Here is a 225,577-nt window from a genome sequence, read left to right as displayed (position 1 = left end):
CCGTTGTGGCTGTAGTGGTACCAGTACAGCAGCATGGAGCCGAAGGAGGCCATCAGCTTGTCGGCGATGTCGCGGGCGCCGGGCAGGTTGTGGTCGTCCTTCTCGGGGAGCGAGCAGCCGAGGGCGGAGACGCCGGTGCGCATCACGTCCATCGGATGGGCGTTGGCGGGGAGGGTTTCGAGCGCGTCCATCACGGCGGCGGGCAGGCCGCGGAGCGACTTCAGCTTGGCCTTGTAGCCGCGCAGCTCGGCGGCATTGGGGAGCTTGCCGTGGACGAGCAGATGGGCGATCTCTTCGAACTCGCAGCGTTCGGCGAGCTCGAGGATGTCGTAGCCGCGGTAGTGCAGGTCGTTGCCGGTGCGGCCGACGGTGCACAGGGCGGTGGTGCCGGCGGCGACGCCGGACAGGGCGACGGACTTCTTGGGCTTGAAGGCGGGGGCGGCTGCCGCGTTCGCGGTCGTGGTGTCGCTCATGGGGATGTCTCCTGGAAGTGGAATCTGGGGGAAGCTGGACGGGCAGGCTCAGGCCTGGCCCGATGGGATCGAGGGTAGCGGCTGCCCGGCGGGCGCGGTGCGAGGGGTGATTCGGCAGGGCTTGCCGCCGTCGACGGCGACCATCTCGAAGGTGGCGCGGAGGACGTCGGAAGGGGCCGCATTGTCGATGCGGGCGTGGACCTCGACGGTCATCGACGTGCCGCCGACGCGGGAGACACGGGAGTGGATGTGGAGGACCGAGCCTACCGGGACCGGGGCGAGGAACTGCACGTCCTTGACCGCGACCATGACGATGTCCTGGTGGCAGAAGCGCGCGGCAACCATGTGGGCGTTCTGGCCGAGCCAGGACAAGGCCTCAGGGCCGAACAAGGTTCCGTAGTGGTTCGCGTGACGCGGCAGCACCAGCTCGCTGCGAAGCATCTCCGTCGAAGAAGCGCTCGACAGCGCAGTAGGCCAGTCCATTGCGGGTTGTGAAATGAGGAAGTTCACAATGTTCGCAGCGGATGGCCAGACGGGCAACGATGAAGTTGTGGTGGATTGCGAAGGTGGCAGGCCTGGTTTGCGAAACTTGTGAAGTTCCGGCTCTGCCCGCCAAATTCTAGAAATGTCTACGAGCGCAGACTTTTCGCAGTTTTCGACGCCAAAAAATCAAAAATGTCTACGAGCGTAGGCACAACCTGACCCCAAGCATGGAGCGCACGTCAGTTCACCAGGAGCAGCTTGTAGCCTCATGGACGCGCCTCACACACAGAATTCCTGACACTTCCCAGCATCGACGCGTCCACGCAGTTGGGGGCCAGGCGGTGCGGCGTGGTCCTGGAAGCTCTCTCAGTCCAGCTGCACCCTCAACTTGTCCTTGTAGACGCGCAGGCGTGCTTCCGCTCTGTCGATGAAGTGCTGGTACAGGAGCACCTCGGTGTACAGCTCACCGTAAGACCTGCCTGTCGCAAAATCTCGCAACTGGTCGCTCTTGAAGAATCCGCGACCGTCCGCAAACTGCGTATATCCCGGGTCCATCCGGTTCGGATCAATTGTGCAGCCGATCAAATAACCGTAGAACTTCTTGATCCGCCCGCTGGATTTGGCCGCCAGCAGCCGGGCGTACTGAGCCAGGTCGGGGATATGTTCCTGAAGGCCGACATCTGGGGCTTTGAACTCGATGATGATGGCGGAGCCCTCTTTCGTGAAGAGCGCGATGTCCGGCCGCTTCGCATCATGGTTCTTATTGTTCGAGGTGAATAACTTCTCCAAGCTTTCGTCAATATCCGGCTCAAACATATTCTCTGTGGCCGTCCATTTGATGGCCTTCAGCGGCTTGTCCGAAGCGATGTATTCGAAGTATTGATACTCTTCGTTCAGCAGCCAGATGTCGTGTTCTGCAGTTTCAGTGGAGTCCTTCCCCATGGGAAAGAAGATGTTGTGGATGATTCGCTCGTTTTCATTCCTCTTGCCCGGCTCCTGCGCTTGACAGCTGAGTAGGCCACCCACGGCCATGCCGAGCACCTCAATCATTGCGCTCCGACGGACCACCAGTTGGGACAGATTCGTCATGTCCATCTTCTTGATGGAGCTGGTATATTTCCAGGCGAGCTCTTCCACTTTCACCCTGAAGTCGGTGGAGCGCGGGTCCAATTTCGACAGCTCGTCCTTCATCTTGAAAAGGTTCGAAGTGTCGCCGACGATTTCCTCCTGTAGCTTCTTCAGGACACGGCGCGCAATATTTTCTTCATTGTCGCCGTAGTGAATCTTGATATTTGTAGCCTCCATCATTTGACGGGTGATGCCGAATCGCTGTTCGGTGGAGCGAACCAAAACATCCTTGTCGAAATCTGGCGGCGTGATGATCTGGAAGACATAGTCTTCGAGAGAACTGACGACATCCTCTAAGGAGAACTCCTCCTTCAGCGTGTCGTTCTCGGTGCAGGTGCTCGGGATGTTGAAGCCGTCCCGCTGTTGGTTCACCTTCTCCTCGAGGAGATCGCTCTCCACTAGAAGCAACTCGAAGTGGCCGGCCGTTGGTCGCTTACGGTCAATAGCATTCCGCAGATAGCGCCTGGTAATCTGTTGCACCACCGCAGAATTGGCGCAGAGGGCCACCTCGTGCTGGAAGTTGGGGAAGATATTCTCCGAGAATGAGTAGCGGGTAACCAGCAGCGTGGGCCCCGAACGCGATTCCTTTCCGTGCACGCAGATCAGAGGGAGGCGCTTGACCTCGCCAGCCGGTTCCGGCAAAACCTTGTCGTCAATGAACTCGGTTTCGACAACATCCCCATAACGGGACTCCACTTCGATCTTGAAATCCCCGATAAGCTTCTTCAGGATGATGAGCCGCTGAAGAAACGAGGTGTACAGATGGCCGGCGATCGCTTTAGCCGAGAAAATCTTGGGTACTGAGGGCTCAGTGGCCTTCTGCTCCGACGTGAGGGCACTTTGCCTGCGGCCTTTGAGAGTGAACTCGGTGGCCACCGGGGCGCCGTCTGCTCGCGTTGTGACGAAGGATTGCTCAGAGACTAAGCGAGTCGAGTCGTCGACCTGAAGTTGCCGACGTTCGGTTCTCCCGTCCCGCTCGAAGACGCTGTCGATGGCCATCCGTTCGAAGTGGTGGAAAAACTGGATTCGCCCGGCACCCTTGCACTTGCCAATCCCGGGAATCTGCAGCAAGTCCTTATAGGTGGAATCCTTCGTAACGAAGGCCTTCACCTCATCGTCTCCGAAACCGGCACCGTTATCGGTGCAGGAGAGCTCCACATTGAATCGTGAGTCAAACAAATCAGCATCTGAAATGTCCACGCACACCCTCAATGAGAACGGTGGCGCAGTAGTTAAGCGGCTCCGTCGTATAAGGTATGAGTCGATGGCATTCGAGAGCATTTCCTCAAACACCACGTAGTCGCTGTGATTTACGGCAGTGTTCTTGCGGCCGCCTGGAACGTCGAGTGCCATAGATATTTCTGTTCTATTAAGTGCTGCCCCGTCTCCGCGGAGCCTCCATCCCTTTCGGCAAGATCCCCAGCGACCTGGGTATGTATACCCCGCCACTCGCGATCTGCCGCCTCGATCATCGCTGGTTTTGGGCTCGGCCAACAGCAGCCAGAACGTGGGTGCCGTCATCTGCGTCACTGTGGAGGCGGACCCGCTAGATGTGAAGCGTCGAGACGTTATGCCCTGAAGCATTGAGCCTGGTCATTGGTGCGACGCCACCGATGCCGCTGTGTGGGCGATGCCAGTTGTAGTGGTGCATCCAGCTGGGCAAGGCTGCGGTGCGATGCCTGGAGTTCTGGTATGTCCAGCCATAGGCCCGCTCCCTCAGAGCCGATTGGATGAAGCGCTCAGCCTTGCCGTTGGTCTGCGGTCGATAGGCCCGCGTGAAGCGATGCTGGATGCCCAGGTCCTTGCAGGCAGCTGCGAAGTCGCGCGATCTGAAGGCCGCGCCGTTGTCGGTCAAAGGTCGCTTGAGCCGCACTCCCAACGACGCGTAATGCGCCGCGGCATCGCGCAGGAACTGCACGGCTTGCGGCGTCTTCTCGTCGGGCTGCATCTCCGTGAAGGCGATGCGCGCGTGGTCGTCGACGACGACGAACAGGTTTCCCATCCAGCGCCTTCTACGCGGTCACGGCGGTCGCCGGTGAACGATGCTGGGCCGCACGATTCGCCCGAGCTCCTTGGTGTCGATGTGCAGTAGATCCCCCGGCGCCTCGTGCTCGTAGCGCGGCACAGGCTCGACCGGCTTGAGGTCGCTGAGCTTGGACAAACCCGCACGTGCCAACACACGGCTGACGGTAGATTCAGAGACGCCCACCGAGCGCGCAATGCGCGCTTGCAGCTGGTGCTGACGCCGCAGCTCCACGATCAACAACGCCTTGGCCGGAGAGATCGAACGCGGTGACTTGGCGGGCCTTGAGGACGCATCCTCCAGCGCGGACTCGCCGCCCGCGAGATAGCGGGCCAGCCACTTGCGGGCCGTCGCCGGGGTCACGCCATGCTCGGCGGCGGCATGGGCTAAGGAGAACCCTTCGAAGGTGAGCTGCCGGACCATCTGGAGTCGACGCGCGAAGGTGAGTCGGGCATGCTTGTGGGTGTTCATCCGGCTACTCCCTGAATGACTGGGGGTTTGGCGATTTCCAGTCTCTCAAATTCAGCCCGGCTGAACAGCCGACACAACCTATTGAAGCTTCACATCTAGCTTCCGAAGTTGATTGCTGCTGTCCCGCAGGGAGTCGAATGCGCTACTCCGAAGGTCACTCTTTCCAGATCAGTCGTCCTCGGATCCACTAGCGTCATCATCCGCAATGCGCAACCGGAGCGAGAGTTCGCCAGACTCTAGATCCAGGCTTTCCCGATGATCCTCGCGCCATTTGCGAAGTTTCTCCAGCCGTGCGTCAACGCGGGCGATCTCCACTTCCGCCTCCGTGTAGCCGACTGTTTTACCTCGGGGCCCCCCGACTGGCGTCGAACCAGCCCTCACCATCGCAAGCCTGCTCATGTAGGCCTCGCTCTGCTCAATCTCGGATTGCACCGACTGGAGCATCGTGCTCACAGCGGAAATCTTCGCCGTCTGAGCTGCAAGAAGCACTTGCGTCCGTTGGGCATCCGCCGCTTTCGCCAACTCGTTACGCGTTGCCGCCAACTCTTGTCGCTGCAGTCGAACGGATTCGACGAGCCAACGCAGCGCCAAGAATGCGATGAGTGGATTTGCAAGTCCACCCATGTAGTCCCCAAAGGATCCCCACGCGCCGCGGTCCCCTCCCACCTGCGCGTCTGGAAAGACTACGAATCGCACGACGTAGGCCAGAACGAGTAGAGAAACTGCGGTGATTGCGACCCAGATCGACCAGACCGGGTCTCTCCTCTGCGATTCCTGCATAGCTCCTCCAAGACGCGTTATCTACACTTTTGATAGGACGAATTTTGCAATCGATATCCGACATCGGTTGCGAAAATTTCCATTCAACGATTCCACAGGGAGCTTTTCGAATGTTCCTGGAGGATCGCACTCAGTCTAGGCGGCGTAGGAGTTGTGCAGCCTCATGGACGGCAGCCCAAGCATGCTTTCAGCGACGCTACATCCACAAAGTTGGTGAAGCATCGATTCCGCACACTGCGTATCCTCCTGTATGACTCTCGTCCTGAAAATTGACTTGAGTCGAACTGTTAGTGGGCAAAGGGAGAGACACGCAGTACATCGCACCTGGCCGACTTCTTGGGACCGAAACGTCTGCTGCCTAACTCTGTGCAGCACAGTGCGCAAGGGACCTCCTACCGAATTCGATCACGGGAGCCAGATGACCAATCCCTTTCAAACCCGTCAGCCGTACATTGGCGGAAACCCCCACATTCGCGCCCCTCAGCGCGAGGCCTACGAAGCCTTGCAGAACTACGCAAGTAATCCAGAAGAGAGCGAGCGCGAAGTCGGCATCGTGCTCCCCGTCGGATGCGGCAAGTCCGGCACGATCACCATCACGCCCTTCGCCTTCCGCTCTGCGCGCACGTTGGTTGTCGCGCCGGGCCTTTCTATCGCCGAACAGTTGGCGGCCGACTTCAACCCCAGCAACACAGGGATGTTCTATCAGAAGTGCCAGGTCTTGACGGGCGCGCCCTTTCCAGAGCCTGTGGAGATCCGTGGAACGACAACCAATCGCGCAGACCTAGACGAAGCTCACGTCGTCATCACAAACATTCAGCAGCTGCAGGGCGACAGCAATCGCTGGCTTCAAACGCTGCCCGCTGACTTCTTCGACTTGATCCTATTCGATGAAGGACACCACAGCGTCGCGGAAAGTTGGGCTCTATTGAAGGCTAGATTTCCAAACGCCAAGATCGTCAATTTTAGTGCTACGCCGATGAGAGCCGACGGGCAGATCATGGCAGGGCGAGTTCTGTACTCATACCCGATCTTTCGAGCGATTCAGGCTGGCTATGTCAAGCGCCTCAAGGCAGTTCAATTGAATCCGCGAACGTTGCGCTACGTCCGGCGCGAAAATGGTGATGAGATCGAAGTGAGTCTTGCAGAGGTGCGACGTCTTGGCGAAGAAGATGCGGACTTCCGACGCAGCATCGTGACCTCGGCCGAAACGCTAAACACGATTGTTGACGCTTCCATTCGAGAACTTGAGCGACTGCGAACTGAAACGGGCGACGGCCGCTTGAAGGTCATCGCCTCGGCACTGAACTTTGAACATTGCCGCCAGGTGGTTCAGGCGTATGCCGAACGTGGACGGCGTGCTGGATACGTGCATTCGCGTGAGGACGGGGCGGCCAACCGGCGAGTAATGCAGCAGCTGGAGAACCATCAGCTCGACGTCATAGTGCAGGTTCGAAAACTCGGAGAGGGTTTCGATCATCCCTTCCTTGCGGTCGCGGCGGTTTTCAGCATATTTAGCAACCTGTCGCCCTTCGTTCAGTTCGTCGGTCGCATCATGCGAGTCATCGTCCAGAACGCACCGGAACATGCGCTGAATCAGGGGGTCGTCGTCTTTCATGCTGGAGCGAACATTGCTCGACAGTGGGGTGACTTTCAGCAGTACAGCGAGGCTGACCAGGGCTACTTCGACCAACTGCTGCCGCTTGAGGGTCTCGACCCGAACAATCCTCAGGAGGAACGTGAAGTCACTCCCGCTCCGCGCCCAGCCGACCAGACCGAAGTTCTTGCTCAGACGGAAGTACAGATCGAAGAGCTTCCACTGTTGGAAGAGGATGAGGCGGAGGCAATTCGCCTCTTGCAGGAGCGCGGTTACATAGCTGGCGACTTCGACCCGACGCGCCAGGAACTCCAGCCAGTTGCGGTCACCAAGGTTGCACAGCGGCAGGCCATGCGAAATGGTCTTGACATGCGAATCAGGACTGAAGCGGCACGCATTCTCGATCGTCGCGGCATCAATCCGGCAGGTCAGGAGCTCGACCGCCTTCGTCTGGGCAAGACGAATCTGATCGTGCTGAAGGCCGCAATCGATCGACGTGCCAATGCAGTAGTTGGCGTTACGACTGGGAAACGGCATGAGCTCAATCGTCAACAGCTTGATCTAATTGAGTCAAATTTTTCCCAGATCTCGGCAGATGCAGAAAGAGAGGTTTTCGGTGGCGATTAAGTCTCTGATCTGTCAGGTCGGCATTGACGTCGCCGGAAAGTCACACAACTGCCAAGCCAACAGCCGTCACCGAATAGCAATGGGTGACGTTCGCTTGAAGGTTCGTAATGGACGCAGCTGGGATCACTACTGCACGGACTGCGCTCGAATCATCATTGCTCGCGACATCGCCAAGCTGTCAGAGTTGCAAGAGCTGAAGCCAAACATCGGCGCCGATCAATGATCAGCACCATCAGCAGTGAAATCTAGACAATGCCCAGCGAAGAGGAGTTGATCGCCCATCGGCGCGGCAAATGGTCAATGCCCGGATTACCGCATTCGGGATGGCAATGCGTTGATGTTGAAGATTTGGGCGAACCTCAGGTGCAGTGCGAGATGTGTGAATCGCAGACGATCCGTTACGTCCACCACATGGAGCATCCGTACTATTCAGGCACGATGGCCGTAGGATGTGTGTGCGCCGGCCACATGGAGGGAAGCTTAGCTGCAGCAAGACACCGTGAGGTGTCGATGCGAAGTCGTTCTGGAAAGCGAGCGCGATGGCTTGGTCGAATCTGGAAGACCTCGGCCAAAGGAAATCCGACGATTAAGTCAGATGGTTTTCGTGTCACGATTTATGCGCGCGGTAGCGGATACGGCGCGACGATCGCCGAGGTCGCGGGAATTGGCGTTCAGCACGCGCGAAGGACATTCCCGACAATTGCCCAGGCCAAGCTGGCCGCTTTCGACCACATCACACGCCTACTCGCTCAGGATAGAACGTAGCTCGAAGCCGGACGGCCAGACTCTGCGCGGCCTGTACCAACTCTGTCAGTGGAGCGTCGTTGAGCAGGGCCCTCGATCCGACCAGGGGCGATGCCGCCACCATCGCCCGCGCCCGTTCGCGATTTTCTGAAGGTCGAGTCGCTTCCGACAAAGCCTGAGGCGACTGGGATTTTGGGTGGTCGCTTCATCTACGATTCATTGGTGCGGCGCCACCACCTTCCCCATCACCAAATCCGGCAACCCCGTCGCAATGCTCGGGAAGATGCAGATCAACAGCACCGCCAGCAGCATGAGGACAACGAACGGCAGCACTCCCCAGATGATGTCCCGCAGGTCGATATCCGGCGCAATGTTCTTGATCACGAAGATGTTCAACCCCACCGGCGGGTGAATCAGCCCCGTCTCCATCACGATCGTCATCAGGATCCCGAACCAGATCAGGTCGAACCCCGCCGCCTTCAACGGCGGCAGGATGATGGGCGCGGTCATCAGGATGATGCTGACCGGCGGCAGGAAGAAGCCCAGCAGGATGACCATCAGCAGCACGGCCGCCAGCAGCACCCACTTGGACAGGTGCATGCCGACGATCCACTCCGCCACCGCCTGGCTGATGTGCAGGTAGCTCATCACGTAGGAGAACAGCAGCGACATGCCGATGATGAACATCAGCATCGTCGACTCCTTCAAGGTCGACGTGAGGATGGGCGCCACGTCCCGCGGCCGCCACACACCGTAGATCACCGCGATCAGACCCAGCGCCAGCAGCGCGCCGAGACCCGCCGTCTCCGACGGCGTCGCGAAGCCGCCGTACAGCGCCACCATCACGCCGATCAGCAGCAGCACGAAGGGCACCACTCGCGGCAGCATCTCGAACTTCTGACGCGTGGTGAAGGTCTCCTTCGACAGCAGCGCTGAGGCGGCCCCCGTGCGATTGAATTCGGCCTCGGCCAGCGCGTACTCCTTGCGGTAGCGCAGCGCCGCGTAGGCGGCGAAGAGGACCACCAGCAGCACGCCCGGCGCGATGCCGGCCAGGAACAACCGACCCAGCGACTGCTCCGCCGCCACCGCGTACAGGATCATCGTGATCGACGGCGGCAGCAGGATGCCCAAGGTGCCGCCGGCCGCGATGATGCCGGCCGCGAAACCGGGCGAGTAGCCACGCTTGCGCATCTCCGGAATGCCGGCGCTGCCGATGGCCGAGCAGGTCGCCGGGCTGGAGCCGGCCATGGCCGCGAACAGCGCGCAGGCGAAGACGTTGGCGATGCCCAGCCCGCCGGGGATGCGCCCCATCCAGACGTGCATCGCCGCGTACAGGTCCTGCCCCGCCCGGGACTTGCCGATGGCCGCCCCCTTCAGGATGAAGAGCGGGATGGAGAGCAGCGTGATGCTGGCCATCTCCTCGTAGACGTTCTGCGTGACCGTGTCCAGCGCGGACGCCGGCATGAAGAGGGCCATGAACAGCACCGCCACGCTGCCGAGCGCGAACGCGATCGGCGCGCCCGAGAACATGAACAGCAGCGTGACGATCCCGAACAGCGAGCCGAGGACGAGCATGCTCATGCGCCCACTCCCGAGTTGTTTGCCGAGTTGTTTTTCTTGAAGAGTGCGTTGATGCGGGCGGTCAGTTGAACGAGCAGTTGCAGGCTCAGCAGCGTCATGCCCAGCGCCATCAGGCCGTAGGGGATCCACAGCGGCGGCGCCCATGACGACGAGGTCGTCTGGCCCTCGACCCAGGCCTCGTGGAACAGCGTCCAGGACTTCCACGCGAAGAAGGCGCAGAAGGCCGTGCACATCAGGTCCACCAGCGCCAGGCGCAGGCGGTTGACCGACCGCGGCAGGAGTCCGGCCATCGCCTCGATGCCCACGTGCCCGCGCAAGGACTGGACGAAGGCACCGCAGAGGAAGGTCGCACCGACCAGGCAGAAGACCGCCGCCTCGTCCTGCCAGTCCGTGGACGCCTTCATCACGTAGCGCGAGACGACGCTGTAGGTCAGCACCAGCGAGGCCACCAGCAACGCCAGCATGCCCAGCACGACCACGCCCTGGTTGATGACGTGCAGCAGCCGCGCGAGCGGCAGCAGGACCGCCGGCGTGTCGGGGTCGATGCCGGCGACCGCCGGCTTCAGTTCAAAGCCGTGGCTCATCGCGATCTCACAGCAGCTTCTGGGCGGCCTTGAGGATGCCGGCGCAGGACTCGTTCTTCTCGGCGAAGTCCTTCCACGCGGTGTCGCGCGCAATGGCCTGCCACTTCTTCAGCGTCGCCTCGTCCATGTCGTAGACCTTGGCGCCGGCCTTCGCATAGATCGCGGCTGCGGCCTTGTCATCGGCCTTCGCGGCATCGCGGGCGAAGACTTCCATCTCGGCGCCGACGCCCATGACGATGTCCTGCTGCGCCTTGGGCAGCTTGTTGAAGACCTCCTTGGAGATCATCAGCGGCTCCAGCATGAACCAGTAGGTGCGCTCGCGGCCCGAGGTCAGGTGTTTGGCGATCTCCTCCAGCTTGAAGGAGATGAAGCTGGTGGACGAGGTCATCGCCGCGTCCATCGCGCCGGTCTGCATGGCCGCGTAGATCTCGTTGGACGGCAGCGTGATGACCGACGCGCCGGCCTGCTTCAGCATCATGTCCATCTCGCGGCTGCCGCCGCGCACCTTCAGGCCCTTGGCATCGTCCGGCGTCACCAGCGGCCGCGCGCGGCTGGCCACGCCGCCCGCTTGCCAGACCCAGCTGACGATCATCACGCCCTTGTCGTCCAGCACCTTGGACAGCAGCTTGCCGACCTCCGCCGTCTTCCAGGCCGCGCCCTGCTCATAGCTGGGCACCAACGCCGGCATCAGACCGGCATTGGTCTCGGCCACCTCGCCGCCGGCATAGGACAGCGGCACCAGGCTCATGTCCAGCGCGCCCTTGCGCAGGGCCGAGAACTGGGCGTTGGTCTTCATCAGCGACGAGCCCGGATAGACCGCCGCCTTGAGCGCACCGCCCGAGCGCTTCTCCACCTCGGCGGCGAAACGACGGCACAGCCGGTCGCGGAAATCGCCCTCGGTCAGCGTGCCACTGGGGAACTGGTGGGAGATCTTCAGCGCGCTCGCTTGCGCGTGCGCGGTGGGCAGCCAGACGGCTGCGGCAGTGCCGGCGGCGGCACCCATCAACTGGCGTCGAGTCAGGGTCATGCTTGTCTCCAGGTCCGCCATGGGTGGCGGTATGCGGGCGGAGTGTCAAAGCCGCCCCCGACCCGATCAATCAACCTGGCGTTGCGACCTTTACCTCCGACGGAAGGATCGCGGGCTAACCCTGAGGCCCTGACGGCCCCCCACCCAGAGAGGAAGCTTCACCTGCCAACTGCCGACAAGGTCGAGCGCACGTCTCGCTTGACCTTGCCACAGTGGCAAGGTCCAGCATCCGCGCAAGCTCGTTCGCGGCCATCTCGGTGCCGGCGACGAGCTTCCTGCCCGATGAGAAGGAGAGCCCCCTTTGAAGACATCACCTCTGTTGACGCTGGCCGCGTTGATCGCCGCCACCTCTGTCGCTGTCGCCCACGGCAACGAAGACCACGCCACGCCGCGCAAGTTCGATCCCGCCCAGGTGGAGGTCACCGACTTCGGCCAGGAGGGCAATCCGAAGCGGGTCACGCGCACCATCCAGGTCGACATGGCCGACACCATGCGCTTCACGCCGGCGAGTCTCACCGTCAAGCGCGGCGAGACCGTCCGGTTCGTGGTCCGCAACGGGGGTCAGGTGTTGCACGAGATGGTCCTCGGCACCCGGCAGGCCCTGGCCGAGCACGCTGCGCTGATGCGCAGGTTCCCGGGCATGGAGCACGCCGACGCCAACATGGCTCACGTCAAACCCGGCACGGCCGGCGAGATCGTCTGGCAGTTCACCCAGGCCGGCGAGTTCCAGTTCGCGTGCCTCCTGCCGGGTCACTTCGAAGCGGGCATGGTCGGCCAGTTGGTCGTGAAATGAGCCCACACGGCTCAGCGGACGAGGAACTCCTCGTCCACCCAGCGACGGAGCAGCGTGCCCAGTTCGGCCGCGACGTTCAGTTCAGGTTGGGCCTCGGCCAGGTCCGCACACGTTTCGGCGAAGCTGCGACCCGAGGCCAGCGCATCCAGCGCCTGAGCCTCGAGCGGCCCCAGGCTTCTGAAGTGCGGTGAATGGCCGCGCCGCCAGATCAGCAGGTCCAGCGGCGCGGTCAGCGGCTGCGCGGCCGGCGGCGTCTCGTCGCCGTCGAGCGCCTGCCACAGCGCCAACGTGTTGAAAGACTGCTTCAGGCGCGCGTAGCTGGGCGGCAGCTGGAGTCGCAGGTCGGCCCAGTCCTCGGACGCCAGCGACGCCAGGTCGGCCATCGTGAGCGTCGGCGCATCGGCGGCATCGAAGGCGCTGCGCAGCGACCAGTCCAACGCGGCCAGTTCGGCGATCTCTCCGTCATCCGGCCATCGTTGCCGGAGCCAGTCGGCGAAGTCCGCGCCATACCAGCGCAGACTGAAGTGCTGCGAGCCGTGGACCTCAACGAAGGCCAGCGCCTCGCGCTCGAACCAGTCGTCGCCGAGGTATCGCAGCGTATGCCCGTGGCTGTCCGCCAGCGTCTCGTGCAGCCGCGCGCGATAGGCATGGTGGTAGATGGACAGGCGTCGCTCCGCGGCGATGCCGGGACCCCGACCCAGTTTCGTTTCGATCTGACTGGGTTGCCCGATCAGGTAGGCCTGCAGCGACTGCTGCAGGTCCAGGAGCTGAAGGGGCCGATGGGGGTGAAGGGGCTGCCCGGCGGCGTTCATGCGGCCTTCCTTCCGGCATCGCCGGGCCAGGCGGTCGCAGTGATTACGCGGGCCTGATCGAGTTCCTCCAGCAGCTCCGACAGCGGCGGAATGTGGTCGTCCCGTTCGATCATCGTCGCCACCGGGCCGAATCTTCGGAGCGCCTCGGCGTACAGCTGCCAGACCGGCCCGGCGACCGGCTGGTCATGCGTGTCGATCAGATGATCGCCGTGGTCGCTGTGGCCGGCGACGTGGATCTGCTGCACGCGATCGGCGGGCAACGCATCGAGGTAGGCGAGCGCATCGAATCCGTGGTTCACGGCGCTCACATGGATGTTGTTCACATCGACCAGCAGCAGGCAGTCTGCCCGTCGCGCGACCTCGGCCACGAACTGCGCCTCGCTCAGGCTGGAGTCCGCATAGTCGAGATAGCTGGAGACGTTCTCGACCACCAGTCGGCGGCCCAGCGCGTCCTGCGCCTGACCGATGTTGCGCACCACCACCCGCAGCGCCTCGTCCGTGTAGGGCAAGGGCAGCAGGTCGTGCAGATGGCGACCGTGAACGCCGGTCCAGCACAGGTGATCGGAGACCCACAGCGGCTCGACGCGACGGGCCAGCGACGCCAGCTGCCGCAAGTAGTCCGCATCCAGACCCGCCACGGCGCCCAGGTTCATCGAGACCCCATGCATCACCATCGGAACCTTCGCGCGGATGCCGTCCAGCATGGCCAAGGGCTTGCCGCCGGGCACGAGGTAGTTCTCCGAGATCACCTCCAGCCAGTCGACCGGCTGGGGCCGCTCGAGGAACTCTCGATAGTGCGTGCTGCGCAGCCCCAGGCCGAAGCCCGGGCTCGGCTGCGCGACGCGCGATGCGGGGCCGGGCCTCATGGGCTTACTTCGCGGCCAGATCGCCGATCGTGCCGCCTGCGCTCAGGCACGACGCCGCGCTCATGCCCTTGAAGCTGTGCCCCTTGCAGGCGTTCTGGCCCTTGCAGGCGTTCTCCGTGGTCTTGCAGTCCGCGTTGCCCTTGCACTCGTGCACGCCGTAGCAATGCACCTTGTCGCTGGCGGCCACGGCCAGGCCGCTGCTGCCCTGCGGAGCAGGGGCCGCCTGGACGGACAGCGCGAACAGGGCGGCGGCGGCGGCCAGGGCGGCGGATTGGGTCTTGCTGATCATGGGGTGCACTCCGTAAGAAGGTTCAGGTGGATGAAGCGGAGCGCTCCTGCGCGTTCCGTACCTGTCTATTCGGAGTAGCCGCCGCTGAGGTTACAGCGTCCGGAAAATTTTCTTCGCCGCGCCGTCCCCACGACCGATCGCCGTCGACCGTGGCCGCTGAAGCCGGTCGACATCCAGGCGTCGCAGGCCCAATGACAAAGCCGCCCGAAGGCGGCTTTGCGACAGACCTCTGTCGAAGGGAACGCCTCGGAGAGTTCCGAAGCGCCCCGTTCCAACGTTCACTTCAGCGTATAGCTCTGCTGCGCCGTGTCATACGCGCCGTTGCGCGCCGGGTCCCAGTACGTGAAGTTGAAGCGCACGATGTCGCCCTTCTTCAGACCTGACACCGTGTACGCATTCCCGCTGCCTTCCTTGAGCATGCGCACGTTCAACTGGCCACCGCCGTTGACCGTGTAATGCACGTCGGCCCAGGTGCCCGTCGCCTGCGAGAACTTCACCGTGGTCGCCGTCGGCTGCGTGATGCCGTCGGGCGTGGTGGGCGTGGTCGGCGTCGTCGGGTCTGTCGGCGTCGTCGTTCCCGTATCCCAGTACACATCGTCGATCGCGAACTGGAACGCCTGCGCCGGCAGCTTGGTGTTGTCGCCCGAGAACATGAAGATGTCCGCGATCGACTGCAGCGCGACCTTCGGTCCGATCAGCGTCGAGATCGGCACCGTCGCCGTCGCCCATTCCCCATTGCGCACCAGGCCGAAGGCCGTCGTGTTCGCCGGGAAGTTCACCCAGTTCTGGTTGGTGTAGGTATCGCCGATGCCGATGTTGAACGACACGTTCGCCGGGATCTTGATGCGGAACTTCAGGTTCCCGTTGCGGTAGTTCGTCAGGTCACGCAACTGACGTGCCTGGATGCCGCCGCCGAACCACTGCCCCGGCGTGTTGTAGCTCCACGCGATGACGTTGGTGCCCTCGGCCGGCTGGATGTTGCCCGCGCCGGTCGACGCGCCGTTCCACAGGAAGATGTCGGACGTGCTGCCCGCCTCCAGCTTGTTTGTGATCGTCGTGTTGTCGGTGAACACGCCGAACTTGCCCGCCGCTTCCGGCACGGTCTGGTTGCCCAGCTTCACCTCGCCCTTGCCGTCGAGCTCGTACACGCGGACGTAGTCCACGTACATCGTGCCCGGCAGCGGCGCCGTCACCTGCGAGGGATTCGCCGCGTCGGTGAAGTTGCCGCCCACCGCCAGGTTCAGCAGGAAGTAGTACGGCGCGCGCAAGGCCTCGGTGTTCACCGGCAGCGGCTGGTCGTACATGTCGTGCTCGCCGTCGTTGTCGACGACGGTGAACCGCATCTGGCTTTCCGTCCAATAGAAGCGGTACTTGACGAAGCGGTTCGCGAACGAGACCGTCGGCTTGTACCAGTTCTTGGTCTGCCACGCCGTCGAGGCCGCGCATGATTCATTGCCCGGCACGCAGGCCGCCTGCGCCCAGGTGATCACGTTGGCGCCGACGAAGTAGTCCGGCCCCGGCGCACCCGCGGCGGCCCAGGCCGAGGACTTGTGGCCCAGCTCGGCGATGTCGATCTCGCCCTTGCGCGGCCAGACCTGCGGGCTGGTGCCCAGCAGCCACGCCGCCGGCCACAGACCCGTCTGCAGCTGCGGCGTCGCCATGCGGATCTCGATCATCCCGTACTTGACCTGCACCTTGTTGAAGGAATCGATCTTCCCCGAGGTGAACTCGTTGCTGCCGACGGTCTGCCTCAGCGCCCGGATCGCCAGCGCCCGCGTGCCGGCTTCAAACGGCACGTCGGCGATGGAGAGGTTGTTCGGGCTGTAGTACTCGAGCTCCGCATTGCCGTAGCCGCAGAGATTGATCTGGCAGCCGTTGCCGTCGTACGCCGTCCAGAGCCCGGTGTTCAACGAGGCGCCGTTGAACTCCTCGGACCACAACAGGCGACCGATGGTCGGGTTGGTCACGCTGGCGTCGGCCTGCGCGGCGGCAGTGACCAACAAGCCCAAGGCGGTAGCGCGCAGGATCCCCTGCGCGTCGAAGCGGTTCTGCAATCCCATTCATGTCTCCAAGAGGTGTCGATGGTGTGCGGGAGGGCACCGATCGGCACGGTCCGGCCAGCGCTCTGCGACGCTGGTCCAGGTCCGCGACTTTTCTCCTGCGCCAACCATCCTAGGCAAGAAATGCGGATTCTGAAAGCGCTTTCATAAAATTGGGGTTTTGGATTGCAACGGCTTGAAAGCGAGGGTGGCCGCGAACGCCTCAGTTCAGTCGCCGTCGGCGCCGACTGGAGCAGCACCCCCTTCGGGCCGATGGTGCCCGTACGCGGCCGCCGCTATCGTGCGCCGCTCACTAGGAGAGGAACCCATGGAGCCGAGAAACCAGGCGATCAAGATCTTCGATCGTCTCAAGCCGTTGTGGATCGCGCTGACAGGCGGCGCCTTTGCGAGCTTCGCCGGCGGCGCGCTGACACTGCTGTACTTCTGGCGCATTGGCGGCGTGCCTGTAGGGCAGGCAAGCAATCTTCCCGCGTTGGCGACGATCGTTGTTGCCACCGCACTGGTACTGACCGTCACCCTGCTGGCGCTCTGGACCTTCCCCGCATTGCTATCGCGAGCCTTCCTCGACAAGACGCCGTTTGCCCAACTCATGCATAGGCTCTTCACGCGGCCTTCCAGAAAACCGTCAGACGCCAGCGCCGCAACCGCACCCGGAGCAGTCGCAGTCGCGAGCGATGGAGTCCTACCGTCAACCACGAGATGCACCACTGAGATTGCAGGAAGACGGATCCTGTCCTTCGCGCTCGTAACCGTGGGAAGCGGATGTGTCGGTTTGATCCTGGCCGCGTCGGGACTGCTCGCACAGCCCAGCGGCAAATGGACACCGATGACCTGGATCGGGTGCGTGGGCATCCCCTTCTCCGTCACCGGCCTGGGACTGCTCGGGCTATGGCGCCTGTTCAATCGACGTGCAGATCGAGTCTACGGCGTCGTCATCGAGAACGGTCGGTCATCGAGAGGAGGCTTCGCCCTCGTGAGTTGGATCGTGCTGGGCTATAGCGCGGCGCTGGTCTCGCTCTATCCGGTAGCACTTTTGATGCTGGTGTTCTTGAAGTCCGAGTTCCTGCTCTTGCACGACTCGATGGTGACCTTCCTCCTCGGTGCATTCGCGATCGCCGGGTCGCTTGTGGCGACGTTCAGCTTCAGCTTGTTCGTGCTCGTCGATGTGGAGCGAAAAGGCCGATCGATCGTCAAATGGTCTGTGGTCGTCGGCATGAACGTCCTAATCCTGGGGGCTGTGAGCACCCTGCTGGGTCTCGGCGGTCGGATGCTCGAAGGGGTGATGGTCATGTCGTCATTGAGGGTAGAGCGCGCGGTGATCATGCTCGAACCCGAAGGATGCGAGATCCTGGCGTCGATGCAGGCGATCGGGTGGGGTCGGACGCCGGGCGCCACCGGCAAGACCTGCGTTCTCTATGACGTGACCATCCAATCAAGCCTGGAGCCTGCGATGCAAATCGCGTGCTGGCGTGGTGTCGTCGATCGACGAGAGATTGCTCCGCCGAACGAGCCCGCCGCCTCGGCACCGGCTGCATCGGCTTCGCCAGCATCGGGAGTGGCAAGTGCTGCGTTGCCTTCAGCCGCGAGCAGTTCGGCGTCGGCCGTGAAGCCGACTCTGCACTTCTACGGCGGAACACGCGGCTCGTTCTCGATTCCGGTGAAGTTCATCAGATCAATCCGGAAGACGACAGGGGCTGATGGCATGGTCCATGCCGTTTGTCCGTCGGACTATCCGCTGCAACTGGGCGCACCCATCGACCCCAGCCCCTCCGATGCATTGGCGTCGGAAGCAAAACGCCCCTAGATCCAGTTGCGTAATCGCGCCATCGCGCGTGACGGTCCTCCCAGCAGAGATCTTCACTCGCAGGCGACTATTCGACCAGAAATCCGCGCGTGAAGCTCGGATCCAACTCGTCGGAATCCCATCAACTTCGCCGCAGCACGTACCAGCTCAGCGTCATCGCCCCCCGCGTTGTCCTCCCGCGCAAGTTGCAATGCGGCATCGATCTCCAGGTTGGAAATCAAGCTCGCCTTGAGCGTCGCCCCACTCTCCGCGCTCCGGTCCCGTACAGGGGGTGAGTCGGCCTGAGTAGCGGTGAACCAGAACCCGCTGTCCGTCCGTAGCTGCGTGTCGTGTGTCATTGCACTGATCAACGCCGTATGCGCCACACCAAGAATTCGCGATCCCGCCTTCTCTTTGCCATAACAGGCGGCCAGACGTCGCGCCACTTCCTCGACGTGCAAAGGCCCCTCTGCTTCGACAATGCGGCTTACAAGCGCGGAGAGCGTGGCGATCGCCACCTCGTGGGGTTCTTGATCGCTGCGTGTAGGAAACACCGCCCGTTTGTAAGGCGGCATCAGCCTTTCAACGATTTCAGGAACTTCGATTTGCTTCAGGTCTGGTTCTATGTCAATCGCCGAAACCGGCCGCGCTTGGTTGGCGCCGTTGATCCGGATCCCCGCCTCGGCGACCTCACGCGCGGAGGCGAGCGCCGCGACCAATCGCTCTGTCTCGGTCGCGCGGTTGTAGAACCAGTCCGTGCTCCACACTCGATGAAAGCGCCATCCCAAGTGCTCGAGCACGTCCTGGCGCAGACGGTCTCGCTCGCGCGCCCAAAGCGCACTGTGATAAGTCGCACCATCGCACTCCACTGCCAGCAGGTAGGTTGATGGCCTGTCGGGATGACGGACCCCGATGTCGATGCGGAAGCCCGCCGAGCCGACCTGTGGGTCGGCAAGAAATCCGTGCTGGCGGATGACCTCCGCGACGTCCTCCTCGAACGGAGTATCCGCCTCCAGATCTGTCAGTGAGCTGTTGTCGATTCGCCCATGCTTCGCGAATTCGAGAAATCGCTTCAGGATCCGCGGGCCCACGCGTGATGTGCGGTTTACGTCGATGTCGCCCGGGTCGAACGAGGCGAATACCTCGCAGCGCACGCGTGCACGAGTGAACAGGACGTTGAGGCGCCGCTCGCCACCCTCGCCATTCACCGGGCCGAAGGACATGCTCGAAAGCTTGCCGCCAGGCGTTGTGGGCCCGTAGCCAACGCTCACCAGGATCACGTCTCGTTCGTCCCCCTGGACGTTCTCGATGTTCTTGACGAAGACATCTTCGGCCTGGCCTTCACGAAGGAAGGCATCCAACACGGCGTTGGTGCGCCGAGCTTGCTCCAACAATTCGGTAATCAGGTTGCGTTGCGCGAACGAGAAGGTGACGATGCCGAGAGACATCGTGGGATGGTTTCGGGCGTGCTCCGCCACCCTCGCAACGATTGCCTCGCCTTCCTTGCGGTTGTCGCGTTTGCCGCCCTTGTCGTAAGCGCCGTCCACACGCGTGAAGCACAGGCCATAGGCGTCATCCTGCTGCAGAGGCGAAGGCGGCAGGATGAGCCCGCCATCGTAGAACTCCTGGTTCGACACTGCGATGAGCGACGGGTCGCGCGACCGGTAGTGCCATCTCAACATCCGCGAGCCGAGCCCGCGTGCTTCGCAGAGCGTGAGGATGCTTTCCATGGATCCGAGCTTGGCAGCGCCATCCAAGAGGTCCGGCCCGAGGTCCTCGTCGTCCCCTTCCTGATCGTCCTCCTCGCCCGCGACCACACGATCAAAGAAGGAGGACGGCGGCAGTTGCTTGTTGTCGCCGACCACGACGATCTGATTGGCGCGCGCAATCGCGCCGAGCGCATCCTCGGGCCGCACCTGGGATGCTTCGTCGATGACCAGAAGGTCGAACTCCAGAGCCCCTGGGGGCAGGAACTGCGCAACCGAAATCGGGCTCATGAGCAGCACGGGCTTGATGCGCTGGACAGCAGTACCCGCGCGCTCGAACAGACGCCGAACCGCGAGGTGACCACGCTTCTTCGCCATTTCACCGCGGATGACTTTCATCTCGCCTTGGGCACCCTGCGGCACTTGCGTCAAGTGGCCCGCCAGGATGGTCCTTACGCTCTCCTTGAGCCGCGAGCGTTCCAGGCCCGCGAACCGCTGCACAAGATCATGGCGGTCCAGGGTGGAGAGGCTGCGCAGGACGACGGATTCCTGCAATGCCAACTTCCAGAGGGCTTCGGCCCGGGCGTATTGAAGTTCAATCACCGCCGAGGAACCATCCAGTTCGCCGGACCGCATCCGCGCACCAAGGCTCTCCAGTCCTGCATCGTCGATCACGCGACGCAGGCGAGCGAGTTGCACCCAGGAGTTGTAACGAGTAGGCGCCTCGGCCATCGAGCCGAAGCGGCGCGCGACAGACGCAAGATCAATACGCTCGACGTCGCTGGCGCCGATTGTGGCGAGGTCGAGATCGAGGACTTCGATCATGGAACGGAGGCCTGTTCGTGCAGCTTCCACGACACGCCGCAGCCCCTCGCAGATCCTCGCGACGTCTTGCGATCGCGCCGCCAGCGCTAGCAATCCCTCATGTGTTGCGCCCAGTTTTGATGTGCGAGCCGTCTCGCACCACTCCGACACTGCGAGCAGGCGCGCGAAGTCCGTGCGCTCGCCGCGCCAGGCATCGCCGAGCACCCTCCCGGCATATTCGCGGTCGGACTCCCATGCCGCCTTCGCCGTCGAGATGGCAAGCAACCGATCAACAAGGGCGACACGATCCGCCGCGGCCTTGGGAAGAGCACCACGCAGCAGCCCGGCTAATTCCTTCGAAGCCCCGCGGTAGGCACTGCCCCAACGAGCGAAAAACGACTGAGTGCCGGCGACCAACGGCGCCCGCAAGCCTCCAGCCGAATTCGAAAATGCAGTCTCGATGAACAGCTGTTCAGCCTCGTCCCGCTTGCTTCGCCACGCAACCCCGGCAGACAGGACCTCCCGCAGACGCGCCCCATCCGACAAGGTGAGCAAAGCCCTGGCGTCATCCACTGCATTCGATGGCAAGCCGGAAAGGTGTGTGACCAGATCCTCCGCAGGCGCGGTTGTCGCCAACACTCTCGGCGCCGTCGATCCAACCGCGAGCAGGGCCTCGTTCAAGACCTCCCACAAGTTGTCGGCGGCCCGTCGCACCTCAACCAGACGGGGTGCCAGCCGTTCCAGGTCGACTGGTTGCAACTCCAGGTTCCGGGCTCCTTCGAAGATATGCGGTGCACCCGAATCCTCGGCAGCGATGCGTTCGCCGTAGAGCTGCAGCGTTCGGACCAGCATTGCCTCGCCCTCACGACTCATGGCCGTCAGCGATGTCGTGTCCAGAGTTGGAGGCGCATATCCGGCGCCCATGAACCTCGCCTGCCGTCCGATGACGGCATAGGGCGTCTCGCCCGTCTGGCCGATGGGCATGTGCAACGCTGCTGCAATGTCGTTGAGCTGGTCACGCGAATTTCGCAACGCCACGGGCGCGTCAGGCATCTCAGGGATAGCTGCCGCCTGCGACAGGGTCCTTGCGAGTTCCGCCAGCACCGCCTTCTTGTTTGCATTGCGCGAGTGCAGCTCCAGGCAGATGTCGCGCAGGCCGACTTTCACAAGACGATCATGGACAACGGAAAGCGCCGCCATCTTCTCCGCGAGGAAGAGCACACGTCGACCTTCCTTGGACGCCGCGGCGATGATGTTGGTGATCGTCTGGCTCTTGCCTGTACCCGGCGGCCCCTGCACCACCAGGTTTCGTCCGGCTCTCACCTCCTCGATGACCTGAGCCTGCGACGCGTCGGCATCGACTACGTGGAATTGCCTGTCCGGCGGGAGCGCAAGGTCCAGGGGCTGTTGTCCGTCGAACAGCGGCGACTCCGATGTGAAGCCTTCGTACAGCAGCCCCCGCGTGAGCGCATGATCCGCCAAGGCGCCGTCCGGCCAAGCATCGACCGCCAGATCCTTGAACATCAACAGCTTGTTGAAGCTGAAGAAGCCCAGTTGCACGGCGTCGGCTTCGATCTTCCATCCCTGCCGCTGAGCGATGACTTCAGCAACCTCTTCGAAGTAGTTGTTCGGCGACCATTCATCGCCGACTTCCAGTTCGGGCAGTTGGATCCCGAAGTCATCGAACAGGCGCTGCTGGAGCGGCAGGTTGGCGACGAGGTCTTCCTCCCGCATCCGAAGGTCGTAAGTGGACGTCCTGGCATTGCGCACGAGTTCTACCGGGAGCAGCACCAGAGGAGCTTCGCGGGCGACGACCGACGACTTGTCCTCGAACCAAGTCAGGAAGCCGAGGGCCAAGTACAGGATATTGACGCCCGACTCCTCCTCGGCCGTCTGAGCTTCGCGAGCGATCTTGAGGAGCTTCTTTTGGAGGGCATCCGGTCCCAACCGGGTTTCCAACTGAACGTCCTGGAAACGCCCCTCGTCGAAACCTTCGCCACCCGAATCCGTGAAAGGGACCGAGTCCTTCTCCTCATCCTTGTCGCGACCAAGGGCAAGGAAGCGCATCGCCCTGCCCGCCGAAAGAATGGCATGGACATCGTTCGACCGCTCGTTGACGATGTTCAGGACGTTGCCTCGAGTGTTGGCACGGTTGACGTGCACAAGTCGGTTTCGAGTCCCAGTCTCTACCAGTCTCCGACGCGTGTCGTCGAACAGCTTGGTGATTGCGGATCTCGCGGCCTGATCTTCAGACCCTCTTGTCGATGACGACATGCAACGCTCCCATATCCCCAGCCGTTCGTGGTCGGCTGCTCCCCATGGATAGCCTGCTGGTGGCTGGCCCAGAGGGCCGCGCGCAGGACTGCTGCATCAATTGTAAGCAGGCGAAAACAGATGACCTGCGGCTCCGGTGCCAGCACCGCCACCAACGGCACTGCGTCGCCAGCCCTCGATAGATCGCGGTTCTTCGCGAATCTCATTCGCTTGCTGCCCGATCCGCTTGATCAACAGATCCCGGATCAGGGCGCGTACGCCCGCATGAACACGCTCACGCACGCGCGGCAGTACGTCCGCGTCGCCGCCTTGGCGCGCAGCGGCGGCTACCTCATCAGCAGGCGCATCTGCTCGTTGCCGCGCACCATGCCGAGGAACTGCTCAGCCGCCTGCGGCACGTTCCGGATCGCCAGCGAGCCCGCCTCGCGGCAGGCGAGCAGGAAGCCGGCCAGGTCCTGCATGACGGCCTCCGGTCCGGAGTTGAAGAGGTCGTGTCCCAGCGCCGGCGAGACCGACACGCTCGCATGCAGCAGGCGGATGTGCGCGAGGATCTCCGGCGCGGTGATGAGCGTCACTTGAACGGGAAGTACTTGTAGACCGTGACCTTCGAAACCGCCGCGCCCGCGGCGACGCGGTCCACGCTGCCCTTGTCGAAGCCGAACTCCGCGAAGTGCTCTCGCGCTGCCGTGAGGATGCTCGCCCGCTTGCCAGGGTCGCGCGGGCGCCCTCTTCCACGAGGGGCCGCGCTGCCTTCGCTGTCGCTGTCGCGCTTGCGATCGGCCAGGCCGGCCGCTTCAGCCTTCGACGGATTCCGCATCCAACGATCAGATCTCCTTCAGCAGCGTGTCCGCGATGCGCAGGCTCAAGGCCGCACCGGTCAGCGTCGGGTTCATGCACGAGGCCGACGGCATCACGCCCGTCCCCGCGATGAAGAAGTTGGGATGGTCGTGCGTGCGGCAGTCGCGGTCCACCACCGAATCCTTCGGATCGTCGCCCATCAGCGTCGTGCCCATGATGTGCTGGCGGTCCTGATGCTTGGTGTCCGTCTTCAGGACGTCCGCCTCCATCAGCTTGGCCATCCGCTCCAGGTCCTTGACCGCGAAGTCGCGGCCCGCGTTCCAGTAGTCGTTGACGCTGTAGTAGATCTCCGGCACCGGGATGCCGATGGCATCGGTGTGCGTCTTGCTCGGCACGATGCGGTTCTGCGGCTGCGCCTCGGTCTCGAAGTCCACCGCCACGTTCAGCGAGCGCGCCGAGCGCTTGCGGATCTCCTCGTCCAGCTTGGTGCCCATCACGCCCTTGGCCAGCAGCTCCGACGCGATCTGCTGCGTCGTCACCGTGTTGCGGAACTTGGTCTTGTAGCTGGGGATGTCCTTGCGGAACGGTCCGTCACGGTAGTTCAGATAGACCAGCAACTCCGTCGGGCCCTGCCCCGGCCACACGTCCTCGTTCATCATGATGTTCATGCTGATGCCGGTGTGGCCCATCAGGTTGCGGCCCACCTGGTCGGAGGAATTGGCGATGCCGTTGGGGTACTTCTCCGAGGTCGACATCAGCAGCAGCTTCGGCCCTTCGATCGCGTAGGCGGCCAGCACGAAGTGACGCGCCGTCAGTGCGTGCGAGCTGCCGTCCGGCTTCTTGTAGTGGACGCGCGTGATCTTGCCGTCGGGGCCTGCCTCGATGCGATAGGCCACCGCGTTGTCGAGCAGCTTCGCGCCCGCGCGTTCCGCGACGTCGATGTGCATGGAGCCGTCGTACTTCGCGCCGATCGGGCAGACCGGGTTGCAGTTGTTGTTGCCCGCGCAGACCGGCCGGTTGCCGTAGGGACGCGACGCGCGGCCGTGCGGCTCGATCACCGGGTGGTAGCCGCCGGGCTTGAGCATCTCCGCCACCCGTTTCATGAAGTAGGGCTCGTTGAGCGGCTTCATCGGGAACGGCTGCGAGCGCGGCGGACTGGCCTCGCCGCCGTGGCCGCTCTCGTCCTGGCCGTCGGCGCCGGACACGCCCAGCTCCGCTTCCGCCTGGCAGTAGTAGGGCTCGAGCTCGTCGTAGCCGATGGGCCAGTCGCGGCCGCGACCGTAGAGCGTCTTGAGCTTGAAGTCGTTCGGGATCATCCGCCACAGCGCGGAGCCGAAGTGCCAGGTCGTGCCCCCGACCACGCGCAGGTACTTGGTCGGATAGGAGACCGGCCCGGTCTGGCGCAGGTAGTCGCCATAGGTCGACGGGATGTGCGGCGGATTCGGGAACGGGGACCCCGCGCCCTGCAGCTTCATGTTGGCCAGCGAGAGCTTCACCGGCGAGTTGCGGAAGGTCTCCACGATGTCGGCGCGGCGCACGCGCGGACCGGCTTCGAGAATGATGACGGACTTGCCCGCCTTGGCGACGCGGCTGGCGATCAGCCCGCCCATCACTCCGGACCCGATGACGATCAGGTCGGCGTCGTACTGTGTGCTCATGCGGTCTTGCGTTCGTTGGTGGCGGCCGGGGTCACAGGCGGGGTCACGCCCGGCTTGTCGCCCCAGGAGTCGGGGCCGGCGCCGTAGGTCGGCACCACGAGGACGTCCTGGGTCGGGCGGTACATCAGCGCCTCGGCGTAGCTGATCAGCTCGGCGTCGGCGTCCTGGCCGACGATGCCCAGGTACCAGGCGGAGACGATGCGCGTGGTCAGCGCGCGCAGCGTGTCCTGGAGCTCCGGCGCGTCGAGCAGTTGCTCGACGCTCGCGGCCCGGCTCGTCGACATCACCGCGAGGAGCGCCCGGGCGCTGTCGTCGAACTGCGGATCGCGCCTGGCCAGCGCCGCCTGGTAGCGGCCGGCCAGCGTCGCGTCGAGCGGCTTTCCGCCGGTCAGGAAGACGGAGAGCCGCAGGAAGTCGGGGGCCGGCAGCGCGGCGGGCGCCGCGCCGGCGGCGAGGCCTTCGCGCGCGGCCAGCAGGCCCGCGCCGCCCAGGGCCAGCGCGGTGCCGGCCAGCGAGGCCATTTCCAGCAGGCTGCGCCGCGAGAGTGACCGGTTCAGCGCCTGCGAGGGATCGTGTTCATGGGTCATGGAGGACTCCGTTCAAAAGGCGCCGCGCAGTCGCCGGGCGCGTTGCACACGGCGTCGGCGACGCAGCACGAGGGCGATCAGCACCAGCAGCACCAGCACGCCGCCCGGCACCATGAAGGGCTGCGCCTTCGCGAGGAAAGGCTTGGGGCCACCGGCGCGGGCGACACGGACGTCCTCGACGCCGACCTTCACCGCGGCATTGCCGTAGCGGCTCAGCACGTAGTTGGCGAGGTCGGCGATCTCCTGATCGCCAAGCCGATCGGTGAAGGACGCGGCATCGCCGAAGGCCGGCATGAAATGCGGCTTGCCGGCGACGGTGCGGTCCACGCCGTGCAGGATGGTGGCGATGAGGTTGTCGGCGCGATCGCCGCCCGTGGCGCTGTTGTGGAACAGCGAGGGGTACTCGCCGTTCGAGGTCCCGGTTCCGTTCTCCTGATGACAGTGCGCGCAGCTGGCGCTGAAGACCCGCCAGCCGGGATCGACCTGCTGGAGACCGCGCAGCGCGACTTCATCGCGGGACGCCTCGCCGAACGCGTGGCGCGCCTTGCCGCCCGCCTGCGCGGCGGCGCCGGCCACCGCCGGCGTCTGCTTCAGATAGGCCACGATGGCGCGCAGGTCCGATTCGGGCAGGTGCTGCAGGCTGTGCTCGATCGCCTCGGCCATCGGGCCGGCCGCTTGCGCCTTGCCGTGGACCTGACCGGTCCGCAGGTACTGCACCAGCTCGTCCTCGCTCCATCCGCCGATGCCGTGCACCGGGTCCGAGGTGATGTTCGGCGCGAACCAGGGGCCGACGTTGGCGCCGGACAGGAAGGGCTTGCCCAGTTCCTCGGCCATCAGCGTGTTGCGCGGCGTGTGACAGGTGCTGCAGTGCGCGAGCGCGTTGGCCAGATAGGCGCCGCGATTCACCGGCTCCGACTTCGCGGGGTCAGGTGTGAAGCGCTCGTCCTTCAGGAACAGCGCGTTCCACACCGCCATCGAGGCCCGCACGCTGAACGGGAACGGCAGCTCTGTCTCGGCCACCGGCTGGTCCACCGGCTTCACCTCGTGCATGAAGTACGCGTAGAGCGCGGCGGTGTCGGCATCGGACAGCTGCGTGTACGCGGTGTAGGGCATCGCCGGGTAGAGATGGCCGCCGTCGCGACGCACGCCCTGACGCAGCGCGCGCTGGAACTCGAGCAGCGTGTACCCGCCGATGCCGTGCGTCGTCGACGGCGTGATGTTGGTCGCCACGATGGCGCCCATCGGCGACTCGATCCGATAGCCGCCGGCGAAGGGCGCGCCGCCCTTGGGCGTGGTGTGGCAGGCCGCGCAATCGGCCGCGATGGCCAGCTGCCTGCCGCGCGCAATGAGCGCCGCGTCGACCGCCGGCTGCTCCGCCAGCGCCAGCCCCGGGCAGGCGCACAAGGCCAGCATCGAGAGCGAGAGCGCCGCTGCGCCACGCGGTATCCACCTCGTGAGATTCATCCGTTCGACCCCTGTCCGTTGTTCGTGCGGGGGCGAGCGATGCCTCATCGATGCCCCATGTCTACAGGATTGGTACCGGTACCAATTCAGATCGACGGATTTTGCATACGAATGAGTTCACCAAAGCGAAGAGCACGAGCGGCAGTCGCACCGGCGAGTCGGCACGAGCCTCTGCTCGCACGGATTTTCCATTTCGGGGCGCGTCGTTCCAGGCCCGTGCCAGAACGGTGCCAGGTCGTGCCTCGCGGGAGCATCGTGTCGACGACCACGCCCGCCAGGCTAGGTCAGCCGATCCAGGCGCCACGCCGCCGGTGTCGATCCGGTCACCTTGCGGAACACCCGACCGAAGTGCACGGCATCGGCAAAGCCCGTGGCCTCGGCCACGTGGTCCAGCGACCGGGAGGTGTTCATCAACAGATCCTTCGCCCGCTCGATCCGTGCGCGCAACTGCCATTGGTAGGGGGCCACGCCCGTCGACGCCTTGAAGGCGCGGCTGTAATGCGACTGGGGCAGGTCCGCCAACGCCGACAGGGTCGCCAGATCCACTCGCGCCGGGAGTTGCGAATCCAGGAACATGATCGCGTCCCTCAGCTGCCTCGGAGACAGGCCCGCCGCCGGCTTGTCGGCGGTCTTGGGCGGCTCCAGCAGCCGAGCCGCGATCGCCGCGATCAGCGAGTCCCCGTACAGCTGCGCGCCGGGATCGGGATCCTGCACAGCCTCGGCCAGCAGCTTCGCCAGCGACCACACCCGGTCATCGGTGAAGCGCAGTCTCGGGACGTCGAGCAGACCTGTGCCTGACGGGATCTGCAGACGCTCGCACAAGGTCGGCATGTCGAAGCTGAGGCTGACATCCTTGACGAAACGCGCATCCGCCGTGTACCCCCAGAGCTCGATGTCCGCCGGCGCGAAGTGCATGTGACGCGGCCTGTAGTCGACCGGACACGGGGTGTTCGCGCTCAAGCGAGGCTCGCAACGGCCGCGGCCGACTTCCTCCAGGATCACGCCGAGCCGGGTCTCGGGTCCGTGCCGCATCTGATGCAAGACCCGACCCCCGCAGGTGAACTCCGTCACCTCCACCAGGACCCCGCTCCAGCGGCGGCCTGAGGTCTCCCGTTTCAACAGATTTTCGGGAAGCTCAGGAGGGCTCGTCATGGAAACGATGTTCGCATTCCCCTACGTGGTACGGTAGCCCCGCTGCGCGTGCAGCTGTGTTGCCAGAACAGGAACGCGACGTGGATATCGACGAGCTGAAGACCTTCGTTGAAGTGGCGGACGCGGGAGGCATCTCCCCCGCCGCGCTCCGGCTGGGGGTCGCCAAATCCATCGTGAGCCGGCGTCTCGCGCGGCTGGAAGCCGACCTCGGCGTGCAGCTGCTGGCGCGCACGACGCGCGGCGCGGCGCTCACGGAAGCCGGGATGACCTTCCGGGACTACGCCGCCCGGATCTGCGCGGAGCTCGACATCGCGCGGGAGACGGTCCTGCCGGCCGGCGACCTGCGCGGGCGCCTGCGCGTCGCCGCGCCGCTGTCCTTCGGTCCGACGCACTTCGCCCCCGTGCTGGCGGAGATGGCGCGCCGGCACCCGCAGCTGCACCTCCAGACCTGCTACAGCGACCACTTCGTCGATCTCGTCACGCAAGGTTTCGACTGCGCGATCCGGGTCGGCTACCTGCCCGACTCGAACCTCGTCGCCGCGCGCGTCGGCGAGATCCACGCGAAGCTGGTGGCCAGCCCCGCCTACATCGCGACGCACGGCGCGCCCGAGACCCCCGCGGAGCTCCTGGCGCATGAGGCGCTGATGCAGGGCACCGAGAGCTGGCAGCTGATGGATGGCGACGAGGTCATCACGGTGCGTCCGCAAGGGCGCTTCAAGGCGGACAACGGGTCGGCGCTGGTGGCCGCGGCCGTCGCGGGGTTGGGCATCGGCTATCTGCCCGATGGCCTCACCCACAGCCATCGGGCGTCCGGCGCCCTGGTGCCCGTCATGACCCGCCATCCCGTCCGGACGGCGGGCGCCTATGTCGTGCGTCCACCCGGCCCGCACCCCTCACGGAAGATCCGCGTGCTGATCGAGTTGCTGCGCGAGTACTTCGACCAGACACCGAATCTCGTGGCGGCGTAGAGATCGCCTGCCCGGTGGTCGCCTCTCGCCGCTCGCCTTGCCGCTGAACACCGGGATCGATCCAAGGATGACATGCGCGGGGCCGGTCGTCGGCACGCATCCATTCAAGGCCGCCGAAGCCGATGTGCCCGGTGCCATCCGCCGGATCATCGAAGCGCAGATCGCCGTCCACGATTCATGGGGTTCTCCTCCGAGGCATGACCTGACCCTCAGCCGGCGATCTTGGGGATGTTGGACCCCTTGGTCGCCGACTCCAGCAGCTGGACTTCCCAGGCGTAGGCGATGCCGCTGGCGCCGCCATGGTCGCGGACGACTTCCGTCAGCGCGACGGCAGTCTCCACGCGCGCCCAGTCGCGCTGCCATTCGGAGATCACCGCCATCCAGGTGATGGGCACGGCGCCCGCCTGCACCAGCCGGCGCACGGCCATGTCGTGGGACTCCGCCGACACGCCGCCGGAGGCATCGGTGACGACGAACACGTCGTAGCCTTCGCCCAACGCCTGGATGGCCGGCATCGCCAGGCAGATCTCCGTCCACAGCGCCGCGAGGATCAGCTGCTTGCGGCCGCTCTTCTTCACGATGTCGGTGACCGCCGGATCCTCCCAGGTGTTGATGAAGGTGCGGTTGATCGGCTTCTGGTCGGGGAACACGTCCTGCAATCCCTTGATCAGGTAGCCGCCGCGCTCCTCGATCACCGTGGTCAGGATGGTCGGCACGTCGAAGACCTTCGCGCCTTTCGCGAGCCCGATGACGTTGTTCGTGATCATCGTCGGCTCGTGGCTGTGGAGGTTCGCGAACTGGTAGGGCTGATGGTCGATCAGGACGACGATGCTGTCTTCGGGACGAAGCAATGCGGGAAGACCGGTCTTGGGCATGGGTAGTTCCTTGAATGATCTGGCGCTCACGCGCCGTCGGTGGGATTGAGCAGGCTCCGCCGCGGCGATGCGCGGCGGGGGGTCGCCTGCGGGTGAGAAGGGATGTTGCCGACGCCGCCGCGAGAGGTCACTGTCCGATCTTGCGCACGACAGTCGGAATCGATCGCCGACGAGTACCGCCACTCGTCGATCAGATCGCGGCGCATGGCTTGGATGACGGCCTGCGTCCTGCTGTGCACGTTCAGCTTGTGCAGCACCGTCTTCACATGCGTCTTGATCGTCCCGGGGGCGATGCCCAGCCGCAAGCCGATGGACTTGTTGTCCAGGCCGACGCACAGCATGGTGAGCACGTCGAACTCTCGCGGCGTCAAGGCATCGCCTGGCCAGTCTTCCGCCACCGCGGCCGCCGCGGTGCGGCACAGGTAGCGACGACCGGCGATGACCGCGCTGGCGGCCTGGCGGAGCTCTTCCAGCGTGCACGACGCGTGGACGTAGCCGGTCACGCCAGCGGCCGTGGCCTGACGGATGCCGCCCTGACGGGTTCAGAACCGGTACTGCGCACTGAGGCTGAGGAAGCTCAGCACCTCGCCGGCGCCCGTCTCGCGCAGAAACGCGCCCGGCTGTGCGTAGGCGACGACCACCGTCGTGGACCAGCCCGGCGCCATCGTCCAGGTAGCGCCTACCGACGCGATGGTCGCCACGTAGCGGGCGCGACTGTCACCGGCGGCACGGAACAACAGGCCGTTGGGCGCATACACGCCATCGCGGGTGCTGTGACGCCAGAAGAAGTCGAGGCTGGCATTCAGCTGGACCCGCGGCGCCACCTTGAGGCTCAGGGCCGGGTGGATGTTGAAGAAGTTGCGGGGCCCGAGCGTCGCTTCATCGCCGAAGTAGTTGCCGCGTGGATAGAACGGATTGAGGGTGCCGAGGCGGTCGTCGTGGGGATCCTTGTCGCCGCTGGCGACGGCGAGCAGCAGCGCCACCCTCGGCTGACCATCCACGCCATCGAAGGTGTAGCCGGTGTCCGTCGCGAGCGACCAGGCGCGGATGTCGGCGTCGCCGAAACGCCCGCCTTGCACGGCGAATTCCCAGTTCCAGTCCCAGGCCTGGTGGCCGCCGAACACGCGGGTGCCGAGCGACCAGCGGCGTTCGTGCGCCACCCCTTGGGCGTAGCGTCCCAGTTCGTCTTCGAAGTCCAGCAGGTAGACGTCCCAGGAACTCACGCTGCCGGTGCGGGTCGCGTAGAGGCCTCGCAGCGTCTGCGTTTGCGAGCGGGCGTCATCGAAGCTGCCCAGACGGTTCTGCCGCGGCGCCGCGGCGAAGGCGTCGACACGCCAGGCACCGCTCGTCGCGTAGCCGCGGACGGCGTCGAAGCTGCGCCGCACGTTCGGACCCTCGCGGGCATCGATGGCGCGTCCCGTTCCGAACTGCAGTTCCTGGATGCCGGCGCGCAGGCCGATGCCGCCGTCCTCCACCGCCGATCGCCATTCGACGAACAGGTTGGTGGGATCCAGCCGGTCCTCGTCCACCGGGGACGGACCGCCGGCCCGTCCCCGGGTGATCGAGCTGGCCAGTTGGGCAAAGCCGCGCCAGTGCTCGCCCACGCCGAGGTCGGCGAAGACGGAAGCGCGCTGCATCACCACGCCCCAACGGTCTTGCCGGTCCAGCCCGTAGCGCGGATGGTCGGCGTGCTCATAGCGCCAGCGCAGATCGCCGCCGACGCTCAGGCGCAGGTCGTCCGCGACCTGACGGTCCTTCCAGCAGGCGAGGCCGCCGTCGTCCGCGTTGCAGGACTGGCGCTGGGCGCTGACATCGTCATCGAAACGCACGGGTCGGAACTGCGCCAGCGCGGCGTCGGCCATCAGGAGCAGGGAAGCGGGCAAGAGCAGGCCGAGCCCCGCTGCGCGCGCACTCACCCCGCCTGACCGCCACCACCGCCCCCGCGCATTGACGGGTGCGGTGCCACTCATCGAGCTTGGTAGTAGCCGCCGAAGTACTTGATCGGTGACCAGGCGGGCAAGACCTCGGGCAGCACCGGCGACAGCGATTGGTAGTCCTGCGCGCCGTACACCACCCGGCCATCCATGACGGTCAGGACCGAGCCGACGGACTTGATCTGGGACTCCGCGACGGTGAAGTAGTCCTTGTCCAGCAGCACGAAGTCGGCGAGGTAGCCCGGGGCGATCATGCCCACCTCCGCGTCGGCGTGCATGAACCACGCGGCATTGCGGGTAAACAGCCTCAGCGCTTCGACGCGCGACAGCCGGTTGTCCTTGGCGAGCACCTCGGTGCCGGCGATCGACTTGCCCGACACCATCCAGCTGATGCCGACCCACGGATTGAACGAGGCCGCGCGGAAGGCGTCGGTGGTCATGGCCAGGGGGATGCCGCTGTCGACCAGCTCGCGCAGGCGCGGCGTGAGCAGTGCCTTCTCGCGCCCGTGGGTCTTGATGAAGCCGTCGCCGTGCAGCGCCATCTTGGTGTCAAGTGCGATGCCGCCGCCCAGCGCCTTCACGCGGGCGATGTTGGCGGGACTGATGGTCTCGGCGTGTTCGAGGCTCCACCGCAGGCCGTCGAGCGGCGTCTTCTCATTGAGCTTCTCGAGCGCATCGAGGAAGGGCGTGATGTTCTCGTCGTAGCTGATGTGCTCGCGGAAAGGGATGCGACGCTGGACCAGCTTGGCGATGTCGCGCTCCACCAGTTCGTGCCACTTTTCCGGCGGGATGACGATCGCGGGGCGGTCGAAATTCTCGTGGTCGTGCACCTCCGCCGACAGCAGCTCGCCGGCGCCGCGATAGACGTGACCGTGCGCCAGTTGCGGGTGCAGGTTCTGCCCGGGACTGATGGGCGCGGTCTTCGTGATCGCCGTGATCTGCGCGTCCACCACGTTGCCGTCGAACTGGATGTCCACGAAGGGCATGCGGATGTTGAGGCGGTTGTCGCGGGCGAGGACGTCCACGGTGCGCTGCGCCTTGGGATAGCCGCGGAAGCCCGTGCCCGCGTCGACGATGGACGTGATCCCGACGCGGTTGAGGCTGTGGACCGTCTGGACCAGCGAGCTGACCTCCTCATCGAAGCTCAGCTGGGGGACCATGGTCTCGAGGGCGATGAACATGAAGGTGTTGCCATGGACGACGCCGGTGTACCGGCCCTGCTCATCCTTCTCCAGCACGGTGTCCGGCAGCTGGGGGAACTTGTCGGTGCCCACGCCGAGGGCGTCCATCGCCTGCTGGTTCAGGTAGGCGCGGTTGTAGGCGTACTGCACGATGAGCGGGCGGTTGGGGACGGCCTGCCGGATCTCCTCGATGGTGGGGAAGCGCTTCTCCTCGAACTGGTAGGGAGACCAGCCGCCGATCACCTTCACCCACTGCCCCTCCGGGGTCCGCCTGGCCTGCTCGCTCAACATCGCCAGGGCGCGACGCAGCGTCGGCACGCCGTCCCAACGCAGGGTGAAGTTGTAGCCGCCCTCGTTGAGCACGTGGGTGTGCGCGTCGATGAGGCCCGGGATGAGCCGGCGGCCGCGGGAGTCGATGAGTCGCGTGCCGGCGCTCTTCAAGGCCAGCACCTCGGCTTCGGAGCCGACCGCGTAGATGCGCCCGCTCTTGACGGCCAGGGCGGAGGCCGCGGGTTGCGCGGCATTGCCAGTGAAAATCTTGGCGTTGTGCACGATCAGGTCCGCGCCTGTCGCCTCCTGCTTGACCTGTGCATGGACGTGGGTCAAGCCGATCATCACCAGACCTGCGATCAGTCGCTTCAGCTTCACTGTCATTTCCCTCTCGATGGATATGAAAGAACGCCGCTGTTCCGATCTCGTTCCACGAGCCGGACACCGCATGCGTCGAATGACGGAAATGGTGCCGAGGCGGTACCGCGCCGTCACTGATCGTTCCTGCTGCCGGCAGCACGATCCGCTCATGAGGCGGTGCGGCCTTCAAAGAAGGGACCCGCTGAGCTGGGCTGTTGTTGATGGCAGGAGGAAGTGCAACTCACTGTGATCTGAAACGGCGCGACGCACGTACAGGCGAGGGCCTCCCAATGGCTTCAGCGGCGTGCAACGCCGGCCTCCCCGCACTCCCATCGCATATGTCGTCGTCCCTTCGCCCGACCGCCGGATTTCCCTCGATCGACTCGTGTCGCCGCGTGCGGCAGCTTGCCGCGGACGTGCTGCCCGCATCGATTCACGGGTCGCCGGCCCGGCCGGGATGAGCGCGATGAGGGGTGCCGTGCGTTCCCTCGTCATCGTGCTCGGCGACCAGCTCGATGCGCAGTCCTCCGCGTTCGACGACTTCGACCCGCGCGTCGACAAGGTGTGGATGGCGGAAGTCCGCGAAGAGTCGACGCACGTGTGGTCCAGCCGGATCCGCATTGCGCTGTTTCTCGCGGCCATGCGTCATCACGCCGATGTCCTGCGCCGGCTGGGTCGGGACGTCGACTACGTGAGGCTGGACGACGCCGGAAACACCGGGAGTCTCGGCACCGAGTTGTCGCGCGCGCTGCAGCGCTGGCAGCCGCTTCGCGTGCTGATGACCGCGCCGGGCGACTGGCGTGTGTTGAAGGCGCTCCGTGGCGCTGCCGCGCAGTCGGGTGGGACGATCGAGCTGCGGGACGACCGCCACTTCTTCTGCACCGTGCGGGAGTTCTCGGCCTTCGCCGGCGATCGGCGGAGCCTGCGGATGGAGACCTTCTACCGGCACATGCGGCGCCGGCACGGCGTCCTGATGGTCGGCGACGAACCCGCCGGGGACCGCTGGAACTTCGACGCGGAGAACCAGCAGCCCTTCCCGCGCGGTGGACCGGGCTTCGTGCCGGAGCGGGTGGGCTTCGCGCCCGACGCCGTGACGCGGGAGGTGATCGCGCTTGTGGCGCGGGAGTTCCCCGATCACCCCGGATCGCTGGAAGACTTCGACTGGGCCGTGACGCGGGAGCAGGCGCTGCAGACGCTGGACCGCTTCATCGCGGAGCGTCTGCCGGAGTTCGGCCGTTGGCAGGATGCCCTGTGGCCGGACACGCCCTGGCTGTGGCATGCGCAGCTGTCGGCCGCCATGAACCTGAAACTGATCGGCCCGCGGGAGGTGGTGTCGCGCGTCGAGCAGGCCTGGCGCGCGGGCCAGGTGCCGCTGGCCAGCGCGGAGGGCTTCATCCGACAGGTACTGGGCTGGCGGGAGTACGTGCGTGGTCTGTACTGGACCCGCATGCCGGCGCTGGCGCAGGCCAATGCGCTGGACGCCGACGAGCCGCTGCCGCCCTTCTTCTGGACCGGGGAGACGGACCTGGTCTGCCTGGCGGATGCGCTGCGGCAGACGCTGACGCTGGGCTACGCCCATCACATCCAGCGGCTGATGGTCACCGGGCTGTTCGCACTGCTGCTGGGCGTGCGGCCGGATCGGGTGCACGAGTGGTACCTCGCCGTCTATGTGGATGCGGTGGAGTGGGTCGAGCTGCCCAACACGCTGGGCATGAGCCAGTTCGCCGATGGCGGCTTGATGACCAGCAAGCCCTACATCGCCAGCGGCAAGTACATCGAGCGCATGAGCAGCGGTCAGTATTGCGCGCGCTGCCCCTATCGACCGGAACTCAAGGTCGGTCCTCGGGCCTGCCCGTTCACCACGCTCTACTGGGATTTCATGCGCCAGCACCGGGCGCGATTCGCTCGCCATCCACGACTCGGTGCTCAGATCCGACAGCTCGATCGCCTCTCTGAAGCGGACATGCATGCGATCAGCGCGCAGGCGCGACAGCTGCGCGAGCGCTTCGCCGCTGACATGACCCAGGAAGAAAAATGAATCTTTCCATCCGGCCCGCCTGGAGGCACCTCCTGATCGGCATCGTCCAGTTCTGCCTCTTTCAGGGAGCGTGGTTCGCATGCGTGTACGGCGCGGCGCAGGCGCAGGCTGGGTGGGGCGTCCTGGCCGTGGCCGCCGTGGTGCTCGTCAGCTGGCGCATGAGCGGCCGGCCCGTTGCGGATATCACCCTGACAGCGCAGGCGGTCCTGATGGGCCTGGCCTGGGATACCTGGATGCTCAGAGGCGGTTGGGTGCTGTACGCGTCGCCGGGACCGCTTGAAGGCTGGGCGCCGGTCTGGATCCTCGCGCTGTGGGCGCTGTTCGCGACGCTGCTTCGTGGGCCGCTGTCCTGGCTGCATGGACGGCCGCTCCTTGCCGCCGCCCTGGGCGCCGTGGGCGGCCCGCTGTCCTATCTCGCGGCGGTGCGGCTGGGCGCCGGGAGCTTTCCGGCGCCCGGGCCGGCGCTGGCGGTTCTGGCTGCGGGATGGGGCGTCATGACGCCGGTGCTGACCGAGTCCGCGAGATGGTTCTCCAGGGCGCCCGAGCCATCGCGGGCGCCATCGCCCAGGTAACCACGTCGCGATCGGCGCAAGCTCCGGGGTGACGCCTGTCCGATGGCGCATACTCCTCAAAGATCAGGGCGAAGCGAGTCATTTCCGCCACCACCCGCTGCGACCGGCGCGACGCCGCAGCCCGCCAGGGCCATCGACATGCGTGGTTTCCTCCTGAACAACCGCGACGAGCTCATCCAACGATGCAAGGACAAGGTCGCCCTGCGGCCATCGCGCGGCGCCACGCGCGAGCAACTTGCACATGGCGTGCCGCTCTTCCTCGATCAACTGACGCGCACGCTCGAAGCGGAAGGTGACGGTGACGCCGCGGGCGGGCTGCGGATCTCCGGCCCGCCAGGCGGCGATGCCACCGCGCTGTCCGAGATGGGCGTCTCGGCGACTGTCCACGGCGGCGAGCTGCTCGGACTCGGCTACACGGTCGACCAGGTCGTCCATGACTATGGGGATCTCTGCCAGGCGATCACCGACCTTGCCGTCGAGCGCGACGCCCCGTTTTCCGTCGACGAGTTCCGGACCCTCAACCGCTGCCTGGACAACGCCATCGCCGACGCCGTGACCGAGTTCGCTGCCCAGCGCGAGCTTGAACTGGCCCGGCGGCAGTCCGCGGAAGAGAACGAGCGCCTTGGCTTCCTCGCGCACGAACTGCGGAACCATCTTCACATCGCCAAGCTCGCGTTCGCGGCCTTGGACTCCGGAAGGCTTCCGGTCGGAGGCTCGACCGGCGCGGTGCTCAAACGCAGTCTCGGCTCGCTGGAGAGCTTGATCGACCGCTCACTCGCCACCATCCGCGATGCGGCGGCGGCATCCTCGCAGCCGCGCGTCTTCTCCCTCGCGAAATTCCTGGCCGACGCCGGACGCGTGGCGGAGCTCTACGCGGCAGACACCGGCTGCGCACTCCGGATCGCGGACGTCGACCCGCATCTCGCGATCAGAGGCAATCGCGAACTTCTCTCCGCGGCGCTCGGAAACCTGTTGCAGAACGCCTTCAAGTTCACCCATCCCTGCAGCGAAGTCTCGCTGCAGGTCCGCACCTCCGACACCTGGATCCTGGTTGCCGTCGAGGACCGTTGCGGTGGCCTTCCGGTCGGGGGCGCGGAGACGATGTTCGAGCCGTTCAAGCAGGGCTTCGACGACCAGCGAGGGCTCGGACTGGGGTTGTCGATCGCCAGGCGCAGCGTCGAGGCGGACGGCGGACGATTGACGGTCCAGGACATGCCTGGAAAGGGCTGCGTCTTCACCCTTGCAATCCCGCTGCACCGGCTGGAATAACGCAGCACGGCGCACGGGCCTCACGAAGGTGGAGACGGACGAGACCGCCTTCGGTCGCATGGGGCGTCGCAATGCGCGGGCTCCGCGGGTCTCACTTGCCGGAGCGCGCGAACGCGAAACAAGTCGACGGCGCACGGCATGAACCGCGAGAGAGACAATCGCGCGCCGTCAAGACAAGGCCGGAGCACTGTGATGCCGTTCAGGGAGGTCGTTCAGGAAATCGCGAGCACCGCACAGCGCCGTGCCGCGCTGACGCTTTCCGTGGCGCTTCTGGTGGGCATCGCGTCGGTCCTTCCCTACGCCTCCGAGCCGCTTGTCCCGCTGCCCCACATCAGCGGCATGTATGGCGCGGCGGCGGCGATGATCAACCTGGCCACGTTCTGGCTCCTCATCTCCGCGCCCAGCCAGCCTCGATCGCATTCGGTCATCGCTGCCGCGTACCTCTACGCCGGGCTGATGGCGGTGCTGCATGTACTGACCTTCCCCGGAGCCGTGCTTCCCGACAGGCCCTTGCTCGGTTCACCGCACGCGGTCAGCTGGCTGTTCATCACGTGGCGCGCGGGGTTTGCGTGCTTCGTCATCTGGGCGGCGCTGTCCGCGATGCAACCGAGCAAGGAGCCCCGGACGTTCACCTACTGGCCGCCCTTGGTCGCCACGGCGGCGGCGGTCATGGGCGGCTTTGCCTCCCAATGGACCGATGCCGCGGCCACCCTCGACCAAGGGGGGCGGCAGTTCTTCAGCCTGTTCAGCGTCTACGGCTCCTACAGCGCGGCGGTCCTGGCAGTCCTGGCCATCGTCCTCATCGGACTCCGCGGGCTCCATCGGCGTTCCATCTTCATCTGGCTGGTCGTCGTGCTCACCGCGGAGGCTGGCGGCGTATGGCTGAGCACCCACAGCGGTTCGCGATACACCTTGGCGTGGTACTCGGTCCGCGTCGAAGGCCTGATCGCGAGTTCGATCGTCCTGGTCTTGCTGGCCCATCATTTCCGCCGCGTCCAGCGCGGCCTCGCGGACACGGTGGAGAAACTGCTCCGACGCACGGAGGAACTTCAAGCCGCCGTGCATCAACGCGAGCGCGCGGAGCAGAAGCTCGCCCAGGCCGAGAAGCTGAGGATGGTCGGTCAACTGGGCGCGGGTCTTGCGCACGACCTCAACAACATCCTGCAGGTGGTCACCGGCCGCCTGAGCATCCTGCAACGCCGTGTCGGCGCCGCCGCCGATGCCGATGTGGCGGTGATCAGGCGCAGCGTCACCAAGGCGGAAGCGCTCACGCGCCAGCTCTCCTTGTTGTCGGCCCGTCGGGCGCTGGTGGCTCGCCCTCTGGACACGAAAGTCGAACTCGAGCGCATCGCGGACAACGTTCAGCAACTGCTCGACGCCCGGCACACGGTTGAACTGCGCGCCGCGCCGAATCTCGGGCGGGTCGCCGTGGACGGCCTGGAACTGGAGATCGCGCTGACCAACCTGGTGACCAATGCGAGAGATGCGATGCCCGCGGGCGGCGTGATCCGGATGTCGGCGGAGGCGGGGGAAGACCAGCGGCTCGGCGCTGTCTGCGTCCTACGCGTGGCCGACGACGGCGAGGGCATGACCGCTGAGGTCATCGAAAGAATCTTCGAGCCCTTCTTCACGACGAAACCGCAGGGCAAGGGCAGCGGGCTGGGCATGCCGCAGGTCGCGGCCTTCATCGAAGCCTCGGGCGGCGCGATCCGCGTGGACAGCGTCCCCGGTGAGGGCACCACCATCGCCTTGATGATTCCCTCGCGGCCAGTGGAAGACGCTGCGGAAGCGAATGCACCCGAGGGGGACACGATCGTCACGGCCGGCCGGGTGATCCTGCTGGTCGACGACAACCACGACGTCAGGGAAGCCACACAGCAGCTGCTGGAGTCCAGCGGATTCGTGGTGAAGGCGGTGGACAGCGGGGAGGAGGCTTTGCAGCTGCTCAGCCGCGGATTCGATCCCGACATCCTGGTGAGCGACATCGTGATGCCTCAAGGCATGAACGGGGTCAAGCTGGTCCGCGAGGTGCGTCGCGTGCGCCCCAGGATCAGGCCGGTGCTGGTGACGGGGCACAGCGACGTCGCACAGGTGGCGACGGATGAGGGGTTTCCGGTGATTGCGAAGCCGTATGACTTGCCGACGCTGCTGCAGGCGTTGTGTTGAGCTGAGGCGGTGGGAGCGTTCCGCTGCCTTCGATGACCAAGCATCACCATCTGTTCTAGGGATGGTCTGCAAAACACGATCTGCGATGCATGAAGAGTCGGTTGCCACCTCGTACTCGTCGATCTGCGCTGGGGTCAGGTCTTGAGCACGTTCGGCTGGGCTGCTCAGCCGTATCCGTCCGGCCAACTCACCTTGAATCGCCTGTGACCCGCAGCCAGGATGGTGCCCACCAAACAAGTTGGGTGGACACCATGTCAGACGCCAACAGCAACGCCGGCGCGTGCCCGACGGCTCCGCCACCGCACGGGGCAACGACTACAGTCTCAAACGTTGGGTGGCGCTGACGCGCTACCTCAACTTCCTGCCACCAGTTAACTGTGCATGTTTACCAAGCCTCGATGCCCGGTCTGTCAGTCGTCAATCAGCTTCATCGAGGGGCTGAGGATGTTGAACCCTTGGCGTGTCACATGCCCACATTGCCGCGCAAAGCTGATGATGTCGAGCCTAGCGAAGGTGCTCAGTGCGCTGTGTATACCGCTGGGTGTTGTGTATGGGTCGATACCCATCTATATCGAAGAGACGGGACGCTGGACGACGCATAACAGTCTCGTTTTCTTTGCAATCACTGCGCCTGGCCTTCTGGTGATTGGATATGCGCTTTGGTTTCGGACGCGGCTGCACCTCAGGAACTTGGACGGGCATAGCGCACTGATCGGATTGTTCCGAATCATCAAGGTGAGATAGCCGGACGCATACGCTCAAAACTCAAAATGTCTACGAGCGTAAGCACAAGTTGAGTAGGCAATGAAGCGCTCCATCAGATCCCCGGAAGAACTGGGCTCCGTCATCCGAGCCGTGCGGAAGTACTCGAGGTGCGCCAGGACGACCTTGCCGCGATGGCTAGCGGGAGATGAATGCGACAGGAAGCCCGAAGTGCAGCCGGCCCGTGCAGAGACGGGCCGGCCGAGGGTCAGGTGTTGCCGTTTACGACTTTAGCGATCCAAATCGTTTACGACTTTGATTGATATTCCTGACAATTAAAGTTGGAAACGCCCCCTAGCAGCGACAACGACTTAGCGCTGCTCTGACTCGACCCGCGCGACCACAAAGTCAGAAACGCCTTTTCTCCGTAGGCGTCCGGCAAACCCATCTTGAACGCCGAGGCGGTGGCAGCAGCATTGCACCGATGCCGGCTCGCGCGACGTGCCCTAGTGCCGGACGGCTCGGCCACTGCCAAAGCAATCAACTAGCCAAACCCCCGCCGGGTGATGCCAGCTTCTTCACCCAGATGCTGGTATTTTGTACAGTGGCGCATGGCCAGCTCGCCTCACCCCCTGCGCACCGAACTTCATCCCCCGCTCTTCGCCTGGTCCGGTCCCGACTTGCCGCAGTCACACGCGCGATCCACTGTGGCCATGCCGGCTGCTTTACAAGCTACGAGTCGTAACGAACAATGTGTGCAAACACACCGTGCGGCTCGCTTGCGCAGCTTCCGCACAGGTAGCGATCTGGGAGGACCGCTTGCGCGCAGGGCTGAACCCTTCAGCCGACACAGGTCGGCTTTCGCCCCCACTGCTCGAATCTGGAGTGGTGGCTGCTGGCGTCCCCGCGCAGAGTCGCGTCTAGGCGGCAGCGGCATCGTGTACCAGACCAATTACGGCCCTTTTGACGGCCCAAGCTGGGAACGGCTTTGCCAGCTGATCTTCAAGCGGAAGTTCTCCGCTGACGGCTACCTTCACATCCCCGCGACGCCTGGCGACTACGGCCTGGAAGGCTTCACCAAATCCACGGGTTGTGGGTACCAGTGCTACTGCCCCGACAAGGCTTATCCCGCGAAGGACCTCTACGAGAAGCAGCGGGACAAGGTCACCACTGACCTGAAGAAGCTCAAGGACAACGAAGCGGACCTGAAGAAGGTCCTGGGCACCACGAAGCTGCGTCGCTGGCACTTGGTCACCCCGGTCATCCCCCATCACGACCTCATCAAGCACGCGCAGACGAAGGAGACGGAGGTCCGTGGTTGGAACTTGTCGATCATCGACAACGACTTTCAGGTGCTGGTGCACGACGCCGACCATTACGCTGCCGAAATCCAAGAGATGCAGTTTGCTTTGGGCAAGGCGCTCGACTTCGGTGGAATTCCTGCGGTCCTGCCGGAACTGAACGAGAAGTCGGAAACCTACGAGAAGAACATCTTGCGCAAGACGCGGACGCGCCTTTCGAAGGCTCCTCCCGACAAGTTCGATGGGCGCGTAGCAATCCTGTATCAGAAGACGCTACGCGAGTTCTTCGACCACGGGCCGCACCTCAAGCGCATCAACGACACAGCCCCGACGGTTCATTCCCGGCTGGCGCGACTGATTAACGGGTATGAAGCTGAGGTTGGTGAGCGGTGCTTCACCTGGGAGGGAACGCCGCAGGAGCTGACCGACAGAATTCGCGATGGCCTCACAGAGCGCATCGTCCGGGAGCTTGCGCCATCCATCGGGGAGACCGACGCAGCAGACATCGCCCGCATGATCGTCGCTCGGTGGATCGCGGTGTGTGAGGTCGACTATGACTGAGGCAGTCATCGCCGAGCCTCGTCGCCTGCGCTTTGTCAGGCGTCCTTCTCCAGTCTTGGTCGAACACCGGCCGCTCTACAAGATCACGCAGCTGCTCTTGGTGCTGCACATCTCATCTCGCGGTGGAAAGTCGACTCTGCCGCGGCTCCACCTCTTCAACTGGGCGCTCAAGAGCACGGAGCGCATCCAGAAGCTGGTCGCCGCCGCTGAAGCGAAAGTGCTGCACATCACGGCCTGGGGCTTCGACCCGGCTCTGGCCATTGCCATCCGATTTGCCGTAGCTGAGAACCTGGTGACGCCCACGTCTACCGGCTATCAGCTGTCCGACAAGGGGAAGGCGTTCGTCACCGAAGTCGTGAAGGACGCAGAGGCATTCCCGGCCGAGCGGCAGCTTTTGACACAGATCGGCAAGGACATCACCGAGAACATGGTCGAGAAGGTCGCCAAGGGATGGGAGTCGGCATGAAGATCAGAGCCGTTAAGTTGCGAATCACGACAGCCAACGGTGAGTACGGCTTCAAGTTTGTTTTCAGCCGCGGGTTGACCGTCATCCGCGGGAGCAACTCCAGCGGCAAGAGCACCTTCTACAACACGCTCATCTACGGGATGGGGATGGAAGAGCTCATCGGTGGCAAGGGCGAAAAGGTGCTTCCCTACGCGGTCAAAGAGCACTTCGTGTACGCCGGCAACCGCATCTCCGTTGACAGCTCTGAGGTGCTCGTCGAGCTGGAGAACTCAGAAGGCCGGAGCATCACGCTGCGGCGTGCCATTCGAGATGCCGTCCGTCAGTCCAAGCTCATGGAGGTCTTCGAGGGCGCGCACCTCACCGCTGGCGTCGAGCTTCTGAATCCGCGGCCCACCTATCTCTTCGACTCTGGCAGTGCGCAGAAGCAGGAAGGTTTCTTCCAGTTCCTTGAGAGTTTCATTGGCTACAAGCTGCCACAGGTGCCGGCCACCAACGGCGGAATGGCCAAGCTCTACCTGCAGACTATCTTCGCGGCGCTCGCCGTCGAGCAGAAGCGCGGATGGACTGACTACATCGCCAACATCCCATTCTTCGGCATCCGCGACGCGCGCGTGAGGGTCACCGAATTTCTGCTGGGGTTGGGTGTGTTCGAGCGGCAAGCCAGGCGAGCAGAGCTCGATGCGGCTTCCGTCGCGATTGACTCCGACTGGCGCAAGGCTTATGACACATTGCGCCAAGCCGCCACCGCCAACGGCGTTGTCATCGAGGGGCTCTCTCCAAGCCCGGTTTCGATGTTCGATCCGGCCGGCGTCCTCCTTGTGAAGTCCGACGGCAAGACCAAGACCTCATTGCGGGACCAGGTCAGCGACCTGAGGACCGAGCACACAGCGCTTGGTGAGAAGGCCGAAGCCTATGGGAAGGCCTCGGGCGCAGAGGCGCTGCAGGAACTGGAGGTGGCCTCGAGCGAGCTGCAGCGCCTCAGCGTGCTGCACGAGCGCGCCACAAGCAATCTGACTCTGCAGAAGGCTGCTCTGGACGAACTGCGACTCCTGTTGGCCGAGGCGAGCCAAGACCTCGAGCGCAACAAGATGACTCAGAAACTGAGGACTTTGGGCGCGCAGATGGATGTGGCACTTGCCGAAGACCATTGCCCGACCTGCCACCAGGCGGTCGACGACACGTTGCTCCTCGGACTTGTGACAGGTCCGCAGATGGACCTCGCTACCAACATCGACTATCTGGATAGTCAGAGGAAGATGTTGCAGAACCAGATCAACGGGGCCGTCGAAGAGATTCGGCAGTCCGAGGTCACGGTGGCCGACGTCGCATCTCGCCTGGCCAAGACTCACGACTACCGCAACTCGTTGCGCGGTGACGTCAGCACCGGCGTGGCCGAATCGAGAGCCATCGTGCGGCGGCAGATTCAGATTGAGCTAGAGCTCTCGAACCTCAGGGCTTTCAACGTTCAGGCAGGTGCACTGTTGGTCACGTTCGGTGAAATCGCGGACCGTCTAGCGGCGAACCAAGCTGATCGGCGCGCACTTCCGAAAGAGACCTACAGCAAAGCCGATGTCTCCAGGATCGAGCTCTTCGAGAAGCGTTTCCGCGCCAACGCCAGTTCTTTCGGCTATGAGAGCGCTGAGATTCAGGACATCCGCATCAGCCTAGACACGCTGACACCAGTTCTGGAAGAGCTTGAACTGCGCGAAATTCAGCGTCCCAGGGCACAGACCAGTCTGACGGCGGATTCGAGCGCTAGCGATTTTGTGCGCCTCATCTGGAGCTACCTGCTTGCACTGCACCAGACTTCGGCAACACCTGGCTTTGAGGGCCAGCACCCGGGCATTCTGCTCATGGACGAACCCGGACAGCATTCGATGCGGTCGGCTAGCCAGCGCGCGCTGATCCAACTGTTGATTGCCGAACGCGACCTGCAGGCCATCATCGCAGCGTCGTTCGATGAGAACGAATCAGTCTTCAAGGAAGCGACCGAAGGTCTGAAGTTCGAACTGATCCAGTGGGAGGGCAAAGTCATTCAGCCCTTGCGGGCCTAAGCTCCGTGCGCCTCCCCGGGCAAGGTAAGCGCAGAGCCGTCAGCCTACTGACTGCTTATCAGCCTTCTGACTGCTTCTTCACTGCAACATCGAGTGCTCGTCTTGTGCTGAAGTCAATGCTCGTTCCGTCGGTGCGTACGACGAAGAAGCACGAGGTGTTTCCTGGGTGATCTTGATCCTTACGGCGCTCAAAGTGCGACACGCCTATCCCGGCTTTCGACGGCTCGCCGCCTTCTAGGTCGGAGTCGTAGACCTCCAGCAGAGACAGAAGGTCCTCGTGATCTGCAGCGATGGTGACCCGCGCGTTGTCTTTGTACCTGGCAAGCATCAGTTTGAAATGGTCAACGGCATCGCCCTTCTTGGGCCAGATGCGGCCGTTGGGCAGGCTGACGGGTTTGGCTCTTCCTCCCATGGAATCTCCCGAAGTTGACCTTTCAGTTTCACTCAGCTCACGGCGACTTTTGGGGTATGACTTGCGACGGTAGGCACGGCATCATCAATCTCGAGGATGCGGGAGGTTTTGAAGTGCGCCGACCAGCAAGGTCACCGCGACCGCGGCTTGTACTCACCGGTCACTGCGTCGTAGTCAAAGCACCGCGGCCGCCCAAAGCCCTGGCACAGCGTGTCCAGCAGCGGCCGAACGAACTCATCCGCCGCCGCTGTCTCCAGGTTCTCGATCCACACCTCCGGGGCCACCAGGTGCTCACGATCTGGCGTCGGCGGCCGCCTTGAGCTGAACATCGTGTCGGTGGACAGTTCCGCGTTCGCTACGTTGAGCATCGAGAAGCTCACAACGGCCGGACCGGACATGCCCAGCTCCTTGGCGACAGCCAGGACAGTCTGGCTCCTCTCACGGAACCATTGCGTCATGTCCAGCGAATAAACGACCAACTGCTCCGGCATTTGAGGATGCATCTGGCGAACGCCACCCCCGAGTGCTGCAGCCTCGAAGCTGCCGTTTCGGAAGGCCTGCACGTAGCCGTCAAAACCATCTTCCCCATCGCCGCCCGGGAATGCGACCAACCCATCAAGGTTAAACATCCTGCTGCCGCAGCCCCAGCCGTTCTCATGCAATCGACCGAGCAGCGCGTGATCGTTGTACAGACTGTTCAGGTCTGGCGCCTCCCGACCGGCCAAGCCAACGAGCGGGACGAAGTGCAGCGCGCGGATGGGGCCGTCGATCAGCGGCTTAGCTCCTCTGCCCTTCGTCAGCGCAGCCGTCCTTGTCTTGATGAACGCTCGGGCTTGGTCAGCCAAGGAAGCGGTGCGGTCGAATGCCATACGCAGTTGGTCGAAGGTGAAGTCGGAGGTGGTGGTGCCGTTGCGCATCACGAAGCGTCGGCTTTGGTTCACCTTGATGCTGTGAGGCCCCTGGAAAGATGCCGGCACGCGCAGCACAAGCACGTGGCCGTCGTCTTCCAGGTCAACGCGGTGCCACCTGAGCCCTTGCACGCGCGGCTCCAAGCCAGCATCGAGCACCTGCGCCAAGCGCCGTTCCAGCGCGTCAGCCTGCTCACCTTTGATAGGCGCCAGCGCGTGAGCGACGCCATCCTTCTCCTCCAGGCCGAACACCAAGTCCCCGCCGTCGGAATTGGCCAGCGCCGACACGTCCTTGAGCAGCTCGTGCTTGTCCTTGTCCGCCATGCCGGGCGGCTCGCGCTTGAACTCCAAGGTGCCGGACTCACTCCAGCGTTCAGCACACGCGGAGCGGAGCAGTTCCAAGGTGACCGCGGATAGGTTGGGAGCAAGCATGGCTGCGAGCGTTGCCTAGAATCGCACCAGCTTACCCGAGGCGTGGGACGGGACAACGGCCCGGCCCCTGGTCAGAAGCTAAAGCCCATCCGAGTGGCGATTGCGCTCATCCATCTCGTAACGCCTCAATCAAAGGCTCATACTTGACGGGAAGAAGCGCATAGCTGCCCCACCCTGGCTTCTCAAATGCGAAGCCAACACCGTTCTCGACAACCGTCGCCCACACCAGCAGAACTCGCCCGTTCGAGTTGTCCGTGATCCCCTTCATGGCCTGATTTCGGTCGCTGTCCTTCAGGCACAAGTCAGCTATGGCCGCGTGGTTCTCAAGCCAAGTCATGCGAACGTTCGAGGGGGCCGGTCCCATGTTCTTTGAAGACCGAATCTTGGCGAAGTAGAGCTTTGGAGTGGGGTCCACCGCGGAGATCGTGCGAGCATCCAGGAGAATCTCCTCGAGAGGTCGAGCTACTCGACTGCCCGGAAGAACGTAGTGCCTGGACAAGTTGCGGTCGAAGCGTCTACATAGGTTCACCACCGTCGCGACCTTTGACGGAAGTTGATAGACGCCGCCGGTGTGCCTTGCAAGCGGCAAGTTTGAAAGTGGACCATTCTGATCCTCGATTTGCGCTTGATCGAACTCGCCGTCTTGCCCCGCTGGCAACTGAGGCGGCCCTGCCATAAACGAACTGACGACAACTAGGTCGCCTCGCTCTACAGCCTGCTGCGCCATTTCCTCCGTCAAGAATCGCAAGCCTTCCGGCGTCGGCGTCCGCTTTGTACAGGGGACGTCTGAATAGCGGGGCAGATGCGCGAAGCAAGCCCTGCGGCCATTTCTGAAAAAGAGCTTGTCCTTTGGGGTCCTAGTCAGCGAGGTGAAACAGCTAGGGCAGAACAAATGCCCTTCCATCTCCGAGATGTAGTCGGCGGCTACCACTCGATCTGCATGTTGCTCGATGAACTGCCTGTCGCCACCCACCTCCCAGCCCGGTAGGTGAAGTGCGAACTTGATACGTGCCCCACCTTCAGTAGACATGCTCTACCCCCATTCCTTGCGGCCGCGTAGGGGCGCTGAACTGCCTTGCACCTAGCAGCGCTGCAACGGCCAGTGCCAGCAAGAGGATGGAATTGGGTTCCGCCACTTCGTTCGTCCGAGACAGCGAAAGTACGGGGCCGGGATCGGGGATGCCGCCCCGCGAGTAGGTCAGGAGCCCGATGGCGCTCCCGAAGCTTGGATCGAGCAATCTTGACTGGTTCAATGGGGACGCAAATCCCCTCAGGTCCGCTTCGATGATGAACTCCACGAAGCTGAAGGGAACGCTTCCCATTGGCAGCCATCCCTCCATGTAGAAGCTCGCTCCGCCATCGAAGACACGTGTTTCGACGGACGAAATTGCCTCGACCAAGGCGCCGCTTTCGGTGCGGAACCACGTGCGGGTCGGCAAGACATCCCATCGAGTGAAGGTACCAGCGTAGCTATAGAAGAGCCCGACGTGAAGCGATGAAGAGTCAATCTCAGGCTTGGGCGTGTAGTCGAACTGGAAGCCCGACGGCGCAGACATTGAGAACCGGATCGCGTCGAAGGCGGCTAGGTTGGCAGTCACCGCTGGCACCGGGGAGCTGCCGTAGTAGTCCCCGAGGACGCTCTCGTAGCCCCCTCCCTCCACGGTTCTGAAGGAATGCACTACCGACTGAGCCTCTCCGACGATCAGAAGCGGATCGGCAAGGACCGCAGACGGGGCGAACAGTGCAGCCGCGGCGAGCCCGAGACTCTCAATCCGGTGGTTCTTCTTCATGTGTTCTCTCCAAGTTTCCTAACGGCCTCGCGAGCAATTAATGGACGTCGCCCCCCGCGTTGGGGCCATGAGTTGCCCAACATTTCGGCCTCGGCCCTGCGGCGAAGCGTCGTTCTTGGGCTCCACGCCTTGCATGCGCCCGTGGCTTCGCGCAGTAGCTCACCGGACGAGTGTCTGGCAGATCGGCGACGCAACGAAGCCCGACTCGGACGAAGCCGGACGGACGCCGGCAAACTGCCGCGCGGGAAGGTGGCGCTATCAAGCCAGGGCTGTCGAGACGAGACGCCCCACGTCTGGCGCGTGCTTCACAGCTGCTTCAACCAATAGCGTGGTGGCCTTCTTCAGCCCTTCTTCGCCTGCCTTCTGCAGCAGCTCTTTGAGCCGTGACTTCTCTTCGGATGGTAGGGCGCTCGCTTCAACCTTCTGGGTCAGCAAAGCCTTGAGCGTGTCGCCATCGAAGCGTACCGTCACCACGTTCAGCACGGCATTCAACCCTCCGTCGTCTGACAAGAAGTCGATGCCCTGCGCCGTAATTTTGGAAAGAAAGATGCAGGGCGGTCCATCAAGCGCAACATGGCCGCGATTCTCGACAAGCCCGTGCTCCTCAAGGTAAGCGACGTTCTGCACCCATTCAGGGTCAGCCTGATCGAACCCTATGTCGTCAGGTTCGACGAAGTCAGGATAGCCATCAGCGATCTGCTCCAGTAGCCTTCGCTGCAGCGCTCGACTTAGCTTGGAAGCCATTCCACCCTCCCTGCGTGATTCTTTCTTGACTCGAATCTTGAAGAGTAGCGGAGCTAGCAACATCTGGCACCACGCGCCTGAGGGACGTTGCACCTCCAAACTCGCTGCCGATCCTCGGCCTCAAGTCCGGCCCTTTGGCAATGGGCTAAGGCTTCACAGCACAACAGACTGCCAAGCACTCCATTCGGCTCAGATGCCACCATGGGATGCCAAAAGGCCCCGCAAGGCCACGAAGCTGAGGTATGGAATCAAGCGCCGCAGGGGGCCGAAGTTCTGCGCAGGCGGAAGAGCTAGACATTGGAGGGAGTTAGAGTCCTAGCCAACAAGGCGGGGATGATGATGAAGAAGCAACCGCAGATTGCTTGGCGAAGAAGATCGAACTCGGGAGTGCAGGTCAACAAGGAGCAGCGCCCGCAGAGTCGCATGAGCGAGGGCGTGATGCTGGCGCTTGTCCCGTTCTTGGGTTCGACGCTTGCGTTCCTGTACGAAGCGGGCTTCCTTTGGTTCTACTCCATTCCCCGAAGCTTCATCAGAGTGGACCCGCCATTCATCATCCAGGCCTCGATGAGGGTGCTGTTGGCGGGCACGCTTTTCATCACCATCCTTCAGATGCGCTCGCGAGCAAGCCGCTCGGCATCCCCATGAACACCTTCCGTGCGCTCGACGAAGGCGTCGAGCCGGCTGGGAAAGTCGTGCTGACTACCAGAGCGGCGGTGCCCGAACAGAGCCTGCGTCGTAGCCGCGCTTGTGGGGAACCCGCTGAACCGGTGGTGCCGGCTGCAAAGGCTATAGAACGTCTCGCCCGGCAGCCACGGCAGTAACGGGACGCGAACCTCTAAAGCCAGGCTACGGTTGCTCATCGTGGCAGCACCGTAGCGGGAGATGAACGCGATAGGAAGCCCGAAGTGCAGCCGGCCCGTGCAGAGACGGGCCGGCCGAGGGTCAGGTGTTGCCGTTTACGACTTTGATTGAGTGTTTACGACTTGAATTGCGCGGAACACCGTCGCCCCTCACTCCACCGTCACGCTCTTCGCCAGATTCCGCGGCTTGTCGACGTCCGTGCCGCGCGCGCAGGCCGTGTGATACGCCAGCAGCTGCAGCGGCACCGTGTGCAGGATCGGGCTGAGCGCACCGTAGTGCTCCGGCATGCGGATGACGTGGAGCCCCGGCTCGCTGTCGATCTTCGTATCGCCGTCGGCGAACACGAACAACTCTCCGCCACGCGCCCGCACTTCCTGCATGTTGCTCTTGAGCTTTTCCAGCAGCGTGTCGTTCGGCGCCACGGTCACGACGGGCATCTGCGCCGTCACCAGCGCCAGCGGGCCGTGCTTCAGCTCACCCGCCGGATAGGCCTCGGCGTGGATGTAGCTGATCTCCTTCAGCTTCAACGCGCCTTCGAGGGCGATCGGATAGTGCAGCCCGCGGCCGAGGAACAGTGCGTTCTCCTTGCGCGCGAACTCCTCGCTCCATGCGATGACCTGCGGCTCCAGCGCGAGCACCGCCTGCACCGCCACCGGCAGGTGGCGCAGCGCCTTCAGGTGCTCCTGTTCCTGCTCTTCCGTCAGGTGCCCGCGCGTCTGCGCCAGCGCCAGCGTCAGCAGGAACAAGCCCACCAGCTGCGTCGTGAACGCCTTCGTCGACGCCACGCCGATCTCCGCGCCCGCGCGCGTGATGTAGGCCAGCGAGCATTCCCGCACCATCGCGCTCGTCGACACGTTGCACACCGTCAGCGTGTGCACCATCCCCAGCGAGCGCGCATGCTTCAGCGCCGCCAGCGTGTCCGCCGTCTCGCCGCTCTGGCTGATCGTCACCACCAGGGTCCGCGGGTTCGGCACGCTGTCGCGATACCGGTACTCGCTCGCGATCTCCACGCTGGTCGGGATCTTCGCGATGCTCTCCAGCCAGTACTTCGCCGTCGAGCCCGCGTAGTAGCTGGTCCCGCACGCCAGGATCAGCACCGAGTCGATCTCCTTGAACACCCGGAACGCACCGTCGCCGAACAGCTCCGGGCTGATGCCCGTCACCGCGTCCAGCGTGTTGGCGATCGCCACCGGCTGCTCGAAGATCTCCTTCTGCATGTAGTGCCGGTACGGGCCCAGCTCCGCCGCGCCGCTGTGCGCCTGCACGGTCTTCACCTCGCGCTCGACGTTGACGAAGCGCCCCGTCGTCGCGTCCTTGTTGCTGACCCAGTAGCGGCCCAGCTGCAGGTCGACCACGTCGCCCTCTTCCAGGTAGACGATCTGGTCCGTCACGCCCGCCAGCGCCATCGCGTCCGAGGCCAGGAAGTTGGCCCCCGCGTATTCGTCCTTGCCCACGCCCAGCACCAGCGGCGAGCCCTCGCGCGCACCGATCACGCGGTGCGGCTCGTCCTTGTGGAACACCGCGATCGCGAACGCGCCTCGCAGCTGCGCCACCGCCGTCTGCACCGCTTCCAGCAGGTCGCCGTGGTAATGGAAATCGACCAGGTGCGCGATGACCTCGGTGTCGGTCTGGCTGTGGAAGACGTAGCCGCGCGACTTCAGCTCCGCGCGCAGTTCATCGTGGTTCTCGATGATGCCGTTGTGCACCAGCGCCACGCGGCCCGGCTGCAGGTGCGCCTCGGCGCCCGGACCGTGCGAGAAGTGCGGATGCGCGTTGTGCATCGCCGGCGCGCCGTGCGTCGCCCAGCGCGTGTGCGCAATGCCGGTGCCGGCCGCGACGCCGTCGTGCGCCGCCACCTCCTGCAGCTCCGCCACCCGCGACGTGCTGCGCGCCCGGCGCAGTTGACCGTCCTGGTGGACCGCCACCCCGCACGAGTCGTACCCGCGGTACTCGAGCCGCTTCAGGCCCTCGATCAGGATGGGAACGATGTCCTTCTGGCTAACCGCGCCGACGATGCCGCACATGATGTGTCTCCCCGGATGTCCGGATGAATTTGCGAATGGCGGAATGCTAGGCATCACGGCGAGGTGGATGCTTTCAACATTCAACGATTGATGAAAGAATCCATCGCCTCGCCCCCTGTTTGGCGAATTATTTCATTCGCAAACCAATGATGGAATCTTCTCTCACACTCGACGCCATCGACTTGCGGGTGCTGGACCTGCTCCAGCAGGACGCCTCGCTGTCCAACCAGGCGTTGGCCGAGCGCGCCCATGTGTCGCCCGCGACCTGCCTGCGCCGCGTGAGGCGACTGATCGAGTCCGGCGTCATCGAGAAGCAGGTGGCCATCCTGTCGCCGGACAAGCTCGGCGCGGGCCTGTCGGCGCTGGTCGAGATCACGCTCGACCGGCAGGGCGCCGAGCACCTCGACGCCTTCGAGGCCATCGCCGTCGCGGCGCCCGAGGTCCAGCAATGTTGGCGCGTGGCGCCGGGGCCGGACTTCGTGCTGGTGCTGCAGGTGCCGGACATGCCGGCGTATCACGCGCTGGTGCAACGGCTGTTCACGCAGCAGGCCAACGTCCGCAACGTGAAGGCCTTCTTCAGCGTCAAGCGCGCGAAGTTCGAGCCGCGCCTGGCCCTCCCGGCGGCGCGGCCCTGATCAGCGCTTGAGGATCAGCAGGCCCTTGAGGTATTCGCCTTCGGGGAAGTAGATCGTCTGCGGATGGTCCGGCGTCGCGCCGACGCGATCGAGGATCAGGCCGTCCGCGCCCGCATCGATGCCGGCGCCGGCGACGATCTTGTGGAACAGCTCCGGCCCCACGCCGCCCGAGCATGAGAACGTGAACAGCAGGCCGCCCGGCTTCAGCAGCATCAGGCCGAGGCGGTTGATGTCCTTGTACGCCCGCGCGGCGCGCTCCGCATGCGCGGCGGTCGGCGCGAACTTCGGCGGATCGAGCACGATCGCGTCGAAGCTGCGACCCTGCTTGAGCATGTCGCGCAGCGTGTGGTTGACGTCGGCGTCCAGCGCCGTGTGATGCGCCGGGTCGAAGCCGTTGAGCGCGACGTGCGCCGTGGCGCGCGCCAGCGCCGGGCCGGACGAGTCGACGCTGATGACGTCCGTCGCGCCGCCTGCAAGCGCGGCGACCGAGAAGCCGCCGGTGTAGCTGAAGCAGTTCAGCACCGACCGGCAGCCGTAGTGCTTCACGGCCTCGCCGAACTTCCGGCGGTTGTCGCGCTGGTCGAGGTAGTAGCCGGTCTTGTGGCCCTCGGCCACGTCGAGGCTCAGCTTCCAGCGGTTCTCCGAGATGACGAGCTCGGTCGCGCCCTCGCCGCGCAGCCAGCCGGTGACGGGCTCCATGCCTTCGAGCGTGCGCACGTTCGCGTCGGAGCGTTCGTACAGGCGCGTGAGGCCCGTCTGCGCGAGCAGCAGGTCGGCGATCGTCTGCTTCCAGCGCTCCGTGCCGGCGGAGAGGAACTGCGCGCTGAGCGTGTCGCCGTAGCGGTCGACGATCAGGCCGGGCAGGCCGTCGGCCTCGCCATGGATGAGGCGCACCGCATCCGAGTCGATCGGCATGCGCGCCCGCAGCGCGAGCGCCGCGGCGATCCGCCGCTCGAAGAAGGCCGCGTCGATGCGCTCCTTCTCGTCGAAGCTCCAGACGCGCACGCGGATCAGCGACTCCGGGCTGAACGAGGCCCAGCAGAGGAAGCTGCCGTCGGCGGCTTCCACGCGCACGGTCTCGCCGGCGTCGGCCTTGCCCCTCGCGATCGAGCCCTCGAAGACCCAGGGATGGCGGCGAAGGAGCGAGCGGTCCTTGCCCTCGCGGAGACGGATGGATTTCATGAGACGACTCTCTTCGATCGCGTACAGCCCCGATGAACACGGGGCAAACCCCGTTTTATCGGGTCTTTATCGCGAAGGCGATAATTTATCGGTCTGGCCGATAAAACTTGATAATTCGATTGCGCCCGACAACGATCAGCGCTGTGCCGCCGGCCCCAGCGTCCCGAACGCCCAGCCGACATTCAGGCTGACCATCGGGGTGCTCTGCTTCTCGCCGCCGAGCGCCTTCCACTGGCCCACGCCGACCTTCACGCGCAGGCGGTCGCGCCCGGTGCCTTCCCACTGCGCCCACATCTCGCCTTGCGACACCGCGCCGCCGCCGACCGCCACGCCGCCGCCGCCGGCCGCGCCGACCAGCGCCTCCGCGCCGACGCGCACGCCGTTCCACTTCGGCGACTGCGCGCCCAGACCGAACATGCCGTACGAGAACGCGCCCGCCTTGCCCAGCGCCGCGCTGCCCGCGTGCGCCACGCCGTACCACGGTCCGCCGAAGTCGCGTGTCATGCCGATGCCCAGGCCGGTCACGTTGTCCTTCGAGCCGTCCTTGAACTTGAACTCCTTGAAGTACGGCATGCTCAGGTACAGCGCCTGCGCGCGCACCGTGCCCGACTCCAGCGGCGGCGAGTTCAGGATGCGCGAGACCTTCTCCAGCGGCAGCGCCAGCGAACCGCGCACCTGGAGGGACTCATAGTTCCCCCACGGCGCCTTCATGTAGCCCGCATCGAGCCGCAGCGTCGGACCCCACGGCGTGATCCAGCGCAGCGTCGGACCGACGCGCACCAGCCAGCCGTTGCCCGTGTCCATATCGCCGCCGCCGCCCAGGCCGAACGAGAACTGGCCGCCGATGCGCAGCCGCTCGCTGCCGATGCCCCAGTCCTGGCCGGCGTTCGCGAGGATCTCCATGTAGCCGTCGTGTCCGCCGGACGCGGCGCCCGACGCTTCCAGGCCCCACCACGACGAGCCGTCGCCGAAGTACTGCCGCAGGTCGCCGCCGGCCTTGCCCTTGCGGCCCGTCAGCGGCACGCCGCCGCGCGTGCGGCTGCCGGTGCGCGGCTTCTCGACGCCGGCGCTCAGCGCGATCTCGTCGAAGCCCATGCCCGTGCGATCGCCCGCGCGTCCCGGCGATCCAGAATCGCTCGGATTGAAGCTCAGGAACCGATCCATCCGCCCGATGGTGAACGCGACGCCGGTGTCCTTGATGTTGCCGTTGCCGTTCGGGAAAGTGATGTGCGACACGCCCACGCCGGCATACCAGTTGCCGAACTCGCCGCGCAGCGACAACTCCGGCCGCAGCATCAGCCCGCCGCCGGCACGCACCTTGTCCGAGCTCACGCCGCCGCCCGCGCCCGCGTACAGGCTCGCCGCGAGGTGCACCTCCGGCGTGATGCGGAAGCGCCGCTGCACGTTGAAGCCGACCGTGAACAGGCCGCCGAATTCGCCCTTCGCCGCACCGTACGCGGCCGGGCCGAGGCCCCAGTCCTCGTTGACCGCCACCATGTAATGCGCGCCCAGGAAGGCCGTCTTCTGCCCCGTGGGCATCTTGACCGGCGACCAGTTCAGCTCGAAGGCGGCGGGTCGGCTGTCGGTGGCCGTGATGACCGGCGATGGCGCCGGACCCTGTGCCTGTGCTTGTGCCTGCGCTTGCGCCTGGGCCTGCACATGGGCCGCGAGCAGTGCCGAGCACAGCAGCAGCGGACGGGACGGGAACGGGGCGTTCGAAGCGTTCAGGACGGAGCGGAGCATCGTTGTCGATCGGTTATTTCTTGCGGGCGCGCGGGTGCGCCGCGTCGTAGACCTTGGCCAGGTGCTGGAAGTCCAGCCGGGTGTAGATCTGCGTGGTGCTGATGTTGGCGTGGCCCAGCAGTTCCTGGACCGCGCGCAGGTCGCCGCTGCTCTGCAGCAGGTGCGACGCGAACGAGTGGCGCAGCATGTGCGGATGGACGTGCGTGGGCATGCCCGCCGCCAGCGCGCGCTGCTTGAGACGCTTGCGGATCTGGTCGGCGCTGAGCCGGCCGCCGCGCGGACCGACCAGCAGCGCCGGCTCGTCCGCCGCGGCCCAGTGGCCGCGCAGCGCGATCCAGGCCTTCAGCGCCGTCACCGACGGACCGCCCAGCGGCACGGCGCGGCGCTTCGAGCCCTTGCCGAGCACCTGCGCCTCGGCATCTTCGAGCACGATCCAGCCGGCCGACGACGCCTGGTGGCGCAGGTCCAGGCCTACCAGTTCGGACACGCGCAGACCGCTGCCGTAGAGCAGCTCGACAAGGCAGCGTTCCAGCGCCTCGGCGACCGGATCGGCCGCGTCCCGATGGTGTTCCGAGAGCCGCACCGCGTCGTCGACGCCGAGCGCCTTCGGCAGCGGCCGGCCCTGCTTGGGCGCGTGCAGGTCGGCGATGGGGTTCGCGTCGACCAGACCGTTCTGACCCAGCCAGCGGTACCAGCCGCGCCACGCGGACAGGATCAGCGCCAGCGTGCGCGGCTTGAGCTTCTGCGTGTGCAGCTTGGCGAGGAAACGCCGCGCCTGATGCGCGGACAGGCGCAGCAGGTCCAGGTCCTCGACCGAGGCGAGCCCGGTCAGCCGCTGCAACGCGTCCGTGTAGAGCGTCAGCGTGCGCTCCGCCAGGCGGCGCTGCACGCGCAGGTGTTCCAGGTAGCGCCGTTGCTCGTCAGTCAGGCTGAGCGGTGACATGAGGAGCCACAGGGGAAGCGACGTGCGGGTCGGCGTCCAGCAGGCGCGAGAGCGCGGCGCTCGCGATCTCGCCGACGCGGGCCAGGAACTCGGTGCCCATCTCGGCCGTGTAGCGCGTCGGATCCGGCGAGCCCAGCACCAGCAGCCCGAACGGCTGCGCCGGAGCGCCCGTCGTCAGCGGCACCAGCGCCAGCGAGGCCACGTCGTCCTCGAGCCAGCGCGCCGCCTCGAAGCCCGAATTGATGCCGCAGTACGGCTGGTTCAGGCTGCCCACGAAGGTCTTCACGTCCGGGTTGACCTCGGCCGCGAACGGCGCCAGTGCGTGGCCCGCGTCGACGTTCCACAGCCGCAGGCCCGCCTGCGGAATCAGGAACTGGTGGCGCAACTCGCGCAGCAGCACTTCCGGCAGTTGCCGGTCGTCGCGCGTCAGCATCAGCGCCAGCGTCCAGCGGTGCAGCCGGTCGGCGATGGCAACGTTCTCCTGCCCGTTGCGGATCATCTCGATGATCTTGTGCTCCAGGCCGCGGATCTTGTCGCGCAGCAGCTCCGCCTGGCGCTCCTGCAGCGAGACCGCGCGCTGGCCGTGCGGATGCGAGATCCGGACGTTGGCCAGCAGTTCGGCGTGACGTTCGAAGAACGCCGGGTCATTCGCCAGGTAGTCGGCGATGTCTTGTTCGGTGATGCCTTCGATGCCGCTCACAGTTCGATTTCTCCTTCAAAGACCGTCTGTGCCGGCCCCGTCATGTAGACCGGGGCGGAGAGCCCCGGGCCGCCCGGCGTCATGCCGGCCCATTCGATGCGCAGGTCGCCGCCGCGCGTGTGCACCTCGACCGCGGCGTCCAGCCAGCCCAGCCGGATGCCCGCCACCACCGCCGCGCACGCGCCGGTGCCGCAGGCCAGCGTCTCGCCGGCGCCGCGCTCGAACACGCGCAGCTTCACTTCGCCGCGGCTGACGATCTGCAGGAACCCGGCGTTGACACGGCGCGGGAACGATTCATGGTGCTCGACCAGCGGCCCGACGATCCCCACCGGCGCGTGATCGACGTCGTCGACCCGTTGCACCGCGTGCGGATTGCCCATCGACAGCACGGCGACATCCGCCGTGATGCCGTCACCCAGGTCGAGCGGCCAGCGCTCGAAGCCGTTCTCGTGGCGCGGCGCCGATTCCTTCGGATCGAACGGGATCCGCGGCAGGTCGAAGACCGGCGCGCCCATGTCGACCGTGACACGGCCGTCGTCCTGCAGGCGCAGTTCGAGCAGCGCGTTGATCGTCTGCACGCGGATGGTCCGCTTGTCCGTCAGGCCCTTGTCGACGACGTATCGCACGAAGCAGCGCGCGCCGTTGCCGCACTGCTCCACCTCGGAACCGTCCGAATTGAAGATGCGGTAGCCGAAGTCCACGTCCGGCGACTTGGACGCCTCGATCACCAGGATCTGGTCGCAGCCCACGCCGAAACGGCGATCGCCGACACGCCGCAGCTGTTCGCTCGTCAGCGGCATCGGATGGCGCGTGGCGTCCAGCACGACGAAGTCGTTGCCGGCGCCCTGCATCTTGGTGAAGCGCAGTTTCATGGAAGCGGATTATCGGGAATACAGCGACGGCTCGCCGGGCGGTCTCGTCTTGAATCGCTTGTGGACCCAGAAATACTGGGCCGGGTGCTCGCGGATCCGGTCCTCGAGCCAGCGGTGGAAGTGGTTCGCGTCGGCCTCCATGTCGCCGCTGGGATAGCCCGCCAGCGGTTCATGCGCATGGATGACGATGCCCTCGCCCTTGGGCAGCATCGTGACGATCACCGGCTGCACCACCATCTTCATCGTCTGCGCGATCTTGGCCGGCGCCAGCAGCGTGTTGGCCGGCACGCCGAAGAACGGGATGAAGGCCGAGTCCTTCGGGCCGAAGTCCATGTCGGGCAGGTTCAGGAAGGAGTAGCCGTCGCGGATCGCCCGCAGCACGCTGCGCACGCCCTCGTGGCGGTCGACCAGCTTGGTCGTGCCGAAGCGCGAACGTGCCCGGCGCAACGCCTCGTCGAACAGCGCGTTGCTCTGGCGCTGGTAGATGCTGGCGCCAGGTCTTGCCTGGTTGAGCATCAGCGCCGGACCGATCCAGTCCAGGCCCACGAAATGCGGCATCAGCCACATCACCGGGCGGTCGACCTGCTCGGAGAGCTTGATGTTGCCCTCGATGCGCATCAGCCGCAGCAGGCGCCGGTCCGAGGCGTACCAGAGCAGCCCCCGCTCCAGCAGGCTGCGGCCCAGCCAGCCGAAATGCTCGCGCACGAGGGCTTCGCGTTCGGCCAGCGGCTTGTCCGGAAAACACAGCTCGACGTTGCGCAGCGCGACGCGCCGGCGCGACCCGGCCACGCGATGCAGGACCCCGCCCAGCCCCCATCCGAGGGCCGCCAACCAGCGCAGCGGCAGCCAGTGCAGCAGCCACAGGAGCGCGATCAGCGCATATGTACCCAGTTTTCCCATCCACCCATCCGTGGGCCCTGCCGGGCCTTGGTCTTTCATATAATCTCGCCCCAGTCGCCGAGTTAATCTGGACAACTTGCGGGGCGACTCATAAATCCCGCTAAAGCGTTCGCCGCCTGACTCCCGTCTCGGCAACGCCAGAAGGCTGTGCCCGAAGACTGAATCACAGGAGTTTAAATTGGCGAGCGATTTCCTCTTCACCTCGGAATCCGTGTCCGAAGGCCACCCCGACAAGGTGGCGGACCAGATCTCCGACGCGATCCTCGACGCGATCCTGGCGCAGGACCCGCGATCGCGCGTGGCGGCCGAGACCCTCTGCAACACCGGCCTGGTGGTGCTGGCCGGCGAGATCACGACCAACGCCCACGTCGACTACATCCAGGTCGCCCGCGACACGATCAAGCGCATCGGCTACGACAACACCGAGTACGGCATCGACTACAAGGGTTGCGCCGTGCTCGTCGCCTACGACAAGCAGAGCAACGACATCGCCCAGGGCGTCGACCAGGCCTCCGACGACCACCTGAACACCGGCGCCGGCGACCAGGGCCTGATGTTCGGCTACGCCTGCGATGAAACGCCGGAGCTGATGCCCGCGCCGATCTACTACGCGCACCGGCTGGTCGAGCGCCAGGCGCAGCTGCGCAAGGACGGCCGCCTGCCCTTCCTGCGTCCGGACGCGAAGAGCCAGGTGACGATGCGCTACGTCGACGGCAAGCCGCACAGCATCGACACCGTCGTGCTGTCCACGCAGCATGCGCCGGAGATGTCGCTCGGCGACAAGATGAAGCCCGAGTTCTACGAGGCCGTCATCGAGGAGATCATCAAGCCGGTGCTGCCCAAGGAATGGCTGCAGGACACGAAGTACCTGGTCAACCCGACCGGCCGCTTCGTCATCGGCGGCCCGCAGGGCGACTGCGGCCTGACCGGCCGCAAGATCATCGTCGACACCTACGGCGGCGCCTGCCCGCACGGCGGTGGCGCGTTCTCGGGCAAGGATCCGACCAAGGTGGACCGTTCGGCGGCCTACGCGGCCCGCTACGTGGCGAAGAACATCGTCGCCGCCGGCCTGGCCAAGCAGTGCCAGATCCAGGTCGCGTACGCCATCGGCGTCGCGCGTCCGATGAACGTCACGGTCTACACCGAAGGCACCGGCGTCCTGCCCGACGAGCAGATCGCCGCGCTGGTCAACGAGCACTTCGACCTGCGTCCCAAGGGCATCATCCAGATGCTGGATCTGCTGCGTCCGATCTACGGCAAGACGGCGGCGTACGGTCACTTCGGGCGTGAAGAGCCGGAGTTCAGTTGGGAGCGGACGGACAAAGCGAAGGCGCTGCGAGCAGCGGCCGGGCTGTAAGCCCGGAACTTGCGCAGCAAGTTCTTCGCTTTGGGGCGACGCTCATATCCGCGGCAGCGGATGTGAGCGTCGACCACAAACCCCCTCCCCCGAACCGGTCATTTGCCGCACACGCGGAAACTTGATCCCCCGACTCAGGGCCGCCTTGCGCGGCCCTTGTCGTTTCATGAAGTCGGGCATCGCGGCAGAATGACCGCATGCACGCCATGCCGACCTCGCCGTCCCCGCTGACCATCCTGATCGTCGACGACCAGAGTGCCACCCGCGTGGCGCTGACCGCGGAACTGGATCGCGCCGGTCACCGCGTGCTGGAGGCCGACAGCGCCGAGTGGGCGCTGGAGCTGTTCCGCCGCTACCGGCCCGACCTGGTGCTGCTCGACGTCGAGATGCCCGGCCACGACGGCTACTGGACCTGCCGCGAGATGCGCGCCGCCGAGCCCGGCGGCTGGACGCCGATCATCTTCCTCAGCCAGTTCAACCAGGACGAGGACGTCTGGAAGGGCATCGAATCCGGCGGCGACGACTACCTGGTGAAGCCGGCCTCCGCGATGATCCTGCACGCCAAGCTGCGCGCGATGCAGCGCCTGGCGCAGATGCGCGCGCGGCTGGTGCAGATGTCCGAGGAACTGCGCGCGGCCAACGCGCAGCTGGAGGAGCTCTCCAGCGTCGACGCCATGACCGGCCTGATGAACCGGCGCGCACTGGATGCACGGCTGCAGCAGGAACTGGACCTCGCCCGCCGCGACGGCAAGCCGCTGACGCTGATGCTCTGCGACGTCGACCACTTCAAGCGCTACAACGACGCGGCCGGCCACGTTGCCGGCGACGCCTGCCTGCGCCGCATCGGCCAGCTGCTGAAGGAGACCTGCCGCCGCCCGAGCGACTGCGCCGGACGCTACGGCGGCGAGGAGTTCGCGCTGGTCCTGCCCAACACGCCGCGCTCCGGCGCGATGACCTACGCCCGCGCGCTGATGCGCACGGTGGAACTGGCCGCGATCCCGCATCCGGATTCGCCGACCGGCGCGACGATCACGCTCTCCGGCGGGATCACCACCTGCCTGCCCGACGACAGCACCAGCGCCGAGGGCCTGATCATCCGCGCCGACGACGCCCTCTACAACGCCAAGTCCACCGGCCGGAACCGCTTCTTCAGCTACGAGATGCAGATGGACACGGCGGAACAGCGCCGCCAGGCCGCGCCGGCGACCGCCGCGCCGACCGCACCCGGGGTGCCGCCGTCGTCCCCGACTTGAGGCATACCCGAACTGCCTTCGGCGGGACCGGCCCCGCATAATCGGCTCCGGCACATCTTGTTGCCGCCTGTCGACGATGCCCGGCCATGGACGCTTCCGCCTCGCTGCCGCCTGCCTCGCTCCCTCCGCTGCGCATCCTGGTCGTGGATGACCAGGCCAGCACGCGTGGGTTCCTCTGCAGGCAGCTGCAGGCGATCGGACATCACACGCTGGAGGCGGACGGCGGCGACAGCGCCCTGGCCCGCTTCGACGGCGACCATCCCGACCTGGTGCTGCTCGACGTCGAGATGCCCGACCACGACGGCTACTGGGTCGCCAGCCAGATGCGCGCGCACGAGAACGGCGGCTGGACGCCGATCATCTTCCTCTCCAGCCGCGACCGCGACCAGGACCTCTGGCAGGGCATCGAGTCGGGCGGCGACGACTACCTGGTCAAGCCCGTCTCCAACACCGTGCTGCAGGCCAAGCTGCGCGCGATGCAGCGGCTGCGGCGGATGCAGACGCGGTTGCAGCAGGTGTCGGACGATCTCCGGCACAGCAATGAACGGCTGGAGAAGCTTTCCGGCGAGGATCCACTGACGCGGCTGATGAACCGCCGCGCCTTCGACGCGCGGCTGGCCCAGGAGATCGCCTGCGCGCGGCGCGACCAGCAGCCGCTGACGCTGGTGCTGTGCGACATCGACCACTTCAAGCGCTACAACGACAGCTACGGCCACCTGGCCGGCGACGCCTGCCTGCAGCGCGTCGCGCGGCTGCTGCAGGAGACCTGCCGCCGTCCTCGCGACTGCGCGGCCCGCTATGGCGGCGAGGAGTTCGCGCTGATCCTGCCGGGCACGCCGCGCTCCGGCGCAATGACCTTCGCGCGGGCAGTGATGCGCACGCTGCGCAACTGCAACATGCGCCACCCGGATTCGGTCGAGCCCCACGTCACGCTGTCCGGCGGCATCACCACCTGCGTGCCGGACGCGGACACCTCCGTCGAAGGCCTGCTGCGGCGCTCTGACGACGCGCTCTACACGGCGAAGTCGCGCGGTCGCAACCGCTTCTTCAGTTTCGAGATGCAGATGGACACCGTCGAGCAGGCGCCGAGCGGCTTCGCGCCGTTGTGAGGCGCATGAGGGCTTCAGTACTTCCGCCGCCGCTGGCCCTCACCCCGGCACTCGACGACTCCCTGCTGACACATCCGGTGTCGTGCCGAGGGTACCGTCACGGCTTTCGATGACCCCTGCTTCCGAATGCCCGTGATCGACCATGACGCGCTGCGGCGTCACGCCATCGCCCGCACCTTCTTCAAGCCGACGACGCTGCTGCGCGCGATCCAGCGCCTGGGCTTCGTGCAGGCCGACCCGATCCGCGCCCCGGCGCGGGCACAGGACCTGATCCTGATGCACCGGGTCAAGGGCTACCGCGCCGGTCAGCTGGAAGCGCGCTACGCGAAGCTGGCCGTCGAGGAGGACGCCCTCGTCAACTACGGCTTCCTGCCGCGCGAGATGCTGTCGCTGCTCCATCCGCGCACCCCGAAGCGCGCCTGGGACGAGGCGATGACCGCCCGCGCCGCCGAGGTCCTCGAGTTCATCCGCGCGCGCGGCCGCACGCATCCGCAGCATGTGCAGCAGGCGTTCAGCCATGGACGCGTCGAGGGCTACTGGGGCGGCGAGCTCAACGCCAGCACGCACCTGCTCGACGGCATGCACTACCGCGGCCTGCTGCGCGTGGCGCGGCGCGACTCCGGCACGCGGGTCTACGAGGTGATCGAGCACCTGCCCCAGGACGACAGCCCCGAGGCCCGCCACGCGCGGGCGGCGCGGCTGCTCGACATGATCGTGGCGCTCTATGCGCCGCTGCCCTCGCCCAGCCTCGGCTACCTGACCTCGCTGCTGGGCTACGGCGCACCGCACCTGAACGTCGAGGCGCGCCACGTGCTGAAGGAAGCCAAGGCGCGCTGGGGCCACGCGAAGATCGACGGCGAGGTCTGGTACTGGCCCGCCGACGAGCATCCGGCGTCACGCGCGCATAGGGTCGAGCCGGACCGGCTGCGTTTCCTCGCGCCGTTCGACCCGCTGGTGTGGGACCGCCGCCGCTTCGAGCGGCTCTGGGGCTGGGCCTACCGCTTCGAGGCCTACACGCCGCCGGCCAAGCGCACGATGGGCCACTATGCGCTGCCGATGCTCTGGGGCGACCGGATGATCGGCTGGGCCAACCTGAAGGTCGAGGCCGGGACGCTGGTCCCGGACCTCGGCTTCATCGACAAGCGGCCGCGTGATGCGGCCTTCCGCGCCGCGCTGGACGAGGCGTACTACGAGATGGCCGTGTTCCTCGGACTCGAGGAATGACAGCGATCACGCATTGACCAGCGCCATCGACACCTCGGGGTACCTTTCGCCGGCGACCGGGAACTTGTCGAGCAGGTCGCGCAGGTCCTCGCGCAGCACGTCGTTGAGGCGCAGGCGCGCGGCCATCGCGTTCTCCTCCAGCCGCACGGTCGAGCGGGTGCCGGGGATCGGCACGATGTCCGGACCGCGGTCCAGCAGCCAGGCCAGCGCCAGTTGCGCCGGCGCCAGGCCGTGGTCTCGGGCCAGCGCGACGATCGCATCGGCCAGCGCGAGGTTCTGCGCCAGGTGGCCGTCCTGGAAGCGCGGATTGACCCGCCGCCAGTCGTTGGCTGCCAACTGATCGGCGCTGCGGATCGCGCCGGTCAGGAAGCCCCGACCCAGCGGGCTGTACGGCACCAGCGCGACGCCGAGCTCGCGGCAGGTCGGCAGCACCTCGGCCTCGACATCGCGGGTCCACAGCGAGTACTCGGACTGCACCGCCGCGATCGGATGCACCCGGTGGGCGCGGCGGATCGTCTCCGCGGAGGCTTCCGACAGCCCGATGTGCCGCACCTTGCCCGCGCGCACCAGCTCGGCCATCGCGCCCACGGTCTCCTCGATCGGCACGGACTTGTCGACGCGGTGCAGGTAGTACAGGTCGATGTGGTTCACGCCGAGCCGGCGCAGGCTCGCATCGCACGACGCGTGGACATGGGCCGGCTTGCCGTTGACGCCGGCCGAAAGTCCGTCGGCGTTGCGGACGATGCCGAACTTGGTGGCGAGCACCACCTCGCGGCGGCGGTTGGCGAGCAGCCCCGACAGCAGACGCTCGTTGGCGCCGTTGCCGTAGACGTCGGAGGTATCGAGGAAGTTCATCCCGAGGTCCAGCGCGCGGTGCAGGACGGCCATCGACGTGGCCTCGTCGGCGGGGCCGTAGAAATCGGACATCCCCATGCAGCCGAGCCCGAGCGCGGAGACCTCCGGCCCGTGCGCGCCGAGCCGGCGGCGCGGCAGCTGGGGCAGGTTGTTGAGCGGTTCCCTGGACATGATGGTCATGGCGGCACTCCTTCGAAGGCAAGGTGACGGCGGCGATCGGACGACCGCCGCGATGACCGAGAGCTTAGGAATCCGCCCCCCTCCGGAACCAGCGCAATGCTCGCCCGTCCTTGCCCAATCCTCCGGAACCCCGTCCGGCGCCCTCGCGGGCGCTGGCGGCGCGCGCGACGGACTTGCACAATCCGATGCATGGTCGCACCCACTCCGATTCCCCTCGCCGACGGCTTCCCCGACGCGCTGCAGGCCCTGCGCGCGCAGATGGTGGATCTGACGCTCCGGCACATCGACGGCGAAGGCTCCCGCCCGACCGCCATTCCCTGCCTGCACCTGATCAAGGCCAGCTGCAGCATGCCCAAGACCGCGCCGGCCTTCTACGAGCCCGGCCTGGCCATCGTGCTGCAGGGGCGCAAGAAGGTGGAGCTCGGCACCGAGACGCTGTACTACGACCCGCTGCACTTCCTGCTGGTGTCGATGCCGATGCTGCCCAAGGGCGGTGTCATCGAGGCGACGCCGGACAAGCCCTACCTGTGCGTGCGCATCGACTGCTCGACCGCGACGCTGGCGGAGCTGATGCTCGAGGTCGGCCCGGCGAGCACCGATGCGTCGCCGTCGGCGCAGTCGGGGCTGAACGTCGCGCCGGTGTCGGAATCGCTGCTGAGCGCCGCCCTGCGGCTGATGCAGCTGCTGGACAACCCGTCGGACCAGCGCGTCATGGCGCCGCTGCTGCAGCGGGAGATCTTCTATCGCGTGCTGACCGGCCCGCTCGGTCCGCGGCTGCGCGCGCTGGCGCAGCAGGACAGCGCGACGCGCCGCCTGTCGCGCGCGATCGACGAGTTGAACCGCCGCTTCAGCGAGGCCATCAGCATCGACGAGCTGGCCGCGGTGGCGCACATGAGCGCCTCGACCTTGCATCAGCGCTTCAAGCAGCTGACGAGCATGTCGCCGATGCAGTACCAGAAGCAGCTGCGGCTGCAGCACGCCCGGCGGCTGATGCTCGGGGAAGGGCTGGACGCGGCGGCGGCGGCGCATCAGGTCGGCTATGAGAGCGCCTCGCAGTTCAGCCGCGAATACCGTCGCCTCTTCGGCACGCCGCCGCGCGCCGACATCGAGCAGCTGCTGCGCGCAGGATGAGCCCGCTCATGCAGGACACCGAGGCGCTGAGCGCGATGCTGTCGCGCCATGCGCCGCGTGAGGGCGTCTGGCCGACGGCCCTGCCCCGGCTGTGGATCATCCGGCTCGACGCGCCGGGCGGCGAACTCGCGCACGCGGTTCAGCCGGCCTCGCTGTGCCTGATCTCGCAGGGCGCGAAGGAGGTGCGGCTCGGCGAGGAGCGCTACGTCTACGACGCCGCGCGCTTCATGGTGTTCACGACCGACCTGCCGGTCAGCGGCCGCGTGACCGAGGCGACCCCGGAGCGCCCCTACCTCTGCCTGCGCCTGGACTTCGATCCGGAGGAAGTGGCGGAGCTGGTCGCGCGGAGCGGTCCGCCTCGGGCGGCCGCCGCGTCTGGGGCACCTGTGGCAACAGTGGCGCCGGCCACATCGACGGGCAACGCCGAGGGCGATGACCTCGGCCGCGGCCTCTTCGTCAGCGCGGTCACGGCGGAGATGCTCGACGCATCGGCGCGCCTGATGCGGCTGCTCGATCATCCGGAGGACCAGGCCGCGCTCGCGGCCATGGCGATGCGCGAGCTGGTCTACCGCGTGCTGCGCAGCGAGCAGGGCGAGCGTCTGGCGCAGGTCGCGCGCGCCGACAGCCAGACGCAGCGCGTGCACCGCGCGATCCGCTGGCTGAAGGCGCATTACGCGCAACCGCTGCGCATCGAGTCGCTGGCCAAGGAGGCGCACATGAGCGCGTCGTCGCTGCACCACCATTTCCGCGCGCTGACGTCGATGAGTCCCTTGCAGTACCAGAAGCAGCTGCGACTGCAGGAGGCCCGCCGGCTGCTGATCGCCGAGGGCCTGGAAGTCGCGCGTGCCGGCCATGCGGTCGGGTACGAGAGCCCGTCGCAATTCAGCCGCGAGTACAGCCGCCTTTACGGTGCGCCGCCGTCACGCGACGCAGCGAAGCGGCGCGACACGCCGGCCTCGCGGTTCACGGCCTGAGCGCCGCCGCGATCCGGTTGGCGCCCCGGTCGGCGCCCCATGCCCCCCGGGCCGGACGCCCTCACTTGCTGAAGCAGTTCCCCACCATCGCTGGCGCGTCCTTGAGACGATCGTCGGTCGGGTTGATGGCGGCGACGCGGTTCTCGTAGACCCGCGTGCACTTGCTGCCCTGGCGGATCACCTTGGAGCCCGAGCCGCTCGTCGACACGCTCGACACGATGGGCAGGGTGCCGGCGGCGTCCGCGATCGCGGACTCGACGGTGCGCGGCGCGCTGTGGGAGCGGTCGTCGTTGCGGATCTGATCGGCCATGCGCACGCGCGCATCGGAGGCGGGACCGGCTTTCGGCAGCGCGAGGTTGAGCGTCGTGCGCCCGTTGCCGAGGGGCGCGGACGCCCCCGAGGCCGGCAGTGCCGGTGCCGCCACCGTCTGGATCGACGTCGACGGCGGCGCGGCGGTGATCGTCACCTCGGGCGGCGCCACGAGGATCGGCGTCTGCAACCGCGGAACATCGAGCCGACGTCGCTCGAGTTGTGGTCGAGCCGCGGGCGGTGTCTCGCGGCTCTTCGGGAGCGGCAGCAGCCGCACCTCGGTCAGCCGGGGGCCCTCGGAGGTCCTGCGCCCTCGCCAACCGTGGTCCATCCACAGCATCGACAGGAAGGCGGCCTGCACCAGCAGCGCCGCAGCCAGCCCGATCCATCGCCGCCTGCCTGCGGGACGCTGCCAATGCGACGCCGTCATGCGGGCGCGCCTCCTCGATCCATCGCGCCCTCCCCGGCCGACCTGTCCTGGGGCGCGATGGTAGCCGCGCCCCGTGACCGTTGCCGGAGGCCCGCCCGAGACGGTCGGTCAGACGCCGTCGCGATCCAGCGAGGCCGACAGCCCCGCGTGGGCCTCGACCTCCGCCATCCGCTGGCCGAAGGTCTCGCGCGCCATGCCGAGCGCGTCCGAGCCCGCCACGAAATGCAGCGGCGGCGTCGGCATCGCGGCCAGTTCGACGAAGGCCCGCCCCAGCTTCGCCGGATCACCGGGTTGCTGGTGGTTGTAGGCCTCATAGGTCGACAGCGGCGGCGTGGGCAACGTCGCGTAATCCGCGATGGACTGCGTGCCGTAGCGGACCGAACTGGCATCCAGGAAATCGGTGCGGAAGAAGCCCGGCTCGACGACCGTCACGCGGATGTTGAAGCCGGCGAGCTCGGGCGCCAGCGACGCGGTGAAGCCGTCGACGGCGAACTTCGTCGCGCAGTACACCGCCGCGCCATCGAAGCCGCGGAAGCCGCCGACCGACGCGATGTTCAGGATGTGCCCGTCGCGCTGACGACGCATCACCGGCAACACCGCGCGGGTGACATGCATCAGGCCGAAGACGTTGGTGGCGAACTGGCGCTCGATGTCGGCGGCGCTGATTTCCTCGAACAGGCCGAGCTGGCCGTAGCCGGCGTTGTTGACCAGCACGTCGATGCGGCCGAAGCGGGCAACGGCCTGCTCGACCGCGTGGACAGCATCGGCCTCGCGGCTGACGTCCAGCGGGAGGCACAGCACGGCCTCGCCGTGATCCGCATATGCCGTCTTCAGCGCGTCGACGTTGCGGCCGGTGGCGACGACACGGTCGCCGGCGGTCAGCGCCGCCTGGGCGATCTCGCGACCGAAACCGCGGTTGGCGCCGGTGATGAACCAGATCTTGCTCATGGAGTTCCGTCCTTCAGGGGGTTCGGGCCAGCGGCATGAGGTGCCGGGGCCGGTGTTGGGGGACGGATGAATCGTAGGAACGGGGCGGCGATCGCCCATGCCGATTCCGGCGCACCGCTTGCACGATCCGCCAAAGTACCGTTCCGGCGCCGCCGCAACACCCGGGGATGCGCGCCAACGGCCCTTGTGTTATATTCCCCGACTTGACTCGCACAAGACCACCCTCTTCAGGTCTTCTTCTGCAGCCCCTCCGGTCCCTCCCAAGGACCCTTCTGCGAGCGGCTCGCACCAGCATCACCCCCCGGTTCGTGCGCTTGAGCGTTTCTGGCTTCGGTCTGCCTGTTCGCCATTCGGCTGATTGGCATCAGAAGCCACTTTCCGTGCCTCTTCTGTTCGTATCATCGAATCGGAGTGACACACCTTCCCACACCGCGCCAAGACGGTTGCTTATTGCGATTGCCTGTCAAGGCGCACACCTCAAAATAACGATGCAGAACAAACGCATTGAGGTGGGGCGATTCCTTGTCTCACCGATGACCAAACCCCATGCCGACGGCGGATTCGCCGCGGCCGTCTCGATCCAGTCGGGACGCGGCATGGCCAGCATTGATCGTGTCATGCGATTCGTGCCGACCTTCGAGACCCGCCGCGCCGCGTTGCGCTACGCGGAGACCGAAGGCACCGCCTGGGCGCGCAGCCACTGAGCCGCGCGCCGCTGATTCCCGAGGCGAGGGCCTGCGGCAGACCGCGGCTGGCGCCCTTTTCATTTTCAAGAATGGAGCAAGCCATATGGCCAAGGAAGAACTGATCGAGATGCAGGGTGTCGTCAACGAAATCCTGCCGGACTCGCGCTTTCGCGTGACGCTGGAAAACGGCCATCAGGTCATCGCCTACACGGGCGGCAAGATGCGCAAGCATCACATCCGCATCCTGGCCGGCGATGCCGTCTCCCTGGAAATGTCGCCGTACGACCTGACCAAGGGCCGGATCACCTTCCGTCACCTGCAGCGTTCGAACCACTCGGGCCCGCCGCCGGTCCGTCGCTGACGCGCCTTGCCGCGGGAGGCCCCAGGCCCCCCGCGCGAGAATCGCCAGCCATGACCGACGCCCAGTCCGACTCCGCCGCCGTTCCGGCCTCGCTCGAGGCCGGCGACGATCCGATGCCCGTGCCGCCGCCGCAGCCGGACATCGATGCGTGCTGCGGCAACGGCTGCGACCCGTGCATCTTCGACCTGCACGATCTGGCGATGGACGCGTACCGGCAGGCCCTGCGTGCCTGGAAGTCGCGCCATCCCGAGGCGTCCTGAACGTCGAAGTCCTGACGATTCTCCGAACCCCACCCGAAGGGCCGCCTCGCGCGGCCCTTTCCTTTTGGCGAGTCCGCCGCCCCCTCCACGGGGTGCTTTCCTTTCGTGACGTTTTCGGGGACATCCCCCGGTTCAGAACTGAGGCTCGATGGCCGACATCAAGGACAGGCGCCGCACTTGCCACAGCGGCGCGGTGCTCCCGCCCTCCGGAGGTCCAGATGTTCATGACCGGCCAGAACCGCTTCCATGTCGCGCATTCCGACGCGCAGGCCAATCTACGCTTCGCGCTGGCGCGGTTGAGCACTGATTGGCGAGGCCTCGATCCATTCGGACTCGAGATCCTGCTGCGCCACCTGCTGATGGCGGAGCACCGCTGCATGCCGCATCCCAGCGTGCTTCGGGAGCGTCCGACCAATCGCTGGCTGCTGCCGCGGCTGCGCCGCCGGCGGATCGAGGTGGCGGAGCGTCTGGTCGCCCTCGGGGGCCGGGTCAGCCATGCGGCGCTGGCCCGGGTACTGCCGCGCGGGCATGACTGGCCGGGCGTCTCCGCGCTGGTCGGCCGTCATGCCTGGGACCCGGTCGAGGGCCGCCAGCCGCGTCCCCACCGCCCGGTCGCCGACGAGCCGGCCTACCCGCGCGTCGACAGCAGCGCCCGGGCCACTTCCGCGAAGCCGTCGCCGCGCTCGGTCGCGGTGACATAAGCGGGCGGGTGGTCCAGCATCGGCAGGAAACGCGCGATGTTGGCGACGCCCACCGACAGCGGCATGCGTTCGAACATCAATTGATCGTTCGTCGAGTCGCCCACATACACCCACTCGGCGGGATCGAAGTCCAGGCCCGTCAGCCGCTTCACCGCCCACTGCGCCGCGGTCCACTTGCTGTGATCGCCGATCCAGCCGTTGACGTGGATCGAACTGACCGTCGCCACCAGCCCATGCGCGCGCATCCGGTCGCAGACGGCGGCGATCGCGTCGTCGTCGAGCGTCGTGAACTCGCTGTGATCGACGGCGATGTCGGTCAGCCGGCCGGCGCTGTCGCGCGCGAGCACGGCGCCGGGCACGGTCGCCACGATCTCCCGCGCGCACGCCTGCAGTCGCGCGAAGTTCGCCAATCGCGTCGCGTCGTCCTGGGCAAATTCGGTCGCGAGCGCCTCCCCTTCGCGATGCAGCAGCACCCCACCGTTCTCCGCGACGATCCCCCGCAGGGGCCAGGCCATCGCGAACGGTTCGCTCCAGCCGGCCGGGCGCCCCGTGATCGCAATGACCGGCACGCCGGCCGCGTGCAGCCGGTGCAGCGCGTCCAGTGCCGCCGGGGCAATGGCGCCATCCGCCGTCAGGGTGTCGTCGATGTCCGTCAGCACCCCGCGCAGGGGGAGCCAGGCCGCGCGGGGGCAGTCGCTGAGCGGGGGGATCGTTCGCATGGGGGGCGATTGTGGCCCCGAGCGCAACGCTGTCATCGAGCCGCGGCCGGAACTTGACTACAATCGCGCCCTGTTCCGAGGAGCGTTGCGACCTCCCATCCCATCGAGGCCAGGCTCGGAACCGCCGCGCGGCGACACGTCCGCGGCAATGGCAACCGCGCTCACCCGTCGACCCTTCGTTGGCCGGGTGAGGACCGAGCGGCAAATGCCCTCTCCGCATCTCCCCGCGTCCTGATCGTTGGTGTCGACGGCCCTTCTTCGCAGGAGTCCGCATGAACGCCCAACTGAAGCCGCTGGCCCAAGACCAGTACCTGATCAAAGACCTGTCGCTGGCCGCGTGGGGCCGCAAGGAGATCAAGATCGCCGAGAGCGAGATGCCCGCGCTGATGGCCATCCGCGAGGAATATGCCGCCGCGCAGCCGCTCAAGGGCGCGCGCATCACCGGCTCGCTGCACATGACGATCCAGACCGCCGTGCTGGTCGAGACGCTGCAGGCGCTGGGCGCGGAAGTCCGCTGGGCCTCGTGCAACATCTTCTCGACGCAGGACCACGCCGCCGCCGCGCTGGTCGCCGTCGGCACGCCCGTCTTCGCCTACAAGGGCGAGACGCTGGAGGACTACTGGGACTACACGCACCGCATCTTCGACTTCGGCGCCAAGGGCACGCCGGGCGAAGGCCCGAACATGATCCTGGACGACGGCGGCGACGCGACGCTGCTGATGCACCTGGGCCAGAAGGCCGAGAAGGACCTGTCCGTGCTGGCCAACCCGGGCAGCGAGGAAGAGCGCATCCTGTTCGCCGCGATCAAGAAGAAGGTCGCCGAGGACGCCACCTGGTACACCCGCAAGAGCGCCGAGATCATCGGCGTCACGGAAGAGACGACCACGGGCGTGCACCGCCTGAAGGAAATGTCGGCCAAGGGCACGCTGCTGTTCCGCGCGATCAACGTCAACGACTCGGTCACGAAGAGCAAGTTCGACAACCTGTACGGCTGCCGCGAGTCGCTGGTGGACGGCATCAAGCGCGCCACGGACGTGATGATCGCCGGCAAGATCGCCGTGATCGCCGGTTATGGCGACGTGGGCAAGGGCTCGGCCCAGGCGATGCGCGCGCTGTCGGCGCAGGTGTGGGTCACCGAGATCGACCCGATCTGCGCGCTGCAGGCCGCGATGGAGGGCTTCCGCGTCGTGACGATGGAATACGCCGCCGACAAGGCCGACATCTTCGTCACCACGACCGGCAACAAGGGCGTGATCCGCCATGAGCACATGGCCGCGATGAAGCACAACGCCATCGTCTGCAACATCGGCCACTTCGACAACGAGATCGACATCGCCTCGATCGAGAAGTACGAGTGGGAAGAGATCAAGCCGCAGGTCGACCACGTGATCTTCCCCGACGGCAAGCGGATCATCCTGCTGGCCAAGGGCCGTCTGGTGAACCTGGGCTGCGGTACGGGCCACCCGAGCTACGTGATGTCGTCCAGCTTCGCCAACCAGACGATCGCCCAGATCGAGCTGTTCGCGCACAAGGACGCCTACGCCGTCGGCCAGGTCTACGTGCTGCCCAAGCACCTGGACGAGCACGTCGCCCGCCTGCAGCTGAAGACGCTGAACGCGCAGTTGAGCGAGCTGACGGACGAGCAGGCCGCGTACATCGGCGTGTCGAAGTCAGGCCCGTACAAGCCCGACACCTATCGCTATTGATCCACTGACCCTAGCCTGACCCGAGACCCGACCCATGCGTGCTGACCAGCTGCTTCTCTCCCTTGGCCTGGCGCCCACGCGCTCGGCCGCCCAGCGGCTGATCGACGCGCGTGCGGTCGAGTGGGAAGGCCCCAAGGGCTGGACCGTCGTGCGCAAGTGCGGCGAGGACCTGCCCGAGACCACCCCCCTGCGCGTGACGGACGACGCCGAGCTGCGTTACGTCTCGCGCGGCGGGCTCAAGCTCGAAGGTGCGCTGGCCAAGGTCGGTGTGTCGGTGGCAGGCCTCTCGGCGCTGGACATGGGCCAGAGCGCGGGCGGTTTCACCGACGTGCTGCTCAAGGCCGGCGCGGCGCACGTGACCGGCATCGATGTCGGCCACAGCCAGCTGCATGAGACCTTGAAGGCGGACCCGCGCGTCACGGCCCATGAAGGCATGCACGTGAAGGACTACGTCCCCGAGGCGCCCTTCGATCTGGTCGTGGGCGACCTGAGCTTCATCTCGATGATCGGCACGCTCAAGCACGTGGTCGGTTGGCTCAAGCCGCAAGGCCAGGCGCTGCTGCTGATCAAGCCGCAGTACGAGCTGGGCCCGAAGGCCTTGAACAAGAACGGCATCGTCAAGGACAAGGCGCAATACGTCGTGCTCAAGGAGCAGGCCGTGGCGGCCGCCGAGAAGCGCGACCTCGTCGTCAGGGGCTGGTTCGAAAGCCCCGTCACCGGCGGCGACGGCAACACCGAATTTTTCATCTGGGTTCAGAAACCATGACGACGCCTGTCAGCATCGAATTCTTCCCGCCCAACACGCCCGTCGGCACCGAGAAGCTGAAGACCGTCGTGCAGGAGCTGCGCGCGGTGAATCCGCAGTACTTCAGCGTCACCTACGGCGCGGGCGGATCGACGCGCGAGAAGACGCTGTCGACCGTCGCGGACATCGCCTCGTCCGGCTTCGAGGCGGCGCCGCACCTGTCCTGCGTGGGCTCGACGCGCGAGAACATCGCGGAGATCCTGGCGACCTACCGCGCACAGAACATCCGGCGCGTCGTCGCGCTGCGCGGCGACCTGCCCAGCGGCACGGCGACGGCGGGCGAGTTCCGCTACGCAGCCGAACTGGTGCGCTTCATCCGCGAGACGCAAGGCGCGGACTGGGACATCGAGGTCGCCGCCTATCCCGAGTACCACCCGCAGCAGCGCTACGCGGCGCGCGACCTGCAGTTCTTCGCGGACAAGGTGCGCGCCGGCGCCAGCGGCGCGATCACGCAGTTCTTCTACAACCCCGATGCCTACTTCCATTTCGTCGACGCGACGCGGGCGATCGGCGTGGACGTGCCGATCGTGCCGGGCATCATGCCGATCAACAACTTCGCGCGGATCGCGCAGTTCGCGCAACGCGACGGCATCGAGATCCCGCGCTGGGTCGCGCTGAAGATGGAGGGCTACATGGACGACGCCGCCTCGGTGCGCGCCTTCGGCCTGGACGTCGTCACGCGGCTCTGCGAACGGCTGATCGCAGGCGGCGTGCCGGGGTTGCACTTCTATTCGCTCAACCAGAGCGCACTGACGCTGGCGTTGTGTGAACGCCTCGGTCTCGCCGCGAAAGCTTGATAAGGCGCAAGCGCTCCGCGCCATCGCAGGGAACCGCTCCGGTTCGCCGCCGTTCCTTGTGAACGGTCAAGGTTCTCACGGAGCGGTCCGCGTTCAATCCCGGTCATCCCATTGACCAGGAGTGACCGCATGTCCCGCACCACCGCCCTCGCCTCTTTCCACCCCGCCATCGTCGCGGCCGTCGCACTCGCGGCGCTCGCCGCCTTGGCACCGTCGGCCCACGCGCAGAGCAGCCCGTGGGTGTATCGCGCCCGCGCGGTGAACATCGACCCGGCGGACAAGGACAAGACCGGACTGGGGCTGTCGCTGAGCCGCAAGACGATCCCCGAGCTCGACTTCAGCTACTTCCTGACCCCGAACTGGGCCACCGAGCTGATCCTGACCGTACCGCAGCGTCACAAGCTCTACAGCAACGGCACGCGCATCGGCACGGTGAAGCACCTGCCGCCGACACTGACGCTGCAGTACCACTTCAACCCGGAAGGGACCTTCCGCCCCTATGTCGGCGCTGGCCTCAACTACACGAGCTTCTCCGGCGTCCACTTCGACCCGGCCGTGCAGACGGCGCTGCAACCGAGCATCAAGAAGCACAGCATTGGCCTGGCCGCGCAGGCCGGCTTCGACGTGATGCTCGACAAGCAGTGGTCGATCAACGTCGACGTGAAGAAGATCCAGATGGACACCGAAGTCCGCGCCAAGGGCGTGAACGTCGGGAAGTTCAAGATCGATCCGCTGCTGGTGGGCGTGGGCGTCGGGTACCGGTTCTGATCGGCGCAGCTGAGTGCAGATGAAAGAAAGGGTCCGTCAGGACCCCTTCTTCATTGCCCGACAGCGAGCGCCTCTCGCCGCGTCAGCTCAGCGCCGCGAACGCGTCCCGCGTCAGGTTCTCCGGCGCGCCCGTTTCGCGGCAGGCGACATCGTCCTCGATGCGGACACCGCCGAACGCGCTCAGGTGCTTCACCAGCGCCCAATCCACGTTCGCCGCCGCGGGCGTCGCGCGCAGCTTGTCCAGCAGCATCGGGATGAAGTACAGGCCCGGCTCGATCGTCACGACCATGCCGGGCTGCAGCACGCGCGTCAGGCGCAGGTACGGATGGCCTTCCGGCTTGGCGATCGTCCCGCCGTCCTCGCCGGCCATGAAGCCGCCGATGTCATGGACCTGCAAGCCCAGCAGGTGGCCGATGCCGTGCGGCAGGAACGTCGACGTCACGCCTTGCGCGACCATCGCGTCCTCGTCCATCTTCACGATGCCGAGCTGGCGCAGCACCCCGGCGATCTCGCGGTGGGAGTCCAGGTGGATGTCGCGATAGTCCACGCCCGCGCGCACGCGGTCGACCAGCCGCAGCTGGGAGGCCTCCATCGCATCGATCAGCGCCTGGAACGACGCGTCGCCGTTGCCGGTCGTGCGGGTGATGTCCGACGCGTAGCCGCAGCTGTGCGCGCCCGCATCCACCAGCAGCGACAGCGATTGCGACGGCGCGCGCTGGTCCTGGTACTGGTAGTGCAGCACCGCCGCGTGCTCGTTGAGCGCGACGATGTTGCCGTAGGGCAGGTCGCGCTCCGCGAAGCCGCAGGCGTCCAGATAGGCGTTGTGGATGGCCGCCTCGGACCGCCCGTCGCGGAAGGCGCGCTGCGACGCCAGATGCGCCTTGGCGCCCAGCGCCGACGCCTCGCGCAGGCGCAGCAGCTCGTAGTCGGTCTTCGCGGCGCGCGCGTAGTGCAGCGGGTTCAGCACGTCGGGCGGATTGTTCGGGACGATGTCTCCCAATGCCGCGTCCGCTTCGCCGACGATCGCCAGCGTGCCGGGCACCTGCAGATAGGGCAGCGCCTCCTCCGGCTTGCGCACGACGATCAGCTCGAAGTGGTCGACCCAGAAGCCGCTCGGTGCCTCGGGCGGCACGTGCCAGTAGTCCTCGGGCTGTACGTAGACGAGACGCGGCTTGTGCCCCGGCCGGATCACCAGCCAGCTGTCCGGATGACGGATCAGCGGGACCCACAGCTTGAAGTGGGGATTCGGCTGGAAGACGTAGGGCCGGTCGTCGAGGAAGGCGAACTTCTCGATGCCCGAGGCGATCAGCAGCGCGTCGAATCCGCCGCGCTGCAGCGCGTGTTCGGTGCGGCGCTGCTGCTCCGCGAGGTGGGCCGTGTAGAGGGCGTTCAGGGCGTGGGGATCAACGGAACTCATGGCAGGGCTCACGGCAGAACTCGAGGCGGGATTCATGCGCGGGAATTCTCCCAGACGACCCCCATCTCGGTCAGCATCGCATCGAGCCGCACGTCGTTCGGCTGGGCGGTCAGCGTCGGTTGGAAGCCGTGGCTGAAGCCCACGCCGACGACCACCGGCCGCGGCTGGATCTGCCCGATGGTGCGCAGCATGAAGCCACCGCCGTAACCCATGCGGATCCCGCCCGGGCCGTAGCCCAGACAGGGCAGCAGCAGCAACTGCGGATCGAAGGCCTCGGTGTCCTTGGGTTTGGTGATGCCGGTGGCGTCCTCTTCCATCGGGCAGCCCGGGTACCAGACGTGGAAGCGCAGCCGGCCTTCCTCGCGATCGACGACGGGCAGGCCGATGCGACGGTCGCCGTCGACCTCGCTCCAGCGGTACAGCGCCGGCAGCGGATCGAATTCCCCCTTGATCGGCCAGTAGGCGGCGATGCGCTTTTCCTTGCGTCCGATCAGCCAGACGCGCAGCACGCTCTGCACGACGTCGGCGAGTTCAAGGCGGCCCGGCAGGTCCAGGCGTTCGCGGATCAGGCGCTCGCGCAGCGCCTGGCGGTCTTCGGAGATCGGCAGCTTGTCGTTCGGATCCATCCAGCCCATTCGCCTTCCCTGGAGGACCCGGCGGGCCCTGGAGCGGACCATTGTGGCCGCCTCGCGGACAGGGCGCCAGCGCTGATCTAGAGTCGGCGCCATGGCACGCACCACCACCACGGGAACCGTCCGGCACCTCACCGGCGCCGGCGCGGACTTCGCGAATCACTGCATGGAGTTGCTGGCCCCGCTCGGGCCGGTGCTGGCGCGGCGGATGTTCGGCGGCTTCGGGCTGTATGTGGACGGCCTGTTCCTGGCCATCATCAGTCGCGACGAGCTCTACCTGAAGGCCGACGCCGTCAGTCAGTCGCGTTATGTGGACGCCGGCTGCGAGCCGTTCCGGTATTCGAAGACCGGCAAGGACGGGCGAGAGGAGGTCGCCAGCCTGAATTACTTCCGGCCGCCGGAGGAGACGCTGGAGTCGCCCGCGCTGATGCTGCCCTGGGGGCGGCTGGCGATGGAGTCGGCCTTGCGCTCCGCCAACGCGAAGCCGAAGGCCAGGACGCCGAAGAAGAGCGCCGGCACCAGCGCCGAGCCCAGGACCGTCAGGACGGAGAAGCCGGTCAAGGCGCTGAAGGGTGTCACGACGGCGGCTCCTGCGGTCAAGCGTTCGCCAGGCGCTGGCCGAACAGTTGCCCGAAAGAAGGCAGGCGGCTGACGACGCTCCGCGCCGGCTTGTTGGCGCAAGCCTGCGGCGGCACCATCAGCTGGAAGCGGGCGGTCGGCCAGGCTTCGACGACGAGCTCGGTGCCGCTGGCGACTTCCAGCGTTTCACCGGCCGACAGCCAGAAGTCCTGCGCCGGCAGGTTCAGGTCGCCGCGCTGCGTGACCCAGACGCGACCGTCGAGCACATGCAGTTCACGGCGGCCCGGGCCGATGGGCAGGCTCATGGCCTCGCCCTGCGACAACGTCCACGCGGCGTCGTCGCGGCTGACCTGGATTGATGACTTTTGCATGACATTCATGATCTGCTCCTTGTCCGCCGGGCGGTCCGCGCACCGGCGGCCTTCCTCGTGAACATGGTGCAATACTAGGGTTGACCCGCACGATGGTCCAATGAGTCTTGTCGCGTCGATTGATACCATCCACGCATGAATCCGCCCCGTCATCGCCCGCTCGCCGTCGGTTCGCTGCGCGCCTTCGAGGCGGTCGCCCGGCGGTTGAGCTTCAGCGCCGCCGCCGAGGAGCTCTACCTCACCCAATCCGCCATCAGCCGCCAGATCCGGTCGCTGGAGGAGGAACTGGGCGCCACGCTCTTCCTGCGCGGCACCCGCCACGTCGAGCTGGCGCCGGACGGCAAGCTGCTGCTGTCGGCCGTGGAGCCGATGCTGGAGCGGCTGGACAGCACGGTGCGCCAGATCCGCTCGACGCGGGGCCGGCGCGTCGTCAACGTGACGACCTTCGCCTCTTTCGCGTCGCTGTGGCTGATCCCCCGGCTGGAGGCCTTCCAGCGCGAGCATCCGGACATGGACATCCGCGTCTCGGCGCTGGATCAGCTCGTCGAGATCGACGACAGCGAATTCGACGTCGCGCTGCGCTACGCCGCGCCGAACCGGGTGGCGCCCTCGGCGCAGCGGATGTTCGGCGAGATGCTGACGCCGGTCGTGAATCCCTGGGTGGCCAAGCAGGCGCAGGAGGGCCAGGGACCGCCGCTGAGCCAGGCGGCCGACCTGCGCCAGTACACGCTGGCCGAGGAGGACGACCAGCGTCCCAGCGGCCTGTTCCTGAGCTGGCGGCGCTGGCTGGCGCTGCACGGCGCGCCGGACCTGCAGCCGCGGCGCTGGATGTACCTGAACTTCACCTACCAGCAGATCCAGGCGGCGGTGTCCGGCCAGGCGGTCGCGCTGGCCCGGTTGCCGCTGATCTACGAAGCGCTGGAGCGTGGCGAGCTGGTCGAGCCCTTCGGCGAGGCCGGCCGCACCGACTGCCCGACGGTCTACTGGCTCATGATGTCGGAGCACGGGCGGGCGCGGCCCGAGGTCGTCGAATTCGCGCGCTGGATCGGCGAACACGCCGCGCTCACGCGCCGCGCGATCGGCGAGCCCGATCCGCCCGTGGACGAGAACTCGGGTTGATCGGCCCAGGCCCGGCCCGAGCTCAGGGCGCGATCAGTTCGCGTTCGGTCAGCACGACGGTCAATGCCTGGTCATGCGGCTGGACCTCGAAGGTCGCCTCGCAGCAGCGCCATCCAAGACCGATCGTCGTCACGCCGGGGTGCGCCTCGATCCAGCGGTCGAAGTAGCCGCCACCGTAGCCGAGTCTGAAACCTTCCCGCGTGTAGCCCAGGCACGGCACCAGCAGCACCTCCGGCACCAGCACGGGACCGGTCGAGCTGGGGATGCCGCACTCGTCCTTCACCGTCGGTTCCTGGCCGTCCCAGCGCCGGAACGTCATCGACGCCGGCCCGTGGTCGCCGGCTTTACGCGCGAAGGGCAGCGCCAATTGCATTTCTCCCCCGAGCTTGTGGGTCGAGGCCCAGGCCGCTGCGTTAAATTCCCCCTCCAGGGGCCAATAGAGGCCGAGGGTCAGCGGCTCGAGCTGGCGCAGCAGCGGAAGCAGCTGCTCGCCCAGCTTGTCGGCGGCGAGACGCGCCTCGGCACCGGCCCACCATTCGCGGCGGCGCGCCAGCAAGGCGCGACGCAATTCGCTTCGCTCATGGGGCCAGGTCTTGCCGGTTGTGCCGGCGGCTTCGGGAGCCGTGGGGGAGTCACTCATCGCAGGTCGGCATGAAGTTCGCTCGGATCACTGTAACCGCCCTCGCCTCCGCCACCGTGACCGTCTCGGCCACCGTCGGCGCCCTGGGGGCCGTGGGCGCCCTCTGCGTGGCCGCCGCGGTCACGGCCCCGCCAGCGCTCGCGCAATCGACCACGACCTTCAACGTCGTGCCCAACCCCCTTCCGCCGCTGCCGGACCTGGTCACCGATGCCCGCGAGGCCTGGCGCGTCCGGGACCGCTCGCGACTGGCCGCGATGCGGCAGGTCGCCTTCGACCAGCAGCATCCGCTCGCGCCCTGGTTCGACTACTGGGAGCTGAACGCCCGCCTGTCCGAGGCGCAGCAGCCGGAGCTCAACGCGTTCTATGCGCGCTGGCCGGGCGCCTACGTCGAAGACCGGCTGCGCAACGACTGGCTGCTGGAGCTGGGACATCGCCGCGACTGGGCCAATTTCCGCCGCGACCACGCCGCCTACAAGATGCAGGACGACCGCGAAGTCGCCTGCTACGCGCTGCTCGCGGATCCGCCGGGGCGCGACCTGCGAGACGCCGCGCGCGCCGCCTGGTTCGCGCAACGCGATGCGGACGAGGGTTGCAACATGCTCGCGGCCACGCTGCACGAGAACGGCCAGTTCAAGGATTCGGACGTCTGGCGCAAGCTGCGCTTCATCGTCGAGACCAACAAGCCCCGCGCGGTGAAGCAGGCCGGGGCGCTGCTGTCCAAGCCCGACCAGGAGGCGCTGGCCGAGCTGATGGACAAGCCGGACCGCTACCTGAAGCGCAAGGCCGCGGCCTCGCCGCGCGCCAAGGCCGAGCTGACGATGCTGGCGCTGATGCGGCTGCTGGCGACCGACTACGACAAGGCGGACGACGACGTGCGCCGCTGGGCGGCCAAGCTGCCCAACGACCTGTCCGCGTGGCTCTGGGCCCAGTACGGCAGACAGGCGGCGCTGCGGCTGAAGGACGAGGCCAACGAGCACTTCGATCGCGCGATCAAGCTGCAGGCCAAGCTCGGCCCGGTCGAATGGAGCGACGACACGATCAGCTGGATGGCGCGCGCCGCGCTGCGCGGTGACGCGGGCGCGAGCCGGCCGGAGCAGTTGATCGCGGCCATCGCGCTGATGAAGCCGTCGGACCAGAAGGACATCACCTGGCAGTACTGGCGCGCGAAGGCGCAGCAGCAACTGGCGCCGACCGGCCCGTCCGGTGACGCCCAGCGCCGCGAAGCCCAGGAGACGCTGCGCGCGATCGCCTCGCCGCTCAGCTTCTACGGCAAGCTCGCCGCCGACGAATTGAAGCTGCGCCTGCCGCTGCCGCCGACGCCTGCGGATCTGACGGCGCCGGAGCGCGCGCAGGGGCTGGCGAATCCGGGCATCCAGCGCGCGCTGATGCTGCTCGCCGTGGGCCTGCGCAGCGAAGGCCAGCGCGAATGGAACTTCAGCCTGCGCGGCCTGTCGGATCGCGAGCTGCTGTCGATCGCGCAGGCCGCTTGCGAACGCGAGCTCTGGGAGCGCTGCATCCAGACCAGCGAGCGGACGAAGACCGAGATCGACCTCGCCCAGCGCTTCCCGATGCCCTACCGCGCGGACGTGTTGAAGCAATCGACGGCGGTGGGTCTGGACCCGGCCTACGTCTACGGCCTGATCCGGCAGGAGTCGCGCTTCATGATGGACGCGCGCTCGCATGTCGGCGCCGGCGGCCTGATGCAGGTGATGCCGGCCACCGCGAAGTGGACGGCCAGGAAGCTGGGCGTCGACTTCAAGCCCGACATGCTGCATGACCGCGACACCAACCTGCGCCTGGGCACCGGCTACCTGAAGCTGGTGATGGACAGCTTCGAGGGCTCGCAGGCGATGGCCGCGGCGGCCTACAACGCCGGCCCGAACCGGCCGCGCCGCTGGCGCGACGGTCCGCAGCTGGACGCCGCGATCTGGACCGAGAACATCCCCATCTGGGAGACCCGCGACTATGTGCGCAAGGTGCTGTCCAACGCGACGATCTACGCGCAGCTGATGGGCCGCGAGCGCGGCATCGTGCTGCGCGACCGGCTCGGCAGCGTCATCGGGCCGGCCGCCGCGTCGGCGCCGGACATCCCGGCCAACGGCACGAACTGACCCCGGCGCGCCGGCGACGGCGCCCTTCCCCTTTGCAGAGAGCTTTCCGCATGCAGCTGATCATCGGCAACAAGAACTACTCGTCCTGGTCGATGCGCCCATGGGTGCTGATGAAGGCACTGGGCATGGATTTCCAGGAGCGGATCGTCCGTTTCGACTTCACGCCCGACTCGGCCTTCTATCGCGAGATCGGCGCGGTCACGCCGGCCGGCAAGGTGCCGGTGCTGGTGGACGACGGCCTCGCGGTCTGGGATTCGCTGGCGATCGTCGAGTACCTGGCCGACCGCTTCCCCGACAAGGCCGTCTGGCCGCGCGACGCCCGCCAGCGCGCACGGGCGCGTTGCCTCTGCGCCGAGATGCACAGCGGCTTCAGCCATCTGCGCAGCCATTGCATGATGAACATCGACGCCGACCTGACGACCGTCGGTGCACGGCTGCTGCAGACCGAGGCTGGCCTGCGCAAGGACCTCGCTCGCGTCGTGGAACTGTGGACCGACGCGCTGACGCAGAGCGGCGGCCCCTTCCTGTTCGGCGAATTCGGCGCGGCGGACGCTTTCTTCGCGCCGGTGGTGATGCGGGTGACGCGCTACGGACTGCCGTTGCCCGCGCCGTTGACGGCCTACACGGACGCCGTGCAGGCGGCGCCGGGCGTGCGCGAGTGGATCGCCGACGCGATGGCGGAGAAGGACTTCCTGGACTTCGAAGAGCCCTACCGCGACGTCAGCGGACCGGTACCGGTCTTGAAGCCCTGAAATGAAAAACCGCCTTCCGTTGCCTGTGCGGGCAGGCGGCGGAAAGCGGCGAGGTGGGCCGACGCGAAATCAGTGGTCGCGGCGGCGGCGGACCATGAAACCTGCGGCGAGAAGGCCGCCGAGCATCATGGCCTGGTTCGTGGGCTCGGAGACGAAGGACGGCACGACGGTGTCCGCGCCCTCTTGTTCGTTGACATCTGCCAGCTGCGCGGGGGCGGGCTGGCTCTGCCGGGTGAAACTGGTGTCAGCGGCGACGTGCACGGAGTTCGTGTCCGGCGCTTGCTGCTCCTGCGCCTGGGCGGCGAGACCAATTCCGCCCAGCAGGAGGAGAAGAACAGACTTCATTCAAGATACTCCCTACTGCTATGCCGGCCTGCCTGACTACAACGTCTCTCTCGGTAGTTGGCCTGTTTGAACAGACACTGGTGTGCAGGTGGCATTGGTGAATATACGGATAGAGAGACTACTTTAGCTATCCCCTTCATCGGGGATGCTGCGCCGCAACATGAGTGTTCAGATGTATCTCGTTGGGGGGGCTGTCCGGGACGCCCTGCTGGGACTGCCCGTGCAGGACCGCGATTGGGTCGTGGTCGGCGCAACGCCCAAGTCGTTGATCGACAAGGGTTTTCTTCCTGTCGGCAAGGATTTCCCGGTCTTCCTGGATCCCGTGACCCATGAAGAGGTGGCATTGGCCCGGACCGAGCGCAAGACGTCTGCCGGGTACCACGGTTTCCAGTTCCACACGGCCCCCGATGTGACGCTTGAACAGGACCTGGCACGCCGGGATCTGACGATCAACGCCATGGCCCAGGCGGAGGACGGGACGCTCATCGACCCCTATGGCGGTCGGCGCGACCTCGAGGCGCGCGTGTTGCGGCACGTCTCGGACGCCTTCGCGGAGGACCCGGTGCGGATCCTGCGGCTGGCGCGTTTCGCGGCCCGCTTCGGTGACTTCACGGTGGCGCCGGAGACGATGGCGTTGATGCGCGCCATGGTCGCCGCTGGCGAAGCCGACGCGCTGGTCGCCGAGCGCGTCTGGCAGGAGGTCGCCCGCGGCCTGATGGAAGGCCACCCGGCGCGGATGATCGAGATCCTGCGCGACAGCGGCGCGCTGGCGCGCATCGCGCCGGAGCTGGAGCGGCTGTTCGGCGTGCCGCAGCCCGAGGCGCACCACCCGGAGATCGACACCGGTGTCCACATGCTGCTCGTGCTGGAGGAATGCGCGCGCGTCGAGGCGCCGCTGCCGGTGCGCTACGCCTCGCTGTGCCACGACCTCGGCAAGGGCACGACGCCCGAGGAGGAATGGCCGCGCCACCTGAAGCACGAATCACGCGGCGTCGAACTGGCGGCGGCGCTGTCGCAGCGCTGGCGGGTTCCGTCGGACTGCAAGGAGCTCGCCGAGCTGGTCGCGCGCGAACACACGCACGTGCACCAGAGCCTCGACTTCAGCGCCGAGGCGCGCCTGCGCCTGATCGAGCGCAGCGACGCGCTGCGCCGGCCGGAGCGCTTCGCCCAGTTGCTGCTGGCCTGCGAGTGCGACGCCCGCGGGCGCGCGGGCTTGCGCGACCGCCCCTACCCGCAGCGCGCGGCGCTGCTGCACGATCTGCGGGCGGTGCAGTCGGTCGATCAGGCGGCGATCTCTTCGGCCGCGCTGGCGGCGGGCAAGAAGGGCCCGGCCATCGGCCAGGCGATCCACGAGGCCCGCAAGGCGGCGCTCAAAGCGTGTGAGAGCGATCGCCCGCGCTGAGGTCGTGGCGTCTCTTATCCCGGGGACGCCGCAGCTTCAGGCTGAAGGAAGGTCCTCGAAGTGCTTGGCTGCGACTGAACTTCGTCGGGGTCCATGACTCCTTCCAGGTAGCTCGAATAGCGCTCATGCAGATGCTTGAGCGCTGCGCCCTTGTCGGCCTGGTAGGCCAGCCGTTCCTGGAAGAACTGCATGCGGGCCCGGTTGTCGTCGAGCACCTGACCCCACGTCTTGATGTGGATGGACACGTTGTCATTCTGATGAACAAGACCGGTCGATGTATTCCGGCCGATCTTGAATTTCCCCACGGGACCAATGTCGTCGCTTCGACAACGAACGCCGCGAGAGCCACGACTAGCCGATGTCGGTCAGGCTCGTTTGAATTCCCACCAACATCAGTCACGCTCGTTGTCGCGCTGCGCTCACAACGGAGAGCGGCTCCGGGAAAACGACCAGGCGGGGAGCGTAAACGCGACGGGCGCGCGCCCTACAGTGCCCGCCCATGCCCATCGAACCGAATGAGTCGCCGGCGAGCGACGCCCCTGCCGCGGTGCCCTCGCCCGCGCGCCGTCAATGGCTCGCCGCCGCCGCGCTGAATACGCTGCTGCCTGCGTGGGCGGCCGATCCCGCATCGGCCTCCGGCCCCGTGCCGACAGATGCCGCCGACACGGCCGATACGACGACAGGCCCTGGCCGGACCTCGCTGGCGACGCTCTTCGCCGACCACACCATGGGGCGCGCCAGCCTCTCCGCCGACGGCCGGTACCTGGCCGCGGTGGGATACGCCGCCGACATGCCGCTCGCCTTCGTCCTCGACCTGACGACGCGCAAGGCGCACTCGGTGACGCCCAACACCCGGGAGGCCGACCGCTGGCGCGCCCGCATCGACGGCCACGCCCGCGACGTGCACTGGATCGGCCCCGACCTGCTGATCCTGCGGACGACGCGTGGCGTCTCGCTGGTGATGAAGCCGGACGGCACGCTGATCCGCAGGCTGGATGGGGAGTTCCTGCAACGGCTGGCCGATGCGCCCGACGGCACCGAACGGCTGCTGCTGTCCGACAAGGAGGCATTGCACACCGTGAACCTGCGCAGCGGCGCGCGCATGACGGAGGCGATCGATCTGCCCGACACACTCGTCCACACGGCCTTCGACGCCGACGGCCGGCTGCGCGCGGCGACCACCCTGAAGAGCTCGCGTTGGTCCGGCGATATCGTCTGGACCCAGTGGTACCGCTCCGCCGGCGGCAAGTGGGAACAGCTGGAACAGGAGAGGGCCGACCTGCCCGCCTGGACACCGATGCGCGCGCTGGAGGACGGCACGCTGGCCGTCTGTTCCCGCGGGGACCGCGACGCCTATGCCGTGTTCCGCTACGACACGGCCCGCCGCGCGCTCGGCGAGCTCATGGCGGGCCATGAGACCGACGACATCCTCGGCTTCTCCGATCGGGACTCGTCGACCTTCGAGTCCGTGTCCACCGGAGGACTCAAGCCCGAGAGGATCTGGTTCGACACCCGCTGGGCCCGCCTGCAGAAAGCCGTCGATGCGGCCCTGCCGGACACTGTGAACGTCCTTCTCCGCACCAAGCACGAGGACGCCAAGCCTGAGGGCGCGAAGCTCAGCGGCCACGTACTGGTCCACAGCTTCAGCGACGTCGATCCGGGCCGCTGGTACTCGCTCGACACGGCGACGATGCACATGGCGGAGGTCGGGGTGGCGATGCCCGACATCGATCCCGCCGCCATGCGCCCGACCCAGGCCTACCGCTACGCCGCCCGCGACGGCCTGAAGGTGCCCGCCTACCTCACGCGGCCGGCCGGCCAGGGGCCGGCGCCGATGGTGGTGCTGATCCACGGAGGACCATGGTCCCGCGACCACTGGGGCTGGGACCCGGAGGTGCAACTGCTCGCCGCGCAGGGCTATGCCGTGTTCCAGCCGCAGTTCCGCGGGTCGACCGGCTTCGGCGACGCCTTCCTGCGTGCCGGATACCGCCAGTGGGGACTGGCGATGCAGGACGACATCACCGACGGCGTGCAGGACCTGATCCGGCGCGGCATCGCGGATCCCGCGCGCATCGCCATCGTGGGCACCAGCTACGGCGGCTATGCGGCGATGTGGGGCCTGGTGAAGACGCCCAGGTTGTACCGCTGCGGCGTCAGCTTCGCGGGCATCAGCGACCTGGCCACCCAGATGGCCAACAACTGGGGAGACGACTCCACTGCCGCGTCGCGCCGGGCCTGGCGACAGCTGGTGGGCGATCCCGACACGGCCAAGGCGTCGCTCGACGCGGTCTCCCCGCTCCGGAACGCCGATCGCATCGAGGCGCCGCTGCTGCTGGTCCACGGCTGGCACGACCAGCGCGTGCTGAGGGAACAGAGCGAGTCCATGCTGAAGGCGCTGCGCCGGCACGGCAAGGCCGTCGAATGGCTGCCGCTCAACACGGGCCACGGCTGGTCGTCGCGCGCCGTCCAGATGCGCTACTACCGCGACATGCTGGCCTTCCTGGAGAAGCATCTGGCGCCGGCGAACGCCAAGGGCTGAGGTCCCGGCGGGATCCCGCGCACGACGGTCGGGCCGTCGTGCAGCGGGGTCGTGTCACAAGGTGTGCGACCGATCGCCCGCGCTGAACCCCAGCGCATCGAACCCATCCCCCGGCGCGAAGCCGATGACCTTGAACAGCTCGCCCATCTCGTGCTCGGCGATCAGCCGGTGGGCCATGCCGCGCTGCGCGAGGTCGGCGCCGCTCATCAGCTCGACCAGGCCGCAATTGATCAGGAAATTGGCCTGGCTCGTGTAGCCCAGCACCATCAGCCCCGCGTCCTGTCCCGCCAGCGCGATGCCGGTGAAATTCACGTGCGCCGTGATGTCCTTCTGCCCCGGCAGCGCCAAGGCATCGGGATCGGCCATGTGCAGGTGATGGCACATCAAGGTGCCGCCCGTGCGCTGCGGGTGGTAGTACTCCGACTCCGGGAAACCGTAGTCGATGAAGAACGCCGCGCCGCGCTTCAGGCGCTCGGCCAGCGTGCGGATGAAGCCCTCGGCCTGCGGATGCACTTCGGTGACCGTGCCGGGCACGAAGCCGATGTCGTGCTCCGGCGGCGTCGGCGGGCGCGCATCGCCGGGCCGGTCGTCGAAGGACAGCGCGCCCTGATCGTCCATCGTCACGCCGCGCCGCAGCCAGTGCTGGCCGTCCCAGCGCAGCAGCTCGACGGGGATCGCGTCCAGCAGCTCGTTGGCGACCAGCACGCCGTGGATCTCGTCGGGCCAGCGGTCCAGCCATTCCACCCGCGGCGCGAAGCGCGCCAGCCGCTCGGCCTGGCGCTCGCGCAAGGTGCCGGACAGATCGACGATGAAGTACTTCGACAAAGGCGTTCCCGCCGCGTCCAGGGTCTCCAGCAGCTGCGCCGCGAGCGCGCCGCTGCCGGCGCCGAACTCGATCACCGTGTCGGTGCCGCTGACCGTCAGCGCCTGCGCGACCTGCCTGGCCAGCGCGCGTCCGAACAGTGGCGACAGCTCCGGCGCGGTCACGAAGTCCGAGCCCTGCTGCGGCATCGTGCCGAACTTGCGTCGCGCGTTGGCGTAGTACCCCACGCCCGGTGCGTACAGCGCCAGGCTCATGTAGCGGTCGAACGGCAGCCACCCGCCGGCCGCGGCGATCTCGTCGCGCAGCAGCGCGGCCATGGCGGGATCTGTCGCATGCTGCATCGCGGCAGCCGACGCGCCCCGCGACGACGCGGTCGAGGCCCCCTGCGAGGAACGGGAAGCACCCTGCACGGGACTGGCAGCGCCATGCGGCGCGGACGCCGCGCCGTTCAGGCGGGCGGAATCAGGCAACTTGGAAGTCATGTGTCGATCCTGGGAAGCGTCGGCTGACCGCGTTCGGCCAGCCAGGCTTCGAATTCCTCGGCGGGCATCGCCGGCGCGATCACCTCGCCCTGCAGCTCGTCGCAGCCCCACTCGGCCAGCAGGTGCCATTGCCGCGCGTTCCGCACGCCTTCGGCGCCGACGCGCAGGCCCAGGCCCTTGGCCATCTGCACCATGGCGCGCGTGATCGCGGCCGCACCGCGATCGTCCGGCAGCACCGCCACGAAGCTCTGGTCGATCTTGAGCTTGTCCAGCGGCAGCCGGGTCAACTGGTTCAGCGCCGTGTAGCCGGTGCCGAAGTCGTCGATCGAGATCGCCAGCCCTTGCGAGCGCAGCGTCTGCAGCAGCTCGGGCAGGCGGTCGATCTCCTCGGTGAGCATGCGTTCGGTCAGCTCGAGTTCCAACCACTCGCCAGGCACGCCGGCCGTCTTCAGCACGTGGGCCACCGACTTCGAGAAACTCGCCAGCCGGAACTGCATGCTCGACAGGTTCACCGCGATCGGCACCGACGCGACACCGCGCTCATGCCAGGCGCGCGTCTGCCGCGCGGCCTCGTACATCACCCACTCGCCCAGCGGCAGCATCAGGCGATGGCGCTCGGCCACGACGATGAAGGCATCCGGCGTCAGCAGCCCGCGCTCGGGGTGCCGCCAGCGCAGCAGCGCTTCGGCGCCGACCAGTTCGCCGGTGCGCGCGTCGACCTGCGGCTGATAGAAGAGCACGAACTGGTCGGCCGTCAACGCCTGCGCCAGCTCGGTCTCGAGCACCAGGTCCGCGTAGGCGTTCTCGGCCATCGCGTGCTCGAAGAAGCGGTAGGTCGCGCGGCCCGCGGTCTTGGCCAGGTACATCGCGGTGTCGGCGTGCTGCAGCAACTCCTCGGGCGACTCGCCATGCTCCGGGTACATCGCCACGCCGATCGACGGCGTCACCGAAAGGTCGCGGCCGTCGGCCTGCACCGGCACCTCGACGACGCTCAGCAGCGCGTTGAGCACCGTCTGCACGTCCTTGCGCTGATGCACGTCCTCGAGCAGCACGACGAACTCGTCGCCGCCGAAGCGCGCCACCAGGTCGCTGCCGCGCAGGCCGCCGCGCAGGCGTTCCGAGACGGTCCGCAGCACGCGGTCGCCTTCGAGGTGACCCAGCGAATCGTTGACCCGCTTGAAGTTGTCGAGGTCGATGAACAGCAGCGCCGCGCGGCGCGCATTGCCTTGCGAGAGCCGTTCGCGCAGCCGCTCCATGAAGGTCGCGCGGTTCAGCAGGCCGGTGAGCGGATCATGCTGCGCGAGGTGCTGGATGCGCGCCAGCGCCTCCAGGTGCGGACGCAGGTCGCGGACGATCGTCATGCGCAGGCGCTCGCCGTTGCGCCACAGGGTCCGCACGATGAATTCGACGTCGATGCGCTCGCCGCTGCGATGCAGGATCGCCGTCGGGTAGCGGGTCTCCGTGCCGCTCATCATCACGTCGCGCACCGTGTCGACCTGATCCGGCGCGATCATCGACAGGGCCGACCGCCCCACCAGTTCTTCGAGCGCATAGCCCACCAGCTCGCACAGCGGCGGGTTGACGTCGGTCATTACGCCGTCGCGGTGGAAGACGATGCCCTCCATCGACGCCTGCATGAACTTGCCCATCCGCTCCTCGGAGTCGCGCACGGCCAGCTCGGCCTCGCGGAAGCGGGTGATGTCGGAGATCAGCACGAAGCTGGACTGCACCTCGTCCGCGCCCGGCGGCATGTAGGGGATCAGGTTGACCTCGATCCAGCGCGGGCTGCCGTCACGGCGCTCCAGTCGCCGCTCGTAGCTGACGCTGACGCGTTCGCGCAGCACGCGCTGCACGTGGGGCTCGATCTCCAGCGAGGCGTCCTCGCCGATGATCTGCGCGAAGGTGCGGCCCAGGACGCTGGCCTCGTCCAGGCCGAAGCTGCGCGCGTACTGGCGGTTGGCGAAACGGCAGGTGCGCGTGGCCGCGTCGAAGACCGCGATCAGCACCGGCACGTTGTCCGCGAGCAGCCGGAACTGCGCGGCCTGGTCTTCGGCCGAGGGCGCCGGGCAGGCCGGCGGCAGGGGCGGCACCGGCGCGTTCATTCAGTCCGTCCCGGCTGTCGAGGACATGGCGGACGGTGCGCTCGCAGCGGCATCGTCCGCGCGCGGCGGTTGCTCATCCAGCGTCTTCAGCGCGAGGCAGAGGTCCTCCCACGCCCGCGCCTTGTCCGGCAGGTTGCGCAGCAGGTAGGCCGGGTGGTAGGTGACCACCAGCGGCACGCCCTGGTAGCGGTGGACGCGCCCCCGCAGCCGGCCGATCGGCTCCTGGCTGCGCAGCAGCTGCTGCACCGCGAAGCGGCCCATCGCCAGGATGATGCGCGGCTGGATCAGTTCGATCTGGCGCTGCAGGAAGGGCTCGCACTGCGCGAGCTCCGACGGATCCGGATTGCGGTTGCGCGGCGGCCGGCACTTCAGCGTGTTGGCGATGTAGACCTGCCGTTCCGGCGTCCCCTCGCCGCGGCTCAGGCCGACCGCGCGCAGCATGCTGTCCAGCAGCTTGCCGGCGGCGCCGACGAAGGGCTCGCCCTGCAGGTCCTCCTGCTCGCCCGGCGCCTCGCCGACGACCATCCAGTGCGCGCGCTCGTTGCCCACGCCGAACACGGTGTTCTTGCGCGACTCGCAGAGCCCGCAGGCGCGGCAGGACGCGACCTCGTCGCGCAGTCCGGGCCAGTCGAGGCGGGCGATGGCCTCGCGCGCCAGGCCACGGGCCTGGGCGAGCGCGGCATCGGCCGCGGCGGCGGCGGTCACCGGTGCCGCAACGGAGGCAGCCACGGGGGCCGCGACGGGAGCCACGTTGGGCGCGGCGGACGGTGTCCTCGCCGGGGCTTCCGGCGCGCGGCGCGGCGCGGGCGGCTCCGCCAGGGCGACCTCGGCGTCGACCATCGGCGCGCGCGCCGCGGGTGCGGCGTGCGGGTCGGTCGATCGCGCGGGCGCCACGGCACGTTGCGCGACGAGCGCAGCAGGCGCGACAGGCGCAGGCGCCTCGGTCGACGGCGCCACGCCGGAAGCGGGCGTCCACAGCTTGAGGCCCATCGCCTCCAGCATCGCGCGTTGACGATCGTTCCAGCTCATGGGGCGGGCTCCATCAGGCGCAGCGTCATCAGGATGGCATCCTCGCGGCCATCCGCGCCAGGGTAGTAGCCGCGACGCAGGCCGCTCTGCACGAAGCCGTAGCGCTCGTACAGCCGGCGCGCGCGGACGTTGCTCTCGCGCACCTCCAGCCACACCTGGTGGCAGCCGCGGGCCCGCGCCAGCAGGCCCAGCGCGTCGAGCATGCGCCGCGCCAGTCCCTGCCCTTGCCGCTCCTGGGTCACGGTGATGTTGAGCAGGTGCATCTCGTCGATCACCTGCATCGCGAGGAAATAGCCGCAGAGCCGCGCCTGCTCGTCACGCATGACGAAGCCGACGTAACCCGCAGCCATCGAATCGATGAAATTGCCGCGCGTCCACGGATGGCTGTAGGAGACGGCCTCGATGGCCATCACCTCGTCGAGGTCCAGCGCGCGCAGCGGCTGCAAGGATTGCAGCGACGGCGGCCAGGCCAGATCGCGGGGTTGGGCGCTCATCTCGTGGGCGCTCCCTTGGCGGCCTCGCGCTCGGCGGTGGTCAGGGCCACCTTGTCGCGCACGTACAGCGGCAACGCGTTGGCGGCGTCCTCCGCGAGGCCGGCATCGAAGGCCTGCCGCGCGAGCGCGCCCAGCGCGCGGGCGCGCGAGGCGGTGGTCGGGAAACGCCGGGCCGCGCCGGTCTCCAGCGCGAAGGCGCCCAGTGCCGAGCCGGCGACGATGGTCGGCGGTTCGTCCTGCCACAGCGCGCGCAGCGGATCGAGGTCCGTCAGCACCGGCTCAAGGGTCGTCGACCACCGCGCGCCGTTCCAGCGGTAGCGGCCGAGGTAGATCTGGTTCATGCGGGCGTCCATCGCGACCCACACGTCGAGCGATGGAAGCTCCTCACCGGCAGCGATCAGCTGCTGGCGCGTGTCCTCCGCGACCAGCATCAGGCTGTCCAGGGCGAGCACCGGTTTGCCCGCGCCGAACGCCAGGCCCTGCGCCACCGAACACGCGGTGCGCAGCCCCGTGAACGCGCCTGGCCCGCGGCCGAAACCGACCGCATCCACGGCGGCCAGCGGCAGGCCGGCCTGCTTCAGCAGCGCCATCACGTCGGGGACCAGCCGCTGGGAGGCCAAGGCCCCGCCATCGGCGTCCACAAAAGCATCATGGCCCTGGCCCACGAGGGCCAGAGCCATGTGTTCGGTCGAGCTATCCAGGGCCAGCAACACGCTCATGGCTGAAGTGTAGTGGCCCGGGACGTCGCGGGGCCGGGAGATCCCCCGGCCCCGTGGGGCGCGATGTCGATCAGGGACCGGCCTGGAAGGCCGATCAGAACGAGTAACCCAGCGACAGCGTGTACACCACCGGACGGAAGTTGATGTCCGTGTGCAGCTCTTCCACGCCGTCCTTGGTCGTCGTGAACGAGCGCATCTTGCTGCGCACGTCCGCGTAGGCGACCGTCGCGTTCAGCGACCACTGCTTCGTGTAGGCCACGGTGAAGCCCGCGTGGGCGGCCAGGCCCCACGAGTTCTCCAGCGTGATGCGGGTCGGGCCGCCGCTGATCGCGTCGCCGGTGGGCGTGCTGCGCTTCTTCTCGAAGTAGGTGTAGTTCACGCCCGCACCGACGAAGGGATGGAACTTCGGGATCCATTCGCCGAGGTGGTAGTTCACGAACACCGTCGGCGGCATCTGGCGCACGACCGCGATCTGGCCGGCGTTGGCGAGCACGCCGTTGCCGTAGATCTTGTGCGACGGCGGGATGCCCAGCGCGATCTCGCCGCTCCAGCGCGGCGCGAAGCGGTAGGTGTAGCCGAAGCCCGTGGTGGTCGCGTCACCGACGCGGATCTGCGCGCCCGGCGCCGGGAACTGCTTGCTGCCGCCTTCCAGCGGCGCGGCCTTGCTGTTCACGTCGATGTGGGCCAGGCCCAGGTAGACCGTGTGCGTGCCGACCGCCGGCTCTTCGGCGCGGGCGGCGCCCGCCAGTGCCATCAGCGAAGCGGCCAGGATGAGGGTGATGTTCTTCTTCATGAATGATGTCTCCGTGCTGGTCGTCGGCGATTACGGCTGAGCAGCCAGGACCGATTGGAAGAAGCCGCGCGCCAGCGCATTGCAGAACGGCGGAACCAGCGTGCCGTGATAGGCCCCCTGCACCGCTGCCGCACCGGCCGCGCCACCGCCCGCCGCGGCGGACGTGGCCGCCTTGGCTTGTGCGAAGCCGCCCGCGATCGTCGCCGCCGTCACCTGGCCGGCCCAGGCCATCGAGGCCGAGCTTTCCAGGTTGGACGCCGGGTACAGCTTGCCGCGCGTGGCGAAGTCGGCCTGCGCCTGGGCGGTGTTGGTGAAGAACACGGTCGGGTCGCCCGAGCCGCCGCACAGCGCGACCGGCGCCTTCGGCGTCCAGCCCAGCAGCGTGTTGGTCTGCAGCGCCGTGCGGAAGTTCGAGGTCGGGTACGCGGTCTTGAACGCGGGGTTCAGCAGGCCACCGGCGCCGAACAGGTTGGTGAACGTCGGATCGTTCGGCAGCTTGCCTTCCTGGATCAGCGTGGTGATCGACTTCTTCGACGGGAACAGCGTCTCCGCGGTCGCGGCGAACTGTGCGGCGTACACGTCGGTCGGCGCCGAGTAGATGTTGCCGTAGGCCTTCTGGTAGCTGGTCAGCATCAGCGGCAGGAACAGCGTCGCGCCGGCGTTGACCGGGCCGGTGTTGACGATCTGGTCGCTGAAGCCCACCAGGTTGTACGGGCCGGACATCGGCGCGGCGGCGGTGACGGGGAACTCGGTCGCGTAGTCGCGCTCCATCACCTTCTGCGTCGCCATCGCCACGTGGCCGCCTTGCGAGTAGCCGGCCAGCAGCAGCTTGGCCGACGGCTTCACGGCGCTCTCGGCGGCCAGGTGGGTCCGGGCGGCGCGCATCGCGTCGATCATCTCGATCGCGGACTGCTCGGCGTTCAGGTAGGTCGTGTACTGCAGGCCCGAACGGTCGTAGCCGAGGTAGTTCGGCGCCACGACGATGAAGCCCTGGGCGGCGTAGAACGCCGCGACCAGCGAGCCTTCGGCGTTGTTCTGGATGTCGGCGATGTTGTAGGCCTGGTCCGTCGTCGTGCCGTGGGCATAGAGCACCACCGGGCGGTTGCCCGTGCAGGCGGCGCCGGTGCCGGCCGGCACCAGCACGGCGGCGGAGGCGGTGGCCGGCAGGCCCTGGGGATCACGCGTCCAGTAGTAGACGTAGCGCACGTCCACGTCGCACGCGGCCTTGCCGCTGATCGCCTGCACGCCCTTCGCCGCGGTGCCCGCGTCGATCTGTGCGGCGGTCGCCGCGCCGGCCTTCAGGCCCAGTTCCAGCGTGCCGCGCGCCGGCGGCGGATCGTCGCTCGAAGGATTGCTGCCGCCGCCGCAGGCGCTCAGCATGGCCACGGCGGCCAGCGTCAGGCTGGCCAGTTTGAATTGGCTATTCATTCGGACTTCTCCAGGGGTTGTCTCCGTCGTCTGCACCGTCCCGGCGATCGCGGTCGGCACTAAATCGAACGGTCGTTCGTTTTTCTCAGGGGTCACTTTAAGCGCACGTCAGCCGGCGCTTACAAAAGGAAAACCCTGACAAGCCACAGCATGCCAGGGTCGTTGGGACGACGGACGCACAACCTGACCCCATCGAGGCGCGGTTGCAACACTTCCGTCATCAGACTGCGCGCGATGCGCGCGTCAGGATCGGTCTCAGAACGGGTTGTTCGTCGCCCGGTTGATGGCCTGCGAGGCCATGTTGTTGTGCATCACCGGACCGACCAGACGGTCGCTGGCCCACATGTGCGTGGCCGAGGTGGCGTTGGCCACCAGCGTCTTGTCGGTGCAGACCGGCGGCAGCGAGCTCGCCAGGCAGGCGGCGTCCGTCGAGTTCGACGCGGAGTACAGCGTCGGATAGCGGCTCATCGTGCCCATCAGCTCATCGGTCAGGATGAGGCCGATGTAATGGCCGTCGTTGCGGATCTTCAGACGCATGCCGGCGTTGAAGCGGCGTGAGAGTTCCGTCAACAGCGCGGCACGATCGGTGTCGGCGTGGACCGCCTTCTCGCGGATCGCGAACGGCGACAGGCCCATGTCCTGCACGGTGGACAGGATGATGCGGCCGTCGGCGTCGACGATGCGGTTGACCTGCGCGGCCAGGGCCTCGCCGCGCGCCTGCGCCGCGTTGCCCAGCGTGCCGGCGTCCTGCGCCGGGTACTGCGCGTACAGCTCGAGCACGTCGTTGGCGCCGGCCAGGATGGTGACCAGGTCCTTCGAGTTGAAGCCGTCGAGCGCGAACTGGCGGTCGATCTGCCCGGTGATGTCGGCGACCTTGGCGCCGGCGGTGGCATACATGCGCGCGGTCGGCGTGGCCAGCTTGTCCGGATTGCATTCGGCGAACACCAGGCCGAAACGCGCGGCAACCTGCTGCGTCCACACCTGGTTCAAGGTGCAGGTCACGGCCGCGGTGGTCGCGTCGGTCCCGTTGATCGAGTACTTCGTGCCGTCGCTGCGGATGGTGCTCGTCTCGTCACCGAAGGCGATGACGCGCGTGGCGCGGAAGGGGTCGATCTGCTCGCCGCCGCCGCCGCAGGCGGCCAGCATCGCGGTCGCACCCAGCAGCACGGCCAGGTGGCGCTTCACACTCTTCATGAACTCTCCAAATCTCGAAAACTCAGCGGGGCGCGAAGGCCGCCGCCGCGCGGGACAAGCGGTCCCGCACCCCATCCCAGGCGGCCTCTTGCGGAGGCGCCTCGATCCAGATCTCCGTCGCTCCCGCCGCATCCAGCTCGCGCAGGACGGCAAACAGCTGACGCGCCGCCGCGCGCGCCTGGGCCGGCATGGCCCGGTGCAGCGCCGGCGCGCCGGTCCCGGCGAAGGACGAGCGGGAATATACCGCCAGCCCCGCCGGACGGTCGCCCGCCAGCGCGGCGCGTAACGCTTCCGAGCCCATCAGCCGGACCGTCGCCCGCGGCGCGTAATGCGCAGCGAGTGTGCCCGACGCGCGCGGCGCCTGTGCGTCGGGCGCGTGTAAAGCGAGGCCCGCGGCGGCTTCCAACTGCGCCGGGGTCAGCACGCCCGGCCGCAGCAGCACCAGGCCGCCGCGGCTGACGTCGACGATCGTCGATTCGATGCCGACCTCGCACGGACCGCCGTCCAGCACGGTCAGGCCGGGGTCGAACTCGTCGGCGACGTGCGCGGCGGTGGTCGGGCTGACGCGGCCGAAGCGGTTGGCGCTCGGCGCGGCCAGGCCCTCGACGCCGAGGGCGCGGCACTCCGCCATCAGCGCGCGGAAGACCGGATGCGACGGGCAGCGCAGGCCCACCGTGTCCTGCCCGCCGGCGGCGGCCGCGGCGATGCCGGGGACGCGCCGGACGATCAGCGTCAGCGGGCCGGGCCAGAAGGCCTCGATCAATTGGTGGGCGACCGGCGACAGGTCTTGCCCGAAGACCCGGGCGCCCTGCTCGTCGAGCACGTGCACGATCAGCGGGTGGTCGCTGGGGCGGCCCTTGGCGGCGAAGATCTTGGCGACCGCGTCGTCCTGGTCGGCCCGCGCGGCCAGGCCGTAGACGGTCTCGGTCGGCACGCCCGCGAGTTCCCCCGCGGCGAGCACGCGCGCGGTGGCCCGCACCGCGTCGGGCGATTGGCCATCGAGCACCTGGAAGCCGGACTCCGTCATCACGCCATCACCACGTCCCATCGCCACGTCGTTACCCGCGTCGTTACCCGCGTCGTTCTCTGCGTCATCGCCCACGCCCTCGGCCTCACCACGCCTCGGGCAGGCCGAGGAGCGCGCAGGCGCGCCGAGCGCTCGCGCGGGCGTCCTCGGCGGTCGCGCCGATCACGTTCAGGTGGCCCATCTTGCGGCCATGGCGCGCCTGCGCCTTGCCGTACAGGTGCAGCTCGGCGCCGGGCAGTGCCAGCACGCCGGCCCAGTCGGGCGTCCGTTCCCGCCCTTGCGCGTCGAACCACAGATCGCCCAGCAGATTCAGCATCACCACCGGCGAATGCAGGCGCGGCTCGCGCAGCGGCAGGCCGGCCATCGCGCGGACCTGCATCTCGAACTGCGAGACGTCGCAGGCGTTCATCGTGTAGTGGCCCGAGTTGTGCGGGCGCGGCGCCATCTCGTTGACGACCAGGCGGCCGTCCTTCAGCACGAAGAACTCGACGCACAGCACGCCGACGTAACCCATGCCGGTCGCGATCGCGGCGGCCGAGCGGCGCGCCTGCGTCTGCAGCGCATCGTCCACGTCGGGCGCGGGCACCTCAGTCACGGCGAGGATGCCGTCGCGGTGCAGGTTCTGCTGGACCGGGAAGGTCACGACCTCGCCGTCCGCGCCGCGCACGACCAGCACGCTCAGCTCCAGCGCGAGCGGCAGCATCTGTTCGAGCACGCAGTCCACGCGGCCGAGTTCATCGAAGGCGGCGGCGAGCTGCGCCCGGTCGGCGACGCGGCGCTGCCCCTTGCCGTCGTAACCGAGGCGGGCGGTCTTGAGGATGCCCGGCAGCAGCGTGTCCGGCACCGCGGCCAGATCCGCGGCGGTGTGCAGCACCGCGTACGGCGCGCAGGGCACGCCGCTGGCGTCGAAGTGGGCCTTCTCGCGGGCGCGGTCCTGGCAGACCGCCACGGCGGACGCGCCGGGCGCGACGACGCGCACCCGGGCCAGATGCTCCAGCGCGCGGGCGGGCACGTTCTCGAATTCGGTGGTGACCGCGTCGCAGCGGCGCGCGAGGTCGTCGAGCGCCGCCGGATCCATGTAATCGGCCTTCAGGTGGTCCTGGGCGACGGCCCCGGCGGGGCTGGACGCATCCGGGTCCAGCACCACGCAGCGGTAGCCCAGCGCCTGGGCGGCGTGGACGAACATGCGGCCGAGCTGGCCGCCTCCCAGCACGCCCAGCGTCGCGTCACCCGGCAGCAGCGGCATCAGCGCAGCTCCTCGGTCATCGCGGTGGCGGCGGCGGTCTGGCGCTGGCGGTAGGCGTCCAGCTTCGCGCGCAGGTCCGGGTTGTCGCGGGCCAGCACGGCCACGGCGAACAGCGCCGCGTTGCCCGCGCCGGCGTTGCCGATGGCGAAGGTCGCGACGGGGATGCCCTTGGGCATCTGCACGATCGAGTGCAGCGAATCCACGCCCTGCAGGTGGCGGCTGGCGACCGGCACGCCGAGCACCGGCACGAGGGTCTTGGCGGCCAGCATGCCCGGCAGGTGGGCGGCGCCACCGGCGCCGGCGATGATCGCCCGCAGCCCGCGGCCTTCCGCCTGCTCGGCGTAGGCGAACATCTCGTCGGGCATGCGGTGGGCCGAAACGACCCGTGCCTCGAACGGCACGCCGAACTCGGTGAGAATGTCGGCGGCGTGCTTCATGGTCTCCCAGTCACTGCTGGAGCCCATCACCACGCCGATGACGGGGGCGATGTCGGGAGTGGTGGCGCTGCTCACGGGTCGGTCCTCGATTGTCAAATCGTGAAACCTTGAATTGTAGGCGGGGAGCCTCAGGTGCCGTTCTTGCCGTTCCTGTTCCGACAGGATCGCGTCGCCGCCCGCTCCCGCCCTGCCCCACCATGACCGACATCACCCTCCAAAACTTCGAAGCCGACCTCCTGCAGGCCTCCATGCAGCAGCCGGTGCTGCTCGACATCTGGGCGCCGTGGTGCGGCCCCTGCCGCACGCTCGGGCCGATGCTGGAGAAGCTGGAGGTGGCCTACGCGGGCCGCTGGAAGCTGACCAAGCTCAACAGCGACGACCAGCCGGAGATCGCCACGCAGCTGAGCCAGGCCTTCGGCGTGCGCTCGATCCCGTTCTGCGTGATGTTCGTCGGCGGCCAGCCGGTGGACGGTTTCGTCGGCGCGATCCCGGAAGCGCAGATCCGCGAGTTCCTGGACCGCCACGTGCCGACCGGCGAGGCGCTCGAGGCCGAAGAGGACCTGGCCGAGGCGCAGGCGCTGCTCGAGGAAGGCGACGCCGACGGCGCGCTGGAGAAGCTGCAGGCCGCGGTCCTGGCCGATCCGAACAACGAGGTGGCGCGCTTCGACCTGATCCGCGCCCTGCTGGAAGACGACCAGCTCGAACACGCCAAGGCTGCCTTCGCGCCGGTGGCGCACCAGGCGGCGGACACGATCACGCCGCACGCGAGATTCAAGGCGCTCGCCGCCTGGATCGCCGCTGCCGAGCGTGCCGAGCAAGGCCTGGACCCGGCCGCGCTGCAATCGGCGATCGCCAACAACAAGCGCGACTTCGACGCGCGCTTCGCGCTCGCGCAAGGCCTCTTCGCCGGCCGCGACTTCACCGGCGCGATGGAAGAGCTGCTCGAGATCATCATGCGTGACAAGACCTGGAACGACCAGCTGGCGCGCAAGACCTATGTCGCGATCCTCGAGATCATGACCAAGCCGGTGCAGGCGGCGCACGGCGCTGCCGCGCCGCAGGCTGGCGGCCTGCAGCTGTCGGGCCACAGCACCGTGACCCCGGCCGACCCGCTGGTCGACCAGTACCGCCGCAAGCTGAGCATGGCGCTGTTCTGACCTGACCCCACAGCCCTCCAGAGTCCTCCCGAGTCCTCCCCCGCAGTCCCCGGCGCAAAACCGGGGAAGTACGTCGATGGTGGGGGACGGCAGGTCGTGAGGTTTCCGCGCTTGCCGCGGAGGCCTCATGACCTGGCGGCCGACGCCCCGGCCTCAGCAGGACGGCAGCTTCAGAGCATCACCTGCGCCACCCCGGCGCGCGTCAGCCGATCCAGCTCCTGGGGATCCGCCTCGTTGTCGGTGACGAGCACGTCGATATCGGCGCAATCGCAGACCTGCATCCGGCTGCCTTGCCCGAGCTTGCTGGCATCGGCGAGCAGCACACGCTGACGCGCACGGGCCAGCATCGCCTGCGCGACGGCCACCTCCGCCCACAGATAGCTTGACGCGCCTTGCCGCGCGTCGAGTGCCGTCGGCGAGATCAGCGCGATGTCCACGCGATGCCGCGCGATTTCCGCGACGGTGAATTCGCCGAAGGTCCCGGACGTCTCCGGCACATACGCCCCGCCGAGCATCAACAGCTCGTGCCCCTGGCGCCCTGCCATCGCGTCGCACACTGCGACCGAGTTCGTGATCACGCGCAGCTCCTGCGCCTGGGCGAGCGCCTGCGCCAGCGCATGCGTCGTCGATCCCGCATCGATGAACAGGCTCATCCCCGGCTTCACCAGCGAAAGCGCCTGCCGCGCGATCGCCTGCTTCTGCCGCCGGCGCGACTGCGCGCGCTCTGCGTAGCTGGCCTCGGCCGGCACCTCCGACTGCACCGCGCCGCCGTGCACACGGGCGAGCTTGCCGCCCTGCTCCAGCTCGATCAGGTCGCGACGCACCGTCTCCCGCGACACGCCGAGCTCGCGCGCCGCTTCGTCCGTCGTGAGGCGGTGCCGCTCCCGCAACAGCAAGAGGATTTTGTCGTGTCGTTCCTGGGACCACATGGATCGCTTGTTCTCCCTGCCGGAGCCTCGGCCGCCGCATCCCTGTCGATGGGTTCAGCCGTCACCGGACGTCGCATTCACCCAAACCCACGCAGCGCCTTCATGACAGTTTGAGGATTTATTTGTGATGTTGTGGATATCCAGCAGTCATCGCGCGACCGGCTGTGGTTTTCCGTGTTTGTCGTTGTCTTGTCGTGGACGGTTGTGACAGTGCGGGTCGTTCGTTGTTCAAACCGACCTCCTTCCAACGCACCGAGTCCCCACCATGAAGCACCCGATGCCCACCGCGCTGGTCCTGGCCCTGAGCCTGGCCTATGTCTTCCCCGCCGCCGCCCAATCGACCGACGCCGCGAAGTCCGCCGACACGCCCGCCGCCGCGTCGTCCGAACGCTCCGAGCTGGAGCGCGTCACCGTCTCCGTCGGCCGCGGCCAGCTGCGCTCCGTGCAGAGCCTGAGCCAGACCGAGTTCGACAACGCCCTGGCCGGCAGCAGCCCGCTGGCGACCGTCGCCCGCCTGCCCGGCGTGAACTTCCAGTCCGCCGACGGCCTGGGCAACTACGAGTGGTCGACCCGCTTCACCGTGCGCGGCTTCTCGCAGAACCAGATCGGCTTCACGCTCGACGACGTGCCGCTGGGCGACATGTCCTACGGCAACTTCAACGGCCTGCACATCAGCCGCGCGATCTCGAGCGAGAACGTCGGACGCGCCTCGCTGTCGCAGGGCGCCGGCGCGCTGGAAACGGCCTCGTCCAGCAACCTGGGCGGCACGCTGCAGTTCTATTCGAGCGACCCGCTGGACAAGTTCGGCTTCCGCGCCTCGCAGACCATCGGCAGCGATTCCGCCGCCCGCACCTTCCTGCGCGTGGACAGCGGCCGCACGGTGGTCGGCGACTTCTATGTCAGCTACACCAACCAGGACGCCGACAAGTGGAAGGGTGACGGCAAGCAGAAGCAGGAGCAGTGGAACCTGAAGTGGACCAAGGCGATCGGTGACAGCCGCCTGTCGGCCTTCATCAACACCTCGCGCCGCAAGGAAGTGGATTACCAGGATCTGTCGCTGGACCTGATCAAGCGCAAGGGCGACACGCTGGACAATTTCTACCCGAACTTCGCCGCCGCGGTGAACGCCTCCAACACGCTGTGCGGCAACAACGGCAGCACCTACGTGGCCGCCTGCGACGACCAGTATTACGCCGGCGCCGGCCTGCGCAACGATGAGCTCTACGGCGCCACCGCCGACCTGCGCCTGGCGCAGAACATCACCTGGAAGACGACGGCCTACTACCACCACAACAAGGGCATGGGCCTGTGGTTCACGCCATACCAGGCCTCGCCGGACGGCACGCCGATCTCGGTGCGCACGACCGAGTACGGCATCAAGCGCGGCGGCGTGGTCTCCAACGCCGAGTTCGACCTGGGCGACCACCTGATCAAGGCCGGCGTCTGGTTCGAGGACAACGACTTCGACCAGGCCCGCCGCTTCTACGCCGCCACGGCGAACACCAGCGTCTACCAGTTCCCGAGCAACCCGTTCCTGACGCAGTGGCAGTACGCGTTCAACACGAAGACCTCGCAGTTCTCGCTGTCCGACACCTGGTCGGTGGCCAAGGACCTGACCGTCGGCGCCGGCTTCAAGGCGCTGAAGGTCAAGATCGACGGCCAACTGGAAGCGGGCACCGGCATGCCGTCGGGCTCGATCAGCGCGGAGAAGGGCTTCCTGCCGCAGCTGGGCATCAACTACCGCCTGTCGGCCAACAACGAGCTCTACGGCACGCTGGCCCGCAACATGCGCGCCTACCAGGGCGCGGCGACCGGCACCTCGCCGTTCGCGACGACCACCGCCGGCTTCAACGCCATCAAGGGCAGCCTGAAGCCCGAGACCTCCGACACCGTGGAAGCCGGCTGGCGGACCAGCGGCCGCGGCTATGAAGGCTCTGTCAGCGCCTACCTGGTCAACTTCAAGGACCGTCTGCTGAGCGTGCAGCAAGGCTCCGGCATCCAGGGCAACCCGGTCGTGCTGTCCAACGTCGGCGACGTGCGCGCCACCGGCGTCGAAGCGGCCCTGTCCTTCCGCCTGGCCTCGGCGCTCACCTGGTACAACAGCGTGAGCCTGTCCAAGTCGACCTACCGCGACGACGTCGTCAGCGGCACCACGACGATCGCGATCCGCGGCAAGCGCGTGGCCGACGCGCCGGACACGATGATCAAGTCGCAGCTGGGCTACGACGACGGCGCGCTGTTCGGCAACATCGGCGTGGACTACATGTCCAAGCGCTACTACTCGTACACCAACGACGCCTCGGTCCCGGACCGCACGCTGGTGAACCTGAGCGCCGGCTACAAGCTGAAGAACGTGTCGATGCTGCGCGAGCTGAGCCTGCAAGGCAGCGTGACCAACGTGTTCGACAAGCACTACATCTCGACGATCGGCTCGAACGGCTTCACCAACAGCGACCCGACGGGCACCTACGCGACGCTGCTGCCGGGCGCGCCCCGTCAGTTCTTCGTCACGCTGACCGGGAAGTTCTGAAGTCATGGCCGGGGATGTCGATGACGTGAAAGGCGCTCCCGATGCGGGCGCCCGGCTGACACGCCGTCAGCTGCTGGCGGGCTCGCTGGCGGCGCCTCTCGCGGTGCCGCTGGCAGGCTGCGCCACGACGGAATCGGCGGACCCGGCGACTCCGGTCACCGACCCGACCGCGAAGGTCGATGCGGAGGCGCCCCGGCGATTCCGCGTCGCCTTCGGGTCCTGCGCGAAGCAGTCCAAGCCGCAGCCGATCTGGCGCGCGATCGGGGCGGCGAAGCCGGACCTGTTCGTCTTCCTCGGCGACAACCTGTACGCCGACGCCCGCGACGAAGCCACGCTGCGACAGCGTTACGCCGAGTTCATGGCGGTGGAGCCGCTGCAGGCATTCCGGCGCTCGACGCGCCACGTCGCGATCTGGGACGACCACGACTTCGGCGACGACGACGAGGGCGCGGACTATCCCCTCAAGCAGCTCTCGCAGCAGCTGTTCTGCGATGCGTGGAACGAGCCGGCCGACTCGCCACGCCGTCGCGCGGACGGCATCTACCAGAGCTACGTCTTCGAGGCCCTCGGCCGGCGCATCCAGGTGATCCTGCCGGACCTGCGCTTCAACCGCACGATGCTGACGGCGGACCCGTCGCTGAAGTCGAGCTACGCGGCGATGGTGCTGCGCGCCAAGCTCAGCGGACAGCCGATGACCGGCTGGTACGTGCCGGACGCGCGGCCCCAGGCGACGCTGCTCGGCGAGGCGCAGTGGACGTGGCTCGAAGCCCAGCTGCGCGTGCCGGCGGACGTGCGGCTGATCGGCTCCAGCGTGCAGTTCGCGGCCGATGGCAGCGGCTGGGAAGGCTGGGCCAACTTTCCGCGGGAGCGCGCCCGGCTGGTCGAGCTGATCCGCACGACGCGCGCCGAAGGCGTCGTCTTCCTCAGCGGCGACATGCATTACGCGGAGCTCTCCAGCATCGATGTCGACGGCGGCTACCCGCTGTGGGACGCGACGTCCAGCGGCCTGACCGAGGTCTGGGACATCCCGACGCCCAACCGCAACCGGCGCTCGGCGGTGATGGCGGAACTCAACTTCGGCGTGCTCGACATCGAGCCTGTCACCGAAGGGGAGGATGATCTTCGCCTGCGCTTCGCGCTGTGCGACGTGAATGGAAAGGCCAAGGTGACGAAGGCACTGACGTTGTCGGGCCTGCGCTTCCCGGCCAAGGAGAAGACCGCATGACCCTGTCCCGACGCAGCCTGCTGCGGACCCTGCCCGCTTCGCTGCCTGCCCTCGTGCCCGCCCTGTGCGGGCCTTTTGCGTCTGACGCCTTCGCCCAAGGCGGCCAGCCGGCCTCGATCGCGCTGGACGCGCTGATGACCGCCGCCCGCAAGGAGGGCCGCGTGAACAGCCTGGGCATGCCCGACGACTGGGCCAACTGGCGCGCGACCTGGGCCGACCTGCAGCGGCTTTACGGCCTGGCGCATGTCGACACCGACATGAGCAGCGCCGAGGAGATCGCCAAGATCGAGGCCGAGAAATCCAACGCGAGCGCGGACATCGGCGACGTGGGTTTCGAGTTCGGCGCGATCGCGAAGGCGCGCGGCATCACGCAGCCCTACAAGCCGACGACCTGGGCACAGGTGCCGGACTGGGCCAAGGATGCCGACGGCCATTGGGCGCTGGCCTACACCGGCACGATCGCCTTCGCGGTGAACCGCAAACGGCTGAAGGACGTGCCGCGGAGCTGGCAGGCGCTGTTCGCGTCCAAGGCGCGCGTGATGATCGGCGAGGTCGGCCGAGCGGCGCAGTCCAACGCGGCGGTGCTGGCGGCGGCGGTCGCGCTGGGCGGCGACGAGACCAGGCTGCAGCCGGCGCTGGCCGCCTTCGCGCAGATCGCGAAGGACAAGCGGCTGATCGGCACCAACGCGACGCCCGCGCTGATGGAGCGGGCCGAGGCCGACGTCTTCCTGCTGTGGGACTTCAACGCCCTGTCCTACCGCGCGAAGCTGCCCAACGCGGCGGACTACGAGGTGCTGATCCCGTCGGACGGCTCGATCACCAGCGGCTACACGACGATCCTCAACCGCTGGGCGCCGCATCCGAACGCGGCGATGCTGGCGCGCGAGTACATCTTCAGCGATGCCGGCCAGATGAATCTCGCGCGCGGTCACGCCCGGCCGATCCGCATCGCGCAGCTGCCGCTGCCGCCGGACCTGAAGGCGCTGCTGGTGCCCGAGGCGCAGTACGCGAAGGCGCGCGCGCTGAAGCCCGCCGTGTGGACCGAAGAAGTCAAGAAGCTGCCGCGCGCGTGGCAGCGCGACGTGCTGGGAGCGGCGCGATGACCACGAGCACCGGCCCTCTTCCTCCCCCTTTCCCCGGCGCCTCGGCGAGCGCCGGAGCGCCTGCGCCCACGGCTGCGGCCGCAACGATCTCCACTGCCCCGCCAGCCTCGCTGCCGACCTCCTCGTCCTCGATCGACGCCGCGGCGGAAGCAGCCGCCGCGATCGCCCAGGCGGCGGATCCGGCGCGCAAGCTCGTCGTGCTGCTGGCCGACGGTCTGCGCGCCGACACCGCGCGCGACTACATGGGCTACCTGCAGGCGCTCAACGAGGCGGGCCGCGCGCAATGGCGCTCGCTGCGCTGCGAGCTGCCGAGCCTGTCGCGCCCGCTGTACGCGACGGTGATCAACGGCGAGCCGCCGTTGACGCACGGGATCCTCGGCAACGGACAGGCGGGGCAGCAGCTCGCGCATCACCTGTTCCAGCGACTGGACGCGCAGGGCGTGCCGGCGGCGGTCGCCGCGTATCACTGGTTCTACGAGCTGCTGGCGGGCGAGGTCTTCGATCCGCTGCGCCATCGCGACGCGGTGCCGACCGGTTGCGGCATCCAGGCGGCGCGCTGGTACTGGGAGGACGACTATCCCGACAGCCACCTGCTCGCCGACGCCGAAGCACTGCGCCGCGCACACCTGCCGGTGCAAGGCCCGTCGCTGCTGTTCATCCATCCGATGGGGCCGGACCTCGCGGGTCATGTGCACGGCGGTGAATCGACGCAGTACGCGATGAGCGCGCGCAAGCTCGACATGCTGCTCGCGCAGCTGCTGCCGCGCTGGCAGGCCGACGGCTTCGACCTGCTGCTGACCAGCGACCACGGCATGAACGCCGATCGCATGCACGGCGGGCCGCTGCCGGTGGAGCGCGAGGTCCCGCTGGTCTGGGTGCCGCACGACGGCGCGGTGGGCTTGGAACTGCCCGAGCGTCAGACCGGCATCGCAGACTGGATCCTCGCGCGGCTGGGCATCAAGGACGCCATGGGCGGCGCGCTCGCATGAGCCTGAACGCGCGGACCGCCACGCGCCTCGCCGGGCCGCTGCTCCTGCTGACGGCGGCCGCCCTGCTGCTGCCCTTCGGCTGGCGCGCCATCGCGCTGCTGGTCGACTGCATCGGCCAGGGCAACGGCTGCGCCGTCGGCGAGCTGACCGCCGACGGCTACTACCTCGAAGCCGCCTGGAACACGCTGTGGCTGGGCATGCTGTCGGCGCTGATCGGCCTGGCCATCGGTCTCGGCGCGGCGATCGCGTTGTTGCGCGTGCCGCAGCTGGAATCCTCCGTGACCTTGCTCGCGAGCCTCGGCGCCAACTTCTCCGGCGTGCCGCTCGCAGTGGCGCTGCTGCTGCTCTTCGGCGCGCAAGGCGTCGTGACGGCGACGATGCAGGCCGCCGGGCTCGCGCCATGGGTGGACCTGCAGGGGCTGGACGGACTGCTGCTCGCCTATGTCTGCTTCCAGGCACCGCTCGCAACGCTGCTGCTCATCGCGCCGGTCAAGATGCTGGACGGCTCGCTGCAGGACGCCGCAGCCACGCTCGGCGCGGGGCCGGTGCTGTACTGGCGGCGCGTCGGTCTGCCGCTGATGCTGCCGAGTCTGGTGGAGGTTTTCGGCCTTCTCTTCGCCAACGCGGCGGCGGCCTTCGCCACGCCGTTCGCGCTGAGCGGCACGGCGGCGCATGTGCTCGCGGTGCGCATCGCCTCGCTGGTGAGCGGCGACATCTTTGCGCAGCCCGAACTGTCGGCGCTGCTGGCGCTGGTGCTGTTCGCAATGCTCGCGGTGGTGATCGGCCTGACGCGCTGGACGGCAGCGCGACTGCGGAGGGGCCGCGCATGAGCGCCACTTCGACCTCCACCTCGACCTCCACCACGAACCGTCCCGTGATCTCGGCGCTCGCGCTGTCGGCGTTGCTGATCGTGGTGCTCGTGCCGATGGCGGCCTTGCTGGTCTACGGCCTCACCGGGCGATGGGACCGCCACTGGTGGCCGGAAGATCCGACGCTGCGCTGGATCGTCGAAGCCGTCGCCGATCCGCGCGTGCAAGGCGCGGTGGTGCGCACGACGCTGCTCGCCTTGGCGAGCGCGACGCTGGCGCTGGTCTGCGGCGCGCTGGCGACGATTCCCGCGGCCCTCGCGGTGCAGCTCGACGACGGCCCGGCCGCACGCCGACTGCAGCGCACCTTGGACCTCGTGGCGCTGTTGCCCTTCGCGATCGCGCCGGTGGTGATCGCGATCAGCGCGCTGGAGCTCTTCGTCGGCCGCTGGGGTGGCTGGCTGCCGCTCCCGCTGGTCTACGTCGCGGTGGTCGCGCCGACGCTCTTCCCGCTGATCCACAAGACGCTGCAATCGGCGCTCGCGCAGTTGAACGCGGCCTCGCTGATCGAGGCGGGCCGCACGCTGGGCGCGAGCGACGGCCACACGGTGCGACGCGTGCTGCTGCCGATGCTGGCGCCGGCGCTGCTCGCGGCGTTCCTGCTCGCGTGGGTCACGGCGGCGATGGAATTCGCGATCGCGAACCTGCTGCTCGGCGGACAGCTGGAGCTGCTGCAACCGCTGATGAACAGTCTGCGCAACGCCAACGGCCACCAGGCGGCGGCCTTGATGGTGCTGGCCTTCGCCGGCGTCGGCGCGGTCGTCGCGGCGGTGGCCGCGCTCACCCGCCGCTGGACTTCAGCCGCGTAGCGTCGATGAGCGCTCGCCTCGCCACGACCTTGGGTTCCCACCTCACTTCAACGACCTCCGTGCGATGACCTCGACCGCTCCTTCGATTCCCCACGATGCCGACGTGCCGGCGCAACTCGCGGTCCGCGGTGCCGAGCTCGCGCTGGGCGGGCGACCGGTGCTGCGCGGCATTGACCTGACGCTGGCGCGCGGCGAGGTCGTCGCGCTGCTCGGCGCCTCGGGCTGCGGCAAGACGACGCTGCTGCGCTCGATCGCGGGGCTGCAGCGGCTGGACCGCGGGTCCATCGCGATGGCGGGACAGTACGTGGAGTCGTTGCGACCGCAGGCGCGCGACATCGGCATGGTGTTCCAGCACTACGCGCTGTTCCCGAATCTCTCGGTGCGCGAGAACATCCGCTTCGGCCCGCTGGCTCGCGGCGAGGAAGAGGCGCTCGCCGACGCGCGGGCGGACGAGCTGCTCGATCTCATTGAACTGCGCGCGCTGGCGGACCGGCTGCCGCAGGCGCTGTCGGGCGGGCAGCGGCAGCGCGTGGCGCTCGCACGGGCGTTGGCGACGCGACCGATGCTGCTGCTGATGGACGAGCCGTTCTCCGCGCTCGACGAGCACTTCCGGCTGCCGCTGCGGCGGCAATTCCGTCAGCTGCAGCGCGAGCTCGGCCAGAGCTGCGTGATCGTCACGCACGACCGCGAGGAGGCGTTCGAAATCGCCGACCGCGTGGCGGTCATGTTCGACGGCGTCATCGCGCAATGCGCGTCGCCGCGCGAACTGCGGCGCGCACCGGCGAACCGGCGGGTGGCGGACTTCCTCGGGATTTTCAATCGGTTGGACGCACGGACCTTGGACGGCGCGTGGCGACGCGACGGCGGCCATTGGATCGCGCCCGTGGAGGCGCTGGCGATCGAGGATGGCCAGGGTGCCGGCGACGCTTCGCGGGAAGCGCTGCGATTCACGGCCACGCTGCGGGCGAGTTATCCCGGGCAGCAGCGCGTGGCGTGTGAGCTGGAGGGGCCAGGAGGTCAGACGCTGACGCTGTGGCGCAGTCATGAAGCGGCCGAGCTCGCTCCCGGCAGCGTGGTGCAAGTGGCGATCGCCGAACCGGCGTTGCGGTGGATCGAGGAATAGCCGCCGGTGCGGCATGGCGACGATTCCGGGTTGCGCGTCATGGCGGAGGGCAGGAGCGGTTGAGGCCGGTCAGTCGATCTTCGGCCGGTACTCCGCCGGCAACGCCTCCCGATACGGATAGAACTTGAAGTACGGTCGCGCCTCCTCGAGCGTGCGCTCGACGGAGGGGCGTTGCATCAGCCGCTCGAAGTACGCCGCGAGCCGTTGCTGCGAGGGCGCGAACGGCACCAGCGTCGCCGCATAGAACAGCGACGGCGCCGCCGCGCAGTCCGCCATGCTGAAGTGCTCGCCCGCGGCCCACGCGCGATCGGCCAGGCGCTCATCCAGCATCCCGTACGCCATCGTCAGCGTGTCGCGCGCCTTGTTCACCGCGATCGGATCGCGGTCCGCTTCCGCGCGCAACCGGTCCCCGACGATCGCCTGCATCGGCAGCATCACGTAGAGATCGAGCAGCCGATCCATCAACCTCACCTCCAGCGCCGCGTCCTCATCGGTCGGCACCAGTTGCTGATCCGGCCGCCCGTATCGCTTGGCGAGGTACTCGATGATCACGCTGGTCTCCGGCACCACGCGATCGCCGTCCACCAGCAGCGGCATCTTCCCCGTCGGCCAACGCGCGAGGAACTCCGCCCGCTGCGTCGGATCGCCGAGGTCCAGGAACCGCCGCTCGACGTCGATGTCCAACTCGTTCAACGCGATCAGCGCCTTGTGGCAGAACGATGAGAGCGGATGGAAGTGCAGGCTCAGCGCCATGTCATTCACCTTGATGAGGTAGCCGTGAAAGACAGGTTAACTCGCGACCGCGTTGCGAAGTTAGGGGCAGAGCTTTCGATCCCCATCGCCTAAGTTTCCTGGCCCCGCCCCGGGGCGGCCTGGAGGCAACAACATGAAGAAGACACTCGTGAAGGCGCTGCTCGCGCTCAGCGCCTGCACCGCCGCGTTGACCGCGCCGATAACCGCAACGGCCGGCGACTGGCCCCTCGCGATGGGCGACTACTGGGAAGTCACCGGCGTGCACCTCAAGGACGGCGCCGCGTTGACCTACGCGGAGTTCCTCGCCAAGGAGTGGAAGGCCGACCAGGAGTTCGCCAAGTCCAAGGGCTGGATCAAGGGCTACCTGCTGCTGAGCAACGCCTACCCGCGCAAGGGCGAGCCCGACCTCTACCTGATCCTGATGACCGACCGCATCGCCACCGGACCCGAAGGCGAGAAGCGCAATGACGAGTACCTCGCCTGGCGCAAGAAGACCGACGCGCAGCTGCAGAAGGAGTCGGGCAACCGCTTCGAGTTCCGCGAGATCGGCAGCTCGATGCTGCTGCAGGAAATGAAATTCAAGTAGTCCGTCGGAGATCGCCGCACGCCGGATCGGCACGCGGCATCTCGGCGCTTGACGTTCCTCCTCGCCTCAACTACATTAATTCCATCGCATGCGATTGAAGCGCATCCGATAGACAGTCCAACTTCCCTCAGCCTCTCCTGACTTCTAGGAATCCATCATGACCAAGATCGACAAAGTCCTCCTGACCGGCAAGACCCACACGCAAGTGGCGGGCGGCGGCTCCAAGGCCAGCCGTCACGACTACAAGGTGAACATGACCTTGACCGCCCCCGGCGCACCGACGCACCAGTTCGACGCCATCGTGCCCCATCCGACCGCGGAACAACTCTTCGCCGGCGCTTGGTCGGCCTGCTACACCGGCGCGATCGGCCTGGCCGCCAGCGCCCGCAAGCTGACCCTGCCCGACGACATGGCCGTCGACATCGAGGTGGACCTCGGCATGACCGGCAACGCCTACTTCCTGCAGGCCCGCCTGAACGTGCGGCTGCCCGGCCTCAATCAGGAAGTCGCCGAGGCGCTGGCCCGCGAAGCGGACCAGACCTGCCCCTACTCCAAGGCGGTGCACGGCAACATCGACGTGGCGTTGACGGTGACCACGGCCTGAGTCGACTTCGCTGCCCACATATGTCGCATGCGATCAATACGCATGCGTCATTCATGGACATCGAAGGCACGATAAAGTCGCATGCGATGGACGCGCCGCGTCCACGCATCCGACCACGAGGGATTTCGATGTCCGCAGCCAAGAAGCCGCCTGTCGAGGCGTTCCCGCTCGCCGAGTACCTGTGCTTCGCCGTGTACTCGGCCAACCTGGCTTTCGGCCGGGCGTACAAGCCGATGCTGGACCAGCTCGGACTCACCTACACGCAGTACATCGCCGTGGTCGCCCTCGCCGAGGAGGACGACCAGACCGTCGGCAGCCTCGGGGCCAAGCTGTTCCTCGAGTCCAACACCCTGACGCCGATGCTCAAGAAGCTCGAGGCGATGGGTTACGTCGAGCGGCAGCGCGACTCGGCGGACGAGCGCATCGTCCGCGTGCGCCTGACCCGCAGCGGCCGCAAGCTGCGCGACAAGGCGGTGGAATTGAATTCCCCGCTGCTGGCCGCCACCGGTCTGTCGCCCGACGAGTTCGCCCGCGTGCAGAAGAGCATCGCGGCATTGCGCGACAGCCTGATCGCCTCCACCGGAGAGGCCGAGGCCTGATTCCAGGCCGTCCACATTCTGTTTCCATCGCCTACCGCCCTCGTGGTGGCCGCCTCCCCCTTCACGGGAACGGTCTTTGCCTCCTGCCCGGTTCCCGTCCGTGCAACATCGCAAGAACGACGAACAAAAGGAGGACCGATGGAAGCCGCCTCTCTGAAACTGGGCCTCGTCGGCAACTGCGCCGTCAGCGCATTGATCGACGACCGCGCCCGCGTCGTCTGGTGCTGCGCCCCGCGCTTCGACGGCGATCCCGTCTTCCACGCGCTCATCGACTCTCCGGACGGCATCGGTCCTGACGGCACCTTCCAGATCGAGCTGGAAGATTTTTCCCGCAGCGAGCAGTCCTACGACCACGGCACCGCCGTGCTGCGCACCCGCCTCTACGACACGCACGGCAACGGCATCGAGATCACCGATTTCATGCCGCGCTTCTTCCTCAACGACCGGCCCTACCGGCCCATGATGCTGGTGCGGCGCATGCGCCCGATCCAGGGTCATCCGCGCATCCGCGTCATCCTGCGTCCCGTCATCCAGTGGGGTTCCGCCCACCCGGCCCGCACCCGCGGCAGCAACCACCTGCGCTTCGTCGGCCCGGAAGGCACCATCCGCCTGACCACCAACGCGCCGCTCACCTACGTGCAGGAAGAGACGCCCTTCGCGCTGGACATGCCGATGAGCTTCATCTTCGGCCCCGACGAGACGCTGGACCGCGCGGTCGAGGACACCGCCCGGCTGCTCGAGGAAAAGACCATCAGCTACTGGCGCGACTGGACGCGCCGTCTGGCCATCCCGCTCGAATGGCAGGAGGCCGTGATCCGCGCCGCGATCACGCTGAAGATGTGCCTCTTCGAGGAGACCGGCGCCATCGTCGCCGCGATGACCACCAGCGTGCCCGAGGCCCCGCACACGCAGCGCAACTGGGACTACCGCTACTGCTGGCTGCGCGACGCGTTCTTCGTCGTGCGCGCGCTCAACAGCCTGTCCGAGACCGGCACGATGGAGGACTACCTGCGCTGGATGCGCAACATCATCGGCCAGTCCAAGGACGGCCACGTGCAGCCGCTCTACGGCATCGGGCTGGAGGCCAAGCTGACCGAGTACATGGTCCCGCACCTGCGCGGCTACCGCGGCATGGGCCCGGTGCGCGCCGGCAACCAGGCCTACGAGCATTTCCAGCACGACGTCTACGGCAACATCGTGCTGGGCTCGGCGCAGTCCTTCTTCGACCACCGCCTGCACCAGCGCGCCGGCATCGACGAGTTCGCGCTGCTGGAACGCGCCGGGGAGCAGGCCTTCGCCATCCACGACAAGCCCGACGCCAGCATGTGGGAGCTGCGCACGCGGGCCCGCGTCCACACCTCGTCGGTGCTGATGAACTGGGCCGCCTGCGACCGCCTGGCCAAGATCGCCAACGTGCTCGACCTGCCGGAGCGCGCCGCGCTCTGGACGGAACGCGCCGCGCTGATCAAGCAGAAGATCCTCGACAACGCCTGGAGCGAACAGCGCCAGGCCTTCGTCGAGAGCTTCGGCGGCAAGGACCTCGACGCCAGCGTGCTGCTGATGACCGAGGTCGGCTTCATCGATCCGATGGATCCGCGCTTCATCAAGACCGTCGATGCCTTGGAGGCCTCGCTCTGCGACGGCCCCTACATGCGCCGCTACGAGGCGCCCGACGACTTCGGCAAGCCCGAGACCTCGTTCAACATCTGCGCGTTCTGGCGCATCGATGCGCTCGCGCGCATCGGACGCGTCGAGCAGGCACGGGAGTTGTTCGAGGCGCTGCTCGCCTCGCGCAACCACCTCGGCCTGCTGTCCGAGGACACCCACCCGGTCACCGGCGAGCTCTGGGGCAACTTCCCGCAAACCTACTCGATGGTGGGCATCATCAACGGGGCGGTGCGGCTGTCACGACCGTGGGAATCCAAGATCTGACGCGCCGCGCCACACCGGCGTGAGCGCCGCGGACCGGGCGCGGCGCGGCCGCGCGGTCCGCCCCGTCGCGGCTCAGGCCTGCACCATCCCGCCGTCGACGAACAGCTCGATGCCGGTGACGAAGGACGAGGCGTCCGAGGCCAGGTAGACCGCCGCCTTCGCGATGTCCTCCGGCTGGCCGATGCGGCCGATCGGCAGCTGCGAGGTCAGGTAGTCCAGCAGGCCCTGCTGGTTGGCCGGATCGGGGCCGGCCAGCTCCACCAGACCCGGCGTGTGGATCGGGCCCGGGGACAGCGTGTTGATGCGGATGGCACGGCCCTTCAGGTCCAGGATCCAGCTGCGCGCCAGGTTGCGCACCGCCGCCTTCGTCGCGCTGTAGATGCTGAAGTTGGCCGTGCCCATCGAGCTCGTCGTCGATCCGGCCAGGATCACCGACGCGCCGTGGCTCGCCTTGTCCAGCAGCGGCAGCGCCTTCTGCACGGTGAAGATCACGCCCTTGACGTTGCGCTCGAAGGTCTCGTCGACGTGCTGCTCGGTCAGCTCGCCCAGCGGGGCCATGGTGCCGCCGCCGGCATTGGCGTAGAGCACGTCCAGGCGGCCATGGCGCTCGCCAACCTCGGCGTACAGCCGGTCGAGATCGGACAGCTTCGTCGAGTCCGCCTGCACGCCGATCGCGTTCGTGCCGATCGCCGCCACCGCGGCGTCGAGCTCCGGCTTGCGACGACCGGTGATGTAGACGACCGCGCCTTCCGACGCGAAGGCCTTCGCCGCCGCCAGGCCGATGCCGGTGGTGCCGCCGGTCACGACCGCGACCTTGCCTTCAAGTTGCTTGCTCATGTTTCGCTCCATTCAGGAAGTGGTGAAGAGGTGAGCGAAGCTTAAGAATTCGTCCTCGTCGAATAAAGTCGTCGATCACGACTTCTTTTTTCCAGATCCTGAATAATTGAGCCATTCAAGCGTCGACGTCTGCGCGCATCGACGCGCCAACACGAACGAGAGAGCCCTTCGATGGACCAGTTGCTTGCCCTGCGCGTCTTCGTGCGCATCGCCGAATCGGGCGCGTTCTCGAAGGCCGCGGACGCGATGAACATCCCGCGTCCGACCGTGACGAAGCTGGTGCAGGACCTGGAGCGCCACCTCGGCACGCGGCTGCTGCAGCGCACGACGCGGCGCGTCAGCGTGACGCCCGAAGGCGCCGCGTACTACGAGCGCGCCCGGCGCCTGATCGACGACCTCGCGGAGATGGATGAGCTGGCCGCCCGATCACGCGCGCAGGCGCGCGGCCGGCTGCGCGTGGACATCGGCTCGGTGCTGGCGAACATGATCCTGATCCCCGCCCTGCCCGACTTCCGCGCGCGCCATCCCGAGCTGCACGTGGACCTGGGCGTCAGCGACCGGCCCGTCGACCTCATCGGCGAAGGCGTCGACTGCGTGATCCGCGGCGGCGAGCTGGCGGACAACACGCCGGTGGCGCGCCGCATCGCCGACCTCGACTGGGTCACCTGCGCGAGCCCGGTCTACCTGAAGGCGCGCGGTGTCCCCAAGCATCCATCCGAGTTGATCGCGCGGACCCATGGACCCGAGGATCGCGCCCGCGTGCCCGGACATGCGATCGCAGGCTACTTCTCGTCGCTGACGGGCCGGGCGTTTCCGCTGGAGTTCCACCGCGGCGACGAACACCTGTTGATCGCCGGCGAGGCGGTGATGGCCGTCAACGAGAGCACCGCGCATCTCAGCACGCTGCTGTCGGGTGCGGGGCTGGGACAGACCTTCCGCTTCGCGGCGGCGCCGCATCTGGAGACCGGCGCGCTGCGCACGGTCCTCGACGACTGGACCCGGCCGCGCCATCCGCTGCATGTGGTCTACCCGGCGTCGCGGCACCTGAGCGCGAAGCTGCGGCTGTTCGTCGACTGGGTCGCGGAGGTGTTCGCGCCTTTCGACGACCGGCGCTGAGTCAGACGACCGGCGCGGCGAGCCCGTGGCTCAGCGCGTCGGCGTGCCGCCGGACGGCGTGGCCGTCGCCGGCGCTGGGGCCGGCTTCGCGCGCAGCGCCCACAGCACCGACGCGATCGACAGGCCGACGATGACGACGTTGCTCATCGCGAAGAGCACCGGCGCGAGCGTCGTGAAGATCGGATCGTCGCCGCGCTCGGCGAAGCGCATGGTGCCGGTGGAGATCGCCGTCGCGCCGAAGGTGAAGGCCCAGTACGACAGCGTGAACGGCTGCCGGATCCACGGCATCAGCCGCAGCACCATCAGGGCCTGCACGATCGCGTAGCCCAGCAGCATGCGGGCGAACACGTCCGGCGGACCGACGGTGACCGCGGCGTAGGCCAGCAGCGAGACCGCGGGCGGCGCCATCTGGATGCCGACCGTCGGCCGCAGCGCCAGGGGCATCGCCTCGACGGTCAGCAGGCGGCCCAGGATGATGGACTCCTGGACGATCCAGGCCAGCACCCCGGCGCCGAAGAACAGCTGGCCCCAGGTCGGCCAGCCGAGCGCCGACATCCCGATCGCGGACACCAGGTTGGCGCCGACCGTCGGCAGGTAGAGCACCGGCGTCGTGGCCTTGTCGTCGCGCCCCCCGCGCCATTGCCCGCCGTGGCGCCACAGCCCGAAGAGCAGCGACGCCACCGCGCCCGCGAGGATCAGCACCGTCCCCACGCCGTGCGCATGCGGCAGCACGCCGATGCCGGCGAGCATCGTCGCCACCGGCACCAGGGCGATGAAGCAGCACTGGATCGGATGCGCGGCCTCGGCCTTCGCCGCCTCGCGGACCGCGATCCACTTGATCGCGAATCGGATCAGCAGCACCGCCCACACCGCCACGGCGATCGCCATCACGCACTCGCCGATCCAGGCAGGGAAGCCCCACAGGCGCGCCGCCACGCGCCAGCCGTTGCCCAGGCCCGTCAGGCCCAGCACCATGCTGAAGTAGGAGGCGGGGACCGCCCATCGGGAAAGATTCATCGGGGTGCTCCTGCGCGCGCGACGACCGGGGGAGCCGTCGGACGAGCGGACTGTAGGAGCGGACCCTCGGGGGATCAACAGGGCGCTGTTGGCAGCGCCCTCCAAAGGCGGCGGGGAACTGGCCCGGCGTGCGATCTGCGGAGTCGGCGGGTCAGAGGTCGAGCGTCAGCGCCTCGCCGGCGGTCCGCGACACGCAGACGCACATCAGCTGCTGCTCCGTCTTCTGCGCGTCGGTGAGCACCTCGTCGCGATGCTCGGGCGTGCCGGCGACGACACGCGTCGCGCAGGTGCCGCAGTTCCCGATGCGACACGACGCCGGCACCCGGACGCCCTGCGCCTCCGCGGCCTCGAGGATGGACCGGTTGGCGGGGACGACGATGTCCCTGCCGCTGCGGACGAGGTGGACGACGAACGCGCGGTCGTCGGGCCTGGCGGTGTCGACGCTGAACTTCTCGAAGTGCACGCGTCCGGTGGGGACGCCGGCGGATGCGGCGGCCGCCGAGACGGCGTCGATCAGGCGGGACGGGCCGCAGACATAGACGTGATCGGACTCGCCGAGGGTGAGCATCAGCGTCGCGACATCGAGGCGATCGCCCGCGTCCTTCGCATGCACCTTGACGCGATCGCCGAATGCCTCGATCAGCTGACCGAGGAACGGTGCCTCCGCGCGGGATCGGACCGCGTAATGCAGCTCGAAGGCCTCGCCCCGCGCGGCGAGCGCGTGGGCCATCGCCTTGATCGGCGTGATGCCGATGCCGCCGGCGATCAGGACGGCCTTGTGTGGCACGTCCACCAGCGCGAACGCGTTGCTCGGCAGCCCGCAGTTCAGACGGACACCGAGCGCGAAGTCCTGATGCACGGCCGCCGACCCGCCCTTGCCCTCGGGCTCGTGCAGCACGGCGATCTCGTAGGCATCGGTGCGATGCGGGCTCGACGCGATCGAATAGCTGCGCGTCGACAGCGTGCCATCAGCCAGCCGCACCGGCACATCGAGGTGGGCGCCCGCGACGACCGCCGGCAGCGAAGAGCCGTCGGCGGATCGCAGCTCATACGCGCGCACCGACGGCGTCAGCTGACGCACGCCGCTGATCGTCAGCGCGAGCGGGCCGTCGCCGAGCGCGAGCGGCTCAACCGGCCTGGCGGGCTCCGCACTCGCGACGATGGCCGCCTTGGCTTCGCTCAACTGCGTCTTCAGCTTCTGCACCTGCGCGCGCATCGGCGCCATCAGCGTCGCGACCTCGGCCTCCGTGAAGCGCGGCGTGATGTGCTGCGGGCAGTTCCAGTCCCAGCCTTCGATGCGGATGAGGAAGGCGCGCTCGACCGTCGCGCCGTAGGCCGGGTCGCTCACGGCGGCGATCGCCGCGTCGCCCTGCGCGCTGTCGCCCGCCTCGACCAGCTCCACGCGACCGAGCAACTTCAGCCGGCGCCGATTCGGATAGTCGACGACGATCATCGAGATCCGATCGTCCTTCCGCAGATTGCCCACGCTCAGATACTGCACGTTGCCGCGGAAGTCCGCGAAGCCGATCGTCTTCGCGTCCAGCACCTTGAGGAAGCCCTTCGGTCCGCCGCGATGCTGCACGTAGGGCCAGCCGGTCTCGCTGACGGTGGCCTGGAAGAAGTGATCGGCGTCGGCGAGGAACTGCGACTCGCGCGGCGTCAGCACATCGCCGCGGTCGCTCATCGTGTCGAGGAACGCGTACTGCTCGCGACTCCCCCGCTCCGACTGGACCTCGCGAACCGTCGGCGTGAACGTGATGTCGGAATAGGCGCGTCCCATGATGAGCTCCCGATGAGGATGACGATGACGACGGCTGTCGCGATGGCGATGGCAGCGGCAATGGCCGTGGCGAGGGCGGTGGCCGACGTTCGGCGCGAGCGGCGCCGCTTACGCCGCCGCCGGCAGTTCGAGCTTCACGCTCGGGAAGTCGATCTCGACCAGGCTGGCCTTGCCCAGGATGTTGGTCAGGAAGTTCATGCCGACGTGCGTGATGATCTCGACGATCTGCGCCTCGTCGACACCGGCGGCGCGGACCTGGGTCAGCTCCAGCGCGGAGATCTCGCCGCGCTTCTCCATCAGGCTCTGCGCAAACTTCAGGATCGCGGCGGAGGTGTCGTCGTCGCTGGTGCCGGCGCGGGCGGCGGCGATCTCTTCGGCGGACAGTCCCGTCTTGCGGCCGATCGCCGTGTGCGCCGAGACGCAATACTGGCAACCGTTCTGCTGCGCCAACGCCAGCGCGATGCGCTCACGATCCAGTGGATCGAGGCTGCCGCCGTTGGCGACGCCGTACAGGCCGAGGAAGGCCTGCAGCGCCGTGGTCGAATTGGCGAAGACCTTGAGAAAGTTGGGGACCATGCCAAGCTGGCCCTGGATCGCGTCCAGCAGTGCCTTCTGCTCGGGCGTGGCGGTGGACGACTCGACGACGTGGATGCGGCTCATGGAAGTTCTCCGGTGGGTTGAAGGTGAACGAATGGTGGCCTTCATGCCCCGCGGAGAGAATCGGCGCGCCGGGGAAATGACTCTTTCTGGATCAGAAACGATATGGACAAGCTCGATGCCATGGCGATCTTCGTGGCCGTCGTCCAGGACGGCGGTTTCTCCGCGGCGGCTCGGCGGCTCGGCGTGTCCGCGCCGGTCGTCACGCGCGCGGTGAGCGAGCTCGAGGCCGCGATGAACGTGCGGCTGCTGGTACGCACGACGCGCGTCGTCAAGGTCACCGAGGTCGGCGAGCGCTATGCGCAGGACTGCCGCCGGGTGCTCGGCGAGTTGCAGGACATCGAGCAGGCAGCCAGCGGATCCCACGGCGCGGTGCGCGGGAAGCTCGTCGTCAGCGCGTCGGTGATGTATGGGCGGCTCAAGCTCAACGAGGTCGTGCTCGACTACCTGAAGCGTTATCCGGAGACCGAGGTCGAGTGCCGCTTCCTCGATCGCAACGTCAACCTGCTCAACGAGGATGTCGATGTCGCGATCCGCATCGGCGACCTGCCCGATGCGTCCTTCCATGCGACACCGCTCGCGACGGTGCGTCGCGTGGTGTGCGCGTCGCCGGCGTATCTCAAGCAGAACGGGACGCCGAAAAAGCCGACGGATCTCGCGAAGCACACAGTGATCTCGGCGCTCGGCGTGGAGCCGGGAACGGAATGGAAATTCCGCGAGGGGTCAGGTGTTGACGCACCGAGCGTCGCGGTCGCCGTGCGGGCCCGGCTGGCCACCAACAGCAACGACCATGCGATCCTGGCCGCGACTGAAGGACTCGGGATCACGCGCGTGCTGTCTTACATGGTCGACACGCAACTCGCGTCCGGCGAACTCGTGGAGGTGCTCGCGAAGTTCGCGCCACCGGCCGTGCCCGTGCAAGCGCTGCAGCATCAAGGGCTGCGGGCGTCGCGCAAGGTGCGGGCGTTCATCGATCTGGCGGTGGAACGCTTGCGGCGTTGATCACGGGAGCGACTGCGCGAGGCCTGGCGCGGGAATGACTGCGCAACGCCAAGCGCGGGCTCTCCACGGGGCATGGGGGATCCCTCCAGGACCCCCAAGCCCCATTCCGGCCCCAGTGAGGCCCAGGCATGCGGGCCTTGGCATCTGCATCTGCCGCGGGGGGCGGGGGGCGGGATCAGGTCAGCAGCACACGGCGGCCGAGCGCGGCGAGGGGACGCTCGACGACGCGCTGCACGCCGGGCCGCAGCAGCAGCGGCTTCAGCGTCATGCGCACGGCCAGGCCCATCGGCAGATTCGCACTGACGAGTTGGATGGCGTCCTTCGTCAATTGCTCGGCATTGGCGATGGGCGCGGGCCCGCCGTCCACACCGCCGGTGCGCAGGCGCCCGTTGACCGCGTGCCTCAACGCGATCGAAGCGTCTTCCTTACGCAGTTCCAACGCGCGACGCACAAGCGCGGCCAGCACCTGTCCGCGGTGAAGGCCCTCGATCTCGCGGTACTTGCGGAAGAAGGCGAAGAAGTTCTTGTAATGCTGCACCTCGTCGCAGCGGATGCGCCAGAACAGGTCGCGCAGCACAGGCTCGTCCGTGGCCTCGTGCAAGGCCTGGTAGTAGGTCGTCGTGCCCATCTCGACGATGCAGCGCGCCACCATCTCCTGGCCGCGCGTGGGCTCGAGCTCGTCCATGGTGCACAGCCGCGCGTACTCCTCGAAGAAGCCGGCATAGGCCGATTCCCAGTCGAAACCCGGCCACACGTGCCGCACATAGGCCTTCAGCGCGGCGCCGTGCTGCAGTTCCTCCGGCTCCCAGTGGTCGCGCAGCCAGGCGCCGACCTCGGCATCGTCGGCGAAATGCTCGATCAGGTTGCGCGTGTACATGTCGCTGCCGCTCTCGATGAACGAGGCGCTGCAGACCAGCAGGAAGAGCGCATCGTGCTCGCGCACGCGCGCAGGCTCGATGCGGGAGAGGTCCAGGTCTTGCAGGGACCAGCGGGTCGGTGACATGGGGGCGATCATGGCGCGACCTGCGGCAATCGGTGTGCGTGCAATTCGAGAACACCCAGGATCCATGGGGCATTGCAGCCCTTCATCGTTGTTTCAAGGGGTATGAGGAAGAGCACCGACACCGTCAGGCCTCAGAATGTGTCGGTCCACCCTCCCCCTCGATGCCCAAACGCTCGTCCACCGCCGCCCTGCGCAAGGCCTGGAACAAGGGCCTGCGCGCCGTGACGGGCCAGGTCATGCGCGCAGCGACCAAGGCCGCCCGCAGCGCCGCGCCTGATGTGATGCCCGGCCTGAAGAAGACGCCGCCGCATCCATCGCCCGGTCTCGGGGACTGGCTGTCCGGGCTGGCGACCGCGCGGGCGGGCATGCGGCGCTTCAAGCTGTTCCGGCCCACGGGCCTCACGCCGGGCGAACGTCCACCGCTGATCGTGATGCTGCACGGCTGCGGCCAGGATCCGGCCGGCTTCGCGCGCAGCACGCGGATGAACCGGCTCGCGGCGCGTGAGCGCTTGCTGGTGCTTTATCCGGAGCAGAGCCGGCTCGCCAATCCGCAGCGCTGCTGGAACTGGTTCGACACCGAGTCCGGCCGCGCGCAGGGGGAGGCCGCGCTGATCCTCGCCGCCATCGATCAGGTCTGTGCACTCCACGGCGCCGATCGCGAGCGCGTCGCGCTGGTGGGACTGTCCGCCGGCGCGGGCATGGCCGCCTTGCTGGCGACACTGCATCCGGAGCGCTTCCGCGCCATCGCGATGCATTCGGGCGTACCTCCGGGACTGGCGAGCTCAGCAACGACGGCGCTGCGTGCCATGCGCGGCCAGGCGGAGGCGGCCGCGGTGGACGGCGGTGCGGCCTGGCCGCCGTTGCTCGTCATCCAAGGCAATCAGGACCGCATCGTGGCGACACCGAATGCGTTCGAGGCCGCGCGCCAGTGGGCACTGGCCGCCGGAGCGGCGACGGTGCAGGACCGTCGGGTGCAACGCGGCAAGCGGCTGCCGATGACGATCGTCGACTTCAAGCGCGGAAGCGCCGTCGCGGCGACGCTCGTCGAGATCGACGGCCTCGCGCATGCCTGGAGCGGCGGGCCCGCGAAGGAGCCGTTCAGCGATCCCAACGGCCCGGACGCGACGGCGATGATCTGGCGCTTCATCGCGAAGCGCTTCGCGTCCCCGCGCTGAGTGCGCGGGGACGGCCCGCTCAGGCCTGAAGCGCGCTTGCCGCGATCAGCTCACGCCATTGCTGCTGCTGTTCGGCGAACTGTCGCCACGCCTCGTCCGCCAGCGCCTGGTGGCGGTCCGCGTCCGCCGTCTCGCCGAGCAGCTGGAAGGTCTGCGCCAGCCGGCTGTGCGTGATCGCGCGGTCGTCGAGCTCGCAATCGGGATCGAGTTCGATCTCGGCCTCGCGCGCCTGGTGCAGCGCGTGCTCGTGCTGTCCGAGGTTGGCCCGGCACCAGGCCAGGTCCGACAGCAGGCTGCTGCCCAGGCGCTCCAGCCCCAGCGACATCGCCTGCGGCAGGTGCTCCTCGTAGAGGCGTCTGGCCTCGTCGAAGCCACCCTGCATCGTCAGCACCTGCGCGCGCAGCACCGGCGTGAGCTCCGCCATCATCTGCGCGCCGACCGCCTCGTCGAAGTGGTGCATCGAGTCCACCGTCAGCAGCAGTTCGGGACCGCGCGGCGCCAGGCCCGACAGGCTCTCGCGCCGCAGCTGCGACGCACGCATGCCGGCCATGTTGAACATCAGCGCGGACAGCGACGCGTCGTCCCCCTCGACCGACGCGTGGCGCCGCGCGCGGATGTACCAGCGCTGCGCGGCTTCGATGTCGCCGGCGTAATGCCAGCCCACGCCCATCGCCATGGCCACGCGCGCCAGCGCCACGTTGTGCTCGGGCAGCGCCTCGTCGAGGCAGCGCTTCGCATGCTCGACCAGCGCCGCGGGGTCGTGGCGGATGAAGGCCAGCTGCGCCAGCCAGGCCGAGGCCAGCACGCGCACCTCGACCAGCGCGGGCGAGGTGCCGGCGATCGTGTGCGCCCGCTGGATGCGGTCCCAGGCCTGCTGCGCGACGAAGCCGTTGTAGTAGCTCATCAGGCCTTCGGCCATGTGCAGCCAGGCCCCGATCTCCGGATGCGGGTGCTGGAAGGAGAGCTGATGCAGCGCCGTCAACGCCTCGCGCGCCTCGGCCACGGCGCCGTGCCGCGCCAGCAGCATCGCGCGCTTGGCCCGTGCGGCCGCCGAGGCCATCGGCGAGGTCGCGGCGGCGATGTCCTTCTCCAGCTGCTTCAGCAGCCGGGACTTGATCACCTGGGGGGCGGCGGCGGCGGAAGGCGGGGCTGAAGCGTCGTGCATGCCGGCCTCAGCGTGTCAGCCGTTCGAGCGCTTCCTGGTACTTCGCGGACGTGTTGACGATCACGTCCTCGGGCAGCGCCGGCGGCGGCGCGACCTTGCCCCAGGGCTGGCCGTCCACGGTCGCCTGCTCCAGCCAGTCGCGCAGGAACTGCTTGTCGTAGCTCGGCGGGTTGCTGCCGACCGCGTAGCTTTCCGCCGGCCAGTAGCGCGAGGAATCGGGGGTCAGCACCTCGTCCATCAGCGTCAGGGTGCCGTCGGCGTCGAGGCCGAACTCGAACTTGGTGTCCGCGATGATGATGCCCTTGGTCAGCGCGATGTCCGCGGCGCGCTGGTACAGCTGGATCGCGATGTCGCGCACGCGCTCGGCCATCTCGCGGCCGATGATCTGCGCGCAGCGCTCGAAATCGATGTTCTCGTCGTGGTCGCCCATCTCCGCCTTGGTCGCGGGCGTGAAGATCGGCTGCGGCAGCTTGCTCGCATTCTGCAGGCCGGCGGGCAGCTCGACACCGCAGACCTTGCCGCTGGCCTTGTATTCGGACCAGCCGCTGCCGGCCAGGTACCCGCGCACCACCGCCTCGATCGGCAGCGGCTTCAGGCGCTTGACCAGCATCGCGCGGTCGCGGACCTGCGCCTTCTCGGCCTCCGTCACCACCGACAGCGGATCGTCGCCGGTCAGGTGGTTGGGAACGATGCCGTCCAGCTTGTCGAACCAGAACAGCGCCATCTTCGTCAGCAGCGCGCCCTTGCCCGGGATGGGCTCGCTCATGATGACGTCGAAGGCCGAGATGCGGTCCGACGCGATCATCAGGATGCGGTCTTCGCCGACCGCGTAGTTCTCGCGCACCTTGCCGCGTGCGATGAGAGGAAGGGAGGTGATCGACGAGGTGTGCAGGGCGGCGGTCATGGGTGTGCAGTCGGTCGGAACAGCAAAGCGGGGATTCTAGAGGCGGCGTGGGAACCCCACCCGCCCCAGGGCGCCGCCGTCATCCGCTTTCATGCGCTTCAGATCGACGTGAATCCGACGTAGCGCGACACGAAGCGCGCCTTCCCCTCGCGCTCGAAGCGCGCCTCGTCCCAATCGCCGTCGTCCAGCGACGCGACAAGCGCCGGCTTGAACAGGTAGGTCCAGGCCCGCCGCCAACTGCCGTCGGCCAGCGTCACCAGCACCTCGTGGCGTTCGTAGTCGTCGCCCTCGAAGCGGTCCAGTCGCTCCCACGCGGCGTCGGGCACGTCGAGGTAGAGCCGGCCGACGACATGGTGGCCGGTCGCCGGGATCATCGCGGGGTAGTCGTGACCGCGGACCGGATGGCGCGCGTGGTCGGCCAGCGTGGCCGATACGGGCGTCGCGGCCGGCTCGGCGTCGGGACCGCAGACGCGGGCCATGATGTCCGGCCACATCAGCGTGCCGTAGGTGAAAGCGTGCGCCATGGCCGGGCTCCGAAAGACGAGGGCGGATGTGAAAGGACCGGCGCGAGGCCGGTCCGGTTCGGTTCAACGCGCTTGCGTCAGGCGCTTACTGGACGACCTGCGCCAGCTCGCCGCGCTCGTAGGCGGCGGCCACGTCGACCAGGCTGCGCGGCTTGATCTTCGGGGCCTGGCCTTCGCAGCCGAACTCCAGGTAACGCGCCTTGCAGACCAGCTTGGCGGCCTCGCGGGCCGGCTTCAGCCATTCGCGGGCGTCGAACTTGTCCGGGTTCTCGAACAGGAACTTGCGCACCGCGCCGGTCATCGCCAGACGGATGTCGGTGTCGATGTTGATCTTGCGCACGCCGTGCTTGATCGCTTCCTGGATCTCCTCGACGGGCACGCCGAAGGTCTCCTTCATCTGGCCGCCGTACTGGTTGATGATCGCCAGCAGTTCCTGCGGCACGCTCGACGAGCCGTGCATCACCAGATGGGTGTTGGGGATGCGCTTGTGGATCTCCTTGACCCGCGAGATCGCCAGGATGTCGCCGGTGGGCTTGCGCGAGAACTTGTAGGCGCCGTGGCTGGTGCCGATGGCGATGGCCAGCGCGTCCAGCTGCGTCGCCTTGACGAAGACCGCGGCCTCTTCCGGGTCGGTCAGCATCTGGCTGTGGTCCAGCTTGACGTCGGCGCCGATGCCGTCTTCCTCGCCCGCGTCGCCGGTTTCCAGGTTGCCCAGGCAGCCCAGTTCGCCCTCGACGGTGACGCCGACCTTGTGCGCCATCTCGACGACGCGGCGGGTCACGTCCACGTTGTAGTCGAAGCTGGCGGGCGTCTTGCCGTCGTCCATCAGCGAGCCGTCCATCATCACCGAGCCGAAGCCCAGGTTGATCGCGCCTTCGCAGATCTTCGGGCTGGTGCCGTGGTCCTGGTGCATCACCAGCGGGATGTGCGGGTAGGCCTCGACCGCGGCCTGGATCAGGTGCTTGATGAAGGCTTCACCAGCGTACTTCCGGGCGCCGGCGCTGGCCTGCAGGATCACCGGGGCGCCGACCTCGTCGGCGGCGGCCATCACGGCCTGCACCTGCTCCAGGTTGTTGACGTTGAACGCTGGAATGCCGTAGCCCTGTTCGGCTGCGTGATCCAGCAGCTGGCGCATCGAGACGAGTGCCATGAGAGTTCTCCGAGATAGTGAAAAATCCTGGGCCGCGGGCCAGCGCCGAACCTCGCCGTAACCGCGCCGTAACTGGTCGGGATTCTAGCCAGCCCCCATGACCGGCTCTGTAACGAACCTGGGGCTCCCCCTGAACTGGTGCCATACCAGCACCCGTCAGGGCCGCCGGCGCCGCCGTCCCGGGGACTGTCGCGGGCGCAGACCGCATCCGCGCAAGCGCACTCCCCCCGGACAGGGGTCTGTGCGCTTGCGCGGCGGCGGAAGCGGCCGGTAGGCTGTCGCCCGGGCGTCCCGCCCCGTCGGAGCAAGCGCCGTGCCTTGCCCCGCCGCCGGCGGCGAGGACCGCCCGCGCGACCGCCGCTTCCAGGAACTTCATGACCCGCCTCGCGATCGATCAGCTGACGCTCTGGATCACCGCCGCCGCCAATGAGCACTCGCTCGACCTCCCCGCCTTCGTCGAAGAACGCACCGGGGCCAGCCACCGCGCCACGTTGGCCGCGCTGCGCCGGCTGGTCGACGCCCACTGGCTGACGCGCTCCGGCACCGCCCGCCGGCCGGTGTTCGGACCCGGCGCGCTGCGGCAGGTGGCGCGCAGCTACACGCTGCACGGCCTGATGGAGGACGTGGTCTGGCAGCGCGACTACGCGCCCCATTTCGCGCTGCCGCGCCACGTCGCGCGGATGATCCAGCACGGCTTCACCGAGCTGGTGAACAACGCCATCGACCACAGCGGCGGCACCAGCGTCACCGTGTCGCTGCGCCAGACGCCGACGCACGCCCAGCTGCTGGTGTCGGACGACGGCTGCGGCGTCTTCGACAAGATCCGCGACACCTATGAGCTGACCGATGCGCGCCACGCGATGCTGGAGCTCAGCAAGGGCCGGCTGACGACGCAGCCGCAGGCGCACACCGGGCGCGGGCTGTTCTTCAGCTCGCAGCTGGCGGACGTCTTCGACATCCACGCCAACGGCAAGGCGTTCCAGCGCCGCGCCTGGGAAGGCAACGCGTGGAAGGACGGCAAGGGCCTGCCGCGCCAGGGCAGCTCGATCTACATGGCGATGTCGCTGGACAGCACGCGCACGCTGGAGCAGGTGCTCGAGCAGTGGAGCGTCGACGGCACCGGCATCGCCTTCGACCAGACGCGGGTGATGCTGAACCTGGTGGTCGTCGCGGGGCAGATGCTGGACTCGCGCGCCCAGGCCAGGCGCGTGGCGGCGCGGCTGCCGCAGTTCAAGCGGGCGGAGGTGGACTTCGACGGCGTCACCGATGTGGGCCACGCCTTCGCGGACGAGCTGTTCCGCGTCTTCGCGCGCGCGCACCAGGAAGTGGAACTCGTGCCCCTGAACATGACACCGCGCATCGCCGCGCTGGTGCAGGCCGCGCGCAACGCCTGAGGCCGGCCACAACGCCGCGCGCGCCGCTTCGCCGGCGCCGCGGCGTCCAGTCCGCCGTCCAGGAACCGCGCTCAGAGATCGCTGTCGACCAAGGCCTGGATCGCGGCTCGCCTGCGGGCGATCGCGTCGTCCAGACGCGGCAGCAATGCGGCGGGTTCGCTGCCCTTGGCGGCGCCGAACAGGATGCCCTCTTCCACCACAGGCTTGGGCAGGACCAGGAACTGCGCCCCGTTGCGCAGCGCGCGCAGCCGCCGCTCCAGCGCGGCAGCGCTGCCGCGGTGGGTCGCGAGCATCGCGTCGCAGCGCCCCGCCGTCAGCATGCGCACGCGGCCCCCGAGATCGTTGCCGCCGCCCTCGACGCGGAACAGCTGCTGCTGGCGCGCCTCCTCGAACGCGGCGCCGTAGGTCGAGCCGCGCGGCACGCACAGCGCGCGGCCGCGCAGGTCTTCGAGCTTGTCGAACCGGATCGGCTTCGCCTTCGGCACGACCAGCCAGCCGCGGCTCACGAAGGCCGGCTGGCTGTACGCGAACAGCCTGTCCCGCGCAGGGCTGCGCGACAGCCCGAAGACCAGGTGCTGACCGAGTTGCGCGCCCAGCAGCGCGCGCGGCCAGGGCAGCAGCAGCAATTCCCATTGCAGGTCGGCCGCCTCGGCGATCTGCTTGAGCAGCGGCAGGACGAAGGGCTTGTGCGTCTGCTCGCTGATCGCGAGCCGGACCGGCTCCCGGCCGTCCACGACGACCCCTGGAGCGGCATCGGCGCCGGCACCGCCGACGCCGCCCGCGCCACCTTGCGCGAGCACGGTCCCGACCGTCATCGTCGCGCCGGCGCCGACGATCAGGAGATCGCGGCGGCGCAGCGGGGTCACGGCGCGGCTCCGGATGTCCGCTGCCCCGTCAACCGACGCGGCAGACCTTCAGCATGTTGGTGCCGCCCGGGTAGCCCATCGGCTCGCCGCAGGTGATCGCATAGGTGTCGCCGGGCATCAGCACGCCGCGTTCGATCAGCAGGTCCTCGGCAGCCTTGAGCGCCTCGTCGCGATCGTTGAAGTTGGGCATCAGCAGCGGCGTCACGTTGCGGTACAGCGCCATCTTGCGCAGCGTCAGGACCTGCGAGGTCAACGCGTAGATCGGCACGTGGATGCGGTGGCGGCTCATCCACAGCGCGGTGGAGCCGGACTCCGTCAGCGCCACGATCGCCTTGCAGCCCAGGTGGTGCGCGGTGAACAGCGCGCCCATCGCGATCGACTGGTCGATGCGGCCGAACTGGCGGTTCGCGAAGTCGGTGTCCAGCGTCACGAACTCGGCGTTCTCCGCCTCCAGCGCGATCGCGGCCATCTGCTGGATGGTCTCGACGGGGAAACGGCCGGCGGCCGTCTCGGCGCTCAGCATCACGGCATCGGTGCCGTCGAGCACGGCGTTGGCGACGTCGGACACCTCGGCGCGAGTCGGCACCGGGTTCACGATCATCGACTCCATCATCTGCGTCGCGGTGATGCAGACCTTGTCGAGCTCCAGCGCCATCTTGATCATGCGCTTCTGCAGCGCGGGCACGGCGGCGTTGCCGACTTCCACGGCCAGGTCGCCGCGGGCGACCATGATGCCGTCGGAGGCCTTGAGGATCGCTTCCAGGTGCGGGATCGCTTCGTAGCGCTCGATCTTGGCAATCATCCCCGGCTTGTGGCGGAAGGGCTCGCCGGCAACGTTGGCCAGCTGGCGGGCCATTTCCATGTCGGTGGCGTTCTTGGGGAAGCTCACCGCCAGGTACTCGCACTGGAAGGACATCGCGGTCTTGATGTCCTCCATGTCCTTGCCGGTCAGCGCAGGCGCCGTCAGGCCGCCGCCCTGCTTGTTGATGCCCTTGTTGTTGGACAGCTCGCCGCCCTGCTTGACGACGGTGTGCACCTGCGAGCCGCGCACCGCCTCGACCGTCAGCACCAGCAGGCCGTCGTTGAGCAGCAGCGTGTCGCCGGGCTTCACGTCGCGCGGCAGCTCCTTGTAGTCCAGGCCCACGACCATCTCGTTGCCAGGCTCGGTGCGGTCAGCGTCGAGCACGAAGGGCGTACCGTTCACCAGCTCGATCTTGCCGTTCTCGAACTTGCCGACACGGATCTTCGGACCCTGCAGGTCGGCCATGATCGCGACCTGCCGGCCAGCCCGCGCCGCCACTTCGCGCACCATGCGGGCACGGTCGATGTGATCCTGCGCCTTGCCGTGCGAGAAGTTCAGCCGCACCACGTCGACGCCGGCCTGGATCATTTTTTCCAGGACCTCGGGAGACGACGAAGCAGGACCGAGGGTGGCGACGATCTTGGTGGCACGGGACATGTCTTGTCTCTGTCTGAAATTTAGTTACAGCGGTCGATTATGAGCCGCAAGAACGACGTCGGAACAGTTTCCACGAGTTACGACACAGTTTCCAACGGCATCGGTCGCTCAGACCGAGCCTCGGTCGCTGAGACCGAGCCTCGGTGGCATGACCACCCCCGGCGACTCGGTACTCGCGAGGGGGCGCCCAACTCGGTCCGCTCACCTTCGGCTCGCTGCCCTCAGACAGTCTGCGCCCAGTCAGTCATGGAAGCGCGCTCCGCGCGCCCTCGCTCGGCCTCCTCGCCGGGGGTGGCCATGCCACCTCCATGCAAGGATCAGATCAGGCCTTCGCGGCCTTGACGTCGGCCACCGCCAGCGCCGTCATGTTGACGATGCGGCGCACCGTGGCCGACGGGGTCAGGATGTGCACCGGACGCTTGGCGCCCAGCAGGATCGGGCCCACCGTGACGCCCTGGCCGCCGACAACCTTCAGCACGTTGAACAGGATGTTCGCGGCGTCGAGCGTCGGCAGCACCAGCAGGTTGGCGGAGCCGGAGAGCGTCGATTCGGGCAGGAAGTTGTTGCGCACGTCCTCGGACAGCGCCGCGTCGCCGTGCATTTCGCCGTCGCATTCGATGTTCGGGTAGGCGGCGGCGAACAGGTCGCGGGCGCGACGCATCTTGACCGCCGACGCGCGCTTGCTGCTGCCGAACATCGAGTGCGACAGGAACGCCACCTTCGGCGGCAGGCCGAAGCGCTGCAGTTCCTCGGCGGCCTGCCAGGCGATGTCGGCAAGCTGCTCGGCGGTCGGATCCTCGTTGACGAAGGTGTCGGCGATGAAGAGCGTGCGCTGCTCCAGCATCAGCGCGTTCATCGTCGCGAAGTTGGAAACCTCCGGCTTCAGGCCGATCAGGTTCTGGATGTGCTCCAGGTGCGAGTCGAAGCGACCCACCGTGCCGCAGATCATGGCGTCGGCATCGCCGAGCTGGATCGCGAGTGCGCCGATCGTCGTGTTGGAGCGGCGCACCGCCGACTTGGCCATCTCCGGCGTGAAGCCGTTGCGGCCCATGACCTGGTGGTAGGCCTCCCAGTACTGGCGGAAGCGGTGGTCGTTCTCAGGGTCGATCACCAGGGCATCCTCGCCCAGCTTGATCCGCAGGCCGGCGCGCTTCAGGCGCATCGCGATGACTTCGGGGCGGCCGATCAGCGTGGGCTTGGCCAGGCCTTCGTCGAGCGCCACCTGCACGGCGCGCAGCACGCGTTCATCCTCGCCCTCGGCGTAGATGACGCGGGCCGGATGGGCCTTCGCCTCGGCGAAGACCGGGCGCATGAACATGCCGGTCTGATAGACGAAGCGCGAGAGTTGCTCGCGGTAGGCGGCCATGTCCTTGATCGGACGCGTGGCGACGCCGGACTCCTCGGCCGCCTTGGCCACCGCCGGCGCGATGCGCAGGATCAGCCGGCTGTCGAAGGGCTTGGGGATGATGTAGTCGGGACCGAAGGCCAGGTCTTGCCCCGCGTAGGCGGCGGCGACTTCCGGCGGCGTCTCGGCCTTGGCCAGCTCGGCGATCTCGCGCACGCAGGCGAGCTTCATCGCCTCGGTGATCTTGGTCGCGCCGCAGTCCAGCGCGCCGCGGAAGATGTACGGGAAGCACAGGACGTTGTTGACCTGGTTCGGATAGTCCGAGCGGCCGGTCGCGACGATGCAATCGGGGCGCGCTTCCTTCGCGAGCTCGGGACGGATCTCCGGCTCGGGGTTGGCCAGCGCCAGGATGATGGGCTGACGCGCCATGGTCTTGACCATCTCGGCGGTCAGCACGCCGGCGGCCGAGCAGCCCAGGAACACGTCCGCGTCCTTGACGACGTCGGCCAGCGTGCGCGCCGACGTGATCTGGCAGTAGCGGCGCTTGGACTCGTCAAGTTTGCCGGCGTCGGCGCGCTCGCTCTGGACCACGCCCTTGGAGTCGACGACGAAGACGTTCTCGCGCTTCACACCCAGGCCGACCATCACGTCCAGGCAGGCGATGGCCGCGGCGCCGGCGCCCGACACCGCCACCTTCACCGCGCCGATGTCCTTGCCGACGAGCTCCAGGCCGTTGAGCAGCGCCGCGCTCGAGATGATCGCGGTGCCGTGCTGGTCGTCGTGGAAGACGGGGATGTTCATCCGCGCGCTCAGCTGCTTCTCGATGTAGAAGCACTCGGGCGCCTTGATGTCCTCGAGGTTGATGCCGCCCAGCGTGGGCTCCATCGCCGCGATGATCTCGACCAGCTTGTCCGGGTCGCGCTCGGCGAGCTCGATGTCGAAGACGTCGATGCCGGCGAACTTCTTGAACAGGCAGCCCTTGCCTTCCATCACCGGCTTGGCGGCCAGCGGGCCGATGTCGCCCAGGCCCAGCACCGCGGTGCCGTTGGTGATGACGCCCACCAGGTTGCCACGGGAGGTGAAGTCCGCGGCCAGCGACGGGTCGCGCTCGATGTCGAGGCAGGGATAGGCGACGCCCGGCGAGTAGGCCAGCGACAGGTCGCGCTGGTTGGCGAGCGGCTTGGTCGGCGTGACGGCGATCTTGCCGCGCGTCGGGAAGCGGTGGTAGTCCCGCGCCGCCTCGCGCAGTGCGGCCTCGGCCGGGCTCAGGTCGAGGTCGTCGTTCTTGTCGGTCATGCAAATCTCCGTCGCGATGAATGAGGCCCGGCGCCCTGTCGTCGTCGGTCTTCGCGGCGCGACATCGCGCCTTCGTAACCGCCCGGTAATGGGGCCTGGGGGGCGCAAAGCTTAATCCTCCGGCTCCGGCGGCGCGATGAATTCAGCTTTAACTCCCATGCAAAGATGGCAATCGCCGATGCGCGCAGTGGAATCGGCATCGGGATTTGCCCGCAAGTGGGAACAACCTCCCCGGATCCGCCCGCAAGTGCCGCCACCGGGCATCGATCACGGCGTGCGAAGAACGTGCTCACTAGAATGCGCCCCGCTGTCGACTACCTCTTCCGAGCTTCCGCCGTGCCTGCCTCCCGTCCCGCCTCTCCTCGTCCCGCTTGTTCTCGTCCCGCCTTTCCGCGTCGTGCCTTGCTGCGACTCACCGCCGCCCTCCCCATCACCCTCGCCTTCGGCGCACCGCGGGTCCTGTTCGCGCAGACCGCTGCGCTGGCGGGGGCCGGGGCCTCGTTCCCCTCGCTGGTCTACGGCCGTTGGGCCTCGGCCTACGAGAAGGCCAAGGGTCAGGCCGTGAGCTACAAGCCGACCGGCTCGGGCGACGGCGTCAAGCAGATCACCGCGCGCGGCGTGGCCTTCGGCGGCAGCGACTCGCCACTGACCGCGGAGGAACTGGCCAAGCGCAAGCTCGTGCAGATCCCGATGCTGGTCGGCGGCATCGTGCCGGTGGTCAACTTGCCGGGCGTGCCGGAGGGCCGCCTGCAACTCACCGGCGACCTGCTCGCCGAGCTGATGATGGGCCGCGTCGCGAAGTGGAACGACGGCCGCATCGCCGCGCTGAATCCGGGTGTCGCGTTGCCGGCGCTGCCGGTCAAGCGCATCGTGCGGGCCGACAAGTCCGGCACGACCGAGGGCTACACGCGCTATCTGGCCGCCGTGTCGACGGCCTTCGCGAAAGACATCGGCGTGAACGCGCAGCCGAAGTGGCCCGGCGACGTCGAAGCCGCCGAAGGCAACGACGGCATGGCCAAGGCGCTGAAGGCGGCGCCCGGCACGATCGCGTACGTCAGCTACGACCGCGTGCAGCGCGACAAGCTCAACGGCGTGCGCCTGCGCAATGCCGCCGGCCAGTGGGTGGCGGCGGGCGAGAGCGGCTTCAAGTCGGCGATCGCCAACAGCGATCTCTCGCGCAAGGGCGACGACCTGGCTTCGCTGATGGACCGCGACGGCGCGGAGAGCTGGCCCATCACGATGACCAGCTTCATCCTGATCGACGCGACGCCCGCGACCAGCGCCGGCGCGGCGCCGGTGATGAGCTTCCTGTACTGGTGCTTCATGCACGGCGACGACCTGACACGCGGCACCGGCTTCGCGCCGCTGCCAGTGGCACTGCAGTCGAAGCTGGCCGCACGCTTCGCGGCCGTCAAGCCGGCCGACGGGAAGCTGCCGGCGTATCTGGGGATCTGAAGCCTCAACCCTTCAGGCGCGGCGTCACATCGACACGCGCCTGCAATTCGGGCGGCAGTCCCTCGGTCATGTAGCTGAAGCGCGGCATCCAGTCGCGTCCTGCGGGCAGCACGAATCCCATCGTCAATGCCAAGGTCGTCGCGACCTGCTCGAGAGTGAGCTTCATCGCGATCATCCGCTCGGGATCGACGCGCAACACGACGGCCACGGTAGGCGGCTCGACCGGCACGTCGAAGAGCCACGCCTGCACGATGGCCGGGTTGACCGACACCGCCCGACGGAGCGCCTCGATCTGCGACGGCGCGAGATCGCAAGGCCGAACCTGTCCGTGCTCGATCGCCGCCTGGGCCGCGGCCCGCCGGCGATGGAGACGACGCCAGGCGGCGTCGTCCGATGGCTCCGGCAACTCCGGCAGTTGCGGCAGCACGGGCCGGCTGTCCGCGTCGAGCCCGACCAGCGCCTCGTGCGCCATCGCCCAGCTCAAGCGCTCGCCGACGCCCGCCCACGGTCCTTGAGCCTGGCAGAGTTCCGGCCAGACGCCGTCCAGCCATTGGGCGGCGGCGCTCTCTTCCCAGGCGGGAGGCCGCAACTCGATCGACTCTCCGACCACGCCGAGCGCCTCCATCCGTTGGCGGTGCGGCGGATGGCTTCCCTGCGGCTGGCGATGGCGCAGCGCTTCGGCGATTTCCTCTGGCGTCGGTGGATGCGCCAGCAGCTCCTGCGCTGCGTGGTCCGCCCACTGCGCGGGTGGCTCTGCGCTCGCGCGCAGCGCATCCACGTCCAGCGAGGTGGACGCCTCGCCCTGGCGCATCACGGCAATCTCGATCAACAGCAGCGCACGCGCCAACGCCTCCGGCGACGCCCACTGCGCCGCGAGCGCGTCGGCTTCGAATTCGCAGCGTCGTGAATGCGCCTCGGAGGCACGACTGAACCACGGAAGGAAGAGCTCCGCGAAGTTCGCGCCGGCGCGATCCCACGGGCTGCTGTCGTCCTCGTCCTCGCGAACGCTCGTGGCCCAGGCGGTCCAGGCCGCACGCGTGCGATAGAGCCAGTGCCCGAGCCGCCCATGCCGGCGCGAGAAGTGCCCCAGCTCATGCGCAATGACCGTCTCCGCCGCGGCGGTATCCAGCAGGCGCAGCAGCGGCAGGCCGAGGATCAGCACGCGCCGGGTCGGCCGCAGCGAAACGCCGCGATGTTCCTCCAGCGCGCCCGCGTTGATGCTGTTGTCGATCGCGATGGCATGGAGACGCGGAGCCCCGATGGCATCGGTCATCTCGTCGACGCGGGCGTAGAGCCGCGGCGCCTGCTCGCGCGTCAGGCGGTGCGGCGACCCGTGCCAGCTCGGCTGCGCCAGCCAGGCCATCAGCACGAATGCCAAGACGCCAGCGCCCCAGAAGAGCCAGTTGTCGAACACGGCGGCCGGCGCCAGGGTCACCAGCGCCGCCGGCACCAGCAGCATCAGCTGGTGGAAGAACGAGGCCGCCAGCGCGATCAGCGCCAGCCAGACCGGCGCGATGCCGGTCTCCGCACCGCGCACCGCAGGCGTCGTGCCGTCGATGTCGCTCATGATCCTCCTCCCTCTGCGCCCGTGTCCTGCGTGGGACCGGGTCGAAGAAAAGGGCGCTCGACGGCGCCCTCGATGTTCAGCCGCCGCGCGGCTTCAGCCCTGCGCGCGCTTGGCCAGGATCTCGAACGCGGGCAGCGTCTTGCCTTCCAGCACTTCGAGGAAGGCGCCGCCACCCGTGGAGATGTAGCCCACCTGGTCTTCGATGCCGTACTTGGCGATCGCCGCGAGCGTGTCGCCGCCGCCGGCGATCGAGAACGCGTCCGACGCCGCGATGGCGCGGGCGATGGTCTCGGTGCCGTGGGCGAAGGCGTCGAACTCGAACACGCCGACCGGGCCGTTCCACACGACCGTGCCGGCCGCCTTCAGTTGCTCGGCCAGCAGGGCCGCCGTCTTCGGGCCGATGTCCAGGATCAGGTCGTCGTCGGCGACGTCGGTCGCGGCCTTCACCGTGGCCGGCGCATCGGCGGCGAAGGTCTTGGCCGTCACCACGTCCACCGGAATCGGCACCGCGGCGCCGCGCGCCTTCATCGACTCGATCACGGCCTTGGCTTCGCCGACCAGGTCGGGCTCGGCCAGCGACTTGCCGATCTTCAGGCCGGCCGCCAGCAGGAAGGTGTTGGCGATGCCGCCGCCGACGATCAGGCCGTCGACGTTCTTCGACAGCGACTGCAGGATGGTCAGCTTGGTCGACACCTTGGAGCCCGCCACGATCGCCACCAGCGGACGCTTCGGATTGGCCAGCGCCTTGCTGATCGCGTCGATCTCGGCCGCCAGCAGCGGGCCGGCGCAGGCGACCTTCGCGAACTGTGCGATGCCGTAGGTCGAGGCCTCCGCGCGATGCGCGGTGCCGAAGGCGTCGTGCACGAAGATGTCGCACAGCGCAGCCATCTTCTTGGCCAGCTCTTCGCTGTTCTTCTTCTCGCCCTTGTTGACGCGGCAGTTCTCGAGCAGCACGACCTGACCCGGCTTCACGTCGACGCCGTCGACCCAGTTCGCGACCAGCGGCACGTCGCGGCCGAGCAGTTCGCCCATCCGCTTGGCGACCGGCGCCAGCGAATCCTCGGGCTTGAATTCGCCCTCGGTCGGACGGCCCAGGTGCGAGGTGACCATCACCGCCGCACCGGCCTTCAGCGCCATCTCGATCGCGGGGATCGAGGCGCGGACGCGGGTGTCTTCGGTGATCTGGCCGGCATCGTTGAGCGGCACATTCAGGTCGGCGCGGATGAACACGCGCTGGTCGGCCACCTTGCCGGCGGCGATCAGATCGGCGAAACGCTGGACGTTCGGCAGGACGTTCATGGGATGAGCTTCGAGTAGTTGGAAAGCGGTGCGCCGAGGTGCTCGCGCGTCGTGGAGACGCAGCGGGAGAAGCCCGGCAAATCGGGCCGCAGCTTAACAGCCGCGTGACGGCACGCCCCCTCCGAGCGGGTTACGGAACGCCGCTGAAACCGGCGACCGCCCGCCCGGCCGGCCGCTCACCAGCCGAGCCCGATCCGCAGCGTCAGCATCACCGCGGTGCCGCTGATGATGGTCCCGAGGATGCCGCGCTTCCAGAAGAAGTAGGCCGTGCCGACCGCCGCGGCATAGAGCCGCGCGTCCTTCCAGGTGTGGATCAGCTCCCCTTGCGTCATGACGATCTCCGGCACGATCACCGCCGCGAGCGCCGCCAGCGGCGCATAACGCAGGCCGTCGCGGACCCACTGCGGCAGCGGGACCTCGCGATCCGGGATCATGAAGAAGCTGCGCGTGACCATGGTGATCACCGCCATGCCGAGGATGCCCAGCGCCGCCTCCCACACGCTCATGCCGGTCTCCCCGAGGAGGAACCGGACGAGCTGGTCGGTCCGGGTCCCGGTCCCGGCGACGCCGGCGGGAGCCACTTCTCCATCAGCAGCCCCACGGCCACCGCCGCGGCGATCGCCACGAGGATGTTCAGCCGCAGCGGCAACGCGTACGCCGCCACCGCCGCGCAGCCGGCCACCGCGCCCGAGATCCAGGTGTTGCGGTCCTTCAGCAGCGAGTAGCTGAGCCCCAGCAGCGCCAGCACGCCGGCGAAGCCCAAGCCCCAGTTGGTCGGGATGCGGTCGGCGAGGAGGATGCCGGCGATGGCCGGGATCTGCCACGCGGGCCAGTTGGCCGCGACGCCGCCCCAGAAGTACGGGAGCTGGTTGTCCGGATCGGGCTTCAGGTCGGGGAAGCGCTTGAGGAAGGCGACGTAGTTGAGGTCGGCAGCGAAGTAGCCGATGACCAGCCGCTGCGTGCGCGGCAGCGGCCCGAAGTACAGGCGCCACTGGGCGCTGAAGATGACGAAGCGCAGGTTGACGCAGAAGGCCGTGGCCCACAGCACCCACAGCGGTGCGCCGCTGGCGAGCAGGGGCAGTGCGGCCAGCTGCGAGCTGCCGGCGAAGACCGTCAGGCTCATCAGCAGCGACAGGCCCACGCCCAGGCCGCTCTTGACCATGGCCACGCCGGTCACCAGCCCCCAGGCCGAGATGCCCAGCGTGATGCCGAGCATCTCCTTCGCGCCGCGCTTGAATTCCGGGTGGCGCACCAGCGCCGAGAGTCCTTCCGCCATGGGCGCGATTGTCGTCTGCGCGGTGCCCAAACGAATCGCCCCTCGCCCGCTGTCGCGTCGAGGGGCGTCCACACAGCGCCCGGGGGCGCCGCGTCAGGCGCTCACTTCAGCTTGCGCACCGAGCCCGAGCCCGCGTTGGACATGCTGATCTCCGGGCTGCCGACGTAACCGACGTCGCCCGAACCGGCGATGCGCACGTCCAGCTTGCGCGTCGGCGCCACGGTGACGTCGCCGCTGCCGGAGATGCTGACCTTGGCCTCGTCCACGATCAGTTCGCGGGTCTTGACGTCGCCGCTGCCGGCCACCGTCACCGACAGCGCGTTGGCCTTGCCGTTGAAGAGCATGTCGCCGCTGCCGGCGACGCGCAGCGTCACATGGTCGGCCTCCAGGCCCTGCACGCGCAGGTCGCCGCTGCCGGCGATGCTGGCGTCCAGGTTGCCGGTCTTCATCGGCTCGACGCGGATGTCGCCCGAGCCCGAGATCGACAGGCCGCGCAGCTGGCGCATGTCCAGCGTGATCGTCGGCGTGCCCCGGGCGTTCAGGCTGAAGCCGCGCTTGGGCGAGATCTCCAGCGTGCGGCCCTTGCTGCCGTCGACGACCTTGGTCTCGATGTAGCTGAACAGGTTGCGGTCGGTCTTGACCTCGACCTTGTCGGCCGAGCCCTGGCGCACGAAGACCTTGAAGTCGCCGGACAACGCCACCGCGTCGAACGCGCCGACGTCGCGGGCATCGGCGGCGACGTCGCCATTGCCCTCGATGCGCTGCGAGCTGCCGAAGCTCAGCGACCAGGCCTGCGCGGTGCCGACGGCGCCCACGGACGCCAGGCTCAGCGCGGTGATGGCGAACAGACGGCGGGTGGCGCGGAAGGACGGGGTGGTCATGGACGATCTCCTGATCTTTCGGATGATCGTATCTTCGCCGCGTCGCCCCGGCCCGGCGACCGGGCGATGACGAACTGCACCATCCACGGGATCAACTGCACGGCTGGGCGATGTGCCGATGCAGCGGGCGACGCTCAATGGCCGCCCTTGCCCTTGTCCGAGGTCTTGTCGGCGGGCTTGTCCGCGGCCTTCTCGCTGACCTGCCCCTTGGCGGAGCGCGGCGATTCCTCCTCGTCGTCCGACGCGGCCACGCCGGGCCGGCTGGCCTGCGGGTTCGCGACCAGCGGACGCGTGCCCTCGAGCTTGTTCTCGCGCATGTACTCGTCCATCTCCCGCCAACCGTCGTAGACGGCCGCCTTCTGGGCCTTGGGGTTCAGGGCGTAGCAGTCCTCGATGGCGCGCAGCGCGTTGCGGCAGGCGCCGCCGATGGCCTTGCCCTCGGCCTGCTTGGCCGCGGCGACCTTGGCGGGATCCTCGATGCCGAGCTGATCGCAGCCGGCCAGCAGCGCGGCGGCGCCGAGCAGCGCCGCCAAGGCGGTCAGGGAACGGGAAGAGGCCTTCATGCTGTCCTTTGCGACCGCCGGGGACAGGCGCTTGAAACAGGCGCACCAGCGGTATCGGGCCATTGTGCCGTCGACGCCATCACCCCCGATCCAATGAAAAACACCGCCCGGAGGCGGTGTTTCGTGGTTCCGGCGCCCGGGATCGCCATCGGCGTGCCCCGGCGTCGCGGTGCTCAGCGGCGGGCCATCGCCATCAGGCGCTCGATGCGCTCTTCGGTCGACGGGTGGGTGCTGAACAGCCCCCGGATGCCACCGCCCGAGAGCGGATTCATGATCATCATCTGCGCCGTTTCCGGGTGGCGCTCGGTGGTCTCCAGCGGGATGCCCTGGGCATAGCGGTGGATCTTGTCGAGCGCGGTCGCCAGCGCCTGCGGGTCGCCGGAGATCTCGGCACCGCCGCGGTCCGCCTCGAACTCGCGGGCGCGGCTGATCGCCATCTGGATCAACGAGGCCGCGATCGGCGCCAGGATCGCCACCAGCAGGCCGACGATCGGGTTGGCCGGACGGCCTTCGCTGTCGCGCGGGCTGAAGAACATCGCGAAGTTCGCCAGCATCGAGATCGCGCCGGCCATGGTCGCGCTGATCGTCGAGATCAGGATGTCGCGGTGCTTCACGTGGGCCAGCTCGTGCGCCATCACGCCGCGCAGTTCGCGCTCGGACAGCACGCGCAGGATGCCGGTGGTCGCGGCGACCGCGGCATGCTCCGGATTGCGGCCGGTGGCGAACGCGTTGGGGGCGTTCTCCTCGATCAGGTAGACCTTGGGCATCGGCAGCTGGGCGCGCGCGGCCAGCTCCTTGACCAGGTTGTAGAACTGCGGCGCGCTGCGCTCATCGACTTCCTGGGCGTTGTACATCTTCAGCACCAGCTTGTCGGAGAACCAGTAGCTGAAGAAGTTCATCCCCACCGCGACGACCAGTGCGATCAGCATGCCCGTCTGGCCACCCAGCAGGGAGCCGATCGCCATGAACAGCGCGGTGATGGCGGCCATCAGGATGGCGGTCTTCATCAGGTTGAACATTGCAATCACTCCTCGAAAACAGCGGCCGGAGCCGCGAAGGGAAACTCACCCGGACAGTACACCGTCCCGATGTCCCATGTGACGGCAAGGCGGCCCGGTTCAAGCCGGGGCCGGTCCGGTTTGACCGACGATTCAGTCAGGGTTAAGCGAAGCGGGTACCGACCTGCAGCGGCCGCGCCTGCAGGAACGCGGCGGCGGGCAGGCGCTTGCCGCCGGCACGCTGGAGGTCGGTCAGCCGGACGCTGCCCGCGCCGCAGGCGACGACCGGGCCGTCGGGCGAGACCGCCAGCACCTGTCCGGGCTCGCCGAGCGTGCCTTGGACCTCGACGACCTCGGCACGCCAGACCTTCACCGCCTCGCCGTCGAGCTGCGCGACGCCGCCCGGGAAAGGATCGAACGCCCGCAGCCGGCGCGCGATCTGCGCGGCGTCGTCGGTCCAGCGGATCTGGCTCTCGGCCTTCTCGATCTTGTGGGCGTAGGTGACGCCCGCCTCGGGCTGCTTCACCGGATGGAAGCCGCCGCAGGCGGCGAGTTCCAGCGCCTCGACGATCAGCCGGCCGCCGAGCGTCGCCAGCTTGTCGTGCAAAGTCGCGGTCGTGTCCGCCGCGGCGATCGGCAGCCGCTCGAGCAGCAGCATGTCGCCGGTGTCCAGGCCCTCGTCCATCTGCATGATGGTGATGCCGGTCTCGGCGTCGCCGGCCTCGATGGCACGGTGGATCGGCGCGGCGCCGCGCCAGCGCGGCAGGATCGAGCCGTGGATGTTCAGGCAGCCCAGTCGCGGCAGTTCCAGCACCCACGTCGGCAGGATCAGGCCGTAGGCGGCGACGATGAGCACGTCCGGGCGCGCGTCGGCCAGCGCCTGCCGGCCCGCCTCGGCCTCGTCGGGGAACTTGCCGTCGAGCCGCAGGCTGCGCGGCTGGGCCACGGCGATGCCGCGCGCCACCGCCAGCTGCTTCACCGGCGAGGCCTGCAGCTTCATGCCCCGGCCGGCGGGGCGGTCGGGCTGGCTCAGCACCAGCGGGACCTCGAAGCCGGCGTCCAGCAGCGCCTGCAGCGCCACGGCGGCGAATTCGGGAGTGCCCGCGAAGGCGACGCGCAGAGCCGAGGCCATCAGTGCTTCGCGTCCTCGCGGGCCTTCTTCACCAGCTTGGTCTTGATGCGCTCGCGCTTGAGCGGGCTCAGGTACTCGACGAACACCTTGCCGGCGAGGTGGTCCATCTCATGCTGCACGCAGACGGCCAGCAGGCCTTCGGCATCGAACTGGAAGGTGTGGCCGTCGCGGTCCAGCGCCTGGACGGTGACCTTCTTGTGGCGCATGACCTTGTCGTAGATGGTCGGCACGGAGAGGCAGCCCTCCTCGCCTTCCATCATCTCCTCGCTGCGCGCGACGAGCTCCGGGTTGATCAGCACCAGCGGCTGGTTGCGCTCCTCGGAGACGTCCATCACCAGCAGGCGCTCGTGCACGTCCACCTGCGTGGCGGCCAGGCCGACGCCGTCGGCGTCGTACATCGTCTCCAGCATGTCGTCGGCCAGCGCGCGCAGGCGGTCGTCGACCGCGGCGATGGGCTTGGCCACCGTGTGCAGGCGTGGATCGGGGTATCGAAGAATGGAAAGTTTCGCCATGGTGAGGACGCGAGGCGCGGTGAGCCGCTGTGGACAGCGCACAACGCCGGTTTGTAAGGGCTTGCAAGGGAGGGCGGGCCGGTTCATTGCCGGGCCCCCTGAACCGGGGCAGAATCGCCGCCAGCGAGACGGTTGATTTTCGCCGATTTGGCGGTCAGTCTGGCCCTCGTCACAAAAGCGCCATTGGCCACGAGGGGCCTTCGATCTCGGCGCGCGGAGAACAAGTAATGACGCAAAGGCGGCCGCTGGGCTTGACGATGATTTCTGCAGCCCTGCTGGCGGGCACCTTTGCCGCCGCGCCGTCGTTCGCGGCGGGGGACTTCCCCATCACCCAGGGACAGCGCCAGACGGCGCAGCAGGTCGCCCAGGCCGGCGTGCCCCTGTCGGAGCTGGCGCCCAACGCCCCCGACACGTACACGGTCAAGGCAGGCGACACGCTCTGGGCCATCTCGGGCATCTTCCTGAAGAGCCCGTGGCGCTGGCCCGAGCTCTGGGGCATGAACAACGACCAGATCCGCAACCCCCACCTGATCTACCCCGGCCAGGTGCTGATGCTGATCAAGGCCGACGGCCGCGCCCGCCTCCAGCTGGGCCGCGACGTGGGCGCCGGCGGCCCCGGCGGCACGGTGAAGCTGTCGCCCCGCGTGCGCTCCGAGTCGCTGTACGACGGCTCCATCGCCGCGATCCCGCAACACCTGATCGAGCCCTTCCTCAATGAGGCGGTGGTGCTCAACAGCAACGATCTGGACGCCGCGCCGCGGATCTTCTCGGCGCAGGAGAACCGCGTCTGGATCAGCAAGGGCGACCTGGCTTACGCCCGCGGCAACCTGCCGGCCAACGTCGAGAACTTCCGCGTGTTCCGCGAGCCGCGCCCGCTGCGCGATCCGGTGACCAAGGAGGTGCTGGGTTATGAAGCCGTCTACGTCGGCACCGCCGACCTGACCCGCCCGGGCAGCGGCAATGGCACGAAGAACGAGGTCCCGGCGACGCTGACGATGACGCTGAACCGCATCGAGGCACAGCCGGGCGACCGCCTCGCTCCGGTACCGGAGCGCGGCTACACGAGCTACGTGCCCCATGCACCGCAAGGCCCCATCAGCGGCTCCATCATCTCGGTCTACGGCGATGCGATCACCGCCGGCCAGAATCAGATCGTGGCGCTGAACAAGGGCAAGCGCGACGGTCTCGAGCGCGGTCACGTGCTGGCGCTGTGGCACGCCGGTCGCGTCGTGCGCGACCCCACCACCGCGCGCCGCGAAGAGATCCGGCTGCCCGACGAGCGTCACGGCCAGCTGTTCGTCTTCCAGGTCTTCGACCGCGTGTCGTACGCGCTGATCCTGTCGGTCCAGGAACCGGTCGTCCCGGGCGACCGGTTCACGCAGCCGTAATCACGGCGGTCAGCGCGGCGGCTCTCCGGATCAGGTCGTCCCGAGGACCGCACGGATGAGCCACGACGAACTGCGCGACTGGCTTCATCTGCTGTCCTGCGTCTCGCGCGGCGCCGCCCGGCGGCTGCTCGCGCGCCACGGCGCACCGGGCGCCGTCCTCAGGGCCGGCCGCGCCGGCTGGGGCGCCGCACTTGCTCCGGAGGAAGCCACGCTGCTGGCGAAAGGCCCGGACCAGCTTGACCGGCTGGTCCGACGCACCGAAGACTGGCTGTCCAGCGGCGAGCGCCGCTCGATCCTGCTCCTGGGCGCACCGGACTACCCCCTGCCTCTGCTGCACACGGCCGATCCGCCGCTGATGCTCTATCTGGACGGCCGGCGCGAGCTGCTCAGCGAACGCTGCGTCGCGGTCGTCGGCAGTCGGCGCCCCAGCCCGCAAGGCGACGAGAACGCGCGGTACTTCGCCGCCGGCCTGGGCGAAGCGGGCTTCTGCGTCGTTTCCGGACTGGCCCAAGGCATCGACGGCGCCGCGCATGAGGCCGCGCTGAACACACGAGGCAGCACGATCGCGGTTCTCGGCACCGGGCCGGACCAGGTGTACCCGCTGGATCATGCGGATCTCTCCCGCCACGTCGCGCGACGCGGGCTGCTGGTGAGCGAGTACTTCGTCGGTACGCCTCCGATGGCGCCGAATTTTCCGCAACGCAACCGCATCATCGCGGGACTGTCGGAGGGTTGCCTGGTGGTCGAGGCCGCCCTGAAGTCGGGATCCCTGATTACCGCGCGGCAGGCGTCCGAGGCAGGCCGGGAGGTCTTTGCCGTCCCGGGCCCCATCCATGCGCCGCAATCCAAGGGGTGCCACTACCTGCTCAAGCAGGGCGCCTGCCTGGTCCAGGAGTTGGACGACCTGCTCAACGAACTCCCCACCGGCGGACTGCCGCGCACGGTGCCGCTCGACCTGGAACCCGACAGCGCGCCGGCGCCCGAGGCCGTGGAAGCGGACGTCGATCACCCCCTCCTTCGCGCGATCGGGCGGGACACGGTGTCCCTGGAGCAGCTCTCGCAGCGCAGCGGTTGGCCGCAGGACGAGCTCAACGCGACGCTGCTGGACCTGGAGTTGGACGGTCGCGTCGCACGGCTGCCCGGCGCGCTTTTCCAACGCCGCCGCACGACGTGAATCCCGATCCCGTCAAGAACGCGTTCCGGCGTTCTGGAAGGAGGAATTCCATGCGCCGGACCGTTCATTTCGGGAGGAAGGGCTTTCAGGGCGTCGGTTATCATCCCCGCCATGTTTGACGTCCTCGTCTACCTGTACGAAACCTATTGGCGGCCCGACGCCTGCCCGGATCACGCACAGCTGACCCGGAAACTGTCGGCGGTCGGGTTCGAAGACGACGAGATCCGCGACGCCCTGTCGTGGCTGGACGGCTTGGCCGGCGCTGCCGAATCCCATCACGGTGAGCCCGGCGAACGCAGCATGCGCGTCTACACGCGCGATGAGCAGGACCATCTGGGCGAGAGCTCGATGGGGTTCATCAGCTTCCTGGCCTCGGCCGGCGTGCTGCCGACCGCCATGCGAGAGATGGTGATCGATCGCGCGATGGCCATCCCCGGCGGCCCGCTCGACCTCGAAGACCTGAAGATCATCGTGCTGATGGTGTTCTGGAGCCTGGGCGAGGAGCCCGATGCGCTGATCCTCGACGAGTTGTTCGTCGCGCCGGAAGAGCGCCTGATCCACTGATACGCCTGCTTCCAGCTGGCGCAGAAAGCAGAACCGGCCCCGCATCGCGGCGCCGGTTTTTTCATGGGCGCGTGGAACGCCGGTCTGACTCAGGCCAGCAGGCGGCTCGGGTCGACTTCCAGCTTCGCGAGCGCGTTGCGCGTCGCCTTCACGGTGAGCGATTCGTCCTGCGCCGGCAGCATCAGCCCGGCTTGCAGGAACGCGGCCAGCCGGCTCAGCTGGAACAGCACGCCCCGCCCTTGAGGCGAGACGAACAGGATCAGGTGATGGCGCAGCCCGCGCCAGACAAGCTGGACCGGCTCGACCCGGCCGCGGTAGTCGAGCATGTACCAGCTGCCGACCTGCAACTCGCGCGCCCACGCCAGCATCGCCGACGTCGGTGCCGCGCCGCCCTCGGCGACCACTTCCAGCCCGTCGCATTCATGGCTGGACAGGTCGCGCACCAGCGTCTCGTTGATCTCGCCGGACTCGGGCGACGGGAGCATCGCCTCCAGCGTCTCGAGCTGGCTCATCAGGTCGTCCAGCCGCTCGCGCGGGATCGCCGCGGTCTTGGCAGTGAACGCGGCGGCCAGTGCGTTGTTCAGCGACCGGATGTGTTCGTCCTGGCGCTCATGGCTGAGGCCCGCGTGGCCCATGCCGTCGCGCAGCGTCTTCAGCAGCGGCGGCAGGCGACGGATCACCTCGGCCCGGTCCTCGCGGGACACCTTCGCGCTCGCGGACCAGATCAGGTCGGCCGCGGCGCGCTTCATCGCCTTGGTCTGCTCGGCCTGGGGACCGTAACGCACGCCCGTCACCGCCAGCACATCCGCCCAGACCTGGAACAGGAAGTCGCGCACGCCGTCCTGCACCGGGACCTCGGACAGCATCTTGCGCAGTTCGATCGTGTACTGGATCGCCAGCGTCTCGCGCTGCTCGACCTGCTGCGCGAGCGACACGCCCTTCTTCGAGACCTCGTTCTCCTGCTCGAAGTAGTGATCGAGGAATTTCTCGAACTCGGTCAGCACCGTCTGGAAGACACGTCGGCCGGTGTCGGGGTAGGCCTCGACGACCTGCACCACGCGCTTGATCTCGCGCTCCAGCGCATCGCCGATCTCGGCGGTGGAGGTGCTGAAGCCCATCACGCACGAGCCCATCCGGTCGATCAGGCGGCGCGCGGGATGGTCGTCCGTGGCGAAGAAGTCCGGCTCGCCGACGGCCACGCGCAACACCGGCATCTGCAGCCGCGCGAACCAGACGCGGATCGCCGGCGGAATGCGTTCTTCCTGCAGGATGGCCTGGAACAGCAGCGCGACCAGTTCGATCGTGGCACGCTCGGCCGGCGTGTCGGCGGCGTTCTTCAGGACCTGCTTCAGCGCCTGGTTGCGGTGGCGGATCTCGTCGAGTGCCTGCGGGGCCGTCAGTTGCTGGTCGACCGTCGCGACCTTGTCCGCACGGCGCTGCACCGCTTCCTGCGCGTGATTGATCGCGGCGGTCAGCCGTGGCGAACCGGTCCGCGTCGCCGGACCGGCCGGATGACCGGACATCGTCGCCGGGCCGGCCGGTGCGGCGGGCAATCCGCTGCGCGTCGCCGGCCCCGCCGCCGGCATGCCGGAACGCGACGGCGCCTGGGCCTGCGGCTGCGCCAGCTCCGGCACATGCCGCGCAAGCACGCGCTGCAATTGCGCCATCACCTGCTGGGCCGACTGGCTGGCCGGCGTCCCCGCCGGACCCGCCGGGACGGCCACCTGCGCCGCCTGCGGCGCGATGCCGCCGTGCGCCTGGCCCGGACCCTGCGCCGGCCCCAGCGGCGCGGCCTGCGTCATCCCCCCCGCCGGCGCGTTGCGACGGATGAAGGGGCGCAGGTCCACCTCGGGCATCACGCCCTGCTGGATCAGCCAGTGGTTGGCCTCGTGATAGGCCTCGTTCAGGAGCTGCGAGAACTCATGGTGCAACCAGCGCTGCAGCATCTGCCAGACGGAGCTGCTCAGGCCGGCCTCGAACCAGGCATCGAGCACCAGTCGCGCCAGCACCTGCGCGCGCAGCAGATCCTGCTGCTGGAGGTCCTCGACGCGCTCCAGCGACTGCATCCGGTTGCGCAGGTCGCTGAATTCCCAGCTGGCCTTGTCCATCATCGCCAGCGCCAGGCGGGAGGCAATGATCTCGCGCTCGATCGTGTCGTCGCTGACGAGGGTCAGGTTCTGCGGGCGCGACGACAGCGAGGCCGATCGCGAATCGCCCGCACCGTGGTGGTACGCGTGCCGCAGCGACTTGCCCAGCCGCGCGTGCCAGGGGGTCGAGGCGCGCTGCCACGCCTCGAAGGCGTCGCGGCGGGCCATCTGCAGCGCGTGCTCGGCCGGCTGCGCGAGCTGGTCCTGCACCGCCGTGGTCAGGACCGCCACCATGGCGGGCAGCCCTCGCAGCAGCACCTCCGTGTGGACGCGCCGCGCTTGCGAAGCCAGGGCCTGGGATCTTGCGTCGGCGGCGGTCATCGAGCTCGAGTTTGAGGAGTGCGGATGACTCTACTACACCACCGCGCCCGCGTTGGGGTCATCCGGGTCGCCTTGCTTGGCGGGGCCGGTCTTGACCAGGTCCTCGCGCTTGACGCCCAGCCACATCGCGATCGCCGCGGCCACGAAGACCGACGAGTAGATGCCGAACAGGATGCCGATCGTCAGCGCCACCGCGAAGTAGTGCAGCGTCGGGCCGCCGAACAGCAGCATCGACAGCACCATCATCTGCGTCGAGCCGTGCGTGATGATCGTGCGGCTGATCGTGGACGTGATCGCGTGGTCGATGACCTCGTGGGTGTTGAGCTTGCGGTATTTCCGGAAGGCCTCGCGGATCCGGTCGAAGATGACCACCGACTCGTTCACCGAGTAGCCCAGCACCGCCAGGATCGCCGCCAGCACCGCCAGCGAGAACTCCCACTGGAAGTAGGCGAAGAAGCCCAGGATGATGACCACGTCGTGCAGGTTGGCGATGATGCCGGCCACGGCGAACTTCCACTCGAAGCGGAAGGCCAAGTACAGCATGATGCCGATGACGGTGAAGCCCAGCGCGTAGGCGGCGTCGTGCGCCAGCTCGGCGCCGACCGACGGGCCGACCACCTCGCTGCGGGTCAGCTTCAGCGGTTCGGCGGTGCCGACCGCGCAGGCCTGGCGGGTCACCGCCTCGCCCTGCGGCGTGACTTCCTGGTGCTCGACGACATTGCCGTTCTCGGACTTGCACAGCTCGGTGAACACGCGGCTGACCAGCACGTCCTGCTTGACGTCGGGCTTGACCGGCAGCCGGATCATGACGTCGCGCGAGGTGCCGAAGTTGGTCACCTGGATCTCGCCGAAGCCCATCTGCTCGACGGTGTGACGCGTCTTGTTGATGTCGGCGGCCTGCGCGTACTGGACCTCGACCACCGTGCCGCCGGTGAACTCGATCGAGAAGTGCAGGCCCTTCGTGACCAGGAAGAACACCGCGGCGACGAAGGTGAGGAAGGACACGGCGTTGAGGATCAACGCGTGTTTCATGAACGGGATGTCCCGTTTGATTCGGAAGAATTCCATGGCGTTGTGCGCTCGCTAAGGGGGCCGCAGCCGTTGTTACTTGGCCTCGACGGCCTCGGCCGCCGATTCAGCCGGGACCGCGGTCGTGCCGGGTTTCCAGACGGTGCCGATGGACACGGACTTCAGCCGCTTGCGGCCGCCGTACCAGAGGTTGACCAGCGCGCGCGAGAACATCACCGACGAGATCATCGAGGTGATGATGCCCAGGCAATGCACCACCGCGAAGCCCTTGATCGGCCCCGAGCCGAAGGCCAGCAGCGCCAGGCCCGCGATCAGCGTCGTCACGTTGGAGTCCAGGATGGTCGCCCAGGCGCGTTCGTAGCCGGCATGGATCGCCTGTTGCGGCGCGAGGCCGGCGCGCAGTTCCTCGCGCACCCGCTCGTTGATCAGCACGTTGGCGTCGATGGCCATGCCCAGCACCAGCGCGATCGCCGCGATGCCCGGCAGGCTCAGCGTGGCCTGCAGCATCGACAGCACCGCCAGCAGCAGCAGCAGGTTGAAGCCCAGCGCCACCGCGGAGAACACGCCGAACATCATGTAGTACAGGCACATGAAGACGGCCACCGCGACGAAGCCCCAGGTCACCGACGCGATGCCCTTGTCGATGTTGTCCTTGCCCAGCGACGGGCCGATGGTGCGTTCTTCGATGATCTCCATCGGCGCGGCCAGCGAGCCGGCGCGCAGCAGCAGCGCGGTGTCGCTGGCTTCCTGCGTGGACATGGCGCCGCCGGTGATCGAGAAACTGTTGCCCAGCTCCCCGCGGATGACCGGCGCGGTCACGACCTGACCCTTGCCCTTCTCGAACAGCAGGATCGCCAGGCGCTTGCCGATGTTCTCGCGCGAGACGTCCTTGATGATGCGGGCGCCCTTGGCGTCCATCTTCAGCGTCACGGAGGGCTGGTGGTTCTCGTCGAAGCTCGGCTGCGCGTCGTTCAGGTTGTCGCCGGTGACGACGACCTGGCGCTTGACGATGATCGGCGTGACGCCGTCCTTCTCGGTGAAGCGCTCGGTGCCGAACGGCACGGGACCGGTGCCCGCCAGCGCGGCCTGGGCCTCGGCGCTGTCGTCGACCATGCGCATCTCCAGCGTCGCGGTGCGGCCGATGATGTCCTTGGCCTTGGCCGTGTCCTGCACGCCCGGCAGCTGGACGACGACGCGGTCGCGGCCCTGCTGCAGGATCACCGGCTCGGCGACGCCCAGCTCGTTGACGCGGTTGTGCAGCGTGGTGATGTTCTGCTTGATCGCGGCGTCCTGGACGGCGATCACCGCCTTGGGCGTCAGCGAGCCGGTCAGGCGCAGCTCGGTGCCGGCGCCGGACGGCACCCAGGCGAAGTCGGGCACCTGGTCGCGCAGCAGGTTCTGCGCCTGCGTGCGGGTGGCCTCGTCGCGGAAGTTGATGGCGACGTCGTTGCCCTCGCGGGTGACGCCGGCATGGCGGATGGTCTTGTCGCGCAGCATCGTGCGGACGTCGGAGGCCATCGACTCGGCCTTCTTCGTCAGCGCCGACTTCATGTCGACCTGCATCAGGAAGTGCACGCCGCCGCGCAGGTCCAGGCCCAGGTACATCGGGAACGCGTGCAGCGCGGTCAGCCAGGCCGGCGAGCGCGACACCAGGTTCAACGCGACGATGTAGGTGGGGTCGGACGTCTCGCTGCCGTTCAGGGCCTTCGCGATCGCGTCCTTGGCCTTGATCTGGGCGTCGGTGTCATGGAAGCGGGCGCGGATCGAGCTGCCTTCCAGATGCACGAAGTCGGGCGTGACGCCGGCCTGCGTGATCGCCTGCTCGACGCGCTGGCGGACGGTGTCGTCGATCTTGACGACGACCTTGGCGCTGGACACCTGCACCGCCGGCGCTTCGCCGAACAGGTTGGGCAGCGTGTAGATCAGGCCGACCAGCAACGCCACGACGAGCAGCGCGTACTTCCACAGCGGATAACGGTTCATGAGGAGATCCTCTGCAAACCAGGCGCCGCGTCGGCCGATGCGGGGCATCGGGTCCGCGGGCGCCTCTGAAAACCGACCCGGCGCGTGCGTCGCACGGGCCGGGTCGTCAGGGAGCGGTCACGCCGGACGCGGCCGCCCCAGGTCGGGGTTTCGAATTATTTCGAGACGGTGCCCTTGGGCAGGACCTGCACGACGGACGTGCGCTGGACCTGGATCTCGACGCCCGAGGCGATCTCGACGGTCAGGTACTGCTCGCCGATCTTGACGACCTTGCCGAGCATGCCGCCGCCGGTGATGACCTCGTCGCCCTTGGCCAGGGCCTCGACCATCGTCTTGTGCTCCTTCTGGCGCTTCATCTGGGGACGGATCATCACGAAGTACATGACGACGAAGACGGCCACCAGGGGCAGCATCTGCAGGAAGCCGCCCGTGGGGTCGGACGAGGCAGCAGGCGCGGCCTGGGCGAAAGCGTTGGAAATAAACACGTCGATATCCCTCAGGAATTGCGTTGGCGCCGGCCAGGGGCCGGAGCGCCGCCGGACACGAGGTCCTGGCGTACGGAAGAACCGGTGATTGTATGCGGCCCATCCGGCCGGCCCGGCACCTGCCGGACGCGGATTTAACTGGGGTTGACCTGCGCAAACTCAATCCGGCCCGGACCAGGGATTGCCCGTAGGCCAGACCCTGCGATGATCCGCGCCCATGACTTCAGACACCCTTGAGCTGCAGGACGTCGACAAACGCCGCCAGGCAGACCAGGCTTACGACGCGATCGAGACGCTGATCGCGACCTTGCAGTTGCGCCCGGGCGCGCCGGTGGTGGAGACGGAACTGATCGCGCGGATCGGGCTGGGTCGGACACCGACGCGCGAAGCGCTGATGCGGCTGGTCGCCAGCGGCCTCATCGCGCAGCAGCCGCGGCGCGGCCTGCTGGTCAGCGACATGCCGCTGGCGGAACACCTGGATCTGCTGGAAGCACGCCGGCCGCTGGAGCGGTTGATCGCCTGCTGCTCCGCCCGCCGGGCGTCGCCGGCGCAGCGCTCGGAACTGCTGGCCTGCGCGGCCCTCATGGCCGAAGCCGCCGAGCGGCACGACCTGGAAGCCTACATGCGGGTGGACCAGGCGTTGGACCGGGTCAACCACACGGCCTGCCGCAACCGCTATGCGGTGGCCGCGGTGCTGCCGATGATCATCCAGTGCCGGCGCTTCTGGTACGCGTACCGGCATCTGGGCGACGTCGCCATCGGCGCTCGCGCGCATCAGCGCCTCGCGGAAGCCATCGCGGGCGGAGACGGAGAAGCGGCAGCGGCGGCCTCGGACGTCCTGATGGATCACCTGCGCGCCTTCACGCAGCAGGTGATCGCCTGAAGGGCTCGACCGTCACGACCCGCTGGATCGACGCGCGGACGGCGCGCTGAGAGGCGGCCTGCCGGAATCCTCGTCGCCAGCCGCCGCGGCGGTCGGCGGCGATGGCGCCGGCCGGGGCTTGACCCGCTTGCGAAGCAGGCCCGGTCCGCGCCTCACGGCGGTCCTGCCGGGGCTGCTCACCGGAAGCGGACGCGCGCGACGCTGATCTGCGTCGTGCCGTCCGGCAGCGGCTTCACCGACACCACGCGGAAGTTCTTCGGCAGTCCGACCTTGTAGAGCTGCCCGCCCGCATCGGGCTTGTCGTCGTCGCAGGTCAGCGGACCGCCGTCCTTCGGCTTGCCGCGCGGGGCATCGGCGGCGCCGCAATCCAACGGCGTGCCGTAGCGCGACAGCGCGCGGCGATAGAACCTGCCGACGCGATCGACCTCGTCCTTGCTCTGGAACTTGCCGGCCGCCAACTGCAAGCCGAACAGGCCGCCCCAGAGGCTCATCTGCACGCTCGACTTGTCCTCGTCGCGATCCTTGTAGGGCACGGCGCCGGGATAGAGCGGCGTGTCGAGGTCGACGCCGTCGGCCTTGGCGTCGACGGTAATGCCGGCGCTGAAGCCCTCCTGAGCGGGCGGCGGCGGCGCGGACTGGGCACAGGCCCCCAGCGCCAGCGTGACGGCACCGACCAGCAGTAGTGCCGCACGCGACATCCGCGCGCACGGACGGCGGGTCAAGGACGAGGTCGGCGGGGAAGACAACGAGGAGATCGAAGGCTGGATCACGGGACGCTCCCTGGTTCGAAGTGCGATGCACTGTACGAACCGGTGCATCGCGCAGCGCCCGCGCGGCGACCAACTGCATCCCCGGAGGGACAGACCGCATCCATCGCGGAGCGGGCGCTTCCTCAGGCGCGGCGCCGCAAGGTCCACAGCGCAGCACCGATCAGGCCCACGCCGACGATCTGCGTGAGACTCAGCGCCCGGCCGTAGACCGCCCAGTCGACCAGCACGGCCGTCCCGGGATAGACGAACTGCAACACCGCGATGCGCCCGGTGCCGAGCCGCGCCATGCCGGCGTACAGCACGACATACGCCAGCCCGGTGTGCAGCACGCCGAGTCCCGCCAACCAGCTCCAGGACGCACCGAACGCCGGCAGCCCGTGCATCAGCGGCCAGGGCAGCAGCACGACGGCGCCCACGACGCACTGTCCCGCCGACAGCGCGAACGATCCAGCGCGTTCAGCCTCGAGCTTGGCGAGAAAGCTCGCCGCCGCGTAAGTCACCGACCCGAGCAGGCACATCCCCACCCCGAGGGCATAACCCGGCAACCGCATGGCGCCGCCCGCGCCGCCGCCGGGCGCGAACACCTCATCCGCGATGCCGGTGGCCAACGCGAGGCCACACAACGCAATGGCGGCTGCCAGCCACTGCGCGCGCGTCACGTGTTCGCGCAGCCAGAAGGCGCCCATCGCCATCAGCCAGAAGGGTTGCACATGAAAGACGACCGTCGACACGGCGATCGAGCAGCGCGGGATCGCCGCGAAGAACAGTCCCCAGTTCAAGACCGTGAGCAGTCCCACGGCGAGCACCACGCCCAGCGCGCGACCGCGCAGCCGGACGAGCTCGCCGATCTGGCCGCGCGCGGCGCCCCAGGCGAGCAGCGCCGCGAGCCCGAACACGCAACGGAACCACACGGTCGTGGCGGGGTCCTGGGCCGCTTCCTCGACGAACACGCCGATCGTGCCGAGCAGCAGTCCGCCGCCCACCATGAGCCCCTGACCTTCCCGCAGGCGCCGGGCCGCGCCGGCTGCGGTCGCCGAAGACGGGGAAGAGGATTCTGGCGAGGAGGCGAGCGACGTGGACATGGGAAGAGTCTGGGCCGCTGCCCGCATTCGGCAAAGCGAATCCTCTTCACGCTTAGCATCACGGAATCGAATGGATGCCCCCGAGGGGCGGAGGACCTGATGCCCTCGACCGACCTTCAACTGGACTGGCTCCGCGCCTTCGTGGCGGCGGTGGACGGCGGCTCGCTGACGGCGGCAGGGGCCCTGGTGCATCGCTCGCAGTCGGCATTGAGCATGCAGATCGCCAAGCTGGAACGGGCCGTGGGTCAGCCGGTGCTGGTGCGCACGCCGCGACGGCTGGATCTGACGCCGGCGGGACGCGAGTTGCTCGGACACGCGCGCCGCCTGATCGCGCAGCACGACGAAGCGGTCCAGGCGCTCAAGCGCGAGACGCTGCACGGCCGCCTCACCATCGGCGTGCCGGAGGATTACGCGCTGCCCTACCTCACCCCGGTCTTGCGCGACTTCGCGGGACGGCACACGGCGGTGGAGCTGACCCTCGTCTGCCAGCAGTCGACGGTGCTCATCCCCCGGGTGTCGCGCGGCGAAGTCGACGTGGCGGTCGTCACGCGCGATCGAGCCGGTCGCGGGCAGCCGCTGTTCGACGAACCGCTGGCCTGGTTCGGCGCGCCGCGCTTCGAGGCGTGGCGGCAGACGCCCTTGCCCGTCGCGGTCTACGAATCGGGCAGTCTTGCGCGCAAGGCGGCACTGTCGGCGCTGGCGGCATTGAAGCGGCCTCACCGCATCGTCTGCGACAGCGCCAGCCCGGCCGGCATGCTGGCGGCCGTCGAGAGCGGCCTGGCGATCGCGCTGTTCACACGCTGCAGCGTGCCCGAGGGCATGGAACTGCTCGACGAGCGTCACGGCATGCCGCCGGCGACCTCGCTGCCGGCGATGTCGGTGGTGCTGATGCGCAGCAAGGCCTCGGCAGGCTCCGCGGCGGCCGACGCCTTCGCGGGCCAGGTCTTGCGCACGCTGGCGCGCAGCCGGACGGGCTCGACTATGCTGCGCCGATGATGCTGCTCCGCCGGCTGTGGCCCCTCCTTCTCCTGCTGGTCTGCGCGGCACTCACGGGCGCGCCGCACGCCCAGGCCGCCGAGCCGCTACGCATCGGCTCCAAGCGGTTCACGGAGAGCTACATCCTCGCCGAGGTGCTCGCACAGACCGTGCGCGCCGACGATCCGTCCGCCGAGGTGGAGGTCCGCCAGGGCCTGGGCAACACCGCCATCGTCCACGCGGCGCTGAAGGCCGGCAGCATCGACGTCTATCCCGAGTACCTCGGCACGATCGAGCGGGAGATCCTCGGCCACGCGACCACCGGCGCGCCGCTCGATCAACTGCAGGCGGAACTGCGCCCGCTCGGGCTGGCGATCGGTGTGCCGCTCGGCTTCAACAACGGCTACGCACTGGCGATGCGGTCGGCGCAGGCGCGCGAACTCGGTCTCCATGCGCTGTCGCAACTGAAGGGGCAGCCGACGTTGAAGTTCGGCCTCAGCAACGAATTCCTGGGCCGCGCGGACGGCTGGCCCGGCTTGTCGAAGCGCTATGCGCTGCCGCAGACCCCGACGGGGCTCGATCACGGGCTCGCTTACCGTGCGCTTGCCGAAGCCCAGATCGATGTCACCGACGTGTACACGACCGACGCGCAGATCGCGGCGCTTGATCTCACGGTGCTGGCCGACGACGCGCACTTCTTCCCCGGTATGACGCGGTGTTGCTGTATCGAGTCGATCTGCCGCAGCGCCATCCGCGCGCCTGGGCGGCGCTGCAGGCGCTGCGCGGCAGGATCGACGAGACCGCGATGATCGCGATGAATGCGCGGGCCGAAGTGCAGCGACAACCGTTCGACGCGATCGCTCGAGCGTTCGTGGCGACCCGTGGCCCCGCCTCCTCGGCCGCAGCCGCCTCCGCCCCTTCCGCCTCTTCCTCCGCCTTTTCCATCGGCTCCACGACATCGGCCACTGCGTCTTCCCCCGGTCCGGCCGAGCCGGCCAAGTCGGACCTCTGGTCGAGATTGAGCGGTCCGGATCTCGGTCGACTCACGGTGCAGCACCTGGCGCTGGTCCTGGGATCCGTCGCGCTGGCCACGCTGATCGGCGTGCCGCTGGCGGTCGCGCTGCACCCGTGGCCGCGCTGGCGCGAAGCGCTGCTGGCCGTCTGCGCGCTGCTGCAGACCGTGCCCTCGCTGGCGATGCTGGCGCTCCTGATCTGGGCGACGAACCGGATCGGGCCGGTGCCGGCGCTGGTCGCGCTCACGCTCTATGCGTTGTTGCCGGTGCTGCGCAACTGCACGGTCGGTCTCAGCGAAGTGTCGGAGGGCCTGACCACCGCCGCGAAGGCGCTGGGCCTCACGCGGGGCCAGGTGTTGCGTTCAGTGCAGTTGCCGCTGGCCTTGCCGGTCATGCTCGCGGGCCTGCGCACGGCCACCAGCCTGTCCGTCGGGACCGCCACCATGGCGGCCTTCATCGGCGCCGGAGGCTACGGGGAACGCATCGTCACCGGGCTCGCGTTGAACGATCAGACCCTGCTGCTTGCGGGCGCCTTGCCGGCCGCGGCGCTGGCCTTGCTCTTCGAAGGCGTGTTCGGACTGATGGCGTGGAGACTGGCGAAAAGCCGCGGGGCCTGAGGTCTCGCGGAGAGCGCCCGCGACGTCGGGCAGCTCAAGGCTCGCCGGCGGCGAACTCGTGCTCCAGCTCGGCGTAGCAGCGCTGCTGTGCGGGGGACCAGTCGCCCAACTGCGCGGGCTGCAGCCCCGGCTGCATGAGCTGGCGCAGCGCAACCGCCTGCGCCTGCCGCACCAGGTGCGCGAGCACGACGGACTCGGCGCCACGGCCCGGGCGAGGTGCCAGCGCTTCGGCGACCTGGGGCGGGAAGCCCCAGTGCTCGACGATCTGCGCCGACCATGCGGCCGTCAACGGCAGCAATTGGCGATGCAGGCCTTCGCGGTCCAGCGGCGGCACCGAGGGCGCGGACATCCCGTCCAGCGCGCGCAGCAGCGCCATCAGGCCGAGTTGTGAGCTGAGGCCGGCCAGATAGGCGGAGAACTCGTCGTCGCCCGCATTGGCCAGACGCGCCGTGGCGAACGCGGTGCGCTCGCTGAGATCCCACAGCAGCGTCCCCGAGCGGCTGCCGTAGCGTCCCTTGCCGTGATGGAAGATGGGTCGCATCGCGACGCTCATCACCAACTGGTCCAGGCCCTGCTGGCCCAGCACCATCACCGCGCCGGCGAGATCCGTGATGTCGCGCTCGGTGCGATAACGCGGTGAGTTGGCCAGCCGCATCAGCTCTCCGACCAGGCTGGGATCGCGCGACATCAGCTGCACCAGCTCCGTCGAGGACACGTTGCTGCGTCGCACGAGTCGCATCAACTGCGGCAGCACGGCGGGCAGGCGAGGCAGCAGGTCGGCCCATTGCGAGCCACGCTGCGCCTGCAGGCGCTGCATCAGTCCCTGCTCGCCGGCCGACGGCGGCACGTCCTTCAGCCGCGACAAGCCGAACAGCCGGGTGCTGAAGTGCAGCCACTCCGGCGAGGCATCGAGCGTGGGGAAGACGATGTCGCCGCCGCTGTAGACCGCGGTCTGGGTCGAGACCATGCCGGGGCCCTGCGAGTGCGAGGACGCCGACGACAGCACGGGCGGAATCGGGATGTCGACGGCTCGGATCGGCGACGGCGCGGGCGGCGCCCCCTTCGATGCTCCGCCCTTGGCGGCGGCTCCGCCGGCCGACCTGGTGTCGGCAGAGCCGGTGAGCAGTTTGCGGAGGGAGGACAGGAGAGCCATGGCGCGAGTTCGCCGAATTATGGTCGGCCGGTTCCGCGCGGGTGTTTCGCGGGCGTCACGCTTCTCCCCCGATTCGGGGTGTGAGCGTCGACCGTACGGCGTTTCCTTCACGCCGCGGCGCGACTCACTGCGCCTGGCGACTCGCTCCGAGGTAGGTCTCGATCACCCGGGGATCCTTCGCCAGATCGGCGGCCTGGCCTTCGAGCGCGATCTCGCCGGTCTCCAGCACGTAGCCGTAGTCGGCGACTTCGAGCGCGGCGCGCGCGTTCTGCTCGATCAGCAGGATGGAGACGCCCGCCTCGCGCAACTGCGAGACGATGCGGAACACCTCTTTCACGATCAGTGGCGCCAGGCCGAGGCTGGGCTCGTCGAGCATCAGCAGCTTGGGCCGCGCCATCAGCGCGCGGCCGACCGCGAGCATCTGGCGCTCGCCGCCGGACAGCGTCCCGGCGAGCTGGGCGCGGCGTTCCTGCAAGCGCGGGAACAGCGTGTAGACGCGCTCCAACTCGTCGCGCCAGCCCTTCACGCCCAGGCGCATCGGGCGGAAGCCGCCGAGCACCAGGTTGTCCTCGACGGACATCGTCGTGAACAGCTCCCGCTTCTCGGGCACCAGCGCCAGGCCCTTCATCACCCGGTCCTCGAGGCTCAGGCCCTGGATGTCCTCGCCGTCGAAGACGATCTGCCCGCGCGCGGGCAGCACGCCCATCAGCGCGTTCAGCGTCGTGCTCTTGCCGGCCCCGTTCGGACCGATGACGGTGACCACCTCGCCTTCCCGCAGCCGCAGGTCCAGGCCCGTCAGCACCTCGGCGCGGCCGTAGCCCGCATGCAATCCGCTGACCTTCAGCAACTCGCTCATGTCAGTGTTCCGTTCCCAGGTAGGCCGCACGCACCTCGGGGCTGGCCTGCACCTCGGCGGGCGTGCCCTCGATCAGCTTGGTGCCGAACTCCATCACGACGATCCGGTCCGTCAGCCCCATGACGAAGTCCATGTCGTGCTCGACCAGCAGGATGCTCATGCCTTCGGCGCGCAACTGGCGCAGCACGGCGGCCAAGGCCTGCTTCTCCTTGTGGCGCAAGCCCGCGGCCGGCTCGTCGAGCAGCAGCAGCGACGGGTCGCTGCACAGCGCCCGCGCGATCTCCATCAGGCGCTGCGGTCCGAGCGCCAGGTTGCCGGCGAGTTCGTGCAGGTGGTCCTGCATGCCGATGCGGCGCAACTGGTTCTCGGCCTCGGCGAAGAGGCGCTTCTCTTCCGCGCGGTCGAGGCGCAGCATCGCGTGCGCCGTGCCGCTGTGCGAGCGCAGATAGCCGCCGAGCGCGACGTTCTCCAGCACCGTCATGTCCCCGATCATCTTCACGTGCTGGAAGGTCCGCGACATGCCGCGACGCGCGATCTGACGGGCGGGCAGGCCGGTGATGGGCTCGCCGGCAAAGCGCAGGTCGCCGCTGGTCGCGGACAGCACGCCGGAAACCAGGTTGAAGGTCGTCGACTTGCCGGCGCCGTTCGGGCCGATCAGGCCCATGATCTCGCCCGCGCGCAACTCGAAGCTGACGTCGTTCACCGCGACCAGTCCGCCGAACTGCTTGCGCAGCTTCTCAACCTTGAGCAGCACCGAACCGGCCTGCGGCTTCGCGCGCGATTCGAGCGCGGGCGCGCCCTCCCAGTTCCGCTCGCGTGGCCGCGCCGGCCACCAGCGCGACAGCGCCTTCTGCAGCGACGGCCACAGTCCCTTGGGCGCGTACTTCAGCATCAGCACCAGCACGACGCCGAGCACGATGATCTCGAAGTTGCCGTTGCTGCCCAGCAGCGCCGGCAACAGCTCCTTGAGCTGGTCCTCGATGATCTTGAACACGCCCGCGCCGACGAAGGCGCCCCACACGCTCGACACCCCGCCGACGACGGCCATGAACAGGTACTCGATGCCCATCTTCAGGCCGAAGGGGCTCGGGTTCACGGTGCGCTGGACATGCGCGAACAGCCAGCCCGAGATCGACGCGAGCACCGCGGCGATCAGGAAGACGACGACCTTGTAGCGGAAGGTCGAGACGCCCATCGACTCGGCCATCACCGTCGCACCGCCGAGCGCCCGGATCGCGCGACCGGGGCGGGAGTCCAGCAGATTGCGCACGGCGATCGCGCCCAGGAGCGCGAACAGCCAGATCAAGTAGTAGATCGCGCGGCCGTCGGCCAGGCTGACGCCGAACAGTTCGATCGCCGGCACGCCGAGCAGGCCGTCGTACTTGCCGAGCGACTCCATGTTGGCGATCGTGAAGTTCAGGCTGAGCGCCCAGGCGATCGTCGCCAGCGGCAGGTAATGGCCCGACATCCGCAGCGTGATCAAGGCCAGCACCAGCGCGATGACCAGCGTGATCGCGATGCCGGCGGCGAGTCCGATCCACGGCGACAGTCCGTAGCGCGCGCTCAGCAGCGCGGTCGTGTACGCACCGACACCGACGAAGGCGGCCTGTCCGAACGACGTCAGCCCACCGACGCCGGTCAGCAGCACCAGCCCCAACGCGACGAGCGCGAACATGCCGATGTAGTTCAGTTGGGTGATCCAGAACTCGGGCACCGGCAGCAGCGGCAACAGCGCGAGCGCGGCGAACAGCAACGCGGGCACGATGCGACGCTTCCACGGCCTGGACTCGGCGGTCGAGTCCGTGGCGGGGGCCGCGGCGGCCTTCATGGCAGCGGATCGATCGGAGGTCACGTCAATGCTCCTCATGGTGCGGATCGCGCCAGCTGCGCCACAGCAGCACCGGCAGGATGGAAGTGAAGACGATGACCTCCTTGAAGGCGCTGGCCCAGAAGGAACTGAACGACTCGATCAGGCCGACCAGCAGCGCGCCCAGCGCGGCGCCCGGATAGCTCGACAGGCCTGCGAAGACGGCGGCGACGAAGCCCTTCAGGCCGATGAGGAAGCCGCTGTCGTAGAAGATCGTCGTGGTGGGGCTGATCAGGATGCCCGACAGCGCGCCGATGAAGGCGGCCAGCGTGAACGACAACCGACCCGCGGACGTGCTGGAGATCCCCATCAACCGGGCGCCGAGCCGGTTCACCGCGGTCGCGCGCAGCGCCTTCCCGTAGAGGCTCTTTTCGAAGAACAGCCACAACGCGACGATGAGCGCCGCCGAAGCCATCACGATGATGAGCGTCTGGCCCGAGAACATGAGCGGCCCGGCCGAGTAGCTCGCCTCCCAGAAGCTCGGGTTGCGCGAGCCCTCGGCGCCGAAGAACACCAGGCCCAGCCCCGTCAGCGCGAAGTGCACGCCGACCGAGACGATCAGCAGCACCAGCACCGACGCGTCCGCCAGCGACTGGTACGCAAGCCGGTAGAGCAACCCGCCCATCGGCGTGACAATCGCCAGCGTCAGCAACGCCTGCGCCACCAGCGGCAGCTTCATCGGCGCGAGCCACAGCGCGCAGAGCCCGATCGCAACGCCTGGCAGCGCTCGCAGCGCGATCGACACCCACGCCGCTCCGAGGCGTCCCGCGCGCGCGGCCGCAATGAGGTCCAGCACCGCCGTCAGCAGCGCCATCGCGATCAGGAAGTGGATCGTGAGCGGCGTGTGCCCGAGTTGCAGTCCCGCCAGGGTCAACGCGCCGAAGGCGACGAATTCCCCCTGAGGAATGAAGATCACCCGCGTGACCGCGAAGACCAGGACGAGGGCCAGTGCCAGCAGCGCGTAGATCGCGCCGTTGGTCACCCCGTCCAGCACCAGGATGCTTGCAATCGCCCCGTCCACCTTGTCTCCTGTCGTGGTGCCGGGCAAGGCCGTTGACCGCGCGTCGCCGATGCGTGCCGGCGCCGTCGCGACCGCTCCGAAGGCCATCGCCCGGGGGTTGGTCGTCCATGGGACGTGTGGCGACCGACTCTAGCGGGAAGCCTTCAGCCGTCCGTCAGTGGATGCCGCATTGACATTTCGCAAGATATTAATCCGACCGGTCGGTCGAAGTTGAATCACGCGCTGCGCAGACCTTGCGGCCGGCAGTCAGACCGTCTCGAGTTCGTTCCGCAGCGCGTGCAGGTGGAGGCAGGCTTTCGCGGTGGCGCGGCGCAGGTCCAGTTCTTCGCGCTTCGTCCAGACACGGGCGGTGTCGCGCTGTCCGAGCGCGATGACGCCAAAGGTCTTGCCGTTGATCTGCCCGGACACGTCCAGCATCGCGCGCCAGGTTGGCGGCGGTTGCAGTGCGCTCAGCCGCGGATCGGCCTGGGCGTCTGCGCAGTTGAAGACGCCCTCGGACAGCAGGGCGTCGAAGTAGCCGGGATAGGCACGTTGCTCGCAGAGCGTGCGCTGACGGCTCACGCCGTCGATCGCGTGCGCGCCAAGGCAACGCAGGCGGTAATCCCCAGGCTCGCCATCCAGCAGCCAGAGGCTGGCGTGCGAACTCCGGAAGTGGCCGCACAGGGCCTCGCTGACGGCCAGCGCGTATCGCTCGGCCAGCTCGCCGGCCGTTTCCAGGCCGCTGTCGCGGGCCTCGGTCGCCGGCCATTCCATTTCCTGACTGGCCGCCCGCATGGCGGCAAACAGCCCTTCGATCCTTTCCATCGCCGCGCTCGCTCCCTGTGTGTCCTTGTTGTTGACGCCACGGTGAAACGGCGCGGCGGCATTCTAGGTGTTTTCCCTAAAACGCGCCACGCGCCTTCGGGCGGGCGTCCGCCAGAGAGGGAACGCAGCCGGCGCCTGCGGCAACGAATGTCTCTTGCAACCGATTCGGGCGACCTTCGCGCGAGGTCATTAGCGATGCCCCGGTACGGGGAAGCCCCGGCTTATAGGAAAATACGGGTTTCGCCGTCTGTCCCTGGGGGGAACTTGGGACCGTCGGCGCGGCATTTCAAACTCTTATCAGGATCAGGAACAGCGTGGCCAAGGATACGACCAAGACGACCATCGAAGCCGATGGTCTGCGCTATCGCTCTAAAGCTCCAGGTTCGCCGTTCGCGGCGACCTCCTCGTTTGGCGCGGCAACCATGTCGTGCTTCCTCTGCGGCAAGCATCGCCCTCGTGCGCTGCTGAAGTCCCGCAAGCTGCTGGGCAAGTCCCAGCCAGTCTGCGCTCCTTCCTGCAAGGAACTGGAAGAGCAGCTGACGAAGAAGTAAGCCCAGGCTTACCGGGCATCTTCAGGATGCCCTGAAGCAGCGTCCACAGACCGCGCGGTAACGGGAGTTGCCGCCGATCTCGACCTGCGCGCCTTCGGTCTGTTTGCGACCGGTGGCGTCGACACGCATGTTCATCGTGGCCTTGCGGCCGCAGTCGCAGATGGTCTTCATCTCGTCCATCTCGTCGGCGAGCGCCAGCAGGGCTGCCGAGCCGGTGAACAGCTCGCCGCGGAAGTCCGTCCGCAGGCCGTAGCAGATGACGGGCACGTGGCGCATGTGCGCGATCTCATGCAGCGCCCAGACCTGGTCTTTCGTCAGGAACTGGGCCTCGTCGACGAGGATGCAGGCGATGCCCGGCGACTGCGTGATCAGCGCGCGGAAATCCGTCTCGCCGTTGAACACTTCCGCCACCCGCTGCGGCCCCAGCCGCGACGTGACCATTCCCTTGCCGTAGCGGTCGTCGACCCCTGCGGTGAACAGGCGCACCGCATGGCCGCGCTCCTCGTAGTTGTGTGCCACCTGCAGCAGGGCGGTGGATTTGCCGGCATTCATCGCCGCGTAGCGGAAAAACAGTTTGGCCATGGTTCTCGAACGCCCGGGCTGCCGGGCAAGCGGGCGATTGTCGGCGTAAAACCCGCCGTTCGTCGGACAGCGCTTTTACCCCCGGGCAAGCGATGTAGCGGGGCGTCACACGCCCCACCTACTATTGATCACGAGGGAATCGATGCGCCGACGGGACACGAACCCGCCGGCGCGAACAAGAGCGCCAAGCGAAGCGAGACCATGAGCAAAGACACCTGCACCGCCGTTCGGGATGACGGCCTGCGCTATGCCTCCAAGCTGGGGGGGTCGCCGTTCCAGGGTAGCGGTCAAACCCGCTCCTGCTTCAAATGCGGGCGTCATCGCCCCCCAAGCAGCCTCCAGTCCAAGCGGATCCTGGGTCGGACCGAGCTGGTGTGCAAGCCCGCCTGCGAACCGAAGACCTGATTTCTCCCACGGAAGGCGTCCCCAAGGCAGGACGGGCGCCCTCCGTCGATCGGCGCGAATTGCCACGCCCGCGCGGCTATGGGCACAATCCCCCTTTTTCCCGAAGGCCGGCCCCGCGCCGCTTGATGCATGTCCTCCAGCACCACGCCGCAAGGCGAAGTGACCTCCTCCGAGCTCCCCGATCAGAAGGCCCCCGCCACCGAGACGACTGAGGCCGTGCTGACGGCACCGGTGTCGGAGGCCGAAGAGCCCGTGCCGGAAGCGGATGAATCCTCCAGCGAGGCCACCGCAGACGCCGAAACGGGCGATGCCGCTCCCGCGGCGGCGACGCCCGGCCAGGCGAAGGCTGCCGAGGGCGGTCGCGTCGATGTCCAGGCCGTCGCCGCCAAGCTCAAGGAGCTCTTCCCGGCCTTGTTCGCCGGCGGCGCCAAGCCGTTGAAGCTGCGTGTGCAGTCCGACATCCAGCAACGCGCGCCGGGCCAGTTCACCAAGGCACAGCTGTCCGCATTCCTGCGCCGCTACACGGGCGGCACCGGCTACCTGATCGCGCTGACCCGCGCGAAGACGCGGTTCGATCTCGACGGTCAACCCGCTGGGGAACTCAGCGACGAACACAGAGTCGCCGCTCAGGAAGAGTTGACGCGTCGCCGCGGCATCACCGAGGCGCGTCGCGTCGAGGAAGATCGCGGCCGCCTGGAGCGTGCGCAGTTGCTGCGGGACTTCTCGCGCACGACGCTGACGCCGTCGAACTTCTGCGCGCTCAAGGGCCTGACGCAGGAACAGCTGGACGCCCAACTGAAGTTGGCACGAGAGGAAGAGGCGCAGCAGCCGCCGCGTCCGGAACGCAACGACCGCCCACCCCGCGGCGGCGAGCATCGCCGTGGTGGTCCACGGGGAGAGGGCCATCCCGGCGGTCCGGGCCAAGGCCCGCGCGGCGATCGGGGCGACCGCCCTCGCCGTGACGGTCAGGCTCGTCCGAACGACGCTCGCAAGCCCCCGCGCCCACCGCGCTGATCCTTCCCGTGTCCGCCGCCGATGGTGGCCTGAGCGGCCGACGCCCCCTCTGCGAGGGATGTGGACGGCCGCTCGTCGCTTGTTGGTGCGCATGCGTGCATCACGTCGACAACCGCTCCGCACTGCTCATCCTTCAGGACCCCGGCGAGGTGGGGCAAGCGAAAGGTACCGCCGCACTGCTGGCGCGGTGCCTGTCACGTGTCGAACTGCGTGTCGGCGAGCGCTTCGAGCCGCCCCGATCCATCGACGGCCTTGTCCTGCTGTATCCACCGACACACGGCCATGAGCCGCCGGACTCGCCGATGCAACGTCCAGCATCGATGGTCACGGACGCCGCTTCAACAACGCTCGTCGCGCTGGACGGCACCTGGCGCCGCAGTCGAAGACTGCTTGCCCTGAACCCTTGGCTGCAGACGCTACCGCGACTCGCTCTTGAGGCGCCTCCACCGTCGCGCTACAGGATCCGCCGTGCTCATGCGGATTCGCAGCGCAGCACGCTGGAGGCTTGCGCATTGGCACTGGCGGCACTCGACGATGACGAGGCCCGCTATGCGCCGCTATGGCAGGCCATGGATGCCTTTGTCGCGCTGCAGTGGCGCTTGGCGGGCAACGCCCCTCCTCCACAGGTCTGAGGCGCTGCGCGGTAAGCTGCGACGCCATGAACCCCATCACCGCCGCCCCTACCCCGGCCTCCGAGCCGCGATTGACCTCGCTGTCGCACGGCGGCGGCTGCGGCTGCAAGATCGCGCCAGGCGTGCTATCGGAGATCCTCAAGGGTACGGGCGCGTTTCCCATGCCCAAGGAGTTGCTCGTCGGCATCGAAACCTCGGACGACGCAGCGGTCTATCGCCTCAACGACGAGCAGGCCCTCGTGGCCACGACCGACTTCTTCATGCCGATCGTCGACGACCCCCATGACTTCGGCCGTATCGCCGCCACCAATGCGATCAGTGACGTCTACGCGATGGGCGCCCGCCCCATCATGGCGCTGGCACTCGTCGGGATGCCAGTCGCGGTGCTGAGCGCAGCGACGATCGGGCGCATTCTCGAAGGCGGCGCCTCGGTCTGTCGCCAGGCGGGTATCCCGATCGCCGGCGGACACACGATCGACTCCGTCGAGCCGATCTACGGGCTGGTCGCGTTGGGGCTGGTTCATCCTTCCCGCGTGAAGCGCAATGCGGACGCCAAGGTCGGTGACGTGCTCGTGCTGGGCAAGGCACTCGGCGTGGGCGTGATGTCGGCGGCGCTGAAGAAAGGCCGACTCGATGACGCGTCATACAGGCGGATGCTGGACACGACCACCTTGTTGAACACGCCGGGGCCGGAACTCGCGGCGCTCGCTGGCGTCCATGCGTTGACCGACGTGACAGGGTTCGGACTCGCCGGACATGCCCTCGAAATCGCTCGTGGGTCGCGCTGCGCGATCGAGATCGATTGGGCCGCAGTACCGCTGCTCGAGGGCGTCCGCTCTCTGGCCGCCGAGGGCCTGATCACAGGAGCGTCGGGGAGGAATTGGGCGGCCTATGGCGCCGAGATCGCGCTGGATGCCTCGGTGCCGGCGGAGACGCAGGCGCTGTTGAGCGATCCCCAGACCAGTGGCGGCTTGCTGGTGTCGTGTTCACCCGCAGCCGTTGATCAGGTGTTGGCGGTTTTCGCTCGGCACGGCTTCGGCGCCGCCAGCGTCGTGGGACGCGTCGTCGCTGAGGGCGATGGCTCGCGTCTACGCGTCGCTTGATGGGATCCGAGATCCTTTGAAATTCCCGGCGTTCCGCGCCGTGACCAAAAAACAAAGGGCCCTCGCATGAGGGCCCTTGTTCGATTGGTTGCGGGGGCAGGATTTGAACCTACGACCTTTGGGTTATGAGCCCAACGAGCTACCAGACTGCTCCACCCCGCGGCTGTACCGCTTGGCAATCAGCGCCGAGACGCTGATCTGCCGTTTCGTCAATCGGATCGAACCAACCCTGACGGCTGCCGTTCCGATCAACAACGCTGTCCTGCGACAGCGTTCAATGTTCTGGTTGCGGGGGCAGGATTTGAACCTACGACCTTTGGGTTATGAGCCCAACGAGCTACCAGACTGCTCCACCCCGCGACTGAAGAGAGAGAGTGTAGCACGAAAAGGACTGCCACTTCAACTTTCGGCGACAGTCTTTCCAGAGTCACAACCCAGCGGCCTGAAGCGATTGCAGGAAGCGATCGGCGTCCTGGAATCCGATCACGCGCACTCCGGTCAGCTCCTCGCCCTTGGAATCGAAGAAGATCGTGCCCGGCGGGCCGAAAAGCTTGAAACGCTTCAGCAACTCGCGATCCCCGGCGTTGTTCGCAGTGACGTCCGCCTTCAGCAGCAGCGCGCCGGCGAGCTTGGCCTGCACGCGTGCATCGGTGAACGTGAAGCGCTCCATCTCCTTGCACGACACGCACCAGTCCGCATAGAAGTCGAGCATCACGGGCTTGCCCGCAGTACGAAGCGCCTCGTCGAGCTCGGCGACCGTCGCGATCTTGCGGAAGCTGACCGTCGACGACTCCGCGGCCGCCGTGGCGCCCGCAGTCCTGCTCACACCGTTGATGCCGGCAAGCGGTTTCAACGTATCGGTCCCGCCGGCGGCAACGCCGACGAACTGCGCGACGCCGAATACCATCGCTGCCACAGCCGCACTCTTTCGCAGCCACACACGAGGCGTATTGGCCTCGCTACGGTGGAAGAGTCCCAGCAGGGCCGCAACGGCAACCAGCAAGGCGCCCCACAGGAGCTGTGCGATCACTGGCGACAGCACTGGCTGCACGATCCACAGCGCCACGGAAAGCAGCAGCAAGCCGAAGAAGTACTTGACCGTCTCCATCCATGCACCGGCGCGAGGGAGTAGCGTGCCGGCCGAAAGACCCAGGAGTAGCAACGGGACACTCATGCCCCAGGCAAGCGCAAACAGGGCGAGTCCCCCGATCGCGACGTTGCCGGTCTGGCTGATGTAGAGCAGCGCGCCAGCCAACGGTGCGGCTACGCAGGGACTGACGATCAGCGCGGACAGCCCGCCCATGACGAACACGCTGACAAACTTGCCGGCCGGCAAGCGCTGCGTGGCGTCGGACACGCCTCCGGTGAAGCGGCTGGGCAGCTGGATCTCGTAGACACCGAACATCGACAGCGAGAAGCCGACCAGCAGCAACGCAAACAGCGCGAGCACCCACGGCTTCTGCAGATACGCGGCCAACCCACCACCGGCCAGGCCAGCCGCGACCCCCAGTGCCGTGTAGAGCAGCGCCATGCCCAACGAGTAGCTGAACGCGAGGAAGAAGCCGCGTGCGCGCGATGGCGCTTCACCCTGGCCGACGATGATCGACGACAGGATCGGCAGCATCGGCAGAACACAGGGCGTGAGCGACAGCAGGACACCGGCGGCGAAGAACGCGCCGACGATCAACCACAGGCGGCCGGACGCGAGCGCATCGTCGAGCGGCGATCCCGCCGACTTGTCGGAGGATGCCTGCCGCCCTTCTGCCACCTTCGCCGGAGACGCGTCGGCAGGAGTGGACGCCACCGCGCTCGAAACGCCGAAGCCACTCAGCGCATCCGGGGCCGCACCGATCTTCACCGCGCCGTCGCCACCGAAGCCTTTCAGCCCCAAGGTCAACTGGCTCTTCATCGGCGGGTAGCACAAGCCTTTGTCCGCGCAGCCCTGGCCCGTCAGCACGAGCTTCAACGGGCCTTGCGACAGGGCCGCCACCGGCACCTTGATGCTCAGGCGATCGCGATAGGTCTCGACCTCCTTCTGGAAGGTCTCATCGAACTTGCGCTTCGGCGCCGGCCACGCGATGTCGCCGAACTTCGCGTCGGCGGCGTCCAGCTTGAACTGGTCGCGGTACATGTAATAGCCGGGCGCGATCGTGAAGTTGACTTGGAACTCGCGGTCCCCGGTCAGTTGCACATCGATCTTGAAGGCCTGTTCGGGATCGAGGAAATCGTCGGCGCGCGCCGGGCTGGCGAGCAAGGCCGAGGCCAGCGTCACCAGCAGGAACAGCGCCGGCAACAGGCGTCGCATCAGGGCAATGGGAGTCATGAACGCGGGGCGTACGCGAACGGGTCGCGCCCGCGTCGCCGGTGAGGTCGGAAAGCCGCGAAGCTTAGCGCCAAGCGGGGCTGCATGACGTTGGACAGGCGCCATGCCCTGTCCACGTTGCGCGTATCGCGGACACACAAGAAAAAAGGCCAGCATTCCTGCTGGCCTTTGGCGCACGGTGGCGTAGTCGCTGCTTATTCAGCAGAGCCTTCGCCTTCGGCGGCGTCAGGACGATCCACGAGTTCGACGTACGCCATCGGAGCGTTGTCGCCGACGCGGAAGCCCATCTTCAGGATACGGGTGTAGCCGCCCGGACGGGTGGCGAAACGCGGGCCCAGCTCGTTGAACAGCTTCACGACGATGTCACGGTCGCGCAGACGGTCGAACGCCAGGCGGCGGTTCGCGACAGTCGCTTCCTTGGCCAGGGTGATCAGCGGCTCGACGATGCGGCGCAGTTCCTTCGCCTTGGGCAGCGTGGTCTTGATCGCTTCGTGTTGCAGCAGCGAGACCGCCATGTTGCGGAACATCGCGGCGCGGTGTTCGCTGGTGCGGTTCAGTTTACGGAGGCCGTTACGGTGGCGCATGGTGCTTTCCTTCCTTCAGTTATTGCCAGCAGCCGGATCAGGTACTGCCGGGGGCACCGGACGGATCGATGGACCCGCCCTCTTTCAAAAAATCAACGCTTGTCGAGACCTTGAGGCGGCCAGTTCTCGAGACGCGAACCCAGGGTCAGGCCGCGCGAGGCGAGCACTTCCTTGATTTCGTTCAGCGACTTGCGACCCAGGTTCGGGGTCTTCAGCAGCTCGGTCTCGGTACGCTGGATCAGGTCACCGATGTAATAGATGTTCTCGGCCTTCAGGCAGTTGGCCGAGCGCACGGTCAGCTCGAGCTCGTCGACCGGACGCAGCAGGATCGGATCGAAGCTGCTGGAACGGGCGGCCGGGGCCTGGTCGAACACGTCGACCAGATCGGTACCCTGCAGCTGCGCGAAGACGGCCATCTGCTCGACCAGGATCTTGGCCGACGCACGGATCGCTTCCTCGGGCGAGATGGCGCCGTTGGTTTCGATTTCCATGACCAGCTTGTCCAGGTCGGTACGCTGCTCGACGCGGGCGTTCTCGACGGCGTAGCTGACGCGCTTCACCGGGCTGAACGACGCGTCCAGCACGATGCGGCCGATGGCCTTGGTCGGCTCGTCGCCGTAGCGGCGCATGTTGCCGGGGACATAGCCACGGCCCTTCTCGACCTTGATCTGCATGTCCAGCTTGCCGCCTTGCGACAGGTGGGCGATGACGTGATCAGGGTTGATGATCTCGACGTCGTGCGGGGTCTGGATGTCGGCGGCCGTGACCGGGCCTTCACCTTCCTTGCGCAGGACCAGCGTCACTTCCTCGCGGTTGTGCAGGCGGAACACCACGCCCTTCAGGTTCAGCATGATGTGGACCACATCTTCCTGCACGCCGTCGATGGCGGAGTACTCATGCAGCACACCCGCGATCGTCACTTCCGTCGGCGCATAACCCACCATCGAGGACAGCAGCACGCGACGCAGGGCGTTGCCCAGCGTGTGGCCATAGCCGCGTTCGAACGGCTCCAGGATCACCTTGGCGCGATGACCGCCCAGGGGTTCCACAGTGATGGATTTGGGTTTGAGCAAATTCGTTTGCATGAGGTCTTTCTATCAATACCCTCGGTTCGTTACACCGATAAGGCTGAGGGACCAACCAGGTCCGCCCACAACAACTGGCGATACCCGGACGAGGAAAAGCCGAGCAGGCCCTTGCAGGGCCGCTCGGCAGGCACGAAAGAATTAACGCGAGTACAACTCAACGATCAGCGACTCGTTGATCTCGGCGCCAAACTCGTCGCGGTCCGGCGTCTTCTTGAAAATGCCTTCCAGCTTCGTGGCATCGACCGCCACCCAGGCCGGCAGACCGATCGACTCGGCCAGCTTCAGGCTGTCGATGATGCGCAGCTGCTTCTTGGCCTTTTCACGCACAGCGACAACATCACCGGCCTTCACCAGGTAGGAAGCGATGTTCACGACTTCGCCGTTCACGGTGATGCCCTTGTGCGAGACCAACTGGCGGGCTTCCGCGCGGGTCGAGCCGAAGCCCATGCGGTAGACGACGTTGTCCAGGCGCGATTCCAGCAGCACCAGCAGGTTGACACCGGTCGAACCCTTGCGGCGCTCGGCTTCAGCGAAGTAGCGGCGGAACTGACGCTCCAGCACGCCATACATGCGCTTGACCTTCTGCTTCTCGCGCAGCTGCAGACCGAAGTCGGACGTACGCTGACCCGACGTGCGGCCGTGCTGACCAGGCTTGGTGTCGAACTTGGCCTTGTCGCTGATGGCGCGGCGAGCGCTCTTCAGGAACAGGTCGGTGCCTTCACGGCGGGAAAGTTTGGCCTTCGGGCCGAGGTAACGTGCCACTTTGCGTGTCCTTCATCAATCTGACGCGAGCTCGGAGACATTCCGGGCACCGCGCGAGTCCGGCCAGTGTTTTTGTAGGCTCGGACGGTGGGCTTCAAGAAGTCAGTGACTTCTACCGGGCCGACGTCGCCGTCGGCCCCTGCTAAGGAGGCTTTTTCGCCCACCTCAGCAAAACGGCCGGCTGGCACTCGCGCGCCAGCCGGCATGTTCTGAACGAACCGGAGATTATCGCACTAATCGCGACCGTTCAGCACCACCGCTTAGATGCGGCGACGCTTCTGCGGACGGCAACCGTTGTGCGGCACCGGCGTCACGTCAGAGATCGAGTTGATGCGGATGCCGAGCGCAGCCAAAGCGCGCACCGACGATTCGCGACCGGGGCCCGGGCCCTTGATCTTGACGTCCAGGTTCTTGATGCCTTGCTCTTGAGCAGCGCGGCCAGCCACTTCGGCAGCCACCTGGGCCGCGAAGGGGGTCGACTTGCGCGAGCCCTTGAAGCCTTGGCCACCCGACGATGCCCAAGACAGCGCACCACCTTGGCGATCAGTGATCGTGATGATGGTGTTGTTGAACGAAGCGTGGACGTGGGCGATACCGTCGGCAACGTTCTTCCGAACCTTCTTGCGAACGCGCTGGGCAGCCGAGTTATTGGGTGCTTTTGCCATGGTTAGCTTTCTTCAGTTGCCGCGGATTACTTCTTGCCGGTCGCCGCCGACTTGCGCGGACCCTTGCGGGTACGGGCATTCGTGCGGGTACGCTGGCCGCGCACCGGCAGGCCGCGGCGATGGCGGAAGCCACGATAGCAACCCAGGTCCATCAGGCGCTTGATGTTGATGGACATCTCGCGGCGCAGGTCGCCCTCGATGGTCAGACGGCCGACTTCCTCACGGATCTTTTCCAGATCGGAGTCGTTCAGGTCCTTGACCTTCTTGTCCAGCGGAATGCCGCAGCTGTTGCAGATCTTCTGCGCGGTCGTACGGCCAATGCCGTAGATCGAGGTCAGACCGATCTCGGTGTGCTTGTGCGGCGGAATGTTGATACCAGCAATACGTGCCATGTGCGTCCTCTAATTCGCTTGCAGTCGTTAGGCCAATCAGCCTTGGCGCTGCTTGTGCCGCGGATCGGTACAGATCACACGCACCACGCCATTACGACGGATGATCTTGCAATTGCGGCACATCTTCTTGACAGATGCCGAAACTTTCATGGTCTGCTCCTTGACCTACTCTGTTCGCTCAATCAGCGTTGATCCGGGGGTTGCTAAAAAGCTCACTTCGCCCGGAACACGATGCGAGCACGACTCAAATCGTACGGCGTCAATTCAACGGTCACCTTGTCGCCGGGAAGTATGCGGATGTAGTGCATCCGCATTTTCCCGGAGATATGACCGAGAACGACGTGACTGTTTTCCAGCTTGACTCGGAAGGTTGCGTTAGGGAGGTTCTCCAGAATCTCCCCTTGCATCTGAATGACGTCATCTTTCGCCATACCTTCGCAATTGCCAAATTGGATCCAATATTCTGTTTGCCTGGTGCGCCTTCAGTTGGCCTTGAAACTGGCCTTCTTCAGCAGCGACTCGTACTGCTGGCTCATCACGTAGGACTGGACCTGGGCCCAGAAGTCCATCGTGACGACCACGATGATCAACAGCGAGGTGCCACCGAAGTAGAACGGGACGTTGTACTTCAGCGTCAGGAACTCAGGCAGCAGACACACGCCGGTGATGTACACCGCACCCGCCAGCGTCAGCCGGGACAGGATCTTGTCAATGTGTCGAGCCGTCTGGTCACCGGGACGAATCCCGGGGATGAACGCACCGCTCTTCTTCAGGTTGTCTGCGGTCTCACGGCTGTTGAACACCAGCGCCGTATAGAAGAAGCAGAAGAACACGATCGCGGCCGAATAAAGCAGCACATAGATCGGTTGTCCCGGACGCAGCGCATCCGAGATGTCCTTCAACCAGCGCATGCTGTCACCGGTCGCAAACCAGCTCACCAGCGTGGTGGGCAGCAGGATGATCGACGACGCGAAGATCGGCGGGATCACACCCGACATGTTCAGCTTCAGCGGCAGATGCGAGCTCTGGCCGCCGTAGACCTTGTTGCCGACCTGCCGTTTGGCATAGTTGACCAAGATCTTGCGTTGGCCACGCTCAACGAACACGACCAGGTAGGTCACGCCGATGACGATCGCGATCACCAGCAGGCAAGAGATCACGCTCATCGCGCCGGTGCGAACCAGCTCGAGCAGACCACCAATGGCGCCCGGCAGACCCGCAGCGATGCCACCGAAGATCAGGATCGAGATGCCATTGCCCAGTCCACGCTCGGTGATCTGCTCACCCAGCCACATCAGGAACATGGTGCCAGCCACCAGGCTCGTCACCGCAGTGATGCGGAAGCCGAAGCCAGGGCTCAACACCAGACCAGGCGAACTTTCCAGCGCGAAAGCAATGCTCAAGCTCTGGAAGATTGCCAGGCCCAACGTGCCGTAGCGGGTGTATTGCGTGATCTTGCGACGCCCAGCCTCGCCCTCCTTCTTCAGCGCTTCCAGACTCGGCACCACATACGTCATCAACTGCATGACGATAGAGGCCGAGATGTAGGGCATGATGCCCAGCGCGAAGACGGTGAAGCGCGACAGCGCACCGCCCGAGAACATGTTGAACAGGCTCAGGATCCCGCCCTGCTGACCCTTGAACAGCTGCTGGAGCTGCGTCGGATCGATGCCGGGCACGGGGATATGAGCCCCGACGCGGTAGACGACCAGCGCGAGCACCAGGAACACAAGGCGGCGACGCAGGTCGCCGAACTTGCCGCTCTTGGCCAACTGTGATGCGTTGCTTGCCACTGCTGCCTAGTCCTGTGCTTGGCTGATCAAGCGACCGAGCCGCCGGCGGCTTCGATCGCCGCCTTCGCGCCCGCCGTCACGCCCAGACCCTTGATGCTCACCTTGCGGGTGATTTCGCCGGACTTGATGACCTTGACAGACTTGGCCAGCTCGGACACCAGGCCGACAGCCTTCAGCGTCAGCAGGTCGATCTCTTCGCTGGTCAGCAGGTTCAGTTCCGACAGCGTCACTTCCGCATTGAACGGACGAGCCAGCGACTTGAAACCACGCTTGGGCAGGCGACGTTGCAGCGGCATTTGACCGCCTTCGAAGCCGACCTTGTGGAAGCCACCGGCACGCGACTTCTGCCCCTTGTGGCCACGGCCAGCGGTCTTACCCAGACCGGAGCCGATGCCACGGCCCACGCGACGCTTGGCGTGCTTGGCACCAGCGGCGGGCTTGATGGTATTGAGTTGCATCTTGTGTTCCTCGTCGATGCCGTGCTTACAGCACCTGCACCAGGTAGGCGATCTTGTTGATCATGCCGCGGACCGCCGGCGTGTCTTCCAGCGTCTTCGTGCTGTTCAGCTTGCGAAGACCCAGGCCGACCACCGTCGCGCGGTGATCCGCGCGGCAGCCGATCGGGCTGCGGACCAGCTTGACCGTGAGCGTTTTCTTTTCAGACATCTCGATCTCCTGGCGCTCAGTTGAAGATTTCTTCAACCGTCTTGCCGCGCTTGGCCGCCACTTGGGCAGGCGTGGAGCAGCGCTTGAGCGCGTCCAGCGTGGCACGAACCATGTTGTAGGGGTTGGTCGAACCGTGGCTCTTGGTCACGATGTCGGTCACACCCATCACTTCGAAGACAGCGCGCATCGGGCCGCCGGCAATGACGCCAGTACCAGCCGGAGCCGGAGCCATGATCACGTGCGCTGCACCGTGCTCACCCACCACGTTGTGCTGGATGGTGCCGTTGCGCAGCTGAACCTTGACCATGTTGCGGCGGGCCGATTCCATCGCCTTTTGCACGGCGACCGGAACTTCCTTGGCCTTGCCCTTGCCCATGCCGATGCGGCCATCGCCGTCACCGACCACGGTCAGCGCAGCGAAGGACAGCGTGCGGCCGCCCTTCACAACCTTCGTGACGCGGTTGACCGCAATCATCTTTTCCTTCAGGCCGTCGTCGTTGCCTTCGGTCTGAGCGCGGGGTTGAAACTTTGCCATTTCCTAATCCTTTGAGCGTCAGAACTGCAGGCCGGCTTCGCGAGCGGCTTCAGCCAGGGCCTTGACACGGCCGTGGTAAGCGAAGCCCGAACGGTCGAAAGCCACCTTCTCGACGCCAGCGGCCTTCGCCTTCTCGGCGATGCGCTTGCCGATCAGGCTTGCGGCGGCCACGTTGCCACCCTTGCCGGACAGCTGCGTGCGCACTTCCTTCTCGGCGGTCGAAGCGGCAGCCAGCACGCGCTGGCCGTCTTCGGAAATTACCGAGGCGTAGATATGCAGGTTCGAGCGGAAGACCGTCAGACGGGCCACGCGCTGCAGGGCGATGCGAGCACGCGTTTGACGCGAACGACGCAGGCGTTGTTCCTTCTTGTTCAGCATGGCGCGGCTCCTTACTTCTTCTTGGTCTCTTTGAGGGAGACCTTTTCGTCGGCGTAGCGGATGCCCTTGCCCTTGTAGGGCTCCGGCGGACGGATCGCGCGCACTTCAGCGGCGATCTGACCGACGACCTGGCGATCGGCACCCTTGATCAGGATTTCCGTCTGGGTCGGGCATTCGACCTTGATGCCAGCCGGCATGTCCTTGACGACCGGGTGGGAGAACCCGATCTGCAGGTTCAGCTTCTGGCCCTGGGCTTGGGCGCGGAAACCCACGCCGACCAGGTTCAGCTTCTTTTCGAAGCCCTTGCTGACGCCGTTGACCATGTTGGCCAGCAAAGCGCGCATCGTGCCGCTCATCGCATCGGCTTCCGCCGATTCGTTGACGGAGACGAACGTCAGCTTGCCGCCTTCGAGCTTGACCGTAACCAGCGGGTTCACGGCCACGAACAGGGTGCCTTGGGCTCCCTTGACGCTGATCTTCTCAGCGCTGATCGTCACTTCCACGCCTTGCGGGAGGACGACCGGCATTTTTCCAACGCGGGACATTGTCTGTCTCTCCTTGGCTTATGCGACGTAGCAGAGCACTTCGCCGCCGACACCGGCTTGACGTGCTTTGCGGTCGGTCATCACGCCCTTCGGGGTGGTGACGATCGCCACACCCAGGCCATTCATGACCTGGGGAATATCGTGGCGGCCCTTGTAGATGCGCAGGCCGGGACGGCTCACGCGCTCGATGCGCTCGATCACCGGACGGCCGGCGTAATACTTCAGCGCGATCTCGAGCTCGGGACGGGCAGCGTCGCCGCGCACCGCGAAATCGTCGATATAGCCTTCATCCTTCAGGACCTTGGCGATCGCGACCTTCAGCTTCGAAGAAGGCATCACGACGCTGGCCTTCTCAACGCTCTGGGCGTTGCGAATGCGGGTCAGCATATCGGCGATAGGATCACTCATGCTCATACGAAATCTCCTAAACCTGCCGATTACCAGCTGGCCTTGACGACACCGGGGATGTCGCCCTTGAAGGCCAGCTCACGAATCTTGTTACGTGCCAGGCCGAACTTGCGGAACGTGCCACGGGGGCGGCCGGTCAGCTCGCAGCGGTTACGCTGGCGGGTCGGGTTGGCGTTGCGGGGCAGCTTCTGCAGCTCCAGACGGGCCAGATAGCGCTCTTCGTCCGACTTCTTGCTGTCGTCGATGATGGCCTTCAGTTCCGCGTACTTCTTCGCGTACTTGGCGACCAGTTGGGCGCGCTTCAGCTCACGTTGCTTGATCGAGAGTTTTGCCACGGGTCACCTCAGTTCTTGAACGGGAACTTGAACGCAGCCAGGAGTGCCTTGGCTTCGTCGTCCGTCTTGGCCGTCGTCGTGATGCTGATGTTCAGACCACGCAGAGCATCCACCTTGTCGTATTCGATTTCGGGGAAGATGATCTGTTCCTTGACGCCGATGTTGTAGTTGCCGCGACCGTCGAACGAGCGACCCGAGATACCGCGGAAGTCACGCACGCGCGGCAGGGCCACGGTCACGAAACGATCCAGGAATTCGTACATCGTGGCGCCACGCAGGGTCACCATGCAGCCGATAGGCACGCCGTCACGAATCTTGAAGCCGGCGATCGCCTTCTTCGACTTCGTCACCACGGGCTTCTGGCCAGCGATCTTGGTCAGGTCGCCCACGGCGTGGTCCATGACCTTCTTGTCAGCGACCGCCTCGCTCACGCCCATGTTCAGCGTGATCTTGGTGATGCGCGGCACTTCCATCACGGACTTGTAGCCGAACTTCTCGGTCAGACCGGGGACGACCTTCTCGCGATAGAACTCTTGCAAACGAGCCATGTCTTACCCCTTAGGCCTTGATCTCTTCGCCGGTCGACTTGAACACGCGCACCCGCTTGCCGTCGGCGCCGAGCTTGATGCCCACGCGATCGGCCTTGCCGGAAGCGGCGTTGAAGATCGCCACGTTGGATTGATGGATGGGCATGGACTTGTCGACGATGCCGCCAGTCGTGCCCTTCAGCGGGTTCGGCTTGACGTGCTTCTTGACGACGTTGATGCCGTCGATCACGACGTGGTCAGCGTCCACGCGCAGCGTCACGGTGCCGCGCTTACCCTTGTCGCGGCCGGTCAGGACGATGATCTCGTCGCCTGTGCGAATCTTGTTCATGGCAATACCTTTGTCTGAGCGGGGCTTAGAGCACCTCAGGCGCCAGCGACACGATCTTCATGAAGCGCTCGGTACGCAGTTCACGCGTGACCGGGCCGAAGATGCGGGTGCCGATGGGCTCCAGCTTGGCGTTCAGCAGCACGGCGGCATTGCCGTCGAACTTGACCAGGGAGCCGTCTTGGCGGCGCACACCCTTGGCAGTGCGCACGACCACCGCGTTGTAAACCTCGCCCTTTTTGACGCGGCCACGCGGCGCAGCTTCCTTGATGCTGACCTTGATGATGTCGCCAATATGGGCATAACGACGCTTGGAACCACCAAGCACCTTGATGCACATGACGGACTTGGCGCCAGTGTTGTCCGCGACGTCGAGTCGCGATTGCATTTGGATCATGTCTGTCCCCAACTTTTCCCGCTCAGGCAACTGCGACCATCGCAGCCATCCAGAGAGCGGTCAGTCTTGGGCCCGTAAGCCAATCACCTGTCACCTTGCGGCGACCCGCGTCTGGCCTAAATGGGCAAGAAACCTAGAACCGAAGGCGGCTGCCCTGTGAGCTGGCCACAGAACCCGTCGAGCGACGGAGCCACCATTCGGCGAAGCTGCGGATTATGCAGCAAGCACAATCCGACTGTCAACTGCTGTTGCTCTACTCAGAGCGACTGCGCCTGCTTGAGCAACGTTCCGGCGTCACTGACTTCGAACTTGCCAGGGGCCTCGATGTTGAGGCTCTTCACCACGCCGTCCCGGACCAGCATCGAGTAGCGCTGCGAGCGAAGACCCATGCCTCGAGCGGCCAGATCCAGCGTCAAACCAATGGCCTGAGTGAACGTGGCACTGCCGTCGGCCATCATGCGCACCTTGCCAGCGGTCTTCTGCTCACGGCCCCAGGCGCCCATCACGAACGCATCGTTGACAGACACGCACCAGATCTCGTCCACGCCAGCTGCCTTGAGCGCTTCAGCTTGAGCGACGTAGCCCGGGACATGCTGCGCGGAACAGGTCGGCGTGAACGCGCCAGGCAGCGCGAAGATCGCCACGGTCTTCCCCGCAGTCAGCTTCTCGATGTCGAAGCTGTTCGGGCCAAGCGAGCACCCCCCACCCTCCACCTCGATGAATTCCTGCAGATTGCCAGTTGGCAGTCGATCGCCCACTTTCAGCATGTCGCACTCCTGATTCTGTTGTCGGTTGATGAATGCGGCAGAGTGTGCCGCGAAAAATGAAAAATGGCTGGACACCGGGAATACCGATGTTCCAGCCATTTGCGCACACGGAGCGGTCACCCGCTCCAGGCACACGTCGCGCTCAGCGCGCGACATCGGCGATCAGACCAACTGAGCCTTCTGGACCAGGCGGGTCACAACCCAGCTCTTGGTCTTCGACAGCGGACGGCCTTCGGCGATCTCGACCACGTCGCCCATCTTGTACTCGCCATTTTCGTCATGGGCGTGGTACTTGCGGGAACGGGCCACGATCTTGCCGTAGAGCTCGTGCTTCGCACGGCGCTCAACCAGCACGGTGATCGTCTTGGCGCGCTTGTCGCTGACGACGCGACCGATCAGGGTGCGGGTGTTCTTCTCTTGAGCTTGCGTCATTTCGCGGCTCCCTTCTTCTCGGCCAGAATGGTCTTGGCGCGGGCGATGTCACGACGCGTGTTGCCCAGCACCGAGGTGTTGGTCAGTTGTTGCGTCGCCTTTTGCATGCGCAGACCAAAGTGGGCCTTCAGCAGATCAGTGACTTCCTTCTTCAGGGCAGCCACGTCTTTCGCGCGCAGTTCAGATGCTTTCATGGGGTGTTCTCCAATCAGGCGCCGAGCTGGCGGGCCACGAAGGTGCAGCGCAGGGGCAGCTTGGCAGCGGCCAGCGTGAACGCCTCGCGCGCCAGAGCCTCGGGCACGCCGTTGATCTCGTAGAGCACCTTGCCGGGCTGGATCTCAGCCACGTAGTACTCCGGGTTACCCTTACCGTTACCCATACGGACTTCGGCAGGCTTTTGCGAGATCGGCTTGTCCGGGAAGATGCGGATGAAGATCCGGCCACCGCGCTTGATGTGACGCGAGATGGCGCGGCGAGCCGCTTCGATCTGACGAGCCGTGATACGGCCACGCTCGGTGGCCTTCAGGCCGAAGTCACCGAAAGCGACGGTCGCGCCGCGGGTAGCAACACCAGTGTTGCGGCCCTTTTGCTCCTTGCGGTATTTGCGACGAGCGGGTTGCAGCATGTTGAGTTCTCCTTACGCCTGGCCGCCGTCAGCGGCGGGCTTGCGCACCACACGCTTCGCAGCAGGCTTGTCGCCGCCTTCGGCAGGCTTGTCGCCACGACCACGGCCACCCGGCGCGCCCGGACGGGCATTGCGACGGGGACGACGATCATCTTCGGCACCCGGGGGGGTGTTGATCACGGGGGCCTCGCCATTGGCCAGGCGGTCACCGCGGTACACCCACACCTTGACGCCGATCACGCCGTAGGTGGTCTTGGCTTCGGAGAAGCCGTAATCGATGTCAGCCTTCAGGGTGTGCAGAGGCACACGACCTTCGCGATACCACTCGGTACGAGCGATTTCGATGCCGTTCAGACGGCCAGCGGACATGATCTTGATGCCCTGCGCGCCGAGGCGCATCGCGTTCTGCATCGCGCGCTTCATGGCGCGACGGAACATGATGCGCTTTTCCAGCTGCTGGGTGATCGAGTCGGCGATCAGTTGGGCATCGATTTCGGGCTTGCGCACTTCTTCGATGTTGACCGCGACAGGCACGCCCAGACGCTTGGTCAGTTCGGCCTTCAGGTTCTCGATGTCCTCGCCCTTCTTGCCGATCACCACGCCCGGACGGGCCGAGAAGATCGTGATGCGAGCGTTCTTCGCAGGACGCTCGATCAGAATGCGCGAAACGGCGGCGTTCTTCAGCTTGGCCTTCAGGAACTCGCGGACTTGCAGATCTTCGGCCAGCATGCTGGCGAAGTTCTGGTTGTTCGCGTACCAGCGCGACGCCCAGTTACGGGTGACGGGCAGGCGGAAGCCAGTCGGATGAATTTTCTGTCCCATAGTCTTCCTTCAGGCTCAGTGGCCGACGGTCACGTAGATATGGCAGGTCGGCTTGCTGATGCGATTGCCGCGGCCCTTGGCGCGCGCGGAGAACCGCTTCAGCGTGGTGCCCTGCTCCACGTAGATCGAAGTGACCTTCAGCTCGTCAATGTCGGCACCGTCGTTGTGCTCGGCATTGGCGATCGCCGATTCCAGCGCCTTCTTGATGATCAGCGCGGCCTTCTTCTGGGTGAACTCGAGGATGTTCAGCGCTTGATCCACCTTCTTGCCGCGGATCAGGTCCGCCACGAGGCGGCCCTTATCAAACGACAGGCGGACGCCACGAACGATTGCTTTGGTTTCCATCGTCGTCATCCTTACTTCTTGCCGGCCTTCTTGTCGGCCGGGTGGCCTTTGAAGGTGCGGGTCAGAGCGAACTCACCCAGCTTGTGACCGACCATCTGGTCCGACACATAGACCGGCACGTGCTGCTTGCCGTTGTGCACGGCGATCGTCAGACCGATGAACTCGGGCAGGATCGTCGAGCGACGCGACCAGGTCTTGATGGGCTTCTTGTCCTTGATGGCAACGGCCTTGTCGACCTTGGCCATCAGGTGATGGTCCACGAAGGGACCCTTCTTGAGGGAACGAGCCATGTTGGTCTACCCCTTACTTCTTGCGACGCGAGACGATGAAAGTCTGCGTGCGCTTGTTGTTGCGAGTGCGGTAGCCCTTCGTCAGGGTGTTCCACGGCGACACAGGGGCCTGACCTTCACCCGTACGACCCTCACCACCACCGTGCGGGTGGTCGACCGGGTTCATGGCGGTACCACGCACGGTCGGGCGGATACCCTTCCAGCGGATGGCGCCGGCCTTGCCGTACTGGCGCAGGCTGTGCTCTTCGTTGCTCACTTCACCGATGGTGGCGCGGCAGTCGATGTGCACGCGGCGGACTTCGCCGGAACGCAGACGGATCTGAGCGTACGAACCATCACGCGCCATCAGCACCACGGAGGTACCGGCGGAGCGGGCGATCTGGGCACCCTTGCTCGGCAGCAGTTCCACGCAATGGATCGTCGAACCCACGGGGATGTTGCGGATCGGCAGGGTGTTGCCAACCTTGATCGGAGCTTCAGCGCCGCTCAGGATCGTCGAACCGACTTCCAGATTGCGCGGGGCAATGATGTAGCGACGCTCACCATCGGCATAGCACACCAGGGCGATATGGGCCGTGCGGTTCGGGTCGTACTCGATGCGCTCGACCTTCGCCGGGATGCCATCCTTGTTGCGACGGAAGTCGACCACGCGGTAGTGGTGCTTGTGACCACCACCCTTGTGGCGCACCGTGATGTGACCGTTGTTGTTACGGCCAGAGTTCTGCTTCTGGGGCTCGAGCAGCGAAGCCTCGGGAGCGCCCTTGTGCAGGTGCTTGTGCACCACCTTCACCACGCCACGACGGCCAGGCGAAGTCGGCTTGACTTTAACGACGGCCATTACGCAGCCTCCCCGGAGAAGTTGAGCTCCTGGCCAGCCTTCAGCGACACATACGCCTTCTTGACGTGGTCGCGACGGCCTTGACGACCGCCGAAGCGCTTGGTCTTGCCCTTGACGTTGACGACGTTCACCGCATCGACCTCGACCTTGAACATCAGTTCAACAGCGGCCTTGATCTCGAGCTTCGTCGCGTCGCGCAAGACCTTGAACAGGACTTGGTTGTGCTTTTCACCAGCCATCGTGGCCTTCTCGGACACGATCGGAGCGAGCAGCACCTTGGCCAGACGGCCATCAGCAAACTTGGGCGCGCTCATGCCAGCATCTCCTTCAGTTGCTCGATCGCAGCCTTCGTCACCAGGACCTTCTTGTAGAAGACCAGCGACAGCGGATCGACGTAACGCGGCTCAACGACCAGCACGTTCGGCAGATTACGCGAAGCGAGCAGCAGGTTGTCGTCCACCTGGTCGGAGATCACCATGACGTGATTCAGACCCATGCCCTTGAGCTTGGCGGCCAGCAGCTTGGTCTTCGGGGCTTCGATCGAGATCGAGTCCACCACAGCCAGACGACCTTCACGTGCCAGTTGCGACAGGATCGCAGCCATGCCAGCGCGGTACATCTTCTTGTTCAGCTTGTGCGAGAAGTTCTCGTCGGGCTTGTTCGGGAAGATGCGACCGCCCCCACGCCACAGCGGCGAGGAGGTCATACCAGCACGCGCGTTGCCGGTGCCCTTTTGACGGAACGGCTTCTTCGTCGAGTGACGGACTTCAGCGCGGGTCAGCTGGGCGCGAGTGCCTTGGCGGGCGTTGGCCTGATAGGCCACGACCACCTGGTGCACCAGGGCTTCGTTGTAATCACGAGCGAAAAGGGTGTCGGGGGCGTCGACTTTCGACGTCGCCTGACCCTGCTCATTCAGGAGCTCGAGTTGCATCAGTTGGCTCCCTTCTTGGCCTTGACCTTGACGGCCGGATGGATCACGACGAATCCTTCCTTCGCGCCAGGAACCGCACCACGGACCAGAACCAGCTGGCGGGCTTCGTCGATACGGACCACATCCAGATTCTGGACGGTCACGGTGACGTCGCCGAGGTGGCCCGACATCTTCTTGCCCGGGAACACCCGGCCCGGATCCTGCGCCATCGAGATGGAGCCCGGAACATTGTGCGAGCGGCTGTTACCGTGCGAAGCGCGCTGCGAACCGAAGTTGTGGCGCTTGATGGTGCCTGCGAAGCCCTTACCGATCGACGTGCCCTGCACATCGACCAGTTGGCCGGCGGCGAACAGCGTCACGGGGACTTGCGCGCCAGCCTTGTATTCGGCGGCGACCGCAGCATCCACGCGGAATTCTTTGATGATTTCACCGGCTTCAACACCAGCCTTGGCGAGGTGACCCGCTTGCGGCTTCGTGACACGGGACGCCTTGCGCGCGCCGTAGGTCACTTGGATGGCGCTGTAGCCGTCGGTTTCTTCGGTCTTGATCTGGGTCACGCGGTTGTTGGACACGTCCAGCACGGTCACGGGGACGGTATCACCGTCGACCGTGAACACACGCATCATGCCCACCTTGCGGCCCAGCAATCCGAGACGATTGCTAAGACTCATGGTTTTCTCCTGACCCCGAACGCACCGACGGAGACACCGCCGTGCACCTGAAGTCATTTCACACACCCGACATCGATTGGCCGGGCCGACAAGCACCGCTCCTTCGATGAGACCAGGGGTAAAGGCCCCAGACCCTTCGACGGCGATGCGACGAAACCGCACCCGGAAATCCCGGCGCGGAAAAGCTGCGGAGTATAGCGCCAACCCTGACCGCACCGCAAGCAGCGCGCCAGCTGCGCCAAAGAAAAAGGCGACCCGAAGGTCGCCTTCCAGAGAGCAGCTGGATCACTCCAGCGCCCAGCCGCATCACTGCAGCTTGATCTCGACGTCCACGCCGGCCGGCAGGTCCAGCTTCATCAGCGCGTCGACCGTCTTGTCGGTCGGATCGACGATGTCCATCAGACGCTGGTGGGTGCGGATTTCAAACTGGTCGCGCGACGTCTTGTTGACGTGCGGCGAACGCAGGATGTCGAAACGTTCCTTGCGCGTCGGCAGGGGCACGGGACCCTTGACGATCGCGCCGGTGCGCTTGGCTGTTTCCACGATTTCCAGAGCCGATTGGTCGATCAGCTTGTAATCGAAGGCCTTCAGCCGGATGCGGATCTTTTGCTTGGTAGACATGACTTTTCCTTCAAAGAGCGACGCGATGCGCGAAGCATCGCGGAGGCAGCGATGGCGCCGCCGAGTTCGGGACTCGCCGCCCGCCGAAACGGGTGGCGCGCCTCACCGGTACCCGGCGGGTACCAGCAAAAGATTTACTCGATGATGGTGGCCACGACGCCCGAGCCGACGGTACGACCGCCTTCACGGATGGCGAAGCGCAGACCCTGCTCCATGGCGATCGGAGCGATCAGCTTCACGGTGATGCTGACGTTGTCGCCAGGCATGACCATTTCCTTGTCCTTCGGCAGCTCCACGGCGCCAGTCACGTCCGTCGTGCGGAAGTAGAACTGGGGACGGTAGTTGTTGAAGAACGGGGTGTGACGGCCGCCCTCTTCCTTGCTCAGAACATAGATCTCAGCGGTGAAGTGGGTGTGCGGCTTGATCGAGCCGGGCTTGGCCAGCACCTGGCCGCGCTCGACGTCTTCACGCTTGGTGCCGCGCAGCAGGATACCGACGTTGTCGCCGGCTTGACCCTGGTCCAGCAGCTTGCGGAACATTTCCACGCCGGTCACGGTCGTCTTCTGGACTTCGCGGATACCGACGATCTCGATTTCCTCGCCGACCTTGATGATGCCGCGCTCGACACGACCCGTCACCACGGTGCCGCGGCCCGAGATCGAGAACACGTCTTCCACCGGCAGCAGGAACGCGCCGTCAACGGCACGGTCAGGCTGGGGGATGTACGTGTCCAGCGCGTCAGCCAGGCGCATGATGGCCTGCTCGCCCAGATCGCCCGTGTCGCCTTCCAGCGCCAGCTTGGCCGAACCCTTGATGATCGGCGTGTCGTCGCCCGGGAAGTCGTACTTGCTCAGTAGCTCGCGGACTTCCATCTCCACCAGCTCCAGCAGCTCGGCGTCGTCCACCATGTCGCACTTGTTCAGGAAGACGATGATGAACTTCACACCCACCTGACGCGCCAGCAGGATGTGCTCGCGGGTCTGGGGCATCGGGCCGTCAGCGGCCGAGCACACCAGGATCGCGCCGTCCATCTGCGCCGCGCCCGTGATCATGTTCTTCACATAGTCAGCGTGGCCCGGGCAGTCAACGTGCGCGTAGTGGCGGTTGGCCGTCTCGTACTCGACGTGCGCGGTGTTGATCGTGATGCCACGCGCCTTCTCTTCCGGCGCCGCGTCGATCTGGTCGTACGCCTTGGCTTCGCCGCCGAACTTCTTCGACAGCACGGTCGCGATCGCGGCCGTCAGCGTCGTCTTGCCATGGTCAACGTGACCAATCGTGCCCACGTTCACGTGCGGCTTGGTACGTTCAAACTTGCCTTTTGCCATTTCAATTCTCCAAAAAGAGCATTTGCCCGGTCTGTTGGTTTAGCGTTTCCGCAGCGTCCTGTATCCCCGGCGACCGACAACCGGGAGGAGTCACTGCGAAGACGATTCGATGATCGAGAACGAAACGAGCCGGCACCCCAGAGCACCGGCTCAGGTCATCACTTTGCGCGAGCAGTGATGATCGCGTCAGCGACGTTCTTCGGAGCTTCGCTGTAGTGCTTGAACTCCATCGTGTACGTCGCACGGCCCTGCGTGGCCGAACGCAGCGAGGTCGAGTAGCCGAACATCTCGGACAGAGGAACCTCCGCCTTGATGATCTTGCCGCCACCGATCATGTCGTCCATGCCTTGCACCATGCCGCGACGGCTGGACAGATCGCCCATCACCGTACCAGCATAGTCTTCCGGCGTTTCGACTTCCACGGCCATCATCGGCTCGAGAATGACCGGGCTGGCGCGACGGCAGGCTTCCTTGAAGCCCATCGAGGCGGCCATCTTGAACGCGTTTTCGTTCGAGTCCACGTCATGGTACGAACCGAAGGTCAGCGTGACCTTCACGTCCACGACCGGGTAGCCGGCCAGCACGCCGTTCGGCAGGCTGTCGATGACACCCTTCTCGACCGCGGGGATGAACTCGCGGGGCACCACGCCGCCCTTGATGGCATCGACGAACTCGAAGCCCTTGCCGGCCTCTTGCGGTTCCAGCGAGAACACGACGTGACCGTACTGGCCCTTGCCGCCCGACTGCCGCACGAACTTGCCTTCAACGTCGGTCACCGACTTGCGGACCGTTTCGCGGTAGGCGACTTGCGGCTTGCCCACGTTGGCTTCCACGCCGAATTCGCGCTTCATGCGGTCGACGATGATTTCCAGGTGAAGCTCGCCCATGCCGGAAATGATGGTCTGGCCGGACTCTTCGTCGGTGCGCAGGCGGAAGGACGGATCTTCGGCCGCCAGACGACCCAGCGCGATGCCCATCTTTTCCTGGTCAGCCTTGGTCTTCGGCTCGACGGCCTGCGAGATCACCGGCTCCGGGAAGACCATGCGCTCCAGCGTGATGATGCTGTCGGGGTCGCACAGGGTTTCGCCCGTGGTGACGTCCTTCAGGCCCACGCAGGCAGCAATGTCGCCCGCCAGAATTTCCTTGATTTCTTCACGCTGGTTGGCGTGCATCTGCAGGATCCGGCCGATACGCTCCTTCTTGCCGCGGACCGGGTTGTAGACGGTCGCCCCCGACTGCAGCACGCCCGAATAGACGCGCACGAAGGTCAGTTGGCCGACGTACGGGTCGGTCATCAGCTTGAAGGCCAGCGCCGAGAACTTTTCTTCGTCGGTACGCTGACGCGAGATCGGCTGCTCATCTTCGTCCGTGCCCGAGACCGGCGGGATGTCCAGCGGCGACGGCAGGAAGTCGATGACGGCATCCAGCATGCGCTGCACGCCCTTGTTCTTGAACGCGGTGCCGCACAGCATCGGCTGGATCTCGGTCGCGATGGTGCGCTTGCGGATCGCCAGCTTGATCTCTTCCTCGGTCAGGTCGCCCGTCTCGAGGTACTTGTTCATCAGCTCTTCGGTGGCTTCCGCAGCGGCTTCGACCATCTTCTCGCGCCATTCGTTGGCGGTATCGACGAGGTTGGCCGGGATGTCCTGGTACTCGAACTTCATGCCCTGGGACGCTTCGTCCCAGATGATGGCCTTCATCTTGAGCAGGTCCACCACGCCAGTGAAGTTCTCTTCGGCGCCGATGGGGATCACGATGGGCACCGGATTCGCCTTCAGGCGGGTCTTCATCTGGTCGACGACCTTGAAGAAGTTGGCACCGGTACGGTCCATCTTGTTCACGAACGCCAGACGCGGCACGCGGTACTTGTTGGCCTGGCGCCAGACGGTTTCCGACTGGGGCTGCACGCCGCCGACGGCGCAGTACACCATGCAGGCGCCGTCCAGCACGCGCATCGAACGCTCGACTTCAATCGTGAAGTCCACGTGTCCGGGCGTGTCGATGATGTTGAAGCGATGCTCGGGGTAGGACATGTCCATGCCCTTCCAGAAGCAGGTCGTCGCGGCCGACGTGATCGTGATGCCGCGCTCTTGTTCCTGCTCCATCCAGTCCATCGTGGCAGCGCCGTCGTGCACTTCACCGATCTTGTGGTTCACACCGGTGTAATACAGGATGCGTTCCGTCGTGGTGGTCTTGCCGGCATCGATGTGCGCCGAGATACCGATGTTGCGGTAGCGCTCGATGGGGGTCTTGCGGGACATGGTGTCACTCCAAATGCATGGAGCCGCCATCGGGTCAGTAGTAACCCGAGGCGGCCAGAGAGGTCTTGATTAGAAGCGGAAGTGCGAGAACGCCTTGTTGGCGTCTGCCATGCGGTGGACTTCGTCGCGCTTCTTCATCGCGCCACCACGGCCTTCGGAGGCCTCCAGCAGTTCGTTGGCCAGACGTTGGGCCATCGACTTCTCACCACGCTTGCGCGCGGATTCCTTCAACCAGCGCATGGCGAGGGCCAGACGGCGGACGGGGCGAACTTCCACGGGAACTTGGTAGTTCGCACCGCCAACGCGACGGGACTTCACTTCGACCATGGGCTTCACGTTGTTGATCGCGATCATGAAGATCTCGAGCGGGTCCTTGCCGGACTTCTGCTCGACTTGCTCCAGCGCGCCATAAATGATGCGCTCGGCAACGGCCTTCTTGCCCGATTCCATGATGACGTTCATGAACTTGGACAGATCAACGCTTCCGAACTTCGGGTCCGGCAGGATCTCGCGCTTGGGTACTTCGCGACGACGTGGCATGGGATTCTTCCTTCAATGCTTCAGTTGGTCAGGGCTCTCGCCCCGCCGCGGATCTCCACCGACATCTGGGGGGATCCACTTACTCGGCTGCCGGTGCACATGCACTCGGGCCGCAAATATTCGATGACCTCTCGGCCACCAAGACCTTGGCTGTAGAGCCTTACTTCTTCGGGCGCTTCGCGCCGTACTTGGAACGCGATTGCTTGCGATCCTTGACGCCTTGCAGGTCGAGCGAGCCGCGCACGATGTGGTAACGCACACCCGGCAAGTCCTTGACCCGGCCGCCGCGCACGAGCACGACGCTGTGCTCTTGCAGGTTGTGGCCTTCACCGCCGATGTACGAGATGACCTCGAAACCGTTGGTCAGGCGAACCTTGGCAACCTTACGAAGCGCCGAGTTCGGCTTCTTCGGGGTGGTGGTGTACACGCGGGTGCAGACGCCACGACGTTGCGGGCACGACTGCATCGCCGGCGACTTGGATTTCGTCACCTCGGTCTCACGACCGTGGCGAACGAGCTGATTGATGGTTGGCATAAGTAACTTGTTCCCGTTTGAAGTCACAACCCCAGCCGGTCTTGGCCTTCAGGAAGTCCACGAATTCGCGGCATCCCACAAGCGACAAAAGCGCAGCGCCTTGCGGCACCACGCTCGAATCAACCCGGGGCCGGCTCGAAACCTGGACCCGGGACGCATCAAGACATGCTGGAGAGCCGGCGATTGTAGGCGAGTTCACCCAAAACACACAAGGCGCTATGCTCCCGGACCCTATGAGCACCGCCGACTCCGCCGCTTTTCCGCTGCATCCGGGCAACGCCGACGACTCGGCGCCCCTGGTCGTCCTCGACACGCAGGTCGTCATGGACTGGCTGGTCTTCAACGAGCCCAGTCTCGCTCCATTGATAGCCGCGGTAGTAAGCCAGCGCTTGCATTGGACGGCCACGGCAGCCATGAAGGCGGAGCTTCTGCATGTGATCGGACGAGGCGTGGCCGCACGCTACGCACCGAACCTGGCGCGGGTGCATGAAGCGTTCGCCCAGCACTGCTGCTTTGTCGACGAGCCCATACTCGGCATTGCGCGCCCGCGCTGCAGCGATACCGATGACCAGAAGTTCATCGATCTCGGCCTTGCATTGGCGACGACGCATTCGACGAGCTTGATCTCCCGAGACAGGGCCGTGCTCAAGGTGGCCAAACGCGCCGCGAAGCTCGGACTCCCCATCCTTTCCCCCGCCGCCTGGCTGAAGCTGAACGCGGCGAGTTCCACGCCTTGATTTCGTCGCGCCAATGAAAAAGGCTGCCGCCCTTGCGGGACGGCAGCCTTCGGATCAAGCCGCAAGCGGCTCGATGCAGTTGGTGCGTTTACTCGCCGGTGCCGGCGTCGCTGGCCGCGTCGAGCGCGGACAGCTGCACCGCCGCCATTTCCTCGGCTTCCTGGATGGCGATGGAACGGCGCTCGGCGTCGTCCATTTCTTCCTTGGCGCGACGCGCCTGGTGGAAGGCCATGCCGGTACCGGCAGGAATCAGGCGACCCACGATGACGTTCTCCTTCAGACCACGGAGTTCGTCGCGCTTGCCCATGATCGCGGCTTCGGTCAGCACACGGGTCGTTTCCTGGAACGACGCCGCGGAGATGAACGAGTCCGTGGACAGCGAGGCCTTCGTGATACCGAGCAGCACGTCGGCGTGCGTCACGGTCAGCTTGCCCTCGCTGCGCAGGCGGTCGTTGGTGTCCAGCAGCTCCGAACGCTCGACCTGCTCGCCGGCGATGTAGGCCGAGTCGCCCGGGTTGACGATCTGCACGCGGCGCAGCATCTGGCGAACGATCACCTCGATGTGCTTGTCGTTGATCTTCACGCCCTGCAGACGGTACACGTCCTGCACTTCGTCGACGATGTAGCGCGCCAGTTCCTCGATACCCAGCAGACGCAGGATGTCCTGCGGATCGGCCGGGCCGTCGACCACCAGTTCACCGCGGTTCACCACCTGGCCTTCGTGCACCAGGATGTTCTTTTCCTTGGGCACCAGCAGCTCGTGCTTGCGACCTTCCGGATCGGTGATCTCGAGGCGGACCTTGCCCTTGGTCTCCTTGCCGAACGAGACCGTGCCGGTCTGCTCCGCCAGGAAGCCAGCGTCCTTCGGGGAGCGGGCTTCGAAGAGCTCGGCAACACGCGGCAGACCGCCGGTAATGTCGCGGGTCTTCTGACCTTCCACCGGGATACGGGCCAGGACTTCACCAGGAGCAAGCTCCTGACCGTCGCGGATCTGGACCAGCGAGCCGACCTGGAAGCCGATCGTCACCGAGTGATCGGTGCCGGGGATCTTCACTTCCTGGCCATTGGCGTCGAGCAGCTTGACCTGCGGGCGGATGACCTTGGCAGCACCGCGGCGCTTCGGGTCGATCACGACCAGCGTGGACAGGCCCGTCACTTCGTCGACCTGCTTGGCCACGGTGACGCCTTCCTCGACGTTCTCGAACTTCGCCTGACCGGCGAATTCCGTGATGATCGGGCGGGTCAGCGGGTCCCAGGTCGCCAGGATGGTGCCGGCCTTGATGGTCTGGTCAGCCTTGATGTTCAGCAGGGCGCCGTAAGGCACCTTGTGACGCTCGCGCTCACGGCCATGCGGATCGGAGATGACGATTTCGCCGGAACGCGAGATCACCACCAGTTCGCCCTTGCCGTTCGTGACGTAGCGCATCGTGGCGTTGAAACCGATGATGCCGTCCGACTTCGCTTCCACGCTCGAGGCCACCGCCGCGCGCGACGCCGCACCGCCGATGTGGAACGTCCGCATCGTCAGCTGCGTGCCGGGTTCACCGATCGACTGGGCGGCGATGACGCCGACCGCTTCGCCGGTGTTCACCATGCCGCCACGACCCAGGTCGCGGCCATAGCACTTCGCGCACAGACCGAAACGGGTGCCGCAGGTCAGCGGGGTGCGGACCTTGACCTCGTCCACGCCGGCAGCTTCCAGCATGTCCAGGATGTCTTCATCCAGCATGTTGCCGGCGTTCAGCAGGACGCCTTGCGTTTCCGGATGCACGACATCGATCGCGGCCACGCGACCCAGGATCCGGTCACGCAGGGACTCGATCACCTCACCGCCTTCCACCAGGGCGCGCATGTTGATGCCGTTGTCCGTGCCGCAATCGGATTCGGTCACGACCAGATCCTGCGTCACGTCGACCAGGCGGCGGGTCAGGTAACCCGAGTTCGCGGTCTTCAGCGCCGTGTCCGCCAGGCCCTTACGAGCACCGTGGGTGGAGATGAAGTACTGCAGAACGTTCAGGCCTTCGCGGAAGTTCGCCGTGATCGGCGTCTCGATGATCGAGCCGTCCGGCTTCGCCATCAGGCCGCGCATGCCGGCCAGCTGACGGATCTGCGCCGCGGAACCCCGCGCGCCCGAGTCGGCCATCATGTAGATCGAGTTGAACGACTCCTGCTCGACTTCCTTGCCGTGGCGGTCCAGGATCTTTTCCTTGGACAACTGCGACATCATGACCTTGCCGACTTCGTCACCGGTCTTGCCCCAGATGTCGACGACCTTGTTGTAGCGCTCGCCGGCGGTCACGAGACCCGAGACGTACTGCTGCTCGATCTCCTTGACTTCCTTCTCGGCCCGGTCGATCAGCTCGACCTTCTGCTTGGGCACGAGCATGTCATCGATGGCGATCGAGATGCCCGCGCGCGTGGCCAGCTTGAAACCGGCCTGCAGCAGCTTGTCTGCCAGCACCACGGTTTCCTTCAGGCCGCACTTGCGGAAGGACGTGTTGATCAGCTTGGAGATTTCCTTCTTCTTCAACGCCTTGTTGATGTTGGAGAAGGGAAGGCCCTTGGGCAGGATCTCGGACAGCAGCGCACGGCCCACGGTCGTGTCCGTCAGCTTGGTCTGGGCGACCCATTCCTCGCCGTCCTTGACGTACTCGGTCAGGCGCACGCTGATCTTGGCGGTGATCTCCACCGCGCCGTTCTCCAGCGCGCGGATCATCTCGGGGATGTCCGAGAAGACCATGCCCTCGCCCTTGCCGTTGGTGCGCTCGCGGGTCGCGTAGTACAGACCCAGCACCACGTCTTGCGACGGCACGATCGACGGCTCGCCCGAGGCCGGGAACAGCACGTTGTTCGAAGCCAGCATCAGCACGCGGGCTTCCATCTGCGCTTCGATCGACAGCGGCACGTGGACGGCCATCTGGTCACCGTCGAAGTCGGCGTTGAACGCCGCGCAGACCAGCGGATGCAGCTGGATCGCCTTGCCTTCGATCAGCACCGGCTCGAACGCCTGGATGCCCAGGCGGTGCAGCGTCGGTGCACGGTTCAGCAGGACCGGGTGCTCCTTGATGACCTCTTCCAGGATGTCCCAGACGACGGGGGTGCCGCTCTCGACTTCCTTCTTCGCGGCCTTGATCGTGGTCGCGATGCCCATCGCTTCCAGACGCGAGAAGATGAAGGGCTTGAACAGCTCCAGCGCCATCAGCTTCGGCAGGCCGCACTGGTGCAGCTTGAGCGTCGGGCCCACGGTGATGACCGAACGGCCCGAGTAGTCGACGCGCTTGCCCAGCAAGTTCTGACGGAAGCGACCGCTCTTGCCCTTGATCATGTCGGCCAGCGACTTGAGGGCACGCTTGTTCGCACCGGTCATCGCCTTGCCGCGACGGCCGTTGTCCAGCAGCGAGTCGACGGCTTCCTGCAGCATGCGCTTTTCGTTGCGCACGATGATCTCAGGGGCCTTCAGCTCGAGCAGACGTGCCAGGCGGTTGTTGCGGTTGATGACGCGGCGGTACAGGTCATTCAGGTCCGACGTCGCGAAGCGACCACCGTCTAGCGGCACCAGCGGACGCAGGTCCGGCGGCAGCACCGGCAGCACTTCCAGCACCATCCAGTTCGGCTTGATGCCCGAGCGCTTGAAGGCCTCCATCACCTTGAGGCGCTTGGAGTTCTTCTTGATCTTCAGCTCGGAGCCGGTCATGTCGTTGCGCAGGCGATCGATCTCGACGTCGAGATCCATTTCCGCCAGCAGCTTCTGGATGCCTTCGGCGCCCATCAGCGCGATGAACTCGTCACCGAACTCGATGCGCTTCGCGTCGTAGTCGTCCTCGGACATGATGCTGAACTTCTTCAGCGGGGTCATGCCCGGATCCACCACGACGTACGCTTCGAAGTACAGCACGCGCTCGATGTCGCGCAGCGTCATGTCGAGCACCAGGCCCAGACGCGACGGCAGCGACTTCAGGAACCAGATGTGCGCGCAAGGAGCGGCCAGCTCGATGTGGCCCATGCGCTCACGGCGCACCTTGGTCTGGGTGACTTCGACGCCGCACTTCTCGCAGATCACGCCACGGTGCTTCAGGCGCTTGTACTTGCCGCACAGGCACTCGTAGTCCTTGATCGGGCCGAAGATCTTGGCGCAGAACAGGCCATCACGTTCCGGCTTGAACGTCCGGTAGTTGATGGTCTCGGGCTTCTTCACTTCACCGAACGACCACGAGCGGATCTTCTCGGGCGAGGCCAGCCCGATCTTGATCGCGTCGAAATGTTCGTCCGGCGTGAATTGCTTGAACAGGTCCAACAAACCCTTCATACGATTCTCCTGTTCTCTTTAGTTGCGCTCGAGCTCGATGTCGATGCCCAGCGAACGAATTTCCTTCACCAGCACATTGAACGACTCGGGCATGCCGGCTTCGATCGAGTGCTCGCCCTTGACGATGGACTCGTACACCTTCGTACGGCCGTTCACGTCGTCGGACTTGACCGTCAGCATTTCCTGCAGGATGTACGAAGCGCCGTAGGCTTCCAGCGCCCACACTTCCATCTCGCCGAAACGCTGTCCGCCGAACTGCGCCTTGCCGCCCAGCGGCTGCTGCGTGACCAGCGAGTACGGACCGGTGGAACGGGCATGCATCTTGTCGTCGACCAGGTGATGCAGCTTCAGCACGTGCATGTAGCCGATCGTCGTGGGACGCTCGAACTGCTCGCCGGTGCGGCCGTCATACAGGAAGGCCTGCGTGCGCGTGGGCGTGAGGCCCTTCTTCGCCGCGATGTCGTCTGGATAGGCCAGCTTCAGCATCGCGCGGATTTCGCTTTCCTTCGCACCGTCGAAGACGGGGGTGGCGAAGGTGGCGCCGTGCTGCAGGTTCTGGGCCATGCCGAGGATCTCGTCATCGCTCAGTTGCGCGAGCTCTTCGGACTTGCCGCCGTTCTGGTTGAACAGCTGGTCCATGAAGTCGCGCAACTCGGCCACACGGGCCTCGCGCTGCAGCATGTCGCCGATGCGTTGGCCAATGCCCTTGCCAGCCCAGCCCAGATGGACTTCCAGCACCTGACCCACGTTCATCCGCGACGGGACGCCCAGCGGGTTCAGCACGATGTCGGCAGGCGTGCCGTCGGCCATGTAGGGCATGTCTTCGATCGGCGTGATCTTGGACACGACACCCTTGTTGCCGTGACGGCCGGCCATCTTGTCGCCAGGCTGCAGGCGGCGCTTGACGGCCAGGTAGACCTTGACCATCTTCAGCACGCCGGCCGGCAGCTCGTCGCCTTGCGTCAGCTTCTTGCGCTTCTCGTCATAGGCGAGATCGAAGCTGTGGCGGGTCTGCTCCAGCGAGTTCTTGATCGATTCCAGCTGGTTGGCGATGTCGTCCTCGGCGGGACGGACGTCGAACCAGTGGAACTTCTCGACCTCGGCCAGGTAGTCCTTGGTGATGACGGTGCCCTTGGTGATCTTCTTCGGACCACCGTTGGCGACCTTGTTCACCAGGAGCTTCTCGACGCGGTCGAACGCGTCGGCTTCCACGATGCGCAGCTGGTCGTTCAGGTCCAGGCGGAAGCGCTTCAGCTCGTCGTCGATGATCTGCTGGGCGCGCTTGTCGCGTTGGATGCCTTCGCGGGTGAACACCTGCACGTCGATGACCGTGCCGTTGGTGCCCTGGTCCACGCGCAGCGACGTGTCCTTCACGTCCGAAGCCTTCTCGCCGAAGATCGCGCGCAGCAGCTTCTCTTCCGGCGTCAGCGTGGTCTCGCCCTTCGGCGTGACCTTGCCGACCAGCACGTCGCCCGGGTTCACCTCGGCACCGATGTACACGATGCCGGATTCGTCCAGACGAGCCAGTTGCTGTTCGCTCAGGTTCGGGATGTCGCGGGTGATTTCCTCACTGCCCAGCTTCGTGTCACGCGCCATGACCACCAGTTCCTCGATGTGGATCGAGGTGTAGCGGTCTTCGGCCACCACGCGTTCGGAGATCAGGATCGAGTCTTCGAAGTTGTAGCCGTTCCACGGCATGAACGCGACCAGCATGTTCTGGCCCAGCGCCAGTTCACCCAGGTCGGTCGAGGCGCCGTCGGCGATGATGTCTTCGGCGGCGACCTTGTCGCCACGCTTGACGATCGGACGCTGGTGGATGTTGGTGTTCTGGTTGCTACGCTGATACTTGATCAGGTTGTAGATATCGACACCGACTTCACCGGCCACGGTCTCGTCGTCGTTCACGCGGATCACGATGCGGTTCGTGTCCACGTAGTCGACCACGCCGCCGCGGCGAGCCGCGACCACCGTGCCCGAGTCCTTCGCGGCCACGCGCTCGACGCCCGTGCCGACGAACGCCTTTTCAGGACGCAGGGTCGGAACGGCCTGACGCTGCATGTTCGCGCCCATCAGCGCGCGGTTCGCATCGTCGTGCTCCAGGAACGGCACCAGCGACGCCGCCACCGACACGATCTGGGTCGGCGCCACGTCCATGTACTGGATGCGTTCCGGCGAGGTCAGCACCGATTCACCGTTCTCACGCGCGGAGACCAGTTCGTCGACCAGTTGACCTTGTTCGTTCAGCGACGCGTTCGCCTGGGCGATCACGTACTTGCCTTCTTCGATCGCGGACAGGTAGTCGATCTGGTTGGTGACCTTCGAGTCCACCACGCGGCGGTACGGGGTCTCCAGGAAGCCGTACTCGTTCAGGCGCGCATACAGCGCCAGCGAGTTGATCAGACCGATGTTCGGGCCTTCCGGCGTTTCGATCGGGCAGACGCGGCCATAGTGGGTCGGGTGCACGTCGCGGACTTCGAAGCCGGCACGCTCGCGGGTCAGACCGCCCGGGCCCAGGGCCGAGACGCGACGCTTGTGCGTGATCTCGGACAGGGGGTTGGTCTGGTCCATGAACTGCGACAGCTGCGACGCACCGAAGAACTCCTTCAGCGCCGCGGAGATCGGCTTGGAGTTGATCAGGTCGTGCGGCATCAGGGCTTCGGTCTCGGCCTGGCCCAGACGTTCCTTGACGGCCTTCTCGATACGGGCCAGGCCAGAGCGGTACTGGTTCTCGGCCAGTTCGCCGACGCAACGGACGCGACGGTTGCCCAGGTGGTCGATGTCATCGACCTCGCCGCGGCCATTGCGCAGCTCGACCAGGATCTTGACGACGTCGAGGATGTCCTCGTTCGACAGCGTCATCGCACCGGTCGGGATGTCGCGGCCCACGCGGGCGTTGAACTTCATGCGGCCGACGCGAGACAGGTCGTACGTGTCTTCGCTGTAGAACAGACGGTTGAACAGCGCTTCGACCGCGTCTTCCGTCGGCGGCTCGCCGGGGCGCATCATGCGATAGATCGCGACGCGGGCCGCCAGCTGATCGGCGGTCTCGTCCGAGGCCAGCGTCTGGCTGATGTACGCGCCTTCGTCCAGCTCGTTGGTGAACAACGCCTGGATGTCCTTGATGCCGGCGCCGCGCAGCTTCTTCAGCAGCGAGTCGGTCAGCTCATCGTTGGCCTTCGCGATGATCTCGCCGGTGTCCGGGTCGACCATGTTCTTGGCCAGCACACGGCCCAGCAGGAAGTCTTCCGGCACGGTCACATGCTGCGTGCCGGACTGCTCCAGCTGACGCACGTGACGGGCGGTGATGCGCTTGTCCTTCTCGACCAGCACGTTGCCGCTCTTGTCGGTGATGTCGAAGCGCGCGACTTCTCCCTTCAGGCGTTCGGCCACGAACTCCATCTGGGCGCCCGAATCCATCAGGCGGAAATTGTCGAAGACGAAGAAGTGCGCCAGGATCTGCTCGGGATTCAGGCCGATGGCCTTGAGCAGGATCGTGACCGGCATCTTGCGGCGGCGGTCGACGCGGAAGTACAGGATGTCCTTCGGGTCGAATTCGAAGTCCAGCCACGAGCCGCGATACGGAATGATGCGGGCCGAGAACAACAGCTTGCCGGACGAGTGGGTCTTGCCCTTGTCATGCTCAAAGAACACGCCGGGCGAACGGTGCAGCTGCGAGACGATGACGCGCTCGGTGCCGTTGATGATGAACGAGCCGTAGTCGGTCATGAGCGGCACTTCGCCCATGTAGACCTCTTGCTCCTTGATCTCCTTGACCGTCTTCGGCTGCGGGCTTTCCCGGTCGTAGATGATCATCTGCAGCTTCGCACGCACGGCGGCGGCGAAGGTCAGACCACGCTGCTGGCATTCGCGGACGTCGAACGGCGGCTTGGCGATGTTGAATTCGAGGAACTTCATTTCCACGAACCCGTTGTGCGACGTGATCGGGAACGTGGAGAGGAACGCCGCTTGCAGGCCTTCCGGTTTGCGCTTCAGGGGAGCGACATCCTTTTGCAGGAAGTCGACATACGACTCCTTCTGCATCGTCAGCAGGTACGGAACGTTGAGCACGCTCACGCGCTTGCCGAAGCTCTTGCGGATGCGCTTGCGCTCGGTGTAGCTGTAGGGGGTTGCTTGCGCCATAAAGACTCCGTGTCGAGCGCGCCCCTGGCCTGGAGGCGTGCTGCGTCGGCGACTGGCTGTTCGGGCGTTGCACCACGAAGCTTGGTGGTTGGCCACTACCAACCGCTGGCGGACAACCCCGATCACCGGGCGGCACGGAGGGCGTTGCACCCCACGCGTGACGCACGGCTTGACCGCGGTCCGACCAAACCGTTCTCTGCAGTCGGATCAGAGAACACTCGAAAGAACCGTGCATGATACAGCACGATGCTTTCGATTGCTCTTTGTCAACCGAAACCATCCCAGGACAAACCCTGAAACGAGGAAAGGGGAGGCCCCATGGGACCACCCCTCTCGCGGTGCGGAACCCGGTGAACGCGCCACCGGATCCCCACAAGGTCTTACTTGAGTTCGACCTTGGCGCCGGCTTCTTCCAGCTTCTTCTTGGCAGCTTCGGCGTCGGCCTTGGCGATGCCTTCCTTGACGGGCTTCGGAGCGCCGTCGACCAGGTCCTTGGCTTCCTTCAGGCCCAGGCCGGTGATCTCGCGGACGGCCTTGATGACCGAGACCTTCTGAGCGCCGGCGTCGGTCAGGACGACGGTGAACTCGGTCTTTTCTTCAGCAGCCGGAGCGCCCGGGGCGCCGGTGGCCGGGCCAGCCGAAGCCATCGAAGCGGCGGACACGCCGAACTTCTCTTCAATCGCCTTGACCAGGTCGTTCAGTTCCAGAACGGTCATGCTGTCCAGGGCAGCCAGGAAAGCGTCTTTGTCGAATGCCATGATAGGTTCCTAAATACAGAGAGATTTGAATGCGCGAATGCAGCGTCGATCAGGCCGCGGCGGGAGCTTCTTCGGCGACGGCTTCGGCGCCGCCACCCTTCTGCTGAGCCAGGGCAGCCAGCACGGCCGCGGTGCGTTGCACCGGCGACTTGAGCAGGCCGGCGATCTGCGACAGCAGGACTTCCTTGCTCGGGACAGACGCGAGCGCTTTCACGCCGTTGACGTCCAGAGCCTTGCCGCCGTAGGCACCACCCTTGATGACGAGCTTGTCGTTGGTCTTGGCAAAGTCAGCGATGACTTTGGCAGCCGCGACAGCGTCTTCCGAAAAGCCGTAGATCAGCGGGCCGACCATGGCATCCGTTGCAGCCTCGAACGAGGTGCCGGCGACAGCACGACGCGCCAGGGTGTTCTTCAGGACATGAAGGTACACGCCTTGGGCACGCGCGGTGACGCGCAGCTTGTTCAGGGCTTCAACGGTGAGGCCACGATACTCAGCCAACGCCAGCGTCTGGGACTTGGCGGCTTGCGCTGCCACGTCGGACACGACGGCTGCTTTCTCGTTGCGATTGAGACTCAAGGTCTACTCCTCACATTTCGCCCTCGACGCGATGTTTCACCATCGCGTCTCGGGCACCGGAATCAGCGACCTCCTGTCAGGAACCCATCGCGACGAATCGCGATTCGAATCCTTTCAGCGGGACCGCCATCTGCGCTGGCTGGGGGCCGGAGCCTCCGATTAAGCGATCTCCCCGGAATTGCGGGATCTCTCGCCAGCGGTCTTGGATGACCTGGCCGGATTGCTCCGGCCAGCCCACCAATTCATCGGCGTCACGCCAGACTCGCGCGACGCCTCGATTGAATGCAGCTTAGGCAGCGGCCGCGGCGTTGATCGTGCCGACGTCCACGCGGGCGCCAACGCCCATCGTCGACGAGACAGCGACCTTGCGCAGGTAGATGCCCTTGCTCGAGGCCGGCTTGGCCTTGTTCAGGGCTTCGACCAGCGCGCGCAGGTTGCCTTCCAGCTTGTCGGTGTCGAACGAACGACGGCCGATCGTGCCGTGGATGATGCCGGCCTTGTCGACGCGGAACTGGACTTGACCAGCCTTGGCGTTCTTGACGGCGGTGGCGACGTCCGGGGTCACGGTGCCGACCTTCGGGTTCGGCATCAGGCCGCGCGGGCCCAGGATCTGACCCAGGGTACCGACGATACGCATCGTGTCCGGCGAGGCGATCACGACGTCGAAGGGCATGTCGCCCGCCTTGACGCGCTCGGCCAGGTCTTCCATGCCGACGACGTCGGCGCCGGCGGCCTTGGCTTCTTCAGCCTTGGCGCCTTGGGCGAACACGGCGACGCGCTTGGTCTTGCCGATGCCGTTGGGCATCACGACGGCGCCACGGACCACCTGGTCCGACTTCTTCGCATCGACACCCAGCTGGATCGACACGTCGATGGCTTCATCGAACTTGGCGGTGGCGCATTCCTTGACCAGGTTGATCGCGTCGGACAACGCGTACAGCTTGGTCGATTCCACCTTGCCCTGCAGGGCTTGTTGACGCTTGGTCAGCTTGGCCATGTCAGACACCCTCCACGATGATGCCCATCGAACGGGCGGAGCCGGCGATGGTACGGACTGCGGCATCCATGTCGGCGGCCGTCAGGTCCTTCTGCTTGGTCTTGGCGATCTCTTCCAGCTGGGCGCGGGTCAGCTTGCCGACCTTGTCCAGATGGGGGCGCTGCGAGCCCTTTTCGATCTTGGCAGCCTTCTTGATCAGCACGGTCGCCGGGGGCGACTTGATGATGAACGTGAAGCTCTTGTCCGCGAAGGCGGTGATCACGACGGGCAGCTTGAGGCCCGGCTCATAGCTCTGCGTCTGGGCGTTGAACGCCTTGCAGAATTCCATGATGTTCAGACCACGCTGACCCAGCGCGGGACCGACCGGAGGCGACGGGTTCGCCTTGCCAGCCGGGATTTGCAGCTTGATGTAGCCGACAATCTTCTTGGCCATGTTTTCTCCTGATGGCAACGCGACGGCCACGCCGCATCGCCTGAGTGCTAACGCAAGGGGCTGGTCAGAGACTTACCCTTGCTCCTCTTGTCCGCCTCTCGTTGCGGACTGGTCACGGAAGGTCGTGCCGGCCTGCGCCGTCGAGCACCTTCAAGCTCTTGTTCCTGAAACGACCGATGGCGGCCAAGGCCGCCATGCCGTCTCGCGCGCGATCAGACCTTCTCGACCTGGGCGAAATCCAGCTCGACGGGCGTCGCACGGCCGAAGATCGTGACCGAGACGCGCAGCTTCGACTTGTCGTAGTTGACTTCTTCGATGCTGCCGTTGAAGTCGGTGAACGGACCTTCCTTGACGCGGACGATCTCGCCGACGATCCATTCCACCTTCGGACGCGGCTTGTCCACGCCCTCTTGCATCTGGTTGACGATCTTCATGACCTCGGCTTCCGAGATCGGCGCCGGGCGGTTCTTCGCGCCACCGACGAAGCCGGTGACCTTCGACGTGTGCTTGACCAGATGCCAGCTGTCGTCGTCCATGAACATCTCGACCAGCACGTAGCCCGGGAAGAAGCGGCGCTCGGTCACGGCCTTCTTGCCGTTCTTCAGCTCGACGACTTCTTCTGTCGGCACCAGGATGCGGCCGAACTTGTCTTGCATGCCGGCACGGTCGATGCGTTCACGCAGGTTGCGCTCCACCGCCTTTTCCATGCCGGAATAGGCGTGAACGACATACCAGCGCTTGGCCGGGCCAGCGGGCGCGGTCGACTCGGTCGCAACGACGTTTTGATCTTCGCTCATCTTGGTCCCTATCCGTTCCCGCTCAGCGCTTCCAACCCAGGATCAGGTCGTAGAACACCCATTCCAGCGTCTTGTCGGTGAACCACAGGAACAGCGCCATCACCACGACGAACGCGAACACGTACAGCGTCATCTGGCGGGCCTCCTTGTGGGTCGGCCAGACCACCTTGCCCACTTCCTTGATCGAATCCTGACCGTAGGCGATCAGCGACTTGCCGGATTCCGACGTGAAGAACGCAGCCACGGCCGCGGCCAGCAGCGCCAGCAGGGCGCCCCATTGCACCCACGGACCCTGCTTGCTCAGCACATAGAACGCCACGATCGCCGCGATCAGCAGCACCACGGCGCCGGCCAGCTTGACCTTGTCGGCGCCCGTCGTGACGGTTTCGACTTGAGGATTGGACATTGAACTCACTTCCGTGCCGCGACGCGATGTCGCGGCCTTTGTCCGCCCAAACATTTGGACGAACCCACCAGCAGCAAAGCCCGCCGAGATAACTCCCGCGGGCTTGCCTTGACCACTAGGACCAACGTTCGCTTATCGCTGATCGTTGGCAGGGGCAGAGGGTCTCGAACCCCCAACCTTCGGTTTTGGAGACCGACGCTCTGCCAATTGAGCTATGCCCCTGTGGCCTCAAACTTGAATTACTCGATGATGGTGGCCACGACGCCCGAGCCGACGGTACGACCGCCTTCACGGATGGCGAAGCGCAGACCCTGCTCCATGGCGATCGGAGCGATCAGCTTCACGGTGATGCTGACGTTGTCGCCAGGCATGACCATTTCCTTGTCCTTCGGCAGCTCCACGGCGCCAGTCACGTCCGTCGTGCGGAAGTAGAACTGGGGACGGTAGTTGTTGAAGAACGGGGTGTGACGGCCGCCCTCTTCCTTGCTCAGAACATAGATCTCAGCGGTGAAGTGGGTGTGCGGCTTGATCGAGCCGGGCTTGGCCAGCACCTGGCCGCGCTCGACGTCTTCACGCTTGGTGCCGCGCAGCAGGATACCGACGTTGTCGCCGGCTTGACCCTGGTCCAGCAGCTTGCGGAACATTTCCACGCCGGTCACGGTCGTCTTCTGGACTTCGCGGATACCGACGATCTCGATTTCCTCGCCGACCTTGATGATGCCGCGCTCGACACGACCCGTCACCACGGTGCCGCGGCCCGAGATCGAGAACACGTCTTCCACCGGCAGCAGGAACGCGCCGTCAACGGCACGGTCAGGCTGGGGGATGTACGTGTCCAGCGCGTCAGCCAGGCGCATGATGGCCTGCTCGCCCAGATCGCCCGTGTCGCCTTCCAGCGCCAGCTTGGCCGAACCCTTGATGATCGGCGTGTCGTCGCCCGGGAAGTCGTACTTGCTCAGTAGCTCGCGGACTTCCATCTCCACCAGCTCCAGCAGCTCGGCGTCGTCCACCATGTCGCACTTGTTCAGGAAGACGATGATGAACTTCACACCCACCTGACGCGCCAGCAGGATGTGCTCGCGGGTCTGGGGCATCGGGCCGTCAGCGGCCGAGCACACCAGGATCGCGCCGTCCATCTGCGCCGCGCCCGTGATCATGTTCTTCACATAGTCAGCGTGGCCCGGGCAGTCAACGTGCGCGTAGTGGCGGTTGGCCGTCTCGTACTCGACGTGCGCGGTGTTGATCGTGATGCCACGCGCCTTCTCTTCCGGCGCCGCGTCGATCTGGTCGTACGCCTTGGCTTCGCCGCCGAACTTCTTCGACAGCACGGTCGCGATCGCGGCCGTCAGCGTCGTCTTGCCATGGTCAACGTGACCAATCGTGCCCACGTTCACGTGCGGCTTGGTACGTTCAAACTTGCCTTTTGCCATCATGCGCTCCTGGCGATCAGATCAATCAAGAAACGGGATAGAAGAGAGGTGGTGCCCATGGCGCGGATCGAACGCGCGACCTCTCCCTTACCAAGGGAGTGCTCTACCACTGAGCCACATGGGCATCGACACAGGATTGATGACCTTATCAGCAAACCTGTGTCGATATCTCGACACAACACCTTTAACTTCCGATGGAGCGGGAAACGGGAATCGAACCCGTGTCATTAGCTTGGAAGGCTAAGGTTCTACCATTGAACTACTCCCGCCCGGGAGTTTTCCAATTCCAGTTGCCTGAACCGCGAAGCGGGTGTCGATCACCCGCTTCGTTGCTCGTGCATCTGTTCGCCTTGGTGGAGGAGGCTGGATTCGAACCAGCGTACGCGTTAGCGGGCAGATTTACAGTCTGCTGCCTTTAACCACTCGGCCACCCCTCCGAGGCGAGCCCACGACTATAGCACCGTTATTTTTTGGCGCAAACAAAAAATCCGCCAGGAACTGCACGCGTGCGATTGGCGCTCTCTGGCAGCACCCCAACGACCGACGCCAGAGCGATGCCCCGCTCTTCGGCAAATGTGCCCCAGCGCACACACCTGCACGCGACGACACGGACCACTTTTAATACCAATTTGCGACCAAGTGGTCTCATCGACACCCCTCGACGCCCAGGGGTCGAGGTCCGACGAGTGGATGCCCAGACACCGCTGTCCATGCGGGTCGCGGCGATGCCACAGCAGGGAAAACACCGGCGTTAAATTGGTAGCAAAGTGGCTTTACCGCTCGTTATAGTGGCATGGCATTGGTTGCATTGAGGTGTATCGGGGGCGCCAGCTGCATGCCACTCCGCCGAAGGGTGTCGTGATTTCAGGTGCCGAGTCTTCATCACGGCCACAACTCCCTGGCCATACGAGGAGCAGTTCATCATGAAGGTCAACAAGACCCCAATCGCGGCGGCGGTGACGCTGACGTTGCTGAGCGCGGCGTTCGCCGTGCAGGCGCAGGAACAGAAGAAAGAAGAAAACACGCAGCTGGACCAGGTGGTGATCACCGGCATCCGCGCATCGCTGCAGACGGCCGCCAACATCAAGAAGAACGCCAACGCGGTGGTCGACGCCGTGTCGGCCGAAGACGTGGGCAAGCTGCCCGACTCCGACGTGGGCCAGGCGCTGGGTCGCATTCCCGGCATCTCGGTCGGACGCGATTTCGGCGTGGGCGCCTCGGTGTCGATCCGCGGCACCGACCCGCAGATGACCCTGACCACCCTGAACGGCCACAGCGTGGCATCGACCGGCTGGTACGACCAGAAGGCGATCGACCGCTCGTTCAACTATTCGCTGCTGCCGCCCGAACTGATCGGCGGCATGGAGGTCTACAAGTCCTCCCAGGCCGACCTGACCGAAGGCGGCATCGGCGGCACCGTGATCGTCAAGACCCGCAAGCCGCTGGACCTGGATCCGAACGCGGTCTTCGTCAGCGTCAAGGGCGGCAAGGGCACGGTCAGCAAGGACTGGACGAAGGAAGTGTCCGGCCTGTACAGCTGGCGTGACAGCGGCAAGATGTTCGGCGTGCTGGTGTCGGGCGCCTTCGAGCGCGGCGACTACATGCGCCGCGGCATCGAGGCCGACGGCCGCTGGGCCGGGGACGTGACGCCCGGCACCTTCGTGCAGGAGCGCGAGCGCAAGGCGTTCAACGTCAGCCTGCAGGCGCGCCCCACCAAGAGCATCGACCTGGGCCTGAACTACACCCGCCTGGAATACGACGCCGACGCGTCCAACACCACGCACTACCTGTACACGCTGCAGGATCCGGGCAAGGGCTACGCCGACACCGGCGCCTGCGTGCAGCCGAGCCCCGATCCGGCGCTGCTGTGCCAGAAGACCAACATCACGCAGGCCAACGCGACCAGCACCTTCCTGCAGACCTGGGCGCGCGCCGCCAAGATGACCTCGGACACCGTGGTCGCGGAAGGCTCGTTCAAGGGCGACGGCTTCAAGGTCGAAGGTTCGGCCGGCACGACCAAGGCGGACGGCGGCACCTCGCTGACGACCAACTACAGCTATGTCGGCTGGGGCAACGCGCCCGGCCTGCCGAAGTGGTGGGGTTCGACCGACGCGACCGGCAAGAAGATCTCGATCTCCCCGGGCCAGGACATGAGCGTGCCGCTGAGCGCCCTGGGCGCGACCTCGACGCCTGAATCCTGGGCGACCGCGCGCGGTCCCAACAAGGACAAGGAAGACTTCGCCCAGGCCGACGTGACGATCGATCTGGACTACAGCATCCTGACCGCGTTCAAGGCCGGCGTCCGCGCGACCAAGCACACCTTCACGAAGGACGAATACCGTCCGACGATGGTGACCACGCCGGTCACCGCCAGCACCGACTCGCTGTTCAGCGGCACCATCCCGATGGGCACGCCGGGCTGGAGCGTGCCCAAGCCCAACCTGGGCGCGATGTTCGCGCTGGCCAACGCCAACGTGGCGAGCTGGACCCAGTCGCGCGGCGGCTACGGTGAGATCGAGGAAAAGAACACCGCCCTGTACGGCATGTTCAACTTCGAGAAGGACGCGCTGCACGGCAACTTCGGCCTGCGCTACATCCGCACGAAGGCGAGCAACGACGCCTACGTGTTCGACGGCACGCCGCTGGCTGCCGGCGACGTCGCGCAGAACATCGGCTGGAGCACCACCAAGGCGCAGCAGAGCTCGACGTACCACGACTGGCTGCCCAGCCTGAACGTCGTGTACGACCTGAACCGCAACACGCTGCTGCGCTTTGCCGCGTCGAAGGCGATCACGCGTCCGAACTACGACAACATGTTCGCCGGCGCCACGCTGGGCTGGAACGACCAGGTCCAGAACAACGAGGCAGTGAACTACGGCACCCCGGCGCTGAAGCCGCAGTCGTCCAAGCAGGTCGACCTCGGCATCGAGTACTACTACGGCCGTGGCAACCTGGTGTCGGCGGCGATCTTCCACAAGAAGATCGACAACTTCATCACCACGACGACGCAGATCAACCAGAAGATCGGTCTGATCAGCCCGGATACCGGCCTGGACAACTGGACGATCAACCGCTACATCAACGCGGGCGGCGGCAAGATCAACGGCATCGAGACGCAGATCAACCACTCGTTCGACAACGGCTTCGGCGTGGTCGCGAACTACACGTTCACGGATGCGAAGGCGCCCAAGACGAGCTACCAGGACGAGCTGAACATGTTCACGCTGTCCTCGCGTCACAACGTGAACCTGGTGGGCTTCTACGAAACCGACGTGTACAGCGCGCGCCTGGCCTACAACTGGCGCTCGAAGTACATGGTTCGCGAGACCGGCTACTACGGCAACCGCATGCACGACGACTACGGCACGCTGGACCTGAGCCTGGGCTGGAACATCACGAAGAACCTGCGTCTGAGCTTCGAGGCGATCAACCTGACCAAGGAAGACGACGTGCAGTACGGCGCCGCCGGCTCGAGCACCACGCTGCGCCAGTCGCTCAAGGGCGGCTACCCGGCCTGGTCCTTCATGGGCGAGACGACCTACCGCATCGGCCTGAACGCCAAGTTCTGATTCGAGGACATCTCCGAGGGTCCCCGGACCCTCTTCAAGCCCGGCTCATGCCGGGCTTTTTTGTTTCCGGGTCAGAAGTCCACGAAGGTGTTGACCGTGAGCCGCCCACGGCGCGGGTCGTCGCTGATGCTGAGCACGGGATTCACGCAGGCCGTGTGGACGAGTCCACCCGAGTAGACGACCAGCCGGTTGAACTTCGCCGGCAGCATGCCAAGGAACTCGAAGTGCGCGTCACCGGCGTCGAAGTAGCGCTGTGGTGGTGGCTGACGATCGAGCTCCGCGCGGACTGAAGCGCCGTAACGCTCGGTGTCCGCCGCGGTGATCTGCTGGAGGCCGGTGGCCTTGTGCCGATAGAAGCCGGTGCCGCCGTGGCGGCCGTCGCAGAGGTACAGCAGCGCCGCCATGTAGTGCGGCGCGCTCGAGTCGAAATGAGGGACTCGTTGCAGAGGCCCGAGCTGACCGGGCGGCAAGGTCGTCAGCGAGAACATGCACGGCGTCTTGCGCAGCGGCAGGCGCTCGTCGATGCCGAAGTTGATCCTGATGAGCGGATCCAGCAGCGACACCAGCTCCTGCGAATAGGCGCCCGGCGCGTGGGCCCGCATGCCGGGATAGCCCTTGCCCTCGAGCGCGCCGGGGCAGAGCTCGAACGCGCTGTCGCAGGCGGCCTGCACCAGCGCCTGCGGATCCTCGAGGAAGTCGTCGATCAGCAGCGCCTGATGGCCGCCGAGGGTCAGCGACTGCACGTCGGGTGGCATGCGGATGGAAAAGCTCATCCCCGGATTCTCCGTCCGCGCGCCGGACGGCGCGTCGGGGTTCACACCTTGATGTAGATGCGTCGGGCGTCGAGCACGCGCACGATCGCCCACCAGACGGCGACGAACACCAGCGCGAAGGCGAGTGAGCGCCCATGCGGCCCGACGAGCGGCTCCAGCCAGCCGAAGCCGTGCGCATAGACCGGGGCCATCCAGCCGAAGCCGACGAGCGCGACGGTGCAGCACCACGCGCCGGCGTAGGCGGCGATCGCGTTGACGCCGAAGCTGCGGAACAGTGGTGGCCAGCCGAGGCGATCGATCAAACCGTGTGCGCCGAGCAATGCCAGCGCGGCGAGACCGCCGGTGAAGAGGACGAACGAGGGCGTCCACAGGTTCTTGTTGATCGGCATCAGCCCGATCGCGTCGAGCGCGAAGCCCGCCGCGGCGGCCGTGAGGCCGATGGTCGCGAGCTGCTTCAACGCGCCGGTGCGCAGCGCCTCGCCGCAACGCCAGCCGAGCAGCGTGGTCGCGAGCGCGCCCAGCGTGGCGACGATGCCCTCGGGATCGTGGCCGAGGCCGGTGGCCGCGTCCCATTCATAGCCATGAGGCCCCAGCAACCACGCATCGATGCGGCTGGCGATGTTGCCCGCCTTGTCGAGCGGACCGCCCCACAGCAGCAACGCGCCATAGCCGAAGAGCAGCGCCGCGATCCAGACGCGCTGCCCGGTCGCGCGCCACTGGATCGCGATCAATCCGGTGAGCGCGAAGCATAGGCCGATCCGCTGCAGCACGCCGGGAATGCGCAGGGCCGGTTTGCCCATCACGAGCCAGGCCAGCACGTGCAACGCCAGACCGAGCACCAGGATGCGCAGCGCGCGCTTGACCACGGTGCCCCGCAGCGCATCGCCGCCGTCCGCCTCGATCCGCGCGCCCATCGCGAGCGACAGCGACACGCCCACGATGAACAGGAAGAACGGGAACACGAGGTCGGTGGGAGTCCAGCCGTTCCAGGCCGCGTGCTCCAGCGGCGCGTAGACGTAGCCCCAGTCGCCGGGGTTGTTGACCAGCAGCATCGCGGCAACGGCCAGACCGCGCAGCGCGTCGACGGACGCGATGCGTTTCGAGGGAGCGTTCATGGGAATGAGGTCGGAAGGATCAGAAGTCGCAGCGGCTCTCGAGCGCCGGCTCGGCGGCAGGCACCTGATCGAGGCGCGCAACGCCGCCGGCACGCCAGTGCTTCACCTGCGCCTCCACCTGGGCGGGGCTCAGCACGGTGTCCTTCGCGTGGAAGACCCAGTCGACGTCCTCTTCGTACACGCGCGGTGGTCCGCCCGCTGGCCCCTGCGGAAGAGGCCCCTCCGGCGAGAACCACAGGTTGAAGTTGATCGACATCGGCACCACCGGGTAGTTCCGCCCGCCGTGCTGGTCGATCTTGCGGCCGTCGATGAACCAGTGCGTGCGGCCGTCGGCGACCTGCATGACCAGCGTGTGCCAGTCCTTGCCAGGCGCCCCCAGCGCGCCAAACTCTTCATGCTGCTGGTTGAAGGCGAGCCAAGGGTCCAGCCGCACCGTCTGCCAGGTGATGCCGTAGATCCGCGTCTTCTCGCTGCCCCAGCCGCCGTTGGGCAGATACTCCCAGTCGAGCTCGCTGAACTCGGGATCGAAGTCGTGCTTCAGCGGGCTCACCACGTAGAAGGTCTGGATCACCGGATCGCCGTCGGCACCACTCACCGGCTGATCGCTGAAGCGCACGCGCGCGGCGTAGGTCCCGGCGAGGTACTTGCGCTGGTGGCAGACCTGCACCTGCGTCGTGCCCGCGCCGGTGCCGTCCGTCGTGCCGCGCAAACGCAGCTTGCCGTCGAAGACGCTCAACGCCTCCGGCGACCAGCGCGCGCCCGGCAACCCCGGATGACCGGCCGCGTTGCGCGCCGTCCATCCCTGCTTGAACATCGCCGCCGTATCAGCGTAGCTGAAGTCGTCGAAGAAGAACTGCGGGGGGGCAGCTTGAGCGCCCGTTGTCGCAATGAGCGTCGCGGCGACCGCCCACCTGAGAAGGCCTGAGCGCTGGCCGCCAGTGCATGGGGCCTTGGCGGCAAGCGCCAAAACCCCAAGCACAGCCGTCCCCGACGACTGCCGTCCTGCAACGGATTTGCTACCGAGGACTTCGTGGGCGTTCATGTCGCGCTTTCGATCGGGGTCGGCGCATTGCCGTTGCTCTTGTCCTTGTCCTTCTCCTTCTTGCCGGGCATGTGGACGAAGAGCAGCAGGATCAGCGCCGGCACTCCGCAACCAATCGTCCACAGGAAGAAGTGCTCGTAACCCATCGCGATCTGGATGTCGCCGCTGATCGTCTTCGACAGGATGAAACCCAGCTGCATCACGCCGGAACCCAGCGCGTAATGCGCCGTCTGGTACTTGCCCGGCGCCACGGCTTGCATGATGAACAGGATCATCCCGACGAAACCGAAGCCGTAACCCAGCATCTCGATCGCCACGGCGGCACCGACATGCCACAGGTCCGCCGGCATCGTGACCGCCAGGTAGTAGAAGGTCGCGTTCGGCACCGCCATCGCCACGATCAGGAACGGCATCGCGCGACGCAGGCTCAGCCAGCTCGTGAAGTAACCGCCGACGATGCTCCCGACCAGGAACGCCGCCGTGCCCACGGTGCCGTAGATGCCGCCGACCTGCTCCGTCGTCAGACCCAGGCCACCCTTCTCGCGCGGTTCGATCAGGAACAAGGGACCGATCGTCTGCACCTGACCCTCGGCAAAACGGAACATCACGATGAACAGGATCATCAGCCAGATGCCCGGCTTCTTCAGGAAATCGGCGATCACCTCGCGCAGGGTCTGCCACACGCCCTCGACGGTGAGATCGCCGTGATCGGTGTTGAGCGTGCCGGGCAAGGCATAGGCGTTGTAGCTGGCCAGCACGAACAGCAGCACCGCCAGCATCGCGAAGATCACCGACCAGGCGTTCATCACGCCGATGCCGCGCTCCAGATGCCCCGCCAGCACGAGCAGTCCGCCAAGCGTCAGGAACTTCGAGGCATTGAAGAACGCACCCTGCCACCCGGCATAGGCCGCCTGCTGCCGGTCGTCGAGCGAGGCCATGTAGAGCCCGTCGCAGGCGATGTCATGCGTCGCCGACGCATAGGCCAGCAGGAACAGCACCGCGATGCTGGCCGCGAACCACATCGGCAGCTGCAGCGCCACCGCCATCAGGCCCAGTCCCACCGCGCCGGTGTACTGCCCGGCAACGACGATCAGCTTCTTGCTGCGCGCCAACTCCAGGAACGGGCTCCACAATGGCTTGAACGCCCAGGCCAGGCCGAGCAGCCCGGTCCACCGCGCGATCTGGTCGTTGGCGACGCCCATGTTCTTGAACATCAGGCCGGCGATCAGCATGACGACGAAGAACTGCATGCCCTGCACGAAGTACAGGCTGGACACCCAGCGGATGGGGCTGCGGTCGCTGCGCGTTGCGGCGGGGGGAATCTTCGAAGAGCTCATGGGGGAGGACCTCGGTGCGATGCGGTGCTGTGCGGGGCGGCGGGGACCGGCGTCAATCCAGCGTGACCGGCGACCGGCCGCCGGCCTCGCCGCGACCTTGCAGCCAGGCACCGAGCGCGCCCAGCGCGCCGTCGGCATAGCCCCAGCTGATCACCGTGGGGGCCGAGACATCCAGCGCCTGGAACGGATTCCACAGCACCAGGTGCAGGTCCGGCCGCCATGCGGCGGCGTTGGCGCCATAGCGTGCGCGGTGCGTGGACGCCACGATCGTGAAGCGGCCGTCGTCCGGCACGATGGACCAGTCGAGCGTCGCGATGTCGCCGAGCGAGACGAACTCGACATCGCCGTAGCCTTCGAACAGCGCGCGCACCTGCGCGCCGGTCGGGCCGGCCTCGGACACGCCGTCGGTTGGCACCTCGTCCTGCACCAGCACGCGGATCGGCCGTTCGATCGCCGGCGGCTTCGCGCCGCGCAGCGCACTCAGACCCGCGGCCCAGGCGCGGCGCATCAGCACGTCGTCGGCCTCGCGCTGCGCGCCTCGGTAGTCATCGACGCGGATGGGGTAATCACGCGCCAGCTTGTCCAGCCGCGCCTCGGCCTGACGGCCGCGCTCAACGCTCAGGGTCCCGCGCGTCAACGCGTCCTGCAACGCGTGGATCGCCTGCGCCTGCTCGTCCAGCGAGCCCTGCGCCAGGATCATGTCGGCGCCGGCGTTGATCGCCAGCACCGCGGCCTTCGCAAAGCCGTAGCGCTCGGCGATGGCTTTCATCATCAGCGCATCGGTGATGACGACGCCGTCGTAGCCGTACTCGTCGCGCAGGATGCCGCCCAGGATCGTCTTCGACAAGGTGGCGGGATATTGCGGGTCGATCTGCGGATAGACGATGTGTGCCGTCATGATCGACGGCGCCACGTCGCGCAGCGCCTGGAAGGGCTTGAGTTCGAGCGCGTCCAGCTCGGCGCGGGACTTCTCGACCGTCGGCAGGTCCAGGTGCGAGTCGACGTGCGTGTCGCCGTGCCCCGGGAAGTGCTTGATGCAGCAGGCGACGCCCGCCGCCATCGAGCCCTTCATCCACGCGCCGGCCAGGCGCGTGACGGTGTCCGCGGTCTCGCCGAAGCTGCGCTCGGCGATCACCGGGTTGGCCGGGTTGTTGTTGATGTCGGTGACCGGCGCGAAGTTCCAGTTGATGCCGATGCCGCGCAGCCCGCGCGCCACCGCCGCGCCGACCTGCTCGGCCAGGCCTTCGTCACCCGCCGCGCCCAGTGCCATCGCCGACGGCGGCTGCGGCAGGAAGGTCGCCCGCACGACGGAGCCGCCCTCCTGGTCGAGCCCGATCAGCGCATCCGCGCCCATCGCGTCGCGCAGGTCCCGCGTGAGCTGGCGGACCTCCGCCTCGGTGCCCAGGTTCTTGCGGAACAGGCACACCGCGCGGATCCGGTTGTCCCGCAGGAAGGCCGCGGTCGCCGCATCCAGCGTCTTGCCCTGGATGTCCACCATCACCAGCCGGCCCGGATGGAATGCTGTCTCGCTCATGTCGCTCTCTTCTGCCTGGCCCGCGGGTCGACGGCTGGGTAATTCGGATGGATCGCGGAAGTCCGCGGAGGCCCGGCGGCGCCGGGCCCGTCCCTCAATGCGTCTTGGTGACCTTGGCCAGATGCCGCGGCTGGTCGGGGTTCAGGCCCCGCGCCTGCGCCAGCGCCTCGACCATCGGATAGAAGCTCTGCACCGCCGCGATCGGATCGAGGTCCTCGTTGCCGGTGCAGGTCAGCGGCAGCTCGGCGCCCGGCGTGCCCTCCGGCGCCGCCAGCAGCACGCGCGCGCCACGGCCGCGCATCTCCTCGGCCAGCGCCAGCAGACCGGCCTGCGCGGGACCGCGCGGCGCGAACACCAGCAGCGGATAGCCCTCGTCCACCAGAGCCATCGGACCATGCTTCACTTCCGCGCCGGAGAAGGCCTCGGCCTGGATGCCGCAGGTCTCCTTGAACTTCAGCGCCGCTTCCAGCGCGATCGGCAGCGAGGTGCCGCGGCCGATGACGAACAGCTTGTCCGCGCCCTTGAGCACGTCGACCGCCACGTCCCAGCGCTGCTTCGCGGCCTGCTCCATCGCCTGCGGCAGGGTCTGCAGCGCGGCGGACAGGTCCTCGTCGCCCTGCCAGGCGGCCACGACGCGCGCGCCCGCCACCAGCTGCGCGATGTAGCTCTTGGTCGCGGCGACGCTCTGCTCGACGCCGGCATGCAGGCGGAACACGTACTCGGCGGCAGCCTCCAGCGGCGAGCCGTCGGCGTTCACGAACGCCACCGTGCGCGCGCCGTTGGCGCGGAAGTACTGCGTCGGCGAGACCAGGTCCGGGCTCTGGCCCGATTGCGAGAACGCGAACGACACCAGCCCCTGGCTCTCGATCTTGCTCTGGTACAGCGTGATCAGCGACATCGGCAGCGAGGTCACCAGCCGGCCCAGCCGCGCCATCACGAGGTAGGCGAGGTAATGGGACGCGTGGTCCGAACTGCCGCGTGCGATCGTCAGCAGCGAGGTCGGCGGCTGCTCGCGCAGCGCGTTGCCCAGCGAGGCATAAGCGTTCTGATCAGCGGCCAGTTGACGGGCCACCACCTGCGGCGCGCTCAGCGCCTCATCCAGCATTCGCGAGGTCAATTGCTTCTCCTTCAACGACCACGCACTGCAACTGCAAGCCACGGTCCATCACCACGAAATCCGCCCAGGCGCCCGGCGCCAGACGGCCCCGATCGTCCAGACCCAAATAATCCGCCGCGTTCGTCGAGACGCGCTTCGACGCGTCCTCGATCGGCAGGCCCAGTTTCAGCACCAGGTTGCGCAGCGCCTGGTCCATCGTCAGCGTCGATCCCGCCAACGTGCCGTCGGGCAGGCGCACGCCGCCGAGGCACTTGGTGACGCGGTGGCGGCCCAGGCGGTATTCGCCATCGGGCATGCCGGCGGCCGCCGTCGAATCGGTGACGCAGAACAGGTGCGGGATGCTGCGCAGCGCGACGCGGATCGCGCCCGGATGCACGTGCAGCAGGTCCGGAATGATCTCGGCGTACTGCGCGTGCGCCAGCGCGGCGCCGACCATGCCGGGCTCGCGGTGGTGCAGGCCCGTCATCGCATTGAACAGGTGGGTGAAGCCGCCGGCGCCGCGACCGAGCGCGGCCACGCCGTCCTCGTAGGTGCCCAGCGAATGGCCGATCTGGACCTGGAAGCCGGCCTCGCGCAACTGCGTGACGAGGTCGAGGTGCGCCGGCAGTTCCGGCGCCAGCGTGATCAGGCGGATCGGCGCGATCGCGTGCAGCTCGCGGATCTCGGCGATCGACGCGACCTTGGCGAAGTCCGGCTGCGCGCCGAGCTTGCCGGGATTGATGTACGGCCCTTCGAGGTGCACGCCCAGCACGCGCGCGCCGCCCTCGGGGCGCACGACGCAGAGCTCGGCCAGACCGCGCATCGCCTGCCGGATCTCGTCCAGCGGCGCGGTCATCGTCGTCGCGAGCAGCGAGGTGGTGCCGTGTGTCGCATGCAGCTTCGCGAGCTGCGCGGCGGCGTCGCCGCCTTCCATCGTGTCGCGGCCGGCGCCGCCGTGGACGTGGGTGTCGATGAAGCCGGGCAGGACGATCGGCAGGTCCTGCGCGCCGTGTCGAACCTCGTGCTCGGACACGGCGGTGCCGTCGATACGGACGATGCGACCGGCCCGGGGAAGCGCCGGGCCGCCCCAGGCGCCCGGGACCCCCTCGGGGGACGGGCTGGCCGCAGACCCGCCCTGGGGGCCGTTGTCAAATTCCAGCACACCGCGGATGAACCCGTCAGGTGTCAGTATGAATCCGTCGATGTGCTGGGTCGTCATCCGTCTCGCCTCATCTCCGCGACGAAGTCGTAGTAGTCGCTGCGGCAGTAGGAATGGGTGAGCTCCACGGCCTGACCCTGGTCGAGGTAGCCCACGCGGGTGATGAACAGCACCGCCTGTCCCACCGGCACCTGCAGCAGGCCGGCCAGACGCGAGTCCGCATTGATGGCGCGGATGTGCTGCAGCGCGCGCACCGGCGCGCCGCCGTGCTGGGCGAGGTGCTCGTACAGCGAGGACTCGACCTGCTGCGGATCGGGCAGCACGGCCTCGGGCAGGACCGAGAGCTCATAGGCCATGACCACGGCATCCGCCAGGCGCAGGCGCTCCAGGCGCGCGACGCGTTGGCCGGTCGTCAGGCCGAGCGAGAGCTGCTCATCCGGCGCCGCCATGGCGAAGCCGCGCGTCAGCCAGCGGCTGCTGGGCTTGAAGCCGCGCTGGTGGAGTTCCTCGGAGAAGCTGGTCAGGCGCGACAGCGGCTGCTCCAGCTTGGGCGCGATGTAGTTGCCCGAGCCGCGCTTGCGCACGATCAGGCCCTGTTCGACGAGGCGGTCGATCGCCTTGCGGGCGGTGACGCGCGAGAGGTCGAGCGACTCCGAGAGCACGCGCTCCGACGGCAGGGCCTCGTCGGCCTGGTACTGGCCTTCGCGGATCGCTTGCGCCAGCTTGTGGGCCAGCTGCATGTACAGCGGCGACGCGGCGGCGGGGTCAGGCTTGAACTGGAAGGGCAGCTTGGTGCTCATCGGGCTTCTCGTCTTCAACGGGGGTCGGAGAGAGCGCCGCGGACCAGCCGCAGCGCGCCGTCGGCCGAGTCGCCCTGGGGCGACACGCAACGGGCCCGAATGTTGCCTGAGAAAAGCGCGGCGAGCCGCTGCGCCACGCTGCCCGCGAGCGACAGCGGCAGTTGCCGCGCCGGGTCGAGCGCGAGCGCGAGCTGCTCCAACTCCGCAACCGCCTGCGCGACGAGCGCCGCGGCGGCGGGATCGGATTCCGCCTGCTCGAACACGAGCGGCGCCAGCTGCGCGTACGCGTGCTGGCCGGCCTGGGCGACCCAGGCGTTGATCGCATCGCGGTCCTGGTCGTTGCCGCATCCGGCGGCGGCCCACACGGCGCGGGCCAGCGGGCCGGCGTCGACGCGGCCGTCCATCGCCTTCTGCGCCAGCCGCATCGCCTGGATGCCGAGCCATGCGCCGCTGCCCTCGTCGCCGCCGATCCAGCCCCAGCCGCTGACGCAGACCAGTGAGCCGTCGGCGCGCAAGGCCTCGCCCACGGTGCCGGTGCCGGCCGCGATCACGCCGCCGGGCCGGCCCGCATGGGCGCCGATGACGGACGTGGTGCCGTCATTCACGAGTTCGATGTGGGCGTAGCCGGGCTGCTGCGCGATGAAGGCCTGCGCCTGCGCGGCGACGCCGGCGCCCGAGAGACCGAGGCCGATCGCCGTTTCGCCGAGCGGCAGACGCTCGATCCCTGCCTTGGCGGCCGCTTCCTGGACGGCCGTCTGGATGTGGCGCCAGGCCTGGGCGATGCCTTGCCCCAGGGCCGACGGCCCCGCCCATCCCTGTCCGAGCAGCTGTCCGTGGACATCGCTCAGCCGGACCCGCGTGCCGGTGCCCCCGCCATCCACTCCCACCAGGAAGCGGACGCCCGCGAAGCGCGGCTGCAGAGGTGCGGACCAGGCGTCCGCCAGGGGGTGGCTTGTCATGATTAATACCAGTTTAGTACCAAAAAACGCGCAGCGTCAATTGGTAGCGCACTGGACTTAACCCTGATGTCCGAGCCCCGTTCGGAGGGGCGTCGTGGTTATAACCACCAACGTACCAGTTATGGCTCTGCGGGAAATCGGGAGGACCACGTAGCAGACGATCTTGGCAGAACCCTCAATCCAGGGACCAGCCGAGCTCGATGCCCTGGCCTCGGAGCCAGTCGCTTGCGGTGGAGAAGTGGCCGCAGCCGATGAAAGGTGCGGGACCACGCGTGGCGGAGAGCGGCGAGGGATGGTTGGCCTGCAGCACCAGGTGCCGATGGCTCGCGGCCTCGATCAGCGGCGCCTTCGCCTGCGCATGAGCTCCCCAGAGGAGGTAGACCTTGGGGCCCAGGTCTTGCGCGGTCGCGGCGATGAGCGCGTCGGTCAGCGACTCCCAGCCCTTCTTCGCATGCGAGGCGGCGGCGCCGTCCTCGACCGTCAGGCTGGTGTTGAGCAGCAGCACGCCGCGCCGCGCCCACTCGCCGAGATGGCCCGACATCGCCGGCTGCTGCCCGAGATCGCGCTGCAGTTCCTTGAAGATGTTGCGCAGCGAGGGCGGCAGCTTCTCGCCCACCGGCACGGAGAACGAGAGCCCCTCCGCCTGCCCAGGCCCGTGGTACGGGTCCTGGCCGACGATGACGACCTTGACGTTCGTCAGCGGCGTGAGGCGCAGCGCGCGCAACGGATCGGGCGGATAGATCACCGCGCCCTCGGCGAGGCGGGCCTTCAGCAAGGCCTCGATGCGCCGGCCGTCGGCGCTGTCGCGCCAGGCGTCGATGAGGGGCTGCCAGCCGTCACCGGCCGACCAGTCGAGGGTCTTGAGCGTCGCAGTCATCGGCAATGGGCGTTCTTCATCAGGACGGGCAGCGATCCATCAGCGGAACAGCGCCGACAGCGCCGCGCCCGGATCGGGCGCGCGCATGAAGGCCTCGCCGACGAGGAAGGCATGGACCCGCGCGTCGCGCATGCGCTGCACGTCGGCGGGGCCGAGGATGCCGGACTCCGTCACCAGCAGACGATCCGCCGGCACGTGCTTCAGCAGTCCGAGCGTCGTGTCCAGCGTGACCTCGAAGGTCTTCAGGTTGCGGTTGTTGATGCCGACCATCGGGGTCTTCAGGCGCAACGCACGCTCGAGTTCCGCGCCGTCATGGACCTCGACCAGCACGTCCAGGCCGAGGCCCAGCGCGCAGTCCTCGAGCTCGGCCATCAAGCCGTCGTCCAGGCTCGCCGCGATCAGCAGGATGCAGTCGGCGCCCATCGCGCGGGCTTCGTAGACCTGGTACGGATCGATCATGAAGTCCTTGCGCAGCACCGGCAGCGCGCACGCCGCGCGGGCCTGCTTCAGGAACTCGATCGAGCCCTGGAAGTGCGGCGCATCGGTCAGCACGCTCAGGCAGGCCGCACCGTGCTGCTCGTAGCTGCGGGCGATGTCGGCGGGACGGAAGTCCTCGCGCAGCACGCCCTTGCTCGGGCTGGCCTTCTTGACCTCGGCGATGACGCCGCTGCGGCCGTCGGCGATCTTGGCGCGCAGCGCCTTCACGAAGCCGCGCGTCGGCTCGGCGCGGGATTCGGCTTCAGCGCGCAGCGCGGCGAGCGGCACGCGCGCCTGCGCCGCGGCGACTTCCTCGCGCTTGACGGCGTTGATGCGATCCAGGATGTCAGACATACGACTCTCACTTCATGCCGGCGCGAGGGCCGGGCGCTACCGCGGCGAGGCCCGATCGGCCCTGCCGCGTCTCGGACCTCTCAGGCTTGCGCGGCGGCCTGCCGCTGCGTCTCGGCCACGAACTGATCCAGCTTCGCGCGTGCGGCGCCGGACTCGATCGCGACTCGCGCCTTGGCGATGCCGTCGGCGATCGACTCGACCACGTTGGCCGCATACAGCGTCGCGCCCGCGTTCAGCAGCACGATGTCGCGCGCCGCGCCGGGCTCGTTGCCGAGCACGCCCAGCAGCACCTGGCGGCTCTCTTCCGGCCCGCCGACGCGCAGGTTGCGGCTCGCGACCATGGGCATGCCGAAGTCCTCGGGATGGATCTCGTACTCGCGGATCTCGCCGTTCCTCAGCTCGCCGACCAGCGTCGCCGCGCCCAGCGAGATCTCATCCATGTTGTCCTTGCCGTAGACGACCACCGCGTGCTGCGCGCCCAGGCGCTGCATCACGCGGACCTGGATGCCGACGAGGTCCGGATGGAACACGCCCATCAGGATGTTGGGCGCGTCGGCCGGGTTGGTCAGCGGTCCCAGGATGTTGAAGATCGTGCGCACGCCGAGTTCCTTGCGGACGGGCGCGATGTTCTTCATCGCCGGATGATGGTTGGGCGCGAACATGAAACCGATGCCGGTCTTGCGGACGCACTCGGCGACCGCCTGCGGCGGCAGCGACAGCGTCACGCCGAGGGCCTCCAGCACGTCCGCGCTGCCGGTCTTGGACGACACGCTGCGATTGCCGTGCTTGGCGACCTGCGCGCCGGCCGCGGCCGCGACGAACATCGAGCAGGTCGAGATGTTGAACGTGTGCGCGCCGTCGCCGCCGGTGCCGACGACGTCGACCAGATACGGCCCGGGCTCGATCGGCACCTTGACGGAGAACTCGCGCATCACCTGCGCGGCGGCGGTGATCTCGCCGATGGTTTCCTTCTTGACCCGCAGGCCGATCAGGATCGCCGCGGCGGTGACCGGCGAGATGTCGCCGCTCATGATGCGGCGCATCAGCGCCAGCATCTCGTCGTGGAAGATCTCGCGGTGCTCGATGACGCGGGTCAGCGCCTCGTTGTCGGTGATGGGCATGGCGATCTCCCGCTCAGGCGTTGAAGAACCGGCGCGTCGCCGCGACCGCGCGATCGACGCCCGTGGCGTCCACGTCGAGATGGGTGACGAAGCGCAGCTTGTACAGGCCGGTCGTGAGCACGCCTTCCGACTTCAGATGCTCGACCAGCTTCGCCGCGATGCCCTTGTCGACGTCGCAGAACACGATGTTGGTCTGCGGCGCTTCGACCGTCAGACCCGGCAGTCCTTGCAGGCCTTCGGCAAGGCGTTTGGCCAGCGCATGGTCCTCGACCAGGCGCTTCACCTGGTGATCGAGCGCGTAGTGCGCCGCGGCCGCGAGCAGCCCGGCCTGGCGCATGCCGCCGCCGAGCATCTTGCGCCAGCGGTGCGCGCTCTTGATGAGCTCGCGCGAGCCGCACAGCACCGAACCGACCGGCGCGCCCAGGCCCTTGGAGAAGCAGACCGACACGCTGTCGAAGTGCGAGCAGATGCGCCTGGCCGCGTCGTACGGATCGCTCCCGTCGCGCGCGGCGACCGCGACCGCCGCGTTGAACAGGCGCGCGCCGTCGAGGTGGCGCGACAGGCCATGGCGCTTCGCCAGCTCGGACGCCGCGGCAAGGTAGTCCATCGGCAGCACCTTGCCGCCGATCGTGTTCTCGAGCGCCAGCAGCCGGGTGCGCGCGAAGTGCGCGTCGTCGGGCTTGATGTTGGCCTCGATGTCGGCCAGCGGCAGCGAGCCGTCCGGCGCGTGGTTCAGCGGTTGCGGCTGGATCGAGCCCAGCACCGCGGCGCCGCCGCCTTCCCAGCGGTAGGTGTGGGCGAACTGGCCGACGATGTACTCGTCGCCGCGCTGGCAGTGCGCCATCAACGCGCAGAGGTTGCTCTGCGTGCCGGTGGGCATGAACAGCGCCGCCTCGAAGCCGAGCCGCTCCGCCAGCGCCGCCTGCAGCGCGTTGACGCTCGGATCGTCGCCGAAGACGTCGTCGCCCAGCGCCGCGGCCGCCATCGCCGCGCGCATCCCGGCGGTCGGCTGCGTGACGGTGTCGCTGCGCAGATCGACGAGGTCTGCGCGGGGGTGCGAGGCCGTGTTCGTGCTCGTGTTCATCGTGCCAACTCCAGGAAGTTCTTGAGCATGGCGTGGCCGTGCTCCGAGAGGATGGATTCGGGATGGAACTGGACGCCTTCCAGCGGCGTCGCGGTGCCGGCCAGCGCGCGGTGACGCACGCCCATGATCTCGCCGTCCTCGCTGCGGGCGCTGATCTCCAGCGCCGCGGGCATCGTCGATTCCTCGATCGCCAGCGAGTGGTAGCGGATCACGTCGAAGCGCTCGGGCAGTCCGCTGAAGACGCCCTGCGTGTCGGTCGTGATCGTCGAGGACTTGCCGTGCATCTGCACCTTGGCGCGGATGATGTTGCCGCCCAGCGCGGCGCCGATGCTCTGGTGGCCCAGGCAGACACCCAGGATCGGCAGCTGGCCGATGAAGCGCTGGATCGCCGGCACGCAGACGCCCGCTTCCTTGGGCGTGCACGGGCCGGGCGAGAGCACCAGATGCGTCGGGTTCAGCGCCGCGATCCCGTCGAGCGTGATCTGGTCGTTGCGGACCGTCTTCACCTCGGCGCCGAGCTCGGCGAAGTACTGCACCAGGTTGAAGGTGAAGCTGTCGTAGTTGTCGATCATCAGCAGCATGTCGTTGCTCCTTCGTTCACTTCAGCTTCAGAAGCCTTCTTCGACCAGTTCCGCGGCGCGCAGCAGCGCGCGCGCCTTGGCCTCGGTCTCCTTCCATTCGAGCTCGGGCACCGAGTCCGCCACGATGCCCGCCGCCGCCTGCACGTACAGCACCTGGTCCATGACGATGCCGGTGCGGATCGCGATGGCCAGGTCCATGTCGCCGCCGAAGCTCAGGTAGCCGCAGGCGCCGCCGTAGATGCCGCGCTTGACGGGTTCGAGCTCGTCGATGATCTCCATTGCGCGGATCTTGGGCGCGCCCGACAAGGTGCCGGCGGGGAAGCTGGCGCGGAACACGTCCATGTTGCCGATGCCAGGTTTCAGGATGCCCTCGACGTTGCTGACGATGTGCATCACATGCGAGTAGCGTTCGACCGCGAAGGCGTCCGTCACCTTCACGCTGCCGGTCTGCGCGATGCGGCCGATGTCGTTGCGGGCCAGGTCGATCAGCATCAGGTGCTCGGCGCGTTCCTTCGGATCGGCCTTGAGCTCGACCTCGAGCGCCTGGTCCTGCTCCGGCGTGCCGCCGCGCGGACGCGTGCCGGCCAGCGGACGGATCGTGACCTTGCGGCCGTCGGGCGTCTGCTCCTGGCGCACCAGGATCTCGGGCGAGGCGCCGACGATCTGGAAGTCCCCCATGTCGTAGAAGTACATGTAGGGGCTGGGATTCAGCGAGCGCAACGCGCGGTAGAGGCTCAGCGGCGACTCGGTGTAGCGCTTCTTCAGCCGCTGGCCGAAGACGATCTGCATGCAGTCGCCGGCGGCGATGTAGGCCTTGGCCTTGTCGACGGAGGCGAGGAAGTCGGCCTTGGCGAACTCGCGCTCGACCGGATGCGCCTGCGCCCGCGCGACGCGCGGCGCGGCGACCGAGTAGCCCAGCTTGTCCTTCAGCTCGGTGAGGCGCTTCTTCGCCTTGAAGTAGGCCTCGGACTGACCAGGGTCGGCGTAGACGATCAGGTAGAGCTTGCCCGACAGGTTGTCGATGACGGCCAGCTCCTCGCACTGCAGCAGCATCACGTCGGGCGTCGGCAGGCCGCCGGGCGGGGTGGACCCGGCCAGGCGCGGTTCGATGTAGCGGACGGCGTCGTAGCCGAAGTAGCCGGCCAGTCCGCCGCAGAAGCGCGGCATGCCGGGTCGGAGCGCGACCTTGAAGCGCTGCTGGTAGGCCTCGATGAAGGCGAGCGGGTCGCCCTCGTGGGTCTCGATCACGGCGCCGTCGCGGATCACGCGGGTGACCGGCCCTTCGCTCTTCAGCACGGTGCGCGCGGGCAGGCCGATGAAGGAGTAGCGGCCGAAGCGCTCGCCCCCGACCACCGATTCCAGCAGGAAGCTGTGGCGGCCCGGGCCGTTGCCGGCGCAGAGCTTCAGGTAGAGCGAGAGCGGGGTCTCGAGATCCGCGAAGGCCTCGCTGATCAGCGGGATGCGGTTGTAGCCGTCGGCGGCCAGGCTCTGGAATTCCAGTTCGGTGATCACGTCGTCAAACCTCTCGTCGGTTGCGGCGTGTCGTCAGTGACGCAGGGCATCACGACGCGCGCGCAAGCGGTAACTCAGGTCGCCTGTTGGACCTGCCCCGTACGGTAGGGTGCAGAGGATGTGTGACGGTTCCCGCGTCCGGGGGATAGGGGTGGACGGCGGGTGGCAAGCATCAGGCGGCTTCAGGTGAAGTCGTGCCAGGATCGCCAGGGCCAGGCTCCCCGGTCGTTCGACCCCTTGATGTGCTTGCGCGTGATAAACATGGTGCGGACCAGTGTAGCAGGAGGATTCCCGGAGGCCCCGCTTCGGGTGCCTGGCGGATACTTCGCATCCAGAGCCGACCGTGGAGCCGGCCGACCCCTGGAGGGAAAGAGACAACATGTCCAAGCGCAAAGTCCTGAAGGCCGCGGGCGTGCTCGCGATCGCGATGCTGGCGCCGTTCGCGGCGTCGGCCCAGTCGACGCCCCCGGTCGCCTCCGCGGCCGCTGCGGCCACCGCGCCGATCGAGGTGGCCGGCGTCAAGTACGACGGCACCGTGGAGGTGGCCGGCCAGAAGCTGCTGCTCAACGGCGCGGGGATCCGCTACAAGGCGATCTTCAAGGTCTACACGGCCGGCCTCTACATGAACGCGAAGGCGACCACGCCGGAGGCCGTGCTGGCCAACAACGGGCCCAAGCGCATCCACATCCAGATGCTGCGCGACATCGACGGCGAGGAGCTGGGCAAGCTCTTCACCAAGGGCATGGAGCAGAACGCGTCGCGCGAGGAATTCGGACGGTCGATCTCCGGCGTGCTGCGCATGTCGGAGATCTTCGTGCAGAAGAAGAAGCTCAAGACGGGCGAGAGCTTCGGCGTGGACTACATCCCCGGGACGGGCACGGTGGTCTTCGTCAACGGCCAGTTGATCCCCGGCGACCCGATCAAGGGCGAGGACTTCTTCAACGTGCTGCTGAAGATCTGGCTGGGCAAGTCGCCGGCGGACAGCGACCTGAAGGTCGCGCTGCTCGGCGGCGCGAAGGCGGTGGCGAGCAACCGCAACGCGGCGGGCAGCGGGCGCTGAAGCGCCCCTCCTCCGAGCCCTTCCCCGGCGGCGCTTCCCGGACGCTCAGCCGAGCAGTTCGTCGAGCCGATCGATGTAGCGCTCCGCGGGCACCTCGCGGATCGGCTGCCCGTGGTTGTAGCCG

General features: G+C 66.9%; 212 protein-coding genes, 6 tRNA genes, 2 pseudogenes and 1 riboswitch (2 of these 221 only partly in view). Of the genes and pseudogenes, 63 read left to right on the top strand and 157 right to left on the bottom strand.

Annotated elements, in window-relative coordinates; translation table 11 throughout:
- From prpC to AC1VNM_RS25495, 5 genes and pseudogenes are all read right to left on the bottom strand, one after another.
- Positions 1 to 473, bottom strand: the 5' portion of a protein-coding gene (gene prpC, locus AC1VNM_RS25515; protein ID WP_483108760.1) for a bifunctional 2-methylcitrate synthase/citrate synthase. 700 nt of this gene lie to the left of the window's left edge; 473 of the gene's 1,173 nt are visible here — the first part of the coding sequence; its start codon is at positions 471 to 473; its stop codon lies off the left edge, out of view.
- A 48-nt stretch (positions 474 to 521) separates the two neighbouring features.
- Positions 522 to 983 (bottom strand): acyl-CoA thioesterase, encoded by a 462-nt coding sequence (locus tag AC1VNM_RS25510; RefSeq protein WP_483108759.1) that lies wholly within the window; start codon positions 981 to 983, stop codon positions 522 to 524.
- Between the two features lie 339 nt (positions 984 to 1,322).
- Positions 1,323 to 3,437, bottom strand: a complete 2,115-nt coding sequence (locus tag AC1VNM_RS25505) for a hypothetical protein (RefSeq protein WP_483108758.1) — start codon at positions 3,435 to 3,437, stop codon at positions 1,323 to 1,325.
- 193 nt (positions 3,438 to 3,630) lie between these two features.
- Positions 3,631 to 4,578, bottom strand: a pseudogene (locus AC1VNM_RS25500) (IS481 family transposase).
- 168 nt (positions 4,579 to 4,746) lie between these two features.
- Entirely contained in the window at positions 4,747 to 5,358 is a 612-nt protein-coding gene (locus AC1VNM_RS25495) for a hypothetical protein (protein ID WP_483108757.1), read from the bottom strand.
- 418 nt (positions 5,359 to 5,776) lie between these two features.
- On the opposite strand from AC1VNM_RS25495, the gene AC1VNM_RS25490 reads away from it, so the two are divergent.
- Positions 5,777 to 7,579: a DEAD/DEAH box helicase gene (locus AC1VNM_RS25490; RefSeq protein ID WP_483108756.1), complete on the top strand. Its 1,803-nt coding sequence runs from the start codon at positions 5,777 to 5,779 to the stop codon at positions 7,577 to 7,579.
- A 960-nt stretch (positions 7,580 to 8,539) separates the two neighbouring features.
- Here AC1VNM_RS25490 and AC1VNM_RS25485 read toward each other — a convergent pair.
- Genes AC1VNM_RS25485 through dctP form a run of 3 tightly spaced genes read right to left on the bottom strand, consistent with a single transcriptional unit; the run spans position 8,540 to position 11,515 of the window.
- Complete coding sequence (locus AC1VNM_RS25485; RefSeq protein WP_483108755.1) at positions 8,540 to 9,904, bottom strand: TRAP transporter large permease; 1,365 nt, start codon at positions 9,902 to 9,904, stop codon at positions 8,540 to 8,542.
- Positions 9,901 to 10,488, bottom strand: coding sequence for a TRAP transporter small permease (locus AC1VNM_RS25480; protein ID WP_377157880.1), 588 nt, complete (start codon positions 10,486 to 10,488; stop codon positions 9,901 to 9,903). Before AC1VNM_RS25480 ends, AC1VNM_RS25485 begins: the two co-directional genes overlap by 4 nt.
- A 7-nt stretch (positions 10,489 to 10,495) precedes the next feature.
- A complete protein-coding gene (dctP, locus tag AC1VNM_RS25475; protein ID WP_377157882.1) occupies positions 10,496 to 11,515 on the bottom strand; it encodes a TRAP transporter substrate-binding protein DctP in 1,020 nt (339 codons plus the stop codon).
- A 301-nt stretch (positions 11,516 to 11,816) separates the two neighbouring features.
- Between dctP and AC1VNM_RS25470 the strand changes: the two genes are divergently transcribed.
- Positions 11,817 to 12,308: a cupredoxin domain-containing protein gene (locus AC1VNM_RS25470; RefSeq protein WP_483108754.1), complete on the top strand. Its 492-nt coding sequence runs from the start codon at positions 11,817 to 11,819 to the stop codon at positions 12,306 to 12,308.
- Positions 12,309 to 12,319: 11 nt separating this feature from the next.
- Here the strand turns inward: AC1VNM_RS25470 and AC1VNM_RS25465 are convergent, their stop codons facing one another.
- The 4 genes from AC1VNM_RS25465 to AC1VNM_RS25450 all read right to left on the bottom strand — a co-directional run bounded on the left by AC1VNM_RS25465 (position 12,320) and on the right by AC1VNM_RS25450 (position 16,335).
- Positions 12,320 to 13,120, bottom strand: coding sequence for an HvfC/BufC N-terminal domain-containing protein (locus AC1VNM_RS25465; protein ID WP_483108753.1), 801 nt, complete (start codon positions 13,118 to 13,120; stop codon positions 12,320 to 12,322).
- Positions 13,117 to 13,986 carry an MNIO family bufferin maturase gene (gene bufB / locus AC1VNM_RS25460; protein ID WP_483108752.1) on the bottom strand — a complete coding sequence of 290 codons (870 nt, stop codon included), beginning with the start codon at positions 13,984 to 13,986 and terminating at the stop codon, positions 13,117 to 13,119. Before bufB ends, AC1VNM_RS25465 begins: the two co-directional genes overlap by 4 nt.
- A gap of 4 nt (positions 13,987 to 13,990) precedes the next feature.
- A complete protein-coding gene (gene bufA2, locus AC1VNM_RS25455; RefSeq protein ID WP_377157890.1) occupies positions 13,991 to 14,275 on the bottom strand; it encodes a BufA2 family periplasmic bufferin-type metallophore in 285 nt (94 codons plus the stop codon).
- Positions 14,276 to 14,553: 278 nt separating this feature from the next.
- A complete protein-coding gene (locus AC1VNM_RS25450) occupies positions 14,554 to 16,335 on the bottom strand; it encodes a glycoside hydrolase family 16 protein (protein WP_483108751.1) in 1,782 nt (593 codons plus the stop codon).
- A gap of 307 nt (positions 16,336 to 16,642) precedes the next feature.
- Between AC1VNM_RS25450 and AC1VNM_RS25445 the strand changes: the two genes are divergently transcribed.
- On the top strand, positions 16,643 to 18,139 hold the full coding sequence (locus tag AC1VNM_RS25445) for a hypothetical protein (RefSeq protein WP_483108750.1): 1,497 nt from the start codon (positions 16,643 to 16,645) through the stop codon (positions 18,137 to 18,139).
- A gap of 53 nt (positions 18,140 to 18,192) precedes the next feature.
- On the opposite strand, the gene AC1VNM_RS25440 is transcribed toward AC1VNM_RS25445, so the two are convergent.
- The 7 genes from AC1VNM_RS25440 to AC1VNM_RS25410 form a co-directional block, all read right to left on the bottom strand.
- Positions 18,193 to 22,902, bottom strand: a complete 4,710-nt coding sequence (locus AC1VNM_RS25440; RefSeq protein ID WP_483108749.1) for a DUF3320 domain-containing protein — start codon at positions 22,900 to 22,902, stop codon at positions 18,193 to 18,195.
- 326 nt (positions 22,903 to 23,228) lie between these two features.
- Positions 23,229 to 23,477, bottom strand: a complete 249-nt coding sequence (locus AC1VNM_RS25435) for a TetR/AcrR family transcriptional regulator C-terminal domain-containing protein (RefSeq protein ID WP_483108748.1) — start codon at positions 23,475 to 23,477, stop codon at positions 23,229 to 23,231.
- Positions 23,474 to 23,719, bottom strand: a complete 246-nt coding sequence (locus AC1VNM_RS25430; protein WP_483108747.1) for a TetR/AcrR family transcriptional regulator — start codon at positions 23,717 to 23,719, stop codon at positions 23,474 to 23,476. The genes AC1VNM_RS25435 and AC1VNM_RS25430 overlap by 4 nt, the downstream gene beginning before the upstream one ends.
- 7 nt (positions 23,720 to 23,726) lie before the next feature.
- Complete coding sequence (locus tag AC1VNM_RS25425; RefSeq protein ID WP_483108746.1) at positions 23,727 to 25,358, bottom strand: GMC family oxidoreductase; 1,632 nt, start codon at positions 25,356 to 25,358, stop codon at positions 23,727 to 23,729.
- Entirely contained in the window at positions 25,355 to 25,945 is a 591-nt protein-coding gene (locus AC1VNM_RS25420) for a sugar dehydrogenase complex small subunit (protein ID WP_483108745.1), read from the bottom strand. Before AC1VNM_RS25420 ends, AC1VNM_RS25425 begins: the two co-directional genes overlap by 4 nt.
- Positions 25,946 to 25,957: 12 nt before the next feature.
- The gene (locus AC1VNM_RS25415) at positions 25,958 to 27,409 is read right to left on the bottom strand and encodes a c-type cytochrome (protein WP_483108744.1); all 1,452 of its coding nucleotides are present in this window, start codon (positions 27,407 to 27,409) and stop codon (positions 25,958 to 25,960) included.
- Between the two features lie 279 nt (positions 27,410 to 27,688).
- The gene (locus tag AC1VNM_RS25410) at positions 27,689 to 28,369 is read right to left on the bottom strand and encodes a helix-turn-helix domain-containing protein (protein WP_483108743.1); all 681 of its coding nucleotides are present in this window, start codon (positions 28,367 to 28,369) and stop codon (positions 27,689 to 27,691) included.
- Positions 28,370 to 28,641: 272 nt separating this feature from the next.
- Here AC1VNM_RS25410 and AC1VNM_RS25405 point away from each other — a divergent pair, with 272 nt between their 5' ends.
- Positions 28,642 to 29,529 (top strand): LysR family transcriptional regulator, encoded by an 888-nt coding sequence (locus AC1VNM_RS25405; RefSeq protein ID WP_483108742.1) that lies wholly within the window; start codon positions 28,642 to 28,644, stop codon positions 29,527 to 29,529.
- A gap of 209 nt (positions 29,530 to 29,738) precedes the next feature.
- Here the strand turns inward: AC1VNM_RS25405 and AC1VNM_RS25400 are convergent, their stop codons facing one another.
- The 4 genes from AC1VNM_RS25400 to AC1VNM_RS25385 all read right to left on the bottom strand — a co-directional run bounded on the left by AC1VNM_RS25400 (position 29,739) and on the right by AC1VNM_RS25385 (position 34,173).
- Entirely contained in the window at positions 29,739 to 30,404 is a 666-nt protein-coding gene (locus AC1VNM_RS25400) for a hydrolase (protein ID WP_483108741.1), read from the bottom strand.
- 26 nt (positions 30,405 to 30,430) lie between these two features.
- Positions 30,431 to 30,907, bottom strand: a complete 477-nt coding sequence (locus tag AC1VNM_RS25395; RefSeq protein WP_483108740.1) for a response regulator transcription factor — start codon at positions 30,905 to 30,907, stop codon at positions 30,431 to 30,433.
- Positions 30,908 to 30,946: 39 nt separating this feature from the next.
- On the bottom strand, positions 30,947 to 32,287 hold the full coding sequence (locus tag AC1VNM_RS25390) for an alginate export family protein (RefSeq protein ID WP_483108739.1): 1,341 nt from the start codon (positions 32,285 to 32,287) through the stop codon (positions 30,947 to 30,949).
- Between the two features lie 83 nt (positions 32,288 to 32,370).
- Entirely contained in the window at positions 32,371 to 34,173 is a 1,803-nt protein-coding gene (locus AC1VNM_RS25385) for an amidohydrolase (RefSeq protein WP_483108738.1), read from the bottom strand.
- Positions 34,174 to 34,615: 442 nt separating this feature from the next.
- Between AC1VNM_RS25385 and AC1VNM_RS25380 the strand changes: the two genes are divergently transcribed.
- The 7 genes from AC1VNM_RS25380 to AC1VNM_RS25350 all read left to right on the top strand — a co-directional run bounded on the left by AC1VNM_RS25380 (position 34,616) and on the right by AC1VNM_RS25350 (position 45,278).
- Positions 34,616 to 36,187, top strand: coding sequence for a cryptochrome/photolyase family protein (locus AC1VNM_RS25380; RefSeq protein WP_483108737.1), 1,572 nt, complete (start codon positions 34,616 to 34,618; stop codon positions 36,185 to 36,187).
- Positions 36,184 to 36,759 (top strand): DUF2878 domain-containing protein, encoded by a 576-nt coding sequence (locus AC1VNM_RS25375; RefSeq protein ID WP_483108736.1) that lies wholly within the window; start codon positions 36,184 to 36,186, stop codon positions 36,757 to 36,759. Before AC1VNM_RS25380 ends, AC1VNM_RS25375 begins: the two co-directional genes overlap by 4 nt.
- A gap of 42 nt (positions 36,760 to 36,801) precedes the next feature.
- On the top strand, positions 36,802 to 38,028 hold the full coding sequence (locus tag AC1VNM_RS25370) for a sensor histidine kinase (RefSeq protein ID WP_483108735.1): 1,227 nt from the start codon (positions 36,802 to 36,804) through the stop codon (positions 38,026 to 38,028).
- A 192-nt stretch (positions 38,029 to 38,220) separates the two neighbouring features.
- Entirely contained in the window at positions 38,221 to 40,194 is a 1,974-nt protein-coding gene (locus AC1VNM_RS25365) for an ATP-binding protein (RefSeq protein WP_483108734.1), read from the top strand.
- 1,640 nt (positions 40,195 to 41,834) lie between these two features.
- On the top strand, positions 41,835 to 42,758 hold the full coding sequence (locus AC1VNM_RS25360; protein WP_483108733.1) for a hypothetical protein: 924 nt from the start codon (positions 41,835 to 41,837) through the stop codon (positions 42,756 to 42,758).
- Complete coding sequence (locus AC1VNM_RS25355) at positions 42,751 to 43,224, top strand: hypothetical protein (protein ID WP_483108732.1); 474 nt, start codon at positions 42,751 to 42,753, stop codon at positions 43,222 to 43,224. The genes AC1VNM_RS25360 and AC1VNM_RS25355 overlap by 8 nt, the downstream gene beginning before the upstream one ends.
- Positions 43,221 to 45,278, top strand: coding sequence for a hypothetical protein (locus AC1VNM_RS25350; RefSeq protein WP_483108731.1), 2,058 nt, complete (start codon positions 43,221 to 43,223; stop codon positions 45,276 to 45,278). The genes AC1VNM_RS25355 and AC1VNM_RS25350 overlap by 4 nt, the downstream gene beginning before the upstream one ends.
- Positions 45,279 to 45,336: 58 nt before the next feature.
- On the opposite strand, the gene AC1VNM_RS25345 is transcribed toward AC1VNM_RS25350, so the two are convergent.
- The 5 genes from AC1VNM_RS25345 to AC1VNM_RS25325 all read right to left on the bottom strand — a co-directional run bounded on the left by AC1VNM_RS25345 (position 45,337) and on the right by AC1VNM_RS25325 (position 49,564).
- On the bottom strand, positions 45,337 to 45,690 hold the full coding sequence (locus AC1VNM_RS25345) for a DCL family protein (RefSeq protein ID WP_483108730.1): 354 nt from the start codon (positions 45,688 to 45,690) through the stop codon (positions 45,337 to 45,339).
- A gap of 131 nt (positions 45,691 to 45,821) precedes the next feature.
- Positions 45,822 to 47,030, bottom strand: a complete 1,209-nt coding sequence (locus tag AC1VNM_RS25340; RefSeq protein ID WP_483108729.1) for an AlbA family DNA-binding domain-containing protein — start codon at positions 47,028 to 47,030, stop codon at positions 45,822 to 45,824.
- A gap of 106 nt (positions 47,031 to 47,136) precedes the next feature.
- Positions 47,137 to 48,060, bottom strand: coding sequence for a hypothetical protein (locus tag AC1VNM_RS25335; protein WP_483108728.1), 924 nt, complete (start codon positions 48,058 to 48,060; stop codon positions 47,137 to 47,139).
- Entirely contained in the window at positions 48,050 to 48,820 is a 771-nt protein-coding gene (locus AC1VNM_RS25330; RefSeq protein WP_483108727.1) for a hypothetical protein, read from the bottom strand. The genes AC1VNM_RS25335 and AC1VNM_RS25330 overlap by 11 nt, the downstream gene beginning before the upstream one ends.
- 258 nt (positions 48,821 to 49,078) lie before the next feature.
- Complete coding sequence (locus AC1VNM_RS25325) at positions 49,079 to 49,564, bottom strand: hypothetical protein (protein ID WP_483108726.1); 486 nt, start codon at positions 49,562 to 49,564, stop codon at positions 49,079 to 49,081.
- Between the two features lie 333 nt (positions 49,565 to 49,897).
- On the opposite strand from AC1VNM_RS25325, the gene AC1VNM_RS25320 reads away from it, so the two are divergent.
- A complete protein-coding gene (locus tag AC1VNM_RS25320; RefSeq protein ID WP_483108725.1) occupies positions 49,898 to 50,209 on the top strand; it encodes a hypothetical protein in 312 nt (103 codons plus the stop codon).
- 365 nt (positions 50,210 to 50,574) lie between these two features.
- Here the strand turns inward: AC1VNM_RS25320 and glmS are convergent, their stop codons facing one another.
- On the bottom strand, positions 50,575 to 52,449 hold the full coding sequence (gene glmS, locus AC1VNM_RS25315; protein ID WP_483108724.1) for a glutamine--fructose-6-phosphate transaminase (isomerizing): 1,875 nt from the start codon (positions 52,447 to 52,449) through the stop codon (positions 50,575 to 50,577).
- Positions 52,450 to 52,598: 149 nt separating this feature from the next.
- On the opposite strand from glmS, the gene AC1VNM_RS25310 reads away from it, so the two are divergent.
- A complete protein-coding gene (locus AC1VNM_RS25310; protein WP_377157939.1) occupies positions 52,599 to 53,084 on the top strand; it encodes an Lrp/AsnC family transcriptional regulator in 486 nt (161 codons plus the stop codon).
- On the opposite strand, the gene AC1VNM_RS25305 is transcribed toward AC1VNM_RS25310, so the two are convergent.
- The 6 genes from AC1VNM_RS25305 to AC1VNM_RS25280 all read right to left on the bottom strand — a co-directional run bounded on the left by AC1VNM_RS25305 (position 53,085) and on the right by AC1VNM_RS25280 (position 59,424).
- Positions 53,085 to 54,266, bottom strand: a complete 1,182-nt coding sequence (locus tag AC1VNM_RS25305) for a class I SAM-dependent rRNA methyltransferase (RefSeq protein WP_483108723.1) — start codon at positions 54,264 to 54,266, stop codon at positions 53,085 to 53,087.
- Between the two features lie 135 nt (positions 54,267 to 54,401).
- The gene (locus AC1VNM_RS25300) at positions 54,402 to 56,009 is read right to left on the bottom strand and encodes a hypothetical protein (protein WP_483108722.1); all 1,608 of its coding nucleotides are present in this window, start codon (positions 56,007 to 56,009) and stop codon (positions 54,402 to 54,404) included.
- A gap of 13 nt (positions 56,010 to 56,022) precedes the next feature.
- Positions 56,023 to 56,952 (bottom strand): tyrosine recombinase XerC, encoded by a 930-nt coding sequence (locus AC1VNM_RS25295; RefSeq protein WP_483108721.1) that lies wholly within the window; start codon positions 56,950 to 56,952, stop codon positions 56,023 to 56,025.
- Positions 56,930 to 57,652: a DUF484 family protein gene (locus AC1VNM_RS25290; RefSeq protein WP_483108720.1), complete on the bottom strand. Its 723-nt coding sequence runs from the start codon at positions 57,650 to 57,652 to the stop codon at positions 56,930 to 56,932. Before AC1VNM_RS25290 ends, AC1VNM_RS25295 begins: the two co-directional genes overlap by 23 nt.
- Positions 57,649 to 58,524 carry a diaminopimelate epimerase gene (gene dapF / locus AC1VNM_RS25285; protein ID WP_377157948.1) on the bottom strand — a complete coding sequence of 292 codons (876 nt, stop codon included), beginning with the start codon at positions 58,522 to 58,524 and terminating at the stop codon, positions 57,649 to 57,651. The genes AC1VNM_RS25290 and dapF overlap by 4 nt, the downstream gene beginning before the upstream one ends.
- Positions 58,525 to 58,533: 9 nt before the next feature.
- Entirely contained in the window at positions 58,534 to 59,424 is an 891-nt protein-coding gene (locus AC1VNM_RS25280) for an LpxL/LpxP family acyltransferase (RefSeq protein WP_377157949.1), read from the bottom strand.
- A gap of 178 nt (positions 59,425 to 59,602) precedes the next feature.
- Between AC1VNM_RS25280 and metK the strand changes: the two genes are divergently transcribed.
- From metK to AC1VNM_RS25260, 4 genes are all read left to right on the top strand, one after another.
- On the top strand, positions 59,603 to 60,781 hold the full coding sequence (gene metK / locus AC1VNM_RS25275; RefSeq protein ID WP_377157951.1) for a methionine adenosyltransferase: 1,179 nt from the start codon (positions 59,603 to 59,605) through the stop codon (positions 60,779 to 60,781).
- A gap of 197 nt (positions 60,782 to 60,978) precedes the next feature.
- The gene (locus tag AC1VNM_RS25270) at positions 60,979 to 62,034 is read left to right on the top strand and encodes a GGDEF domain-containing response regulator (protein ID WP_377157953.1); all 1,056 of its coding nucleotides are present in this window, start codon (positions 60,979 to 60,981) and stop codon (positions 62,032 to 62,034) included.
- An 86-nt stretch (positions 62,035 to 62,120) separates the two neighbouring features.
- Positions 62,121 to 63,143, top strand: a complete 1,023-nt coding sequence (locus AC1VNM_RS25265; RefSeq protein WP_377157955.1) for a GGDEF domain-containing response regulator — start codon at positions 62,121 to 62,123, stop codon at positions 63,141 to 63,143.
- A gap of 126 nt (positions 63,144 to 63,269) precedes the next feature.
- Positions 63,270 to 64,367, top strand: a complete 1,098-nt coding sequence (locus AC1VNM_RS25260) for a DNA glycosylase AlkZ-like family protein (protein ID WP_483108719.1) — start codon at positions 63,270 to 63,272, stop codon at positions 64,365 to 64,367.
- Positions 64,368 to 64,373: 6 nt separating this feature from the next.
- Here AC1VNM_RS25260 and AC1VNM_RS25255 read toward each other — a convergent pair whose 3' ends face one another.
- On the bottom strand, positions 64,374 to 65,402 hold the full coding sequence (locus AC1VNM_RS25255; protein WP_483108718.1) for an aldo/keto reductase: 1,029 nt from the start codon (positions 65,400 to 65,402) through the stop codon (positions 64,374 to 64,376).
- A gap of 189 nt (positions 65,403 to 65,591) precedes the next feature.
- On the opposite strand from AC1VNM_RS25255, the gene AC1VNM_RS25250 reads away from it, so the two are divergent.
- Positions 65,592 to 66,533, top strand: a complete 942-nt coding sequence (locus AC1VNM_RS25250) for an AraC family transcriptional regulator (protein WP_297531928.1) — start codon at positions 65,592 to 65,594, stop codon at positions 66,531 to 66,533.
- An 8-nt stretch (positions 66,534 to 66,541) separates the two neighbouring features.
- Positions 66,542 to 67,507, top strand: coding sequence for an AraC family transcriptional regulator (locus AC1VNM_RS25245; RefSeq protein WP_483108717.1), 966 nt, complete (start codon positions 66,542 to 66,544; stop codon positions 67,505 to 67,507).
- Between the two features lie 61 nt (positions 67,508 to 67,568).
- On the opposite strand, the gene AC1VNM_RS25240 is transcribed toward AC1VNM_RS25245, so the two are convergent.
- On the bottom strand, positions 67,569 to 68,246 hold the full coding sequence (locus AC1VNM_RS25240; RefSeq protein ID WP_483108716.1) for a hypothetical protein: 678 nt from the start codon (positions 68,244 to 68,246) through the stop codon (positions 67,569 to 67,571).
- 108 nt (positions 68,247 to 68,354) lie between these two features.
- Positions 68,355 to 69,194, bottom strand: a complete 840-nt coding sequence (locus AC1VNM_RS25235; RefSeq protein WP_483108715.1) for an oxidoreductase — start codon at positions 69,192 to 69,194, stop codon at positions 68,355 to 68,357.
- Between the two features lie 533 nt (positions 69,195 to 69,727).
- Between AC1VNM_RS25235 and AC1VNM_RS25230 the strand changes: the two genes are divergently transcribed.
- The 4 genes from AC1VNM_RS25230 to AC1VNM_RS25215 all read left to right on the top strand — a co-directional run bounded on the left by AC1VNM_RS25230 (position 69,728) and on the right by AC1VNM_RS25215 (position 71,202).
- Positions 69,728 to 69,898, top strand: coding sequence for a hypothetical protein (locus tag AC1VNM_RS25230; protein ID WP_197507081.1), 171 nt, complete (start codon positions 69,728 to 69,730; stop codon positions 69,896 to 69,898).
- A gap of 85 nt (positions 69,899 to 69,983) precedes the next feature.
- Positions 69,984 to 70,241: a translation initiation factor IF-1 gene (gene infA, locus AC1VNM_RS25225; RefSeq protein WP_067278543.1), complete on the top strand. Its 258-nt coding sequence runs from the start codon at positions 69,984 to 69,986 to the stop codon at positions 70,239 to 70,241.
- 50 nt (positions 70,242 to 70,291) lie between these two features.
- Entirely contained in the window at positions 70,292 to 70,501 is a 210-nt protein-coding gene (locus AC1VNM_RS25220; RefSeq protein ID WP_483108714.1) for an oxidoreductase-like domain-containing protein, read from the top strand.
- Between the two features lie 218 nt (positions 70,502 to 70,719).
- Positions 70,720 to 71,202, top strand: coding sequence for a hypothetical protein (locus AC1VNM_RS25215; RefSeq protein ID WP_377157966.1), 483 nt, complete (start codon positions 70,720 to 70,722; stop codon positions 71,200 to 71,202).
- On the opposite strand, the gene AC1VNM_RS25210 is transcribed toward AC1VNM_RS25215, so the two are convergent.
- Positions 71,130 to 71,921, bottom strand: a complete 792-nt coding sequence (locus AC1VNM_RS25210; protein WP_483108713.1) for an HAD family hydrolase — start codon at positions 71,919 to 71,921, stop codon at positions 71,130 to 71,132. The two genes, AC1VNM_RS25215 and AC1VNM_RS25210, sit on opposite strands and share 73 nt — an antisense overlap.
- 71 nt (positions 71,922 to 71,992) lie before the next feature.
- Positions 71,993 to 72,091: riboswitch (S-adenosyl-L-homocysteine riboswitch) on the top strand.
- Positions 72,092 to 72,193: 102 nt separating this feature from the next.
- Between AC1VNM_RS25210 and ahcY the strand changes: the two genes are divergently transcribed.
- The 4 genes from ahcY to AC1VNM_RS25190 all read left to right on the top strand — a co-directional run bounded on the left by ahcY (position 72,194) and on the right by AC1VNM_RS25190 (position 75,997).
- The gene (ahcY, locus tag AC1VNM_RS25205; protein WP_377157968.1) at positions 72,194 to 73,627 is read left to right on the top strand and encodes an adenosylhomocysteinase; all 1,434 of its coding nucleotides are present in this window, start codon (positions 72,194 to 72,196) and stop codon (positions 73,625 to 73,627) included.
- A gap of 34 nt (positions 73,628 to 73,661) precedes the next feature.
- Entirely contained in the window at positions 73,662 to 74,393 is a 732-nt protein-coding gene (locus AC1VNM_RS25200; RefSeq protein WP_377157970.1) for a TlyA family RNA methyltransferase, read from the top strand.
- Positions 74,390 to 75,229 carry a methylenetetrahydrofolate reductase [NAD(P)H] gene (gene metF, locus AC1VNM_RS25195; protein ID WP_483108712.1) on the top strand — a complete coding sequence of 280 codons (840 nt, stop codon included), beginning with the start codon at positions 74,390 to 74,392 and terminating at the stop codon, positions 75,227 to 75,229. The genes AC1VNM_RS25200 and metF overlap by 4 nt, the downstream gene beginning before the upstream one ends.
- Positions 75,230 to 75,358: 129 nt before the next feature.
- Entirely contained in the window at positions 75,359 to 75,997 is a 639-nt protein-coding gene (locus tag AC1VNM_RS25190; RefSeq protein ID WP_483108711.1) for an OmpW/AlkL family protein, read from the top strand.
- Positions 75,998 to 76,079: 82 nt separating this feature from the next.
- Here AC1VNM_RS25190 and pepQ read toward each other — a convergent pair whose 3' ends face one another.
- Positions 76,080 to 77,414: a Xaa-Pro dipeptidase gene (gene pepQ / locus AC1VNM_RS25185; protein ID WP_483108710.1), complete on the bottom strand. Its 1,335-nt coding sequence runs from the start codon at positions 77,412 to 77,414 to the stop codon at positions 76,080 to 76,082.
- A gap of 32 nt (positions 77,415 to 77,446) precedes the next feature.
- Positions 77,447 to 78,040, bottom strand: a complete 594-nt coding sequence (locus tag AC1VNM_RS25180; RefSeq protein ID WP_483108709.1) for a 5-formyltetrahydrofolate cyclo-ligase — start codon at positions 78,038 to 78,040, stop codon at positions 77,447 to 77,449.
- Between the two features lie 100 nt (positions 78,041 to 78,140).
- Between AC1VNM_RS25180 and AC1VNM_RS25175 the strand changes: the two genes are divergently transcribed.
- A complete protein-coding gene (locus tag AC1VNM_RS25175) occupies positions 78,141 to 78,698 on the top strand; it encodes a TfoX/Sxy family protein (protein WP_483108708.1) in 558 nt (185 codons plus the stop codon).
- On the opposite strand, the gene AC1VNM_RS25170 is transcribed toward AC1VNM_RS25175, so the two are convergent.
- Complete coding sequence (locus AC1VNM_RS25170; RefSeq protein WP_377157977.1) at positions 78,643 to 79,005, bottom strand: DUF2917 domain-containing protein; 363 nt, start codon at positions 79,003 to 79,005, stop codon at positions 78,643 to 78,645. The two genes, AC1VNM_RS25175 and AC1VNM_RS25170, sit on opposite strands and share 56 nt — an antisense overlap.
- 126 nt (positions 79,006 to 79,131) lie before the next feature.
- Between AC1VNM_RS25170 and AC1VNM_RS25165 the strand changes: the two genes are divergently transcribed.
- Entirely contained in the window at positions 79,132 to 80,115 is a 984-nt protein-coding gene (locus tag AC1VNM_RS25165; RefSeq protein WP_377157978.1) for a LysR family transcriptional regulator, read from the top strand.
- 22 nt (positions 80,116 to 80,137) lie between these two features.
- Here AC1VNM_RS25165 and AC1VNM_RS25160 read toward each other — a convergent pair whose 3' ends face one another.
- Positions 80,138 to 80,755 (bottom strand): 5-formyltetrahydrofolate cyclo-ligase, encoded by a 618-nt coding sequence (locus tag AC1VNM_RS25160; protein WP_483108707.1) that lies wholly within the window; start codon positions 80,753 to 80,755, stop codon positions 80,138 to 80,140.
- Positions 80,756 to 80,766: 11 nt separating this feature from the next.
- Between AC1VNM_RS25160 and AC1VNM_RS25155 the strand changes: the two genes are divergently transcribed.
- Together AC1VNM_RS25155 and AC1VNM_RS25150 are read left to right on the top strand one after the other, a co-directional pair.
- The gene (locus AC1VNM_RS25155; RefSeq protein WP_483108706.1) at positions 80,767 to 82,866 is read left to right on the top strand and encodes a lytic transglycosylase domain-containing protein; all 2,100 of its coding nucleotides are present in this window, start codon (positions 80,767 to 80,769) and stop codon (positions 82,864 to 82,866) included.
- A gap of 50 nt (positions 82,867 to 82,916) precedes the next feature.
- A complete protein-coding gene (locus AC1VNM_RS25150) occupies positions 82,917 to 83,618 on the top strand; it encodes a glutathione S-transferase family protein (protein WP_483108705.1) in 702 nt (233 codons plus the stop codon).
- Between the two features lie 69 nt (positions 83,619 to 83,687).
- Here AC1VNM_RS25150 and AC1VNM_RS25145 read toward each other — a convergent pair whose 3' ends face one another.
- Positions 83,688 to 83,963: a hypothetical protein gene (locus AC1VNM_RS25145; RefSeq protein ID WP_377157982.1), complete on the bottom strand. Its 276-nt coding sequence runs from the start codon at positions 83,961 to 83,963 to the stop codon at positions 83,688 to 83,690.
- Between the two features lie 172 nt (positions 83,964 to 84,135).
- On the opposite strand from AC1VNM_RS25145, the gene AC1VNM_RS25140 reads away from it, so the two are divergent.
- A complete protein-coding gene (locus AC1VNM_RS25140) occupies positions 84,136 to 85,365 on the top strand; it encodes a multifunctional CCA addition/repair protein (RefSeq protein ID WP_377157983.1) in 1,230 nt (409 codons plus the stop codon).
- Between the two features lie 14 nt (positions 85,366 to 85,379).
- On the opposite strand, the gene AC1VNM_RS25135 is transcribed toward AC1VNM_RS25140, so the two are convergent.
- On the bottom strand, positions 85,380 to 85,610 hold the full coding sequence (locus AC1VNM_RS25135; protein WP_483108704.1) for a hypothetical protein: 231 nt from the start codon (positions 85,608 to 85,610) through the stop codon (positions 85,380 to 85,382).
- 254 nt (positions 85,611 to 85,864) lie between these two features.
- Between AC1VNM_RS25135 and AC1VNM_RS25130 the strand changes: the two genes are divergently transcribed.
- On the top strand, positions 85,865 to 87,904 hold the full coding sequence (locus tag AC1VNM_RS25130; protein WP_483108703.1) for an alpha/beta hydrolase family protein: 2,040 nt from the start codon (positions 85,865 to 85,867) through the stop codon (positions 87,902 to 87,904).
- A 54-nt stretch (positions 87,905 to 87,958) separates the two neighbouring features.
- Here AC1VNM_RS25130 and AC1VNM_RS25125 read toward each other — a convergent pair whose 3' ends face one another.
- From AC1VNM_RS25125 to purE, 11 genes are all read right to left on the bottom strand, one after another.
- Positions 87,959 to 89,068, bottom strand: coding sequence for a class I SAM-dependent methyltransferase (locus AC1VNM_RS25125; protein WP_483109329.1), 1,110 nt, complete (start codon positions 89,066 to 89,068; stop codon positions 87,959 to 87,961).
- Between the two features lie 137 nt (positions 89,069 to 89,205).
- Complete coding sequence (locus AC1VNM_RS25120; protein ID WP_483108702.1) at positions 89,206 to 91,311, bottom strand: putative bifunctional diguanylate cyclase/phosphodiesterase; 2,106 nt, start codon at positions 91,309 to 91,311, stop codon at positions 89,206 to 89,208.
- Positions 91,312 to 92,340, bottom strand: a complete 1,029-nt coding sequence (locus AC1VNM_RS25115) for a uracil-DNA glycosylase (RefSeq protein ID WP_483108701.1) — start codon at positions 92,338 to 92,340, stop codon at positions 91,312 to 91,314.
- On the bottom strand, positions 92,337 to 92,834 hold the full coding sequence (gene rimI, locus AC1VNM_RS25110; protein WP_377157990.1) for a ribosomal protein S18-alanine N-acetyltransferase: 498 nt from the start codon (positions 92,832 to 92,834) through the stop codon (positions 92,337 to 92,339). The genes AC1VNM_RS25115 and rimI overlap by 4 nt, the downstream gene beginning before the upstream one ends.
- Entirely contained in the window at positions 92,831 to 93,553 is a 723-nt protein-coding gene (gene tsaB / locus AC1VNM_RS25105; RefSeq protein WP_483108700.1) for a tRNA (adenosine(37)-N6)-threonylcarbamoyltransferase complex dimerization subunit type 1 TsaB, read from the bottom strand. The genes rimI and tsaB overlap by 4 nt, the downstream gene beginning before the upstream one ends.
- 94 nt (positions 93,554 to 93,647) lie before the next feature.
- Positions 93,648 to 94,346: an OmpW/AlkL family protein gene (locus AC1VNM_RS25100; RefSeq protein WP_377157994.1), complete on the bottom strand. Its 699-nt coding sequence runs from the start codon at positions 94,344 to 94,346 to the stop codon at positions 93,648 to 93,650.
- A 30-nt stretch (positions 94,347 to 94,376) separates the two neighbouring features.
- Positions 94,377 to 95,774: an alpha/beta hydrolase family protein gene (locus AC1VNM_RS25095; protein ID WP_483108699.1), complete on the bottom strand. Its 1,398-nt coding sequence runs from the start codon at positions 95,772 to 95,774 to the stop codon at positions 94,377 to 94,379.
- Between the two features lie 255 nt (positions 95,775 to 96,029).
- Complete coding sequence (locus tag AC1VNM_RS25090; RefSeq protein WP_483108698.1) at positions 96,030 to 96,968, bottom strand: SGNH/GDSL hydrolase family protein; 939 nt, start codon at positions 96,966 to 96,968, stop codon at positions 96,030 to 96,032.
- 22 nt (positions 96,969 to 96,990) lie between these two features.
- Positions 96,991 to 98,016 carry an L-threonylcarbamoyladenylate synthase gene (locus AC1VNM_RS25085; RefSeq protein WP_483108697.1) on the bottom strand — a complete coding sequence of 342 codons (1,026 nt, stop codon included), beginning with the start codon at positions 98,014 to 98,016 and terminating at the stop codon, positions 96,991 to 96,993.
- A gap of 64 nt (positions 98,017 to 98,080) precedes the next feature.
- Positions 98,081 to 99,241: a 5-(carboxyamino)imidazole ribonucleotide synthase gene (locus AC1VNM_RS25080; protein WP_483108696.1), complete on the bottom strand. Its 1,161-nt coding sequence runs from the start codon at positions 99,239 to 99,241 to the stop codon at positions 98,081 to 98,083.
- Positions 99,241 to 99,705, bottom strand: coding sequence for a 5-(carboxyamino)imidazole ribonucleotide mutase (purE, locus tag AC1VNM_RS25075; RefSeq protein WP_483109328.1), 465 nt, complete (start codon positions 99,703 to 99,705; stop codon positions 99,241 to 99,243). Before purE ends, AC1VNM_RS25080 begins: the two co-directional genes overlap by 1 nt.
- Positions 99,706 to 99,875: 170 nt before the next feature.
- Between purE and AC1VNM_RS25070 the strand changes: the two genes are divergently transcribed.
- Entirely contained in the window at positions 99,876 to 100,835 is a 960-nt protein-coding gene (locus tag AC1VNM_RS25070; protein WP_483108695.1) for a tetratricopeptide repeat protein, read from the top strand.
- A 170-nt stretch (positions 100,836 to 101,005) separates the two neighbouring features.
- Here the strand turns inward: AC1VNM_RS25070 and AC1VNM_RS25065 are convergent, their stop codons facing one another.
- Positions 101,006 to 101,764, bottom strand: coding sequence for a DeoR/GlpR family DNA-binding transcription regulator (locus AC1VNM_RS25065; RefSeq protein ID WP_483108694.1), 759 nt, complete (start codon positions 101,762 to 101,764; stop codon positions 101,006 to 101,008).
- 265 nt (positions 101,765 to 102,029) lie between these two features.
- Here AC1VNM_RS25065 and AC1VNM_RS25060 point away from each other — a divergent pair, with 265 nt between their 5' ends.
- From AC1VNM_RS25060 to AC1VNM_RS25030, 7 genes are all read left to right on the top strand, one after another.
- Positions 102,030 to 104,294, top strand: coding sequence for a TonB-dependent receptor (locus tag AC1VNM_RS25060; RefSeq protein ID WP_483108693.1), 2,265 nt, complete (start codon positions 102,030 to 102,032; stop codon positions 104,292 to 104,294).
- Positions 104,295 to 104,319: 25 nt separating this feature from the next.
- A complete protein-coding gene (locus AC1VNM_RS25055) occupies positions 104,320 to 105,519 on the top strand; it encodes an alkaline phosphatase D family protein (RefSeq protein ID WP_483108692.1) in 1,200 nt (399 codons plus the stop codon).
- Positions 105,516 to 106,622 carry an ABC transporter substrate-binding protein gene (locus AC1VNM_RS25050; protein ID WP_483108691.1) on the top strand — a complete coding sequence of 369 codons (1,107 nt, stop codon included), beginning with the start codon at positions 105,516 to 105,518 and terminating at the stop codon, positions 106,620 to 106,622. Before AC1VNM_RS25055 ends, AC1VNM_RS25050 begins: the two co-directional genes overlap by 4 nt.
- A complete protein-coding gene (locus tag AC1VNM_RS25045) occupies positions 106,619 to 107,611 on the top strand; it encodes an alkaline phosphatase family protein (RefSeq protein WP_483108690.1) in 993 nt (330 codons plus the stop codon). The genes AC1VNM_RS25050 and AC1VNM_RS25045 overlap by 4 nt, the downstream gene beginning before the upstream one ends.
- Positions 107,608 to 108,441: a hypothetical protein gene (locus tag AC1VNM_RS25040; RefSeq protein ID WP_483108689.1), complete on the top strand. Its 834-nt coding sequence runs from the start codon at positions 107,608 to 107,610 to the stop codon at positions 108,439 to 108,441. Before AC1VNM_RS25045 ends, AC1VNM_RS25040 begins: the two co-directional genes overlap by 4 nt.
- A complete protein-coding gene (locus tag AC1VNM_RS25035; protein WP_483108688.1) occupies positions 108,438 to 109,286 on the top strand; it encodes an ABC transporter permease subunit in 849 nt (282 codons plus the stop codon). Before AC1VNM_RS25040 ends, AC1VNM_RS25035 begins: the two co-directional genes overlap by 4 nt.
- Positions 109,287 to 109,350: 64 nt before the next feature.
- A complete protein-coding gene (locus AC1VNM_RS25030; RefSeq protein ID WP_483108687.1) occupies positions 109,351 to 110,409 on the top strand; it encodes an ABC transporter ATP-binding protein in 1,059 nt (352 codons plus the stop codon).
- A gap of 69 nt (positions 110,410 to 110,478) precedes the next feature.
- Here the strand turns inward: AC1VNM_RS25030 and AC1VNM_RS25025 are convergent, their stop codons facing one another.
- Entirely contained in the window at positions 110,479 to 111,162 is a 684-nt protein-coding gene (locus AC1VNM_RS25025; protein WP_483108686.1) for a glutathione S-transferase family protein, read from the bottom strand.
- A 133-nt stretch (positions 111,163 to 111,295) separates the two neighbouring features.
- On the opposite strand from AC1VNM_RS25025, the gene AC1VNM_RS25020 reads away from it, so the two are divergent.
- The 4 genes from AC1VNM_RS25020 to AC1VNM_RS25005 all read left to right on the top strand — a co-directional run bounded on the left by AC1VNM_RS25020 (position 111,296) and on the right by AC1VNM_RS25005 (position 114,883).
- Positions 111,296 to 111,748, top strand: coding sequence for a hypothetical protein (locus tag AC1VNM_RS25020; protein ID WP_483108685.1), 453 nt, complete (start codon positions 111,296 to 111,298; stop codon positions 111,746 to 111,748).
- Positions 111,749 to 111,905: 157 nt separating this feature from the next.
- Positions 111,906 to 112,352: an Ohr family peroxiredoxin gene (locus AC1VNM_RS25015; protein WP_483108684.1), complete on the top strand. Its 447-nt coding sequence runs from the start codon at positions 111,906 to 111,908 to the stop codon at positions 112,350 to 112,352.
- Positions 112,353 to 112,480: 128 nt separating this feature from the next.
- Entirely contained in the window at positions 112,481 to 112,951 is a 471-nt protein-coding gene (locus tag AC1VNM_RS25010) for a MarR family winged helix-turn-helix transcriptional regulator (protein WP_377158018.1), read from the top strand.
- A 138-nt stretch (positions 112,952 to 113,089) separates the two neighbouring features.
- Entirely contained in the window at positions 113,090 to 114,883 is a 1,794-nt protein-coding gene (locus AC1VNM_RS25005) for a glycoside hydrolase family 15 protein (protein ID WP_431101452.1), read from the top strand.
- A gap of 72 nt (positions 114,884 to 114,955) precedes the next feature.
- Here the strand turns inward: AC1VNM_RS25005 and AC1VNM_RS25000 are convergent, their stop codons facing one another.
- Entirely contained in the window at positions 114,956 to 115,720 is a 765-nt protein-coding gene (locus tag AC1VNM_RS25000) for an SDR family NAD(P)-dependent oxidoreductase (RefSeq protein WP_483108683.1), read from the bottom strand.
- 171 nt (positions 115,721 to 115,891) lie between these two features.
- Between AC1VNM_RS25000 and AC1VNM_RS24995 the strand changes: the two genes are divergently transcribed.
- Complete coding sequence (locus tag AC1VNM_RS24995; protein WP_483108682.1) at positions 115,892 to 116,836, top strand: LysR substrate-binding domain-containing protein; 945 nt, start codon at positions 115,892 to 115,894, stop codon at positions 116,834 to 116,836.
- Between the two features lie 30 nt (positions 116,837 to 116,866).
- Here AC1VNM_RS24995 and tehA read toward each other — a convergent pair whose 3' ends face one another.
- From tehA to AC1VNM_RS24980, 3 genes are all read right to left on the bottom strand, one after another.
- A complete protein-coding gene (tehA, locus tag AC1VNM_RS24990; RefSeq protein WP_483108681.1) occupies positions 116,867 to 117,853 on the bottom strand; it encodes a dicarboxylate transporter/tellurite-resistance protein TehA in 987 nt (328 codons plus the stop codon).
- A 151-nt stretch (positions 117,854 to 118,004) separates the two neighbouring features.
- Positions 118,005 to 119,633, bottom strand: a complete 1,629-nt coding sequence (locus AC1VNM_RS24985) for a 2Fe-2S iron-sulfur cluster-binding protein (protein ID WP_483108680.1) — start codon at positions 119,631 to 119,633, stop codon at positions 118,005 to 118,007.
- A 108-nt stretch (positions 119,634 to 119,741) separates the two neighbouring features.
- Positions 119,742 to 120,293, bottom strand: coding sequence for a carboxymuconolactone decarboxylase family protein (locus AC1VNM_RS24980; RefSeq protein ID WP_377158028.1), 552 nt, complete (start codon positions 120,291 to 120,293; stop codon positions 119,742 to 119,744).
- Between the two features lie 102 nt (positions 120,294 to 120,395).
- On the opposite strand from AC1VNM_RS24980, the gene AC1VNM_RS24975 reads away from it, so the two are divergent.
- A complete protein-coding gene (locus AC1VNM_RS24975) occupies positions 120,396 to 121,292 on the top strand; it encodes a LysR family transcriptional regulator (protein WP_483108679.1) in 897 nt (298 codons plus the stop codon).
- Positions 121,293 to 121,467: 175 nt separating this feature from the next.
- On the opposite strand, the gene AC1VNM_RS24970 is transcribed toward AC1VNM_RS24975, so the two are convergent.
- Positions 121,468 to 122,295 carry a ferritin-like domain-containing protein gene (locus AC1VNM_RS24970; protein WP_483108678.1) on the bottom strand — a complete coding sequence of 276 codons (828 nt, stop codon included), beginning with the start codon at positions 122,293 to 122,295 and terminating at the stop codon, positions 121,468 to 121,470.
- Between the two features lie 161 nt (positions 122,296 to 122,456).
- Between AC1VNM_RS24970 and AC1VNM_RS24965 the strand changes: the two genes are divergently transcribed.
- Positions 122,457 to 123,470, top strand: coding sequence for an extracellular catalytic domain type 1 short-chain-length polyhydroxyalkanoate depolymerase (locus AC1VNM_RS24965; protein WP_483108677.1), 1,014 nt, complete (start codon positions 122,457 to 122,459; stop codon positions 123,468 to 123,470).
- A 19-nt stretch (positions 123,471 to 123,489) separates the two neighbouring features.
- On the opposite strand, the gene AC1VNM_RS24960 is transcribed toward AC1VNM_RS24965, so the two are convergent.
- The 4 genes from AC1VNM_RS24960 to fba form a co-directional block, all read right to left on the bottom strand.
- Positions 123,490 to 124,635, bottom strand: a complete 1,146-nt coding sequence (locus AC1VNM_RS24960) for a hypothetical protein (RefSeq protein WP_483108676.1) — start codon at positions 124,633 to 124,635, stop codon at positions 123,490 to 123,492.
- 7 nt (positions 124,636 to 124,642) lie between these two features.
- Entirely contained in the window at positions 124,643 to 125,539 is an 897-nt protein-coding gene (locus AC1VNM_RS24955; RefSeq protein ID WP_431101442.1) for a phosphoribosylaminoimidazolesuccinocarboxamide synthase, read from the bottom strand.
- Positions 125,540 to 125,637: 98 nt separating this feature from the next.
- On the bottom strand, positions 125,638 to 126,063 hold the full coding sequence (locus AC1VNM_RS24950) for a gamma-glutamylcyclotransferase family protein (RefSeq protein WP_377158037.1): 426 nt from the start codon (positions 126,061 to 126,063) through the stop codon (positions 125,638 to 125,640).
- Positions 126,064 to 126,148: 85 nt separating this feature from the next.
- Positions 126,149 to 127,213, bottom strand: a complete 1,065-nt coding sequence (fba, locus tag AC1VNM_RS24945; protein WP_377158039.1) for a class II fructose-bisphosphate aldolase — start codon at positions 127,211 to 127,213, stop codon at positions 126,149 to 126,151.
- A 374-nt stretch (positions 127,214 to 127,587) separates the two neighbouring features.
- On the opposite strand from fba, the gene AC1VNM_RS24940 reads away from it, so the two are divergent.
- Positions 127,588 to 128,607, top strand: a complete 1,020-nt coding sequence (locus AC1VNM_RS24940; protein ID WP_431101440.1) for an ATP-binding protein — start codon at positions 127,588 to 127,590, stop codon at positions 128,605 to 128,607.
- A 71-nt stretch (positions 128,608 to 128,678) separates the two neighbouring features.
- On the opposite strand, the gene AC1VNM_RS24935 is transcribed toward AC1VNM_RS24940, so the two are convergent.
- From AC1VNM_RS24935 to AC1VNM_RS24925, 3 genes are all read right to left on the bottom strand, one after another.
- A complete protein-coding gene (locus AC1VNM_RS24935; protein WP_483108675.1) occupies positions 128,679 to 129,473 on the bottom strand; it encodes a substrate-binding periplasmic protein in 795 nt (264 codons plus the stop codon).
- Positions 129,474 to 129,501: 28 nt separating this feature from the next.
- Complete coding sequence (gene pyk, locus AC1VNM_RS24930; protein ID WP_431101438.1) at positions 129,502 to 130,932, bottom strand: pyruvate kinase; 1,431 nt, start codon at positions 130,930 to 130,932, stop codon at positions 129,502 to 129,504.
- 322 nt (positions 130,933 to 131,254) lie between these two features.
- Positions 131,255 to 133,573 (bottom strand): NADP-dependent malic enzyme, encoded by a 2,319-nt coding sequence (locus AC1VNM_RS24925; RefSeq protein WP_377158045.1) that lies wholly within the window; start codon positions 133,571 to 133,573, stop codon positions 131,255 to 131,257.
- Between the two features lie 402 nt (positions 133,574 to 133,975).
- On the opposite strand from AC1VNM_RS24925, the gene pstS reads away from it, so the two are divergent.
- The gene (gene pstS, locus AC1VNM_RS24920) at positions 133,976 to 135,028 is read left to right on the top strand and encodes a phosphate ABC transporter substrate-binding protein PstS (protein ID WP_483108674.1); all 1,053 of its coding nucleotides are present in this window, start codon (positions 133,976 to 133,978) and stop codon (positions 135,026 to 135,028) included.
- Positions 135,029 to 135,032: 4 nt separating this feature from the next.
- Here the strand turns inward: pstS and AC1VNM_RS24915 are convergent, their stop codons facing one another.
- From AC1VNM_RS24915 to def, 9 genes are all read right to left on the bottom strand, one after another.
- On the bottom strand, positions 135,033 to 136,595 hold the full coding sequence (locus AC1VNM_RS24915) for a M48 family metallopeptidase (RefSeq protein ID WP_483108673.1): 1,563 nt from the start codon (positions 136,593 to 136,595) through the stop codon (positions 135,033 to 135,035).
- A gap of 93 nt (positions 136,596 to 136,688) precedes the next feature.
- Complete coding sequence (locus AC1VNM_RS24910) at positions 136,689 to 137,894, bottom strand: phosphoglycerate kinase (protein ID WP_483108672.1); 1,206 nt, start codon at positions 137,892 to 137,894, stop codon at positions 136,689 to 136,691.
- Between the two features lie 176 nt (positions 137,895 to 138,070).
- Positions 138,071 to 138,400 (bottom strand): AzlD domain-containing protein, encoded by a 330-nt coding sequence (locus tag AC1VNM_RS24905; protein WP_377161605.1) that lies wholly within the window; start codon positions 138,398 to 138,400, stop codon positions 138,071 to 138,073.
- A complete protein-coding gene (locus AC1VNM_RS24900; protein WP_483108671.1) occupies positions 138,397 to 139,170 on the bottom strand; it encodes an AzlC family ABC transporter permease in 774 nt (257 codons plus the stop codon). The genes AC1VNM_RS24905 and AC1VNM_RS24900 overlap by 4 nt, the downstream gene beginning before the upstream one ends.
- A gap of 101 nt (positions 139,171 to 139,271) precedes the next feature.
- Positions 139,272 to 140,051 (bottom strand): head GIN domain-containing protein, encoded by a 780-nt coding sequence (locus AC1VNM_RS24895; RefSeq protein ID WP_483108670.1) that lies wholly within the window; start codon positions 140,049 to 140,051, stop codon positions 139,272 to 139,274.
- A 134-nt stretch (positions 140,052 to 140,185) separates the two neighbouring features.
- Positions 140,186 to 140,614: a hypothetical protein gene (locus AC1VNM_RS24890; protein WP_483108669.1), complete on the bottom strand. Its 429-nt coding sequence runs from the start codon at positions 140,612 to 140,614 to the stop codon at positions 140,186 to 140,188.
- Between the two features lie 173 nt (positions 140,615 to 140,787).
- Positions 140,788 to 141,633: a zinc metalloprotease HtpX gene (gene htpX / locus AC1VNM_RS24885; protein ID WP_483108668.1), complete on the bottom strand. Its 846-nt coding sequence runs from the start codon at positions 141,631 to 141,633 to the stop codon at positions 140,788 to 140,790.
- A gap of 142 nt (positions 141,634 to 141,775) precedes the next feature.
- Positions 141,776 to 142,732: a methionyl-tRNA formyltransferase gene (gene fmt, locus AC1VNM_RS24880; RefSeq protein ID WP_483109327.1), complete on the bottom strand. Its 957-nt coding sequence runs from the start codon at positions 142,730 to 142,732 to the stop codon at positions 141,776 to 141,778.
- An 11-nt stretch (positions 142,733 to 142,743) separates the two neighbouring features.
- Entirely contained in the window at positions 142,744 to 143,256 is a 513-nt protein-coding gene (def, locus tag AC1VNM_RS24875) for a peptide deformylase (protein WP_377158056.1), read from the bottom strand.
- 227 nt (positions 143,257 to 143,483) lie between these two features.
- Between def and AC1VNM_RS24870 the strand changes: the two genes are divergently transcribed.
- The 3 genes from AC1VNM_RS24870 (at position 143,484) to AC1VNM_RS24860 (ending at position 146,382) form a co-directional block, all read left to right on the top strand.
- On the top strand, positions 143,484 to 144,644 hold the full coding sequence (locus tag AC1VNM_RS24870) for a LysM peptidoglycan-binding domain-containing protein (protein ID WP_483108667.1): 1,161 nt from the start codon (positions 143,484 to 143,486) through the stop codon (positions 144,642 to 144,644).
- A gap of 55 nt (positions 144,645 to 144,699) precedes the next feature.
- The gene (dprA, locus tag AC1VNM_RS24865; protein WP_483108666.1) at positions 144,700 to 145,818 is read left to right on the top strand and encodes a DNA-processing protein DprA; all 1,119 of its coding nucleotides are present in this window, start codon (positions 144,700 to 144,702) and stop codon (positions 145,816 to 145,818) included.
- Positions 145,819 to 145,929: 111 nt separating this feature from the next.
- The gene (locus AC1VNM_RS24860; protein WP_377158062.1) at positions 145,930 to 146,382 is read left to right on the top strand and encodes a Smg family protein; all 453 of its coding nucleotides are present in this window, start codon (positions 145,930 to 145,932) and stop codon (positions 146,380 to 146,382) included.
- A gap of 89 nt (positions 146,383 to 146,471) precedes the next feature.
- Here AC1VNM_RS24860 and AC1VNM_RS24855 read toward each other — a convergent pair whose 3' ends face one another.
- The 4 genes from AC1VNM_RS24855 to yajC all read right to left on the bottom strand — a co-directional run bounded on the left by AC1VNM_RS24855 (position 146,472) and on the right by yajC (position 152,347).
- Positions 146,472 to 148,850: a DUF1631 family protein gene (locus tag AC1VNM_RS24855; RefSeq protein WP_377158063.1), complete on the bottom strand. Its 2,379-nt coding sequence runs from the start codon at positions 148,848 to 148,850 to the stop codon at positions 146,472 to 146,474.
- 33 nt (positions 148,851 to 148,883) lie between these two features.
- Complete coding sequence (gene secF / locus AC1VNM_RS24850) at positions 148,884 to 149,918, bottom strand: protein translocase subunit SecF (RefSeq protein ID WP_483108665.1); 1,035 nt, start codon at positions 149,916 to 149,918, stop codon at positions 148,884 to 148,886.
- Positions 149,919 to 149,954: 36 nt separating this feature from the next.
- Positions 149,955 to 151,862, bottom strand: a complete 1,908-nt coding sequence (gene secD / locus AC1VNM_RS24845) for a protein translocase subunit SecD (RefSeq protein ID WP_483108664.1) — start codon at positions 151,860 to 151,862, stop codon at positions 149,955 to 149,957.
- Positions 151,863 to 152,017: 155 nt separating this feature from the next.
- Complete coding sequence (yajC, locus tag AC1VNM_RS24840) at positions 152,018 to 152,347, bottom strand: preprotein translocase subunit YajC (RefSeq protein ID WP_067278751.1); 330 nt, start codon at positions 152,345 to 152,347, stop codon at positions 152,018 to 152,020.
- 217 nt (positions 152,348 to 152,564) lie between these two features.
- Here yajC and AC1VNM_RS24835 point away from each other — a divergent pair, with 217 nt between their 5' ends.
- Positions 152,565 to 153,230 carry a GntR family transcriptional regulator gene (locus tag AC1VNM_RS24835; protein ID WP_483108663.1) on the top strand — a complete coding sequence of 222 codons (666 nt, stop codon included), beginning with the start codon at positions 152,565 to 152,567 and terminating at the stop codon, positions 153,228 to 153,230.
- Positions 153,231 to 153,406: 176 nt separating this feature from the next.
- Here AC1VNM_RS24835 and AC1VNM_RS24830 read toward each other — a convergent pair whose 3' ends face one another.
- Positions 153,407 to 154,000 carry a hypothetical protein gene (locus AC1VNM_RS24830; protein ID WP_483108662.1) on the bottom strand — a complete coding sequence of 198 codons (594 nt, stop codon included), beginning with the start codon at positions 153,998 to 154,000 and terminating at the stop codon, positions 153,407 to 153,409.
- A 122-nt stretch (positions 154,001 to 154,122) separates the two neighbouring features.
- Positions 154,123 to 155,082 (bottom strand): DMT family transporter, encoded by a 960-nt coding sequence (locus AC1VNM_RS24825; RefSeq protein WP_483108661.1) that lies wholly within the window; start codon positions 155,080 to 155,082, stop codon positions 154,123 to 154,125.
- Between the two features lie 99 nt (positions 155,083 to 155,181).
- Here AC1VNM_RS24825 and AC1VNM_RS24820 point away from each other — a divergent pair, with 99 nt between their 5' ends.
- Together AC1VNM_RS24820 and AC1VNM_RS24815 are read left to right on the top strand one after the other, a co-directional pair.
- Entirely contained in the window at positions 155,182 to 156,078 is an 897-nt protein-coding gene (locus tag AC1VNM_RS24820) for a LysR family transcriptional regulator (protein WP_377158071.1), read from the top strand.
- Positions 156,075 to 157,687 (top strand): annotated as a pseudogene (locus tag AC1VNM_RS24815) (glycine betaine ABC transporter substrate-binding protein). The gene AC1VNM_RS24820 and the pseudogene AC1VNM_RS24815 overlap by 4 nt, the downstream one beginning before the upstream one ends.
- Positions 157,688 to 157,721: 34 nt before the next feature.
- Here AC1VNM_RS24815 and AC1VNM_RS24810 read toward each other — a convergent pair.
- From AC1VNM_RS24810 to AC1VNM_RS24790, 5 genes are all read right to left on the bottom strand, one after another.
- The gene (locus AC1VNM_RS24810; protein ID WP_483108660.1) at positions 157,722 to 158,840 is read right to left on the bottom strand and encodes an HDOD domain-containing protein; all 1,119 of its coding nucleotides are present in this window, start codon (positions 158,838 to 158,840) and stop codon (positions 157,722 to 157,724) included.
- A gap of 124 nt (positions 158,841 to 158,964) precedes the next feature.
- Positions 158,965 to 159,696 carry an ABC transporter ATP-binding protein gene (locus AC1VNM_RS24805; protein ID WP_483108659.1) on the bottom strand — a complete coding sequence of 244 codons (732 nt, stop codon included), beginning with the start codon at positions 159,694 to 159,696 and terminating at the stop codon, positions 158,965 to 158,967.
- A 1-nt stretch (position 159,697) separates the two neighbouring features.
- On the bottom strand, positions 159,698 to 161,524 hold the full coding sequence (locus AC1VNM_RS24800) for a branched-chain amino acid ABC transporter ATP-binding protein/permease (RefSeq protein WP_483109326.1): 1,827 nt from the start codon (positions 161,522 to 161,524) through the stop codon (positions 159,698 to 159,700).
- 25 nt (positions 161,525 to 161,549) lie between these two features.
- Complete coding sequence (locus AC1VNM_RS24795; protein ID WP_483109325.1) at positions 161,550 to 162,584, bottom strand: branched-chain amino acid ABC transporter permease; 1,035 nt, start codon at positions 162,582 to 162,584, stop codon at positions 161,550 to 161,552.
- Between the two features lie 246 nt (positions 162,585 to 162,830).
- Positions 162,831 to 163,388 carry a GAF domain-containing protein gene (locus tag AC1VNM_RS24790; protein ID WP_377158077.1) on the bottom strand — a complete coding sequence of 186 codons (558 nt, stop codon included), beginning with the start codon at positions 163,386 to 163,388 and terminating at the stop codon, positions 162,831 to 162,833.
- Between the two features lie 314 nt (positions 163,389 to 163,702).
- On the opposite strand from AC1VNM_RS24790, the gene AC1VNM_RS24785 reads away from it, so the two are divergent.
- Positions 163,703 to 163,939 carry a hypothetical protein gene (locus AC1VNM_RS24785; RefSeq protein ID WP_067278790.1) on the top strand — a complete coding sequence of 79 codons (237 nt, stop codon included), beginning with the start codon at positions 163,703 to 163,705 and terminating at the stop codon, positions 163,937 to 163,939.
- 21 nt (positions 163,940 to 163,960) lie between these two features.
- Here AC1VNM_RS24785 and AC1VNM_RS24780 read toward each other — a convergent pair whose 3' ends face one another.
- Complete coding sequence (locus AC1VNM_RS24780) at positions 163,961 to 164,521, bottom strand: thymidine kinase (RefSeq protein WP_483108658.1); 561 nt, start codon at positions 164,519 to 164,521, stop codon at positions 163,961 to 163,963.
- A gap of 534 nt (positions 164,522 to 165,055) precedes the next feature.
- On the opposite strand from AC1VNM_RS24780, the gene AC1VNM_RS24775 reads away from it, so the two are divergent.
- From AC1VNM_RS24775 to selD, 3 genes are read left to right on the top strand one after another with little or no spacing between them, the layout of a single operon-like run.
- Entirely contained in the window at positions 165,056 to 165,940 is an 885-nt protein-coding gene (locus AC1VNM_RS24775) for a ProQ/FINO family protein (protein WP_483108657.1), read from the top strand.
- An 8-nt stretch (positions 165,941 to 165,948) separates the two neighbouring features.
- Entirely contained in the window at positions 165,949 to 166,572 is a 624-nt protein-coding gene (locus AC1VNM_RS24770) for a tRNA-uridine aminocarboxypropyltransferase (RefSeq protein ID WP_483108656.1), read from the top strand.
- A 26-nt stretch (positions 166,573 to 166,598) separates the two neighbouring features.
- Positions 166,599 to 167,675 (top strand): selenide, water dikinase SelD, encoded by a 1,077-nt coding sequence (gene selD, locus AC1VNM_RS24765; protein ID WP_483108655.1) that lies wholly within the window; start codon positions 166,599 to 166,601, stop codon positions 167,673 to 167,675.
- An 85-nt stretch (positions 167,676 to 167,760) separates the two neighbouring features.
- Here the strand turns inward: selD and AC1VNM_RS24760 are convergent.
- The 37 genes from AC1VNM_RS24760 to rpsL all read right to left on the bottom strand — a co-directional run bounded on the left by AC1VNM_RS24760 (position 167,761) and on the right by rpsL (position 190,422).
- Positions 167,761 to 167,837 (bottom strand) — tRNA-Met (locus tag AC1VNM_RS24760).
- Positions 167,838 to 167,958: 121 nt separating this feature from the next.
- A tRNA-Met gene (locus tag AC1VNM_RS24755) sits at positions 167,959 to 168,035 on the bottom strand.
- 67 nt (positions 168,036 to 168,102) lie between these two features.
- The gene (dsbD, locus tag AC1VNM_RS24750; RefSeq protein ID WP_483108654.1) at positions 168,103 to 169,998 is read right to left on the bottom strand and encodes a protein-disulfide reductase DsbD; all 1,896 of its coding nucleotides are present in this window, start codon (positions 169,996 to 169,998) and stop codon (positions 168,103 to 168,105) included.
- Positions 169,999 to 170,192: 194 nt separating this feature from the next.
- Positions 170,193 to 170,582, bottom strand: a complete 390-nt coding sequence (gene rplQ / locus AC1VNM_RS24745) for a 50S ribosomal protein L17 (RefSeq protein ID WP_377158088.1) — start codon at positions 170,580 to 170,582, stop codon at positions 170,193 to 170,195.
- 92 nt (positions 170,583 to 170,674) lie between these two features.
- Complete coding sequence (locus tag AC1VNM_RS24740; protein WP_067278809.1) at positions 170,675 to 171,667, bottom strand: DNA-directed RNA polymerase subunit alpha; 993 nt, start codon at positions 171,665 to 171,667, stop codon at positions 170,675 to 170,677.
- Positions 171,668 to 171,808: 141 nt separating this feature from the next.
- On the bottom strand, positions 171,809 to 172,432 hold the full coding sequence (gene rpsD / locus AC1VNM_RS24735) for a 30S ribosomal protein S4 (protein WP_377158090.1): 624 nt from the start codon (positions 172,430 to 172,432) through the stop codon (positions 171,809 to 171,811).
- A 260-nt stretch (positions 172,433 to 172,692) separates the two neighbouring features.
- Complete coding sequence (rpsK, locus tag AC1VNM_RS24730) at positions 172,693 to 173,097, bottom strand: 30S ribosomal protein S11 (RefSeq protein WP_056194196.1); 405 nt, start codon at positions 173,095 to 173,097, stop codon at positions 172,693 to 172,695.
- Positions 173,098 to 173,123: 26 nt separating this feature from the next.
- On the bottom strand, positions 173,124 to 173,489 hold the full coding sequence (gene rpsM / locus AC1VNM_RS24725; protein WP_088404620.1) for a 30S ribosomal protein S13: 366 nt from the start codon (positions 173,487 to 173,489) through the stop codon (positions 173,124 to 173,126).
- Positions 173,490 to 173,525: 36 nt separating this feature from the next.
- Positions 173,526 to 173,639 (bottom strand): 50S ribosomal protein L36, encoded by a 114-nt coding sequence (gene rpmJ / locus AC1VNM_RS24720; RefSeq protein ID WP_058933616.1) that lies wholly within the window; start codon positions 173,637 to 173,639, stop codon positions 173,526 to 173,528.
- A gap of 62 nt (positions 173,640 to 173,701) precedes the next feature.
- Positions 173,702 to 173,920, bottom strand: a complete 219-nt coding sequence (gene infA / locus AC1VNM_RS24715) for a translation initiation factor IF-1 (protein ID WP_088404619.1) — start codon at positions 173,918 to 173,920, stop codon at positions 173,702 to 173,704.
- A 51-nt stretch (positions 173,921 to 173,971) separates the two neighbouring features.
- Positions 173,972 to 175,282 (bottom strand): preprotein translocase subunit SecY, encoded by a 1,311-nt coding sequence (gene secY, locus AC1VNM_RS24710; protein ID WP_088404618.1) that lies wholly within the window; start codon positions 175,280 to 175,282, stop codon positions 173,972 to 173,974.
- Positions 175,283 to 175,308: 26 nt separating this feature from the next.
- A complete protein-coding gene (gene rplO / locus AC1VNM_RS24705) occupies positions 175,309 to 175,740 on the bottom strand; it encodes a 50S ribosomal protein L15 (protein ID WP_297524281.1) in 432 nt (143 codons plus the stop codon).
- 25 nt (positions 175,741 to 175,765) lie between these two features.
- Positions 175,766 to 175,948, bottom strand: a complete 183-nt coding sequence (gene rpmD, locus AC1VNM_RS24700; RefSeq protein ID WP_088385516.1) for a 50S ribosomal protein L30 — start codon at positions 175,946 to 175,948, stop codon at positions 175,766 to 175,768.
- Positions 175,949 to 175,964: 16 nt separating this feature from the next.
- A complete protein-coding gene (gene rpsE, locus AC1VNM_RS24695; RefSeq protein ID WP_067278825.1) occupies positions 175,965 to 176,483 on the bottom strand; it encodes a 30S ribosomal protein S5 in 519 nt (172 codons plus the stop codon).
- A gap of 18 nt (positions 176,484 to 176,501) precedes the next feature.
- On the bottom strand, positions 176,502 to 176,861 hold the full coding sequence (gene rplR / locus AC1VNM_RS24690) for a 50S ribosomal protein L18 (protein WP_377158095.1): 360 nt from the start codon (positions 176,859 to 176,861) through the stop codon (positions 176,502 to 176,504).
- An 11-nt stretch (positions 176,862 to 176,872) separates the two neighbouring features.
- Positions 176,873 to 177,406 (bottom strand): 50S ribosomal protein L6, encoded by a 534-nt coding sequence (gene rplF, locus AC1VNM_RS24685; protein WP_377158097.1) that lies wholly within the window; start codon positions 177,404 to 177,406, stop codon positions 176,873 to 176,875.
- 18 nt (positions 177,407 to 177,424) lie between these two features.
- Entirely contained in the window at positions 177,425 to 177,820 is a 396-nt protein-coding gene (gene rpsH / locus AC1VNM_RS24680) for a 30S ribosomal protein S8 (protein WP_058933609.1), read from the bottom strand.
- 23 nt (positions 177,821 to 177,843) lie between these two features.
- Complete coding sequence (gene rpsN, locus AC1VNM_RS24675) at positions 177,844 to 178,149, bottom strand: 30S ribosomal protein S14 (protein WP_067065192.1); 306 nt, start codon at positions 178,147 to 178,149, stop codon at positions 177,844 to 177,846.
- An 8-nt stretch (positions 178,150 to 178,157) separates the two neighbouring features.
- Complete coding sequence (gene rplE, locus AC1VNM_RS24670) at positions 178,158 to 178,697, bottom strand: 50S ribosomal protein L5 (protein WP_067278833.1); 540 nt, start codon at positions 178,695 to 178,697, stop codon at positions 178,158 to 178,160.
- Positions 178,698 to 178,707: 10 nt separating this feature from the next.
- Positions 178,708 to 179,025 carry a 50S ribosomal protein L24 gene (gene rplX / locus AC1VNM_RS24665; RefSeq protein WP_067278835.1) on the bottom strand — a complete coding sequence of 106 codons (318 nt, stop codon included), beginning with the start codon at positions 179,023 to 179,025 and terminating at the stop codon, positions 178,708 to 178,710.
- Positions 179,026 to 179,050: 25 nt separating this feature from the next.
- A complete protein-coding gene (gene rplN / locus AC1VNM_RS24660; RefSeq protein WP_058933605.1) occupies positions 179,051 to 179,419 on the bottom strand; it encodes a 50S ribosomal protein L14 in 369 nt (122 codons plus the stop codon).
- A gap of 257 nt (positions 179,420 to 179,676) precedes the next feature.
- Positions 179,677 to 180,186, bottom strand: a complete 510-nt coding sequence (locus AC1VNM_RS24655; protein WP_483108653.1) for a redoxin family protein — start codon at positions 180,184 to 180,186, stop codon at positions 179,677 to 179,679.
- A 162-nt stretch (positions 180,187 to 180,348) separates the two neighbouring features.
- Positions 180,349 to 180,618, bottom strand: a complete 270-nt coding sequence (rpsQ, locus tag AC1VNM_RS24650; protein ID WP_067278841.1) for a 30S ribosomal protein S17 — start codon at positions 180,616 to 180,618, stop codon at positions 180,349 to 180,351.
- On the bottom strand, positions 180,615 to 180,812 hold the full coding sequence (rpmC, locus tag AC1VNM_RS24645) for a 50S ribosomal protein L29 (protein WP_088404614.1): 198 nt from the start codon (positions 180,810 to 180,812) through the stop codon (positions 180,615 to 180,617). The genes rpsQ and rpmC overlap by 4 nt, the downstream gene beginning before the upstream one ends.
- A 14-nt stretch (positions 180,813 to 180,826) precedes the next feature.
- Positions 180,827 to 181,243: a 50S ribosomal protein L16 gene (gene rplP / locus AC1VNM_RS24640; RefSeq protein ID WP_297524278.1), complete on the bottom strand. Its 417-nt coding sequence runs from the start codon at positions 181,241 to 181,243 to the stop codon at positions 180,827 to 180,829.
- Between the two features lie 12 nt (positions 181,244 to 181,255).
- Entirely contained in the window at positions 181,256 to 182,065 is an 810-nt protein-coding gene (rpsC, locus tag AC1VNM_RS24635) for a 30S ribosomal protein S3 (RefSeq protein WP_377158101.1), read from the bottom strand.
- 15 nt (positions 182,066 to 182,080) lie between these two features.
- A complete protein-coding gene (gene rplV, locus AC1VNM_RS24630) occupies positions 182,081 to 182,410 on the bottom strand; it encodes a 50S ribosomal protein L22 (RefSeq protein WP_067283213.1) in 330 nt (109 codons plus the stop codon).
- An 11-nt stretch (positions 182,411 to 182,421) separates the two neighbouring features.
- Positions 182,422 to 182,700, bottom strand: coding sequence for a 30S ribosomal protein S19 (gene rpsS, locus AC1VNM_RS24625; protein WP_058933599.1), 279 nt, complete (start codon positions 182,698 to 182,700; stop codon positions 182,422 to 182,424).
- A gap of 13 nt (positions 182,701 to 182,713) precedes the next feature.
- A complete protein-coding gene (rplB, locus tag AC1VNM_RS24620; RefSeq protein WP_377158102.1) occupies positions 182,714 to 183,538 on the bottom strand; it encodes a 50S ribosomal protein L2 in 825 nt (274 codons plus the stop codon).
- Entirely contained in the window at positions 183,538 to 183,852 is a 315-nt protein-coding gene (gene rplW / locus AC1VNM_RS24615; RefSeq protein ID WP_377158104.1) for a 50S ribosomal protein L23, read from the bottom strand. The genes rplB and rplW overlap by 1 nt, the downstream gene beginning before the upstream one ends.
- Positions 183,849 to 184,469: a 50S ribosomal protein L4 gene (gene rplD / locus AC1VNM_RS24610; protein ID WP_377158106.1), complete on the bottom strand. Its 621-nt coding sequence runs from the start codon at positions 184,467 to 184,469 to the stop codon at positions 183,849 to 183,851. Before rplD ends, rplW begins: the two co-directional genes overlap by 4 nt.
- Positions 184,469 to 185,140, bottom strand: a complete 672-nt coding sequence (gene rplC / locus AC1VNM_RS24605; RefSeq protein WP_377158107.1) for a 50S ribosomal protein L3 — start codon at positions 185,138 to 185,140, stop codon at positions 184,469 to 184,471. Before rplC ends, rplD begins: the two co-directional genes overlap by 1 nt.
- A 306-nt stretch (positions 185,141 to 185,446) precedes the next feature.
- Positions 185,447 to 185,761 (bottom strand): 30S ribosomal protein S10, encoded by a 315-nt coding sequence (gene rpsJ, locus AC1VNM_RS24600; protein WP_067278868.1) that lies wholly within the window; start codon positions 185,759 to 185,761, stop codon positions 185,447 to 185,449.
- A 134-nt stretch (positions 185,762 to 185,895) separates the two neighbouring features.
- Complete coding sequence (gene tuf / locus AC1VNM_RS24595; protein ID WP_377158110.1) at positions 185,896 to 187,086, bottom strand: elongation factor Tu; 1,191 nt, start codon at positions 187,084 to 187,086, stop codon at positions 185,896 to 185,898.
- A 158-nt stretch (positions 187,087 to 187,244) separates the two neighbouring features.
- A complete protein-coding gene (gene fusA, locus AC1VNM_RS24590; protein ID WP_431101405.1) occupies positions 187,245 to 189,347 on the bottom strand; it encodes an elongation factor G in 2,103 nt (700 codons plus the stop codon).
- Positions 189,348 to 189,416: 69 nt separating this feature from the next.
- The gene (gene rpsG / locus AC1VNM_RS24585; protein WP_067070490.1) at positions 189,417 to 189,887 is read right to left on the bottom strand and encodes a 30S ribosomal protein S7; all 471 of its coding nucleotides are present in this window, start codon (positions 189,885 to 189,887) and stop codon (positions 189,417 to 189,419) included.
- A gap of 160 nt (positions 189,888 to 190,047) precedes the next feature.
- A complete protein-coding gene (gene rpsL, locus AC1VNM_RS24580) occupies positions 190,048 to 190,422 on the bottom strand; it encodes a 30S ribosomal protein S12 (protein WP_067278874.1) in 375 nt (124 codons plus the stop codon).
- A gap of 233 nt (positions 190,423 to 190,655) precedes the next feature.
- On the opposite strand from rpsL, the gene AC1VNM_RS24575 reads away from it, so the two are divergent.
- Positions 190,656 to 191,159, top strand: coding sequence for a PIN domain-containing protein (locus tag AC1VNM_RS24575; protein ID WP_483108652.1), 504 nt, complete (start codon positions 190,656 to 190,658; stop codon positions 191,157 to 191,159).
- Positions 191,160 to 191,247: 88 nt separating this feature from the next.
- Here the strand turns inward: AC1VNM_RS24575 and rpoC are convergent, their stop codons facing one another.
- From rpoC to AC1VNM_RS24510, 13 genes are all read right to left on the bottom strand, one after another.
- Positions 191,248 to 195,465 carry a DNA-directed RNA polymerase subunit beta' gene (gene rpoC / locus AC1VNM_RS24570; protein ID WP_483108651.1) on the bottom strand — a complete coding sequence of 1,406 codons (4,218 nt, stop codon included), beginning with the start codon at positions 195,463 to 195,465 and terminating at the stop codon, positions 191,248 to 191,250.
- Between the two features lie 18 nt (positions 195,466 to 195,483).
- Positions 195,484 to 199,605 carry a DNA-directed RNA polymerase subunit beta gene (gene rpoB, locus AC1VNM_RS24565; protein ID WP_483108650.1) on the bottom strand — a complete coding sequence of 1,374 codons (4,122 nt, stop codon included), beginning with the start codon at positions 199,603 to 199,605 and terminating at the stop codon, positions 195,484 to 195,486.
- A gap of 380 nt (positions 199,606 to 199,985) precedes the next feature.
- The gene (gene rplL / locus AC1VNM_RS24560) at positions 199,986 to 200,363 is read right to left on the bottom strand and encodes a 50S ribosomal protein L7/L12 (protein WP_483108649.1); all 378 of its coding nucleotides are present in this window, start codon (positions 200,361 to 200,363) and stop codon (positions 199,986 to 199,988) included.
- Between the two features lie 49 nt (positions 200,364 to 200,412).
- Positions 200,413 to 200,940 carry a 50S ribosomal protein L10 gene (gene rplJ / locus AC1VNM_RS24555; protein WP_377158119.1) on the bottom strand — a complete coding sequence of 176 codons (528 nt, stop codon included), beginning with the start codon at positions 200,938 to 200,940 and terminating at the stop codon, positions 200,413 to 200,415.
- A gap of 289 nt (positions 200,941 to 201,229) precedes the next feature.
- A complete protein-coding gene (gene rplA / locus AC1VNM_RS24550; protein WP_377158121.1) occupies positions 201,230 to 201,937 on the bottom strand; it encodes a 50S ribosomal protein L1 in 708 nt (235 codons plus the stop codon).
- 1 nt (position 201,938) lies between these two features.
- A complete protein-coding gene (gene rplK, locus AC1VNM_RS24545) occupies positions 201,939 to 202,370 on the bottom strand; it encodes a 50S ribosomal protein L11 (RefSeq protein ID WP_067278896.1) in 432 nt (143 codons plus the stop codon).
- A 212-nt stretch (positions 202,371 to 202,582) separates the two neighbouring features.
- Positions 202,583 to 203,167 (bottom strand): transcription termination/antitermination protein NusG, encoded by a 585-nt coding sequence (nusG, locus tag AC1VNM_RS24540; RefSeq protein ID WP_377158123.1) that lies wholly within the window; start codon positions 203,165 to 203,167, stop codon positions 202,583 to 202,585.
- Positions 203,168 to 203,189: 22 nt separating this feature from the next.
- On the bottom strand, positions 203,190 to 203,573 hold the full coding sequence (gene secE / locus AC1VNM_RS24535; RefSeq protein ID WP_377158125.1) for a preprotein translocase subunit SecE: 384 nt from the start codon (positions 203,571 to 203,573) through the stop codon (positions 203,190 to 203,192).
- Between the two features lie 146 nt (positions 203,574 to 203,719).
- Positions 203,720 to 203,795, bottom strand: a tRNA-Trp gene (locus AC1VNM_RS24530).
- A 17-nt stretch (positions 203,796 to 203,812) separates the two neighbouring features.
- The gene (gene tuf, locus AC1VNM_RS24525) at positions 203,813 to 205,003 is read right to left on the bottom strand and encodes an elongation factor Tu (protein WP_377158110.1); all 1,191 of its coding nucleotides are present in this window, start codon (positions 205,001 to 205,003) and stop codon (positions 203,813 to 203,815) included.
- 49 nt (positions 205,004 to 205,052) lie between these two features.
- Positions 205,053 to 205,127: transfer RNA gene (locus AC1VNM_RS24520), tRNA-Thr, on the bottom strand.
- A 71-nt stretch (positions 205,128 to 205,198) separates the two neighbouring features.
- Positions 205,199 to 205,272 (bottom strand) — tRNA-Gly (locus AC1VNM_RS24515).
- Between the two features lie 82 nt (positions 205,273 to 205,354).
- Positions 205,355 to 205,440 (bottom strand) — tRNA-Tyr (locus AC1VNM_RS24510).
- 486 nt (positions 205,441 to 205,926) lie between these two features.
- On the opposite strand from AC1VNM_RS24510, the gene AC1VNM_RS24505 reads away from it, so the two are divergent.
- The gene (locus AC1VNM_RS24505) at positions 205,927 to 208,572 is read left to right on the top strand and encodes a TonB-dependent receptor (RefSeq protein WP_483108648.1); all 2,646 of its coding nucleotides are present in this window, start codon (positions 205,927 to 205,929) and stop codon (positions 208,570 to 208,572) included.
- Between the two features lie 71 nt (positions 208,573 to 208,643).
- Here the strand turns inward: AC1VNM_RS24505 and AC1VNM_RS24500 are convergent, their stop codons facing one another.
- From AC1VNM_RS24500 to trpE, 15 genes are all read right to left on the bottom strand, one after another.
- Entirely contained in the window at positions 208,644 to 209,345 is a 702-nt protein-coding gene (locus AC1VNM_RS24500; protein ID WP_483108647.1) for a DUF6445 family protein, read from the bottom strand.
- Positions 209,346 to 209,386: 41 nt separating this feature from the next.
- Positions 209,387 to 210,460 (bottom strand): acyltransferase family protein, encoded by a 1,074-nt coding sequence (locus AC1VNM_RS24495; RefSeq protein WP_483108646.1) that lies wholly within the window; start codon positions 210,458 to 210,460, stop codon positions 209,387 to 209,389.
- 19 nt (positions 210,461 to 210,479) lie between these two features.
- The gene (locus AC1VNM_RS24490; protein WP_483108645.1) at positions 210,480 to 211,274 is read right to left on the bottom strand and encodes a glycoside hydrolase family 16 protein; all 795 of its coding nucleotides are present in this window, start codon (positions 211,272 to 211,274) and stop codon (positions 210,480 to 210,482) included.
- 224 nt (positions 211,275 to 211,498) lie between these two features.
- Positions 211,499 to 212,839 carry an MFS transporter gene (locus tag AC1VNM_RS24485; protein WP_483108644.1) on the bottom strand — a complete coding sequence of 447 codons (1,341 nt, stop codon included), beginning with the start codon at positions 212,837 to 212,839 and terminating at the stop codon, positions 211,499 to 211,501.
- A 52-nt stretch (positions 212,840 to 212,891) separates the two neighbouring features.
- The gene (gene nagZ / locus AC1VNM_RS24480; protein WP_483108643.1) at positions 212,892 to 214,373 is read right to left on the bottom strand and encodes a beta-N-acetylhexosaminidase; all 1,482 of its coding nucleotides are present in this window, start codon (positions 214,371 to 214,373) and stop codon (positions 212,892 to 212,894) included.
- 94 nt (positions 214,374 to 214,467) lie between these two features.
- Complete coding sequence (locus AC1VNM_RS24475) at positions 214,468 to 215,478, bottom strand: SIS domain-containing protein (RefSeq protein ID WP_377161612.1); 1,011 nt, start codon at positions 215,476 to 215,478, stop codon at positions 214,468 to 214,470.
- Positions 215,468 to 216,688 carry an N-acetylglucosamine-6-phosphate deacetylase gene (gene nagA, locus AC1VNM_RS24470; protein WP_483108642.1) on the bottom strand — a complete coding sequence of 407 codons (1,221 nt, stop codon included), beginning with the start codon at positions 216,686 to 216,688 and terminating at the stop codon, positions 215,468 to 215,470. Before nagA ends, AC1VNM_RS24475 begins: the two co-directional genes overlap by 11 nt.
- Entirely contained in the window at positions 216,685 to 217,428 is a 744-nt protein-coding gene (locus AC1VNM_RS24465; RefSeq protein WP_431101393.1) for a GntR family transcriptional regulator, read from the bottom strand. Before AC1VNM_RS24465 ends, nagA begins: the two co-directional genes overlap by 4 nt.
- A 14-nt stretch (positions 217,429 to 217,442) precedes the next feature.
- A complete protein-coding gene (locus AC1VNM_RS24460) occupies positions 217,443 to 218,387 on the bottom strand; it encodes a glucosamine kinase nucleotide-binding domain-containing protein (RefSeq protein ID WP_377158140.1) in 945 nt (314 codons plus the stop codon).
- 175 nt (positions 218,388 to 218,562) lie between these two features.
- Positions 218,563 to 219,264, bottom strand: a complete 702-nt coding sequence (locus AC1VNM_RS24455; RefSeq protein ID WP_483108641.1) for a uracil-DNA glycosylase — start codon at positions 219,262 to 219,264, stop codon at positions 218,563 to 218,565.
- Positions 219,265 to 219,303: 39 nt separating this feature from the next.
- Positions 219,304 to 220,095, bottom strand: coding sequence for an indole-3-glycerol phosphate synthase TrpC (gene trpC / locus AC1VNM_RS24450; protein WP_377158143.1), 792 nt, complete (start codon positions 220,093 to 220,095; stop codon positions 219,304 to 219,306).
- A gap of 80 nt (positions 220,096 to 220,175) precedes the next feature.
- Complete coding sequence (gene trpD, locus AC1VNM_RS24445) at positions 220,176 to 221,216, bottom strand: anthranilate phosphoribosyltransferase (RefSeq protein ID WP_483108640.1); 1,041 nt, start codon at positions 221,214 to 221,216, stop codon at positions 220,176 to 220,178.
- A 13-nt stretch (positions 221,217 to 221,229) separates the two neighbouring features.
- Positions 221,230 to 222,300 (bottom strand): low-specificity L-threonine aldolase, encoded by a 1,071-nt coding sequence (gene ltaE / locus AC1VNM_RS24440; protein WP_377158147.1) that lies wholly within the window; start codon positions 222,298 to 222,300, stop codon positions 221,230 to 221,232.
- On the bottom strand, positions 222,297 to 222,881 hold the full coding sequence (locus tag AC1VNM_RS24435; protein ID WP_377158149.1) for an anthranilate synthase component II: 585 nt from the start codon (positions 222,879 to 222,881) through the stop codon (positions 222,297 to 222,299). The genes ltaE and AC1VNM_RS24435 overlap by 4 nt, the downstream gene beginning before the upstream one ends.
- 27 nt (positions 222,882 to 222,908) lie before the next feature.
- Entirely contained in the window at positions 222,909 to 224,393 is a 1,485-nt protein-coding gene (trpE, locus tag AC1VNM_RS24430; RefSeq protein ID WP_483108639.1) for an anthranilate synthase component I, read from the bottom strand.
- 379 nt (positions 224,394 to 224,772) lie between these two features.
- On the opposite strand from trpE, the gene AC1VNM_RS24425 reads away from it, so the two are divergent.
- Complete coding sequence (locus tag AC1VNM_RS24425; RefSeq protein WP_483108638.1) at positions 224,773 to 225,453, top strand: chalcone isomerase family protein; 681 nt, start codon at positions 224,773 to 224,775, stop codon at positions 225,451 to 225,453.
- A 45-nt stretch (positions 225,454 to 225,498) separates the two neighbouring features.
- Here AC1VNM_RS24425 and gph read toward each other — a convergent pair whose 3' ends face one another.
- Positions 225,499 to 225,577: the end of a phosphoglycolate phosphatase gene (gph, locus tag AC1VNM_RS24420; RefSeq protein WP_483108637.1), read on the bottom strand. 581 nt of this gene lie beyond the right edge of the window; only the last 79 of its 660 coding nucleotides appear in the window; its start codon lies beyond the right edge, outside the window; it ends in the stop codon at positions 225,499 to 225,501.

This window comes from Mitsuaria sp. MSU3D (assembly GCF_056867975.1).
The sequence above is the reverse complement of the archived record's forward strand: the minus strand, read 5'-3'. Positions and strand labels throughout refer to the sequence as shown.

Coding starts and splice junctions, on each gene's coding strand:
- AC1VNM_RS24940 (WP_431101440.1), top strand. CDS start 127,588: ATGACCCGCCTCGCGATCGATCAGCTGACGCTCTGGATCACCGCCGCC.
- AC1VNM_RS24855 (WP_377158063.1), bottom strand. CDS start 148,850: ATGACCGCCGCCGACGCAAGATCCCAGGCCCTGGCTTCGCAAGCGCGG.
- AC1VNM_RS24890 (WP_483108669.1), bottom strand. CDS start 140,614: ATGAAGGCCTCTTCCCGTTCCCTGACCGCCTTGGCGGCGCTGCTCGGC.
- AC1VNM_RS24980 (WP_377158028.1), bottom strand. CDS start 120,293: ATGAGCCGCATCCACGTCGTCGAGTCGTCCACCGCCACGCCCGAGCAG.
- dprA (WP_483108666.1), top strand. CDS start 144,700: ATGAGCCACGACGAACTGCGCGACTGGCTTCATCTGCTGTCCTGCGTC.
- AC1VNM_RS25330 (WP_483108727.1), bottom strand. CDS start 48,820: ATGAAGAAGAACCACCGGATTGAGAGTCTCGGGCTCGCCGCGGCTGCA.
- AC1VNM_RS24810 (WP_483108660.1), bottom strand. CDS start 158,840: ATGGCTCTCCTGTCCTCCCTCCGCAAACTGCTCACCGGCTCTGCCGAC.
- AC1VNM_RS25095 (WP_483108699.1), bottom strand. CDS start 95,774: ATGAATAGCCAATTCAAACTGGCCAGCCTGACGCTGGCCGCCGTGGCC.
- AC1VNM_RS24805 (WP_483108659.1), bottom strand. CDS start 159,696: ATGAGCGAGTTGCTGAAGGTCAGCGGATTGCATGCGGGCTACGGCCGC.
- AC1VNM_RS25230 (WP_197507081.1), top strand. CDS start 69,728: ATGACCAAACCCCATGCCGACGGCGGATTCGCCGCGGCCGTCTCGATC.
- AC1VNM_RS24475 (WP_377161612.1), bottom strand. CDS start 215,478: ATGCTGGATGAGGCGCTGAGCGCGCCGCAGGTGGTGGCCCGTCAACTG.
- AC1VNM_RS24490 (WP_483108645.1), bottom strand. CDS start 211,274: ATGTTCAAGCAGGGATGGACGGCGCGCAACGCGGCCGGTCATCCGGGG.
- AC1VNM_RS25255 (WP_483108718.1), bottom strand. CDS start 65,402: ATGACCATCATGTCCAGGGAACCGCTCAACAACCTGCCCCAGCTGCCG.
- AC1VNM_RS25115 (WP_483108701.1), bottom strand. CDS start 92,340: ATGAGCTGGAACGATCGTCAACGCGCGATGCTGGAGGCGATGGGCCTC.
- rplA (WP_377158121.1), bottom strand. CDS start 201,937: ATGGCCAAGCTGACCAAGCGTCAACAAGCCCTGCAGGGCAAGGTGGAA.
- rpsK (WP_056194196.1), bottom strand. CDS start 173,097: ATGGCAAAAGCACCCAATAACTCGGCTGCCCAGCGCGTTCGCAAGAAG.
- AC1VNM_RS25380 (WP_483108737.1), top strand. CDS start 34,616: ATGAGGGGTGCCGTGCGTTCCCTCGTCATCGTGCTCGGCGACCAGCTC.
- rpmC (WP_088404614.1), bottom strand. CDS start 180,812: ATGAAAGCATCTGAACTGCGCGCGAAAGACGTGGCTGCCCTGAAGAAG.
- AC1VNM_RS25245 (WP_483108717.1), top strand. CDS start 66,542: ATGCAGGACACCGAGGCGCTGAGCGCGATGCTGTCGCGCCATGCGCCG.
- rpsM (WP_088404620.1), bottom strand. CDS start 173,489: ATGGCACGTATTGCTGGTATCAACATTCCGCCGCACAAGCACACCGAG.
- ahcY (WP_377157968.1), top strand. CDS start 72,194: ATGAACGCCCAACTGAAGCCGCTGGCCCAAGACCAGTACCTGATCAAA.
- bufA2 (WP_377157890.1), bottom strand. CDS start 14,275: ATGATCAGCAAGACCCAATCCGCCGCCCTGGCCGCCGCCGCCGCCCTG.
- AC1VNM_RS24915 (WP_483108673.1), bottom strand. CDS start 136,595: ATGAGCGACATCGACGGCACGACGCCTGCGGTGCGCGGTGCGGAGACC.
- AC1VNM_RS25030 (WP_483108687.1), top strand. CDS start 109,351: ATGACCTCGACCGCTCCTTCGATTCCCCACGATGCCGACGTGCCGGCG.
- AC1VNM_RS24825 (WP_483108661.1), bottom strand. CDS start 155,082: ATGTCCACGTCGCTCGCCTCCTCGCCAGAATCCTCTTCCCCGTCTTCG.
- AC1VNM_RS24740 (WP_067278809.1), bottom strand. CDS start 171,667: ATGCAAACGAATTTGCTCAAACCCAAATCCATCACTGTGGAACCCCTG.
- htpX (WP_483108668.1), bottom strand. CDS start 141,633: ATGTTCAACCTGATGAAGACCGCCATCCTGATGGCCGCCATCACCGCG.
- AC1VNM_RS25425 (WP_483108746.1), bottom strand. CDS start 25,358: ATGAGCACACAGTACGACGCCGACCTGATCGTCATCGGGTCCGGAGTG.
- AC1VNM_RS25325 (WP_483108726.1), bottom strand. CDS start 49,564: ATGGCTTCCAAGCTAAGTCGAGCGCTGCAGCGAAGGCTACTGGAGCAG.
- secE (WP_377158125.1), bottom strand. CDS start 203,573: ATGTCCAATCCTCAAGTCGAAACCGTCACGACGGGCGCCGACAAGGTC.
- rplR (WP_377158095.1), bottom strand. CDS start 176,861: ATGCTGAACAAGAAGGAACAACGCCTGCGTCGTTCGCGTCAAACGCGT.
- rimI (WP_377157990.1), bottom strand. CDS start 92,834: ATGAGCGCCCAACCCCGCGATCTGGCCTGGCCGCCGTCGCTGCAATCC.
- AC1VNM_RS25210 (WP_483108713.1), bottom strand. CDS start 71,921: ATGCGAACGATCCCCCCGCTCAGCGACTGCCCCCGCGCGGCCTGGCTC.
- AC1VNM_RS25040 (WP_483108689.1), top strand. CDS start 107,608: ATGAGCCTGAACGCGCGGACCGCCACGCGCCTCGCCGGGCCGCTGCTC.
- AC1VNM_RS25180 (WP_483108709.1), bottom strand. CDS start 78,040: ATGGATCCGAACGACAAGCTGCCGATCTCCGAAGACCGCCAGGCGCTG.
- tuf (WP_377158110.1), bottom strand. CDS start 187,086: ATGGCAAAAGGCAAGTTTGAACGTACCAAGCCGCACGTGAACGTGGGC.
- AC1VNM_RS25010 (WP_377158018.1), top strand. CDS start 112,481: ATGTCCGCAGCCAAGAAGCCGCCTGTCGAGGCGTTCCCGCTCGCCGAG.
- AC1VNM_RS24495 (WP_483108646.1), bottom strand. CDS start 210,460: ATGAACGCTCCCTCGAAACGCATCGCGTCCGTCGACGCGCTGCGCGGT.
- AC1VNM_RS25450 (WP_483108751.1), bottom strand. CDS start 16,335: ATGGGATTGCAGAACCGCTTCGACGCGCAGGGGATCCTGCGCGCTACC.
- AC1VNM_RS25265 (WP_377157955.1), top strand. CDS start 62,121: ATGGACGCTTCCGCCTCGCTGCCGCCTGCCTCGCTCCCTCCGCTGCGC.
- AC1VNM_RS25430 (WP_483108747.1), bottom strand. CDS start 23,719: ATGCGGAATCCGTCGAAGGCTGAAGCGGCCGGCCTGGCCGATCGCAAG.
- AC1VNM_RS25305 (WP_483108723.1), bottom strand. CDS start 54,266: ATGAAATCCATCCGTCTCCGCGAGGGCAAGGACCGCTCGCTCCTTCGC.
- AC1VNM_RS25090 (WP_483108698.1), bottom strand. CDS start 96,968: ATGAAGAGTGTGAAGCGCCACCTGGCCGTGCTGCTGGGTGCGACCGCG.
- AC1VNM_RS24870 (WP_483108667.1), top strand. CDS start 143,484: ATGACGCAAAGGCGGCCGCTGGGCTTGACGATGATTTCTGCAGCCCTG.
- AC1VNM_RS25035 (WP_483108688.1), top strand. CDS start 108,438: ATGAGCGCCACTTCGACCTCCACCTCGACCTCCACCACGAACCGTCCC.
- AC1VNM_RS25350 (WP_483108731.1), top strand. CDS start 43,221: ATGAAGATCAGAGCCGTTAAGTTGCGAATCACGACAGCCAACGGTGAG.
- dsbD (WP_483108654.1), bottom strand. CDS start 169,998: ATGACTCCCATTGCCCTGATGCGACGCCTGTTGCCGGCGCTGTTCCTG.
- rplB (WP_377158102.1), bottom strand. CDS start 183,538: ATGGCCGTCGTTAAAGTCAAGCCGACTTCGCCTGGCCGTCGTGGCGTG.
- ltaE (WP_377158147.1), bottom strand. CDS start 222,300: ATGAACACGAGCACGAACACGGCCTCGCACCCCCGCGCAGACCTCGTC.
- AC1VNM_RS25200 (WP_377157970.1), top strand. CDS start 73,662: ATGCGTGCTGACCAGCTGCTTCTCTCCCTTGGCCTGGCGCCCACGCGC.
- AC1VNM_RS25145 (WP_377157982.1), bottom strand. CDS start 83,963: ATGAAGTCTGTTCTTCTCCTCCTGCTGGGCGGAATTGGTCTCGCCGCC.
- secF (WP_483108665.1), bottom strand. CDS start 149,918: ATGGAATTCTTCCGAATCAAACGGGACATCCCGTTCATGAAACACGCG.
- AC1VNM_RS25015 (WP_483108684.1), top strand. CDS start 111,906: ATGACCAAGATCGACAAAGTCCTCCTGACCGGCAAGACCCACACGCAA.
- AC1VNM_RS25235 (WP_483108715.1), bottom strand. CDS start 69,194: ATGAGCAAGATCTGGTTCATCACCGGCGCCAACCGCGGTTTCGGTCGC.
- rpmD (WP_088385516.1), bottom strand. CDS start 175,948: ATGTCTGAAAAGAAAACGCTCACGGTCAAGCTGGTCCGCAGCCCGATC.
- AC1VNM_RS25220 (WP_483108714.1), top strand. CDS start 70,292: ATGACCGACGCCCAGTCCGACTCCGCCGCCGTTCCGGCCTCGCTCGAG.
- rplO (WP_297524281.1), bottom strand. CDS start 175,740: ATGCAACTCAATACCATCAAGCCCGCCGCTGGTGCCAAGCACGCCAAG.
- rpsQ (WP_067278841.1), bottom strand. CDS start 180,618: ATGACGCAAGCTCAAGAGAAGAACACCCGCACCCTGATCGGTCGCGTC.
- tehA (WP_483108681.1), bottom strand. CDS start 117,853: ATGAATCTTTCCCGATGGGCGGTCCCCGCCTCCTACTTCAGCATGGTG.
- AC1VNM_RS25320 (WP_483108725.1), top strand. CDS start 49,898: ATGATGATGAAGAAGCAACCGCAGATTGCTTGGCGAAGAAGATCGAAC.
- AC1VNM_RS25505 (WP_483108758.1), bottom strand. CDS start 3,437: ATGGCACTCGACGTTCCAGGCGGCCGCAAGAACACTGCCGTAAATCAC.
- AC1VNM_RS24455 (WP_483108641.1), bottom strand. CDS start 219,264: ATGACTGCGACGCTCAAGACCCTCGACTGGTCGGCCGGTGACGGCTGG.
- rplP (WP_297524278.1), bottom strand. CDS start 181,243: ATGCTGCAACCCGCTCGTCGCAAATACCGCAAGGAGCAAAAGGGCCGC.
- rplN (WP_058933605.1), bottom strand. CDS start 179,419: ATGATCCAAATGCAATCGCGACTCGACGTCGCGGACAACACTGGCGCC.
- AC1VNM_RS25480 (WP_377157880.1), bottom strand. CDS start 10,488: ATGAGCCACGGCTTTGAACTGAAGCCGGCGGTCGCCGGCATCGACCCC.
- AC1VNM_RS25045 (WP_483108690.1), top strand. CDS start 106,619: ATGACCACGAGCACCGGCCCTCTTCCTCCCCCTTTCCCCGGCGCCTCG.
- def (WP_377158056.1), bottom strand. CDS start 143,256: ATGGCGAAACTTTCCATTCTTCGATACCCCGATCCACGCCTGCACACG.
- AC1VNM_RS25150 (WP_483108705.1), top strand. CDS start 82,917: ATGCAGCTGATCATCGGCAACAAGAACTACTCGTCCTGGTCGATGCGC.
- AC1VNM_RS25000 (WP_483108683.1), bottom strand. CDS start 115,720: ATGAGCAAGCAACTTGAAGGCAAGGTCGCGGTCGTGACCGGCGGCACC.
- AC1VNM_RS24780 (WP_483108658.1), bottom strand. CDS start 164,521: ATGGCCAAACTGTTTTTCCGCTACGCGGCGATGAATGCCGGCAAATCC.
- AC1VNM_RS25100 (WP_377157994.1), bottom strand. CDS start 94,346: ATGAAGAAGAACATCACCCTCATCCTGGCCGCTTCGCTGATGGCACTG.
- fba (WP_377158039.1), bottom strand. CDS start 127,213: ATGGCACTCGTCTCGATGCGCCAGCTGCTGGATCACGCAGCCGAACAG.
- AC1VNM_RS25085 (WP_483108697.1), bottom strand. CDS start 98,016: ATGGGACGTGGTGATGGCGTGATGACGGAGTCCGGCTTCCAGGTGCTC.
- AC1VNM_RS24960 (WP_483108676.1), bottom strand. CDS start 124,635: ATGCACGACGCTTCAGCCCCGCCTTCCGCCGCCGCCGCCCCCCAGGTG.
- AC1VNM_RS25335 (WP_483108728.1), bottom strand. CDS start 48,060: ATGTCTACTGAAGGTGGGGCACGTATCAAGTTCGCACTTCACCTACCG.
- AC1VNM_RS25060 (WP_483108693.1), top strand. CDS start 102,030: ATGAAGCACCCGATGCCCACCGCGCTGGTCCTGGCCCTGAGCCTGGCC.
- AC1VNM_RS25020 (WP_483108685.1), top strand. CDS start 111,296: ATGAAGAAGACACTCGTGAAGGCGCTGCTCGCGCTCAGCGCCTGCACC.
- AC1VNM_RS24995 (WP_483108682.1), top strand. CDS start 115,892: ATGGACCAGTTGCTTGCCCTGCGCGTCTTCGTGCGCATCGCCGAATCG.
- AC1VNM_RS25050 (WP_483108691.1), top strand. CDS start 105,516: ATGACCCTGTCCCGACGCAGCCTGCTGCGGACCCTGCCCGCTTCGCTG.
- AC1VNM_RS24860 (WP_377158062.1), top strand. CDS start 145,930: ATGTTTGACGTCCTCGTCTACCTGTACGAAACCTATTGGCGGCCCGAC.
- AC1VNM_RS24790 (WP_377158077.1), bottom strand. CDS start 163,388: ATGGAAAGGATCGAAGGGCTGTTTGCCGCCATGCGGGCGGCCAGTCAG.
- rpsG (WP_067070490.1), bottom strand. CDS start 189,887: ATGCCACGTCGTCGCGAAGTACCCAAGCGCGAGATCCTGCCGGACCCG.
- AC1VNM_RS25155 (WP_483108706.1), top strand. CDS start 80,767: ATGAAGTTCGCTCGGATCACTGTAACCGCCCTCGCCTCCGCCACCGTG.
- AC1VNM_RS25465 (WP_483108753.1), bottom strand. CDS start 13,120: ATGAACGCCGCCGGGCAGCCCCTTCACCCCCATCGGCCCCTTCAGCTC.
- AC1VNM_RS24435 (WP_377158149.1), bottom strand. CDS start 222,881: ATGCTGCTGATGATCGACAACTACGACAGCTTCACCTTCAACCTGGTG.
- AC1VNM_RS24775 (WP_483108657.1), top strand. CDS start 165,056: ATGTCCTCCAGCACCACGCCGCAAGGCGAAGTGACCTCCTCCGAGCTC.
- AC1VNM_RS25190 (WP_483108711.1), top strand. CDS start 75,359: ATGTCCCGCACCACCGCCCTCGCCTCTTTCCACCCCGCCATCGTCGCG.
- AC1VNM_RS24485 (WP_483108644.1), bottom strand. CDS start 212,839: ATGAGCTCTTCGAAGATTCCCCCCGCCGCAACGCGCAGCGACCGCAGC.
- AC1VNM_RS25250 (WP_297531928.1), top strand. CDS start 65,592: ATGGTCGCACCCACTCCGATTCCCCTCGCCGACGGCTTCCCCGACGCG.
- AC1VNM_RS25310 (WP_377157939.1), top strand. CDS start 52,599: ATGGAATCTTCTCTCACACTCGACGCCATCGACTTGCGGGTGCTGGAC.
- rplC (WP_377158107.1), bottom strand. CDS start 185,140: ATGAGTCTTAGCAATCGTCTCGGATTGCTGGGCCGCAAGGTGGGCATG.
- AC1VNM_RS25365 (WP_483108734.1), top strand. CDS start 38,221: ATGCCGTTCAGGGAGGTCGTTCAGGAAATCGCGAGCACCGCACAGCGC.
- AC1VNM_RS25375 (WP_483108736.1), top strand. CDS start 36,184: ATGAATCTTTCCATCCGGCCCGCCTGGAGGCACCTCCTGATCGGCATC.
- AC1VNM_RS25440 (WP_483108749.1), bottom strand. CDS start 22,902: ATGTCGTCATCGACAAGAGGGTCTGAAGATCAGGCCGCGAGATCCGCA.
- AC1VNM_RS25175 (WP_483108708.1), top strand. CDS start 78,141: ATGGCACGCACCACCACCACGGGAACCGTCCGGCACCTCACCGGCGCC.
- AC1VNM_RS24905 (WP_377161605.1), bottom strand. CDS start 138,400: ATGAGCGTGTGGGAGGCGGCGCTGGGCATCCTCGGCATGGCGGTGATC.
- nusG (WP_377158123.1), bottom strand. CDS start 203,167: ATGAGCGAAGATCAAAACGTCGTTGCGACCGAGTCGACCGCGCCCGCT.
- AC1VNM_RS25240 (WP_483108716.1), bottom strand. CDS start 68,246: ATGACGGCGTCGCATTGGCAGCGTCCCGCAGGCAGGCGGCGATGGATC.
- AC1VNM_RS25125 (WP_483109329.1), bottom strand. CDS start 89,068: ATGCAGCATGCGACAGATCCCGCCATGGCCGCGCTGCTGCGCGACGAG.
- infA (WP_088404619.1), bottom strand. CDS start 173,920: ATGGCGAAAGATGACGTCATTCAGATGCAAGGGGAGATTCTGGAGAAC.
- AC1VNM_RS24505 (WP_483108648.1), top strand. CDS start 205,927: ATGAAGGTCAACAAGACCCCAATCGCGGCGGCGGTGACGCTGACGTTG.
- rplK (WP_067278896.1), bottom strand. CDS start 202,370: ATGGCCAAGAAGATTGTCGGCTACATCAAGCTGCAAATCCCGGCTGGC.
- AC1VNM_RS25080 (WP_483108696.1), bottom strand. CDS start 99,241: ATGCCGCTGCTGCCGGGTGACGCGACGCTGGGCGTGCTGGGAGGCGGC.
- bufB (WP_483108752.1), bottom strand. CDS start 13,986: ATGAGGCCCGGCCCCGCATCGCGCGTCGCGCAGCCGAGCCCGGGCTTC.
- trpD (WP_483108640.1), bottom strand. CDS start 221,216: ATGCCCATCACCGACAACGAGGCGCTGACCCGCGTCATCGAGCACCGC.
- pyk (WP_431101438.1), bottom strand. CDS start 130,932: ATGTCCCGTGCCACCAAGATCGTCGCCACCCTCGGTCCTGCTTCGTCG.
- rplQ (WP_377158088.1), bottom strand. CDS start 170,582: ATGCGCCACCGTAACGGCCTCCGTAAACTGAACCGCACCAGCGAACAC.
- rpoC (WP_483108651.1), bottom strand. CDS start 195,465: ATGAAGGGTTTGTTGGACCTGTTCAAGCAATTCACGCCGGACGAACAT.
- AC1VNM_RS24820 (WP_377158071.1), top strand. CDS start 155,182: ATGCCCTCGACCGACCTTCAACTGGACTGGCTCCGCGCCTTCGTGGCG.
- AC1VNM_RS25130 (WP_483108703.1), top strand. CDS start 85,865: ATGCCCATCGAACCGAATGAGTCGCCGGCGAGCGACGCCCCTGCCGCG.
- glmS (WP_483108724.1), bottom strand. CDS start 52,449: ATGTGCGGCATCGTCGGCGCGGTTAGCCAGAAGGACATCGTTCCCATC.
- AC1VNM_RS25495 (WP_483108757.1), bottom strand. CDS start 5,358: ATGCAGGAATCGCAGAGGAGAGACCCGGTCTGGTCGATCTGGGTCGCA.
- AC1VNM_RS25340 (WP_483108729.1), bottom strand. CDS start 47,030: ATGCTTGCTCCCAACCTATCCGCGGTCACCTTGGAACTGCTCCGCTCC.
- AC1VNM_RS25025 (WP_483108686.1), bottom strand. CDS start 111,162: ATGGCGCTGAGCCTGCACTTCCATCCGCTCTCATCGTTCTGCCACAAG.
- dctP (WP_377157882.1), bottom strand. CDS start 11,515: ATGACCCTGACTCGACGCCAGTTGATGGGTGCCGCCGCCGGCACTGCC.
- AC1VNM_RS25490 (WP_483108756.1), top strand. CDS start 5,777: ATGACCAATCCCTTTCAAACCCGTCAGCCGTACATTGGCGGAAACCCC.
- metF (WP_483108712.1), top strand. CDS start 74,390: ATGACGACGCCTGTCAGCATCGAATTCTTCCCGCCCAACACGCCCGTC.
- trpC (WP_377158143.1), bottom strand. CDS start 220,095: ATGTCTGACATCCTGGATCGCATCAACGCCGTCAAGCGCGAGGAAGTC.
- AC1VNM_RS25280 (WP_377157949.1), bottom strand. CDS start 59,424: ATGGGAAAACTGGGTACATATGCGCTGATCGCGCTCCTGTGGCTGCTG.
- rpsJ (WP_067278868.1), bottom strand. CDS start 185,761: ATGTCTACCAAGCAAAAGATCCGCATCCGGCTGAAGGCCTTCGATTAC.
- secD (WP_483108664.1), bottom strand. CDS start 151,862: ATGAACCGTTATCCGCTGTGGAAGTACGCGCTGCTCGTCGTGGCGTTG.
- AC1VNM_RS25070 (WP_483108695.1), top strand. CDS start 99,876: ATGACCGACATCACCCTCCAAAACTTCGAAGCCGACCTCCTGCAGGCC.
- AC1VNM_RS25140 (WP_377157983.1), top strand. CDS start 84,136: ATGTATCTCGTTGGGGGGGCTGTCCGGGACGCCCTGCTGGGACTGCCC.
- rplL (WP_483108649.1), bottom strand. CDS start 200,363: ATGGCATTCGACAAAGACGCTTTCCTGGCTGCCCTGGACAGCATGACC.
- dapF (WP_377157948.1), bottom strand. CDS start 58,524: ATGAAACTGCGCTTCACCAAGATGCAGGGCGCCGGCAACGACTTCGTC.
- rplE (WP_067278833.1), bottom strand. CDS start 178,697: ATGGCTCGTTTGCAAGAGTTCTATCGCGAGAAGGTCGTCCCCGGTCTG.
- rplV (WP_067283213.1), bottom strand. CDS start 182,410: ATGGAAACCAAAGCAATCGTTCGTGGCGTCCGCCTGTCGTTTGATAAG.
- AC1VNM_RS25065 (WP_483108694.1), bottom strand. CDS start 101,764: ATGTGGTCCCAGGAACGACACGACAAAATCCTCTTGCTGTTGCGGGAG.
- infA (WP_067278543.1), top strand. CDS start 69,984: ATGGCCAAGGAAGAACTGATCGAGATGCAGGGTGTCGTCAACGAAATC.
- fusA (WP_431101405.1), bottom strand. CDS start 189,347: ATGTCCCGCAAGACCCCCATCGAGCGCTACCGCAACATCGGTATCTCG.
- AC1VNM_RS24950 (WP_377158037.1), bottom strand. CDS start 126,063: ATGGCGCACGCTTTCACCTACGGCACGCTGATGTGGCCGGACATCATG.
- tuf (WP_377158110.1), bottom strand. CDS start 205,003: ATGGCAAAAGGCAAGTTTGAACGTACCAAGCCGCACGTGAACGTGGGC.
- AC1VNM_RS25445 (WP_483108750.1), top strand. CDS start 16,643: ATGGAGCCGAGAAACCAGGCGATCAAGATCTTCGATCGTCTCAAGCCG.
- AC1VNM_RS24965 (WP_483108677.1), top strand. CDS start 122,457: ATGCCCAAACGCTCGTCCACCGCCGCCCTGCGCAAGGCCTGGAACAAG.
- AC1VNM_RS25170 (WP_377157977.1), bottom strand. CDS start 79,005: ATGAATGTCATGCAAAAGTCATCAATCCAGGTCAGCCGCGACGACGCC.
- AC1VNM_RS25355 (WP_483108732.1), top strand. CDS start 42,751: ATGACTGAGGCAGTCATCGCCGAGCCTCGTCGCCTGCGCTTTGTCAGG.
- AC1VNM_RS25270 (WP_377157953.1), top strand. CDS start 60,979: ATGCACGCCATGCCGACCTCGCCGTCCCCGCTGACCATCCTGATCGTC.
- rplX (WP_067278835.1), bottom strand. CDS start 179,025: ATGAACAAGATTCGCACAGGCGACGAGATCATCGTCCTGACCGGCCGC.
- rplF (WP_377158097.1), bottom strand. CDS start 177,406: ATGTCCCGCGTTGGAAAAATGCCGGTCGTCCTCCCGCAAGGCGTGGAA.
- AC1VNM_RS24955 (WP_431101442.1), bottom strand. CDS start 125,539: ATGACCGCCGCCCTGCACACCTCGTCGATCACCTCCCTTCCTCTCATC.
- AC1VNM_RS24985 (WP_483108680.1), bottom strand. CDS start 119,633: ATGGGACGCGCCTATTCCGACATCACGTTCACGCCGACGGTTCGCGAG.
- AC1VNM_RS24895 (WP_483108670.1), bottom strand. CDS start 140,051: ATGACCACCCCGTCCTTCCGCGCCACCCGCCGTCTGTTCGCCATCACC.
- rpsS (WP_058933599.1), bottom strand. CDS start 182,700: ATGGCTCGTTCCCTCAAGAAGGGTCCCTTCGTGGACCATCACCTGATG.
- AC1VNM_RS25400 (WP_483108741.1), bottom strand. CDS start 30,404: ATGCCCAAGACCGGTCTTCCCGCATTGCTTCGTCCCGAAGACAGCATC.
- selD (WP_483108655.1), top strand. CDS start 166,599: ATGAACCCCATCACCGCCGCCCCTACCCCGGCCTCCGAGCCGCGATTG.
- AC1VNM_RS24460 (WP_377158140.1), bottom strand. CDS start 218,387: ATGACAAGCCACCCCCTGGCGGACGCCTGGTCCGCACCTCTGCAGCCG.
- AC1VNM_RS25005 (WP_431101452.1), top strand. CDS start 113,090: ATGGAAGCCGCCTCTCTGAAACTGGGCCTCGTCGGCAACTGCGCCGTC.
- AC1VNM_RS25370 (WP_483108735.1), top strand. CDS start 36,802: ATGGCGCATACTCCTCAAAGATCAGGGCGAAGCGAGTCATTTCCGCCA.
- rpmJ (WP_058933616.1), bottom strand. CDS start 173,639: ATGAAAGTTTCGGCATCTGTCAAGAAGATGTGCCGCAATTGCAAGATC.
- AC1VNM_RS24425 (WP_483108638.1), top strand. CDS start 224,773: ATGTCCAAGCGCAAAGTCCTGAAGGCCGCGGGCGTGCTCGCGATCGCG.
- AC1VNM_RS24975 (WP_483108679.1), top strand. CDS start 120,396: ATGGACAAGCTCGATGCCATGGCGATCTTCGTGGCCGTCGTCCAGGAC.
- rpsH (WP_058933609.1), bottom strand. CDS start 177,820: ATGAGCATGAGTGATCCTATCGCCGATATGCTGACCCGCATTCGCAAC.
- rpoB (WP_483108650.1), bottom strand. CDS start 199,605: ATGGCGCAAGCAACCCCCTACAGCTACACCGAGCGCAAGCGCATCCGC.
- rpsC (WP_377158101.1), bottom strand. CDS start 182,065: ATGGGACAGAAAATTCATCCGACTGGCTTCCGCCTGCCCGTCACCCGT.
- AC1VNM_RS25295 (WP_483108721.1), bottom strand. CDS start 56,952: ATGTCACCGCTCAGCCTGACTGACGAGCAACGGCGCTACCTGGAACAC.
- AC1VNM_RS24835 (WP_483108663.1), top strand. CDS start 152,565: ATGACTTCAGACACCCTTGAGCTGCAGGACGTCGACAAACGCCGCCAG.
- AC1VNM_RS25415 (WP_483108744.1), bottom strand. CDS start 27,409: ATGAATCTCACGAGGTGGATACCGCGTGGCGCAGCGGCGCTCTCGCTC.
- rpsE (WP_067278825.1), bottom strand. CDS start 176,483: ATGGCAAAGTTTCAACCCCGCGCTCAGACCGAAGGCAACGACGACGGC.
- rpsL (WP_067278874.1), bottom strand. CDS start 190,422: ATGCCAACCATCAATCAGCTCGTTCGCCACGGTCGTGAGACCGAGGTG.
- AC1VNM_RS25345 (WP_483108730.1), bottom strand. CDS start 45,690: ATGGGAGGAAGAGCCAAACCCGTCAGCCTGCCCAACGGCCGCATCTGG.
- AC1VNM_RS24910 (WP_483108672.1), bottom strand. CDS start 137,894: ATGAACGTCCTGCCGAACGTCCAGCGTTTCGCCGATCTGATCGCCGCC.
- AC1VNM_RS24800 (WP_483109326.1), bottom strand. CDS start 161,524: ATGAAGGCCGCCGCGGCCCCCGCCACGGACTCGACCGCCGAGTCCAGG.
- AC1VNM_RS24500 (WP_483108647.1), bottom strand. CDS start 209,345: ATGAGCTTTTCCATCCGCATGCCACCCGACGTGCAGTCGCTGACCCTC.
- purE (WP_483109328.1), bottom strand. CDS start 99,705: ATGGGCTCCAGCAGTGACTGGGAGACCATGAAGCACGCCGCCGACATT.
- AC1VNM_RS25300 (WP_483108722.1), bottom strand. CDS start 56,009: ATGCTCCGCTCCGTCCTGAACGCTTCGAACGCCCCGTTCCCGTCCCGT.
- AC1VNM_RS25485 (WP_483108755.1), bottom strand. CDS start 9,904: ATGAGCATGCTCGTCCTCGGCTCGCTGTTCGGGATCGTCACGCTGCTG.
- AC1VNM_RS25120 (WP_483108702.1), bottom strand. CDS start 91,311: ATGAACGCGCCGGTGCCGCCCCTGCCGCCGGCCTGCCCGGCGCCCTCG.
- tsaB (WP_483108700.1), bottom strand. CDS start 93,553: ATGAGCGTGTTGCTGGCCCTGGATAGCTCGACCGAACACATGGCTCTG.
- AC1VNM_RS25165 (WP_377157978.1), top strand. CDS start 79,132: ATGAATCCGCCCCGTCATCGCCCGCTCGCCGTCGGTTCGCTGCGCGCC.
- AC1VNM_RS24925 (WP_377158045.1), bottom strand. CDS start 133,573: ATGACCGACAAGAACGACGACCTCGACCTGAGCCCGGCCGAGGCCGCA.
- rplW (WP_377158104.1), bottom strand. CDS start 183,852: ATGAGCGCGCCCAAGTTTGCTGATGGCCGTCTGGCCAAGGTGCTGCTC.
- AC1VNM_RS24970 (WP_483108678.1), bottom strand. CDS start 122,295: ATGTCACCGACCCGCTGGTCCCTGCAAGACCTGGACCTCTCCCGCATC.
- AC1VNM_RS25420 (WP_483108745.1), bottom strand. CDS start 25,945: ATGACCCATGAACACGATCCCTCGCAGGCGCTGAACCGGTCACTCTCG.
- AC1VNM_RS25160 (WP_483108707.1), bottom strand. CDS start 80,755: ATGAGTGACTCCCCCACGGCTCCCGAAGCCGCCGGCACAACCGGCAAG.
- AC1VNM_RS25260 (WP_483108719.1), top strand. CDS start 63,270: ATGCCCGTGATCGACCATGACGCGCTGCGGCGTCACGCCATCGCCCGC.
- AC1VNM_RS24575 (WP_483108652.1), top strand. CDS start 190,656: ATGAGCACCGCCGACTCCGCCGCTTTTCCGCTGCATCCGGGCAACGCC.
- AC1VNM_RS25215 (WP_377157966.1), top strand. CDS start 70,720: ATGTTCATGACCGGCCAGAACCGCTTCCATGTCGCGCATTCCGACGCG.
- nagZ (WP_483108643.1), bottom strand. CDS start 214,373: ATGAGCGAGACAGCATTCCATCCGGGCCGGCTGGTGATGGTGGACATC.
- AC1VNM_RS24655 (WP_483108653.1), bottom strand. CDS start 180,186: ATGCTGAAAGTGGGCGATCGACTGCCAACTGGCAATCTGCAGGAATTC.
- AC1VNM_RS24465 (WP_431101393.1), bottom strand. CDS start 217,428: ATGAGCACCAAGCTGCCCTTCCAGTTCAAGCCTGACCCCGCCGCCGCG.
- pepQ (WP_483108710.1), bottom strand. CDS start 77,414: ATGAGTTCCGTTGATCCCCACGCCCTGAACGCCCTCTACACGGCCCAC.
- AC1VNM_RS25385 (WP_483108738.1), bottom strand. CDS start 34,173: ATGACAGTGAAGCTGAAGCGACTGATCGCAGGTCTGGTGATGATCGGC.
- rplD (WP_377158106.1), bottom strand. CDS start 184,469: ATGCAACTCGAGCTCCTGAATGAGCAGGGTCAGGCGACGTCGAAAGTC.
- nagA (WP_483108642.1), bottom strand. CDS start 216,688: ATGACGACCCAGCACATCGACGGATTCATACTGACACCTGACGGGTTC.
- AC1VNM_RS24900 (WP_483108671.1), bottom strand. CDS start 139,170: ATGGCGGAAGGACTCTCGGCGCTGGTGCGCCACCCGGAATTCAAGCGC.